This window comes from Klebsiella sp. w6 (assembly GCF_033100215.1).
Lineage (GTDB): Bacteria > Pseudomonadota > Gammaproteobacteria > Enterobacterales > Enterobacteriaceae > Klebsiella > Klebsiella variicola.
Genome location: NZ_CP136907.1, coordinates 1 through 228,754, shown reverse-complemented (window position 1 = coordinate 228,754; position 228,754 = coordinate 1). Strand labels below are relative to the sequence as shown.

Genomic DNA, 228,754 nt, shown 5'->3' with positions numbered 1-228,754 from the left:
GGGAGATAAACACGTAGGACAGCCCTAAATCCTGCTGCAGATCCATCATCAGGTTCAGCACCTGGGCACGTACCGAAACGTCCAGCGCGGAAACCGGCTCATCGGCAATCACCACGTCCGGATCCAGCATCAGCCCGCGGGCAATAGCGATACGCTGGCGCTGACCGCCGGAAAACATATGCGGGTAGCGATCGTAATGCTCGGTTTTCAGGCCGACCTTCGCCATCATCGCCAGCGCTTTTTCACGGCGCTGCTCTTTACTCAGGCTGCTGTTAATCAACAGCGGCTCTTCCAGAATCTGCCCCACTTTTTTTCGCGGGTTCAGCGAACCATACGGGTTCTGGAACACAATCTGGATTTTCTGCCGCCGGAGCTTCTGCGCCTGCGGGTCATGCTTAAGCAGATCCTGCCCCTGATAATACAGCTCACCGCCAGTGGGGATCTCAATCATTGTCAGCAGACGACCGAGGGTCGATTTGCCGCAGCCCGACTCTCCCACCACCGCCAGCGTTTTACCACGCTCAAGGGTAAAGGAGACGCCGTCCAGCGCTTTCACCAGTCGTTCCGGGGCGAATATTCCCTTCTTCACCGGGTAGTGTTTTTTCAGATCAATGGCCTGCAACAGCGGTTGTTGCGTGGCGGCCTTTTGCGTACTCATAATCCAGGCCTCCCGGCATCATCGAGTGGGTAGTGACATTTAGACTGACGGCCGCCGGTAAGATCCGCGAGCGCGGGCTCTTCGCTCCGGCATTTATCCGTGGCATAGGGGCAGCGCGGGTTCAGCAGACAGCCGACAGGACGGTCATATTTCCCCGGCACCACGCCCGGCAGCGACGCCAGACGCGCCTTATCCTGGGCGAACTCCGGCAGCGCGCGCAGCAGCGCCTGGGTGTACGGATGACGCGGCGCGCGGAAGATATCCTTCGCATCACCGGTCTCCACCACCTGACCCGCATACATGACGATAATTTTATGCGCCGCCTCGGCCACCAGCGCCAGGTCGTGGGTGATCAGCACCAGCGCCATATTCTCTTGCTGCTGCAACTCCAGCAGCAGCTCGATGATCTGCGCCTGAATAGTCACGTCCAGTGCGGTGGTCGGTTCATCGGCAATCAGCAGTTTTGGCCGACAGGCAATCGCCATCGCGATCATCACGCGCTGACTCATCCCGCCGGAAAGCTGGTGCGGGTAAACGTCGAGCCGCGACGCCGGATCGGGAATGCCCACCAGGTTCAGCAGGTCGATGGCCCGCTGGCGGCGAGTTTGCTTATTGCCGCCCTGATGAACTTTGATCGCTTCCATAATCTGGTAGCCGACGGTATAGCACGGATTGAGGCTGGTCATCGGATCCTGGAAGATCATCGCCACTTCCGCCCCCACCAGCTGACGCCGCTCTTTTTCAGAGATGCGCTGCAGGTCGCGGCCATTGAACTCCAGTTTGTCCGCCATCACCCGCCCGGGATAGTCAATCAGGCCCATAATCGCCAGCGAACTGACGGATTTACCGGAACCGGACTCCCCCACAATACCGACCACTTCACCCTGATTCACGCTATAGCTGATGCGGTCTACGGCGCGGAACGGCGCGTTCTCATCGCCGAAATGCACCGATAATTTATCTACATTTAATAACGCCATCTCGAACCTCTTACTGCTTCAGTTTGGGATCGAGCGCGTCACGCAGACCGTCACCCATCAGGTTAAATGCCAGCACCGTCAGCAGGATCGCCACGCCCGGGAAGGTCACCACCCACCAGGCGCTTTGCGCGAACTGCAATACGTCGGAGAGCATGGTGCCCCACTCAGGCGTCGGCGGCTGCGCGCCCATGCCGAGGAACCCCAGCGCTGCCATATCGAGAATGGCGTTAGAAAAGCCCAGCGACGCCTGAACGATCAGCGGCGCGAGACAGTTGGGAAGTATATTGACGAACATCTGGCGCATCGCGCCGGCGCCCGCTACGCGGGAAGCGGTCACGTAGTCGCGGTTGACCTCCACCAGCACCGCGGCGCGCGTCAGACGCACATAGTGCGGGAGCGCCACGAAGGTTAGCGCCAGCGACGCGTTGACGATAGATGGCCCGAAGATAGCCACCAGCACCAGCGCCAGCAGCAGGCTCGGCAGCGCCAGCATAATATCGACGACGCGCATGATGATGGAATCCACCACCCCGCCGAAATAGCCCGCCACCAGACCGAGCACCACGCCAAGGATCAGCGACAGGACGACCACCAGGCAGCCCACCAGCAGCGACAGGCGGGCGCCGTACATCAGACGCGACAGAATATCGCGGCCCACGTCGTCGGTACCAAGCAGATGCGCCAGGCTGCCGCCATCCTGCCAGAACGGCGGCGCCAGCAGCGAATCACGGAACTGATCCGCCGGGTTATACGGGGCGAGGAAGTTGGCGAACACCGCGATGATAATCATCACCGCCACGTACACCAGACCGACGACCGCGCCTTTGTTGCGTTTGAAATAGTGCCAGAACTCCTGCAGCGGGGTCATTGGCACCGGTGCAGCAATCGCTTTATTCTCAGAAACTTGTGACATGATGGCCCCTTACTTCTTATGCCGGATACGCGGGTTCACCACGCCATACAGCAGGTCGACCAGCAGGTTGACGAGGATAATCATCGTCGCCACCAGCAGCACCCCGCCCTGCACCACCGGGTAATCACGACGCTGCAGCGCGTCGATCAGCCAGCGGCCTAAACCAGGCCATGAGAAAATGGTTTCCGTCAGGATGGCGCCCGCCAGCAGCGTGCCCACCTGCAAGCCAATGACCGTGACCACTGGCAGCATCGCGTTGCGCAGCGCATGGACCACAATCACTCGCATCCGGGTCAGCCCTTTGGCGCGCGCGGTACGAATGTAGTCTTCGCCGAGCACTTCCAGCATCGACGAACGGGTCATACGCACAATCACCGCCAGCGGGATGGTGCCCAGCACGATAGCCGGCAGGATCATATGCATTAAGGCGTCAATAAAGTCGCCCTGCTCGCCCCAGATGGCGGTGTCGATCAGCATGAAGCCGGTCAGCGGCAGAGTATCGTCAAGGAACACCGTATCGCTGATACGCCCGGAGACCGGCGTCAGGTTCAACTGCACCGAAACCAGCATAATCAGCATCATGCCCCACCAGAAGATAGGCATGGAGTAGCCGGTCAGCGCCAGACCCACGGCGGTGTGGTCAAAGATGGAGCCGCGTTTTACCGCAGCCAGCACGCCCACCGGAATACCGACGGCGACAGCGAAAATCATCGCGCAAACGCCCAGCTCAAGGGTGGCTTTAAAGCGCGGGACAAACTCTTGCCACACGGGAATGCGGCTTTTCAGCGAGATGCCTAAATCACCGTGCAGTACGCCCCAAATGTAATGGGCATATTGCTGCCACAGCGGCTTATCAAGGCCCATTTCGGCCAGCAGCTGCGCGTGACGCTCGGGGGAAATACCACGTTCACCCGCCATAATCATCACCGGATCGCCGGGGATCATATGGACGAAGGCAAAGGTGAGAAGGGTGATACCGATAAATGTCGGGATGACGAGTCCCAGACGTCGGAGAATAAACTGCAACATAACCCGGATTCTCTCTAGTGACGCCCCGCCTGGCGACAGGGCGTCTGTATTGCTCACAAAAGCATTCCCCGGAATAGCGGGAATACGCCCCCTACCTCTCCCTCGCGGGGAGAGGAGGTCAGGCATCGTGCTTATTATTCGACGGAGACGTTATCGAAGTGGTGTTTGCCCAGCGGATCCACCACATAGCCTTTGACTTCTTTACGCACCGGCTCATAGACGGTGGAGTGGGCGATGATCAGCGCCGGAGCCTGGTCATGCATCACTACCTGAGCCTGTTTGTACAGTTCAATACGCTTGTTGTGGTCGTCGGTAGCGCGGGCCGGCTGAATCAAATCTTCAAACGGCTTATAGCACCAGCGCGAGTAGTTGGAGCCGTCTTTCGCTGCGGCGCAGCTGAACAGGGTCGCGAAGAAGTTATCCGGATCCCCGTTGTCACCGGTCCAGCCCATCATTACGGTCTGGTGCTCGCCCGCTTTCGCCCGCTTCAGATATTCACCCCACTCATAGGTGACAATCTTGGCCTGGACCCCGACTTTCGCCCAGTCAGCCTGGATCATTTCAGCCATACGGCGAGCATTCGGGTTGTACGGACGCTGTACTGGCATTGCCCACAGGTCGATGGTGAAGCCTTTTTCCAGGCCCGCTTCTTTCAGCAGCTGTTTCGCCTTCTCCGGATCGTAGGTGTAATCCTTAACGTCGTCGTTATAGCCCCACATAGTCGGCGGGATCAGGTTCTTCGCCGCCTGGCCTGCGCCCTGGTAAACGGCTTTGATGATCGCTTCTTTGTTGACCGCGTAGGTCAGCGCCTGACGAACTTTGACGTCGTCCAGCGGTTTCTTCTCGGTGTTGAAGGAGAGATAACCGACGTTCAGGCCCGGCTGTTCCAGCAGGGTAATGTTCTTATCTTCCTTCATGCGCGCGATATCCGCCGGGTTCGGGTACGGCATCACCTGGCACTCATTTTTCTGCAGCTTGGCATAGCGCACGGAAGCGTCCGGGGTGATGGAGAAGACCAGACGATCGATCTTCGGCTTGGTACCCCAGTAGCCCGGGAAGGCTTTATACAGAATGCGGGAATCTTTCTGGTACTGCAGCAGCTGGAATGGGCCGGTACCGATAGGATTGAGGTCCACTTTTTCCGGCGTGCCGGCTTTCAGCATGTTATCGGCATACTCTTTCGAGAGGATAGAGGCGAAGTCCATGGCCAGGTCAGCGAGGAACGGCGCTTCCGGGCGAGTCAGGACGAACTGGACGGTTTTATCGTCCACTTTCTTCACTTCGCTAATCAGGTCCGGTAACCCCATCCCTTCAAAGTATTCATAGCTGCCGCCGGAAACTTTATGGTACGGGTTATTGGTATTCTTCTGGCGATCGAAGGAGAACACGATGTCATCGGCGTTCAGGTCACGGGTTGGTTTGAAGTCTTTATTATCTTGCCACTTCACGCCCTGGCGCAGATGGAAAGTATAGGTTTTGCCATCAGGACTGACTTCCCATTTCTCAGCAAGCCCTGGAATAACTTCCGTGGTACCGGTTTTAAATTCGACCAGGCGATTATAGATCGGTACGGAACTGGCGTCATAGGTGGTGCCAGAAGTGAAGAGCTGTGGGTTAAAGCCTTCCGGCGAGCCTTCAGAACAATAAACCAGGGTTTTCGCTTGCACGCTGGCGGCGACGGTCATGGCGACCAGGCTCAGACCAAGCTTCAGCATCCCTGATTTCTTCAAGGAAATACTCATTATTCTGCTCCAAAACTGTGATGTTGTTTGCATATATCCGCCGGACCTTTATTTATTTTTATTCGTCCTATTTCAAACAACGGATGCGTTGGCTGCGCTCGATCATCCCAGTCACATCGTTATCTATGCTCAGGGGAGCTCGTACACTTGCCGCCTTTCCGCAGCTCGAACTATTTAGAATATACCCGGTCCAGTCGGTGGTGCCCGAAGGCGTAGAGAGAGATGGGGATTCCTTTCGCAAAAACGACTGAGTTGCAGTACGGATTCTCCATGAAATGCCCCTCATGCCCTACAATCTGTCAACAGAATGGGGAAACGTCAATACAGCCAGCCGGGTTTTACATCCAGCGTGAGAAACGGCAGGCAAAGATTAAAAAAACTTCAAGGCGCTATTTTCAGCAGAGAAATTTATGCTACGGGTCAATAAGCAGAATAATGACCTTAATAATTTGCAACACGCAGAGGGAAACAATTCCAACAAATGAGAAAAATTTCTTGCTGTGTGACCAATATGTGAGCGATTAATAGCGCGAACGTTAAAGCGCACAGCGGAAAATGCTACATTTAGCCATAAGCTTCGCGAAAAAAGATCTGTTCATCGATAAAAAAATGCAATGGAAGATGTCACAAAATAGCGAATAGCTGGCTGGAAACGTGGGTAAAGTCGTTTATTGTGATTTTGGTGGTAATTTTGGCCAGTGGCGCACTGATGATGCCCGGCGGCGCTGCGCTTGCGCGGGCCTACGGAACACAAGTCGAACTCTGCCCCCGGAGGTTCTCATCCTCACAGGCCTCAGATGCAAAAAAGCCTGCTCATTGAGCAGGCTTTTCGAATTTGGTCGGTGATAGAGGATGACTCACCACTTCGTGGCTCGCCCTGCGGGCCGTTGCTGACGCAACGTTCTCTCGCTTCGCTCGAGTCGAACCTCCTGCCCCCGGAGGTTCTCATCCTCACAGGCCACAGATGCAAAAAAACCTGCTCGTTGAGCAGGCTTTTCGAATTTGGTCGGTGATAGAGGATGACTCACCACTTCGTGGCTCGCCCTGCGGGCCGTTGCTGACGCAACGTTCTCTCGCTTCGCTCGAGTCGAACCTCCTGCCCCCGGAGGTTCTCATCCTCACAGGCCACAGATGCAAAAAAACCTGCTCGTTGAGCAGGCTTTTCGAATTTGGTCGGTGATAGAGGATTCGAACCTCCGACCCCTTCGTCCCGAACGAAGTGCGCTACCAGGCTGCGCCAATCACCGAATGCGGGGCGCATCTTACTGCTGGGATGCCTACCCGTCAATGCCTTATTTTCAAAAAATCGCTCAACCGGCGAGAAACTCAGCAGCCTGAGCAGCGAATCGTCGGTTGGTCATCGTTTTCAGCGGCAGGTCACCTCAAACGCTTTGCGATACTCGGATACCTTACAGGTCACCGGCTCACCGAGATAGGTCGAGCCCGCCGGGTTGAATTTAAATTCCCCCAGCAGCATCGTCAGTTCCCCCAGCTCCGGGCAGGATTGCTGATGACGCATAATATCCGGGCGGGTATCGTTATTCACCGCGCGGGCGATGTCGCTGTATGCCAGCTTGTCGGCAAAGGCATTAGCACAAAACTGCAGTTCGCTTTGCGCCATATGCGCGGCCTGCCCCTTCAGCTCGGCATGCTGCGCCAGCAGCAGCTGGCGAACCTCGCCGGCCCGGCTGTAACCGATCGCCGTATAGCCGGCCTTATTGCTGAGGTTGACGCTGGCGCCAGCCTCAAGCAGCGCCTCGACATTGGCTTTATTATTCATTTTGACCGCCAGCATCAGCGGGCTGAGGTCGTTGGCGGAGAGCTGGTCCACCTTTGCGCCGCGCTGCACCAGCGCCGCGATCACCGCAGGCGACCCCTGACCCGCCGCCACCTGCAGCGCCGTGAGTCCTTCACGGTTCGGCTTATCCACCTCCACACCGGAGGCCGACAGCGCCAGCACCAGATTGGGATCATCCCCCGCCGCCGCCAGCATCAGCGGGGTGGTGCCGGATTTATCCGCCAGGCTGGTGTCCGCCCCGGCGTTGGCCAGCGTCGTGATGGTTTCCGCCGAACGCGCGTGATCGACCGCGAGGAAAAAGGCCGATTCCCCTGACGCATTGACGGCCTTCACGTCCGCCCCATGCCTGATCAGCAGCGCCACGATCTCGTCGACGTTCTTCTTAAACGCGCCGGGCGCCAGTTGTAACGCCATGTCTTCGGTCATCAGCGCGCGGTTACCCGTCGCCAGCGATTTCGCCGCCGTTGCGCCGACAATTTTATCCAGCGCGCTCTCCTTCTCGACAGGCGCATCGGGCTTTTTCATCGCCAGAATATGCTGATAGTCGTTTCTGACGTCCCCGCCGTCGGCAATGGCGGACATCAATGCCGTACTCTTCTCGACGCTGGTCTGATTTACCGACGCGCCGGCCTGGAGAAGATCGCCGATAATCGCGGCATCGCTGCCGCGCGCCGCCGCCAGCATCAGCGCCGTGACGCCCTGGCGCGTCTGGAGATTCGGCTTCGCCTGACGCTTAAGCAGTAACGCTACCACATCACGACGATTTTCCGCGGCAGCGACCATCAGGCCACTTAAGCCGGTTTTATCCTGACCATCCACATCGATGCCATTATTCAGCATGGCTTCGATCGTCGCTGGCGCATCGTATTTACAGGCCAGCAGGAACTGGCTGGTCTCTTCCTCAGACTGGCAGCCCGCGAGCATCAACAAGCACAGTAAGGCCAACCCCTTTATCACCTTCATCCTTTCTCTCCATGAAAAGTTTGTGCACAGGGGGAGCGAGAAAACTGGAGGGTAATCAAAGAAGAAGAGGCAACCTGCCAGACACATCCACTGTGCGAAAAAAATCCCTCGCGCGGCGTCAGCCGGCGAGGGATTAGCTTATCCTGGGCTCAGGAAGGGAGAACAGACCCGAGAATCTGAAAATAAACCCCGTGCCTTACTTTTTCCACCGGCACCAGTTGTTATTCTCATTGATCCCGCCATCCGGCGAGGTATAGCCGAGACAGCCCATAATGGTGTCATACAGCTCGACGTGACGGCGCGGCACCTTCATCGCAGCCTGCTGCTGCAGATGGGCAAACGCGGCGGCATGATCGGGGTTCTCCAGGTATTTATCCGACATCCACACCATCATCGGCACGCGGAACTGCTCCGGCGGCGCCATCTTGCGCGGCGTTCCGTGCAGGTGTTCGCGTTCATTAATCGACTCCCCATGATCGGCGGCATAGAACACAATCGCTTTCTTATCCCGCAGCTGGTCGAGGACGCTGACGATAAAGTGATCGACGTAGGTCACGCTGTTATCGTAGGAGTTAATCAGCTCCGCTTTCGAGCACTTGTTGTCGACGCCGACGCACTCCGGCTTCCACTGGGCGAAGCTGCGCGGGTAGCGTTGGGTGTAGTTAAAGTGAGACCCTTTGGTGTGGAGAATGATCAGGTGCTTACCGGAGGCGTTGCCCTGCGCCATACCGCGTTTCATCTCCTCCACCAGCAGCATATCGTCAACGCTCTTACCGCGGTTGCGCGGCTCGGCGCCAATTTGCTCGCGGTAGGCGATATTGTTAGCCATCGTGTTGCTGTAAAACCACATCTCGCTCTGCATGGCATAGAGATTGCCGTTGAAGCCCAGCTGATGCAGCACGGCAAAGACATTCTGCTCTTTGAGCGTTCGCTGCGGGTTATCCTCCGCCCCGCCCTGACGCACAAACATACAGCGTAACGACAGCTTGGTGGCGGTATCGCAGGAGTAGCCGCGGAAAGCGACAAGATTCTTCTCTTTCTCCAGCTCTGGCGTGGTATTGCGGCTATAGCCGAGGATGCCCATATGGTCCCAGCGGGTCGTTTCGCCAATGATAAACACCACGTAGGTGTCATCCAGGCCTTCCGGCGCGACGTAGGTAAACTTCTTCGCCGGGTTAATCAGCGATTTATTATCCGAGGATTCATCCACCTGCGCCCAGGCGTACAGCCCCAGCGCCGACAGCCAGTTTGATGGCAGATAGGAGTTGGCGATCACCCCGCCATAGCTCGGCATATCCACTTCCGAATGGCGCTCCACATCATGCTGACGCAGCTCAAGCAGGCGAATGGGACCCCAGACGATGAGCCCGGCCAGCACGACGATCAATACGTTTTTAACCCGCTGCCCCGGGGTGCGCAGTTGGCGCAGCAGCGTATGGCGGCAGCGGTTGCTCCAGATGAACAGCAGCGGCGGCGCGCTCACCACCACCAGCCAGAGGATCAGGTGCCAGCCAATGACCTCTTTCGACAGGTCGATATCGGTGGTCATCACCGAAGCGATAATTCCGTAGCCAATCACCACATTGAGGAACGTCATGTAGTAACTGGCGGCGGCGGAAAACAGGACAATCAGCGTCGCCAGAATGCGCCAGATGCGGCGACCAAACAGTGACAGCAGACGTAACAGGAAGAAGGTGACAAAGACCGTGGCGACCAGTTCAACGACACCGGAAAGCCCTTTCCAGAAAGTGAACTCTTGAGCATAACCATCGAAACGCCGGAAAAAAACGGCGATGTTCATAAACCAGCCGATGTACAGCGCCAGCCAAAAACTAAGCTTCTGCTGCGTCATCGTTCTAATATATTTCATGCAAGCAAACCTGGAAAAAGAAGAATAAAACACCGCCTGACGCTGTGGCACGAGTCAGTAGGCTAATAGGGTGCGTTAGGGTTGGTTATCAGAAACCTCTACAAAGCGCGATAAGTAGACCACAGGGAACGGGAAAAGTATCAGGAGGGAATGTGATCCAGCCAAACATTTACAAAACATTTGGCTGGATTGGCACTATTTGCTTAGGGGATTAACCAGGGGCACGTTTCGCGCTGCAGGTTTCAGGCGTGCGCCTCGCTATAAACACTGCCTTTCGGCTGACGGATGGTGGTGGACAGCGCCAGCGACAGAATCAGCAGGGCGAAGATCACGCAGAAGGTCACGTAGAAGCCGCCGAACAGCGAAGCGATGAGAGAGCCGCAGATGCTGCCGATACCAAAGCCCAGATAAATCACGCCGTAGTTTTTCGCCAGATTGTTCAGGCCAAAGAACTCACTCACCAGCGACGGGAAGACGGTGATGGTGCCGCCGAAGTTAAAGGCGACGCAGGCGATGGCGGCGAAGAAAGTCATGGCATTCAGCGGGGCGAACAGCAGCGCGGCCATCCCTACCAGCGACACGATCTGACCGAGGGTAATCACACGAATGCGGGAGATCTTGTCGGACAGGATGCCTAACACCAGGCGGCCGCTAAGGTTAGCAATCGAGATAACGGTTACCGCGTTTGCCGCCGTGGCGACATCCAGGTGGACCATCCCCTGGGCAATATCTTTCGCCACGCCAATCACGTACAGTCCGCTCATGCAGGCCGTCAGGAACATCACCGCCAGCATCCAGTACTGCGGTTTGCGCATCGATTCGGCGAGAGTAAAGTCATTTTCCACAACGCCGTTGGCCGCGGTGGTCGCCGTATGATTCGGCGCATCTTTCATCAGGGTCGCGCCAAAGACGATCATCACCAGCACGATAGCGCCCCAGATGACGAAGGTTTTTTCCAGGCCGACGGTGGCCAGCAGATGGGAATCAATGAATTTGAACCCCAGGCTGCCGAGCCCATAGGAACCAATGGAGAAAGCAGAGATCAGCCCTTTACGCTCCGGGAACCACTTCACGCAGTTCGACAGGGTCAGCAGATAGCCGGCGCCGTCCGCCAGCCCCACCAGCACGCCCGCGCTCAGCCACAGCATCATCAGGCTGTTGGAGTGCGCGGTCAGGAAGAAGCCCAAACCGAGCAGTATCCCGGAGGCCATGGTCACACGCTTAACGCCAAAGCGTTCCTGCAACTTCCCGGCGACCGACGAGGAGAGCGCCAGCCCGAGGCTCAGCAGGCCAAAGGAGAAAGCCACCTGGCTGACCGGCTCGCCCAGTTTGTCAGACAGCGAACTATTAAACAGGCTCCAGGTATAGACCGAACCGAGAGCAAATTGGGTGATGATGGTGCCGATTAGCGTAAGCCAGCGGATCGATTGACGGTTTGCAGCGTTCATAGCAGTTGTCCTGATAAATTAACTGCCGCCACAATAGCGAAGGCCCCTCATCCTGTGGGGAAAAAGGCATGAACTGCCACCAGCAGGGAATGAAATGCATTAATGGCGGAACGAATGACATTGCAAAACATTCATTCCGCGAATTTCAGGAAAAAAGTTAGTGTGCGCTATCTCACAGAAATGCGCCATTACTGAGATTTAACAATAACCGCGTCGTTTCAAACGCGTAACAATATCGGTCAAAAGTTGGCGCTGACGCCCATCAAATAGAGCGTATTTTCCCCGGATGGGACATTGTCCGCCTGCGACAGCGTCGCCCATGCCGCAACATGGGATCCCAACCGCATATCGGCGCCCAGGGTGACATCACTCCAGCCACCCTCTCTGGCGCGGGTCGTCGGCGACCAGGCATCGCTGGTAAGCGACTGGTTATAGCTCACCTGAGCCCAGGGATGCACGCCCCACAGCGACTGATAATCCATGCGCCAGCCGAGCGTGTTGACATACCCCGTCTCGCCAGCGCTTCTCGTCACTGGCGCGGTGACGTCACTGCGCAGGCTGGCCACCGGCCCGGAGGTCATGCCATTTGCCAGCAGATAATTCCAGCCAACGCTCTGACCACGGCTGCTGTCCGGTGGCGCCAGCGCCTGGTTTAATGCCAGCCCGCCAGGCGTCTCTGAGGACTTCATCCGCTCAGCGAGAATATCTTCGTAACGTGGTTGGTGATCGCTATCCCATGTATAGCGTTCCGGCGTATTACTTTTTGTATCGATAGCGATATATTCCTGTTGCCAGGCATTCGCTCCAGAGACACACGTCATCCAGACGGATACGCTCGCCGGGAACAAGAAGCCCCGGAGGCCATTGCATTTCTTTATTATCATTAATGCGACTCCAGAAAAGAGCCGAATCGGCAATATTGCTGTGTTTTTTTTGGGGATACGATTTCCCTGTATTAACTATTATCTTTATCTTTCAGCCGTCAAGCCGGGGCGTCCACTTTTTTAGCGCAGAGGGAGAAATAGCTATGCAACGTTGCGGATGGGTGAGTCAGGATCCGTTATATATCGAATATCACGATACCGAATGGGGTGTGGCGCAAAAAGAGGGCCGCCAGCTGTTTGAAATGATCTGCCTGGAGGGCCAGCAGGCCGGTTTGTCATGGATCACGGTGTTAAAAAAACGGCAGAACTACCGTCAGGCTTTTCACCAGTTCGACCCGGTGCGCGTGGCAGCGATGGGGGAAGACGATGTCGAGCAGTTGCTGCAGAATGCCGGCATCATTCGCCATCGGGGAAAAATCCAGGCCATTATCGGCAATGCCCGCGCCTATCTGGCGATGGAAGAAAATGGCGAGTCGTTCACTGATTTTGTCTGGTCCTTCGTCAACAATGAGCCGCAGGTGACCTGCGCCGCGACGCTGGCGGAGATCCCCACCACGACGCCGGCCTCCGATGCGCTGTCGAAGGCATTGAAAAAACGCGGCTTTAAATTTGTCGGCTCGACAATCTGTTATTCCTTTATGCAGGCCTGTGGGCTGGTCAACGACCATATCACCGGCTGCTTCTGTCACCCTGGAGGTCAGGATGATCCGCAAGTGGGACACTAAAGATACCGCGCCGCTGCTGGCCCTGTGGCTGGACAGCACGATTCATGCCCATCCTTTTATCAGCGAAAGTTACTGGCGCGACAGCGTCGCGGTGGTACGGGATGTCTATCTTCCCGCCGCCAGCACCTGGGTCTGGGAACGCGATGGGGAATTAAAAGGCTTTGTTAGCGTGCTGGACTCCCGCTTCGTCGGCGCGCTGTTTGTCGCGCCGGACGCCATCCGCCAGGGCATTGGCCGGGCGCTGCTGGATGAAGTCAAACAGCACTACGCCTGGCTTAGTCTCGAGGTTTACCAGAAGAACGAATCGGCGGTCAGTTTCTACCATGCGCAGGGCTTCCGGATTGAAGACTGCGCATGGCAGGACGACACTCAGCACCCGACGTGGATTATGCGTTGGCCGGCGGATCAAATGCTGTAAGCGGCAGCGTCGGGCCGGTATATTTCTCCAGCCACGCCAGGGCGGTGTTCCCGGCACAGCCGTTGCCCAGCCGGGATGTCGGGATATCTTTGGTTAAGACATTCACCGCCCCGTTTTTGCAGATGCCCACCCGCGGATCCAGGTCGGGCCATGCCCCTTCATGCAGGCAAATCACCCCCGGGCGGATCCCCTCCGTCACCACCGCGCCGGCCAGCACCTGACCACGGGCGTTCCACACCCGCACCAGATCGCCATCGGCAATTCCCCGGGCCCGGGCATCCTGCGGATGAATAGTCACCGGTTCGCGTCCGGCGACAGCATAGCGTTCGCGCAGCGCGGTGTGGTTCAGTTGACTGTGCAGACGGTGGGCCGGATGGGCCGACAGCAGCTGCAGCTGCCCCGCCTCAGCGTTGCCATGCCACTCGTCGGGCTCCAGCCACATCGGGTGCGGCGGGCAATCGGCGTAGCCAAAGGCGGCGATGGTCGGCGAGTGGATCTCAATTTTACCGCTCGCCGTTTTCAGCGGATTAGCCTGCGGATCGGCGCGGAAGGCGGCGAAGCGCGCAAAACGGGCATTCTCCGGCTCCTCTGGCATCTCAATCAGCTGGTTAGCCTGCCAGAATTCGGCAAACGGCGGCAGCGTCACCTGCTGGTGAGCCCCGCGCTGGGCGGCGATCTGATAGAAGGTCTCCAGCCACTGCAAATCACTCTTCCCTTCGGTGAAGCGCTCGCGGCCGCCCACCTCCCAGCGTTCGCTGAGGTCGGCAAAGACCGCGAAATCGTCGCGCGCTTCATCTCGCGGGGCGACCACCTGCTTCATCGGCACCAGATGCTGATTGCTGTAATCTCCAGTCATGGTCAGATCGTTGCGCTCAAACGAGGTGGTCGCCGGCAGGACGATATCGGCATGGCGCGCGGCGGCGGTCCAGAAGCATTCGGAGATGACGATCAGCTCCGGCTTCTGCCAGGCCTGAATCAGGCGGTTGGTGTCCTGATGATGAGTAAAGTTGGCCCCGCCGGCCCACCAGATAAAGCGAATATCGGGGAAGCGACGCGCCATGCCGTTGTGCTGATACTCTGCCCCCGGATTCTCCAGCGCCTCGACGATCCGCGCGACCGGGATCTTCTCCACCGCGTCCACGCCCCCGGCGACGCTTCCCTGCATCGAGCCCAGTACCGCCGCGCGGCGCGTCGGGTTGCCGCCGTTGGCGAAATGATAGGAAAGACCAAACCCGCCTCCCGGGGTGCCAATCTGCCCCAGCATGGCGGCCAGGGTGACCAGCATCCAGTGCTTCTGCTCGCCATACTGCTGGCGCTGCATGCCCCAGCCAGACATCAGCATGGTGGTATTTTCATGGAAAATTTTCGCCAGTTCACGGATCTTATCCGCTTTCACGCCGCAGATCGCCGCCGCCCAGTCAGCGGTTTTCGCTACGCCGTCGCTTTCGCCGGTCAGATAGCGGGCAAAAATATCGTAGCCGCTGGTGCAGCGGGTAAGAAACGCATCATCCTGCCAGCTATTCTCCACCAGCGTATGGGCGATCCCCAGCATCAGCGCGACATCGGTGCCCATATGCGGCGCGATCCATTCCATCGAATCGCCAAAGAAATCGACGGTTTCCGATCGCATCGGATCGATGCAGATCAGGCGCTTACCGCTCTGGCGCAGCCGGTCGAACCACGGGATCCCCTGCTCGTCGGAGGCGTTCCAGGCAATTTTCAGCGTGTTCAGCGGGTTGGCGCTCCACAGCACCACCACTTCGCTGTGCTCGAGCACCAGCGGCCAGCTGGTCTGCTGCTGATACACCTCATTCCCGCCCACGACGTAAGGCATGATCGCCTGCGCCGCGCCAGTGGAGTAATCGCCAAGATGGCCGGTATAGCCGCCCGCCAGGCTCATGTAGCGCTGCAGTAGGGTGGCCGCCTTATGCAGGACGCCGTTAGAGCGCCAGCCGTAGGAGCCGGCGAAAATCGACTGCGGACCGTAGCTTTCGCGGATCCGCCGATGCTGGGCGTCAATTAAATCCAGCGCCTGATCCCAGCTCACCCGCACGAATTCATCCTGACCGCGTACCCCCTGGGGCTTGTCCGGTGAAGCAAGGAAGCCTTTGCGCACCATCGGATAGCGCACGCGGGTTTTGCTGTGGACCTGATCGCGCACCGCCGTTTGCAGCGAGTTGGCAAACGGTGTCGCCAGCGCGCCGCGGGAAGAGAGGACGTTTTCACCGTCCGTTTCCACCAGCATCGGTCCCCAGTGGGCGGCGGTTAAGATGGTTTTGGTTGCAGATGAGGTTGGCAAGGGCGGCTCCTGGTCAGCGAATGCAGGTGTCATGACGGCGTGATGGGCAACCGTTCAATGTTATTTACAAAATGAGATGGTATCCGGGGAATTTTCTACGTAATCACGCGTCATAATCAACCGTCACGTTCGCTGTGACAAAGAATAAAAAGGATTAAGGACATTAAATGAAAAAACGCGTACTTATGATTGCGGCGCTGGTCAGCGGCACTCTGGCCATTTCTGGCTGCACCACCAACCCCTATACCGGTGAACGTGAAGCAGGTAAATCCGGTATTGGCGCAGGTATTGGCTCCTTAGTGGGCGCTGGCGTCGGCGCGCTCTCCTCTTCCAAACATGACCGCGGCAAAGGCGCGCTGATTGGCGCAGCGGCCGGCGCGGCGCTCGGCGGCGGCATTGGTTACTACATGGACGTGCAGGAAGCGAAGCTGCGCGACAAAATGCAGGGAACCGGGGTCAGCGTGACGCGAAATGGCGACAATATCGTGCTGAACATGCCGAATAACGTCACCTTCGACAGCAATAGCGCCAACCTGAAGCCGGCCGGCGCCAACACCCTGACCGGCGTGGCCATGGTGCTGAAAGAGTACGAGAAAACCGCTGTTAACGTCGTCGGCTACACCGACAGCACCGGCAGCAAGGATCTGAATATGCGTCTGTCGCAACAGCGTGCAGACAGCGTCGCCAGCGCGCTGATCACTCAGGGCGTGGCGGCCAATCGCATTCGCACCACCGGCATGGGGCCGGCGAATCCTATCGCCAGCAACAGCACGGCGGAAGGCAAAGCGCAGAACCGTCGCGTGGAAATTACCCTCAGCCCGCTGCAATAAGCGCATCCTCATGTCGCCCGGCAGCCGCTCTGCCGGGCAAAATGCTTGATATCGCTATTTTTCGCGCTAAGGTGTTGGCAGATTTTCAGCAAAGGAAGCCACCATGGCGAAAGCGGCGCGTGCAACTATCAGCGATGTGGCGAAAGCCGCAAAGACCGGCAAAACCAGCATTTCACGTTATCTTAACGGCGAGAAGCATCTGCTTTCCGACGATCTGTTATCACGTATTGAAAAAGCCATTGCCGAACTCGACTACCGCCCCAGCCTGATGGCCCGCGGCCTCAAACACGGCCGAACCCGCCTTATTGGCCTGATCATCGCCGATATCACCAACCCCTACTCGGTCAATGTCATGAGCGGCATTGAAGCGGCCTGCCGGGAAAAAGGCTTCACCCTGCTGGTGTGTAATACCAATAACGAGCTGGATCAGGAACTGCACTACCTGGACCTGCTGCGCAGCTACCAGGTGGAAGGCATCGTGGTCAACGCAGTCGGTATGCGGGAGGATGGCCTGAACCGCCTGCAGCAGTCGGCCCTGCCGATGGTGCTGATTGACCGTAAAATCCCCGACTTCGCCTGCGATGTGGTCGGGCTTGATAACGCCCAGGCCGCCACCACCGCCACCGAACACCTAGTGGAGAAAGGGTTTGAGGCCATCCTGTTTCTCAGCGAACCGCTGGGCTCGGTGAATACCCGCCGCGAGCGTCTGAGCGCTTTTCGCGCTACCCTCACTCGTCACCACGGCGTGGTGGCTGAAAACGCCGAAGTGCAGCTCAACGACGGCGCGATGATGGACAACGTCCTGCGCCAGTTCCATGCTCGCCACCGCGGGATGCGCAAAGCGGTCATCTCCGCCAACGGCGCCCTGACGCTGCAGGTGGCCCGCGCTCTGAAGCGCGTCGGCCTGATCTGGGGGAGCGATATCGGCCTGCTGGGCTTCGACGAACTGGAGTGGGCGGAGCTGGCTGGCGTCGGTATTACCACCCTCAAACAGCCGACGTGGCAGATCGGCTACGCCGCGGTCGAACAGGTGATTCGGCGCATTGCCGGCACTAACGACCCCATCCGCGAGCGGGTCTTCTCCGGCGAGCTTATCGTCCGCGGATCAACCTCCCGTTAACGATCCTTCGTGATGCCGATCATAAATTAAACATCTCGCCCTTTCTTATGGAACCGATACCATCTAGCGTATTAAGGAGATTAAGCAACAAACGCCGGGAGTAAGAGCGCGATGGCCAGAAAAATTATTGTCGTTACCGCTGCGTATGGTAATGACCATGTTAAATCCTTAGGCGGCCAGGCCGCTGTCCTGCCGTTCATCGCCGACGCCGGTGCGGACGGTGTCGAAATCCGCCGCGAGCTGTGCAGCGCGGAAGAGCTCAACGCTCTGCCGTCGCTGGCGGCCACCATTGAGCGCCACGGCCTGCTGGCCTGCTACTCCGCGCCGCAGGCGCTGTTCGCCGATAACGGCGAGCTCAACCCGGAACTCCCGGCGCTGCTCGCGGAAGCGCAAACCCTTAACGCCCTGTGGCTAAAGCTCTCCCTTGGCCATTTCCTTCACAATCAGCAGTTGGATGAGCTGCGCGAGATCCTCCGCGACAGCGGCATGGCGTTGGTGGTAGAGAATGACCAGACCGACTGCGGCCAGCTGGCGCCGATGCAGCGCTTCAAAGCCGCCTGCCGGGTCCATCAGTTGCCGGTCACCTTAACGTTTGATATGGGCAACTGGCTGTGGGTCGGCGACTCGCCGGAAGAGGCGGCACGCCACCTTGCGCCGGCGGTCAGCTATATTCATGTGAAAGCGGCGGAGCCTCATCATGAGAAATTCCGCGCGGTACCGCCGGATCAGGCCGCCGATCGCTGGCTGGCCCTGCTCGATAATCTTCCTGCCGACGCGCCGCGTGGAATCGAGTTCCCGCTGACTGGCCATGACCTGACGGCCGTGACCCGCCGCTACGTCAACCTGTTACGCGAGGATTAAGCCGTGGAAAATTTAGATGTCATCACCATCGGCGAAGCCATGGCCATGTTTGTCGCCACCGAAACCGGCGATCTGGCCGAGGTGGAGCATTTCATGAAGCGTGTCGCCGGCGCCGAACTGAACGTCGCCACCGGCCTGGCGCGCCTGGGTCTGAAGGTCGGCTGGGTCAGCCGCGTCGGCAACGACAGCTTTGGCCGCTTCGTACTGCAATCGCTGGCGAAAGAGGGGATCGATAGCCACGCTGTCGCCATCGACAACCGCTTCGCTACCGGTTTCCAGATGAAATCGAAAGTCGAAAATGGAACCGATCCCATTGTGGAGTATTTCCGCAAAGGCTCTGCCGCCAGCCATCTGTCGCCGGACGATTTTCGCGCCGACTACTTCACCAGCGCCCGCCATCTGCACCTGAGCGGCGTGGCCGCCGCGCTCTCTGAAAGCTCATATGCGCTGCTGGAGCATGCGGCGAAGGTGATGAAAGCCGAGGGAAAAACCCTCTCTTTCGACCCTAATCTGCGCCCGGTGCTGTGGAAAAGCGAAGCCGAGATGGTGGAGAAACTCAACCGTCTCGCCTTCCAGGCTGACTGGGTTTTGCCAGGCTTAAAAGAGGGCGTGATTCTCACCGGCCAGCAGACCCCGGAAGGGATCGCCGATTTTTATCTCTCCCGCGGCGTCAAGGCGGTAGTCATTAAAACCGGCTGCGACGGCGCCTGGTTCAAGAGCGCCAGCGGCGAACAGGGAACGGTTGATGCCATTAAAGTCGAAAACGTCGTCGATACCGTCGGCGCCGGCGACGGCTTTGCCGTCGGGGTGATTAGCGCCCTGCTGGAAGGCAAAACCCTGCTTCAGGCGGTGAACCGCGGCAATAAAATCGGTTCGCTGGCGATTCAGGTCCAGGGCGACAGCGAGGGGCTCCCCACCCGCGATGCGCTGGGCGAATAACATTTATACGCAACAATAACAGCCGTCCTGTACCCTACCTGCAGCGCGGCACAGCAGCGTCCGTTTCGACGGACGGATGTCACCTCATTGATAGAGGCAAGCCTATGAATAGCTCAACAAATGCAACGAAACGCTGGTGGTACATCATGCCTATCGTGTTTATCACGTATAGCCTGGCGTACCTCGACCGTGCCAACTTCAGCTTCGCCTCCGCGGCAGGCATTACCGAAGACCTGGGCATCACCAAGGGGATCTCCTCCCTGCTGGGGGCCCTGTTCTTCCTCGGCTACTTCTTCTTCCAGATCCCCGGCGCTATCTATGCGGAGCGCCGCAGCGTTCGCAAACTGATCTTTATCTGCCTGATCCTCTGGGGCGGCTGCGCCTCGCTGACCGGTGTTGTGCATAATATCCCGGCGCTGGCGGCCATTCGCTTTATCCTCGGCGTCGTCGAAGCGGCGGTGATGCCGGCGATGCTGATCTATATCAGCAACTGGTTCACCAAATCAGAGCGCTCTCGCGCCAACACCTTCCTGATCCTCGGTAACCCGGTGACGGTCCTGTGGATGTCGGTGGTCTCCGGCTACCTGATTCAGGCCTTCGGCTGGCGGGAAATGTTCATCATCGAAGGGGTGCCGGCAGTGATCTGGGCCTTCTGCTGGTGGGTGCTGGTAAAAGACAAACCGTCGCAGGTTAACTGGCTGGCGGAGAGTGAAAAAGCCGCGCTGCAGGAACAACTGGATCGTGAACAGCAGGGCATCAAAGCGGTGCGTAACTATGGCGAAGCCTTCCGCTCCCGCAACGTGATCCTGCTCTGCGCGCAGTACTTTGCCTGGAGTATCGGCGTGTACGGTTTTGTACTGTGGCTGCCGTCGATTATCCGCAGCGGCGGTGAAAATATGGGGATGGTGGAAGTGGGCTGGCTCTCTTCTGTTCCCTATCTGGCGGCGACTATCGCCATGATCGTGGTCTCCTGGGCGTCCGATAAAATGCAGAACCGTAAGCTGTTCGTCTGGCCGCTGCTGCTGATTGGCGGACTGGCCTTCATCGGCTCCTGGGCGGTCGGCGCCAACCACTTCTGGGTGTCTTATACCCTGCTGGTGGTGGCCGGTGCGGCAATGTATGCGCCTTACGGCCCCTTCTTCGCCATTATTCCGGAAATGCTGCCGCGCAATGTCGCCGGGGGCGCCATGGCGCTGATCAACAGTATGGGCGCCCTGGGCTCCTTCTGCGGCTCGTGGTTTGTCGGCTACCTGAACGGTGCCACCGGCAGCCCCGCAGCCTCCTATATTTTTATGGGGGTGGCGCTTTTCGCCTCAGTATTGCTGACTTTGATTGTTAAGCCTGCTAATAATCAAAACATTCCGCTTGGCGCTCACCACGCCTGAACTATTTCTACTACGGAGATTCGCATGAAGCCGTCTGTCATTCTCTATAAAACGCTTCCCGACGACCTGCTACAGCGCCTGGAGGAGCACTTTTCCGTCACTCAGGTAAAAAACCTGCGGCCGGAGACCGTTTCGCAGCATGCAGAGGCCTTCGCCCAGGCTGAAGGCCTCCTGGGCTCCAGCGAAAAGGTTGACGCCGCGCTGCTGGAGAAGATGCCGAAGCTGCGTGCGACCTCTACCGTTTCCGTTGGCTATGACAACTTTGACGTCGAGGCGCTGAACGCTCGCCGGGTGCTGCTGATGCATACCCCGACCGTACTGACCGAGACCGTCGCCGATACGGTCATGGCGCTGGTGCTGAGCACCGCGCGCCGGGTAGTGGAAGTGGCGGAGCGCGTCAAAGCGGGCGAGTGGACGAAGAGCATTGGCCCGGACTGGTTCGGCAGCGACGTGCACCATAAAACCTTAGGTATCGTCGGCATGGGCCGCATCGGTATGGCGCTGGCGCAGCGCGCCCACTTCGGGTTCGGCATGCCGATCCTGTATAACGCGCGCCGCCAGCATCCGCAGGCGGAAGAGCGCTTCAATGCCCGCTATTGCGATCTCGATACCCTGCTGCAGGAAGCCGATTTCGTCTGCTTGATCCTGCCCCTGAGCGAAGAGACCCACCATCTGTTCGGTCAGGCGCAGTTTGCCAAAATGAAATCTTCCGCCATCTTCATTAACGCCGGACGTGGCCCGGTGGTGGACGAGCAGGCGCTGATCGCTGCTCTGCAGGCGGGTGAAATTCATGCTGCCGGCCTTGATGTCTTCGAACACGAACCGCTGGCAAAAGACTCGCCGCTGTTAACCCTACCAAACGTTGTCGCGCTGCCGCATATCGGCTCTGCCACCCATGAGACGCGCTACAACATGGCGGCCTGCGCGGTGGACAACCTGATCGATGCCCTGAACGGTAATGTAGAGAAAAACTGCGTTAACCCGCAGGTCAAATAAGCCATAAAAAAACCCGGGTAGCGGCGGCAATCGCCCTCCCCGGGTTCTTTTTGCATCTTATCCATCATCCTGCTCGTTCGCCGCAGCCAACGTCAGCCAGATGAGACATTAACGGGTGGCGTTCACCGCTGCCGTCCATGCCTGATTAAACGCCTGATGCTGCGCCGCCAGCGGCCCAATCAGCGCATTGTACTGGCTGGCCTGCTGCGAGGTGGGGAACTGAATGCCGTTGGCCACAAAGCTCACCTGGGTCCCCTGCTGAGCGACAAAATCCCCCACCTGAACCAGCTGCTGGGTAAAGATTTGCGCGGCCGGGATCAGCGGCTGCAGCGCGTCAGCTGGCGCGGTCACCACCTTGGCGTAAACCTGATCGAAGACCGGCTTAAGATCGTCAGCCTGCTTCAGAGCGCTATGCGCGGCATCGGCCTGCATTTTCGCATTCTGCAGCTGCTGGCTGAGCACGCCCAGCGCGCCGTTCGCCTGACGCAGTGGCTCACGCTGGGTCATATAGTCCTGCGGGACGCGGATAGCATTGACGCTGTCCACCACCGGGCGCAGACCAGCGTCCATCGCCTGGCTCACCTGCTGCGAGTAACCGTAGATCACCGCGTAGTCAGAGACAAAAGGCCCAAACTGTTTTTTCTGATCGGCGGTCAGCGTCGGCAGACGTTCACCGCTACGCATCGCCGTATTCTGCAGGAAGTCGATAAACGCTTTGCGCTGATCGCCTTCTTTATCAAAACACCCACTCAGGCTAACCACCATCAATAAGGCCGCCATAGCCGCAAACCAGCGAGAGCAGGACTTTCCTGTCGCCATTTTTTTACTCCTTTCAGCCAAAAAAAGCGCACAACGACACACACGTGCCAGACGCTGACAAGGATAGTCCAGCTCGGCCTCGCAGGATACCCTTTACTGCTAATCTTACGCAGGAAAAACGCCATTTCGCACGCCATCGTCGCGGTGTAGAACGTCTGTTATGCACATCACAAATATAGTCATCACATTCTGCGAGCGAAGTTTATATAACCATCTGATTTTTATGGCACTAAAAAAGTTTCCGTACGACGTGGCGTCCTAAAACGGACGATAATCGCACGCTTTGGCGCGCGCCTGCATTGCCTGCCCCCCACTTCAATGATTTGATGAATGAGCGATTAACGGCGATACGTTCGATTATCGCACAAATCAAACTCAATGACGCGAGGACGACGATAAAAACAGACCTCTGTCCCTCGCTCAGTCTGCCAGGAAAGCCGTATGACTAAGACAACCATCGACATTCAGGCCTTTATCAACGAGCACCCCTTCACCCGCTACCAGTGGATGATCCTTGCGCTCTGCTTTATCACCGTCGCGATGGACGGATTCGACACCGCGATCATCGGATTTATCGCCTCCGACCTGGTACAGGAATGGGGCGTGGAAAAATCGGCGCTCGGCCCGGTGATGAGCGCCGCGCTGGTGGGCCTGGCGGTCGGCGCCTTAACCGCGGGGCCGCTGGCTGACCGCATCGGCCGCAAAAAAGTGCTGATTATGTCGATCGTGGTGTTCGGCGGATTCAGCCTGCTTACCGCCTTCGCCACCAGCCTTAATCAGCTGACGCTGCTGCGTTTCCTGACCGGTCTCGGGCTCGGCGCGGCGATGCCGAATGCGGCCACCCTGATGAGCGAATATGCGCCGGAGCGCCGTCGGGCGCTGCTGGTGAACCTGATGTTCGTCGGCTTTCCGATGGGATCATCGCTGGGTGGCTTTTTATCCGCCTGGATGATCCCGCACTATGGCTGGCAGAGTGTGCTGGTGCTGGGCGGCGTGATGCCCCTCCTGCTGGCCGTAGCGTTAATTTTTCTGCTGCCGGAGTCTGCCCGCTATCTGGTGGTGAAGCAGCAGCCGGCGCAGCGCATTGCCGCCATCCTGAAACGCATCGCGCCGCTGCCGGAGGCGGTGGAATTTGAGCTGCGCGAAGCAGGCCAGGTGAAAGAGAAATCGGCCATCGGCGTCATTTTCTCCCCACGCTACGCGGTGGGTACCGTGATGTTGTGCCTGACCTACTTTATGGGCCTGCTGATTTTCTACCTCCTGACCAGCTGGCTGCCGCTGCTGATCCGCGAAACCGGCGCCTCGATGAGTCAGGCCTCCATCATCACCGCCCTGTTCCCGCTGGGCGGCGGGATTGGCGTACTGATCCTTGGCGCCCTGATGGACAAGATCAATCCCAACAAGGTGGTGGCCGTCGGCTGGTTGCTGACCGGCGTTTGCGTCTGCCTGGTGGGTTTCTCCACCAGCAGCCTGGTGCTGATGGGGGTGATGGTGTTTATCGCCGGTAGTATTATGAATGGCGCGCAGTCGTCGATGCCCGCGCTGGCGGCAGGCTTCTACCCGACGCAGGGGCGCGCCACCGGCGTCGCCTGGATGCTGGGTATCGGCCGCTTCGGCGGGATCCTCGGCGCGTTCAGCGGCGCCTTCCTGATGCAGGCGCAGCTCTCCTTTGAAACCATCTTCACTCTGCTGGCCATCCCGGCGTTCCTGTCAGCCCTCGCGCTGCTGATCAAATACCGGGTCAGTAAATCCGCGCCGGCGACGAAAGACGACGCGAGAGGTCTGCAGAAAGCCTGATTGTTAAGCCGGCGGCCCGCGCCGGCTTTGCCGCTTTTTTCTTATCCGTTTACAAAAATTTTCGAAGCCATCTCATCGCGTTAGTAATCATTCTCTTAGGCTCCACTGCCGTTTGGCTGCCGGGGCCGATTCGATAGCCTGTTGGCAAATAATCACGGACGTTACCATCCGCTGCACGATTTTCTGACTATTCTTAAAGAGCTTTATAAAAAATCTCTTCCGCTGTGTGATAAAAGGAGTTCTCAATGGAATATAAAGATCCCGTGTTTGAACTGCTGAGCAGCCTGGAACACATCGTATTTAAGGATGATAATCAGAAACTTACCTCAAACCGTAAGTCCACTGTGTTTAGTGAATTTGAGCAGCTGCGTAAAGGCACTGGACTTAAGATTGACGACTTTGCCAACGTCATGGGCGTGAGCGTCGCCATGGTAAGAGAGTGGGAGTCGAGACGGGTTAGACCGTCTCCCACCGAGCTGAAATTGATGCGCCTGATTCAGGCCAATCCACAGCTTTCACGACAGTTACTCGATTAATCCAGCGCGCAGCGGCATGGGTCAGTAAGGGGGCTTTTGCCGCTGCACCGTAAAAAAAAGTTTGCTATCAGGTGCTGAACGTGCGTTAATGCTCGCAGGTTTGATGTACAGACCACAGAGCAGTCGAATAGAGCAGTCCTTCTAAGGTTATCCAAAGATACCCCCGTAGTGAACTTTCCCTTTATCGCTTTAAATCTGTAGTCCAGACCGCTACGCCGCAAGGCTCACTTATTTTTTTAAAGGTAATTCACTATGTCCGGTAAAATGACTGGTATCGTAAAATGGTTCAACGCTGACAAAGGTTTCGGCTTCATCACTCCTGACGATGGCTCTAAAGACGTGTTCGTACACTTCTCTGCTATCCAGAACGATGGCTACAAATCCCTGGACGAAGGTCAGAAAGTTTCCTTCACCATCGAAAGCGGCGCTAAAGGCCCGGCAGCTGGCAACGTAACTTCTCTGTAAGTTCAAGCAGCTAAGAATCGAGAATCCCTGCCTGATGGCGGGGATTTTTTTTATCTGTCGCCAACAGCCGCCAGCATACGATGGCGGCTGTTGGGCATTCAGAGCAGGGAAAAGTGCCAGCCCGTCTCCCGCCACGCCAGGCTATGGGTCAGCTTCAGACCGTGTAAAAAAGCCTCATCATGTGACACCACCAGCATCGCGCCTGGAAACGCCGCCAGCGCGCTTTCAATAGCCTGTGTCGATGCTAAATCGAGATGGTTGGTCGGCTCATCCAGCAAAAGCAGCTGAGCGGGATCGCGTCGCCAGAGCACGCACGCCAGGGCCGCTTTCAGACGCTCGCCGCCGCTGAGCGTCGCCAGCGGCAGAGTGACCTTATCCGCGCCAAGCTGGAGCTGCGCCAGACGGGTGCGCAGAAGGCCCTCATCCAGCGGGGTATCGTCCAGGCTCAGGTGCGCCATGACCGATAACGACAGATCCAGCTGCGTCAGATGTTGATCCAGATAAGCCGCGCTCACCGACAGCCGGACATCGCCTGAGACGGCCTGCTCCAGCCCCAGCAGCGTTTTCAGCAAAGTGGTTTTGCCACAGCCGTTCGGTCCCTTTAGCGCAATACGCATCGGACCATCCATACGCCAGTCCAGCGGCGCAGCGGGTGAATGGGCGAGCTGCAATGCTTCCACCACCAGAACCTGCTTGCCGGCGGCCACTTCGCTACCCGGCAGGGTGAACATCACCGGATTGTCGTCTTCTACCCGCTCCCGTGCCTGCTGCACGGCGGCATTCAGACTGCTGTTCTGTTCACGATGCTGACGGCGCAGCGTTCCCGGGCGCTCTTTTGCCGCACCTTTGTACTTCACACGTTCAAACGAGGCGATATTTAGCGTATCAACGGTCCGCAGCGTCTGAGCCGAGCGCCGCTGCGCGGCGTCATGCTCCTTTTGCATTCGCGCGCGGGTGCGCCGTCGCTCGGTCACAGCATGCTCCAGCGCCGCGCGCGCAGCCTGCTGCTCCGCCATACGCTGGCGCTGATATTCATCATAGTTGCCGCCGTAGCTGTGCAGCGCAGTCGGCGTCAGCTCAATAATCCTCGGCATCCGCGCCAGTAACTCGCGGTCGTGGCTGGCGATCAGAGCCCCACCCTGCCAGCTTTCCAGTTGGTGATAGAGCCACTCCCGTCCCTGGCGGTCCAGATGGTTGGTGGGCTCATCCAGCAGCAGATAATCGGCGCCGGAGACAAAGGCGCCGCACAGCAGAGCCTTCATCCGCTCGCCGCCGCTGAGTGAAAAAGCGGGACGATCCGCAGAGAACGGCGGGAGAGCGGCTTCATGGAAAGCTAAACTCAGGCGATCGGGGAGATCCCAGTGGCCATCCAATAGATCGAAATCGGCAGCCAGCACTTGACCCTGTTCAAGGCGAGACAAGGCATCAAATATCGGCGCATAGCCCAGCAGCGCCGCGAGGGTCATCTCTGGCGTGACGTTCGGCTGCTGCGCCCCCCAGGCAATAGAAGCCCCGCGCTCGATATAGCCGTCGGCGGGGGAATCCAGACCGGCCAGCAGACGTAACAGACGCGTCTTACCAACGCCGTTACGGCCGACCAGGCCGCAAAGCGACGATTCCAGCGATAAATTCAGCGGACCAAAAAGCGTATCTCCCGTCGCAAACTGACAGGTGACCTGATGTAAAACAAAAGCGGGGATGTGGGCGCAATGAGCCATAAGCACTCCTGAATGAAATCAATACTCCCCTACCCGCAACATCTGCGAGGTAAGGCGTGAAATTCATCAGTCGTGTTTGTTCATTTGTGGGGCGCGCTCCGGTGAGACGAGGAATTCGTCGGGGCATAGGATAGCCACACTCCGGTATGCGTTGCAAGCCTGTTTTATTCAACGATCGTGTAAAAATAAAAAGGCCTCCTGATATCAGGAGGCAAATGATTTATTTGGTGAACAATGAAAGGGTGCATTGAGAATGCCTGACACTGCAAGCATGGTGGGGATAGATCCCCACCAGATGCTCTTACTGTTTAATATCACAGGCTAAGAATGCCACCAGCTCAATATTTCCCTGCCTGACCTGTAATTCACATAGCGAATCACGAACCATCCAGGTCAATAATAAAATAGTGAAGCAAATCACTACTAAGCCAAACAACAGATACTTTTGCGGCATTCCTCGCCTCCAGTGTTGATTTTCAACAAGTAAGAGGCTACTCTTATGGTGTTCATGCATAGGGGAGCCTCACTTTGATTACTATCAGGTGGGGCTTTTCTCTGTCTGTCTCCCGCTGAATACCTGAGACACACAGTCTCAAGCACCCGCCGCCATTCTAGCGTAAATACCTCACGGAATTATGTTTATATATTCCTAAAACATTTCTTATCGATGAATGTAAATAATGAAGATATCAATGACAGAATTATTAACGGTTCATCTATTTATATTTCACGTATAAAAAAACCTGCCCTGAGGCAGGTCTTTTATTATTACCGATACGCTTACTGCAGCAGAGAAATATCCGCGACCTGCAGGAACAGTTCACGCAGTTTGGACAGCAGCGTCAGACGGTTGATGCGAACATCTTTGTCTTCAGCGTTAACCATCACGTTCTCGAAGAATTCATCCACCGGCTCGCGCAGCGCAGCCAGCTCAATCAGCGCATCCTGATAACGGCCTGCGGCGAAATACGGCTGCAGTTTGTCGCGCAGCACCACCAGATTGCCCGCCAGCTTGATTTCCGCCGCTTCTTTCAGCACTGAAGCGTGAACGATGTCGTTCAGCGTCTCGTCGGATTTCGCGAGGATGTTGGAGACACGTTTGTTTGCCGCCGCCAGCGCGGAGGACTCTTCCAGGGTACGGAAGTGCGATACGGCTTTCATGCGCGCATCAAAATCCGCCGGGCGGGTTGGACGACGCGCCAGTACCGCCTGGATCGTGTCGACGCCGTAACCTTCGTCCTGATACCAGGCGCGGAAGCGGCCCAGCATAAAGTCGATCACATCATCAACCACGTTGGCGTTGGTCAGCTTCTCACCGTACAGACGCACCGCTTCTTCGGTCAGCGTTTGCAAATCGAGATTCAGGTTCTTCTCAACGATGATACGCAGCACGCCCAGCGCGGCGCGGCGCAGCGCAAACGGGTCTTTATCGCCTTTCGGATGCTGCCCGATACCAAAGATACCCGCCAGGGTGTCCATCTTATCGGCAATCGCCACCGCGCAGGCCACCGGGTTAGACGGCAGCGCGTCGCCGGCAAAGCGCGGCTGATACTGCTCGTTCAGCGCCACGGCCACGTCTTCCGCTTCGCCGTCATGGCGCGCGTAGTGCATCCCCATCACGCCCTGGGTGTCGGTGAACTCGAAGACCATGTTGGTCATCAGGTCGCACTTGGACAGCAGGCCCGCGCGGGTCGCATGGTTCACGTCAGCGCCAATCTGCCCGGCAATCCAGCCCGCCAGCGCCTGGATGCGATCGGTCTTGTCGCGCAGGGTCCCAAGTTGCTGTTGGAACAGCACGGTTTCCAGACGCGGCAGGTTATCTTCCAGACGTTTTTTACGGTCGGTGTTGAAGAAGAATTCAGCATCGGCCAGACGCGGACGAACCACCTTCTCGTTACCGGAGATGATCTGCTGCGGATCTTTGGACTCGATGTTGGCCACGAAGATAAAGTTCGGCAGCAGTTTGCCGGCATTGTCGTAGACCGGGAAGTACTTCTGGTCGCCCTTCATGGTGTAAACCAGCGCTTCGGACGGCACCGCGAGGAATTTTTCTTCGAACTTCGCCGTCAGCACCACCGGCCATTCCACCAGCGAGGTGACTTCTTCCAGCAGGCTTTCGCTCAGATCGGCTTGACCGCCAATCTTACGCGCCGCTTCTTCCGCATCGGCTTTGATTTTGGCTTTACGCTGTTCGTAATCGGCGATGACTTTACCGCGCTCCAGCAGGATCTGCGGGTACTGGTCGGCATGATCGATAGTGAACTCCGGCTCACCCATAAAGCGATGCCCGCGAATCACGCGATCGGACGGAATACCGAGGATAGTGGCCGGGATCACTTTGTCACCCAGCAGCAAAGTCACCGTGTGAACCGGACGCACGAAGTGGACGTCAGACGCGCCCCAGCGCATCAGTTTCGGGATCGGCAGCTTCGCCAGCGAGCTGGCAATCATGTTCGGCAGCAGCGCTTCAGTGCTTTCGCCCTTTACATGGGCGCGATACAGCAGCCACTCGCCTTTGTCGGTGGTCAGACGTTCGGCCTGATCGACGGTGATACCGCAGCCGCGCGCCCAGCCTTCGGCCGCTTTGCTTGGCTTGCCTTCGGCATCGAACGCCTGGGCAATAGCCGGGCCGCGTTTTTCCACTTCGCGATCGGCTTGCGCCGCCGCCAGGTTGGCTACCTTCAGCGCCAGACGACGCGGGGCGGCAAACCATTCCACTTTACCGTGTGCGAGGCCGGCATTATCCAGCTCCGCGGTCACGTTCGCAGCAAAAGATTCCGCCAGGCTGCGCAGCGCTTTTGGTGGCAGCTCTTCAGTGCCGATTTCCACCAGAAAAGTATTCTCAGACATGGCCGCCTCTTATTTATTCTTGTTGCACATCGGGAAGCCGAGCGCTTCACGGGAAGCGTAGTACGCTTCCGCCACTGCTTTAGTCAGGGTGCGAATGCGCAGAATATAGCGCTGACGCTCGGTGACGGAGATGGCTTTACGCGCATCCAGCAGGTTAAAGCTGTGAGCCGCTTTCAGAATACGTTCATAGGCCGGCAGCGGCAGCGGGGTCTCCAGCGCCAGCAGCTGCTGGGCCTCTTTCTCATACTGCTCAAAGCAGGAGAACAGGAAGTCGACGTCGGCGTATTCGAAGTTATAGGTGGACTGCTCCACTTCATTCTGGTGGAACACGTCGCCGTAAGTGGTTTTACCCAGCGGGCCATCGCTCCAGACCAGGTCATAAACGCTGTCCACGCCCTGGATGTACATCGCCAGACGCTCCAGACCGTAGGTGATCTCGCCGGTCACCGGCTTACACTCGAGGCCGCCCACCTGCTGGAAGTAGGTGAACTGCGTCACTTCCATGCCGTTGAGCCACACTTCCCAGCCCAGACCCCAGGCGCCCAGCGTCGGGTTTTCCCAGTTGTCTTCGACAAAACGAATATCGTGAATGGTCGGGTCCATACCCAGCTCTTTCAGCGATCCGAGGTACAGCTCCTGAATGTTGTCCGGAGAGGGCTTAATCACCACCTGGAACTGATAGTAGTGCTGTAAACGGTTCGGGTTTTCGCCATAGCGGCCATCGGTTGGACGACGGGAAGGCTGCACGTAGGCGGTCGCCATTGGCTCCGGCCCTAACGCGCGCAGGCAGGTCATCGGGTGAGAGGTGCCGGCGCCGACTTCCATGTCCAGTGGTTGAACAATGGTGCAGCCCTGACGAGCCCAGTAATCCTGTAAGGTCAGGATCAGGCCCTGGAAGGTCCTGGTATCAAACTTTTGCATATGATTTCGTGCTGGATACGTGTGGATTTAAAGGAAGGAGTCAGTATACCCGCTGGCTGCGAGATATACAGTACGAAACGGCGTTGTTTCAGGAAAACGGACGAAATTTACGCCAGCCGGGGTCGATTCAGCGCATCGAAAGATGCATAAACTGGCCGTCCGGGTCAAAGGAACAGATGAAACGCTCATTCTTGCCGGTCCGCCCCGAAAGCTCATAGCTCGCCTGGAATTGTTCAAAATGGTTCACGTCAACGAGCTGCGTTTGCGTGTTGTAGCGAATAGCGGCCTGATCCTTGCAAAGCTGGGCCATATTGAGCGTCGTTTGCGGAGTAATGCGTGCGCGCTGCGCTTTTTGCGCCGGGGGAGAAATGGTCTCGCTGCAGCCCGCGAGGAGCAGCACCAGCATAATGGAAACAACACCTTTCACCACGTACTCCTCCACCGCCTTGTTAGCAAGTTGTTATCGTAAAGATTCAGTATTACAGGTATTTTGCGAATATCATAAAACCGCGACAAGTCTGTGACCGAAAACTCAGACTAATCTATTGCGACACCGGGACATAAGGCGGGTCAGACCTTATTTCGCCAGCAGACTTTGAGGGACTGATGCAAGAAAAGATACACTGGATCACCAACCTGCGCGGTATCGCCTGCATGATGGTGGTGATGATCCACAGTACCAGTTGGTATATCACTCATCCGCATGCCATCACCCTTATGGAATGGGACATCGCCAATCTGCTCAATTCCGCCTCCCGCGTCAGCGTGCCGCTGTTTTTTATGATCTCGGGATACCTGTTTTTTGGCGAGCGCAGCGCCCAGCCGCGCCATTTCTGGCGAATTGGTTTGTGCATTGCGTTCTATAGCGCGCTGTCTCTGCTGTATATCGCGCTGTTTACCCATATCAACGTCGAGCTATCGTTAAAGAATTTGCTGCAGAAGCCCGTCTTCTACCACCTGTGGTTTTTCTTTGCTATCACCGTCATCTACCTGCTCTCACCGCTGATTCAGGTTAAGTCCGTCAGCGGCAAAATGCTGCTGGCGCTGATGGCGATCCTCGGTATTCTGGCCAACCCCAATATGGTCAGCGTCAAAGCCGCCGGGATTGAGTGGCTGCCAGTCAACCTCTATATCAACGGCGATACCTTCTACTACGTGCTCTACGGCGTGCTGGGCAGAGCCATTGGCACCCTGGACACCGATAAAAAATGGCTGACCCCGCTCTGCGCCGCGCTGTTCATCGCCGCCGTGTGGGTTATCTCCCGCGGCACGTTGCATGAGCTGCGCTGGCGCGGAGACTTTGGCGACACCTGGTATCTCTACTGCGGGCCGGCGGTGTTCGTTTGCGCGGTCGCCCTGCTGACGCTGGCCAAAAACTGGCTTAACGCACGTCCCCTGCCCGGTATCGCCTGCATTGCGCGACATTCACTGGGGATCTACGGTTTCCATGCCCTGATAGTGCATGCGCTGCGCGCCAGCCATCTGGAGCTGTCCCGCTGGCCGCTGCTGGACATTGTGTGGATATTTAGCGCCGCCCTGCTCGGCAGCCTGCTGCTGTCAGGCCTGGTGCAGCGGATTGATAGCCGCCGGCTGGTCAGCTAACGGTCCGCCACCCGGAGGGGCCCGACTTACGACTCAGGCCCCTCTTCCGTCACGCTGAGAGGTTCCCGTAAGCGCGTCGGGTCCCAGGCATCACGCACGTTTTTCTGCACCGCAACAGCGCCAAACAGGCTCAAAAAGTACGCCAGCCCATAGAACCCTTTCTCGCTGAGCAGCAGAGTGGCATTCCACAGTCCGATAACCAGCAGACCTACAGCGATAACGAAGACCACCAGGCAGGTGGTGTAGTACAGCGCGGTGGTCGGAATGGCTTCATACTTATCGCGCACCGTCTTTTGATAAGATGCCGCGGCAAACAGCCCCAGTACCAGGACAGCAAAATAATAGCCTTTCTCATTCAACTGCATATCGGCATTCCACAGCCCCACCAGATAGGTGACGATGCCGCCGATCAGGGCAATCCAGGAGATCAAATGAAACGCCGGAGAATACGTCGCGTGCTTGTTTTCCATCACTTTTTACCTTTTACGCGCCTCGGAGCGGCGCTTATTCCGTTTTTTGCATCGCCCGGGCGACGCGGGTCCGTTCGGGGGTTGCCGATGCGCCATATAAGCAGACAAACCATGCCGCGATATAGACGGCTTTTTCATGCCAGTCTGCCGGCACATACCAGGCGCCGACCAGCAGCAGGCCGACCGATAGCAGCAGCACCAGCCGACATAAGGCAATAAAACCGTCGTCCTGTTCCTGCCACTGGCTGGCGCGCTGATGGGCGAGGACGGCAAACATCCCCATCACCAGTACGCCAAGAAAATAACCTTTACCGCTAAACAACGGGCAGGTTCGCCAGATACCGAGCAGATAAACCAGCGATCCTGCTGCCATCATCACCCTGGCAATGTTGCGTTTTGTGTTCATCTCACCTCCCTGGTCGACAGGGGCTGATTATGACCGAGTCACCCGACGATGCCGCAGGTTATGCACGGCAAAGCGGTGATTTCGGAATAAACAAATACGCTTTTTTGGATGGATGTAGCCGGGACATTCAGGGAGGGAATCCGCCCGGCGCTGCCGGACGGACTGAGGCTAAGACATCAGCGGTTTCAGCTGCTGATAAATCTGGCGGAAGGTTTCCCGCTGTGGCGCATAGTGGGCCACACGGCGATCGTCCGGGCGATGCGCTTGTTCAAGCGGCAGCGGCTTCAGCAGCCCGGCGCGGTCTGCCTCGTCGTGCACCGCCAGCTGCGCCAGCCTGGCCGCCCCCAGCGCCGGGCCGACGTCGCCCCCGGTACGGTAATCGAGCTGCTGGCCGCTGATATCCGCCAGCATTTGTCGCCAGTAAGCGCTGCGCGCCCCGCCGCCGATAAGCGTGATGCTCTGCGGCTTGATGCCGCAGGCGTGTACCACGTCCATGCCATCCGCCAGCGCATAGCCCACGCCCTCCAGCACCGCCCGCGCCAGCTCTGCCGGCCCATGCTGATGCGTCAGGCCAAAAAAGACGCCCTTGGCCTGCGGGTTGTTGTGCGGCGTGCGTTCGCCCGACAGATAGGGCAGGAACCACACCGGACCGGCGCTTTCATCCGCCGTCTGCGCCGCCGCGATCAGCGCCGGCACGCTGGCCAGGCCGGTTAATTTCGCCGCCCAGTCCAGGCAGGAGGCCGCGCTGAGCATCACCGACATCAGATGCCAGCGGCCCGGCAGCGCATGGCAGAAGCTGTGCACCGCGCTTTCGGGTTTGCTGAGGAACCCTTCGCTGACGGCGAAGTAGACGCCTGAGGTGCCCAGCGACAGCATTGCCTGGCCGGCGTCGGCCATTCCGACCCCGACCGCGCCTGCGGCGTTGTCGCCACCGCCGCCCACCACCAGCGCCTGCGGCATATTCCACGCCTGCGCCACCTCAGGTCGCAGTTGCCCGGTGACGTCGCTGCCTTCAAACAGCGCCGGCATCGCATCCCGACTGAGATCGCAGGCGGCGAGCATCTCATCGCTCCAGTCACGCCGGGCGACGTCCAGCCACATCGTACCGGCGGCGTCAGACATGTCGCTGGCAAGCTCGCCGGTCATGCGCAGGCGCAGATAGTCCTTCGGCAGCAGCACTTTATCGACCTGGTTGAACACCGCCGCCTCGTGGCGCTGCACCCAGAGTAACTTCGGCGCCGTAAAGCCCGGCATCATCAGGTTGCCGGTGATCTGCCGGGAAGCGCTGACTTTTTCCTCCAGCAGCTGGCACTCTTCGGCGCAGCGGCCGTCATTCCATAAAATGGCCGGACGCAGCACCTGTAACGATTTATCCAGCAACGTGGCGCCGTGCATCTGACCAGCGATGCCCAGCGCCTTCACGTCGCGCAGGCTATGCTGCGCGCCCAGGGCTTTCATCGCCGTGTCTGTCGCCAGCCACCACTGTTCGGGATCTTGTTCCGACCACAGCGGATGCGGACGCGAGACGGTGAGTTTTTCGGTATGCGATGCCACTACCTCACCCTGCTCATTCAGCAGAATGGCTTTGACGCCCGATGTTCCCAGATCGATGCCGATATACATACTACCTCTCCTTAAACGCGCGCCACGGCTAAGCGTGGCGCGAACAGAGCATCCTGGTTGCGACGCCGGTCACGCCGGGCGCCGCCGCATGATTACTTATCAAACAGATAATGGTTGACCAGGTTTTCCAGTTGTTCCTGCTGGCCGCTGCGATGCTGCGGCGCCAGCTGATGCTGAGTGGCATACTGGGCAATGTCGCTGAGGGTCATCTGCCCGTTAAGGATCTGCTGCCCCAGCTCACCGTTCCAGCCGGCGTAGCGTCTGGCCACACGTTTATCCAGCTCACCGTCCTCAATCATCCGCGCCGCAACTTTTAGCGACAGCGCCATGGTATCCATCGCGCCAATATGACCATAGAACAGGTCGTATTTGTCGGTACTCTGCCGGCGCACTTTCGCATCAAAGTTGAGGCCGCCGGTGGTGAAGCCGCCCGCTTTAAGAATTTCATACATCACCAGCGCATTCTCTTCGACGCTGTTCGGGAACTGGTCGGTATCCCAGCCCAGCTGCGGATCGCCGCGGTTGGCGTCGACGGAGCCGAACAGCCCCAGCGCGATGGCCGTCGCGATTTCATGATGGAACGAATGGCCGGCGAGCGTGGCATGGTTAGCTTCAATATTCAGTTTAATCTCTTTTTCCAGACCAAACTGTTTGAGGAAGCCGTAAACGGTAGAGGCATCATAGTCATACTGATGCTTGGTCGGTTCCTGCGGTTTGGGCTCAATCAGCAGCGTGCCTTTAAAGCCAATTTTATGCTTATGCTCCACCACCAGTTGCATGAAGCGGCCAATCTGTTCACGCTCCTGGCGCAGGTCGGTATTCAGCAGGGTTTCATAGCCCTCGCGACCGCCCCACAGCACATAGTTTTCGCCTCCCAGCTGATGAGTGGCATTCATGGCGGTGACCACCTGGGTGGCCGCCCAGCTAAACACTTCCGGATCCGGGTTGGTGGCCGCGCCGGCGCCGTAGCGCGGGTTGGTAAAGCAGTTTGCGGTCCCCCACAGAAGCTTCACGCCGCTCTGCTGCTGTTTCTCTGCCAGCACCTCGACCATGCGGGCGAAGTTATTGCTGTACTCCTGCAGCGAGGCGCCTTCCGGCGAGACATCGACATCGTGGAAACAGTAGTAAGGCACGTTGAGTTTGTGGAAGAATTCAAACGCCACATCGGCTTTACGTTTGGCCATCTCCAGGGCGTCGCCAGGCTGCTGCCATGGGCGGTCAAAGGAGCCCACGCCAAACATATCGGCGCCATTCCAGCAGAAGGTATGCCAGTAACAGGCCGCAAAACGCAGATGATCTTCCATCCGTTTGCCCAGCACCAGTTCATCCGGGTTGTAGTGACGGAAAGCCAGCGGGTTAGTGGATTTCGGGCCTTCGTAACGAACGCGATCGAGTTGATCGAAATAGGTCTGCATAGAGAACTCCATATTCAGAGATGCGGCGAATAACCAATCAGATACCCTAAATAATTCGAGTTGCAGGAAGGCGGCAAGAGCGTGAACCCTCAGGCGCTGGCGCCAGCAAAGGTCGGAGCAACGAATGTCACCAACCCACCTACAACTTGAAGTATGACGGGTTTAAGCCAATATAGAATTTCACTTTCCTTCTCCTCAATTACGTTATTTCACACCGCCATTGAGAGAATCCACAAACGTGCGCCAGCTCGCAAAAAATAATATACTTCCGCCTTCTCCGTGCCTTGTCGGACAAGTCCAGTGCAATAATAAGAGTGTGCATGAATAAAATACGATCGCCGTCATAATTTGCACATTAAACGAAATTTCATAACGGCAAAATAAGAACCGGTAATTGCCAGCCCTGCTTTCCGCGTTAAGAATCTGTAACGTATCCGCAACCTCATGTATCAAACATTATTTTCCGTTCGTCTTACCTACCCTTACAAAAAAGGTATCATTATTATGAAGATAAAGAACCTTTGCCTTACACTTTGCGCCAGCTCCCTCCTGCTCGCCAGCATGGCGGGGATGGCGAAAGAAGTGAAGATTGGCATGGCCATCGACGATCTGCGTCTGGAGCGCTGGCAGAAAGACCGTGATATTTTCGTCAATAAAGCGGAATCCTTAGGCGCCAAAGTTTTTGTCCAGTCCGCCAACGGTAATGAAGAAACGCAGATGTCGCAAATTGAAAATATGATCAACCGCGGCGTCGATGTGTTAGTCATTATTCCTTATAACGGTCAGGTACTCAGCAACGTGATTAAAGAAGCCAAGCAGGAAGGTATTAAAGTCCTGGCCTATGACCGTATGATTAATAATGCTGATATTGATTTCTATATTTCTTTCGACAATGAAAAAGTCGGTGAAATGCAGGCGCAAAGTCTGGTCGACAAAGTGCCGCAGGGTAATTATTTCCTGATGGGCGGCTCGCCGGTGGATAATAACGCCAAACTGTTCCGCGCCGGGCAGATGAAGGTCCTCAAACCGTATGTGGATGAAGGCAAAATTAAGATTGTCGGCGATCAGTGGGTTGACGGCTGGCTGCCGGAGAACGCGCTGAAAATAATGGAAAACGCGCTGACGGCGAATAATAACAAGATCGATGCCGTGGTCGCCTCCAATGACGCCACCGCCGGCGGCGCCATCCAGGCCTTAACCGCCCAGGGGCTGGCCGGTAAAGTGGCGATCTCCGGTCAGGATGCTGACCTGGCGGGTGTGAAGCGCATTATTTCCGGTACTCAGACGATGACCGTCTATAAACCGATTACCACCCTGGCCACCAACGCCGCTGAAATCGCCGTTGAGCTGGGTAACGATAAGCAGCCGAAGGCCGATACCACGCTGAATAACGGCTTAAAAGATGTCCCTTCGCGCCTGTTAACGCCCATTGAGGTGAATAAAGAGAATATCGACGCCACGGTGATTAAAGACGGTTTCCATAAAAAGAGTGAACTGTAATGGCTGACGCCCCGCTGCGGGGCGTCATTTTCATCCCGCCGGATATCACTTTTGCGGAGTCTTTATGGCCTGGCTACTCGAAATGAAGAACATCACCAAAACCTTCGGCGCCGTTAAAGCCGTGGATAACGTCAGCCTGCGTCTTAACGCGGGTGAGGTGGTCTCGTTATGCGGTGAAAATGGGTCGGGGAAATCGACGCTGATGAAGGTGTTGTGCGGTATCTATCCGCACGGAAGCTATGAGGGCGAGATTATTTTTGCCGGCGAAACGCTGCAGGCAAACCATATTCGCGATACCGAACGCAAAGGCATCGCCATTATTCACCAGGAGCTGGCGCTGGTGAAACATCTCACCGTGCTGGAGAATATTTTCCTCGGCGCCGAGATCTCCCGCCACGGTCTGCTGGATTATGAAACCATGACGCTGCGCTGTCAGAAGCTGTTGGCGCAGGTCAATCTGCCCATATCGCCCGACACCCGCGTCGGCGACCTCGGCCTTGGCCAGCAGCAGCTGGTGGAGATCGCCAAGGCGCTGAATAAACAGGTTCGTCTGCTGATCCTCGACGAACCGACCGCTTCCTTAACCGAACAAGAGACCGCGACGCTGCTGACGATCATTCGCGATCTGCAAAACCACGGTATCGCCTGCATTTATATTTCTCACAAGCTCAATGAGGTCAAAGCGATCTCCGACACGATCTGCGTGATCCGCGATGGCCAGCACATCGGCACCCGCGACGCCAGCGGCATGAGCGAAGACGATATCATCACCATGATGGTCGGCCGCGAGCTCACCGCGCTCTATCCCAGCGAGCCGCACACCCACGGCGAGGAGATCCTGCGGGTCGAACATTTAACCGCCTGGCACCCGGTAAACCGCCATATTAAACGCGTCAATGACGTCTCGTTTTCCCTGCGTCGCGGGGAAATCCTCGGCATCGCCGGGCTGGTCGGCGCCGGACGTACCGAGGCGGTACAGTGCCTGTTCGGCGTCTGGCCGGGGCGCTGGCAAGGGGAGATCTTTATTGATGGCCAGCCGGTGAGCATTTCTAACTGCCAGCAGGCCATTGCCCACGGCATCGCCATGGTGCCGGAAGACCGCAAAAAAGACGGCATCGTGCCGGTGATGGCGGTGGGCAAAAACATTACCCTGGCGGCGCTCAACCAGTTCACCGGCGCGATGAGCAGCCTGGACGACGCCGCCGAGCAGCACTGCATTCAGCAGTCCATTCAGCGTTTGAAAATTAAAACCTCTTCGCCGGAACTGGCGATTGGCCGCCTGAGCGGCGGCAACCAGCAAAAGGCGATACTCGCGCGCTGTCTGCTGCTCAATCCGCGCATTCTGATCCTCGACGAACCCACCCGTGGCATCGATATCGGGGCAAAGTATGAAATTTATAAACTGATTAACCAGCTGGTGCAGCAGGGCATCGCGGTCATTGTCATTTCATCAGAACTGCCCGAGGTGCTCGGTCTCAGCGATCGGGTGCTGGTTATGCACGAAGGCAGACTAAAAGCCAATTTGGTTAATCAACATCTGACCCAGGAGCAGGTGATGGAAGCCGCGCTGAGGAGCGAACGCCATGTCGAAGAACACGTCGTCTGAAATCAAACTCACCCCAACCGCCCCCGCCGCCTTGCCGGCGCTGAAGGGGCTGAATCTCCAGGTCTTTGTGATGATCGCCGCCATCGTCGTCATTATGCTGTTTTTCACCTGGGTTACCGATGGCGCCTACCTGAGCGCACGCAATATCTCCAACCTGCTGCGCCAGACGGCCATCACCGGCATCCTCGCCGTTGGCATGGTGTTTGTGATTATTTCGGCAGAAATCGACCTGTCCGTCGGCTCGATGATGGGGCTGCTGGGCGGCGCCGCGGCAATCTTTGACGTCTGGCTCGGCTGGCCGCTGCCGCTCACCATCCTGGTGACCCTGGTGATGGGCCTGCTGCTCGGGGCGTGGAACGGATGGTGGGTGGCCTATCGCAAGGTTCCCTCGTTTATCGTCACCCTCGCCGGGATGCTGGCGTTTCGCGGCATTCTGATCGGCATCACCAACGGGACCACCGTCTCGCCCACCAGCCCGGCGATGGCGCAGATCGGTCAAAGCTATCTGCCAGACGGTATTGGGTTTGGCATCGGCGTTGTCGGCATGGCGGCGTTTATCGTCTGGCAGTGGCGCGGGCGGATGCGCCGTCAGGCGTTAGGTCTGGCGACCTCATCCTCCACCGCCGCCGTTGGCCGTCAGGCCATTACCGCGGTGATTGTGCTGGGCGCAATCTGGCTGCTCAATGACTATCGTGGCGTGCCGACCCCGGTGCTGATCCTCGCTGCCCTGCTGCTGGCAGGCCTGTTTATGGCCACCCGCACCGCCTTTGGTCGTCGCATCTATGCCATCGGCGGCAACCTGGAGGCGGCCCGCCTCTCAGGGATCAACGTCGAGCGAACCAAGCTGGCGGTGTTTGCCATTAACGGCCTGATGGTCGCCATTGCCGGGCTGATCCTCAGCTCGCGCCTCGGCGCCGGGTCGCCCTCGGCGGGCAATATCGCCGAACTGGACGCCATCGCCGCCTGCGTCATCGGCGGCACCAGCCTGGCGGGCGGCATCGGAAGCGTCGCCGGAGCGGTAATGGGGGCGTTTATTATGTCAGCCCTGGATAACGGCATGAGCATGATGGACGTCGCCACCTTCTGGCAATATATCGTTAAAGGCGCCATTTTGCTGCTGGCGGTGTGGATGGACTCCGCCACCAAGCGGCGCGCGTGAGGAGAGACTCTCTGGAGAATGTCTGAATTCTTTGCGCTACCGCCAAACTTCGCCACAAGGCGCTTGAAATATCTCGGGCATTAGCCGGTAGTGTATACCCAACAGCATTCGGGTTGCAGACGGCGCCCCCGGGCTGCGTACCGGCGTACGTGGCCCGGGTGAGTGAGGAAGCCAGGCCATCGGCAACATCATGAATGAAGGGGTATGACCGGGGTTAGAGCAGGAACATTATCTATGTTTGAAAAGCGTCACCGTATTACGCTGTTATTCAATGCCAACAAAGCTTATGACCGCCAGGTGGTTGAGGGCGTCGGCGAGTATCTGCAAGCCTCCCAGCTGGAGTGGGATATCTTTATTGAAGAGGATTTTCGGGCACGAATCGAAAACATCAAAGAGTGGTTGGGCGATGGCGTTATCGCCGACTATGACGATCCCGAAATTGAAAAGCTGCTGGCCGATGTCCACGTGCCCATCGTCGGCGTCGGCGGCTCTTATCATCAGCCAGAGCAGTACCCGCCGGTCCACTATATTGCCACGGACAACGCCGCGCTGGTGGAAAGCGCCTTTCTTCATTTGAAGGAAAAAGGGGTGCACCGCTTCGCGTTTTACGGACTCCCCACCTCCAGCGGTAAACGCTGGGCGGTAGAGCGCGAGTATGCCTTCTGCCAGTTGGTCGCGAAGGAGAAGTATCGCGGCGTGGTCTACCAGGGGCTGGAGACGGCGCCGGAAAACTGGCAGCACGCGCAAAACCGGCTCGCCGACTGGCTGCAAACCCTGCCGCCGCAAACTGGCATCATCGCCGTCACCGACGCCCGCGCCCGCCACGTCCTGCAGGCCTGCGAGCTGCTGCATATCCCGGTGCCAGAAAAACTCTGCGTTATTGGTATCGATAACGAGGAGCTGACCCGCTATCTCTCTCGCGTCGCCCTCTCCTCCGTCGCCCAGGGCACCCGCCAGATGGGTTATCAGGCGGCAAAATTACTCCACCGGCTGCTGAATAACGAGGTGCTCCCGCTGCAGCGCCAGCTGATCCCGCCGATGCGTGTCGTTGAGCGACGCTCCACCGACTACCGGTCATTGAACGATCCCTCCGTGATTCAGGCGATGCATTACATTCGCAACAATGCCTGCAAAGGCATCAAGGTGGAACAGGTGCTCGACGCCGTGGGCATCTCTCGCTCCAATCTGGAGAAACGCTTCAAAGAGGAAGTCGGGGAGACCATCCACACGGTGATCCACAGCGAGAAACTGGAAAAGGCGCGCAGCCTGCTGGTGTCCACCAGCCTGTCGATCAATGAGATATCACAGATGTGCGGCTACCCATCGCTGCAATATTTTTATTCGGTGTTTAAGAAGGAGTACGACGTGACGCCGAAGGAGTACCGTGACCGGCACAGCGAGGTGATGCTGTAGGGTAAAAAAATGCCCGGCGACAAGGCCGGGCATCCGGATTACAGATGGGCGGCGATGAGCCGCTGATTGTCCTGATACATCGCGAAGAGATAGTTGTTGTAGCTCGACCCTTTGGTCGAATAACCCTTCAGCTTATGAATCATCGTACTGGCCGTCACTTCCTGATCCGCCTTGCGCAGCTGCAGGCGCGATTTGCGGAATGAAGAATAAGCCGGGTGGGTGTTCAGGTTGGTGACATAAGCCTGCACCGACTGCTCCACTGATTCGAACTGCGAGTAGCCTTTCATCGCCCCGCGGCAGCGACCGGCGCCGCACTTCATGCCAAACAGGTTGTTGTTCTCACGCGCCAGCTTGGAGGTACCCCAGCCACTTTCCGCCGCCGCCATGGTTGCTACCATGCTGTTCGGAATAATGTCGACACGCTCAAGCAGCGCGTTCCAGGGCACATGACGCGTATTGCCTGACCACTTCACCTTATAACGGGCAGCGATATCTTTCAGGCGCGCCTTCTCAGTCGGCGACCAGCGAGCATCGTACTGCTTGGAAACAAGCCAGTTACGATCCGCAGTAATCGCCTGATTCTGCTTGGTAATATAAGGCATGACCGTCCGGAGAAACGCTTTTTTCCTTGGTGTTCCGGAAGGGTATTTTCGCAAGTCAGGAAGTGAACTGCTCTTTACACTATTGCGAGAATACTCTTGTTTACTGCTTACCTTAGTACTACTGATCTTCTTAACCGTTGGGGCTTTATGACTCTTTGTTGCTGTGTGCGTTGTTGCCAACACACTACCTGAAAATACACAGGTTAGTAACATAAGTATGGCGGCCCCATATCGTCGTATGGGATTCGATATCATCAGGTCTCCTGGTCGGATATATGCATTCCAACACCTTGTTTTTCACAAAAAAACGATAGCTGAATCGCTAATAGTATCAAAAATACGCAATGAGAGCATCAACAGAAATAGTCCAATTCCGAATTGGTGTCATCTGAAATCGGTTTCTGCGACGCATCGCCAGTGCGAAAATGCTAGCTTCGTCTCATTTTTAGCCTATTTTTTGAGCGGTGTCACTCACCCCTTTTCATCCTCCTGGTAAAACGCCCGCCAGGAGGAGTTCACCCGTGCGGCAACAAGGCACACTAGATAAAAACCGCTCAAGGATCCCGCAATGAAACTCGCTGCGCTTGCCACGTTATTCGTGCCTGGGATGGCCTTTGCCGCCTGGACTACTACCGACTTCCCTGCCTTTACCGAAGAAGGGACGGGCCGATTCATCAGCCAGAAAGTGGTTGAGAAGGGTACACGTCCTCTGCAGCTAAATTTTGACCAGCAGTGCTGGCAGCCTTCCGGCGGCATTAAGCTCAACCAGATGCTGTCCATGGAGCCCTGCCGTGGCACCCCGCCGCAATGGCGTATCTTCCGCCAGGGGTTGTATACCCTGGAGGTGGATACCCGCTCCGGCACACCGACAATGATGATTTCGCTGGAGGAAAAAGAGGCCAGCGCCGCGGCGCCGCAAATCCGTCAGTGTCCGAAGTGGGATGGAAAACCGCTGACCATCGACGTCAGCAAAACCTTCGCCGAGGGCAGCAAGGTCCGCGATTTCTACAGCGGCAATGTCGCGACCGTCAGCGGCGGCAAAATCACCCTGCAGCCCGCCTTCGGCAGCAATGGCCTGCTGCTGCTCGAGCGCGCCGAGACCGCCGCCCCGGCGCCGTTTGACTGGCACAACGCCACTGTCTACTTCGTCCTGACCGATCGCTTTGTAAATGGCAACCCGGCCAACGACAACAGCTATGGCCGTCATAAAGACGGCATGCAGGAGATCGGCACCTTCCACGGCGGCGACCTGCAGGGATTAACCAGCAAGCTGGATTATCTGCAGCAGATGGGGGTTAACGCCCTGTGGATCAGCTCCCCGCTCGAGCAGATCCACGGCTGGGTCGGCGGCGGCACGAAGGGCGATTTCCCGCACTACGCCTACCACGGCTACTACACCCAGGACTGGTCGAAACTGGACGCCAACATGGGGACCGAAGCGGATCTCCGCCGACTGGTGGATGAAGCGCATAAGCGCGGCATACGCATCCTGTTTGACGTGGTGATGAACCATACCGGTTACGCCACCCTGGCCGACATGCAGGAGTTCCAGTTCGGCGCCCTGTATCTGCAAGGCGATGAGCTGAAAAAAACCCTTGGCGAGCGCTGGGCGGACTGGAAACCGGGCGCGGGCCAGACCTGGCATAGCTTTAACGACTATATCAACTTCAGCGACAAAGCCGGCTGGGAGAAATGGTGGGGCAAGAAGTGGATCCGCACCGATATCGGCGATTATGACAACCCAGGCTATGACGATCTCACCATGTCGCTGGCCTTCCTGCCGGACCTGAAAACCGAATCGAAGGAAGCCTCAGGCCTGCCGAACTTCTATAGCCATAAACCGGACACCGCGGCGAAGGCGATCCCGGGCTATACGCCGCGCGACTACCTGACGCACTGGCTGAGCCAGTGGGTGCGCGACTACGGCATCGACGGCTTCCGTGTCGATACCGCTAAACACGTGGAGATGGACGCCTGGCAGCAGTTAAAAACCCAGGCCACCGCCGCGCTGGCGGAGTGGAAGAAAGCCAATCCGGATAAAGCGCTGGATGCGGCGCCGTTCTGGATGACCGGCGAAGCCTGGGGACATGGGGTGATGCAGAGCGATTATTATCGCCACGGTTTTGATGCGATGATCAATTTCGACTATCAGGATCAGGCGGCGAAAGCGGCGACCTGTATGGCCAATATTGACCTCACCTGGCAGCAAATGGCCGACAAACTGCAGAGCTTTAACGTCCTGAGTTACCTCTCCTCGCACGATACGCGCCTGTTCCGCGAAGGCGGCACCACCGCGGCGGAGCTGTTGCTGCTGGCCCCTGGCGCCGTGCAGATTTTCTATGGTGACGAATCATCACGTCCGTTCGGCCCCACCGGCTCGGACCCGCTGCAGGGCACCCGTTCGCAGATGAACTGGCAGGATGTTAATGGCAAGGCGGCCCGCAGCGTCACTCACTGGCAGAAGATCGGTCAGTTCCGCGCTCGCCATCCGGCAATCGGCATGGGCAAACAGACAACGCTGTCGATGCCACGTGGTTACGGGTTCGTGCGTGAGAGCGGTGAAGACAAAGTGATGGTCATCTGGGCCGGACAGCAGCAGTAATCCACAGGTGGCTCTCCGCCCTGGCGGGGAGCCATTCAGAACAAAACGCTAACAAAATAGCAATTTACAGGATAAAGATAAAAAGCCGTCTCCTCCCACCGATTTGCACCACGCTAGCGCTGGCGTTATGGTTAGCCACTTTCCAGAACCACCGATAGACTATTCGCGATGACATTTTCCCTTTTCGGCGACAAATTCACCCGTCATTCAGGCATCACCCGCTTGATGGAAGACCTTAATGACGGTCTGCGCACGCCGGGCGCTATTATGCTGGGCGGCGGCAACCCCGCTCAGATCCCGGAAATGAATGACTACTTCCAGCAGCTGCTGTCCGACATGCTGGATAATGGCAAAGCCCTTGATGCGCTTTGTAATTATGATGGGCCGCAGGGCAAAAGCGAGCTGCTGAGCCTGCTGGCGAACATGCTGCGCGACGAGCTGGGCTGGGAGATCGAACCACAGAATATTGCGCTAACAAACGGCAGTCAGAGCGCATTTTTCTACTTATTTAATCTGTTTGCAGGCCGTCGGGCAGATGGCACCACGCGTAAGGTACTGTTTCCACTAACGCCGGAATATATTGGTTACGCCGATGCCGGTCTGGAAGAGGATCTGTTCGTTGCCACCCGGCCGAACATCGAACTGCTGCCGGAAGGCCAGTTCAAATACCACGTTGATTTTGAACATCTGCAGGTGACGGAAGAGACCGGGATGATCTGCGTCTCGCGCCCCACCAACCCGACCGGCAACGTCATCACTGATGAAGAGCTGATTAAACTGGATGCGCTGGCGAATCAGCACGGGGTCCCGCTGGTGATTGATAACGCCTACGGCGTGCCGTTCCCGGGCATTATCTTTAGCGACGCCCGACCGCTGTGGAATCCAAACATCGTGCTGTGTATGAGCCTGTCCAAACTGGGCCTGCCGGGCAGCCGCTGCGGGATTATCATCGCCAACGAGAAAATCATCACCGCCATCAGCAACATGAACGGCATTATCAGCCTCGCCCCTGGCGGCATTGGGCCGGCAATGATGTGCGAAATGATTAAACGACAGGATCTGCTGCGCCTGTCAGAGACGGTGATCAAGCCCTTCTATTACCAGCGGGTGCAGGAAACCATCGCCATTATTCGCCGTTATTTGCCGGAGGAGCGCTGCCTGATCCACAAACCGGAAGGAGCCATTTTCCTCTGGCTATGGTTTAAGGACCTGCCGGTCTCCACCGAGCTGCTGTATCAGCGGCTGAAAAAGCGCGGCGTGCTGATGGTGCCGGGGGATTACTTCTTCCCGGGTCTGGATAAGCCGTGGCCGCACACTCACCAGTGTATGCGCATGAACTATGTGCCAGACCCGCAAAAAATTGAGGCCGGGGTGAAAATTCTCGCCGAAGAGATTGAATTCGCCTGGCGCGAACAGGAAGCATAGCCGCTGACGCCACGGGCGGGTAACGCCCGTCAGCGCCCCCACTCACGCCAGCGCCAGCCGCTGGCGTTTTTGCGCACATAGCGCCTCCAGCTCCGCGGGAACCATCACCCGCAGCGCCTGCGTCGGGCAGGCAGCCACGCAGGCCGGTCCTTCAGCGCGGTGATGGCATAAATCGCATTTCAGCGCCTGCGCCTGCTCGTTCACTACCGTAACGGTCATCGCGCCGTACGGGCAGGCCACCATGCAACTTTTGCAGCCGATGCAGCGCCGCTGGTCGACCCACCAGACGTCATTGTCGCGCTGAATCGCCCCTTGCGGGCAAACGCTGGCGCAGGGCGCATCCTCGCATTGCCGGCACGCCGTCGCCGTCGATATGTCACCGCTTTTCACCACCCGGATACGCGGCGCGAAATGGTTCGTCGACAGGGCGGCGACATCCTGCGCCTGCTGGTGCGCCACCGCACAAGCCACTTCACAGGTACGACAGCCAATACACCGCTGGGCATTGGCAATAAGAAACTGGTTCATCCTCTGCTCCCTGGGGATAAAACCGCAGGGTGCCAGAATAGTCCCTGCCCGCGCTTTGATCCTGAATGGAATCAGCGCTGTTTTTTGTCAGATGGCCTGCAGGATGTGGTCATTTGCCTGACGCTTCACGCACCGTGAAACCCAGCTCACGCGAAATTGCTTCGGCGGTCTCACGCAGCGGTTTTAACAAGTTCTTTTCGCCTATCTGCTTGAGGCGCGACGTCGAAAGAGAAATAGAGATGGCATAGGGCACGCGCTGATGAATATCGAAAACCGGCACCGCCAGACAGGACACCCCCAGCTCATTCTCTTCCCGATCCATGGCCATGTTACGTTCACGGATCTGCGCCAGCTCATCATGCATGGCCGGTAAGCCGGTGATGGTGTTGCGGGTCAGCGGCTGAATAACATCCTGATGAGTATTCCAGTAATGCTCAACATAATCAGGATGGCCGAACGCCATGTAAATCTTCCCCATCGCGGAACAGTAGAGCGGCATATGCTGGCCAATGTAAGCACGGGTACGCAGCATTCCGGTTGTCGGCTCGAGCTTGTAAATCAGGATCGCATGATCGTCTTCCCGACTGGAAAAGTTCACCGTCTCGCCCGTCGCCAGATTAAGCGTTTCAAGATGGGGGGCCGCCACATGAATGATATTCAGCGAGGACAGCGCCTTCTGTCCAACCGCGATGAACTTGGTGGTGAGCCGATAGCTACCCGCAGCCGGCGCTGGCGTGACATACCCGCAGGACTGCAAGCCCTGCAGCAATCGATGGACCGTGCTTTTATTCAGCCCCGCCAGCTCTGACAGATGCGCCAGCGGGCAACCGTTTGGATAGTTGCTCAGGATTTCAATCAACATCAGTCCACGGAACAGGCTCTGACTTCCCGCCGGCCTCTCTTTGTCTTGCCCTGTCTCGCTCTCTTTCATCACCATCGCTTCCGCTCCCCTTTCGTTGCGTTCTGATGGTAGCGCAAAGTGTGTGTCAGTTCACGATCTGAGATCAAAAAACATAACCAATTGATTTTTATTGTTTTTAAAAAACACCCCTGCCGTTGATCTGACAAATTTTGATCGTTATATTTGAAATCAGATTTCGCATTGTGAAATTTAACGATAAAAAAGCGATCAAAACTCACCAGGGAAACTCGTATGAAAGTAACTTTTTCGCAGTTAAAAGAGGCCTTCAATCAGGTACTGCTTAAACGCGGCGTGGCGGCGGAAACCGCCGATGCCTGCGCGGACATGTTCGCCCGCACCACGGAATCCGGCGTCTATTCACACGGCGTGAACCGCTTTCCCCGCTTTATCCAGCAACTGGACAATGGCGATATCATCCCTGAAGCCAAACCGCAGCGTATTACCAGCCTCGGCGCGATTGAGCAGTGGGACGCCCAGCGGTCCATCGGCAACCTGACGGCAAAAAAGATGATGGACCGGGCGATGGAACTGGCATCCGATCACGGCATTGGGCTGGTGGCGCTGCGGAACGCCAACCACTGGATGCGCGGGGGGAGCTACGGCTGGCAGGCGGCGGAAAAAGGCTACATCGGCATCTGCTGGACCAACTCCATCGCCGTGATGCCGCCGTGGGGCGCCAAAGAATGCCGTATCGGTACCAACCCGCTGATCGTCGCCATTCCTTCCACACCAATCACCATGGTGGATATGTCGATGTCGATGTTCTCCTACGGCATGCTGGAGGTGAACCGCCTGGCGGGCCGTGAACTGCCGGTAGACGGCGGATTCGACGATGAGGGCAACCTGACCAAAGAACCGGGCGTCATCGAGAAAAATCGCCGCATTTTACCGATGGGCTACTGGAAAGGCTCCGGCCTGTCGATCGTGCTGGATATGATCGCCACCCTGCTTTCCAATGGATCTTCTGTTGCCGAAGTGACCCAGGAAAACAGCGATGAATATGGCGTTTCGCAGATTTTCATCGCCATTGAGGTCGATAAGCTTATCGACGGCGCAACCCGCGATGCCAAGCTGCAACGGATTATGGATTTCATCACCACCGCCGAACGGGCCGATGAAAACGTGGCTGTCCGTCTACCTGGCCATGAGTTTACCCGCCTGCTGGAAGAGAATCGTCGCGACGGTATCACCGTCGATGACAGCGTCTGGGCGAAAATTCAGGCGCTGTAAGGAGTTAAGCCATGATCTTTGGACATATCACGCAGCCTAATCCGTGTCGGTTGCCTGCGGCAATTGAGCGAGCCCTGGATTTCCTGCGCAGCACCGATTTCAGAAAACTGGCTCCCGGCGTAGTGGAGATCGACGGCAAAAATATCTTCGCGCAGATTATCGACTTAACCACTCGTGAAGTTGCCGAAAATCGCCCGGAAGTGCATCGCCGCTATCTGGATATCCAATTTCTGGCCTGGGGCGAAGAGAAAATAGGTTTCGCTATTGATAACGGTAATAACGCCATTAGTGAATCGCTATTAGCACAGCGCGATATTATTTTCTTTCACGGTTGCGAACATGAATCGTTCCTTGAAATGATCCCGGGAAGCTACGTCATATTTTTCCCACAGGATGTTCATCGCCCCGGATGCCATAAGTCGGTCGCCACGCCGATCAGAAAAATCGTGGTTAAAGTGGCCATCGACGCTTTATAAAAGCATTATATTCAGGAGCACATTATGAAAAATAATACCGGTTATATTATCGGTGCGTATCCCTGTGCACCCTCTTTTCACCAGAAAAGTGAAGACGAAGAAAAAGCATTCTGGCGGCAACTGGCCGACACCCCGGATATTCGGGGGCTGGAGCAGCCCTGTCTTGAACATCTCCACCCACTGGGCGACGAGTGGTTATTGCGCCATACGCCTGCCGACTGGCAAATCGTCGTCACGGCGATTATGGAAACCATGCGCCGCCGCGGAAGTAACGACGGCTTTGGGCTGGCGTCCAGCGACGAAGAACAGCGTAAAGCCTGCGTGGCGTACTATCGCCACCTTTACCAGAAAATCAACACGATCAATGCGGCAAACGCCGGGAAAATCGTGGCGCTTGAACTCCATGCCGCCCCTTGCGCCAGCAACCCTAACGTCACCCAGGCTACCGACGCCTTTGCTCGTTCGCTGAAGGAAGTCGCCAGCTGGGACTGGTCGTGCGACCTGGTGCTGGAACATTGCGATGCGATGACCGGTCCCGCGCCGCGCAAGGGATTTCTGCCTTTAGATAATGTGCTGGAAACCCTTGCCGGTTATGAGATCAGCGTTGGCATTAACTGGGCACGCTCTGCCATTGAAGGCCAGGACACCACCCTGCCGCTGGCCCATACCCGGCAGGCCAGCCAGGCCGGTAAGCTTGGCGCACTGATGTTCTCCGGTACCACGCAACATGGCGAATACGGTGAATGGCAGGATTTACACGCACCGTTCTCCCCCTTCTGTGCAGAAAGTTTAATGACCCACACACATGTGCGTGAATTATTAGCCTGTACTGACAGCAAGCCTTTGCAATTTCTCGGTATTAAATTACTGGAAATTAATCCTGATGCGGACGTCAATCATCGCATAGCGATATTACGCGACGGCATTACTGCCTTAAATAAAGCACAACAATAATAAAAAACAGAACACTTACTCTACGAGGCTACAACTATGAATATGACCTCTCGACCAGGACTAAAAGATATCCCTCGTCAGCGTTGGCTGCGAATTATTCCACCAATTCTGATCGCCTGTATTATCTCTTATATGGACCGCGTCAATATCGCCTTTGCGATGCCGGGCGGCATGGATGCAGAACTGGGTATTTCCGCCACCATGGCGGGACTGGCAGGTGGTATTTTCTTTATTGGTTATCTGTTCTTACAGGTTCCCGGCGGCAAAATTGCCGTTCACGGAAGCGGCAAGAAGTTTATTGGCTGGTCGCTGGTCGCCTGGGCGGTAATCTCCGTCCTGACGGGATTAATCACCAACCAGTATCAGTTGCTGGTGCTGCGCTTCCTGCTGGGGGTAGCAGAAGGCGGTATGCTCCCGGTGGTGCTGACCATGATCAGCAACTGGTTCCCGGACGCCGAACGCGGGCGCGCTAACGCCATTGTCATTATGTTTGTCCCCATCGCCGGGATTATCACCGCCCCGCTTTCGGGATGGATCATCACCGTACTCGACTGGCGCTGGCTGTTCATTATCGAAGGTTTGCTCTCAGTGGCCGTTCTGTTGCTCTGGGCCTATACCGTCTATGACCGCCCACAGGAAGCGCGCTGGATCTCTGATGCCGAGAAGCACTATCTGGTGGAAACGCTGGCCGCAGAACAAAAGGCGATTGCCGGAACCGAGGTGAAAAACGCTTCGCTCAGCGCAGTGCTTTCCGATAAAACCATGTGGCAGCTTATCGCGCTGAACTTCTTCTATCAGACCGGGATTTACGGCTACACCTTGTGGCTGCCCACCATCCTCAAAGAGCTGACCCACAGCAGCATGGGTCAGGTCGGGGTGCTCGCCATTCTGCCCTACGTCGGCGCCATTGCCGGCATGTTCCTGTTCTCCTCCCTCTCGGATCGCACCGGCAAACGCAAGCTGTTTGTCTGCCTGCCGCTGATTGGCTTTGCCCTGTGCATGTTCCTGTCGGTGGCGCTGAAGAATCAGATCTGGCTGTCCTACGCCGCGCTGGTCGGCTGCGGGTTCTTCCTGCAATCGGCGGCTGGCGTGTTCTGGACCATTCCGGCACGGCTGTTCAGCGCTGAAATGGCCGGCGGCGCGCGCGGGGTTATCAACGCCCTCGGCAACCTCGGAGGCTTCTGCGGTCCCTACGCGGTGGGCGTACTGATCACTCTCTACAGCAAAGACGCGGGGGTGTATTGCCTGGCTATCTCCCTGGCTCTGGCCGCGCTGATGGCTGTGCTGCTGCCGGCGAAATGCGATGCCGGCGCCACGCCCATCAATACAGTGAACTCGCGGAAGCACGCCGCCTAAAAAATCGCCAGGCCTGTGGGTCATCTTCCCGCAGGCCGGCTAAGCGCAGCGCCATCCGGCAACATTGAGAGATAAAAAATGAGTGAGAAAGCACGCTTCTGGCTGGGCATTGACTGCGGTGGTACCTATCTGAAAGCCGGATTATATGACGCGCAAGGCCGTGAACATGGCATTAACCGACAATCACTGCAGACGCTGTCGCCTTTGCCAGGTTATGCCGAACGCGACATGGACCAGCTCTGGCAGCAGTGCGCCGCCACCATCGCCGGGCTGTTACGACGTACCGGTATCTGCGGTGAACAAATTAAAGGCGTGGGCATCTCCGCGCAGGGCAAGGGGCTGTTCCTGCTTGATAAACAGGATCGCCCGCTGGGCCATGCCATGCTCTCTTCCGACCGCCGGGCGCTGGCGATCGTCCAGCGCTGGCAACAGGATGGGATCCCGGAAAAGCTCTATCCCGTCACCCGCCAGACCCTATGGACCGGACATCCGGCCTCGCTGCTGCGCTGGGTGAAAGAACATGAACCGCAGCGCTACGCGCAAATTGGCTGCGTGATGATGGGCCATGACTATCTGCGCTGGCGCCTGACCGGCGTGAAAGGGTGCGAAGAGAGCAACATCTCTGAATCCAATCTCTACAACATGACCAGCGGCCAGTACGACCCGCATCTGACCCAATGGTTGGGTATCGGCGAAATTGACGGTGCGCTGCCACCTCTCGTCGGTTCAGCAGAAAAAGGCGGGGAGATCACCGCTCAGGCAGCCGCCATCACCGGTCTGGCGGCGGGAACCCCCGTCGTCGGCGGTCTGTTTGATGTGGTCTCCACCGCACTCTGCGCCGGTATCAAAGATGAATACACGCTCAACGCGGTGATGGGCACCTGGGCCGTCACCAGCGGGATCACCCGTGGCCTGCGGGACCATGAAGCGCACCCTTACGTCTACGGCCGCTACGTCAACGACGGGCAGTACATTGTTCACGAAGCCAGCCCCACCTCGTCGGGCAACCTCGAATGGTTCACCGCCCAGTGGGGCGAACTCTCTTTTGACGATATCAATCAGGCCGTCGCCGGCCTGCCAAAGGCCGGTAGCGACCTCTTTTTTCTGCCGTTTCTCTACGGCAGCAACGCCGGGCTGGAGATGACCTGCGGCTTCTATGGCATGCAGGCGCTCCACACCCGCGCGCATTTGCTGCAGGCGGTCTATGAGGGCGTGGTGTTCAGCCACATGACCCACCTCAACCGCATGCGCGAACGCTTTACCCACGTGCAGGCCCTGCGCGTCACCGGCGGCCCGGCGCACTCCGACGTCTGGATGCAGATGCTGGCGGACGTCAGCGGCCTGCGCGTCGAGCTGCCGCAGGTAGAGGAGACCGGCTGCTTTGGCGCCGCGCTCGCCGCCCGGGTCGGCACTGGCGTTTATCGCGATTTCAACGATGCCTGCCGCCACCTTCAGCACCCGGTGCGCACGCTGCTGCCTGACATGTCCGCCCACGCGCGCTACCAGCAAAAATATTGCCATTACCAACATTTGATTGAAGCACTACAGGGCTACCACGCCCGTATTAAGGAGCATGCATTATGAGCCGACCATTACTGCAACTGGCGCTCGACCATACCAGCCTTGAAGCGGCCAGCCGCGATGTCGCCCTGTTACAGGACCACGTCGATATCGTTGAAGCCGGCACCATCCTCTGCTTAACAGAAGGCCTTAGCGCGGTGAAAGCCCTGCGCGCCCAGTGTCCGGATAAAATCATCGTCGCCGACTGGAAGGTTGCCGATGCGGGAGAAACGCTGGCTCAGCAGGCCTTTGCCGCTGGCGCCAACTGGATGACCATCATCTGCGCCGCGCCCCTCGCCACGGTGGAAAAGGGCCACGCCGTCGCGCAAAGCTGCGGCGGTGAAATACAGATGGAGTTGTTTGGCAACTGGACGCTGGATGACGCTCGCGCCTGGTACCGCACCGGCGTCCGCCAGGCGATTTACCATCGCGGCCGCGACGCCCAGGCCAGCGGCCAACAGTGGAGTGACGTCGATCTGGCGCGGATGAAAGCACTCTCAGATATCGGCCTTCAGCTGTCGATCACCGGTGGCATCACCCCAGCCGATCTGCCCTTGTTCAAAGATATTCAGGTAAAAGCGTTTATTGCTGGTCGCGCGCTAGCCGGAGCACCGCAACCGGCGCAGGTCGCCGCGGCGTTCCATGCGCAGATCGACGCTATCTGGGGAGATAAGCATGCGTAACCATCCGTTAGGGATCTATGAGAAAGCACTGGCGAAAGATCTCAGCTGGCCGGAACGGCTGGTGCTGGCGAAAAGCTGCGGTTTCGATTTCGTCGAGATGTCGGTGGATGAGACCGACGAGCGGCTGTCGCGTCTCGACTGGAGCGCAACACAGCGCGCCTCGCTGGTCACCGCTATGCTGGAAACCGGCGTGGCGGTCCCGTCGATGTGCCTCTCCGCGCATCGCCGTTTCCCTTTTGGCAGCCGCGATGCGGCCGTGCGCCAACGGGCACGAGAGATCATGAGTAAAGCCATCCGTCTGGCGCGCGATCTCGGCATCCGCACCATTCAGCTGGCAGGGTATGACGTCTATTACGAAGCGCATGATGAAGGTACCCAACAGCGCTTTGCCGAAGGGCTGGCGTGGGCAGTGGAACAGGCCGCAGCGGCGCAGGTGATGCTGGCGGTGGAGATCATGGATACCGCTTTTATGAACTCCATCAGCAAATGGAAAAAGTGGGATGAGATGCTCGCCTCGCCGTGGTTCTCGGTCTACCCCGACGTGGGCAATCTTAGCGCCTGGGGAAACGACGTCACCGCCGAGCTGAAGCTGGGTATCGATCGCATCGCCGCCATTCATTTAAAAGATACCCAGCCGGTGACCGCGCAGAGCCCAGGTCAGTTCCGCGACGTACCGTTTGGCGAAGGCTGTGTGGATTTCATTGGCATCTTCAAAACGCTGCATGAGCTGAACTATCGCGGCGCATTTCTGATTGAGATGTGGACGGAAAAAGCCAAAGAGCCGGTACTGGAAATTATCCAGGCCCGACGCTGGATAGAAGCGCGGATGCAGGAAGGAGGATTCGCATGTTAGAACAGTTAAAAGCCGACGTGCTGGCGGCCAACCTGGCGCTCCCGGCGCACCAGCTGGTGACGTTTACCTGGGGCAACGTCAGCGCGGTCGATGAAACCCGCACGCTGATGGTGATCAAACCTTCCGGCGTGGAATACGACGTGATGACCGCCGAGGATATGGTGGTGGTCGAGATCGCCAGCGGCAAGATAGTGGCTGGCGGTAAAAAGCCGTCATCGGACACGCCGACCCATCTGGCACTCTATCGCCGTTATCCGCAGATCGGCGGGATCGTGCATACCCACTCCCGCCACGCGACGATCTGGTCGCAGGCGGGTCTCGATCTGCCCGCATGGGGCACCACCCACGCCGACTACTTCTATGGCGCGATCCCCTGTACCCGCCTGATGACCGAAGAGGAAATTAACGGGGAATATGAGTATCAGACTGGCGAAGTGATTATTCAGACCTTTGAAGAACGGCGCCTCGATCCGGCGCAAATCCCGGCGGTACTTGTCCATTCACACGGTCCGTTCGCCTGGGGAAAAGACGCCGCCGACGCCGTACATAACGCCGTGGTGCTGGAGGAGTGCGCGTATATGGGGCTGTTCTCACGCCAGCTCTCGCCTCAGCTGCCGGAGATGCAGTCGGTATTGCTGGATAAACACTATTTGCGCAAGCACGGCGCTAACGCCTATTACGGACAAGGCTGACATTCTGTTCCCCGGCAGGCCGCCATGCGCTGCCCGCCGGGGAACAGGCGATCATGATTACCGGAACAGCGCTTTATCGCGCAGGATATGATCGTTACCGCGACGGCGGGTGAAGCCAATCCGGTCAAAATACTCCAGGATCTGGATCGCCAGCTTCCGCCCTACGTTTAAGGTATCGCGGAAATCCGCTGCGCAGGTTGATCCGCGCAGTTGATCCAGCTCGCGTACCCGCTGGGCGAACTGCACAATGCGATCGTTGCGGTAGTAACGATCCTTAACGATCGCGGTTATCATCCCCTGCTGCGTGGCCTGACGCAGCACCGCGCGCATCAGCGACTCTTCAACATGGACTTCGCGCGCGAGATCGCGCACCCACCACGGATCGTCGCCGAACAGGGTTTCCACCTTCTGCCAGACCGCCTGCTGCTCGTCGGTAAACCCGGCTTTATGCTCCGGCAAATGCAGCCAGCCGTGATGGCTGTGGACTAAGCCACTCTCACGCATCTGCTCAATCAGCAGCAGCACCAGCGCTTCATCTTCCATCGGCAGCGCGATGCGGCGCAGGCGCTCCCGGCCAGGGCCCGGCTCGTCGCGATGCTGCTCATGGTAGCGCGCCAGGGCATCCAACAATTTTCGCTGCCAGCGGGCGGCAAGCGGCGCACTGAGCAGGCGCTGTCCGGCCTGCAGATAGTCCGGTCGCTGGATCAGGGCCGCCATTCCGGCTTCGCTGAGCTGCCGCGCCCAGGCGAAGCGCTCAAGCCGGACGGCATCCCGCTGCAGATGCAACTCCAGCGCCGGCGCATCGTCAGCGCCAACTGCCGCCAGGGCGTGCAGCCACTGCAGATACTCCGGTTTACGTTTGCCACGACGCGGGGGATCCAGCGTCACCACCCGTGCGCCGGCCAGCGTCATACGCGCAGAGATATCGCGGAGCACCAGCCGGTCGTTATCCGCCAGCCACAGCGGGGTATCCAGCACCAGCTCCGCCAGGTTGTCCTCGAGGAGCGACACCCGGCCGGTAATGTGGCTGGCAGCATGGTGAATATGCAGCGGTTGCCACTGGCTGAGCGGCGTATGGCACTGCAGCTCGACAATCACCCGTTCCGCAGGCTCCGGCGGCGGTGAGGACAACAGCCAGTCGCCGCGGTGCACTGCCTCTTTCTGTGCATCGCCGACAATATTCAGCGCAATGCGCTGCCCGGCGTGCGCCTGCTCAACCGCTTGATTCTGGGCATGCAGACCCCGCACGCGCATCGGCGTGTTCACGCCGGTGAGCCACAGAGTATCCCCGACCCGTACTTCACCGGAGAGCGCCGTCCCGGTGACCACCAGCCCTGCCCCTTTGACGGTAAAAGCGCGGTCCAGCGCCAGGCGAAACCGCTGCTGCTGCGGGCGGGGGCGCTCTGCAAGCTGCAGCAGATGGCTGCGCAGTTCGGCAATACCGATGTTTTCCGCCGCCGCGGTGGGAAAGAAAGCGACGGCGTCAAAGCCCAGCTCGCGCAGAGTCTGCTCGACCTCCGCCCGGACCTCCTCCACCCTGGCGGCCGCCACGCGGTCCGTTTTGGTGAGCGCCACGGTCAGCGTCGGCTTTCCGGTCAACTGCAGGATCGCCAGGTGTTCGCGGGTTTGCGCCATCACCCCGTCATCGCAGGCCACCACCAGCAGCGCATGGTCAATACCCCCCACCCCCGCCAGCATGTTGGACAAAAACTTTTCGTGTCCGGGAACGTCAATAAATCCCAGCACCCGCCCGTCCGGCTGCGGCCAGTAGGCATAGCCGAGATCGATCGTCATTCCCCGCGCTTTCTCTTCCGGCAGACGATCGGCATTTACGCCGGTTATCGCCTGCAGCAGCGTCGTTTTGCCGTGGTCAACATGTCCAGCGGTGGCAATAATCATCGTAACAACATCTCCATAAACCGGGTTTCATCTTCCAGACAGCGCAGGTCCAGCCAGAGCCGACCATCATCAATGCGGCCAATCACCGGACACGGCAGCGCGCGCCAGCGGGCAGCCAGCGCCTCCAGCCGGCTGCCGCGGCCGTCATGCGGGGTAAAGGTCAACGCCGCGCTGGGCAGGCGGTCAACGGGTAACGAACCGCTGCCAATCTGCGACTGGCAGGCTGCCACGCTGACGGCAAAGTCAGCATAGTGTGCCGCCAGGTCAGGCAGCAGGCGTTCAGCCAGCCGGCGGATCTCTTCCGCCGGACGGGTGAGCAAGCGCAGCGTCGGTAATCTCTCCGTCAGCACCTCCGGGTGCTGATAGAGGCGCAGCGTGGCTTCCAGCGCCGCGAGGGTCATTTTATCCGCGCGCAGGGCCCGCTTCAGCGGATGGCTTTGCAGCCGGGCAATCAGCGCGCGTTTGCCGACGATAATTCCGGCCTGCGGGCCGCCGAGCAGCTTGTCGCCAGAGAAACTGACCAGGCTCACCCCGGCGGCGATCATCTCCTGCGGCATCGGCTCCTTCGGCAGGCCATACTGGCTGAGATCCACCAGCGACCCGCTGCCCAGGTCGGCCACCACCGGGATGTCCAGTTCGCGGCCAATGGCCGCCAGCTCCGCTTCGTCGACGGCTTTAGTAAAGCCTTCAATGCTGTAGTTGCTGGTGTGAACCTTCATCAGCAGCGCGGTATTGTCATTCACCGCCTGACGATAGTCTTTGGCATGGGTGCGGTTGGTGGTACCCACTTCGTGCAGCTGACAACCCGCCTGACGCATCACATCAGGAATGCGAAATGCGCCGCCGATCTCCACCAGTTCGCCGCGGGAAACCACCACTTCGCGGCCGCTGGCGGTGGCCGCCAGCATCAGCAGAACGGCCGCCGCGTTGTTGTTCACGATACAGGCATCTTCCGCGCCGGTGATCTGGCACAGCAGATCGGCAATGGCGCGATCGCGATGGCCGCGCCCGGCGTCGTCGAGATCATATTCGAGCGTCACCGGCGCGCGCATCGCGCTGGCAACCGCCTCCACAGCCGACTCCGCCTGGATGGCGCGCCCCAGATTGGTATGCAATACCGTACCGGTGAGATTAAACACCGGACGCAGGGCGCTCCGCTGGCCGGCGGTGAGCCGCTGCTCACAGGCGTGCAGCCAGTCATGGCTCCAGTCAGGGAGCGTCTGCCGTTGGCTAATCTGTTCCCGCGCCTCATCCAGCATCTGGCGCAGCTGCGCCACCACCTGCGAATGGCCGTGCTGCGCCAGCAGGGGAGAAAAAGCGGGGTCGCGTAGTAAGCGGTCAATGGCCGGAAGCCGGGTATAAAGCGCACGAATATCGGTAGTCATGAATGGGCCTGGCGGTAAGTTATTTTCCCCCCTCCCGACGGGAGAGGGAGTCAACAATCAGCGGCGATTGTAACGCCTCCTTGCGCAAACTGTTACCTGCCTGGGTCAAGTCCGCGGCGGTTCGGTACGCGCAAAGCTGGCGCGCTGGAACAACGCATCCACCAGCTTCACCAGTTGCGGCCGGGTGGCGCACCAGCCGGGCGCGACCCGGCGAAAGTTCAGATAAGCAATGGCGCAGGCCGTTGAAATGGTCGCCAGATTAACCTCGTCGCCGCGCAGCGTTCCGTCTGCCGCGCAGGCTTCCAGCCGGTCGAGGCCGCGAGCCACTTTCTCCCGCTGGCGGAGCAGCTCTTGCTCTGACTGTTGCGCGCCCGGGCGAGCCTTTTCACGCACCAGCGCCTGGGCGGCCTCCATCACCCCATCCGCAAGCGCCTCTAGCTGACGCATCCTGAGAGCGGCTCTGGGGTCGGCGGGGATCATCGGCGGCGCCACGCCCAGCAGCTCCAGATACTGGGCGATGACCGGGGAGTCAAACCAGCACTCACCGTCGTCCGTCACCAGCGCCGGTACCTTGCCCAGCGGGTTATAGCGCGCCACACCGTTGCTTTCGCTGTAGGGGGATTCGTTGACAAACTCAAAAGGGATGCGCTTTTCCAGCAGGATCACGGAGATTTTGCGCACAAAGGGACTGGTGTAGCTGCCGATCAGTTTCATAACCTGCTCCTTATCGCCAACAAATTATCGCCAACAAAGATATGAGTATGGCTCAGGGCAGGACAAAAGGCAGGTGAGCGTCCCGCTCAACCTGCCGCCGATCGCATTAATGATCGAGATAGAGGTAGTGCATCCAGCTGGTCATCCGCAGCAGCACTTTACGCATCACCGAGACGTGGGCGAAATGGTCGGAGTAGACCGCCACCTGCGCGTAGATACCATCAGGCAGCGCATCAATTTCGGCATTGGGGTCGAGCTCGATGGTCGCCAGCACGCCATCGCTGCCCGGCGTCACGGTCAGCGACTGTAACGCCCCTTGCGCCTGATAACTTCCTCCCGGCACCACCGGTAAAATACTCACCAGTTTGCCGTGGAACACCTGCCCGGGCAGGGCGTTAAACACCGCTTCCGCGTCGTCGCCTTTCTCCAGCCTTAACAGGGAATTTTGCCGAAACTGGGCGACGATCAGCCGTTTTTGCTCGGGGATAAACACCATCACCGGACGCAGCGGCAGCGAGGCGGCATAGGTCCCCGGACGGATCAGCACCTGGGTGATATACCCATCGCTTGGCGCCCGCACGGTGGTCTGATCGAGATTATATTTCGCCTCCGCCAGCTGGGCGCGCAGGCTGGCCACTTGCGACTGCTCGCCGTTGATCATGCTGTCCAGCTGGCTCTGGATCTGCGCCTGCTCCGCCACCGACGCCTTGACCAGCGCGTCCTGGGCAAGGTAATTCTGCCTGGCGTTATCGATGTCGCTTTCCGAGAACGGGTTCACCCGCGCCTGGCTCCCTTTCAGGTAGCGCTGATAGTCCTTGTATAAGCGATCGCGTTCCGCCGACACGCGGGTGGTGTTGGCCTGGGCTTCAGAGAGCTGCGCTTTGAGGGTGTTAATACTGTGCAGCGCCGTCACCAGGTCGGCCTGCAGACGGTCGACCCGCGCCTGATAGCGTGCCGGGTCAATGGTAAAAAGCACCTCACCCTTTTTGACGCGCTGATTCGCTTTGTCGGTGACGCTGTTAACCACTCCGGTAACCTGCGGCGTAATAGGAATAGATATCACCGCCTTTTGCGCCAGAAAGGTGTAAGGGTGGTTATAGTTCATTAATAAAATAAGCGCGCTAACAATAAATACGCCCCCCAGCGCCGCGGTAGGTACCGTCCATTTATTTACCGGTATTTTGAAGATTTTAAATATCGACCAGGCGATGGCCACGTAGGTCAAAATTATCAACAGATCCATAGATTATTTCTCCGCCGCAGAGGTGGACTGCGGCCGCTGAATGGCCGCCACCTGGTGTTCAAGGTCGCTCAGTCGTTGGCGAAGCTGTTGTATATCGGTCTCTTTTTCAGGTTCGTCAGGGGCCGTATTCGCCTTATGCTGCATGCCCCAGCCGCGCTCAGGCTGGTACAACGTGGCCCAAATCCATAAAAACGGCCAGATGACGTGGAGAGTAAAAAGACTGACCCATCCGGCGACATGAATAGCATCGGAATGAGGGTGGTTGCGTTTTTTGGCGATCAAATAAGGAATATCGTGAATAATGATAATCCCATAAAAAATGACCAGAAAAACGAAGATCAGAACGCCCAGCGCAAAATAATTGAGAAACATAATTCCCTCGGCTTTACGCTAATAATTTATATGAGTTTTATTCACGACCCACTGACATTCGGTCCGCTATTTTGAGCATAATTCACGCCTTTCATTTTTGCCATCCGGCGTAAAAAAGTTATTCGGCAGTTAAGGTTGCTTAGTTACAGAGCCATCTCGCCCTGGCCGCAAAACCGGGCCGAGATCACAGCGGCAAAAATCCACCGTGAAATTCTTTGTGATCAAAATCACAAACAAACAACAAAACCACGAAACAAAATTGTGACAAATATCACACAAAAAGGCAGATCAGCGGCTAAAAAGGCGCTGTGTTGTTTTTTTACACAGGAATTATGTGATCAACATCACTACAAAAAGCGCTTTGCCCCCTATATTCATGTGATCCGTATCACACAAAAGGGCGCTGACTGGACAGCTAAACGATTCAGTGCCAGATTTCGCACTATCAATCAGGGCCCGGCTACCTCTGCCGCCACATTAACAACAAACCTCGGGCTTTAAGCCTGCGCGATACGCAAAACAGAAGAAGGGGTGTTTTATGTCATCCGATATCAAGATCAAGGTGCAAAGCTTTGGTCGTTTCCTCAGCAATATGGTGATGCCGAATATCGGCGCGTTTATCGCGTGGGGTATCATCACCGCGCTTTTCATTCCGACAGGGTGGTTGCCAAACGAAACGCTGGCGAAGCTGGTCGGTCCGATGATCACCTACCTGCTGCCGCTGCTGATCGGTTACACCGGCGGTAAATTAGTCGGCGGCGAACGTGGTGGCGTGGTCGGGGCGATCACCACCATGGGCGTTATCGTCGGCGCGGATATGCCGATGTTCCTCGGCTCAATGATTGCCGGCCCGCTGGGCGGCTACTGCATCAAGAAGTTCGATAACTGGGTAGACGGTAAGATCAAATCCGGTTTTGAAATGCTGGTGAATAACTTCTCCGCTGGCATCATCGGGATGATCCTCGCCATTCTGGCCTTCCTCGGCATCGGCCCGGCGGTTGAAGTTCTGTCGAAAATTCTGGCAGCTGGCGTTAACTTTATGGTGGCGCACGACATGCTGCCGCTGGCGTCTATCTTCGTGGAACCGGCAAAAATCCTGTTCCTCAATAACGCCATTAACCACGGTATCTTCTCGCCGCTGGGTATTCAGCAGTCCCACGAGCTGGGTAAATCTATCTTCTTCCTGATTGAAGCTAACCCGGGTCCGGGGATGGGCGTTCTGCTGGCGTACATGTTCTTTGGTCGCGGCAGCGCAAAACAGTCAGCAGGCGGGGCGGCTATCATCCACTTCCTGGGGGGTATCCATGAAATCTACTTCCCGTACGTGCTGATGAACCCACGTCTGATCCTGGCCGTTATCCTCGGCGGGATGACCGGTGTCTTCACCCTGACCATCCTCAATGGCGGTCTGGTCTCTCCGGCTTCCCCTGGCTCTATCCTGGCGGTGCTGGCGATGACGCCGAAAGGCGCCTACTTCGCTAACATCGCCGCGATTATCGCAGCGATGGCGGTCTCCTTCGTGGTCTCTGCGGTTCTGCTGAAGACCAGCAAGGTAAAAGAAGAAGACGATATCGAAGCCGCAACGCGTCGTATGCATGACATGAAAGCGGAATCCAAAGGCGCCAGCCCGCTGGCGGCCGGTAATGTCACCAACGACCTGAGCCATGTGCGTAAAATCATCGTCGCCTGCGACGCCGGGATGGGTTCCAGCGCCATGGGTGCCGGGGTGCTGCGCAAGAAAGTGCAGGATGCCGGACTGAGTAACATCTCGGTTACCAACAGCGCGATCAATAACCTGCCGCCGGATGTTGACCTGGTCATCACTCACCGTGACCTGACCGAGCGGGCGATGCGCCAGGTACCACAGGCGCAGCATATTTCGCTGACCAACTTCCTCGACAGCGGTCTGTACACCAGCCTGACTGAGCGTCTGGTCGCGGCCCAGCGCCACATCGAGAATGAAGTGAAAGTTACCGATAGCCTGAAAGACAGCTTTGATGATGGTGACAAAAACCTGTTCCAGTTGGGTGCGGATAACATCTTCCTCGGGCGCAAAGCAGCCACCAAAGAAGAAGCCATTCGCTTCGCCGGCGAGCAGCTGGTGAAAGGCGGCTACGTCGAGCCGGAATATGTGCAGGCGATGCTGGACCGCGAAAAACTGACCTCGACCTATCTCGGCGAGTCCATCGCGGTCCCGCACGGCACCATCGAAGCGAAAGACCGTGTGCTAAAAACCGGCGTCGTCTTCTGCCAGTACCCGGAAGGCGTGCGCTTCGGGGAAGATGAAGACGATGTCGCCCGCCTGGTGATCGGTATCGCGGCCCGCAACAACGAGCATATTCAGGTTATCACCAGCCTGACTAACGCCCTGGATGACGAAACCGTGATTGAGCGCCTGGCGAAAACCACCAGCGTCGACGAAGTTCTGGCACTGTTGAATAAATAACCAAAGCAGTCCATTCCCTCTCCCTTTGGGAGAGGGTTTGGGTGAGGGGCAAAGCCTCACCCCAGCCCTCTCAGGTAAAAACATTAATTGAAGGTTAATACTATGAAAGCATTACATTTTGGCGCAGGTAATATCGGACGTGGCTTTATCGGTAAATTGCTGGCCGACGCGGGCATTGAACTGACGTTCGCCGATGTCAATCAGACCGTACTTGATGCCCTGAATGCCCGTCATAGCTATCAGGTTCACGTCGTCGGTGAGAATGAGCAAGTGGATACTGTCTCCGGCGTCAATGCCGTCAGCAGCATCGGCGATGAGGTTGTGGACCTGATCGCTGAGGTGGATCTGGTCACCACCGCCGTCGGTCCCGTCGTACTTGAGCGCATCGCCCCGGCCATCGCCAAAGGGCTGGCGAAGCGCAAAGCGCAGGGCAGCGAACGTCCGCTGAACATTATCGCCTGCGAAAATATGGTGCGCGGCACCACGCAGTTAAAAGGCCACGTGTTTAACGCGCTGGCGGAAGAAGATAAAGCGTGGGTTGAAGCCCATATCGGCTTTGTCGACTCAGCCGTTGACCGTATTGTGCCGCCATCGGCTTCCGCCACCCATGACCCGCTGGAAGTCACCGTGGAAACCTTCAGCGAGTGGATTGTCGATAAGACGCAGTTCAAGGGCGCGCTGCCGACTATCCCGGGAATGGAATTAACTGATAACCTGATGGCATTTGTCGAACGCAAGCTCTTCACCTTGAACACCGGGCATGCTATAACCGCCTACCTCGGAAAACTGGCGGGCCACCAGACGATTCGCGACGCGATCCTCGACGAGAAAATTCGTGCCGTCGTGCAGGGCGCGATGGAAGAGAGCGGTGCGGTGCTGATCAAACGTTACGCCTTTGACCCGCAGAAACACGCGGCTTATATCCAGAAAATTCTTGGACGTTTCGAGAACCCGTACCTGAAAGACGATGTTGAGCGCGTTGGCCGTCAGCCGCTGCGCAAACTGAGCGCTGGCGACCGTTTAATTAAGCCGCTGCTGGGTACCCTGGAATACGGTCTGCCGCACCGCAACCTGGTGAAAGGGATTGCAGCGGCGATGCATTTCCGTAGCGAAGACGATCCGCAGGCGCAGGAGTTGGCAGCCCTGATCGCCGACAAGGGGCCGCAGGCCGCGCTGGCGCAGATTTCCGGCCTGGATGCCGCAAGTGATGTCGTCGCGGAGGCCGTTAACGACTACAACGCGGAAAAATGATGCACAACCTGGCGCGACCAACGTCGCGCCCATTACGACTCCTGTCAGATATGCAGGCAATGATGGAAGAAACACAAGCATTTGAAAACCGTGTGCTTGAGCGTCTGAATGCTGGCAAAACCGTACGAAGCTTCCTGATCGCCACCGTCGAACTGTTAACGGAAGCGGTCAATATTCTGGTGCTTCAGGTGTTCCGTAAAGACGACTACGCGGTGAAATACGCCGTCGAGCCCTTGCTGGAGGGCAGCGGGCCGCTCGGCGATCTCTCTGTACGCCTGAAGCTGATTTATGGCCTTGGGGTGATAAGTCGTGCCGAATATGAAGACGCCGAACTGCTGATGGCCCTGCGCGAAGAGCTTAACCACGACGGCAATGAGTACAGCTTTACCGACGACGAAATTATCGGTCCGTTCGGCGAGCTGCACTGCGTCGCCGCCCTGCCGCCAACGCCGCAGTTTGATGACAGCGATGCCGAACTGCTGGCAATGCAGAAGCTGCGTTACCAGCAGATGGTGCGCTCAACAATGGTGTTGTCCCTGACTGAGCTGATTTCGCGAATCAGCTTAAAAAAAGCCTTCCAGAAATCAACGCTCTGACTCCGGCTCCGTCTGGTCGCAGGTCGGCCGGTAAAGCTGACGATAATATTCCAGACGCTGCAGAAACAACGCTTCCTTATCCTGGGGAATATCTCGCGGTATATGCTGCAGACGCGGAGATTTTTTCAAATACTCCATAAACGCCTGACTGGAAGCCATAAAATCAACCGCTTTATCGATTAAACGTGGTACGCCGTCGCCGATCTTTGCCATCACGTCCTCCTTTTGGGAATAATCTGATTAATCATTAGCCAAATCACCGGCGCGGGTTAAGGAAAACGTGCTTATCTGCCGACGGGCTTCACAGAAATGAAATTAGAACGAGTATTAGGCGGAATATTAATAAAATTCAAATCATTAGCGAGCGCTGGTATAGCATTCTGCAGGCGATAAACGGCGAATTTTTGATAAATAGCTATCAACAATGACGGTCACAGCACATACTATAGGCGAATGAAGCCCCTTTATTAACAGATTAAGTCACCATGAAAGAAGTCGAAAAGAATGAAATCAAGCGCCTGAGCGACCGTCTCGACGCCATCCGCCATCAGCAGGCCGAGCTGTCGCTGGTGGAAGCCGCCGACAAATACGCCGAGCTGGAAAAAGAAAAAGCCACCCTGGAAGCGGAGATTGAACGTCTGCGTTCCGTCCAGAGCCAGAAGCTGAGCAAAGAGGCGCAGAAACTAATGAGCCTGCCGTTCCGCCGCGCGATCACCAAAAAAGAGCAGGCCGATATGGGCAAGCTGAAGAAAAGCGTTCGCGGTCTGGTGGTCGTCCATCCGATGACCGCCCTGGGCCGGGAAATGGGTCTGAAAGAGATGACCGGTTTCGCCCGCAGCGAATTCTGATCCCCTGCCCTCTCCGCCCGGAGAGGGTCATTCTGTCTTCACTTCCCACATTTTTCCCCTCAGCCAGGTCGATTGGTCCAACCAATAATTTCATCTACCCCCCAGCAGTTCACAAATCCATCAAAATACATCACAAACACGTTGCTTAAGAGCAACATCTGATTAACCATTCGTTGTCATCAACCCTGATACCCTTAATTGGCCGGGCCAATTTTACCTACGATGGGATCGGCAATGAGCGCAGACTCAGCCCTCCTCTCCTGGCGGCCCGATGGAGACCCTGCATGAATCTCTGGCAACAAAACTACGATCCCGCCGGTAATATCTGGTTATCCAGTCTTATCGCATCGCTACCGATTCTGTTTTTCTTTTTTGCGCTGATTAAGCTCAAACTGAAAGGCTACCTCGCAGCCACCTGGACCGTCGCTATTGCGCTGGCCGTCGCCTTGCTGTTCTATAAAATGCCGGTGGACCGCGCCTTAGCCTCGGTGGTCTACGGCTTCTTCTACGGCCTGTGGCCTATCGCGTGGATTATTATCGCCGCGGTCTTCGTCTATAAAATCTCGGTGAAGACCGGGCAGTTCGACATCATCCGCTCATCGATTCTGTCGATTACGCCGGACCAGCGCCTGCAGATGCTGATCGTCGGCTTCTCGTTCGGCGCCTTTCTCGAAGGGGCGGCGGGTTTCGGCGCGCCGGTGGCGATTACCGCCGCGCTGCTGGTCGGCCTTGGGTTTAACCCGCTGTATGCGGCTGGCCTGTGCCTGATCGTCAACACCGCGCCGGTGGCCTTCGGCGCGATGGGCATCCCGATCCTGGTCGCCGGCCAGGTGACCGGTATCGACAGCTTTGCTATCGGCCAGATGGTGGGCCGCCAGTTGCCGTTCCTGACCATTATCGTCCTGTTCTGGATCATGGCCATCATGGATGGCTGGCGCGGCATCAAAGAGACCTGGCCGGCGGTGATGGTGGCAGGCGGTTCGTTCGCTATTGCCCAGTACCTCAGCTCTAACTTCCTTGGCCCGGAGCTGCCGGACATCATCTCGTCGCTGGTCTCCCTGGTCTGTCTGACCCTGTTCCTCAAACGCTGGCAGCCGGTACGCATCTTCCGCTTCGGCGATATCGGCGCCTCGCAGGTGGATATGACGCTGGCCCGCACCCGCTACACGGCGGGACAAGTGATCCGCGCCTGGTCGCCGTTCCTGTTCCTGACCGCCACCGTGACCCTGTGGAGCGTACCGCCGTTTAAAGCGCTGTTCGCACCGGGCGGCGCAATGTATGACTTCGTCATCAATATTTCGGTGCCGTTCCTCGACAAAATGGTTGCCCGTATGCCGCCGGTGGTTAGCGCCGCGACGCCATACGCCGCGGTGTATAAATTCGACTGGCTGTCGGCAACCGGCACCGCCATTCTGTTCGCCGCCCTGCTGTCCATCGTCTGGCTGCGCATGAAGCCAAAAGACGCGCTGACCACCTTCGCCGGGACGCTGAAGGATCTGGCGCTGCCGATCTACTCTATCGGCATGGTGCTGGCGTTCGCCTTTATCTCCAACTACTCCGGGCTGTCGTCGACCCTGGCCCTGGCGCTGGCGCATACCGGCCACGCGTTTACCTTCTTCTCGCCGTTCCTTGGCTGGCTGGGGGTATTCCTGACCGGTTCGGACACCTCGTCTAACGCCCTGTTCGCCGCACTGCAGGCAACGGCCGCGCAGCAGATTGGCGTCTCCGATATTCTGCTGGTCGCGGCCAACACCACCGGCGGTGTCACCGGCAAGATGATTTCCCCTCAGTCGATCGCCATCGCCTGCGCCGCGGTAGGCCTGGTGGGTAAAGAGTCGGATCTGTTCCGCTTTACCGTCAAACACAGCCTGATCTTCACCTGCATGGTGGGCCTGATCACCACGCTGCAGGCCTACGTTTTAACCTGGATGATCCCGTGATAGTGATGCCTAAACGCCTGGCCGACGACGTGGCGCGTCGCGTCCGGGCGCTGATTGAAGAACAACAGCTGGAGGCGGGCATGCGACTGCCCGCTGAACGCCAGCTCGCCGCCCAGCTCGGCGTCTCGCGCAATTCCCTGCGCGAAGCGCTGGCGATGCTGGTCAATGAAGGCGTGCTGCTGAGCCGTCGCGGCGGCGGCACCTTCGTCCGCTGGCAGCATGAACCGTGGTCGGAGCAAAACATCGTCCAGCCGCTGAAGACGCTGCTGGCCGATGACCCGGACTACAGCTTCGACATCCTCGAAGCCCGCCACGCCATCGAGGCCAGCACCGCGTGGCACGCAGCGATGCGGGCCACCGACGCCGATAAAGAAAAAATTCGTCTGTGCTTTGAAGCGACCCAGAGTGAAGACCCGGATATCGCCTCGCAGGCGGATGTCCGCTTCCATCTGGCCATCGCCGAAGCCTCGCATAACGTGGTGCTCCTGCAAACCATGCGCGGTTTTTTCGACCTGCTGCACTCCTCCGTTAAGCAGAGCCGCCAGCGCATGTATCTGGTGCCGCCGGTGTTTGCCCGCCTGACTGAACAGCACCAGGCCGTTATGGAGGCTATTGTTGCCGGTGACGCCGAGGCGGCGCGCCAGGCGATGATGGGCCACTTAGGTTTTGTCCACGCCACGATTAAACGTTTTGATGAAGACCAGGCCCGCCAGGCGCGAATTACCCGCCTGCCCGGTGACCACAATGAAAATTCCAGGGAGAACTCGTGATGATTATTTCCGCCGCCAGCGACTATCGCGCCGCCGCACAGCGTATCCTGCCGCCGTTTCTGTTCCACTATATCGACGGCGGCGCCTACGCCGAACATACCCTGCGCCGTAACGTCGAGGACCTGTCCGATGTGGCCTTGCGCCAGCGTATTTTGCGCAATATGTCGGATCTGAGTCTCGAGACCACTCTGTTCAATGAGAAGCTGGCGATGCCGACGGCGCTGGCGCCGGTCGGGCTGTGCGGCATGTACGCTCGCCGCGGCGAAGTGCAGGCCGCCGGCGCGGCGGACGACAAAGGCATTCCGTTCACCCTCTCTACCGTTTCCGTTTGCCCGATTGAAGAGGTCGCCCCGACCATCAAACGCCCGATGTGGTTCCAGTTATACGTCCTGCGCGACCGCGGCTTTATGCGCAATGCGCTGGAGCGCGCCAAGGCCGCCGGCTGCTCGACGCTGGTCTTTACCGTCGATATGCCGACCCCTGGCGCCCGCTACCGCGACGCCCATTCCGGCATGAGCGGCCCGAACGCCGCCCTGCGCCGCTACTGGCAGGCGGTGACTCATCCGCAGTGGGCGTGGGACGTCGGCCTTAACGGTCGCCCGCACGATCTGGGCAATATCTCCGCCTATCTCGGCCAACCGACCGGTCTGGAGGATTACATCGGCTGGCTGGCGAATAACTTCGATCCGTCGATTTCATGGAAAGACCTCGAGTGGATCCGCGATTTCTGGGACGGTCCGATGGTGATCAAAGGGATCCTCGATCCGGAGGACGCCCGCGACGCGGTGCGCTTCGGCGCTGACGGCATTGTGGTCTCTAACCACGGCGGCCGCCAGCTCGATGGCGTGCTCTCCTCGGCCCGCGCCCTGCCGGCCATTGCCGACGCGGTGAAAGGCGACATTACCATTCTCGCCGACAGCGGCATCCGCAACGGGCTCGACGTGGTGCGGATGATCGCCCTGGGCGCCGACAGCGTGCTACTGGGCCGCGCTTACCTGTACGCCCTGGCGACCCACGGTAAGCAGGGCGTGGCGAATCTGCTGAACCTGATCGAAAAAGAAATGAAAGTGGCGATGACCCTGACCGGGGCGAAAACCATCCGTGAAATCAGCCGTGATTCGCTGGTGCAGAACGCCGAAGCGCTGCAGACCTTCGATGCGCTCAAGCAGAATAACGCCGCGTAGGCGGCGGCGTCATTCTCTCCCCTCACCCTAACCCTCTCCCTCAGGGAGAGGGGGCTGTCCGGCAGACAGGTTAGCGGCGGCGTTTCCCTGAGCCTCTGTCCACGAAAAGTATCGACTGATGGGTGAGTCCTTTACCCGCACCCTCCGATCCACCGACCGGCGCCGGTTTTCCCCCTCTCCCTCAGGGAGAGGGCCGGGGTGAGGGTTCGCCAAATATCTGCTATTCTGCCCCCCGCAATTAAGGGGGCAGTATGCTGAACATCGTGTTATTCGAACCAGAGATCCCGCCGAACACCGGGAATATTATCCGCCTGTGCGCCAACACGGGCTTCAGTCTGCATATCATTGAGCCGATGGGCTTTACCTGGGACGATAAACGCCTGAGACGCGCCGGACTGGACTATCACGAGTTCACTGCCGTGCAGCGCCATGCGGATTACGCGGCGTTTCTCGCCAGCGCGCAGCCACAGCGGTTGTTCGCCCTGACCACCAAAGGCACGCCGGCGCACAGCGCAGTGAGCTATCAGGATGGCGATTTCTTGATGTTTGGCCCGGAAACCCGCGGTCTGCCAGCCTGCATCCTCGATGCCCTGCCGCCAGAGCAGAAAATCCGTATTCCGATGATGCCGGACAGCCGCAGCATGAACCTGTCCAACGCGGTGTCGGTGGTGGTGTATGAAGCCTGGCGCCAGCTGGGGTATCCGGGCGCCGTGTTGCGCAGCTAACCTGAGCCATTCCCGGATGGCGGCGCACCGCGCCTTATCCGGGCTACATATCTAAGCTTAACAGCGGCAAATGGCAATACATCAAATCCCGTCGCCGTACTCGAAGGTGTGGTGGATGCCGTTGAAATGCTGATCCATGTCCATCGCCGGCTTGTCGCTCTCCGGCTTGCCAACGATGCGCGCCGGTACGCCCGCCGCGGTGGTGTGCGGCGGAACCGGCTGCAATACCACCGAACCGGCGCCAATCTTCGCCCCACGTCCCACTTCGATATTACCGAGGATCTTCGCCCCGGCGCCAATCATCACGCCTTCGCGAATTTTCGGGTGACGGTCGCCGCTGGTTTTACCGGTACCGCCGAGGGTGACCGACTGCAGGATAGAGACGTCATCTTCAATCACCGCCGTTTCGCCGACCACAATGCCGGTGGCGTGGTCGAGCATGATCCCGCGGCCGATTTTCGCCGCCGGGTGGATATCCACCTGGAAGGAGACGGAGACCTGATTTTGCAGGAAAATCGCCAGCGCACGTCGGCCCTGAGTCCACAGCCAGTGGCCGATACGGTAGGCCTGCAGCGCATGGAAACCCTTCAGGTAGAGCAGCGGCGTGGAGTATTTATCCACCGCCGGGTCGCGCGTGCGCACCGCCTGAATATCGCAGGCGGCGGAGGCGATCATTTCCGGATCGGCGGCATAGGCCTCTTCCACCACTTCGCGAATGGCGATCGCTGGCATAATCGGCGAGGCCAGCTTGTTGGCCAGCATATAGCTCAGCGCACTGCCCAGATTTTCATGCTTGAGTAGCGTAGCGTGGTAAAAACTGGCGAGCATCGGCTCACAGTCAGCCAGAGCCCGGGCTTCGGCTTTAATATTATTCCAGACGATATCCAGTTCTTCACACGGCATTGCATACTCCAGACGATATGATAATGACCTGCCAGTTCTGCGCTGGCAGGGTCATTCAGGTGACAAAGGAAAGCTAATTGCTGCTGCGCTCGTCCTTGCGGGCGCGACCCAATAAGGTCAATGCTGCCTCGCGCGCAATTTTTCCGCAATACAATACCTGATAAATTTCCTCGGTTATTGGCATTTCGACACCTAAACGCTGTGCCAGAACGCGAACCTCCTTGGTATTGCGGTAGCCTTCGACCACCTGGCCAATCTTGTCCTGGGCGCTCTGCACGTCCATACCCTGGCCGAGCATCATGCCGAAGCGACGGTTACGGGACTGGTTGTCGGTGCAGGTGAGCACCAGGTCACCGAGGCCGGCCATGCCCATAAAGGTTTCCGGATCGGCGCCCAGCGCCGCGCCGAGACGGGACATTTCCACCAGCCCACGGGTAATCAGCGCCGTACGCGCATTGGCGCCGAAGCCGATGCCATCCGACATACCGGCCCCGATGGCAATGACGTTTTTCACCGCGCCGCCGAGCTGCACGCCGATAAAGTCCGGATTGATGTAGACGCGGAAACTTTTGCCGCAGTGCAGCAGGTGCTGCAGATCCTCGGCAAACTGCGGATCCGTCGCTGCCAGCGAAATCGCCGTCGGCAGACCGGCGGCCAGCTCTTTGGCGAAGGTTGGTCCCGAGATCACCGCCAGCGGGATATCATCGCCCAGCGCTTCACGCGCCACGTCCTGCAGCAGGCGGCCGGTTTCAGCCTCGAGGCCTTTGGTCGCCCACACCAGACGTGCGTCGGGACGCATCAGCGGTTTAATCTGACGTAACACCTGGCCGAACACATGGCTTGGCACCACGACAAGGATGTCGCGGCTGGCGGCCAGCGCGGTGGCCAGGTCGCTCTCAAGATGCAGAGTATCCGGGAAAGGCACATCGGGAAGGAACGCGGCGTTGCAGCGATCGTGTTGCAGCGTCGCGATATGTTTCGGGTCATGGCCCCAGAGCACAACGTGGTGGCCATTTCTTGCCAGGGTGATGGCAAGAGCGGTGCCGTAAGAGCCGGCACCGATCACAGTCATTGCAGCATTAAGTGCGTTCATCAGGCATCCTGATGTTGTTCAGCACCTTCGCCAGCCTGCTGCTGCAGATAGTTCATAAACAGCGCGTCGAAGTTCACTGGCGCAAGGTTAAGTTGCGGGAAGGTGCCGCGGGAAACCAGGCTGGTGATGCACTCACGCGCGTACGGGAACAGAATGTTCGGGCAGTATGCGCCGAGGCAGTGCGCCATCTGGGTGCCTTCGATGCCGTCGATGGAGAAAATACCGCCCTGCTGTACTTCACAGAGGAACGCGGTTTCTTCGCCCAGCGCGGCGGTCACGGTCACACGCAGCACCACTTCATAAACGCCTTCAGCCAGCTGGGTGGAGGCGGTATCCAGATCAAGTTTAACTTCCGGCTGCCAGTCTTTCTGGAAAACTTGCGGCGCGTTCGGCGCTTCAAAAGAGATATCTTTGGTATAGATACGCTGGATCTGGAAGGTCATTTCGGTGCTGTTTTGTTCTGACATAGTAAAACCCTTTCGTGTTGTCCTTAAATACGCGCTTCCGCCAGGGAAAGCGCGCAAAAATTAGCGCAAGAGGGGATCAAGTCCACCACGTGAATCAAGCGCATACAAGTCGTCACAGCCGCCAATGTGCTGCGCATCAATAAAAATCTGCGGAACCGTCGTCCGTCCGCTACGCTGGATCATCTCCTCACGCTTCGCGGCATCGCCATCGATCGGCAACTCATGGAACGTTACGCCTTTGCTGTTCAACAGCGCTTTCGCGCGTACGCAGAACGGGCAGGTCGCTTTGGTGTAGATCTCAATATTGGCCATGACTTTACTCCTGTTTTTACCCTGGGGTTTTACGCCGCAGCCTGAGCTTCCCCTCACGTCAGGCATGAAGGGGAAAGCGCGGCGGCATTACCACGCGAGGTAAGTTATTTGCCGCGTACCAGAGGAAGGTTTTCGCCGCTCCAGCCTGCGATGCCCTCTTTCAGTACAAAGACTTTTTCAAACCCGGCTTTGTTCAGCGCGCTGGCTGGCTCTTGCGCCTGCATGCCGGAACCGTCTACCACAATAATGGGTTGCGATTTGTGTTTTTCCAACTCGCCGACGTTATTGGCTTTGATATCGGCAGGCAGCAGGTTGATGGCGCCGGCAATATGGCCTTTACGGAAATCGTCACGCTGACGCAGGTCGACCACCACCGCATCTTCTTTATTGATAAGACGCGTCGCTTCACCACGGGTGATGACTTTAACTTTCGACATCAACCCTTTAAAGGTGGTGAAGAGTACCGCACCCAGCAGCGCGATCCACGCGATGCTCAGGACCGGGTGACGGCCGATGAATTGCATAATTTCTTGCATGGGGGGTTACAACTCCCGACTAAGTGATAAAAAACCAGGGAAGGAGTATACCTGTGCATTGCGGCAAATACAGCCAGTGAGCGCGATGTAATGTATTTTCTGCGGGCGGTCACGAAAAAAAAGCCGCCTTCATCATCGCCTCTGACGCCGCCCCTTCCCTTTCTTTGATCTTTCACGGGGATTTAAACGATTCAGCTGTAGTAAAATTACGCAAAATTTCTGTCTTTGAGCATGAGGTTGTCGCAATGTCGGTTTCTAAAAAACCTATGGTACTGGTGATTCTGGATGGCTACGGCTATCGCGAAGACCAACAGGATAACGCCATTTACAGCGCTAAAACGCCGGTAATGGACGCCCTGTGGGCCAAACGTCCGCATACCCTGATCGATGCTTCTGGCCTGGAAGTCGGCCTGCCGGACCGTCAGATGGGGAACTCCGAAGTAGGCCACGTCAACCTGGGCGCCGGTCGTATCGTCTACCAGGACCTGACCCGTCTCGATGTTGAAATTAAAGAACGCACCTTCTTCGCCAACCCGGTACTCACCGCCGCGGTCGACAAAGCGGTTGCCGCCGGTAAAGCGGTCCACATCATGGGCCTGATGTCTCCGGGCGGCGTCCATAGCCACGAAGATCACATCATGGCGATGTTGGAGCTGGCAGCAGAGCGCGGCGCTGAGAAAATCTATCTGCACGCCTTCCTTGATGGCCGTGATACGCCGCCGCGCAGCGCGGAAAAAACGCTGGCGACATTCGAAGCCAAATTTGCCGCGCTGGGCAAAGGCCGCATCGCGTCTATTATTGGCCGCTACTATGCTATGGACCGCGATAACCGCTGGGATCGCGTGGAACAAGCTTATGATCTGATGACCCTGGCGAAAGGCGAATTCCAGGCCGATACCGCCGTCGCGGGTCTGCAGGCCGCCTACGCCCGTGACGAAAACGACGAATTCGTCAAAGCCACCGTTATTCGCGCCGCCGGCCAGGCCGATGCCGCGATGGAAGACGGCGACGCGCTGATCTTCATGAACTTCCGTGCTGACCGCGCGCGTGAAATCACCCGCGCCTTCGTCAACGCCGACTTCGACGGCTTCGCGCGTAAGAAAGTGGTTAACCTCGACTTCGTGATGCTCACCGAATACGCCGCCGACATCAAAGTCGCCTGCGCTTATCCGCCCGCCTCACTGGCTAACACCTTCGGCGAGTGGATGGCGAAGCACGATAAAACCCAGCTGCGCATCTCCGAAACCGAGAAATACGCTCACGTCACCTTCTTCTTCAACGGCGGCGTAGAAGAGCCGTTTAAAGGCGAAGAGCGTATTCTGATTAACTCACCAAAAGTGGCAACCTACGATCTGCAGCCAGAAATGAGCTCCGCCGAGCTGACCGAGAAACTGGTCGCCGCTATCAAAGGTGGCAAATACGACACCATCATCTGTAACTACCCGAACGGCGATATGGTTGGCCATACCGGGGTGATGGAAGCGGCAGTGAAAGCGGTTGAAGCGCTGGATCACTGCATCGACCAGGTGACTCAGGCGGTGGAATCCGTTGGCGGCCAGCTGCTGATCACCGCCGACCACGGCAACGCCGAGCAGATGCGCGACCCGGCCACCGGTCAGGCGCACACCGCCCATACCAACCTGCCGGTTCCGCTGATCTACGTCGGTAACAAAGCGGTCAAAGCGGTCAATGGCGGTAAACTTTCCGACATCGCCCCGACCATGCTGTCGCTGATGGGAATGGAAATCCCGCAAGAGATGACTGGCAAGCCGCTGTTCATCGTGGAATAATCCTTCCCCATGAGGGGAAAGGCGACGTATTCAACTACATGGATCGCAACGGCAGTTCGATCCGTCCTTTACGCCAGCGCGCTCAGCGCTGGCGTATTGCTGTGCGCGTCATCTGCGCACGCCGACGATCGCGATCAGCTAAAGTCCATCCAGGCCGACATCGCCGCCAGGCAGCGGGCGATTAAGCAACAGCAGCAGCAGCGCGCAAGCCTGCTCGCCCAGCTCAAAGCGCAGGAAGAGGCGATCGCCGCCGCGGCCCGCAAACTGCGTGAAACCCAGGACAGCCTGAACCAGCTCAATAAGCAGATTGACGAGATGAACGCTTCTCTCGCGAAGCTGGAGCGTCAGCGCGCGTCTCAGGAACGTAACCTCGCTGCGCAGCTTGACGCCGCGTTCCGCCAGGGACCGCATACCGGCATCCAGATGGTGCTGAGCGGTGAAGAGGGCCAGCGCAATCAGCGGATGCAGGTCTACTTCAGCTATTTCAACCAGGCCCGTCAGGAGACTATCGCGGAGCTGAAGAAAACGCGCGAAGAGATGGCGGTGCAAAAGTCGATGCTCGAAGAGAAGCAGAGCCAGCAGCAGACGCTGGTCTACGAGCAAAAAGCCCAGCAGGCGAAGCTGGAGCAGGCGCGTAACGAACGGAAAAAGACCCTTTCCGGTCTGGAGTCCGCCATTCAGCAGGGTCAGCAACAGTTAAGTGAATTGCGGGCTAACGAATCGCGCCTACGCGGTCGTATCGCCCAGGCGGAGGCTGCCGCCAAAGCCCGAGCCGATCGGGAAGCTCGCGATGCGCAGGCGGTGCGCGACCGCCAGCAGGAAGCATCGCGCAAAGGCACCACCTATAAACCAACGGAAAGCGAGCGTTCGCTGATGTCACGCACCGGCGGGCTGGGCTCGCCGCGCGGCCAGGCGTTCTGGCCGGTTCGCGGTCCGCTCCTTCATCGATATGGCGAACAGCTGCAAGGTGAACTACGTTGGAAAGGGATGGTTATCGCCGCGTCTGAAGGCACCGAAGTCAGAGCCATTGCCGATGGTCGGGTCATTCTGGCCGACTGGCTGCAGGGCTATGGTCTGGTGGTGGTGGTCGAACATGGCAAAGGCGACATGAGCCTGTATGGCTATAACCAAAGCGCGCTGGTCAGCGTCGGTACGCAGGTTCGTGCCGGTCAGCCTATCGCGCTCGTAGGCAGCAGCGGCGGTCAGGGCCGTCCGTCGCTCTATTTCGAAATTCGCCGCCAGGGTCAGGCGGTCAATCCACAGCCGTGGTTGGGAAGATAAGTTTTGCTTCAATTTCGCGCAATTGCTCTTGCCGTAGCCGGTTCGCTGGCTCTGGCGGCGCCAGCGTTCGCTGGCAAACTCTCCATCGTTATTGACGATTTTGGCTACCGCCCGCAGACCGAGAATCAGGTGCTGGCGCTGCCGTCAACTATCTCCGTCGCCGTGCTGCCGAACGCGCCGCACGCCCGGGAAATGGCCACGAAAGCGCATAATCTGGGCCATGAAGTGCTCATCCACCTGCCGATGGCGCCGCTCAGCAAACAGCCGCTGGAAAAAGACACCCTGCGTCCCGAAATGAGCAGCGAGGAGATCGAGCGCATCATTCGCGAGGCTTACGGCAAAGTTCCCTACGCCGTCGGGCTGAATAACCATATGGGCAGCGCGATGACTTCCAACCTGTTTGGCATGCAGAAGGTGATGCAGGCCCTGGAGCGCTACAATCTCTATTTTCTCGACAGCGTCACCATCGGCAACACCCAGGCCATGCGCGCCGCGCAGGGCACCGGGGTGAAGGTGATTAAGCGCAAGGTGTTTCTTGACGATACGCAGAATGAAGCCGATATCCGCACCCAGTTCAATCGCGCCATCGCCCTGGCGCGGCGCAACGGTTCGGCGATAGCCATTGGCCATCCGCATCCGACAACGGTGCGGGTGCTGCAGCAGATGGTCTATAACCTGCCGCCGGATATCACGCTGGTGCGCCCGAGCAGCCTGCTCAACGAGCCGCAGGTCGACAACTCGACGCCAAACTACGCTCAGCCGCCCGCGCAACAAACGCCGCCGCAGCAGCAGAAGCCGCGTAATCCGTTCCACGGCGTGAAGTATTGCAAGCCGAAGCGCCCGCTGGAGCCCGTGAACGCCAGCCGCTTCTTCACTATCCTCAGCGACAGCATCAGCCAGAGCGCGCTGGTCCAGTACTATCGCCTCAAATGGCAAGGCTGGGACAATCCCGGCAACTAGACCACTCAGGGGTCCGTTCGCTTTTGCGCGACGGGCGCCTGGTTATCTTCGTGGGCGTACCACGCCTTAAAATATTTGAGAAAGCTGTAAAACGTGGCGTACAGGCCGGTGACCACGCCGACTTTGCCAAAGCGCCACGCTCCGCTAAAGAGATACCACTTAAAGAAAGCGCCAATGGCGCTGACGATCCCCCGCGTCAGCGAAGGTTTGATCTGCTGGTACTTCACCAGCCGGGTGGTATAGCTGTTCAGCTTATTAAACACTTCATGCAGCGAATAAAAGGTGTCATGGCGTACAAAGCCCGGCAGCCTGACGGAGCGTGCGTGTCCGACCACCTGGTCATCCACCGGCCGGTCGTTAAACCGCGCCTGCTGGCGGTTAAAGAGACGCACCGGGTAATCCGGCGAAGAAATAGGGTAGATCGTTCGCACCTGCGTGCCGAGCACAAACCAGTAGCGCGGCAGACGCCAGGCGCAGGTTGGGTCCGGCTCCTCGCCCGCTTTTAACGCCTGAATGGCCGCCACTACGTCATTATCAAGAATCTCATCGCTATCCATACACAGCACCCAGTCATGGCTGGCCAGCCCGATGGCATAGTTCATCTGGGCGCCGTGGGCTTTATAGGCATGATGATGGACGGTGAGACCAAACTGCTGACAAATAGAGACCGTTTCGTCGGTGCTGCCGGAGTCGACGACGATACATTCATCGGCCACCTTCAGCAGCGGCGGCAGCACCTCCATCAGCAGGCGCGCAGAGTTACAGGTCAGTAAGCATACGGAGAGTTTAAGCATGATAGTTACAAAGTTAAACCGCGACTAAACACACTGTATAAGCGAATAACCGTAAAATCGATGTAGAAATTGTGCGCTTAATATTAAGCAGGCTAAAAATGTTATCCAAATCTAAATTAAGGCGCCCGCAGGCGCCTTTTTTGCTGATTTTTACAACAGCCCGGAGGCGTTATTCCCAGCTCAGAACCACTTTACCGGACTGGCCGGAGCGCATCGCGTCAAAACCTTTCTGGAAATCATCAATGCCGAAGCGGTGGGTGATGATCGGTGAAAGATCCAGACCAGACTGGATCAGCGCCGCCATTTTGTACCAGGTTTCGAACATTTCGCGACCATAGATCCCTTTAATAAACAGCCCTTTGAAGATGACCTTGGTCCAGTCGATGGACATATCCGACGGCGGGATACCCAGCATCGCGATACGGCCGCCGTGGTTCATGGTATCGAGCATGCTGCGAAACGCCGGCGGCGCGCCGGACATCTCCAGGCCCACGTCGAAACCTTCGGTCATGCCCAGCTCGGCCATCACGTCGTTGAGGTTCTCTTTCGCCACGTTCACCGCGCGGGTGACGCCCATTTTGCGCGCCAGCTCCAGACGGTACTCGTTGACGTCGGTGATCACCACGTTACGCGCGCCGACGTGTTTCGCCACCGCCGCCGCCATCACGCCGATCGGACCGGCGCCGGAAACCAGTACATCTTCCCCGACCAGATCGAAGGAGAGCGCGGTGTGCACCGCGTTGCCGAACGGGTCGAAGATAGACGCCAGGTCATCAGAGATATTGTCGGGGATTTTAAAGGCGTTAAAAGCCGGGATCACCAGATACTCGGCAAAGCAGCCCGGGCGGTTAACGCCCACGCCGATGGTGTTGCGGCACAAATGGGTGCGGCCCGCGCGGCAGTTGCGGCAGTGGCCGCAGGTGATATGCCCTTCGCCGGAGACGCGGTCGCCAATCTTAAAGCCGCGCACTTCCTGACCAATCCCCACCACTTCGCCGACGTATTCGTGACCGACCACCATCGGCACCGGAATGGTCTTCTGCGACCACTCATCCCAGTTGTAGATGTGCACGTCGGTTCCGCAAATAGCAGTCTTGCGGATTTTAATCAGCAGATCGTTATGGCCGACTTCCGGTTCCGGTACGTCGGTCATCCAGATGCCTTCTTCCGCTTTCAGTTTGGATAACGCTTTCATCTCACACCCTTATTAGGCGATGACGCCCAGTTGTTTGCCGATGCGTGTAAAGGCTTCCACCGCACGCTCAATTTGTTCAGGGGTATGCGCCGCCGACATCTGGGTGCGAATACGCGCCTGGCCTTTCGGTACCACCGGATAGAAGAAGCCGGTGACATAGATCCCTTCTTTCTGCAGCTCGCGGGCAAAGTTCTGCGCCACCACCGCTTCACCCAGCATCACCGGAATGATGGCGTGGTCGGCGCCCGCCAGCGTGAAACCTGCCGCGGTCATTTTTTCGCGGAACAGACGCGCGTTAGCCCACAGCCGATCGCGCAGGTCTGCCCCCTCTTCAACCATCTCCAGCACTTTGATGGAGGCGGCCACAATGGCCGGCGCCAGAGAGTTGGAGAACAGATACGGACGGGAACGCTGGCGCAGCCACTCAACCACCTCTTTGCGTGCGGCGGTGTAGCCCCCGGAGGCGCCGCCCAGCGCTTTACCCAGCGTGCCGGTGATGATGTCGACGCGACCCATCACGTCGCAATATTCATGAGAGCCGCGGCCGTTTTCGCCGACGAAGCCGACGGCGTGGGAGTCATCGACCATCACCAACGCATCGTATTTATCCGCCAGGTCGCAAACGCCTTTCAGGTTGGCGATCACGCCATCCATCGAGAAGACGCCATCGGTGGCGATCAGCACGTGACGCGCGCCGGCCTCGCGCGCTTCTTTCAGACACGCTTCCAGCTCCTGCATGTCGTTGTTGGCATAGCGGAAGCGCTTCGCTTTACACAGGCGCACGCCGTCGATGATCGAGGCATGGTTCAGGGCGTCGGAGATAATGGCGTCTTCCGGCCCGAGCAGCGTTTCAAACAGGCCGCCGTTGGCGTCAAAGCAGGAGGAGTAGAGGATCGCGTCTTCCATACCGAGGAAATCGGCCAGCTTCTTCTCCAGCTGCTTATGCGTGTCCTGGGTACCGCAGATGAAGCGCACCGAGGCCATCCCGAAGCCGTGGCTGTCCATACCGGATTTCGCTGCGGCAATCAGTTCCGGGTGGTTCGCCAGACCCAGATAGTTATTGGCGCAGAAGTTAATCACATGGCTGTCGCCGACGGTAATGTCCGCCTGCTGCGCCGAGGTGATGATCCGCTCTTCTTTGAACAAGCCTTCGGCCCGAGCGGTTTCCAGATTACTCGTTAACTGTTTGTAGAAATCACCACGCATTGCAACTCTCCAGATTCGGCAAAATTTGGCACATATTACCCAAAGCTATACGCTGATACGAGATGATGCAGGCCTGAATGAATTATTTGCAGCATAAATCACGTCAGCCCAGCACCTTATTCTGCGAATGGCTGTAGGCTTGCTCATGTGGTGATATGATATGAGCATTCATGCCCGGATTGTCTTCGGGCTCCCAACTTCAAAGGTACAGTTATGATCATCGTTACCGGCGGCGCAGGCTTTATCGGCAGCAACATCGTTAAAGCGCTGAATGACAAAGGCATCACCGACATTCTGGTTGTCGACAATCTGAAAGACGGCACCAAGTTTGTGAATCTGGTTGACCTGAACATCGCTGACTACATGGATAAAGAAGACTTTCTGATCCAGATAATGGCGGGTGAAGAGTTCGGTGAAATCGAAGCGATCTTCCACGAAGGCGCGTGCTCTTCCACCACAGAGTGGGATGGCAAGTACATGATGGATAACAACTATCAGTACTCTAAAGAGCTGCTGCACTACTGCCTGGAGCGTGAAATCCCGTTCCTGTACGCCTCTTCCGCCGCCACCTACGGCGGGCGCACCAGCGACTTCATCGAGTCCCGTGAGTACGAACAGCCGCTGAACGTCTACGGCTACTCCAAATTCCTGTTCGACGAATACGTCCGCCAGATCCTGCCGGAAGCCAATTCGCAGATCGTCGGCTTCCGCTACTTCAACGTCTACGGGCCGCGCGAAGGCCACAAAGGCAGCATGGCGAGCGTCGCTTTCCACCTCAACACCCAGCTGAATAATGGCGAAAGTCCGAAACTGTTCGAAGGCAGCGACGGCTTCAAGCGCGACTTCGTCTACGTGGGCGACGTGGCAGACGTCAACCTGTGGTTCTGGGAAAACGGCGTGTCCGGGATATTCAACCTTGGCACCGGCCGCGCGGAATCCTTCCAGGCGGTTGCCGATGCGACCCTGGCTTTCCATAAAAAAGGCAGCATTGAGTACATCCCGTTCCCGGACAAACTGAAAGGCCGCTACCAGGCATTCACCCAGGCCGATCTGACTAACCTGCGCAAAGCGGGCTATGACAAACCGTTCAAAACCGTTGCCGAAGGCGTAACGGAATATATGGCCTGGCTGAATCGGGATGCGTAAGAGATAACATGAAAATTCTGGTGGTAGGCCCGTCTTGGGTGGGCGACATGATGATGTCGCAAAGTCTTTATCGTACGCTCAGGGCGCGCTATCCCCAGGCGATTATCGACGTGATGGCGCCAGCCTGGTGCCGTCCGTTGCTATCGCGCATGTCGGAAGTGAATGAAGCGATCCCGATGCCGCTGGGCCACGGCGCGCTGGCTATCGGCGAACGCCGCAAGCTCGGCCATAGCCTGCGCGAGCGTCGCTACGATCGCGCTTACGTGCTGCCGAACTCGTTTAAATCGGCATTAGTCCCCTTCTTTGCCAACATCCCGCTGCGCACCGGCTGGCGCGGCGAGATGCGCTACGGCCTGCTCAACGACGCCCGGGTGCTGGACAAAGACGCCTGGCCGCTGATGGTGGAACGCTACGTGGCGCTGGCCTACGACAACGGCGTGATGCGCTGCGCCAAAGATCTGCCGCAGCCGCTGCTGTGGCCGCAGCTGCAGGTCAACGATGGCGAAAAATCACAGGCCTGCAACGCCTTTAATCTCTCAAACGAGCGGCCGATCATCGGCTTCTGCCCCGGCGCGGAATTCGGTCCGGCCAAACGCTGGCCGCACTATCACTATGCCGCGCTGGCGAAAAAGCTTATCGACGATGGCTATCAGATTGCGTTATTCGGCTCGGCGAAAGATAACGAGGCCGGCAAAGAGATCATCGCCGCCCTCAGCAGCGAGCAGCAGGCCTGGTGTCGTAATCTGGCGGGTGAAACCCAGCTGGAGCAGGCGGTCATTCTGATCGCCGCCTGTAAAGCTGTAGTGACTAACGATTCGGGGCTGATGCACGTCGCCGCCGCGCTGGACCGCCCGCTGGTGGCGCTGTATGGCCCGAGCAGCCCGGACTTCACCCCGCCGCTGTCGCATAAAGCGCGGGTTATCCGCCTGATTAGCGGCTACCACAAGGTGCGCAAAGGCGATGCCGCGGAAGGCTATCATCAGAGCCTGATCGACATCACCCCAGAACGCGTCCTGCAAGAGCTGAACGAACTGTTAGCGGAAAAAACCGAGCACGAGGAAACGTAACGGATGCGGGTATTGATCGTAAAAACCTCGTCCATGGGCGACGTGCTACACACGCTGCCCGCGCTAACCGACGCTGCGCAGGCCATCCCCGGCATTCGCTTCGACTGGGTGGTTGAAGAGGGTTTCGCGCAGATCCCCTCCTGGCATGAAAGCGTCGAGCGGGTGATCCCGGTGGCGATTCGCCGCTGGCGTAAAGCCTGGTTTTCCGCGCCGATTAAAGCGGAGCGTCAAGCCTTCCGCGAGGCCGTTCAGGCGGTAAAGTATGACGCCATCATCGACGCCCAGGGGCTGGTGAAAAGCGCCGCGCTGGTTACTCGCCTGGCGCACGGCGTCAAGCACGGTATGGACTGGCAAACGGCCCGCGAGCCGCTGGCCAGCCTGTTTTACAACCGCCGCCACCATATCGCGAAACAGCAGCATGCAGTGGAGCGTACCCGTGAGCTGTTCGCCAAAAGCCTTGGCTACGCGAAACCCCAGACCCAGGGGGATTACGCCATTGCGCGCCATTTCCTGCAGCACGAGGCTAGCGCTGCCGCGCCCTATCTGGTGTTTCTGCACGCCACCACCCGCGATGATAAACACTGGCCGGAAACCCGCTGGCAGGAGCTTCTCGATCTGCTGGCCGACAGCGGCGTCCGCATTAAGCTGCCGTGGGGCGCCCCGCACGAAGAGGCGCGGGCAAAACGACTGGCGGAAGGCCGGGAGTATGTTGAAGTGCTGCCGCGCATGAGCCTTGAGCAGGTGGCGCAGGTTCTGGCCAGCGCCCGGGCTGTCGTCTCGGTCGATACCGGACTGAGTCATTTGACCGCCGCGCTGGATAAACCGAACTTCACGCTCTACGGCCCGACCGATCCGGGGCTGATTGGCGGATACGGTAAAAACCAGCATATCGTCAGGCCGGAAAACAGCACCAGCACCAGCGATATTCCGGCCAGCCGGGTTCATCTTCTCCTGCAAAATCAGGGGCTGCTCTGATGGGATCCCTGTTTAAACAGATCTACCGCTATACGCGCCCTCGCGCTTATCGCCACAATGAAAATCTGTGGCCTTTTACCCGTATTACGCGCGCGCCAAGCGGCGAAATCAGCGCGTTACGCTATAAAGGGAAAACGGTGCCGCTGGTCAGCCTGAGCGCGCTGAAAAACAGCATGCAGGGCGAAGTCCTGCTGACCGCCACCGGCCCCTCAACCCGCAATATCGATTTTTCCCTGTTGTCGAAAACGATCCCGGTGATGGGCGTCAATGGCGCCTGGCATCTTGCCGACCGGCTGCACTTTTCGCTCTATACCATCGTCGACATGGAATTTTTCGATAAGAAGCCTGATATTATCCGCGCCATTGTCAGCCAGCCGGAGATTCTGCTGTTCACCACCATGCACGGGATCGCCAAAATCCTCGATCGCTATGGGGACGCACTACGCTGCCGTTTGGCGTTGATTGAGGACGGTTGCTATAAGATTTACCAGCCGAAAGTCGCCAGCGAAGCGATAAAGCGCACTTACCAGCAGAATGCGGCGATGTGCTTTCATCCTCAGCGCCCGGATATCTGTTTTAGCACCGATATTCGCCAGGGCATCTTTGATGCCGGCACGGTGGTCTACTGGGCGCTGCAAATTCTCGCCTGGCTGGGCTTCAATACTATCCTGGTGAGCGGCCTGGATATGACCAACTTTAACCAGCCGCGATTCTACGAAACACAACAAGAAAAATTGCCTTCTTACCTGGCAACAAAAGTGGATACCCTCGTCATGCCCTCCTTTGCGCATGCCGCGCAGGTACTGCAGCAACGTCAGATTCGGGTGATTAATTTTTCCCCAGAAAGCGCTGTGCCGGATACTATCTTCGAAAAGGTTGCGTTTAATGAGTACTTTAAAAGTGAGTAACTTCGCCAGACAGGGTTACTCGATTGTCTTTCCTTTGTTTTTATTTTTCAGCGCGATTTTTTGCATGTCCACCCGGACCAATAATCTGCTGCATTTATCGATCCTGCTGCTATTGCTGTCGCTGGTACGCCAGGAAAACCGCCAGGCGCTGGCCGGGGTGTTACGCGAGCAGTGGCAGACCTGGACGCTGCTGGCAGCTTTCTTTATCTATTACGCCCTCAGTAACCTGTGGGGACATACGCCACAGCATATTGACTCGCCGATCACCCACGGCGTGTATCTGACGGGGTATCTGTTGCTGATGACGATGCTGCTCAGCGACGAACGAACCCGCCGCCTGGCCATGCTGGCGGTGGTTGGCGGGATCACCGTGCTCTCCCTGTGGACGCTGATTATCGACCATACGCTGGTCCTCACCGAACGAGCGGTCTCCCCCGAGAACCCCGGACCAACGAACGTTATCGACCTTGCCGGTTACTGCGGCATCGGCATTTTAATCTGCGGCATGCTACTGAAAGAAAAAGCCAGCCACTGGCTCTATCTGCCGGTGGTCATCATGCTGGTGATGCTGCTGCTCACCCAAAGCCGTGGGCCGATCATCGCCCTGGTGCTGGCGGTCGGCTGCACGTTGCACCTGCACGTCTTCACCCGCCGCAATCTGCTGATCGCCGCGGCGCTGGCTGTGCTGGTAGCGCTGCTTTTGGTCATGACGCCGGTGGGCGACATGCTGCTCGCCCGTTTCGAAGAGCTTGGCACCCAAAGCGGGCTGCGCCTGAGCATCTGGCACCATACGCTGTCGGAGATGGCCAGCCAGCCGTGGCTGGGGCGCGGTTTCAGCTATGAACTGGATTTCATCAACTACAGCGGCGAGCACATCACCACCACCCACAGCGTGTATATGGGCGCCCTGCTGAAAGGCGGCATCCTGGGGTTACTGCTGCTGCTGGCGGTCATTGCCTGCGGGCTATGGCAGGCGTGGCGCAAGCGCCACACCGACAGCCGCTACAGTCTGGCGATCCTGTTTTACGCGCTGGTGTTTATGGCCTCGCAGGGGATGTTTATCATCAGCAACCCCCGGGAAACCTGGGTGCTGTTCTGGCTGCCGCTGGGCATCGCGCTCAGCAAAGGGCTGGCGGAAAAACGCTAACAAAAAGGGCCGTCAGCGGCCCTTTTTTATATTCACTTTTAAATCAACTGCGGGCGGCGACCAGCCGGTCGGCCTGCTCTTTAATCACGGGCCACACTGACTCAATCGCCACATCGGCGACATTCGCTTCTTCACAGACGATCTGTTTCGCCTTGTCATAGCCCGGCGCCCAGATGTGATAGCCGGGCAGCCCGGTATCCTTGAGTTTGCGCTTGTTATAGACCGCCACCATCGGTTTATCGAAGGCCCGGGCGATATGCACGATCGAGGTGTCTGGCGTAATGACTAAATCACAGCTGCGGATCACTTCGACGGCGGAGTTGATGGTACTGTCGGCGATATACAGCGCCATATCCAGCCCCAGCTGGCGGATTTTCTCACTACGCCCCACCATCACGATACAGACCCGGTAAGGTAGGGCGCGTAACCGCTCGACCAGGGTCGCCACCTGGTGACGACAGAAGTCTTTATCCTCAGACGCGGTAAAAGGGTTAATGGCGATACGCAGTTCGACCTCTCCGGCCTGGGAAAGCAAGCGAGCCACTTTCTCCCGCTCATGGCGGCAGCCGGGGAGATGATAGTGATACGGGTGGTCGTCAACGATGCCAAACAGTTTCACCACCTGTTTATAGCGCTGGGAAATATGGCTGTTGCTGTCAAAAAAAGCGATCGAATGATCGTAAAGTTTATATTGATCTTTATTAAAACCAATCACGCTGGCCGCCCGTAAATCGGCGAGTAATTTAAAGCGTTCATAGCTGGTGACGTCATCAAAATCGATAACTGCATCAAAACCTACCGCCCGCAACGTATTTAAGGACATGCGCGGCCGATATAAATATACTTGCTGAATGAATTCTGAGCCTGCTAATATTTCGCAGCATATTGGTCCGGTTAACACCGAAACCTGATATCCCCGTTCGGCCAGTATTCTGGCGCAGCCGGTCGTGACCACCATATCCCCGACTTTATCGTCCAGGCGCAATAGCAGTACGCGGTGGACAGCCGCTGGGTCGAAGGCTTTACGCGCCGGCTTATTTCTGTATCGATAGTTAATTAAATTAAATTTAATGCCGCGGAAAAAAGCATTCTTTTTCCGCGTTAATTGTTTAAGGATACGCATACGGTACCTTGAGCTGTGTTAGCGCTGTGTGATTTTCCGCTGGTAATATTCTGCCAACGTCATGCCCTTCACCTGCGGCGCCAGCCAGCTAAAAAAGGCTTCAAGGTCAGCGTATAAACGCTCAATATCCCGTTCATTCTGGAACGTGGGGCTGCCGCCGGGCATATACTCTGAAGAGTGGAGCATATATTCCACGTAGTCATTGCCCTGCGTCAACGTTTGTTCGACGACTTTTTTCATCGTCTCCACGTTGCCGCCCATCGGACGCAGCCAGTGTACGGAGGGGGAACGCACTTTACCCCGCAGGCGATCGTAGCCCTGCTTCAGGCTGTTCATCCACGCTGAGTGCTTGTACTGAATGCTCATCGGCACTTCCAGCAGCGGAGAGTGGCCTTCGCGGCTGATATCATTTTCATCGAGAAAATAGGCATGCTGCGGGAAGCGGCGATAATCGGTCCCGCCATCGCCCTGCGGCGCTCCCTTGGCGGTCTTCCAGTTCACCCGCGGGGTCACCGAGCAATCCACCTGATAACCGTGCTCCACCAGCAGACGCGCATAGCGTTCGTCAAAGGCCCAGCGCCCGGCGCGATGGCTGACCATTTTAGTCTGGAAAGTATCCTCCAGCAGATGCGTCATATAGTCGACCTTCTCACGCATCATGGCATCGCTGTATTCAATGAGATAAGGCTTATGCCGCCAGTCATCGGCGGTCAGCGGCTCGGTCGGCGGGCTGTTCCACGCATGCAGATGCATGCCGACTTCCGCGGTGCCGCGGGCAATCACGTCTCTGGCGAATTCGATATAAAAGGGGTCGATGGCCATTTCATAGTTGGTCAAATAGACCGGTTTAAAGCCATACTTTTCGCAAAGCTGCTGAAAACGCGGGAGATAACGCGCATTCTCGGTGGTGATGCTGTCATGTTTTTGCCAGAGGTTATCGCCCTCTGTATCAATCGTGATGAGAAATGCGGGATTGTGCACGAAAACGTCCTCAGGCCATACGTATCGGGTCATGGTAGAGCAATACAACGCTTCTCTCAATCTGTCTGATCCCCTAGAATCGGAACCCTTATCCTGGATGAAGAACAGAGTATGACGCCTGAAACCCTCTCCCGCGGCCCGTTGAACCCGGCGCGGATCCTGGTCATTAAGCTGCGCCATCATGGCGACATGCTGCTGATCACGCCGCTTATTCACGCGCTGAAACAGCAGTATCCCGCCGCCAGCGTGGATGTGCTGCTGTATGAAGAGACCCGGGATATGCTCGCCGCCAACCCCTATATCCATCATATTTATGGTCTCGATCGCCGCTGGAAAAAGCAGGGAAAAAGGCATCAGTTGAAGATGCAATGGCAGCTCATTCAGACGCTGCGTCAGCAGCGATACGACATGGTGCTTAACCTTGCTGACCAGTGGCCGAGCGCGATTATCAGCAAACTGACCGGCGCCGCGACGCGGATTGGTTTTGATTTTCCGAAGCGCCGCCACCCGGTCTGGCGCTATTGCCACACCGCGCTGGCCTCCACCCAACAGCACAACCAGCTGCATACGGTACAGCAGAATCTCTCTATTCTCGCTCCGCTCGGTCTCCCGTTGAACGACGCGCCGGCGCGGATGGGCTACAGCGAAGCAGACTGGGCCACCAGCCACGCCCTGCTGCCGGAGGAGTTCCGGGAAAACTACATCGTCATCCAGCCAACGTCGCGCTGGTTCTTTAAATGCTGGCGCGAAGATCGTATGAGTGCGCTGATCAACGTGCTGTCTGCCGAGGGGTACGCGGTGGTGCTCACCTCCGGCCCCGACGATCGAGAGAAGAAGATGGTGGACACCATCATCGCCGGTTGCCCGCAGGCGCGTCTGCACTCTTTAGCCGGCCAGTTAACGCTGCGCCAGCTGGCGGCGGTGATCGATCACGCCCGCCTGTTTATCGGCGTCGACTCGGTGCCGATGCATATGGCTGCGGCGCTCGGCACTCCGCTGGTCGCCCTGTTCGGCCCCTCGAAGCTAACTTTCTGGCGTCCGTGGCAGGCGAAAGGCGAGGTGATCTGGGCCGGCGACTTCGGTCCGCTACCCGACCCGGATGACATCAACACCAACACCGAAGAACGTTATCTCGATTTAATTCCTACCGACGCCGTGATCGCGGCGGCGAAAAAGGTACTGGCATGAGTAAATTCAGGCTGGCTCTGGTGCGGCAGATGTACCGCCCGGACGGCGGCGCAGAACGGTTTGTCTCCCGCGCGCTGGAAGCCCTCGACAGCAGTCATCTGCAGCTGAACGTCATCACCCGCGAATGGCAGGGGCCGGTGAAACCGGACTGGCAGATCCATATCTGTAATCCGCGCAAATGGGGGCGCATCAGCCGCGAGCGCGGCTTTGCCAACGCCGCGCGCGCGCTCTGGCAGCGCGAGTCTTTCGACCTGGTGCAGAGCCATGAACGTATTCCCGGCTGCGATCTCTACCGCGCTGGCGATGGCGTTCATCGCCGCTGGCTGCAGCAACGCTCGCGCATTTTACCGGCCTGGAAAAGCCGCCTGCTGTTCGCCGACCGTTATCATCGCTACGTCATGCAGGCGGAGCGCGAGATGTATGAAGACTCACACCTGCGCGGGGTGATCTGCAACGCCGAGATGATCAAGCGCGAAATTATCGAAGACTTTGGCCTGCCGGCGGAGAAGATCCACGTTATTTATAACGCCATTGATAACCAGCGCTTCCTGCCGCCGGACGAAGACACCTTTGCCGCCTTACGCGCCAAATGGCAGCTACCGCTGCAGGCGACCTGCCTGATCTACGTCGGCTCCGGCTTTGAGCGCAAGGGACTGGCGGCGGCAATCCGCGCCATCGCCCCCACCGATCGCTATCTGCTGGTGGTTGGCAAAGATAAGGATCAGCCGCGCTATCAGGCGCTGGCGAAGAGTCTCGGCTGCGAAGCGCGGGTGCGCTTCTTCGGCATGCAGTCGGAGACGCTGCCCTTCTATCAGATGGCCGATGGTCTGCTGCTGCCCACCCTCTACGATCCGTTCCCCAACGTCATTCTCGAAGCGATGGCCTGCGGTCTGCCGGTGATCACCACCACCGGCTGCGGCGGGGCGGAGTTTATCGTCGACGGCCACAACGGTTACGTCTGCGACGCCCTGGATATCCCGGCGCTGCAGCAGGCGGTGATGGCCCTGCCTGCCCGCGCGCTGGGCTCCGCGCAAGGCGGTCGCGCCCGCGAGCGCATCATGGCCTGCACCAGCGAGCGACTCTCAACCCAGCTGCTTTCTCTTTATCAGGATCTGGTGAAATAACGATGCGCATCTTATTTGTGATTGACGGTTTACCCGGCGGCGGCGCGGAAAAAGTGGTCCTGACCCTGGCAGCACAGTTCCTGCGCGACGGCGATCGGGTGTCGCTCATTTCGCTGCGCGATGTCTGCGAGTATCCGTTGCCCGAGGGTCTCGACTATCAGGTGGTGGCCGATCGCTGCCGTAAACCGTGGCGCAAGCTGACCGAGCTGTCCCGCCGCGCCCGCCAGCTGGACGCCGCGGTCATCCGGGCCGAACAGCAGGGGCAATTTGACCTCGTGCTTTCCAACCTGCACAAAACCGACCGCATCGTCGCCCGCAGCCGGTCGCTGCGCGAGCGTAACGTCTGGTTCTGCCTGCACGGCGTATTCTCTGCCTCCTATCTCGGGCACCGCACCGGCTTTGACCGCTGGATGAAGCAGCAGAAAATTAAGCGAATTTACCAGGGTCGCAACGTGGTGGCGGTTTCCGACGCCGTGGGACGCGATCTGGTGGAAGCCTTCGCCCTGCGTCCGGCACAGCTGAAAACTATCTACAACCCCTTCGATATCGCCACTCTGCGCGCCGAGGCGGAAGCCGACAGTGAGCGACCGGCCGGTGACTATCTGATTCACGTCGGCCGCTTCCATCCGGGCAAACGCCACGACCGCCTGCTCGAAGCCTATGCACAAAGCGGCATTGACGCGCCGCTGGTGCTGTTAGGCCAGGGAAAACCGGAGCAAGAGCAGCGCCTGCGCCAGCTGGCCAAAACGCTGCAGGTTGACGATCGGGTGTGGTTCAAGGGTTTTCAGAAAAACCCCTTACCGTGGATCAAAGGCGCACGGATGCTGGTTTTAAGCTCCGATAGCGAAGGATTCGGCAATGTGGTGGTGGAAGCGCTGCTGTTGCATACGCCGGTTGCCAGCACCCGCTGCCCCGGCGGCGTCACCGAGATCCTCACCGGCGAACTTGCCCGCGGTCTGGCGGATCTGACCAGTCCGGCGCTGGCTCAGACGATGCAAAGCATTTACCATAACCCGCCGACTATCGACGACGCCGCGCTGGAAAAATTCAGCGTCGTGTCCATTTGTCAGCAGTACCGTCAGCTGCAGCGCACCTGACGCCGTTAGTTAACCAGGATCGAAGATTTATGAGTCAAACGCCTTTATTGAGCATCGTGGCTGCCGTCTACAACGGTGAGAAATTTCTTGCGCAGTTCTTTGAGTGCCTTGAACAGCAGCAGCTGGAAAGCTATGAACTGATCCTGGTGAACGATGGTTCGACAGACAACAGCCTGGCGGTGATCGCCGAATGGCGGGATCGGCTGCAGAACGTCCAGGTACTGGAGCAGGAAAACCAGGGCGTCTCGGTCGCGCGCAATACCGGCCTCGCCGCCGCCAGCGGCAAATATCTGGCGTTTCCGGATATCGACGACAAACTCTATCCGGGCATGTATCGCACGCTGCTGGAGATGGCCGAGAAAGAACATCTCGATATCGCGACCTGCAACGGCACCTACGTGTATGAAAAGCGCCGCGAGAGCCACCCGATCTTCCCGCTGGATCGCCTGCCCTCGACCGGCGTGCTGCCGGGTCATGTCTGGCTCAAGCAGGCCCTGGACTCGCGGAAGTTTCTACACGTCACCTGGCTCAACATCTATCGCCACGACTTTATCCGCCAGCACCACTTCCATTTCGAGCCCGGCCTGCGCCATCAGGATATCCCGTGGACGACAGAGGCGCTGCTGGCCGCGGAGCGCGTGCAGTACACCAGCCAGCAGTTCTATGATTACTACATCCACTCTGAGTCGGTGTCGCATAAGCCGGACAACGACGACACGCTGATGCGTTCGGCGCGCCACTATATGAAGATTCTGGAGATGCTGGAGGCGATCAACCAGCGCTACCCGGATAAAGTGCGCCATATCGCCGCCTGTCGCTGGCAGATCGCCAAAGAAGGCCTGGGGATCATCCACACCTTCGACAGCATGAAAGATGAGTCGAAAAAGCATGTTATTATTAAAGAATTCTTCGACCGCGGTATCTGGCGGTTAATCTGGAAAAACGCCTGTACTTTCCGTTTACGCTGGCGCCTGGGACGCCGTTATCTGCGTATTAAGCGTTATCGCCACGCGGTATAGACCAAAAACCCGCTGTTTCCGCCAAAGAGATAGCTTTACGCGGGCTAAATGCTTAGAATTTGCCCGCCAAAACAGAGAACGGATAAATAGTTTGGAATTGCTTTATACCACCCTACTTTACCTTATTCAGCCGCTGGTGTGGCTGCGGCTGCTGCTGCGCAGTCGTAAGGCTCCTGCCTATCGTAAACGCTGGGCGGAACGCTATGGCTTCTGTCAGAACAAGGTAGAGCCGGATGGCATTCTGCTGCACTCCGTTTCCGTCGGAGAAACCCTGGCCGCCATTCCGCTGGTTCGCGCTCTGCGCCACCGCTACCCTTCGATGCCGATCACCGTCACCACCATGACGCCGACCGGCTCCGAGCGCGCCATGTCGGCGTTCGGCAAAGATGTCCATCACGTCTATCTGCCCTACGATCTGCCCGGCGCCATGAACCGCTTCCTGAATACCGTTCAGCCGAAGCTGGTTATCGTGATGGAAACCGAGCTATGGCCGAATATGGTGGCCGCGCTGCATAAGCGTAAGATCCCACTGGTGATCGCCAACGCCCGCCTTTCTGAACGTTCCGCCAAAGGCTATGCCAAACTGGGCGGTTTTATGCGCCGCCTGTTAAGCCGTATTACGCTTATCGCCGCGCAGAATGAAGAGGATGGCAACCGCTTCCTTGCTCTCGGACTGAAGCGCAACCAGCTGGCGGTCACCGGAAGTCTGAAATTCGATATCTCCGTCACCCCGGAGCTGGCGGCCCGCGCGATTACGTTGCGCCGCCAATGGGCGCCACACCGCAAGGTCTGGATTGCCACCAGCACTCACGACGGCGAAGAACAAATCATCCTGCAGGCGCATAAAAAACTGCTGGAGACCTTCCCGAACCTGCTGCTGATCCTCGTTCCCCGGCATCCGGAGCGCTTCCCCGACGCGCGTGAGATGGTGCAAAAGGCCGGAATGAGCTTTACTCTGCGCAGCACCGGCGAGATCCCCTCCTCCAGTACCCAGGTGGTGATTGGCGATACCATGGGTGAACTGATGCTGCTCTACGGCATTGCCGACCTCGCCTTCGTTGGCGGCAGCCTGGTGGAGCGCGGCGGCCATAACCCGCTCGAGCCGGCGGCGCATGCCATTCCGGTGCTGATGGGGCCGCATACCTTCAACTTCAAAGATATCTGCGCCAAGCTGCAGCAGGATGATGGCCTGATCACGGTCACCGACGCCGACTCGCTGGTCAGGGAAGTGTCCACGCTCCTGACCGATGAAGACTACCGCCTGTGGTATGGCCGTCACGCGGTGGAAGTGCTGCACCAGAACCAGGGCGCGCTGTCGCGTCTGCTCAAGTTACTGCAACCTTACATGCCGCAACGGAGTCATTAATGTCGAACCGGCTTTCCGTGGTGATGATCGCCAAAGATGCAGCGGACCTGCTGCCGGATTGTCTGGACTCCGTTAGCTGGGCAGATGAAATCATCGTCCTCGACTCTGGCAGTACCGACAACACCGTCGAGCTGGCCCGCCGCCTCGGCGCCCAGGTCTATACCCATACCGACTGGCGAGGCTATGGCATTCAGCGCCAGCGCGCGCAGGACTATGCCACCGGCGACTGGGTGTTGATGATCGATACCGATGAGCGCGTCACGCCAGAACTCAGGCAGGCTATTCTTAAGGTGCTGGCAGCGCCGCAGCGCGGCGCCATCTACAGCATCGCTCGTCGCAACTACTTTCTCGGACGCTTTATGCGCCACAGCGGTTGGTATCCCGATCGCGTGCTGCGCCTGTACGAACGCGCCCGTTACCGCTATAACGATAATCTGGTCCATGAATCGCTGGATAGCCTGGGCGCTGAGGTCATTCCGCTAACCGGCGATCTCCTGCATCTGACCTGCCGCGACTTCGCTGGCTTCCAGCAAAAACAGCTGGCGTATGCTGCAGCGTGGGCGCTTGAGCGCCACCGCAAGGGCAAGAAGACCTCGATGGCGGGCATTTTCAGCCATACCCTGGGCGCGTTCCTGAAAACGCTGCTGCTGCGCGGTGGGGTGCTGGACGGTAAGCAGGGCTGGTTACTGGCGATGGTCAACGCGCAGTATACGTTTACGAAATATACCGAGCTGTGGGCGCTGAGCCACGGCTACTCGGAGAAAGGGTAATCATGAGCACAAAAGCGATCTATCCGGGTACCTTTGATCCCATCACCAACGGTCATATCGACATTGTCACCCGCGCGGCGAGCATGTTCGATAAAGTGGTGCTGGCTATCGCCGCGAGCCCGAGCAAAAAGCCGATGTTTACCCTCGACGAGCGTATCGCGCTGGCCACTCAGGCAACAGCGCATCTGGTTAACGTGGAGGTTATCGGCTTTAGCGACCTGATGGCCAGTTTCGCCCGCGCGCAGCAGGCCAATATTTTAATTCGCGGCCTGCGGGCGGTGGCGGATTTCGAGTATGAGATGCAGCTGGCCCACATGAACCGCCACCTGATGCCCACCCTTGAGAGCGTGTTCCTGATGCCGTGCAAAGAGTGGTCATTTATCTCTTCCTCACTGGTGAAGGAAGTGGCGCGTCACCAGGGCGACGTTTCTCATTTCCTGCCAGCTAACGTCCACCAGGCGCTGTTGAATAAGCTGAAGTAACGCATCTATCTGCTGGGGCATGAGCCACGCAGGCTGGCGCTGCACTGCGCCGCCCATCCACACCGGCTCTGTCCCGGTCTTTGTGCCAGGTGGCGCTACGCTGACCTGGCCTACAAACGTTCCTGTTCCTGAGAACTACTTCTGGCACTGACGGCAATAAAAGGTCGCCCGCTGGGCATGTTTGGTCCCGACAACCGGCGTGCCGCAGATCCGGCACGGTTCGCCCTTGCGGCCATAGACCTGCAGCTCCTGGGCAAAATAGCCCGGCTTGCCATCGCTTTGCAGGAAATCCTTCAGCGTGGTGCCGCCCTGCTCTATCGAACGCAGCAGGACCAGCTTAATCACTTTCACCAGCTGCTCACACTCTTCCCGCGACAGTGAAGAAGCCAACCTGTCGGGATGGATCCCGGCCGAGAACAGCGACTCGCTGGCGTAGATATTGCCGACCCCTACCACCAGCTTGTTATCCATCAGCCAGGGTTTGATCGCAGTTTTTTTCTTCGCGCATTTCTGCTGAAGATAGTCGGCGTTAAATTCATCGCTGAGCGGCTCCGGGCCAAGGTGGGCCAGTACCGGATGGTCTTCCAGCGTTTTGGTCCACAGCCAGGCGCCAAAGCGGCGCGGATCGGTATAGCGCAGCACCTTGCCATTACTCATGACCAGGTCAACGTGATCGTGTTTTTCGGCCGGTAGCTCTTCGCTCAGGATACGCAGGCTTCCCGACATCCCGAGATGGACGATGATCCAGCCGTCCGGCAGTTCCAGAAGCAGGTATTTGGCACGACGCCGCACGCTGAGTACCGGAACGTCGCTCAGGCGATAAATCTCTTCGGAAACCGGCCAGCGCAGCCGTCCATTGCGCACAATGGCGTGCAGAATAGTTGCGCCAACCAGGTGCGGCTCGATGCCGCGGCGGCTGGTTTCAACCTCTGGTAATTCAGGCATGATTTTCCTCATCTACATAGGCAGGCGTCACTATTTTACCTCGTTCAGGAGGCAACGACGCGATTAGTGGAGAAAATTCACGCCAACGGTCATCCGCCTGCCATCAGGCTGCGGTTTAAAGTTCCAGCGCCACAGCATATTGACCGCCTGCGCATCATACTGTTCCACTTCGCTGCTTTTGCTGATGAGAACCAGCGTCGGCATACCAGTATCATCGATATCAACGGTCAGTTTCGCCCGCCGTTCGTCCGGCCTCTGCGGCGCCTTCCACTCCACGTTGAAGAGAGCGGCGTTCAACACCTCATCCCGATCGATATCAACCGTCATGCGCGGCGCTGGATCCAGGGGAGTGACGGTTTCCTGACGATCCAGTTTTTTACTGGCGGGTAAGATCGCCGCGGCCTTCGCCGTATCTTCCCCTTTAGCTCTTTCCCCAAGGATATCGCCATAGTCGGCGTAGACCTTTGCCGAAAGAATCGCCTTACGTGGCCCCATGCCAACCCGCATCAGTAGCTTCGTTTTGATATTCGCTATTTTCTGCTCGGTATCCTCGGTAAGCGGCTGTAGCAGCATGGAAGCGATCATCGCGCCCATATACAGCTCTGGATCGCGCTCGGCCCACACGCTCCCCCAGGCCATCCACACCTGCGGATCCTCTGGCGCCAGCGCCAGCAGCTGCGACCATGCTGCCCGCTTCTCCTCAAAGGAAGCGTAACTTTTTCTGAACGCCAGATCTTTGAGTAGCGGCGCGTAGTACGGGTGCGTCTCCACCAGGGCTTCCATCGCCTCCGTCATTTCAGTAAAGCTTTCCATTCTGCCTTTGGGCGTTTTATCGCGTTTTTTGAGGTAGATAAGCTGTAACTGATGCGCCTCTTCTGCGCTCAGTCTCTGTTGCGGAAACAGCGCTTGCATTCGCGTAAATCGCGCCATCATTTCATTCCTGGCGCTTTCCATCCCCGTTTTATTATGGCGAGCGGCCAGCCGGGAGATGCGCATCGCCCGCGCCTCCATCTCCCCATAGTATTCTTCCGGCGGTACGCGATCGCTGATAAAGTTCACTGGCATCAACACGCGTTTTCCCTGCCGGTGAGAACCAAAACGCCACTCCTGTGCATAGTGCAGCGCCGCCTGGTCGAACTCGGGAACGCCACTGCTGCATTCAACGACCACGTTTAACAGCTCGCCGCTGGCGTCGGTATCCAGCGAGAGTATGGTCGTCGCTGACTTGATATATTTATGTATCGCCGGATACAGCATCGCCTGCAAACTCTCTTTCCTGATGCCATAGCGCTCCGTATCAATGCTGACGTGGCCAGGAAAGCGTTCGTTAATCGGGCTGACGCTACGCACGGGAGCAGTTTTAAACACGATTGATTTTGCCAAAGGCAGCACCTTGCTCGCTTCACCCTGTTCTGTTGCATACTTATCCAACGGCAAGTCGCAGGAGCGCGTCTGCATCCGCGCCTGCAAAATGAGCAGGATTTGCCGATCTTCCACCTGCATTTGCGCGATGTATGCTGCCAGCCGCTGCTGTAGCGCAGGCTGCCGCGGGCTCTCCTTCAGACCCTCCGCCATTAACAATCCGGTCGTAATGCTCTTTGTGAACGGCTGAAACTGCGATTTTCGCACCCGCTCATCATCGCGGGCCTGGATCAGCGCGACTGCCCAGCCCAGCCAGGCATCCGGGTTTTCCGGCGCAATGGCGATGGCCCGGCGAAACGCCGTTTCCGCCTGCGCTTTATCCGCCTCGCTCGCCAGCGTCAGGATGGCCGTGGCCAGCGTCAGATCGCCCCGGTCCGGCATCCAGGCCAGATAGTCCATCATTTTGGGTAATGCTTTCGCTTCCCGTTCACGATAGCCCAGCGCCTGCTGCCAGAGCGCATCCGCGGCGGCGGCATCTTCGTCATTCCAGCCAAGCGGCAGCGCCGCCAGCGGTTTTTTCTGCGCGAGAAATTGCTCGGTGATCTTGTGCTGATTCAACGGCCCCCCACGCAGCGCTATCTGAATAAAACGAGCATGGCGGTCATAGAGAAAATCGCTCCAGGCGGGCGTTTCCAGCTGATTCATACTCTGCCAGCGCCGCTGGTTTTGTTCGCCAAAAGGCACCTTGCATAAGGTAATGCCGATGACAAAAACAATCTGCGCCACAGCAACAATCAGATAGCCTTTATTGTGTCGGGTAACCGCCACCCACATCAGAGCGGAAAAATAGATCGTTCCCCCCAGCCACAGGCCATAGAGATATAAACGCTGGGGATCATTGAGCGCGGCAGGTAACAACGGCAGCTTATCCATTAAGCGAAATGGCGCGGACCACAGCAAGGAGACGAGTTCCGGCGCCACAAAAGCCATCAATAACGCGAAAAAGAGAATGAGATATCTTAATTTCAGCGTCATTTATGGCTGACTCCGAATAATGGACCGGAGTATCAGCGCCGCCACCCAGATAAAAATAATCAGTAACGCCGCAATATCGAACCATGCTGGACCAGAGCCGTTGAGCCGGGCAAAACTGCGCGCCAGCCCCCCCATAATCAGCGTACTCATCAGCGCCAGCGCGCCATGCCAGGCAAATGAAGGAACGTTGCTGCGAATACTGCGCCACAGCAGGGTTAACGGCCCCGGCCCGGTAGGTTGACGAGGTACGGCGGCGGCTGGCGCCCTGCGAGGCTGCTGCATTACCGGTGCGACTCGCGGGCGCACGGTTTCCGCTTGCTTACGCTGCTTTGCCTGCTTTATTCCCGCAACAACCTGTTTTTTCCGCGCGCAGACCAGGCACGGCATCCCGGCAAAATGCTGGTGTTTTTGATGACAAAGAATAATTTTTTGCGTGCTACGTAGCGCATAAGGACGCAGCACCTGCGCCCATTCATCGGCGGAAGGTCGTCGGGCGGGCGAATCGCTAAATGCGCGATCGAATAGCTTACGCAGCTCAACCGGCAGCAAATGGTGGGTACTGCCCGGCACCGGAACACTACTTTTTGCGGCATTGATACCGTAGGCGTAACAACGAGCGGCGATACGACCAGGTAAATCATCCGGTACCTTCGCCATTTGCGAGCGACCGCTGTAGGGATGAATACCATGGTTGAGCAGTTGGAAAATAATCACCGCCAGCGAGAAACGATCCTGCGCTTCTTCCTGCTCACCGGGCACCTGCCCAATACGCTGAAACTCCGGCGCCAGATAATCCGGCGTGAACTGCCCTGCAGGGAAACGCTCTCCCTCGCCCTGAATGCTAAAGCCATCGCAGTCCAGCAGCGCGATATAAAGGCTGTCGCGATAGAACCGCAGGTTGACTGGCTTCATGTCGATAACCCGGTGCTGTCGCGCATGCAGCGTAGAGACCAGGGTAGCAAGGTTACAAGCCAGGCTCACTTTCGCACCGATGCCTTCCGGCAGATGGTGCGCCTTCGCCTGCCGCGCCTGTAAAATATACTCCAGCTCAATGGTGCGCTGGGTGTCGAGAACCGGTATGACAAAGCCCACTACGCGCTTGCGCTCGTCGTAGAGCAAATAGTCGGGCCATGCCAGCTGGACAATCGACTCACCTTCCGCAGGGGCGGGGATCTCAGGCCGCTGCGCCAGCATGGCGCTGAGCTTGCGTTGGTAGTAAGCGGTATCGGTCTGCGGATGGTAAAGTTTAGCAACGCGGGAAGGGTCATCCGCCAGGAAATAAACACTCCCCGCGCCGCCGCTCTTGATCAGTTTCCCCAGACGTACCGTGCGGCGCTGTCCGTCATAGCAGGCTGGCAGCTTTTTATGCTTCATGACGCAGGGCTACCAGAAGTGTCTTGTCATCACCGGTTATCGCCCAGGTGCGCGGGTCGTCCAGCGTGGCGCGCAGCGCTTCGCTTCCTTCAGCCTCTGAAACCAGCTGCACATAACGCAAAACCGGATCGATAAACGGAGAGAACAGCGCATCCCCACGCCGATTGAGTGCGAACGGCTGCACGCCGTCAGTCATCATCACCAGTCTCGTGGCTCTGCCAGAAAACTGGCTGATATGTAAATGCTCCCGCCAGTCGTCGCTGGTCAGGAACCAGGTCTGGTTAGCGTATTCGCCGTTTTCAGGCAGGGAGAAGTGCTGTTCGGCATCCAGGCTTAACGCCGCAGCGCCATCGCCAATATGCACTATCACAGAGGCGGTCTCTCCCAGCCAGGCAGCCAGAACGGTACAGGCAAAATCGCCCGCGGAAATTTCCCGCTCCTGCGCCTGTAGCAGCACGGTCTCGCGCACACTACCGAGCAGCGTCGCCAGCTGATTTTCATCCGGCGCCGTGATGAATGTCGCCAGGCGATCGGCCAGCGCATGCGCGACCAACGCTGCGCCCTGCTCGCTATACGCGGCAGAGCCCGCCCCATCGCATACGACGGCGACAAGCCGATCGCCCAGATGGCGATAGCAAAAGGCATCCTGGCAGGGAAGTTGATTTTGTCGGTGGCTGCTACCCATGACCGACGCTGCGTATACGCGCCAGTTCATGGTGTCAGACCGAAATTTCGGACCAGCTATCCGTCGGCGGTAGCTGTGCTTTACCGCCCGGTGTCGACTGCGACACCACCTGCATACTGGCGCTGAGCCAGAGGAATAGCTCGCGGAACTGCAATCCCTTCAGCTGCTTCACGCCGTTAATGCCGCTACGGCTGAACTGCCCCATCGACTCAGTTGCTTCGTGTCCTACGCTAATCGGAAACACAGCGACTTTATTTGCCGCCTGCGCATCACGGCACGCCTGCGCTGCCGCCTGCCAGTTGTCGGTGGGCTCGCCATCCGACATTAAAAACAACCATGGCCGGGTATAGGGGACGCCAGCCGCTTTCAGGCGCTGTTTTTCCGCTTCAATTTCGCCCAGCGCCAGGCTAACGGCCTGCCCGGTGGGCGTCAGGCCACTGGCCTCAAGCTCGGGGGCAATGAAGTCCATCGCATCACACCAGTCGCCATACAGCTCGCATTCATCATAGCCGCCGTATTTGATCACCAGCAGGCGAACGCGCTTAGCGGCGATGACATCCTGCTTAAGTTCCTCTTCCAGCAGCTTTAATCCCTGATTCAGTTGGGCGATTGGCTGGCCCTGCATGCTGCCTGAGCAATCGAGGACCAAAATTAACGGTGTGCGCTGTTCGCTGTTATCGATAAATGAAACATCTGGAATAAAAGAGGCCATAACAATCCCTGTCGCTGGTTTTCTGTACCGGAAGAATAGACAGACTATACAAGCAAGACAAGAAAAACCTTTATATTCATTATGTTAATTGATTTGTAGTAAATAATTAAAAGAGGGATATATGATAAGTTTTGAAGGTGTTTTGCCTGAATAATGGCAATAAAAAACCCCGCCGGGGCGGGGTTTTCATTACAAGAAAGCGAAAATTATTTGATTTTAGCTTCTTTGTAGATAACGTGCTGACGTACAACCGGATCGTACTTTTTCAGTTCCATTTTTTCCGGTTTGGTACGCTTGTTCTTCGTGGTGGTATAGAAGTGACCAGTACCAGCGGAAGAAACCAGCTTGATTTTCTCACGAATACCTTTAGCCATGATTTATTTCCTCTAAGTACTTAGTACTTTTCGCCACGGGCACGCAGTTCAGACAGAACTGTATCGATGCCTTTCTTATCGATTACACGCATACCTTTAGCAGATACGCGCAGGGTGACAAAACGCTTCTCGCTCTCAACCCAGAAACGGTGAGAGTGCAGGTTCGGCAGGAAACGGCGTTTAGTCGCGTTCAGTGCGTGGGAACGGTTGTTACCGGTCACCGGACGCTTGCCAGTAACTTGGCAGACTCGGGACATGTCTATTCTCCAAAAATCAAATTAGCTCGAGCTTCGTATGGGGTATTGGCGCCTCGTCAGGCTTTACAGCCTGGTCATCGCAGTTCAATGTGAACTCTCGACTGCCAGGCCCAAATGCCAAACCCGAGATTCTCAAAGGTGGCGTAGTATACGCTGACTCGGCGATGTGCTCAAGTCCCGAACAGACAAAGATCCCGAAGGATCGCCAGTTCGGGGCTAAATCCAGCCACGCTCGGCAAAAGATACATACGCACCGCGGCCGATAACCAGATGGTCAAGCACGCGTATCTCCATGAATCGACAACATTTTACCACCCTTTCGGTAATCAGCCTGTCTGCCTGGCTCGGCTCCGGACTACCGGAGGGATGATTATGCGCAAGGATCACGGCGGCAGCGTTCACTTTGATGGCTTCGCGTACAATTTCTCGCGGATGCACCTCAACGTGGCTAAGAGTACCAGAAAAAAGGCGACTATGTTTCAACACCCGATTCTGATTATCTAAAAAGATCACCATAAAGATCTCGCGCTCTTCTTCCGTAAGCTGGCTTTGTAAAAATTCCCGCGTCGTCGAGGGACTGACCAGCGCAGCCTCCTCGACCAACTGTGAGCTAAAATAGCGTCGCGCCAGCTCGGCAATACCCTTCAGTTGCGCATATTTCGCCAGCCCCAGTCCATCCACGGCAATCAACTGCGCTTTATCCGCGGAAAGCAGAGCGTAGAGCGAGCCAAAACGCTGCAGTAACGCCTGCGCATAGCTGAGCACATCCTGACGACGCGTGCCGACGCGCAGAAACAGCGCCAGCAGCTCAACATCCGTTAGCGCTTCGATGCCGTACTGCAACATCTTTTCTCGTGGCATCAGATTTTCCGTTTCGTCCATGCGCCCTCCTGGGTGAATTTGCCTATCCTGGCACAGCCTGACGGCGCTGCCGACCCACTGCTTTTCACCCTGCGTAGCCGCTCGCAAAGTGAATGCCCACCAGAGGCACGACGACGACAGGATTGTGATAAGATGCGCGGATTCTGGTCTACGGCAACAGGAAGACATCATGATGACTCTGGCGGGTAAAAAAATCGTCCTGGGCGTCAGCGGCGGTATCGCGGCGTATAAAACCCCGGAACTGGTGCGCCGACTGCGCGAACGCGGCGCGGAGGTGCGTGTCGCGATGACGGAGGCGGCAAAAGCGTTCATCACCCCACTCAGCCTGCAGGCGGTATCCGGCTATCCGGTTTCCGACAGCCTGCTCGATCCGGCGGCGGAAGCGGCTATGGGCCATATTGAGCTCGGGAAATGGGCCGACCTGGTGATCCTCGCCCCGGCAACCGCTGATTTAATCGCCCGCGTGGCGGCCGGCATGGCCAACGACCTGGTGTCGACGATCTGTCTTGCCACCCCTTCCCCGGTTGCCGTGGTGCCCGCCATGAACCAGCAGATGTATCGCGCGCAGGCCACCCAGCAGAATCTGCGGACGCTGGCTTCCCGCGGCCTGCTGCTGTGGGGACCGGACAGCGGCAGCCAGGCCTGCGGCGACGTCGGCCCGGGGAGAATGCTCGATCCGTTAACCATCGTGGAGATGGCCGCGCAGCATTTCGCCTCCCCTGTCAAAGATTTGCAACATCTCAACCTCATGATTACCGCGGGCCCGACCCGTGAGCCGTTGGATCCGGTGCGTTACATCAGCAACCACAGCTCAGGCAAAATGGGCTTCGCGATTGCCGCCGCCGCCGCGCAGCGGGGCGCGAACGTGACCCTGGTCAGCGGCCCGGTATCACTACCGACACCGCCGTTTGTGCAGCGCATTGATGTCACTACCGCACTGGAAATGGAAGCCGCCGTCCAGGCCGGCGCTCAGCAGCAGCATATTTTTATTGGCTGCGCCGCAGTGGCGGATTACCGCGCCGCCGTCATCGCCGAAGATAAAATTAAAAAACAAGGTGATGAATTAACAATAAAAATGATTAAAAACCCGGATATCGTGGCCGGGGTTGCGGCGCTAAAAGCCCATCGCCCTTACGTCGTTGGGTTTGCCGCCGAAACGAATAATGTGGAAGAATATGCGCGGCAAAAACGTGCCCGCAAAAACCTCGACCTGATTTGCGCTAACGATGTTTCTCAGCCTGATCAGGGCTTTAATAGCGATAACAACGCATTACACCTTTTCTGGCAGGATGGGGAAAAGCGCTTACCACTTGAGCGCAAGGAACTCCTGGGCCAATTATTACTCGACGAGATCGTGACCCGTTATGATGAAAAAAATCGACGTTAAGATTCTGGACCCGCGTGTCGGCCAGCAATTTCCGCTGCCGACCTATGCCACCTCCGGCTCCGCCGGACTTGACCTGCGAGCCTGTCTCGACGACGCCGTAGAGCTGGCGCCGGGTGCAACCACGCTGTTGCCGACGGGCCTTGCGATTCATATCGCCGATCCCTCTCTGGCGGCGGTAATTCTGCCACGCTCCGGCCTGGGCCATAAGCATGGCGTAGTACTGGGCAATCTGGTGGGCCTCATCGACTCCGATTACCAGGGGCAACTGATGGTGTCCGTCTGGAACCGCGGTCAGCAGAGCTTTATTATCGAGCCGGGCGAACGTATCGCGCAGATGGTCTTTGTGCCGGTCGTGCAGGCGGAATTTAACCTGGTGGAAGAGTTTGACGCCACCGACCGCGGCGAAGGCGGCTTCGGTCACTCAGGGCGTAAATAAGCCCAGCAACACGGAACCTGCATCCCAACGCGCATAACGCAATAACATCACCGCAAACTCCGGTTTGCGGTCGCGTTGTGGATGTCTGCCTGACAAGTGCTTATTTTCAGGGGTATTTTAAAACATGGCAGAAAAGCAAACTGCGAAACGGAATCGTCGCGAAGAAATACTTCAATCTCTGGCGCTCATGCTGGAATCCAGCGATGGTAGTCAACGTATTACCACCGCGAAACTGGCGGCTTCCGTCGGCGTCTCCGAAGCCGCGCTGTATCGCCATTTTCCCAGCAAAACCCGCATGTTTGACAGCCTGATCGAGTTCATTGAAGACAGTCTGATTACGCGCATCAATTTGATTTTGAAAGATGAAAAGGACACGACCGCGCGCCTGCGCCTGATCGTTCTGTTGATTCTTGGGTTTGGCGAGCGTAATCCTGGGCTGACGCGTATCCTCACCGGGCACGCGCTAATGTTCGAACAGGACCGGCTACAGGGCCGCATCAACCAGCTTTTTGAGCGCATCGAAGTGCAGCTGCGTCAGGTGATGCGCGAGAAAAAAATGCGTGAAGGCGAAGGCTACACCCTCGACGAAACCCTGCTGGCCAGCCAGCTGCTGGCCTTCTGCGAGGGTATGCTGTCGCGCTTTGTGCGCAGCGAGTTCAAATATCGTCCGACGGATGATTTCGAGGCCCGCTGGCCGCTGGTCGCCGCACAGCTGCAGTAAATCCTCACATGCAGCCGCCAGGCTGCATGATTCTCCTCGCAATCTGCGTAAGTTTGTTGCAAATCCCAGGGCCATTGGTTGAATTGCCCAATGCGCGTTTCCGCTTTCCTTTCCTACTATCCAGCTTGCTGATCGTTTCACCCTCCCCCAACACCACCCGACAAGGAGAGATTTGATGGCGACGTCACGGCGGGATTTATTGAAGATAGGCGGGTTGGCAACCGCATCGCTACTAGTCAGTCAAAAAAGCTTCGCAGCATGGGCCCCTTCTGAACGCTATCCTGACCCACGCATCGTGGCCGTCGATGACAGCTTTCGTCGCTATATGCTTGCCAGCGCAAAGGTTGAACGCATCGCCAGCGGCTTCCGTTGGGCGGAAGGCCCGGTCTGGTTCGGCGACATGCGAATGCTGCTGTGGAGCGACATTCCGAATAACGCCATCATGCGCTGGGATGAAATCAGTGGAGAAACCAGCGTCTTTCGCTACCCGGCCAATTATAGCAATGGCCACGCCCGCGACAGACAGGGGCGCTTAATCAGTTGCGAGCACGACACCCGCCGCATTACGCGTACCGAATACGATGGATCTGTCACCGTACTGGCCGATAGCTACCAAGGTAAGCGCCTCAATTCCCCAAACGATATCGTTGTGAAGTCAGACGGTACCATCTGGTTTACCGACCCGCCATTTGGCATCAGCGGCTTTTACGAAGGCCACAAAGCAACGCCAGAATTGCCGCAAAACGTCTATTGCCTGGAGCCGGAAAGCCGCAAACTAAGCGTGGTATTGGGCGACATAAAAGGGCCAAATGGTTTGTGTTTCTCGCCGGACGAAAAGACCCTGTACGTGGTGGAAAGCCGGGCGACACCGAACCGCTTAATTCTGGCGTGGGACGTGGAAGGCAATACGCTGAAAAATAAACGGGTGTATCTCGACTGTGGCAACGGTACCGCCGATGGGATCGCCTGCGACACAGACGGCAATCTGTGGTGCGGATGGGGAAGCGGAAACGAAGAACTCGACGGCGTGCGGATCTTTAACCCTCAGGGTAAGCATATCGGCACCATTCAACTGCCGGAGCGCTGCGCGAACTTGTGTTTTGGCGGCGAACAGCGCAATCGGCTGTTTATGGCGTCCAGTACGTCAATCTATTCGCTGTACGTCAATGCGCAGGGCGCTAAGCTGGTATAGAGGAAATATCCGGCAGCCGAGGCTGCCGGATGCATCATCAGATGCCGTAGGCTTCACGATAGGCACGAACTGACGCCAGATATTCCGCCATCTCGGGTTTCTCTTCCAGATAAGCAATCAGCTCTTTCAGAGTGATGATTGAGATAACCTGGCAGCCGTAATCCCGCTCCACTTCCTGAATAGCTGAAATCTCGCCGCGGCCGCGCTCCTGACGATCCAGGGAGATCAGTACGCCCGCCAGCTGGGCGCCCTGGGCCTGGATAATCTCCATGGATTCGCGGATCGCCGTACCGGCGGTGATCACGTCATCCACCAGCATCACACGCCCCTGCAGCGGGCTACCGACCAGGTTGCCGCCTTCGCCGTGGGTTTTTGCCTCTTTGCGGTTAAAGCAGTAAGGCAGATCGCGGTCATGATGTTCGGCTAACGCCACCGCGGTGGTGGTGGCGATCGGAATACCTTTATAGGCCGGGCCAAACAGCAGGTCGAACTCAATCCCGGAATCCACCAGCGCCTCGGCATAAAAACGGCCCAGCAGTGCCAGATCGCGCCCGGTGTTAAACAGGCCGGCGTTGAAGAAATAGGGGCTCTTGCGCCCGGATTTCAGCGTGAACTCGCCAAACTTAAGAACCTGCTTGCTAAGCGCAAACTCAATAAACTGGCGCTGATACGGCTTCATGGATTCGCTCCTTTTGGTACTTTCATCATTGTCAGACTACGCGCTCATCCTTCGCAGGTGTAATGAAGGATGAAGCGCAAAAAAAAGGCGACTTCTCAGTCGCCTTAATCATTAATTTTCTAACGCCGCCTTCTGCGTCGTGATAATGGATTCGATCCCCCCTCGGGCTAACGCCAGGAGAGTGAGGAGCTCTTCATGGGTGAACGGCTCGCCTTCTGCCGTCCCCTGCACCTCAATAATGCGGCCATCTTCGGTCATCACCACGTTCATGTCGGTTTCCGCTGCGGAATCTTCGATGTACTCCAGATCGCAAATGGCTTCGCCGTTAACGATACCAACGGACACCGCGGCAACCATCCCCTTCATTGGGTTGGTTTTCAGCTTGCCGGCTGCCACCAGTTTGTTCAGCGCATCGGCCAGCGCCACGCAGGCCCCGGTAATCGACGCCGTACGGGTGCCGCCATCGGCCTGCAGCACATCGCAGTCGAGTGTGATGGTGAATTCACCCAGCGCTTTCAGGTCAACCGCCGCGCGCAGCGCGCGAGCGATCAGACGCTGAATTTCCATCGTCCGGCCGCCCTGCTTGCCTTTTGCTGCTTCACGCGCGTTACGCGTGTGCGTTGAGCGCGGCAGCATGCCATATTCAGCGGTGATCCAGCCCTGCCCCTGTCCTTTCAGGAAACGCGGAACGCCTTCGTCAATGGAAGCGGTGCACAACACTTTGGTATCACCGAATTCGACCAGCACGGAGCCTTCAGCGTGTTTTGTGTAATTACGGGTCAGGGTGACGGGACGCACCTGATTAGCGCTACGGCCTGCTGGACGCATGATAGAAATCTCCGGCTTGAAACGAATGTGGGGCGCATTATACGAATTTCATGGCGAAAAGCCTATGCCAACACGTGCCGGGCACGCACATAATGTCAGTCCAGTGTTTTACGATAAGATTTCAACCCCACGCCAATCACTATCACCGCCAGGCCGATCAGTGGCAAAAGGTCGGGTAATAATGCCATCGCAGAATAGCCTTTCAGCATGATGCCCTTAACCAGTCGGATGAAATAGGTCAGCGGTAAACAGGAGCCAATGGCTTTCGCCCAGTCAGGCATACTAATAAAGGGGCTGATAAAGCCGGAAAGCATAATGGAAGGAATAAAGTAAAATGACGACATTTGCAGCGCCTGCAGTTGGTTTTGTGCCAGGCCAGAAATACCAATGCCAATTGACAGGCAGAGGAAAACATATATTAACAGCACAAAAAAAAGCAGAAAAACGCTACCATGAAGGGGAATATCGAACAATAGCACAGCGGCAATCAGAATTAACGTCGCCTGGAACAAACCGATGACAACAAAAGGCGTTATCTTCCCGACAATGACCTCAAACCCGGTCAAAGGAGAGACCAGTAAATTTTCTAACGCCCCGTTTTCTCGCTCACGGGTAATAGACAGGGCGGTCATCAGGATCAAGGTGGTACTGAGTATCGATCCCATAATACCTGGAATAGTATTAAACTGGGTAATCCCCTCAGGGTTAAACATCCGATGGATAATAAGCTCGAAATCATCCTCTTTTTGCGAGACACGCATGTCGCCCGGCAAATCGTGTTGAAACATCGATTTCGCCACCTGTACAAGGGCACTTAGCGCATTCCCCGTGGTTATCGGATCGATGGCATCCCCCTGAATTAACAGCTGAGGCTTTTCTCCACGCAGCATCTTGCGCGTAAACCCCTCAGGAATCGTCACGATAAAAGTGACATCTCCCCGAACGAACGCTTTCTGCGCCGCCTCTTCTGAATCGACAGGAATCATTGAAAAATACCCTGTATTTTGCGCTTCCGTCACAAAAATATGACTCATGCGTTCGGTATCGTAATTTAATAACGCGGTAGGAAGATTATGGGGATCCATATTGATCGCATAGCCAAGAATGATCAGCTGAAAAATAGGTGTCAGGAGCACCATACTAATGCTGACTTTATCACGACGTAATTCGTGGATTTCCTTAATAACCACGCCGATCCAACGGGTAAAGGAGAAGCTTAAATTAATTTTTTTCACAATCGTTTTTCATCAAGTAGGTAAATGCATCTTCCAGATTGGTAGCCACCTGACAGAACTCATAGCCCTGTTGTGTAAATGCAAAAAGCGTGGACTTTAATTTGGCTTCATCTCTGGAAGTAATATAAAGCTGATTGCCAAAAATGACCGTTTGCTCAATATCCGGCAAGCGTTGTAGCTGGTTTTCAAGCAGCGTCAGACCGGTGCCACTGGTTCGCATGGTGATCAGATTCTGGGACGCGATAATCGACGAAATAGTGCCATTCGCCAACAGACGGCCATAAGACAGATAGGCAACCTTATGGCAGCGCTCGGCCTCATCCATATAATGCGTGCTCACCAGGATTGAGATCCCTCTGTCCGATAACTGATGCAGCATTTGCCAGAACTCTCGCCGCGCTTTCGGATCCACGCCAGCGGTTGGTTCATCGAGAAACAACAAAACGGGTTCATGCAACATGCAAGCGGCGAGGGCCATTCTTTGCTTCCAGCCTCCAGAAAGCTCCCTGGCCTGCTGATGCTGTCGGGTAGTGAGGCCTAACTCTGAAAGCGCGCGTTCAACCCGGGCTTTACGTTGGTCGAGGCTATACAACCGCGCGATAAAAAGTAAGTTTTCCCGGATGGTTAAATTTCCCCACATTGAGAAATACTGGGTCATATAACCTATCTTTTTTTTTATTTTTTCCCGCTGCGTAAAGATGTCCATGCCCAGACAAGAGCCTTCACCTGAATCCGGGGTAATCAAACCACACATCATCCGAATCGATGTTGTTTTCCCGCTACCGTTCGGCCCAAGAAAACCATAAATTTCGCCTTTGGCCACCTGCAAAGAGAAATCCTTTACGACGTGATGCTCACCAAAATACTTATTGAGATTTTTTACATCAATACAAAGATTATTCATTACCAATAACCTCCACATCAAACGGCTGGCCGATTTTCATCCGCTCAGCCTGCTTCCGGGCAGGAACAGCCTCAGCCATAAAAATGAGTTTCTCCCGGCGTTTCGTACTATAAATAACCGGAGGCGTAAATTCCGCTTCAGGACTGATGTAGTTAATCACGCCAGCAATGGGCTCAGCGCAACCATCGCATATCAGTTTTACCTTAGTTCCGATTTTAAATTTACCAAGCATCGCCTCGGGTATAAAAAAGCGTACTTTTATATTCTCAGGAGGTAACAGACTAATTATTGGTCTGCCGGCAGTGGGCCGTTCCCCGGCACGATAAATAATATCGAAGACTTTAGCATTGACCGGAGAAACAATCGTCGTTTGCTGGACATCCCAAAGCGCCTTATCACGTTCGAGTTTTGCCGCGGCCACCATCGAGAGCTGTTTGCTAATCTCATCCTGACGGGCAGGCAGTTGCCGCGCTTTGAGTTGATTAATTAACTCTTCAACCTGCGCGCCTTTTTGCGTTAACTCATCCCGGATATCCTCCCATTCTGCGAGCGAGATGGCGCGACTGGCGTAAAGATTACGATACCGCTCAAGCTGACGCTTTACCTGGGATTCCGCCGATCGTGCTTTTTTAATCTGGGCACGAATAATATCCAGCTCTTCAGGCCGCTCTCCCGACTCCAGATTTCGCAATAATGCGCTCTCTGCAGAAAGTTTTTCCTCAGCTCGCAGGAAAATATTTTGCGCATCAAAGGACTCAATCTTCACTAACTCTTGTCCAGGCGTGACATTATCTCCTTTCTTAATGAATAGCTGTTCAATTTTTGCAGTGGAAGAATAAGAAAGATAGACAAATTCGCCATGTGAATAACCAGATAACCTGTTCTCCGGTTTGTTATCACACCCCGTTATCATCAGCATCGCTATCACAACAATAAATATATTTACTGGCTTTTGCATTAAAACGCATCCGTACGCATAGAGTTTTTCATTACTGATGTCTGGATTGAATTATTCTCATTCCAAACCCTAACGTTATCGTCAGTTTAATCCTTTAAATAATGCTTAAAGTATATTTCATTCAATTTATCGAGAGCACTCAGGTTTAAACCAGCGATCGAGTGAAAAGCATCATCTTTTGTGAATGCAAGAATCGACGATCCGCCTGGAGAAAACCATTTAGCGCTCTGTTTAAAAGGCCATGGTAGTTCATAACCTTTTTCTCTCAGTAAATCGTTAAGCACACGCCAGTCGTCTCTAAAATCATTTCCGGAAAATGGGCTATCACTTTGTGCACCTTCTGCAGTGAATAATTGAATTGGCGTACAAAAGTTAACCGAACTGGGAAAGTACATATTATAAAAGCTTACAATGAGTTTCTGCACCTCTTCAGGAAAAGAGCCGGGAATCGTCAACACACCTAACAAATATTTATAGTCTGGATATCTTTTTATAAAATCAAATATCCCCCGCCATAAATAATCAAGAACATTACTTTTTTGATAAGGCTTCTGGATAAATCCACGGCCGATTTCCACACACTGGCTTAAACAGGAATAGGCATTATTATGGTATTTGAACAGGCTGTTGCTGTAGAGGCCTGTTATTCCATGTTGCGCTAACTGCTCACCAACGGGTATTAGACGATAGGCACCCAGTATTTCTTCATCAGAAGGATCCCATAAAATGACATGGTAATAGGTTTCATCAAAAACATCATTATCTCTGTCTTTACCGGATCCAGCGCCAATATCGCGATAACAGCGCTCGCGTAAGCGCCCTAGCTCATCAATAATGGGTGAGTCTCCGAGGGTATTACAGCGAAATATCAATAATTTTCTACCATCATCAAATTGTCTTAATACTTCGCACTCTTCTATTGCGTTTATTAAACTCTCTCGACTACCTGTTAATTGTTGCGGAGAAACCGTATCTACCAGCGCCGGGCCATTCTCTCCGATGCTCTGGAGATGCATCAAGCATACACTTGACGCGGCAGACAGATCTTTATTAAATCGATTAAACGAAGATAAGGCTATTTGCTGCCCTACTTTGATTTTCATGGTCTTACCACGATGGCGTAGCGCTTCACGAATAATCATTATATTTGACAGTTGCCGCCAGACCGTCGCAGCTAAATAATAAGTTTTGCTGTTTGATCCCGTAATATGAACAGGTACCAGCGCCGCGTTGTTTCTCATCGCCAGTTGTAAAAAACCGGGATTCCATTGATGTTCCTGTAAACCTGAAAGAGACCAGCTAGCCAACTTACCTGCAGGACAAATAATCAACACACCACCGTTCTTCAGGTGATCGTTCATTTCCCTGAATTTCTTATGGCTCATCTTACCAGCCATATTCTCAATACCAATGGTAAGTTCTGCCACCTGTGGGAATATCATTGGCAAAATATGGTTAGCCACTATTTTTATATCTTTCCTGACCTGAGCGATAGTATGTATTAAAGCAATACCATCCATTACCGTCGGATGATTTGAAATAACAACTGTAGCACCCTGTCGGGGTATATTATTAAAGTCAGAGCATTCCGTTTCACATCGGACGTTAAAAAAATCAATGACCGAACTAACCCAATGCACACCATTTTTATCAATTAACCGTTCGTCGTTTATTAAACGAGAGAATATCTTATTGCCAAATGCGGCTCTGAAAACCCATTTTTTCCAGTGTGGAATATTGGTATCCGGGAAAAACTCTCTAATGACTCTGTCAAAGATAGCGTTCATATTAAAATCCTTTTTATAGAACTAATCTAAAACGACTATACTCGTGATCCTTCTGTCGGACAATACCGCCCAAAATGAAAACCCACTAATACAAAATTAATGAATATAGTTGAAGTGATAATATTCATGAAGACAATATAAACAATAGCAGGTTTAATATATTCGCCGCAACAAATTCAAAAAAAGCATACATAATACTTAAAGATAATACACCGTAGTATTTCCTGTGGTTATATTTGGCACAAAATCATCACTCTAATCATATTTTCTATCAAGAAACCAGCTCGTATAGCACTATCTGTATTTGATGTTCACGCCAAATAACATAAAACCATTAACTACAGCAAAAAGTAATATCTCCCCGCGGTCAACAAAGCGCAGAAAAACCATTTCTTCAGTAAGCCCAAATAATTAACCACATATAACTTAACAGCGTCATTGACGTAAAGTCGCTAATACAAAACGTCTTATTTTACCCACAACAGAAGCATACCGCTCGCTTAACTTAGTAATTGCATGAAATAGATTGTGGCTATGCCCCTCAAAACAATCGCCATCCAGGTATTTCATCACTATTCCTGTTAAGTCACCGCCCGCATAGCTATAATCCTTGCATTCATTATTACGAAAACAGGAACGTCTATGATCCGCAGTATGACCGCCTATGCCCGCCGTGAAATCAAGGGTGACTGGGGTAGCGCCGCATGGGAGCTGCGCTCGGTAAACCAGCGCTATCTGGAAACGTACTTCCGCCTGCCGGAGCAGTTCCGTAGTCTGGAGCCCGTGGTACGCGAGCGCATTCGCGCCCGCCTGACTCGCGGTAAAGTCGAATGCACCCTGCGTTTTGAACAAGATCCCAGCGCTCAGGGTGAACTTATCCTCAACGAAAAGCTGGCTAAACAGCTGGTCAACGCTGCCAACTGGGTGAAAATGCAGAGCGATGAAGGGGAAATCAACCCGGTTGATATCCTGCGCTGGCCGGGCGTGATGGCCGCCAAAGAGCAGGATCTCGACGCCATCGCCGCCGACATTCTGGCCGCTCTTGATGGCGCGCTGGACGACTTCATCGTCGCCCGCGAAACGGAAGGCCAGGCCCTGAAAGCGCTTATCGAGCAGCGGCTTGAAGGGGTGAGCGGCGAAGTGGCGAAAGTTCGAGCTCATATGCCGGAAATTCTCCAGTGGCAGCGCGAGCGTCTGGTTGCCAAACTGGAAGACGCGGAAGTGCAGCTGGAAAATAACCGTCTTGAGCAAGAGCTGGTGCTGATGGCGCAGCGTATCGACGTTGCCGAAGAGCTGGACCGCCTCGAAGCGCACGTTAAAGAGACCTACAACATTCTGAAAAAGAAAGAGGCTGTGGGTCGCCGTCTCGACTTTATGATGCAGGAGTTCAACCGTGAGTCGAACACCCTGGCGTCAAAATCGATTAACGCCGAGGTCACCAACTCCGCGATTGAGCTGAAGGTACTGATCGAGCAAATGCGCGAACAGATCCAGAATATCGAGTAACGCTTTCTCACCCATCCAGGCACTACCGTATAAAAGGTCATGATCAATCATGGCCTTTTTATTTATCTCTCCCGCCGGCTGACGATAAGAATCTACGTATAAAAATAGTCGTCCAGTTTTCGGTTGTGGCAAATGAGCCCAACGCGGCACAGTCTGGGGACACACCACCGCGGGAGAAAAGAATGAACTTCAACGCGCTTCACCAGCAAAACCAACCGTTGTTGCTTGCCAACGTCTGGGATGCCAGCAGCGCTCAGGCCGCTCAGCAGGCCGGTTATCAGGCGCTGGGCTCCTCCAGCGCTGCTATCGCCGCAATGTTAGGGTATGAAGATGGCGAAGAGATGAGTTTTGACGAGCTGTTATATATCGTCTCACGCATCAAAGCTGTTAGCGAACTGCCGTTAAGCGTCGATTTAGAGGCGGGCTACAGCGCCACAACCAGCCACATCATTGACAATATCCAGCGTCTGGCGCATCTCGGCGTGAGCGGAATAAACCTCGAGGATAGTCATGTGGTGAATAATACGCGTCGTCTTGACGATGCCGTGGTCTTTGCCGCCAAAATCCAGGAAATCACCCACGCTTGTCCCGATATGTTTGTTAATGTCCGCACCGATACCTTTCTTCTCAACATACCAAATGCACTGGATGAGACGCTCTATCGCGGTCAGTTATACGCTAACCATGGTGGATGCGGTTTTTTTGTGCCTTGCGTCACCCGCGCGGAAGATATTACCGCCATTGTCCGCCACGTGCCTTTACCCTTAAACGTAATGTGTATGCCTGAGCTGGCAGACTTCAGTACCTTATCGGCACTGGGCGTAAAACGAATTTCGATGGGCAATTTTATTCATGCTGCCACACAGGCCAGACTGAAAGACTTATTATGTCAGGTGCAAGCTAACTACTCTTTCTCGGGTGTTTTTTGACCATGAAAATTACCGACAGCATCCAGTGCGATATCTGGTATCAGGCGCTGCTTGAACGCGCTGTGGAGTTTACCGGCGTCTTTTTCGTTGGCGTGAAAACCACCGGCGTTTTTTGTATCTCGGTCTGTCGGGCGCGAAAACCCAGGCGGGAAAACGTCGAATTCTATAATGACGTTAAATCCGCGCTGGATGCCGGGTTCCGGCCATGCAAAGTCTGTCGCCCGACGGAGAATGCCCGGACAGCCCCCGCCTTTGTTGAGCAAGCGCTCCGCCTGCTGCGAGAAGACCCGAAGGTTCGTCTCAGTGATAGCGAACTACGTCAGCACGATATTAGCCCGGAACGCGTTCGCCGCTGGTTCCTGCAAAACCACGGGATCACCTTTCAGGCTTTTCAACGGATGCAGCGCGTTAATATGGCGCTTCAGGAGCTGAAAGCAGGCCGATCAACCACCGATGTCGCTTTCGATAGCGGCTATGAGTCCTTAAGCGGTTTCGGCTATACCTGCAAAAAATTGACCGGTTCCGCACCCAGCGCGCAACGCCAGGTTGTTTTAATTCATCGTTTTACCACCCCGTTAGGGCCAATGTTTGTTTGTGCAACGCAGCGGGGGATTTGTCTGCTGGAGTTTGTCGACAGACGAGCGCTGGAGACAGAATTCAGCGACCTGCAGCGACGGTTCGACGCCAGCATCATCGCCGGTGAAAACGCCCACACCCGGCAGGCGCAACAGGAAATAACGGAGTATTTTGCCGGGCGGCGTCAATCGTTCGAGGTGGCGCTTGATACCCCAGGCAGCGAATTCCAGCGAGCGGTCTGGCGCCATTTACAGTACGTTAGCTTCGGTGAGACGACGCATTATCAATCGATTGCGATGGATATAGGTAAACCAACGGCCACGCGCGCGGTGGCTGCAGCAAACGGCGCTAACCGCGTCGCGATTATCATCCCCTGCCATCGAATTATCGGCAAAGATGGTTCGATGACCGGTTACGGCGGCGGCGTTGCACGTAAAAAATGGCTTATTAACCATGAGGCAACCATCAGGGAAAAATGCGGCTGATTTTACTTCCCGGATGAAGGGCCCCTCCCTGTTCACTTTCACTGCGGCTCGGTAAACCTATTTTTTGTCCAGCGCCCGGCAGGTTAAAAACGCCCCTGCCGCGCACAGCAGCGCCGGAGCCAGATAGCTGTGATCCATGTGGGTGAACTCCATCACCAGCACCACCGCAGTCAGCGGCATCTGCATGGAGGCGGCGAGAAACGCGGCCGCCCCCACCAGAGCGAAGCTGCTTTTATCTCCACCAGGGAAGCCGAGCTGCCAGAGCGCGCAGAGCAGCAGACTGACCAGTCCGCCTACCGCCAGCCCCGGGGTTAACAATCCACCCTCCGCGCCGCCGCGCAGCACCGCCAGGATCACCACCATCTTCAACACTAACAGGATAGCGACCATAGAGAGAGGCAGCCCGTCGCTGAGCGCCAGCTGCATTGGTCCCTTGCCGTTGCCCGGAAGTTCCGGGAAATAAAGGCTCAGGATGGCAAGAAGGGAAAACCCCAGCAGACAGAACACCGGCATCTGCCAGTTACTTCGGACGCGTGAACGCGCTGCGCTGGTCGCTTTACGAAAGAGCCAGGCGCCGGTGCCAAGAATCGGGCCCGCCAGAATCGCCCACCAGAGAAAGGAATGCGGAAGCGTGCTGGAAACAAAATGGTATTGCGATTCATCCCCTAACCCCAGGGTAGCCGTCCACGCGGCAATCGCCGAGGTCATTATCGCCGCCAGCGTTTTTTCCCAGCTAAACGACAGCAGCATGACCTCAAGGCTGAACAACGCCCCTGCCAGCGGGACGTTATAGACCGCCGCCAGACCGGCGCCCGCCCCACAGGCGATCAGGGTGCGGGTTTCATCTTCCAGCAGGCCCAGCTTACGCGCCACCATCCCCGCCCCCAGCGCGCCCATTTCCCGGGGCGCCACTTCGCGGCCAAGCGGGGAACCCAGCGCTACGGTGACGATCTGCAGCAGCGCGTGGATCGTCGTGGTGCCTGCTGGCATGGGTACGGAAGGGTTGGCCACCGCCGCCGCAATGGAAACCCGCTTCTGCCCATAGCGACCAAGCAGCCACCAGCCAAATCCGGCGACGCCACCGCCGGCCACGATTGCCGCGATGCGGCGTGGCCAGGACGACTCCGTGACGCCCTGTAAAAATGACACCGAACCGACGATCTGCCCGGCACTGTAGCCAAAAGCCAGGTGCTGTATCGCATGTAAAATCAGCGCCAGCACCATGCCGGCCAGGCCAGCCAGAATCCCGGTTAATACCACGGCTATCAGGCGGGTCAGATTGTTTTTATTCCCGGCGGCGACGCTCATTTTCTCAGGCCTTGAAAAGGAAAAATAAAAGAATAAAGGACGAGACTTAAACATTGCGTAATCATAGTGTCTTCGATAGTGATACCCGTCGCTTCACTTAGCATTACTTTTTCTAATCAATAAAAATACCTAAAAAATCAATAAACCTTTAAATCAAGCCATCACAGATACTACTTCCATTAATTTTTCCTGGCGTAAATGATTCGCTTTAGAAAATCTCAATCGTGATCCTGCGCACAAATCGTTAACCTGCCCGCCATTATCTGGGGGGATCTATGCTGCTTCATGTTCTGTATTTAATCGGTATCACCGCGGAAGCCATGACCGGCGCGCTGGCTGCCGGGCGCCGGCGGATGGACACGTTTGGCGTCATCATTATCGCCACCGCGACCGCGCTGGGCGGGGGTTCCGTTCGCGATATCCTGCTGGGACATTATCCTCTCGGCTGGGTGAAACATCCGGAATATGTCATTATTGTCGCTGTCGCCGCCGTCCTCACCACCATTGCCGCTCCAGTGATGCCTCACCTTCGCCGGCTGTTTCTGGTGCTGGACGCGCTGGGGCTGATCGTGTTTTCCATCATCGGCGCGCAGATCGCCCTGGATATGGGCGAAGGTCCGATCATCGCCTCTATCGCCGCGGTCATCACCGGCGTTTTTGGCGGCGTACTGCGCGATATGTTCTGCAAACGCATTCCGCTGGTCTTCCAGAAAGAGCTCTATGCCGGGATCTCGTTTGCCGCAGCCGTACTCTATATTGCCCTGCAACATTACGTCAGCAGCCACGATGTGGTGGTGCTGGCTACGCTGCTGTTCGGCTTTACCGCCCGCATGCTGGCACTGCGCTGGAAACTGGGGCTACCGGTCTTCCACTACACCCATGATAGCCACTAACCGCCTCAAAATCCGGGGATGCGCTGACCACTGAGCCATTGCGCCAGCGCCACCACATCCGGATGGTGCAGGAAGGCCACCAGCTGGCGGGCTCTGATCTCCCCCACGCCCGGCAGCGCGCGCCATTGCGCTTCACTTTTTGCCGCCAGCAGATGCCAGTTCTCGCTTTCGAGCTGCGCCAGCGCCCCCTGAGGCACCGGGAGCCCCATCGCCAGCACCCAGCGGATAAAAGGCCGTTTGCGAACGAGATCAAATTGATGCCAGAGGTGCTGCCCGCGGGCGGCGGAGATCCCTGGCACCGTCTGCAGCTGCTCCACCGTAAGCGCCAGCCAGGAAAAAATATGCGTCATCGGGTTTTGCTGCTGAATGGCGCGCCATAAATGTTCCCCCACGCCATCGACATCCAGCGCGGACTTTGATGACAGCCAGATCAGCCGGGAAAGAAACTGTTCGCTGCACTCAGGGGTGGCGAAATAGCAGGTTAGCGCATTGAATTTTGCCGCCGGCGGCGTCGGTTTATGGCGCTCGGCCGTCCGCCAGACAACGGCGTCGATCCGAGGAATACCCTGCCCTGCCAGACTGATCTGCAGCTGATCGCCAACCCCAATATCCAGCGCCTGCCAGCGGGCCACAGAGCCAACATTAACCCGCTGCACGCGTTTATCATCCAGCCGCTGGGGCTCAAGCTGGGCCACGACGTTGAGCCTGCCGCTGCGGCCAGTGCTGAAATGGATCGCCCGTACCTCTATCACTTGCGAGGCCGGAGGATACTTCCAGGCCGCCAGCCACTCTCCCTTTCCGGGAGACCAGACACGTCCCGGCGGTTCGCGCCCTTCGCGCACAATCACGCCATCGCTGACGAAGGGGAGCGGCGAGCGATACCAGCGCTGGCGCCACTCCGCCACCTGCTCAACGCGCGTTACCGAATGGGTGTATTGTCCGCTGTAGCCAAACCCCGCCTGCGCCAGCAGCTGCTGTCGACGGCGCATATCCGAGGGACCGTCTGGCCAGGCCCAGATAAAAACGTCCAGCTGGCTGAGCGGCGCCGCCGCCGCGTCGGCTCGCATCATCAACCCGGCGACTTTCGCCCGCGCGTTCATTCCGCCAGCCTGCTGCTGAATATGCCCCTCCCGACGCAGAAATAGCTCCCCCTGCAGCACGCTGTTGGCCAGTTCGCCGGTCGTCAGCTTCGCCAGCGCCGGGATCTGCCGCGCTCGGGCGGTCCACAACTCACCGCGCAGGCCATCCCCGCGGCTGATAGCCTGAACCAGATGCCCCTGGCGATAGACCAGGGTGACCGCCACGCCGTCCACTTTAGGCTGTACCCACAGGTCGGCTTTATTTTTCATCCAGTGGGCCACGCTGGCCTCATCCGCCAGCTTGCGCACGCCGGTATGGGCCACCGGATGACGCGTATCGCCGGTCGGCGGAGGCAGATCGTCATCTTCAGGCGTCGCGCCCGGAAAGCATTGTCGCCACTGCGCCAGGCGCAGGGTGAGCTGGTCGTAAACCTCATCGCTCACTTCGCTGGCGCCTTGTCGCCAGTAGTCCTCTTTCCAGGCGACAATTTGCTGATGAAGGCGTGAAATCTCCTGCCTTCCTCTGGCCGGCGGCCACTCCGGACACGTCGCCAGCGCGCTGGCAGAGAACATCCCTAGCGCCAGCCACCACCCTCCTTTACGCATTGCAGTCCCTCCTTCATCACCTGGCGGAGAGTCTGCTGTAGAACACCGCGAGCCGCGACGGGTACTTTTTCGCCTTGCGAAGCGTCTTCCAGGATTTACGCTTCATTGCAGCAACGGCTAGCGAATTCAGGAAAACGGCAGGCAAAATGAAAGAAACAGCGGCAAAAAGTGTGACAATGACTGCGTCACGCCGCGGCGACGTGTATAATAGGCTCGTATGTAGGACCTCTTTCGATAACCACATACAAAAGACACTCATGGCTCAAGGCACGCTTTATATTGTTTCCGCCCCTAGCGGCGCGGGTAAATCCAGCCTGATTCAGGCTTTATTAAAAACCCAACCGTTGTATGACACCCAGGTATCGGTCTCCCATACCACGCGGGCGCCGCGTCCGGGTGAAGTGCACGGCGAACACTATTTCTTCGTGAATCACGACGAATTCCGCTCGATGATTGGCGAAAACGCGTTTCTGGAACATGCAGAGGTCTTTGGCAACTATTACGGCACGTCGCGTAAAGCGATCGAGCAGGTGCTGGCGACTGGCGTCGATGTCTTCCTCGATATCGACTGGCAAGGTGCGCAGCAGATCCGTAAAAGCATGCCCGGCGCACGCAGCATTTTTATTCTGCCGCCGTCAAAAGATGAACTGGACCGTCGCCTGCGCGGCCGCGGCCAGGACAGCGAAGAGGTGATCGCGAAACGGATGGCCCAGGCCGTTGCGGAAATGAGCCATTACGCGGAATATGATTACCTGATTGTGAACGATGATTTTGACACCGCCCTGAGCGACCTGAAAAATATCATCCGCGCTGAACGTCTGCGCATGAGCCGCCAAAAGCAGCGACATGGCGCTTTAATCACCAAACTATTGGCAGACTGAACCCACATTCAGTATCATGCCCAGTCATTTCTTCACCTGTGGAGCATTTTAAGTATGGCACGCGTAACTGTTCAGGACGCTGTAGAGAAAATTGGTAACCGTTTTGACCTGGTACTGGTCGCCGCGCGTCGCGCTCGTCAGATGCAGGTAGGCGGAAAGGATCCGCTGGTACCGGAAGAAAACGATAAAACCACCGTTATCGCACTGCGCGAAATCGAAGAAGGTCTGATCAACAACCAGATCCTCGACGTACGTGAGCGCCAGGAACAGCAAGAGCAGGAAGCCGCTGAATTACAAGCCGTTACCGCGATTGCTGAAGGTCGTCGTTAATCACACAGCGGGTCGCCCTTGTATCTGTTTGAAAGCCTGAATCAGCTGATTCAAAACTACCTGCCGGAAGAGCAAATCAAGCGCCTTCGGCAGGCGTATCTCGTTGCACGTGACGCTCACGAGGGTCAGACACGTTCAAGCGGTGAACCCTATATCACGCACCCGGTCGCGGTAGCCTGCATTCTGGCCGAGATGAAGCTCGACTATGAAACGCTGATGGCCGCGCTGCTGCATGATGTGATTGAAGATACCCCCGCCACCTACCAGGACATGGAACAGCTTTTTGGTAAAAGCGTTGCCGAACTGGTAGAGGGGGTGTCGAAACTTGATAAGCTCAAGTTTCGCGATAAGAAAGAGGCGCAGGCCGAAAACTTTCGCAAAATGATCATGGCGATGGTGCAGGACATCCGCGTCATCCTCATCAAGCTTGCCGACCGCACCCACAACATGCGTACTCTGGGCTCGTTACGCCCGGATAAACGCCGCCGCATCGCCCGCGAAACGCTGGAAATTTACAGCCCGCTGGCGCACCGTTTAGGTATCCATCACATCAAGACCGAGCTCGAAGAGCTGGGCTTTGAAGCGCTGTACCCTAACCGCTACCGCGTCATTAAAGAGGTGGTCAAAGCGGCGCGCGGCAACCGTAAAGAGATGATCCAAAAAATCCTCTCCGAAATCGAAGGACGGTTGCAGGAAGCGGGGATCCCCTGCCGCGTCAGCGGTCGCGAAAAGCATCTGTACTCCATCTACTGCAAAATGGTGCTTAAAGAGCAGCGTTTTCACTCGATCATGGATATCTACGCCTTCCGCGTTATCGTCCATGATGCCGATATCTGCTATCGCGTGCTCGGCCAGATGCACAGCCTCTACAAACCGCGTCCAGGTCGTTTCAAAGATTACATCGCCATTCCGAAAGCGAACGGCTATCAGTCTTTGCATACCTCGATGATCGGCCCCCACGGCGTCCCGGTCGAGGTACAAATTCGTACCGAAGACATGGACCAGATGGCGGAGATGGGGGTTGCGGCGCACTGGGCTTATAAAGAGCACGGCGGCGAAAGCAGCACCACCGCGCAAATCCGCGCTCAGCGCTGGATGCAAAGCCTGCTGGAGCTGCAGCAGAGCGCCGGCAGCTCGTTTGAATTTATCGAGAGCGTAAAATCCGATCTGTTCCCCGATGAGATTTACGTTTTCACCCCGGAAGGTCGCATTGTCGAACTGCCCGCCGGCGCCACGCCGGTGGACTTCGCCTACGCGGTGCATACCGATATCGGCCATGCCTGCGTTGGCGCGCGCGTCGATCGCCAGCCTTATCCGCTGTCGCAGCCGCTCTCCAGCGGCCAGACTGTCGAAATTATCACCGCGCCGGGCGCACGCCCGAATGCCGCCTGGCTGAACTTTGTCGTCAGCTCGAAAGCGCGCGCCAAGATCCGTCAGCTGCTGAAAAACCTTAAGCGCGACGATTCGGTCAGCCTTGGCCGTCGTCTGCTCAATCACGCGCTGGGCGGAAGCCGCAAACTCGCCGAGATCCCGCCGGAGAATATCCAGCGCGAACTCGATCGCATGAAGCTGGCCACGCTTGACGATCTGCTGGCGGAAATCGGTCTGGGCAACGCCATGAGCGTCGTGGTGGCGAAAAACCTGCAGCAGGGCGAAGCCGCTGCGGCGCCGGTACCGGCTAACGCGTCGAACCACGGCCATCTGCCGATCAAAGGCGCCGATGGCGTGTTGATCACCTTCGCCAAGTGCTGTCGCCCGATCCCAGGTGACCCGATTATCGCCCACGTCAGTCCGGGTAAAGGGCTGGTTATCCACCATGAATCCTGTCGTAACATTCGCGGCTACCAGAAAGAGCCGGAGAAATTTATGGCGGTTGAGTGGGATAAAGAGACCGCTCAGGAGTTCATCACCGAAATTAAGGTGGACATGTTTAACCACCAGGGTGCGCTGGCTAACCTGACGGCGGCGATCAACACCGCGTCTTCCAATATCCAGAGCCTGAATACGGAAGAGAAAGATGGCCGCGTATACAGCGCCTTTATCCGCCTGACCGCGCGTGACCGCGTGCATCTGGCGAATATCATGCGCAAAATCCGCGTCATGCCGGACGTGATTAAAGTCACCCGTAACCGAAACTAGCTTTATGAACTCAAAGCGCTACGAGCGTATCTGCGAGATGCTCGCCAGGCGTCAGCCTGACCTGACGGTCTGCATGGAGCAGGTCCATAAGCCTCATAACGTCTCTGCGGTCATTCGGACCGCAGATGCCGTTGGCGTACATGAAGTGCATGCCGTCTGGCCAAGCAGCCGGATGCGTACCATGGCCTCCGCCGCCGCGGGCAGCAACAGCTGGGTGCAGGTGAAAACCCACCGCACCATCGCAGATGCCGTCGGCCACCTGAAAGGCCAGGGCATGCAAATTCTCGCCACTCACCTTTCCGACAAAGCCATCGATTTTCGTGAAATCGACTATACGCGTCCAACCTGCATCCTGATGGGCCAGGAGAAAACCGGCATCACCCAGGAAGCGCTGGCGCTGGCCGATCAGGACATCATTATCCCGATGATCGGCATGGTGCAGTCGCTGAACGTCTCCGTCGCCTCGGCGCTGATCCTTTACGAGGCGCAGCGCCAGCGGCAGAACGCCGGGATGTACCAACGCGCCAACAGCATGCTGCCGCCGGAAGAGCAGCAGCGCCTGCTGTTCGAAGGCGGTTATCCGGTGCTGGCCCGCGTCGCCCGACAAAAAGGTCTGCCTTACCCCCACGTCAACGAGCAGGGCGAAGTGGAAGCCGATGACGCATGGTGGGCTACCATGCAGGCAACGAGGTAAACCTGATGTCAGGCCGCCTGCTCGATGCCGTTCCGCTCAGCTCACTCACCGGTGTGGGCGCTGCGCAAAGCAGTAAACTGGCGAAGATCGGCCTGCATACGATTCAGGACCTGCTGCTGCACCTGCCGCTGCGTTACGAAGATCGCACCCATCTTTACCCGATAGCCGAGCTGCTTCCCGGGGTTTATGCCACCGTGGAAGGCGAAGTGCTCAACAGCAATATCACCTTCGGCGGCCGGCGGATGTTGACCTGCCAGATCAGCGACGGCACCGGCATCCTCACCATGCGCTTTTTCAACTTTAACGCGGCGATGAAAAACAGCCTCGCGACTGGTCGTCGGGTGCTGGCCTACGGTGAAGCCAAACGCGGGAAGTACGGCGCCGAGATGATCCACCCGGAATACCGCGTCCAGGGCGATATGAGCACCCCGGAGCTTCAGGAAACGTTAACTCCGGTCTATCCGACCACCGAAGGCATCAAGCAGGCGACCCTGCGCAAGCTCACCGACCAGGCGCTTGAGCTCCTGGAAACCTGCGCGATTAGCGAACTCCTGCCACCGGAGCTGGCGCAGGGGATGATGAGCCTGCCGGAAGCGCTGCGTACGCTGCACCGTCCGCCTCCCTCCTTGCAACTTAGCGAGCTGGAAAGCGGCAAGCACCCGGCGCAGCAGCGTCTGATTCTGGAAGAGCTGCTGGCGCATAACCTCAGCATGCTGGCGCTGAGGGCAGGCGCCCAGCGCTATCACGCCCTGCCGCTCGGCGCCAACGATACCCTGAAAAACCAGCTGCTGGCCTCCCTGCCCTTTAAGCCCACCGGCGCGCAGGCGCGGGTTACCGCCGAGATCGAACACGATATGGCGCTGGACGTGCCGATGATGCGCCTGGTGCAGGGCGATGTTGGCTCCGGTAAAACGCTGGTCGCCGCGCTGGCCGCCGTGCGCGCTATCGCCCACGGCAAACAGGTGGCGCTGATGGCGCCCACCGAACTACTTGCCGAACAGCACGCCAATAACTTCCGCAGCTGGTTTGAACCGCTGGGCATAGAAGTCGGCTGGCTGGCGGGCAAACAGAAAGGCAAAGCCCGTCAGGCGCAGCAGGAGGCTATCGCCAGCGGCGAAGTGCAGATGATTGTCGGCACTCACGCCATCTTCCAGGAGCAGGTGCAGTTTAACGGCCTGGCGCTGGTGATTATCGACGAACAGCACCGCTTCGGCGTGCATCAGCGGCTGGCGCTGTGGGAAAAAGGTCAGCAGCAGGGGTTCCACCCGCATCAGCTGATCATGACCGCCACGCCTATCCCCCGCACCCTGGCAATGACCGCCTACGCCGATCTGGACACCTCGATTATCGACGAGCTGCCGCCGGGCCGAACCCCGGTGACCACCGTCGCCATCCCGGACACCCGGCGCAGCGATATTATCGACCGCGTACGCAACGCCTGCACCCACGAAGGGCGCCAGGCCTATTGGGTCTGTACGCTAATTGAAGAGTCCGATCTGCTGGAAGCCCAGGCGGCGGAAGCGACCTGGGAAGAGCTCAAACTGGCGCTGCCGGAACTGAATATCGGCCTCGTCCACGGGCGGATGAAACCGGCCGAGAAGCAGGCGGTGATGCAGGCCTTCAAGCAGGGCGAGATGCATCTGCTGGTGGCCACCACGGTGATTGAAGTCGGTGTTGACGTGCCTAACTCAAGCCTGATGATTATCGAAAACCCGGAACGTCTGGGTCTGGCGCAGCTGCACCAGCTCAGAGGGCGCGTCGGGCGCGGCGCGGTCGCTTCCCACTGCGTGCTACTCTATAAATCGCCGCTCTCCAAAACGGCTCAGAAACGCCTGCAGGTCCTGCGCGACAGCAACGACGGTTTCGTCATCGCCCAGAAAGACCTCGAAATCCGCGGTCCCGGCGAGCTGCTCGGCACCCGCCAGACTGGCAACGCCGAATTTAAAGTAGCGGACTTGCTGCGCGATCAGGCGATGATCCCCGACGTTCAACGCATTGCTCGCCATATTCATGAACGCTATCCGCTGCAGGCCCAGGCGCTTATCGAGCGCTGGATGCCGGAAACCGAACGCTATTCCAACGCGTAGCGCGCGCTTTTGCCGCGCTGCGGGCAATTTTTCTACACAACGAGTGGATTATGAAACGAGAACTGGCCATCGAATTTTCGCGTGTCACCGAAGCCGCCGCGCTGGCGGGCTATAAATGGCTGGGCCGCGGCGATAAGAATACCGCCGACGGCGCAGCGGTTAACGCCATGCGCATTATGCTTAACCTCGTCAATATCGACGGCACCATCGTCATCGGCGAGGGCGAAATCGATGAAGCGCCGATGCTCTATATCGGCGAAAAAGTGGGTACCGGCAAGGGCGATGCGGTAGATATCGCTGTCGATCCCATCGAAGGCACCCGCATGACGGCGATGGGCCAGGCCAACGCCCTGGCGGTGATGGCGGTCGGCGATAAGGGCTGCTTCCTCAACGCGCCGGATATGTATATGGAAAAGCTGATCGTCGGCCCGGGTGCTAAAGGCGCTATCGATCTCAATCTGCCGCTGGAAGAGAACCTGCACAATATCGCCCGCGCCCTGAACAAGCCGCTGGGCGAGCTGACCGTCACCGTGCTGGCGAAACCGCGCCACGACGCGGTCATTGCCCAGCTGCAGCAGCTGGGCGTGCGTGTATTCGCGATTCCCGATGGCGACGTCGCGGCCTCTATTCTCACCTGCATGCCGGATAGCGAAGTCGACGTACTGTACGGCATCGGCGGCGCGCCGGAAGGGGTGGTTTCCGCCGCAGTGATCCGCGCCCTCGACGGTGATATGCAGGGGCGTCTGCTGGCTCGCCACCACGTGAAGGGCGATAACGAAGAGAACCGCCGCATCGGTGAAAACGAGCTGGCGCGCTGCAAAACCATGGGCATTGAAGCAGGCAAAGTGCTGCGTCTGGATGAAATGGCGCGCAGCGATAACGTCGTCTTCTCCGCCACCGGGATCACCAAAGGCGATCTGCTGGACGGCATCACCCGCAAGGGCAACATGGCCACCACCGAGACGCTGCTGATCCGCGGCAAGTCGCGCACTATCCGTCGTATTCAGTCGATTCATTACCTCGACCGTAAAGATCCGGACATCCAGCAGCACATCCTGTAATACCGCTTTTTCTCTCCCAGGCAACCGTCCGCAGGCGGTTGCCCTGTTCTTCGTTTATATTTGATCAATAGAGCTTTCTTGTGCCTTCGGGGTGGAAATCTTACTCGTCTGGACCGAAGATAAGGCATCGCTTGGCAACAGGAGAAGACGATGGCGGACTGGGTTAGCGGCAAAGTGACAAAAGTGGAGTACTGGACGGATGCCTTGTTCAGTTTATACGTGCGGGCGCCTGTTCATCCGTTTACCGCCGGGCAGTTTACCAAGCTCGGACTGGAAATCGACGGAGAACGCGTGCAGCGCGCCTACTCCTACGTCAATGCCCCCGGCAATCCCGATCTCGAGTTCTATCTGGTCACCGTCCCGGAAGGCAAGCTGAGTCCGCGTCTGGCGGCGCTGAAGCCGGGCGATGAAGTCCTGGTGGTGAGTGAAGCGGCAGGTTTCTTCGTCCTCGATGAAGTACCGGATTGCGATACCCTGTGGATGCTGGCGACCGGCACTGCCCTCGGGCCGTACCTGTCAATTTTGCAGGAAGGCAAAGATCTTGAACGCTTTAACAACCTGGTGCTGGTTCACGCCGTCCGCTACGCCGCGGACCTGAGCTATCTGCCGCTGATGCGCGAGCTTGAGCAGCGCTACGCCGGTAAATTACGCATCCAGACCGTGGTCAGCCGCGAAACTGTGGAAGGCTCGCTGACCGGCCGGGTGCCGTTCCTGATTGAAACCGGCGCGCTGGAAGAGGCGGTCGGGCTGGCGATGAACACCGACACCAGCCACGTCATGCTGTGCGGCAACCCGCAAATGGTGCGCGATACCCAACAGCTGTTAAAAGAGACCCGGCAGATGACCAAACATCTGCGTCGCCGGCCGGGCCATATGACAGCGGAGCACTACTGGTAATCAGGCGTCCGCTTTCCAGCGCACGTCCTGGGTCTCCTTGCCGAACTTATTCTCGCCCTGGGTGCCGACAAACGCCCCCAGGTCGATCAACATCATGACGATAATCAACGTCGGCACAAAGCGCCCGACGCCCCACTGCCAGACCTGCGGCAGCATCGCCCAGTTCCCCGCCAGCAGCATCCACGCCAGAATCATCAGCAGCGCCCACAGTCCGGATTTGCCGCGATCGTGCAGCCGCTTGACCACCACCGCCGCCGTCGGCCACAGCAGGCAGACGATAATAAACGCCGCCGTCTGCAGGTTGAGAAGATTGCTGCCTGCCAGGGTAAACAGGGCGCTCATGGTCACCAGCCAAATGGCAATCCAGATCCAGAAATCGCGGCGGCCAATGCGCCCTTTAATTGAGAATAACCACTGCTGTAGGGTCATGCGTTTTTCCTTATCATCATCGTCTGCGTAGTTTACCCTGGCGTCGTGACTTTTTGACAAGCGCCGCGCTTCCCGATTTAATCGTCAGCAGGCAAAAAAAGGAACGACGGGCATGAAGAAGTGGACAATCTTGTGTTTAAGTGGGCTGATGGGCCTGACCGTCGGCCCGCACGCGTTGTCCGCAGAAAGCGAATCGGCGACAGCGGCGCCCTATCTGCTCTCTGGCGCCCCGAGTTTTGACCTGTCGATCAGCCAGTTCCGGGAAAAATTTAACGCCGATAACCCGAAGCTGCCCCTGAACGAATTCCGTTCCATCGCCACCAGCCGGGATCAGGCTAATCTGACCCGCGCCGCCAGCAAAATTAATGAAAATCTCTATGCCTCGACCGCGCTGGAGCGCGGCACGCTGAAGATCAAATCCATGCAGATCACCTGGCTGCCGATCCAGGGGCCGGAGCAAAAGGCGGCGAAAGCCAAAGCGCTGGAGTATATGAGCGCCATGATCCGCGCCTTTGTCCCCACCCTTAGCCCGGCGCAAAGCCAGCAAAAGCTGCAGAAACTGCTGACCGCCGGCAAGGGCAAACGCTACTTTGCCGATACCGAAGGCGCTGTACGCTATGTGGTGGCAGATCATGGCGAAAAGGGTCTGACCTTCGCCATTGAACCGATTAAGCTGGCGTTATCTGAAACGCTGGAAGGCAACAATAAATGACAAAAAGCAAAGCCTTTCCAGTGACGAGTCTCTATACTGTTTCACAGACCATGCTGCCCTCTGGGGCGGCTATATTCCTTAATTCGCTTAAGTAGCGTGGAGAATTAAAATGCGACATCCTTTAGTGATGGGTAACTGGAAACTGAACGGCAGCCGCCACATGGTAAACGAACTGGTTGCGAACCTGCGTACCGAGCTGGCTGGCGTAAGCGGCTGTGCAGTTGCCATCGCCCCGCCGGAAATGTATCTGGACCTGGCTAAACGTGCGGCAGAAGGCAGCCACATTCACCTGGGCGCGCAGAACGTTGACGTGAACCTGTCCGGCGCATTCACCGGTGAAACCTCCGCCGAAATGCTGAAAGATATCGGCGCACAGTACATCATCATCGGCCACTCCGAGCGTCGTACCTACCACAAAGAATCCGACGAGCTGATCGCGAAGAAATTCGCTGTGCTGAAAGAGCAGGGTCTGACCCCGGTACTGTGCATCGGTGAAACCGAAGCCGAAAACGAAGCGGGCAAAACCGAAGAAGTTTGCGCACGTCAGATCGACGCCGTGCTGAAAACGCAGGGCGCTGCCGCTTTCGAAGGCGTGGTTATCGCTTACGAACCGGTATGGGCTATCGGTACCGGCAAATCCGCGACCCCGGCTCAGGCTCAGGCGGTGCACAAATTCATCCGTGACCACATTGCTAAAGCTGACGCGAAAATCGCTGAGCAAGTGATCATCCAGTACGGTGGTTCCGTTAACGCTGGCAACGCAGCAGAGCTGTTCACCCAGCCGGACATCGACGGCGCGCTGGTTGGCGGCGCCTCCCTGAAAGCTGACGCTTTCGCGGTGATCGTTAAAGCAGCAGAAGCAGCGAAAAAAGCGTAATTCGCTTTTCCCGGTGGCGAAACGCGACCGGGGTGACTGACAAAACGTGGGAGCCCGGCTTAGCACAGCGCAAGCCGGGCTTTCTTTTGCCGTTACAGTTTCCCCAACAGCTGATACCACGCGTAGTCCAGCGGCAGTAAAATCAGATAACTCACCGCCGCCAGCGCCAGACACAGTTGCATCCCCGCCCTCGCCGGGACCTTGCCTAACCCCATCGCCACCACGATCGGCGACGCCTGATAGGGCAGCAGCGGCGTGGAATACCCCAGCACCTGAATCATGATCACGCTGAGCAGCGGAAAGCCGGTCGCGTCGGCAAAGCTCTGCGCAAAAGTGGTATACAGCGCCGGCACGCCGTTGGCGGTCATAATAAAGTTCAGCGCGCTGGTTATCCCGGTCAGGGCGAGGAAGCTGGTGAACGGATTGTCTTTATCCAGCGGCATCACCTGCAGCAGCACATTGCCCACCGCACCGCCAATTCCGGTTTGGGTAACGGCGATCGCCAGTCCCAGAATCCCGGCAACATAAATGCAGGTGCGCATATTCACCCCGCTGGCAAACTCCTCACCGTTGATAAAGCCCACCCGCGGCAGCAGCGTGACCACTGCCGCCGCCAGGCCGGTCCACGCCGGGCCGACGCCGTGCCAGCTCTCGGTCACCCATAGCGTGAGGACTACCGCCAGCAGCCACGCCAGACGTTTCTCGTCGCGGCTCATCGGCGGCAGCGGCGCCAGGTCACGCGGTGGATGCGGCTTGCCGGGAAACAGCCTGCAAATCAGCGCCACCAGCACCGCCCCTTTCAGCCAGCCAAGCACCGGCGTATGCAGCAGCAAATAGGGAACATAATTCAGATGGATACCGTACGAGCCTTCCGCCGCGCCGCTCATCACCAGATTTGGCACGTTAGCGGGCAAAATCGTCGCCGAAAGCTGAAAGGTGCCGAACCCCACCGCCAGGGCCAGGCCGAACCAGCCGCGGCTGCCATCGACAATGCCCGCGCGGCGGGCCATCGCCGCCACGATCGGCATCAGCAGCGCGATACGTCCCATGTTGGAAGGCATCACAAACGCCAGCGCGTAGCTCAGCAACACCACGCTGCCGACCATCCGCGGCCAGGAGTCAGTGAGCCGCGCAGACAGCGCCTGCGCCGCCCGGTCCGCCAGCCCGGTTTTACGGATCGCGATGCCAAGCACAAAGCCGCTGAACACCAGCCAGAACGCCGAAGAGGCAAAGCCGCCGAAGATCACCTCCGGTGGAGCGATTTTCGCCATCATCGCCGCCGCGAAGAACAGCAGCGCGGTGATAAATTCCGGCAGCAGCGACGTCGCCCAGAGCACAATGGTGACGCCGACAATCAATGAAGGAAGGAACAGCGGGTGGGTAAGCCAGAGCGACATGCCTGTCTCCTGTCGTTTTTTTCAGCAAGAATACGACGACAGGTAAGACAGGTAAACGCCAGAACTAGTGGTTTGCGTTAAGGATGGCGCAACGATGATCCTGAATTTCTTCCGCTGAAGCCCGGTTCAGGGTCAGCAGGTTACGCTCCGTCGCCAGCAGCACCAGCGAGCCGTCGCTCTGCTGCGCCATCGCCAGCGCAAAGCGTCCCATATGTTCGCGCGCCTCCGGCACCTCTTCCGCCAGCATCAGGAACGGGCTGCGCTGGGCCAGTTCGGCCTCCGTCACCCGGCGCGCCAGGTATTCATGGCCCTGAAGCCCGCCCGGCAGCGGCAGCCAGCGGCTGCTGACCGCCGCCGCATCCTTATCTAACTGCGCGCGCACATCGGGGCGCAGGCAGGAGATATGAATATGGAAATGGTTTTGCGTGCGTCCGCTGCGCGAGTTAATCGCCAGTGATATCGCGTTATCGGGAACCGGCGCGCCGTGACGCTGACTCATGATTTCACGTCCCTGCCAGGCCTGCCAGAAGAAGTTCGGCGTCAACGGGTCCAGCAGCAGCGGGCTTTCGGTGCCGTTAATGCGGTAGGTCGGCATCAGCAAATACTGCAGCGGGCCGTTACGGTCTTTAAACAGCACATAGCCGCCCTTGAGGTTCACTTCCGCGCACGGCGACGGGTTTTGCTGCTGTTGCTGATGGGGTACGCACTGCTGCAGGACAATCTTGCGTAATGCGTCCGGGTTGCCGGAGTGCAGCCAGTAGTAGCCGCCCGCCAGCGCCGCGAGGATCGCCACCAGCAGCGCCAGCAAAAAGTATCTTACTCTTCTCATTTTCATTCCCTGTTAAGCCTGAAGCGGAAGAGTAACGTAATTTGATGACTAAATGAAAACAGATGGCGGGCGGGGAGTTATCCCGGGTAGCGGCTGACGCCTTACCCGGGCTACGGACGGTGCAAATAGTAGCCCGGCTAAGCGCAGAGAAAGCCGGGGATTCCCCGGGTCGCGGCGTTCCGCCTTCCCCGGGCTACCAGACGAAGCAGAACTGTAGCCCTGCTAAGCGTAGCGCAAGCAGGGACAAGAGGATTAACGCTGGCTAATCTGGTCGAAGGTGCCGCCGTTGGAGAAGTGCTCTTTCTGCGCTTTCGTCCAGCCGCCGAACTCCTGATCGATAGTAAACAGCTTCAGTTTCGGGAACTCGTTAGCATATTTCTTCGCCACATTCGGATCGCGCGGGCGGTAGAAGTTCTTCGCCGCAATCTCCTGGCCTTCCGGCGAGTAGAGATACTTCAGGTACGCTTCCGCCACCTGGCGCGTGCCTTTTTTATCCACCACTTTGTCGACCACAGAGACGGTCGGCTCAGCCAGAATCGACTCACTCGGGGTCACGATTTCAAACTTGTCTTTGCCCAGTTCGTTGGTCGCCAGCAGCGCTTCGTTTTCCCAGGCAATCAGCACATCGCCGATGCCGCGTTCTACGAAGGTATTGGTCGAACCACGCGCGCCGGAGTCCAGCACTTCCACGTTTTTATACAGCGCCTTGACGAATTCCTGGGCTTTGGCCTGGTCGCCGTGATTCTGATGCAGAGCATAGCCCCAGGCTGCCAGATAGTTCCAGCGGGCGCCGCCGGAGCTTTTCGGGTTCGGGGTAATGACCGACACGCCCGGTTTGATCAGGTCGTTCCAGTCATGGATCTGTTTCGGGTTGCCCTTGCGGACGAGGAACACGATGGTTGAGGTATACGGTGCGGAGTTATCCGGCAGGCGTTTCAGCCAGTTTTTATCGATACGGCCGCGTTCAGCAATGGCGTCTACGTCGTAGGCCAGCGCCAGTGTGACCACATCCGCTTCAATACCGTTAATCACTGAGGTCGCCTGTTTGCCAGAACCACCGTGCGACTGGCGGATCACCACGTTGTCGCCGGTCTCCTGCTTCCAGTGCGCGCTAAACGCTTTGTTGTACTGTTCGTACAGCTCGCGCGTTGGATCATAAGAAACGTTTAAAAGCTGAATGTCTTTTGCCAGAACGCTGGCGGATGCCAGCAACAGAGTTAACCCTACGCCCCACTTATTCATCGCACCGCTCTCTTTATGTGTGTTGTGATGGGCTAAGCGTGCCAGAAAGCGATTCAATGATTAAAGAATAAAAAAAGATTGGCTATAACTTGTGGATATAAAGAGGTGAATAAGGATTGCCCCCTCCCGGGCGGGAGAGGGCGCGAAGCGATTAGACTTCTTCCATACGGCCCAGCAGCGCCTGCAGGCGATCCTGCCAGCCCTGCTGTTGCTCTTTCAGCTGGCTGTTTTCGCGCTCCAGCTCTTCACGACCATGCTGCGCGCTCTGAACTTCCTGAACCAGGGTGTTGTTCTTTTCTTTCAGCTCTTCGATTTCCATCTGCAACAGAGTGATGGTATCAATCGCCTGCTGAACTTTAGATTCTAATTTCTCAAACACTTCTAATGACATCGTCATACCTCTCCTGAACTTGCAAGGCGTTGATAGAAACTCGTGTTTCGTATACGCGGTCCCGCCTTAACGAAAATTAGCGCACATAGCGGTGTTATCGTCGATTGTATGAATCCCCGCCGCCCCTGTCCAGCGGCAAGCCGCGCAGATTGCGGTTTGCAACACTTTTCAGTCTTTACCTGGTGCTTTCAGCGCAGTTCGCTCGTACTTCATGGGTCATTGTTAATTTTATGGTTAACAAAATGCGAGGTGAAACGCTCCGGCACCGGTCTCAATGCGCGCGGATGGCGCGAAAACGCTCATTTTCTTGACGCGGTACACACATTTGAAGTTCGATATTTCTCGTTTTTGCTCGTTAACGATAAATTAACACTATGCCTACATGGCAATATGGTCGTCTGTGACCACCCTACATACAATAATCATCACCACGCTTCAGGATTCGATTATGAGCCAAACATCAACCTTAAAAGGCCAGTGCATCGCAGAGTTCCTCGGTACCGGGTTGTTGATCTTTTTCGGCGTTGGGTGCGTGGCTGCGCTCAAGGTCGCGGGAGCCAGCTTCGGGCAATGGGAAATCAGCATCATCTGGGGTCTGGGCGTCGCCATGGCGATCTACCTGACCGCTGGGGTCTCCGGTGCGCACCTTAACCCTGCGGTAACTATCGCACTGTGGCTGTTCGCCTGCTTCGATGGCCGCAAAGTGGTCCCTTTTATCATTTCGCAATTCGCTGGCGCCTTTTGCGCTGCGGCATTAGTTTACGGGCTTTACTACAATCTTTTCCTCGATTATGAAACCACCCACCATATGGTCCGCGGCAGCGTAGAAAGCCTCGATCTGGCCGGCATCTTCTCCACCTATCCGAACCCGCATATCAATTTTGTGCAGGCCTTCGCGGTAGAGATGGTGATTACCGCTATCCTGATGGGCGTCATCCTGGCGCTGACCGACGATGGCAACGGCGTGCCGCGCGGCCCGCTTGCTCCGCTGCTGATCGGCCTGCTGATTGCGGTGATTGGCGCCTCCATGGGACCGCTGACCGGCTTCGCCATGAACCCGGCGCGTGATATCGGCCCGAAAGCTTTCGCCTGGCTGGCCGGCTGGGGCGACGTCGCCTTCACCGGCGGCAAAGATATTCCTTATTTTCTGGTGCCGCTGTGCGCACCGGTGGTCGGCGCGGCGCTGGGCGCATTCAGCTATCGTAAGCTGATTGGCCGTCACCTGCCTTGCGACACCTGCGTGGAGGAAGAGCAACAGAGCCCCTCCTCTTCCACCACTCAACATAAAGCTTCGCTGTAATCTGACTACGGGACACCGACTATGACCGACAAAAAATATATCGTTGCGCTTGACCAGGGCACTACCAGCTCCCGGGCCGTTGTGATGGATCATGATGCCAATATCGTCAGCGTCTCCCAGCGAGAATTTGAACAAATTTATCCTAAGCCAGGCTGGGTCGAACATGACCCGATGGAAATCTGGGCTTCCCAAAGCTCGACGCTGGTCGAAGCGCTGGCCAAAGCGGATATCAACTCCGATCAGATCGCGGCCATCGGCATCACCAACCAACGTGAGACCGTGGTGGTGTGGGAGCGTGAGACCGGTAAACCCATCTACAACGCCATCGTCTGGCAGTGCCGCCGTACCGCGGAGATCTGCGAGCAGCTCAAGCGTGACGGGATGGAAGAGTATATCCGCAAGGCCACAGGCCTGGTGGTGGACCCCTACTTCTCCGGCACCAAGGTAAAATGGATCCTCGACCATGTCGAAGGTTCCCGTGAACGTGCGAAACGCGGCGAGCTGCTGTTCGGCACCGTTGACACCTGGCTTATCTGGAAGATGACCCAGGGCCGCGGGCACGTTACCGACTACACCAACGCCTCACGTACCATGCTATTCAACATCCACGAGCTGGACTGGGACGACAAAATGCTCGACGCGCTGGACATTCCGCGCGCCATGCTGCCGGAAGTGCGCAAGTCTTCCGAAGTGTACGGCCAGACCAACATCGGTGGTAAAGGCGGGACCCGTATTCCTATCGCCGGGATCGCCGGTGACCAGCAGGCGGCCCTGTTCGGCCAGCTGTGCGTCAAAGAAGGGATGGCGAAAAACACCTACGGCACCGGCTGCTTTATGCTGATGAACACCGGTGAAAAAGCGGTCACCTCCACCCACGGTCTGCTGACCACCATCGCCTGCGGCCCGCGCGGCGAGGTGAACTACGCGCTGGAAGGGGCGGTGTTTATGGCCGGCGCGTCCATTCAGTGGCTGCGTGACGAGATGAAGCTCATCAGCGATGCCTTCGATTCCGAGTACTTCGCCACCAAAGTGAAGGATACCAACGGCGTATACGTGGTACCCGCGTTCACTGGTCTTGGCGCACCATACTGGGACCCGTATGCCCGCGGCGCGATTTTCGGCCTCACCCGCGGCGTGAACTCCAACCACATTATCCGTGCGACGCTGGAGTCCATCGCCTATCAGACCCGCGATGTGCTGGAGGCGATGCAGGCAGACTCTGGCATTCGTCTGCACGCCCTGCGCGTGGACGGCGGCGCGGTGGCTAACAACTTCCTGATGCAGTTCCAGTCCGATATCCTCGGCACCCGTGTCGAGCGTCCGGAAGTACGCGAAGTGACGGCGCTGGGCGCGGCCTATCTGGCGGGTCTGGCGGTCGGTTTCTGGCAGAATCTGGACGAGCTGCAGGAGAAAGCGGTGATTGAGCGCGAATTCCGCCCGGGGATTGAAACCACTGAGCGTAACTATCGTTACAGCGGCTGGAAGAAAGCGGTGAAACGCGCGTTAGCGTGGGAAGAGCACGACGAAGCGTAAGATTGTGGAGGTATTCCCGGCTTGCGGCGTAAACGCCTTAGCCGGGCTACAAAACCCCAAACAGCACGATCTTGTAGCCCGGACAGGTGCGCAGCACCGCTTCCGGGTTTTTTATCAGCCAAACATCGGCAGCAGCAGGTATAGCTTAATCACCAGTGCGTTGACGATGTCGATAAAGAACGCTCCCACCATCGGCACCACCAGGAAGGCCATATGTGACGGGCCAAAGCGGTCGGTAATCGCCTGCATATTAGCAATCGCCGTCGGCGTTGCGCCCAGACCAAACCCGCAGTGGCCCGCCGCCAGCACCGCGGCATCGTAATTCTTGCCCATCATCCGGTAGGTAACGAACACCGCATACAGCGCCATCGCCAGCGCCTGCACCGCCAGGATAATAATCATCGGCAGCGCCAGCGAGGCCAGCTCCCACAGCTTGAGGCTCATCAGCGCCATGGCGAGGAACAGCGACAGGCTGACGTTGCCCAGCACCGATACCGCGCGATCGAACACCCGGTACAACCCCGCCAGCGCCAGGCTGTTGCTAAGGATCACGCCGATAAACAGCACGCAGACGAAGGTCGGCAGCTCGAAGACGCTGCCCGCCAGCAGTTGCGCAACCACCTTGCCCACCGTCAGACAGATAGCGATCAGGGCGATACTTTCGATCAGCACCAGCGAGGTGATCACCCGCCCCACGTCCGGTTTTTCAAAGGCGGTTGGCGCCACCTGATCGTCCGGTGTGCCGTCCGGAGAGGAAGAGTGCTTCACCAGGTAGCGAGCCACCGGACCGCCGATCAGGCCGCCCAGCACCAGGCCGAAAGTCGCGCAGGCCATCGCCACTTCGGTGGCGTTGGCAAAACCGTAGCGTTCAACGAACAGCTTGCTCCACGCCGCCCCGGTGCCGTGGCCGCCGGATAAGGTAATCGACCCGGCCAGCAGGCCCATCAGCGGATCCAGCCCCAGCAGCGTCGCCATGCCGATACCGAGGGCATTCTGCAGCAGCAGCAGGCCAACCACCACGATCAGGAAAGTGCCCAGCACCTTGCCGCCGGCCCGCAGGCTGGCGAGGTTGGCGTTAAGACCGATGGTGGCGAAGAACGCCAGCATCAGCGGGTCTTTCAGACTCATATCGAAATCAATTTCGATATCCATGCTTTTCTTCAGCACCAGCAGCGCCAGCGCTACCAGCAAACCGCCGGCAACAGGTTCAGGAATGGTGTATTTCTTGAGGAAGGGAACGGTTTGCACGAGTTTTCTGCCGAGCAATAGCACAAGCGTTGCGGCAACGAGCGTCGATAAGGTATCGAGGTGAAACATAAAAAGCTCCTTATGGGCGCATGATCCATTCACACGCGACGTAATTCCTGGTGTCTTTAGCTTCTCATCATGAGGAGTCAGAAGGGGATTTTACGCAGAACAGCGGAAAAAATGACAGAAAAAGATATTTTGTATCCTTAATGATGCGATTTAGCATACAAAATGTTAATAACCTCGTTGCGCATATTCACGGCATAAATTTTTATGACCAAATGCTGGCAAACGTTTGCTTTTGGTCTACAGTCCGATAAAATTCCCGCTTTGCCACCTTGGGATTGCTTGTGATGTCCGTTAACACCGCAGAGTCAGAAAATGCGCAACCGGTTGCGCATAAATCAGCTAGCGAATTAATCTACCGCCTCGAAGATCGCCCACCGCTACCGCAAACCCTGTTCGCCGCCTTCCAGCACCTGCTGGCGATGTTTGTCGCGGTGATCACTCCAGCGCTGTTAATCTGCCAGGCTCTCGGTCTCCCGGCGCAAGATACCCAACATATCATCAGCATGTCGCTATTCGCTTCCGGTGTCGCCTCTATTATTCAGATCAAAGCCTGGGGCCCGGTCGGCTCCGGATTGCTCTCCATCCAGGGCACCAGCTTTAACTTTGTCGCCCCGCTGATCATGGGCGGTACCGCGCTGAAAACCGGCGGCGCCGACGTCCCCACCATGATGGCCGCCCTGTTCGGCACCCTGATGCTGGCCAGCTGCACGGAAATGGTGCTCTCCCGCGTCCTGCACCTGGCGCGCCGCATCATTACCCCGCTGGTCTCCGGCGTGGTGGTGATGATTATCGGCCTGTCGCTGATTCAGGTCGGACTGACTTCCATCGGCGGCGGCTACGCGGCGATGGCCGACCACACCTTCGGCGCGCCGAAGAACCTGCTGTTGGCGGGCATCGTGCTGGCGCTGATCATTATTCTCAACCGCCAGCGTAATCCCTATTTGCGCATTGCTTCGCTGGTGATTGCCATGGCGGCGGGCTATCTGGCGGCATGGTTCCTCGATATGCTGCCAGCCAATACCGCCCCGACCAACAGCAGCCTCATCACCGTGCCAACGCCGCTCTACTATGGTCTCGGCATCGACTGGAGCCTGCTGCTGCCGCTGATGCTGGTGTTTATGATCACCTCTCTGGAAACCATCGGCGATATCACCGCCACCTCGGACGTCTCCGAACAGCCGGTTTCCGGTCCGCTGTATATGAAGCGCCTGAAAGGCGGCGTGCTGGCTAACGGCCTGAACTCCTTTGTTTCCGCGGTCTTCAACACTTTCCCGAACTCCTGCTTCGGCCAGAACAACGGCGTGATCCAGCTGACCGGCGTTGCCAGCCGCTACGTCGGTTTCGTGGTCGCCCTGATGCTGATCGTCCTCGGTCTGTTCCCGGCGGTGAGCGGCTTCGTGCAGCACATCCCTGAGCCGGTGCTCGGCGGCGCCACGCTGGTGATGTTCGGCACCATTGCCGCGTCCGGCGTGCGCATCGTCTCCCGTGAGCCGCTGAACCGTCGGGCGATCCTGATTATCGCCCTGTCGCTGGCAGTGGGCCTCGGCGTGTCGCAGCAGCCGTTAATCCTGCAGTTCGCCCCAGACTGGCTGAAAAACCTGCTCTCTTCGGGAATTGCCGCCGGTGGTATCACAGCGATTGTTCTGAATTTAATTTTCCCGCCAGAAAAAGCCTGATCTGACGCGCTCCCGGTCGCGCCATTGGCCGGGACGCTTTCCACGACCTGCCTCATCACGGAAATAAACCACGCCCGCCTTGAGAAGTGCGCCTAAATCGGGCATAACACGGTGATGTGCATCTCACAGAATGGAAGACCATGAAATTTCTTGGAAAGCTGATTCTCTGGCTGCTAGTCGCTCTGCTGCTCGTCATTGTTGGCGCGTGGTTCCTGCTGCAAACCCACTGGGGCGCCCGCCAGGCCAGCGCCTGGCTCAGCAATGGCACCGGCTGGCAGGTCTCCTTCGATGCGATGGAACACGATTTCTCCTCCCCTCTTCATGTGCAGTTGCAAAACGTCACCTTTGGCCGGGAAGGCAAGCCGGCCACCCTGGTGGCAAAAACGGTCGATATTGGCTTCAGCACCCGCCAGTTTAGCGATCCGCTGCATGCGGATGAGATAGTCCTTAACGACGGCACTCTGAATCTGTCACCCCACTCTGCAGACCTGCCGTTCGCTGCCGACCGGCTGATGTTGCGCAACATGGCTTTCAACAGCCCGGAAACCGGCTGGGCGCTCAGCGCGCAGCGCGTCACCGGCGGCGTCAGTCCATGGACGCCGGAAGCGGGCAATGTGCTGGGGAAAACGGCGCAGATCCAGATGAGCGCGGGCTCGATGACGCTCAATGGCGTCGAAGCCAGCAACGTTCTGATTCAGGGCAGGATTGATCAGGGTGAAGTGACCCTCTCCACCCTCGGCGCCGATGTCGCCCGCGGCACCTTAACCGGCAATGCGAAACGCAGCGCCGACGGCAGCTGGCTGGTGGATAACCTCCAGCTCAATGAGATTCGACTGCAGAGCCCCGCCTCGCTGGCCGAGTTTTTCGCGCCGTTAACCACGGTCCCCTCTCTGCAGATTGGCCGCCTGGATATCACCGACGCCCGCCTGCAGGGGCCGGACTGGGCGGTAACCGACCTCGACCTGAGCCTGCGCAACCTGACGCTCAGCCACGGCGGCTGGCAGAGCCAGGACGGCACGCTGTCGATGAACGCCAGCGAATTTATCTACGGCTCGCTGCACTTCTTCGACCCGATTCTGAATGCTGAATTCTCTCCCCAGGGCATTGCGCTGCGCCAGTTCTCCTCGCGCTGGGAGGGCGGCATGGTGCGCACCTCCGGCAACTGGCTGCGCGCTGGTAACGCGCTGGTGCTCGACGACACCGCCTTCGCCGGACTGGAGTACACGCTGCCGGCGAACTGGAAACAGCTGTGGATGGCGCCGATGCCAGCCTGGCTGCAAAGCCTGACGCTGAAAAAATTCAGCGCCAGCCGTAACCTGATCATCGATGTGGATCCTGCCTTCCCGTGGCAAATTACCGCCCTCGATGGCTATGGCGGCGAGCTACAGCTGGTGAAAAACGGCAACTGGGGAGTATGGAACGGCAGCGCGACGCTGAACGCCGCGGCGGCGACTTTTAACCGGATCGACGTGCGCCGCCCGTCACTCAAGCTGAGCGCGACGGCGTCGACGGTCAATATCACTGAGCTTAGCGCCTTCACCGAGCGCGGCATTCTGCAGGCCACCGCCGCGGTATCCCAGCTGCCGCAGCGCCAGGTCAATCTGAGCTTTACCGGCCGCGGCGTGCCGCTGAATATTCTGCAGGCCTGGGGCTGGCCGTCGCTACCGATAAGCGGGGATGGCAATCTCCAGCTGACCGCCAGCGGCAGCGTGCAGGCCGATGCCCCGCTCAAGCCGACGGTCAACGGGCAGCTCAGCGCCGTGAATATGGAGAAACAGCAGGTGGCGCAAATCATGCGCAACGGCGAGGTCAGCCCCGCCCCCGCCGCGCCGCAGTAACCCCCCCCCCCCCCTTATCTGGCCCTCTCCCCACGGGGAGAGGGCATGCTTTCCGGCAAACTCCGCTCTGGCCACTCCCTCTCCCTTTCAGGGAGGGGGTTAGGGTGCGAGTCCTGAAACCTGTGTGCAATACGCGGCTATCTGTACCTATTTAGCGCAACAGGTTCCTTTCAAATATCAGAATTGCTATAACCAAATTACTGGAAGTCGATAAAAAACCGCTCCCTGTACCTACAAAAATATAAAAGGATCAATCATGCCTGAAATACGTCAGCGTATTCTGGAGAATATGCAAAAATTCTCCCGGGCCATGATCGGCGCCGTATTGTTCTTGCCGGTCATTGGCTTAATTCTGGCCCTCAGTTCAGTATTAACTAATCCGACATTAATTGCTGAAACCAGTTTCTTACATCAGCTTGGGCAAATGCTCGGCGACACTTTTTGGCCTTTATTTGGCAACCTCGGCTTATTATTTTGCGTCGGCATTAGCTATGGCCTGGCAAAGGATAAAAAAACCGAAGTCGCGCTGGTTGCAGTGATGTGCTTCATTATGTTCCTTGGCGCCAACCACTCCTGGCTGGAACACACCCACGGACTCGCCGAAAAAATTAACGGTGAATATTATGGCACCGGGCAAACCCAGCTGCTGGGCTTTGTGGTGGTGGATATGGGCGTTTTCCTGGGCATTATTCTCGGCTGCACGATTGCGTGGGTGCACAATAAAGTCTCTGCCATTGAGCTGCCTGGCGCGCTGTCGATGTACGGCGGCGCCAAGCTGACGCTGGTGGCGATGACGCCGGTGGTTATCTTCTACGCCATCGCCTTTACCTGGATTTGGCCCTTTATGACCCACGGCATCTCCGCCCTCACCGGTTTTATGAAAAATGCCGGGGTCGCCGGGGTCTTCGTCTATGGTTTCTTTGAAAAATTCCTTATCCCCACCGGCCTGCACCATTTCGTCTGGTCCCCCTTCCAGCTCACCCAGATTGGCGGCACCCTGCACGTGGACGGTCAGGTGGTCTCCGGGACCCAGGCCATTTTCCTCGCCTATATGCGCCACCCCGACCTGACGCCGGTCATGAACGACGCATTACGTTTTTCGCAGCAAGGGATGACCACTATCTTTGGCCTGGCAGGCGCCTCGCTGGCGTTCTACCACACCGCGAAACCGGAGAAGAAAGTGATGGCGAAGGCGATTCTGCTGCCGGCGATCATCACCTCGATGCTGACCGGTATCACCGAACCGATTGAGTTCACCTTCTTGTTTGTCTCGCCGCTGCTGTGGGTGATCCACGCGACGTTAACCGCCGCCTCGCAAGCCATTTGCGACATCTTCACCGTACGTCCCTGGGGAGCATCGGGCCTGATCGAGTTTCTGATCTATAACCTGCCGCTGCCGGTCTCCTTAACGCGCTGGCCGGGCTATGTCCTTATTGGTATCGGCCAGTTCGCCGTCTACTACGTGATTTTCCGCACCCTGGTGGTGAAGCTGAACCTGAAAACGCCGGGCCGGGAAGATGACGAGAACGTGAAGCTTTACAGCAAAGCAGAGTACCGCCAGAAAGTCGCGCAACCGCAGTCGGTCACCGATGACATCATCCGCGGCCTCGGGGGCAAGGAGAATATTCTCTCCGTCGATAATTGTTTTACTCGCCTGCGCGTGGCCGTGCGCGATATGGCGCGGGTTGATGACACGCAATTAAAAAATACTGGCGCCAACGGCGTCGTACGAAATCGAAATGAAGTTCAGGTTATTTATGGCGTCAAAGTGGGACAGGTACGTTCCCGGGTTGATAACTGGTTAGCAGAAAATTAATGAGGAGTTTGTATGAAATTAACCGTATTAGGCGGGGGCGGCGTTCGCTCTGCATTTTTAGCGAAATCTCTGGCCTATAACGCTCACCGCATTGGTTTAACAGAAGTGGTTTTTCTCGATAACTCTGCTGATAATCTGGCGATATTTGGCGAAATTGCCCGCTATGTATTTAATACTATTCGCCCGGATATTCAGTTTAGTACCACTACCGACCCGGTCGCGGCGCTGCAGGATGCCAACTATATCATTACCACCCTACGGGTTGGCGGTGACGAAAGCCGCATTCGCGACGAACGCATTGCGCTACAGCATAACACCCTCGGCCAGGAGACCACCGGCGCCGGCGGTTTCGCGATGGCCATGCGTTCGATCCCGGCGATCCTTCGCTATTGCCGGCTGATCGAAGAACATGCCGCCGAAGACGCTATTCTGTTTAACTTTACCAACCCGTCAGGCCTGGTGACGGAAGCGATCGTCAAGTCCGGTTTTAAGCGCCGGGTCTATGGGATCTGCGATGCTCCCTCCGAGCTGATTCGTGAACTGCCGGCGATCCTTGGTTGTGAAGAACGCGACCTCAGCGTGGAATGCTATGGGCTGAACCATTTCTCATGGTTTACCCACTTCACCGTACGCGGGGAAGAGGTAACCGAACGGCTGATCGCCAGCCCGGAACTGTACCAGAAGACGGCGATGCAGTACTTCTCCCCGGAGCTGGTGCGGCTTTGCGATAATCAGCTCCTCAATGAATATCTCTATTATTACTACTATCGAGAGGTGGCGCTGAAGGCGATTCAGGAAGCCGGCGAGACGCGCGGAGAGCAGATCGCCCGTATCAATCAGGAGATGCGCGAAGCGCTGCGCACTGTGGATGCCAGAACGCAACCGGAAGCCGCTTTCACCATCTGGATGCAGCATTACCTGCGCCGGGAAAACAGCTATATGCAGAATGAGTCGCAGCAGGAAAAATTCCACACCCGCGAACCGCTGACGCTGCGCCAGTTTATCGAAGAGCCGGACACCGGCGGCTATGCCGGGGTGGCGCTGGATATCCTGGAAGCGGTGAACAGCACCACCACCAAGCGTATCGTGGTATCGATCCAGAATCACGACACGCTCGACTTTTTGCGCCCTGACGACGTGATCGAGATCAGCTGCGACCTGAGCCGGGATGGCCTCAAGCCGGTGACGCCGGTGAAGGTGCCGACGGCGCAGAAGAATATGATTTCCTGCGTGAAGGAGTATGAGCGGCTGGCGGTGGCGGCAATCCTGCAGCAGGATAAATCGCTGGCGGTGCGGGCGCTGATGGCGCACCCGCTGATCGGTTCCTATTCGCTGGCGAAAACCCTGGTCGAAGCCTATCTCGACGATGAGCAATTCGCCGCCTGGCAGTAACCCGCATTGCCGATGGGGCTACGAACGGAGCGGTTTGTGTTTTATGTAGGCCGGGTCAGGCGTAAGCCGCCTCCCGGCAAAATAGCCGCATCACCCGGTAGCCCGGATAAGGCGCCAGCCGCCATTCGGGAACTCCCCCGCTCGCACCGCGCTTAGCGGGGCTACGAACGGAGCGGTTTGTGTTTGATGTAGGTCGGGTCAGGCGTAAGCCGCCACCCGACAAAATAGCCGTATCACCCGGTAGCCCGGATAAGGCGCCAGCCGCCATCCGGGAACTCCCCCCGCTCGCGCCGCGCTTAGCGGGGCTACGAACGGAGCGGTTTGTGTTTTATGTAGGCCGGGTCAGGCGTAAGCCGCCTCCCGGCAAAATTGCCGCATCACCCGGTAGCCCGGATAAGGCGCCAGCCGCCATCCGGGAACTCCCCCCGCTCGCGTCGCGCTTAGCGGGGGCTAACTATTACTACGTAGGCTGGTAAACCACATCTTCAACAGTCGCTCAAAGCCTAAGATGCAGTAGCCGAAAAACGGGTTGCTCCAGTAAATATCATCGTCGAACTTCTGCGGGTCGTGAATAATAAACGCCGTATCCGCAGCCTGCGCCAGCGGGCTTTGATAGTCGCCGGTAAAGCAGACCAGATTAATCTCCTTCCCCTCCAGGGCCTTCACCCAGTTGAGCGCCGAGCTGCTGCGCCCGGATTTAGAAACGATCCAGATGGAGTCGAAGCGGGCGGCGTTTTTCTGTTCGAGGATTTCATAATCGGGCCACAGCGCCAGGCTGGCATTCACGCCGGTGACGAGGAACTTGTTGTAAATATACTGGGCGATTAGCTGCGAAAAGCCGCTGCCGTGGATCAGGATGCGCTGCTGTTTAAGGCTTGCCAGCAGCGGCGTCAGCGCTTCTTCCGGCTGAACGCTCATGTAGTCGATATCGTTGGTGACATCGAGCTTCGGCATGGTGATATTGAACTTGATGAAATAGACCAGCTCCAGCCAGCCGCTGAACTTCAGTTTCTTCGCCAGCCGGACCAGCGAAGAGGGGTTGCTGTAGCACTGTTCGGCCACAGCGCGGACTCCCTGGCGGATACACTGCTCCGGGTCGTTCTGAATAAAGCGCAGCACGGTCATTTCCGTTTTGCTTAGCTTCACGTCACGAAAGATATTTTCTAAGTCCATGGCGGGCTCCTCTCAACGGCAGAATACGCTAACACCGTTCGGCGACAGCGTCTGCGGCCTGAGTCACCACTATGAAATGAACGTTACTTTTTGTACAAAAATGAAATAAAAAAACCCTCGCCGCTGGCGGAGAGGGTTGCAGCCGTTAAGATGGTGTTTTACAGGGTAATCGTCAGCGTATTGCCCTCGGCGCTCACTACCATACCCCATTCGCTGCCGGCCTGAGTCCCGCCCTGCACGCCCGCGACCTGCGGGATATTGCGCAGGCACAACGTCCAGCCGCGGGCCTCGCCTTCGCCGCTCACGGCGATGGTGTTGCCCTGGCGCCTGGCCTTCAGGGTGAAAATCGTCGAGCCGTCTGCCGCCGGAACGTCACAACGTGCCTCGCGTCCATCCTCGAGGTGGAACAGCTGGAAGGCGGTGCCCTCATGCCAGGCGTAATCCGGCTTCTGGTCATTGTTGCCCAGCGCCAGCAGGGTGTTGTCGCGAACGTAGACCGGCAGGCTCAGCGCATCGTGATGCTGCTTATGCCAGCGGCTACCCGGTAATTCATCGTTATGCCACAGGTGCGTCCAGCGCCCATCCGGCAGATAAAATTGCACCTCGCCCGCTTCGGAGAACACCGGCGCCACCAGGACCGAATCACCGAGCATATACTGGCGGTCAAGATAGTCGCAGGCCGGATCGTCCTGAAACTCGAGCATCATCGCACGCAACATCGGCGTGCCGAACTCGTTGGCCAGCGCCGCCTGGCGATAGAGATACGGCATCATGCGGCATTTCAGCTGCGTGAAGTGGCGCACCACGTCGCAGGACTCTTCGTCGTAAGCCCATGGCACCCGATAGGATTTGCTGCCGTGCAGCCGGCTGTGGCTGGAGAGCAGGCCGAAGGCGCACCAGCGCTTGTAGACGTGGGCCGGCGCGGTGTTTTCGAAACCGCCGATATCGTGACTCCAGAAACCGAAGCCGGACATGCCGATCGACAGCCCGCCGCGCAGGCTTTCCGCCATCGATTCGTAGTTGGCGTAGCAGTCGCCGCCCCAGTGCACCGGGAACTGCTGCGCGCCCACCGAGGCGGAACGGGCGAACAGCACCGCCTCCTGCTCGCCGACGGTCTCTTTCAGCACCTTCCACACCAGCTCGTTATAGATGAATGCGTAGTGGTTGTGCATTTTCTGCGGATCGGAACCGTCAAACCACTGGACGTCGGTCGGGATACGCTCGCCGAAGTCGGTCTTGAAGCAATCGACCCCCATCGCCACCAGGCCTTTTAACTTGTCGGCGTACCACTGGCAGGCTTCCGGGTTGGTGAAGTCATAAATCGCCAGCCCCGGCTGCCACTTATCCCACTGCCACAGCGAACCGTCCGGGCGCTTCAGCAGGTAGCCCTTCTCTTTCAGCTCCTTGAACACCGGCGAGCGCTGGCCGATGTACGGGTTGATCCACACGCAGACCTTCAGCCCTTTCGCCTTCAGGCGTTTGATCATCCCTTCCGGGTCCGGGAAAGTTAGCGGATCCCATTCAAAATCGCACCACTGGAAGGCCTTCATCCAGAAGCAGTCGAAGTGGAAGACGTGCAGCGGCAGATGGCGCTCAGCCATGCCGTCGATAAAGCTATTCACCGTCGCTTCGTCATAGTTGGTGGTGAATGAGGTCGTCAGCCACAGACCGAACGACCATGCCGGCGGCAGCGCCGGGCGGCCGGTGAACTGCGTATAGCGGTTAAGCACCGCTTTCGGCGTCGGACCGTCGATCACGAAGTACTCAAGGTATTCGCCTTCAACGCTGAACTGGACTTTAGAGACTTTCTCCGAGCCCACCTCGAAGGAGACGCGCTGAGGATGATTGACCAGCACGCCGTAGCCGCGGTTGGTCAGATAGAAGGGGATATTTTTGTAGGATTGCTCGGTGCTGGTGCCGCCGTCTTCGTTCCAGGTTTCTACCGTCTGGCCGTTGCGCACCAGCGCGGTAAAGCGCTCGCCGAGGCCGTAGACGGTTTCGCCGACGCCGAGGTCGAGGCGCTCAAACATGTAGTTGCGCTGGGTCTTACTATCCTGCACGTAGCCGTTGTTTTTCAACTGGCTACCGGTGATGCGCACGCCGTCGCGCAGAAAATCCAGCGCCCAGAATTCACCTTTAGTGACGCGCACGCTGAGGTTGCCGCTTTTCAGCTCGGCGAACCCGGCCGTATTTTCTATTTCGACATGGATGTCTTTCTGCACGTTCAGCGGATAGTGCGGGCCGTTATCCAGCGCGCCCTGGAAGTGCGCCATGCGCACGCCGATTATCCCTTCCTGAGGCGAGAAAAAGCGCAGGGTGAACAATGGCGTATCCAGCTGCCAGGCACGTTCGCGAACATCGCGCGGCGCGGCATAGACCACCATTTCATTCCCCTGCTGTTCCACCTCGTAAACCTGTACGGGTTGGATCAGGTTGAGCCCTGGTTGAATGAGCCAGTTTCCATCACTGATTTTCATTAAAACGTCCTCTTAGTTTTGCCATTCTTTATCGATCGGGGCTGCGGTGAAATCTTGTTCGTTTCGACGCGCGCCCTCGGCCAGCTCGGCCATCATTTTTTTCAGGAACGGCGTTTTCAGCGTGTAGTAGCGTTTGGCGATCACCGCGCTCAGCAGGTAGCACACCGCCGGAACGAGGGTGAACAAGGCGATAATGATGGTGAGGGTGGCGCTGTTCTGGGTTTTAGCGGCGGCGTCATAGCCGCCGCCGGCCAGCATCCAGCCGATCAGCGCGCCGCCCAGCGCCAGCCCTAACTTGAGCACAAACAGGGTGCCGGCGAAGCTGATGCCGGTCAGGCGTTTGCCGTTACACCATTCGCCGTAGTCGACGGTGTCGGACATCATCACCCACTGGATTGGCGTCACCAGCTGGTGCAGTACGCCAATGATGAAGATAAAGACGAACATGGTGATTTCGGCGTCCATCGGTACGAAGAACATCGCCACGCTGAGCACCGCCAGGAGGGCGTTGGTCCACCAGAAGACGCTGACTTTGCATTTCCAGTCGGTCAGCGGTTTCGCCAGCGCCGAGCCAATCAGGTTGCCGACGCAGTAGGTGGTGAGGAAGACGGTGAACAGCGCCGCCGAGCCCATGATCCAGGTGGTGTAGTACATCATCGCGCCGCCGCGAACGCAGACCGCGAGGATATTGAGGATGGTGAGCACGCCAACCACCCGCCACTGGTCATTGCGCCAGATATCGCGCAAGTCTTCACGCATCGAAGTGCTGCTCGGCGGCGCTTCGACACGCTCTTTGGTGGTGAAAAAACAGAAGGCCAGCATCAGGAAGGCGACCACCGACAGCACCGCGATGCCCCCCTGGAAGCCGAGCGCTTTGTCTTCGCCGCCGATAAAGTTGACCAGCGGCATCATCAGCACGGTGGAGAGCATGCCCCCCGCCGTCGCCAGCACGAAGCGCCAGGACTGCAGCGAGATGCGCTGTGTGGGGTTGTCGGTGATCACGCCGCCCAGCGCGCAGTAGGGGATATTCACCACGGTGTAGAGCAGGGTCAGCAGCGTGTAGGTCACGGCGGCGTAGATCAGCTTGCCGTTGTGGCTTAAATCCGGCGAGCTGTAGGCCAGCACGCAGACGAGGCCGAACGGGATAGCGCCGAAGAGGATCCACGGGCGGAACTTACCCCAGCGGCTACGGGTGCGGTCGGCAAGCAGGCCCATGCACGGGTCGGAAATCGCGTCCAGCGCGCGCGCCAGCAGGAACATGGTGCCGACAAAGCCGGCGGGGATACCGAAAATATCGGTGTAGAAAAACATCATGTACAACATGACGTTATCAAAAATAATGTGGCTGGCGGCATCACCCATGCCGTAACCAATTTTCTCTTTGACGGACAAAATATGATCTTTCATATGCGCACTATTCCCTTAGCGGCACCGCGGATTGGTACCGGTTACGATTTTTGTAAACCTTTGCCGCAGTAAGATGAATTGCGATATCTCGTTATCAGATTACGTTTCTTGTTTTCTGTGATCGTGGTAGGGAATCAGGGAGTGAAAAAGTGTAACTCACGGATTTTGTGAGGATTTGTCCAGGACTGTTCTGTAAAGTCCAGTTTTAACAGTAAAAAAGTGCGTTTAGGTATGTGGTAAACGGCTGAAAGTAGCTATAATGCGCCCCGCCTCCATGTAGCAATCGAGGCGCGGAAGATCGTCATCTCCGGTGAGGTGGCTGGACTTCAAATCCAGTTGGGGCCGCCAGCGGTCCCGGGCAGGTTCAACTCCTGTGATCTTCCGCCAGTTTGCCTCTGCTCCCCCAAAGCCACGCCATACCAACCTGAGCACCCCCAAACTCATCATCCCAGCCAATCATTTTCATCCAAACCCTGCGTTATTTTGTCTCTCGCAAACCCGTTACACTGGCGCGGTGGCCGCGTGCCGTTGCCAACCGAAACAGGAGAGCCATAATGACCCCCGAACTCAGACACTGTTTTTCCATTACCATCCAGGTTGATAAACCGATAATTGTCTCCCGCAGCCCGCAGACCGGTAAGCGCCAGCTGATCCCGATTATCGGCGGCAGCGTCTCGGGTCAACTTCGCGGCCACGTATTACCCGGCGGCGTCGACAGCCAGATAATCGAACCCGACGGCACCTGCAGGCTGTCCGCCCGCTATGCCCTGCAGGTGGCGGAAGGCACGGTCTATGTGGAAAACAATGGCATCCGCCGGGTGCCGGCCCAGTATCATGACCAGCTTTTCGCCGACGATATGCGCTTTTTTAGCGATATTCCGCCAGAAGCCATCTATTTTCGCACCGTGCCCACCTTTGAGGTGGATGCTCCCGCGCTCAGCTGGCTAACCACCTCGCTGTTTATCTGCGCCGGTGGCCGGACCCAGGATGGGGTGATGCTCGACTTCTATCAGGTGGGCTGATTTTCACTTTCTGCATATAACTGTTATTGCCGTTAGCCCGTTTTTCCCCTCCCGGCAGCGGTCTACGATGGCTCCATCTTTTCATTCACCCGAATCACAGACCGGAGCAGTTATGAAAGCTATCGCCATTACTCAAGCCGCCGCTGACGGCAACAACATCCCTTCTTTAACCGAGATCGACCTGCCGATCCCCACCGCCCACGGGCGTGATCTGCTGGTCGCTGTGAAGGCTATCTCGGTCAATCCGGTAGACACCAAAGTGCGCGCCGGCTTTCAGGGTGACACGCCGCGGGTGCTGGGCTGGGACGCCGTTGGCGTGGTGCAGTCCGTCGGTGAGGAAGTGACGCTGTTCGCGCCCGGGGACGAGGTCTGGTACGCCGGCGCGCTGGGCCGGGCCGGCAGCAACAGTGAATATCAGCTGGTGGATGAGCGCCTGGTGGCGCACAAACCGCGCACCCTCGATAATGCCTCCGCCGCCGCGCTGCCGCTGACGGCGATCACCGCCTGGGAGCTGCTGTTTCACCGTCTCGGCGTTGAGGAAGGCGGCAATGCGGGCGACACGCTGCTAATCGTCGGCGCGGCGGGCGGCGTGGGGTCTATCCTGACCCAGCTGGCCAGTAAACTGACCGCCATGACGGTGATCGGCACCGCCTCGCGTCCCGAGAGCCAGCAGTGGGTCCGCGAGGCGGGCGCGCACCATGTGATCGATCACAGCAAGCCGCTCGCCGACGAGCTGGCGCGCATTGGCATCAGCGCGGTAACCCATGTCGCCAGCCTGACCAATACCGAGCAGCACTTCAACGCGCTGATCGACGCCCTCGCCCCGCAGGGCAAGCTGGCGCTGATTGATGACCCGGAGACCCTGGACGTGGTGCCGCTGAAAGCGAAAAGCCTGTCCCTGCACTGGGAATTTATGTTCACCCGTTCAATGTTTGAGACGGATGATATGATCGCCCAGCATCAGCTGCTCACCTGCGTGGCGGCGCTGATCGACAACCACACTATCAAAACCACCCTTGGCGAACACTACGGCGCCATCACCGCCGCCAATCTGCAGAAAGCGCATCGCCAGCTGGAAACCGGACGCGCCGTCGGCAAGATCGTGCTGGAGGGGTTTTAAGATGATATCGCTTATCGCCGTGCTCAAGGCGAAACCGGGCCAGACGGACGCCCTGCGCCAGGCCCTGCAGGCGCTGCTCCTGCCGACAAGACAGGAGCCGGGCAATCTCGACTACGCCCTGTTTCAGCTGCGCGACGCGCCGGACACCTTCTACATGCGCGAGGCGTGGCAGGGACAGGACGCCCTCGATGCGCATGTCGCGATGCCCTATTTTCAGGCGTTTATGACGCAAATGGAGTCCCTGCTGGCTGAGCCGCTGCGGCTGGACTACCTGACGGCGATTGAGCCTTAGCAGGTTCGATTCACGAGGGGTGGGAAAATCACGCCCCTCCGCCGCACGGGCTTAAAAGTGGGCGGGAAGCGGGTGAGCAATGGTCCTCAGCACACCGCGATGGATCGTAATATAATCACCTTTACGCAGCTCCGACAGAATCGACATGATGCGGCTACGCGACAAGTTGGTACGGCGAAGGATAAAGTTTAATACGTTGATTTTTCGACGATACGCCTCCGGATAGCCTGCCAGCTCCATTAACAGGGTTCGCACCATCAGGTAAGAATCCACCCCCATCAGCTCTTGCTCACGCATGCTCAACACCATCAACCGCTGCGCCAGGATATGCGTGACATGGCGCCACAGGTTTTGCTCATTCAGGATATCAACAGCAGCCTGGTGTGATATCCAGCGCCCATGCAAATCCGTCTCGGCAAACAGCACGTAGTGCCGTTGTTGTGGGATATCATCAAATAGCCCATAACCATCCATAAATCCTAATATCGACGGAGAAAAAAGCGGGGTTACCACCATCTGTTTTTCCCCATGACAAATTGAAGCAATCCCCTCTTCAAGCATAATGACCCCAGGCTCGGCCTGATCTGGACGAAAATCATAATTGCTCTCTCGCGCCAGTTCAAAGGGCGCACTGGCGGGACGAAATGCCGTGAATAAGGACTCCAACGCCAATAATGGTTTTGTCCGGCTTCCGTAATAAAAAGACGGTAACGCCTGGTCGGTAGAGGGGCTGGCTGCAGTTATCGACATGGTTTTTATGCTATCGGTCAGGTTGAAAAAGAGATTCGTTGAGAATCATAGTATCAACAGGTGAAATAACGAATAAAAGACAAGACGTTACGGAGATAAAAAGAGTGTAAGCATCGTTATCTACAATAATTATTTCTCTCTATTTTACAGGATTAAATAATATTATTTGCCGTAAATACCTATAAGGCTTAGCGGCGATAAAGATAAGGCCACCTTATTATTTACTGCGCTGGCTAACGCCGCGCCTGAGGGTTTCTCAACCGCTTTCCCCCTCGCATCTCGGCCAGTCCAGGCTACGCTTATCGATGCCACTGACCACCCGCATTCCCCTCCCGTTCTATTGAGTCCATTCATCAAGAAGAGGTTTCGCTATGCTGATCAATGCTATTGGTACCTACTCCGCCAGCCAGCCGCTGGAATCAATGGCCATCACCCGCCGCGAGCCGGGGCCACAGGATGTACAGATCGCCATCGCTTACTGCGGCGTCTGCCACTCCGATCTCCACCAGGCGCGTTCGGAATGGGCGGGAACGCTCTATCCCTGCGTGCCGGGGCATGAAATTGTGGGTCGGGTGACCGCGGTCGGCAACGCCGTCTCGCGCTACGCCGTCGGCGATCTGGTGGGCGTCGGCTGCATGGTCGATAGCTGTCAACAGTGCGAAGAGTGCGCTGAGGGGCTGGAAAACTACTGCGACCATATGGTGCTGACCTATAACGGGCCGACCCAGGACGCGCCGGGACACACGCTTGGCGGTTATTCACAGCAGATCGTGGTCAATGAACGCTACGTGCTGCGGATAACCCATCCCGAAGCGCAGCTGGCCGCCGTCGCGCCGCTGCTGTGCGCCGGGATCACGACATACTCGCCGCTGCGCCACTGGCACGTCGGGCCGGGTAAAAAAGTCGGCGTCGTCGGCATCGGCGGCCTCGGGCATATGGGGATCAAGTTGGCCCACGCCATGGGGGCCCACGTGGTGGCCTTTACCACCTCCGAATCCAAGCGTAATGCGGCCAGAGCGCTGGGCGCCGATGACGTAGTGGTGTCGCGCAATGAAGACGAAATGGCGGCCCACGTCAAAAGCTTCGATTTTATCCTCAACACCGTGGCGGCGCCGCACAATCTCGATGCCTTCACCACGCTGCTGAAACGTGATGGCACCATGACCCTCGTGGGCGCTCCGGCCACGCCGCATCCATCGCCGGAAGTGTTCAATCTGATCTTCCGCCGCCGGTCAATTGCCGGCTCGATGATCGGCGGTATCCCGGAAACCCAGGAGATGCTCGACTTCTGCGCCGAACACGGCATCGTCGCCGATATCGAGCTGATCCGCGGCGATGAGATCAACGAAGCCTGGGAAAGAATGGTCAAGGGTGACGTGAAATACCGCTTCGTGATCGACAGTGCGACCCTCGCCGGCTAAGCGCCGCGACGAAAGGTGCGCCGCCATTCCGTCGGGCTGACGCCAAAGCGTGCTTTAAACTGCTGGCGCCAGGTGACCGCTGAAAGATAGCCCACCGCCTCCGCCACCTGCTCGACCGGCAGATCGCCCGCCTCAAGCAGACTCTGGCTGCGGCGCAGACGTTCGGCGGTCAGCCAGTCGGTAATGCTCATCCCGGTCGCCCTGGCGAAGTGGCGGGTCAGGGTACGGCGGCTCATCGCCACCACCCGGGCCAGCGAATCGAGACTGTGCGGCTCGGCAATATGCTGCTGCAGATAATCCAGCAGGCAGTTAATCCGTGCATCGCGGGTGTTTTTCGGCACCGGCTGAGCGATAAACTGCGCCTGGCCGCCCTCGCGGTGCGGCGAAACAATCATCCGCCGGGCGATCTGGTTGGCCGCGAGGCTGCCGAAACGCTGGCGGATGAGATACAGACAGCAGTCCAGCGCCGCCGCGGTGCCCGCCGAGGTGATCACTCGCTGGTCATCGACATACAGGGCATTGATATCCAGTTGCACCTGCGGAAACAGGCGCTGGAAATCCTGCTCGAACTCCCAGTGGGTCGCCGCTCGCCTGCCGTCCAGCAGCCCGGCGTAGCCGAGGACAAACGCGCCGAGACACAGGCCGACGATTTCCGCGCCGTTATCCCGCGCCCGCACCAGGCTATCAAGCAGTGCCTGCGGCGGACGCCGATCGACCTCGCCCCAGTAAGGCACCACCACGATATCCGCCTGTTCCAGCGCGGCGAAATCGCCGGTGGCGTACAGCGCAAAACCATCGCGGGCGCGCAGCAGCCCCGGCCGCTCGGCGCAAATGTGCAGATGAAAGCGTTTGATTTCAGAGACCGAATCGCCAAACAGCATGCAGGGGACGGCGTAGTGAAACGGGCTAAAGCCCTCTACAGCGACAATCGCCACGTCGGTGAGTTTCATCGTCCTTTCCCCTTGCGCATGTTAATAAACCACGGTTTCCCCATCCTGCGGGATACTCACCACATCGGCAATCTGATTATCCACCGCATACTGGCGCATCTCTTCCCGGCTCACCAGACAGTGGTTGACCGCCTCGAGGTGGATAGCCATGATTTTCGCTTCCGGCAGGGCGAAGTGCACGTTCAGGAGATCTTCCTTGCCCATGATTATCGGGCCAAAGCCGATGACGTGGGCGTAGCCGGCGTTGAGGACCACCACGTCCGGGCGCAGCTTCAGCAGGTCGGCTGCAATGTCATCACGCCAGATGGTATCCCCCATCAGCCACAGCGTCTTCTCCTGCGGATGGCGAAACACCACGCCGCAGGCTTCTCCCAGGCGCTCAGCCATCGCCGGCACCGCGTAGGTACGGTCGCTGCCGTGTTGGCCGGAGGTGGTTTTCTGCAGGCGCACGCCGGCAAATTCGCTGTCTGCCGACAGCAGGCGCAGATCCTGAAATCCCTGGCTGCGCAGCAGCGCGGCGTCGGCCTCATGCTGGACGAACACCGGTAGGGTTTTCGGGATCGCGGCGATCGCCGCCGCGTCCCAGTGATCGTCATGGGTATGGGTGACGATCACCGCATCAACATCGATAATTTTATCGCGGGAAAACGGTAGCTCAACCAGCGGATTGCGCAGCTCGCTGCGCGCAGTGCCAGGAAAACCTGGCCAGGCGCCCTTGTCAGCCAGCATCGGGTCGATGAGAAATCTTTTCCCGGCGTAGTCAATCCTCTGGGTCGCATTACGGATGTGGGTGATGTTCATGTTGGTGTTCCTCAGTGGGGTCATCTGACGAACATCGTACTGAGTCCGCACCTGGCTCAACAGGGGCATTTGGGCAATGATCGATGGAATCGGGCCAACCTGCGGCGGTTGCCATCCGCCTCCGGCTATGTTGTTCTTAAGGCTCAATTTTTGACAGGAGTGGCAGGATGAAAAAGAAACTGACCGCCGCCGATATGCACGACCCGCAGGTCATCGCCGAGACGCCGTGGTTCAGCATGCGTAAGGTGGGGATTGATGTCGCCCCCGGCGAGCGCCGCGACTTTTATTCCATTCATTACCCGCGCCCGGCGGTGGGGATTGTGGCTATCCAGGATGAGAAAGTACTGCTGATTCGCCACTACCGCTATCTGATCGACAAGGTGGTGTGGGCGATTCCCTCTGGCGGCGTCGATGAAGGGGAAGATCCGGCGGTCGCCGCGCTGCGCGAGCTGCGGGAAGAGACCGGCTGGCAGGCGCAACGCGTCGAGGAGATCATTCGCTTCAACCCCTCCTACGGCAGCAGCGATCAGCTGTTTATCACCTGGCTGGCTACCGACTTACGCTGGGTGGGAATGGATGCAGATCAGGATGAGGTGATGGAGACCGGCTGGTTTACCTTCGACGAGATAAACCAGCTGATCGCCTGCGGCGAGATGCCGGACGGGCTGTCGCTGGTGCCGCTGCTGCAGCTGATGGCGCAGCGGCGAAGCGGCCCGCTTACGGCTTAAGCATCCGCCAGCGGAACCACAGCTGGGCCACCAGGATCAGCACGCCGCCGATAATCTTCTGCAGCGGCAGCTGTTCGCCGTACCACAGCGCGGCGGCAATGACCGTCAGCAGCGGTTCGAGCACCATGATGATCGCGGCGCTGGCCACCGCCGCGTACTTCTGCCCCTTCATCTGCAGACCGAAGCGCAGGCTGGTGGCGATGACAATGCTGGCCACCAGCCAGCCGAGAGTCGGCAGGGTCATCGGCTGGTCCCAGCGTTCAACGGCAGCGGAGATGGTCAACCCGACGATACCGGTGATCGCCAGCTGCACGGTGGTCAGGGGGATCAGCGGTACTTCACGCGCGCAGCGGCTGGTGTAACAGAACCAGATCGACTGCACCAGCGCCGTCAGCAAAAACCAGCCCTGGCTGGGGTGGAAGGCTATCGGCATATGCAGACTGAGCAGCCCCAGGCCTACCACCGCGATCGGCAGGCACTCCCACCAGGCGCGAGGCGGGCGCACCTTCATCATCACCCACGCGGTTAGCGGGACGAACATCATCGACAGGCTCATGATAAACGCCCCTTCGCCGAGCGACGCCGTCGTGGAGACCGAATAGATCCACAGGCAGAGGTTGAGCGCAAACCAGAGTCCGCTGATGATGAGTTTTGGCCAGTGCTGCTTTTGCGGGCGAAAACCGCGGCAGAACGGCAGCAGAAGCAGCGCGGCGAAGAAAAAGCGCAGCCCAAGGAACGCGAATACCGGCATGCCGGCGATCGCCTCGCGGGAAAAAATCCAGCCGCAGGCGGCAATCACCGTCGCGGCAATCAGCAGCAGGTCAGCCTGCCGTTGGCGTACCATACGCGCCTCTCCCTGTGTGTAGGCTTACCAGCCCGGCACCGCGCCGCCGTTGAAGATAGTCTCTGCCGCCTTCGCCACCTCCGGCGACTGGTACGACTGCATAAACTCCTTCACGTTTTCCGCGTCTTTATTGTCTTCCCGGGTCACGATGATGTTCACGTAGGGCGAGTTTTTATCTTCGATAAAGATGCCGTCACGAACCGGCGACAGCCCGGTTTGCTGCAGGTAGGTGGTGCTGATGATAGCCACGTCGACTTTGGGATCGTCGAGCACGCGCGGCAGTTGCGCCCCTTCCAGCTCCATAATTTTCAGGTTACGCGGGTTATCGGTGATATCCACCGCCGTCGGCAGCAGGCCGGTCCCGGCTTTGAGGGTAATCAGCTTCTCTTTTTGCAGCAGCAGCAGCGCCCGCCCGAGATTGGTCGGGTCGTTGGGGATGGCGATCGTCGCGCCGTCTTGCAGTTCGGCGACTGACTTGATCTTGCGCGAATAGCCGGCCATCGGGAAGACGAAGGTATTGCCGACCGCCACCAGATGATAGTTATGCGCTTTGTTGTCCTGCTCAAGGAAAGGCCGATGCTGGAAGACGTTGGCGTCCAGATCGCCGGCGTTGGTCGATTCGTTAGGCAGCAGCGAGCCGCTGAATCCCACCAGTTCGACGTCCAGACCGTACTTCTCTTTGGCCACCTTCTTCGCCACTTCCGCCACATCCTGCTCGGCGCCGTTAATCACGCCGACCTTAATGTGCTTCGCTTCATTACCCTTTTGGTCGCAGCCGACCAGCGCCAGACCCGCCAGCATCACTGCGGCGGCGGCCCGTAAACGTAATCTCATCCTCTTCACCCTGTCTGTCCTGACTGTCATTGTTTTTTTCGTGCAAAACTATAGCGACTTTCGGGTCGGGTAATAAACAGCAAACCACGCAACTGGAAATAAAATCATCTTCGCGAAACGCGAGGCGCTAGCCCCGTCGCCACTCACCCGGCGTCACGCCATAGCGCATTTTGAAGCGCTTCGAGAAGGACGCCAGCGACTGAAAGCCGCAGCGTTCGGCAATGACCTCGAGGTTGGTCTGACGCTCCAGGCGCAGCAGCCGGGCGGCCAGCGCCATTCGCAGCTGCGACAGCCACGCCTGCGGCGTCAGGTGATAAACGCGGGCAAAATGACGGGCAAAGGTGGCCCGCGAAAGAAAGGCACGGGCGGCCATGGTTTCCAGCGTCCACGGCTGCTCCGGGGTCGCCATCACCGCCAGCACCGCCGGCATCAGGCGTTCATCGCTCATCAGACGCAGCAGTCCACCGGGCGGCTGTTGCTCACCAAGCAGCATGCGCAGCAGGAGCACCAGCAGCGTATCGCCGAGGCTGCGCACGATAGCGCTGCCGCCGGGACGCTGCGCCAGGCTCTCGCGCACCAGTATATTAAGCAGCGCGTCCAGCTCCGGGCAGTCTTCACGCGCATCGGTATGGAGATGGATCAGCGTCGATGCTTCACTGAACAGCCAGCTGACGTGCGGACCAAAATAGAATTCGCCGCACAGCATCTCCAGCGCCCCCTCCGCCGGGCCGACGCGCATTTCCGTCACCGTGCCGTTAAACCGGTGCGCTACCGGCAGCACCTGGCCCCACTCCACCAGGCTCTCCATCAGATGCGGCGAACCGTACGGCAGGAGGACCACATCTCCCGCGCGCAGGTGATGAGTCTGGCCGCCGACGTTGAGCCGCCCCTCGCCGCGCAGCACCACGTGCCAGGGCACCACGCCGCTGCGCATTTGCTGGTGCCCGGCCTGCCAGCGGCCGCCGAAGCGACAGTGCAGGTTCACTTCGCAGCGCGGCGCCAGCAGCGCCAGCAGATGACTGAGACTGTCCATGCTTCTCCTGAGACGATAAGACAAAAAGGTGAGACGAAGACCGCCAGTCTAGCATGCGGCAAGCGCCTAAGATGACCCCATTGCCAACACACCCTCGATAACAACAGGAGTTAACCATGAGCCGTTTAGCAGATATCCGTGAACAAGACGCCACCGGCAAAGCCGCCGATATTTTCGCCGGGATCAAAAAAGCGATGGGCAAAGTGCCGAACGCCTATCTCACCATCGGCGGCCACTCGCCGGCAGCACTGCAGCAGGCGCTGGCGCACAATGCGATGCTCCATAAAGGCAGCCTCAGCGCCCAACAGCTGGAAGCGATTAACCTGTCGGTCAGCGAAGCCACCGGCTGTGACTACTGTCTGGCCGCGCATACCCTGATGGCGAAAAAAGCCGGCTTCAGCAGCGAACAAATCCACGCCCTGCGCCGCGGGGAGTATGCGGAAGAGGCGCAGCTTGATGCGCTGGTGAAATTCGCGCAGACCCTGGTGACCACCACCGGTACGCTGCCGGAAGCCGACGTCGCCGCGCTGCGCAACGCCGGTTTTAGCGACCAGCAGGTGATTGAGATCATCAGCGCCGTCAGCGCCATCCTGTTCACCAACATGGTGAACCGGGTTAACGACACGGTGGTCGACTTCCCGAAAGCCGATTAACCCGTCGTCGCGCGCCTGTTTACAGTCCCAATTCGCTTAGCCCCGGATGATCGTCCGGGCGGCGCCCCTGGGGCCAGTGGAACAGGCGCTCGCTTTCGGCGATCGGCAGATCGTTGATGCAGGCGTAGCGCGTCTGCATCAGCCCGTGCTTATCAAACTCCCAGTTCTCATTGCCATACGAGCGAAACCAGTTGCCGCTGTCGTCGCACCACTCATAGGCGAAGCGCACGGCAATGCGATTCTCCTGCCATGCCCACAGCTCCTTAATCAGCCGGTATTGCTGCTCCTTGCGCCATTTTCGCTGCAGGAACTCAACAATTTGCCCCCTGCCGTGGACAAATTCGCTGCGGTTGCGCCATTCGCTATCGACGGTGTAGGCCAGAGCGACTTTTTCGGCATCGCGACTGTTCCAGCCATCTTCCGCGGCGCGGACCTTCTGGATAGCGCTGTCGCGGGTAAACGGCGGTAACGGGGGACGTTGCTCATTCATCAGGAGTCTCCTTTTGAGGCTAATTGCTGCTGCAGGCGCTGATTCTCCTGCTCCAGGTCATGAATACGTTGCTGCAGGTTCTGGCTGTACTCCGCCACCTGCTGCGCGCTGTAGCGCGGCGTAATGTGCTGCGGGCAGTTCCAGTCAAACGCCTGCAAATGAAAAAGAAACAGACGTTCGATGCGAGCGCGATAGTTTACCGGCGCCACCTGCGCCAGCAGCTGCGGATGGTCCTCTGCCGCCACGACTTCGACGGTGGCGTAGATTTTCAGCCTGGCACGGCGCGGATAATCCATCAAAAACAGGCAGGCCCGGTCGCTGCCACGCAGATTGCCGGTGGTGATGTACTGGCGGTTGCCGCCGAAATCGGCCATCGCCAGGGTGGTGTCATCCAGCAGATGCAGAAACCCCACCGGGCCGCCGCGATGCTGCATGTAGGGCCAGCCGCTCTGCGACACCGTCGCCAGATAAAAGCTGTCGCGGGTGGCGATCATCCCCGCTTCGCTGTCGCCGAAGCGGTCGGCCTGGCGGCGACTGTGCGGCGTTTGCCACAGCGAGTCGCTGCCCATTTCATGCTGCACATCCATCACGTCCGGGGTGATGGCGATATCGAGAAAGGTTGCTGCCATAGCGCCTCCTGTTGTCTGGCGCCATCATGGACTGTACTGTGAAGAATGATAATACGGGTAAAGTGGCAATCATCTTTCCGAAAAACGGGAGAATAATGGATCGATTAAGCGCGATGGCGCTGCTGGTGAAAGTGACCGAGCTGGGGAGCATGTCGGCGGCGGCGCGGGCGCTGAATATGCCGTTGACCACCGTCAGCCGCCATATTGGTGAACTGGAGAGCGCGCTGGGCGTGCGCCTGCTGGCGCGAACCACCCGCAAACTGACGCTCACCGACGCCGGGGTCGATTATGTCGCTGCCGCCCGGCGGATCCTTGAGGAGGTGGAAAACGCCGAACGCCAGGCGACGGGCGAATATCAGGAGCCAAAAGGCGAGCTGGTGATCTCCGCGCCAACGATGTTTGGACGCCAGCACGTTCTTCCGGTAATCAGTGAATTTATCGCCCGCTACCCGCAAATTCGCGTCCGTTTGCTGCTCAGCGATCGCAATGCCGACCTGGTGAGCGACCATGTCGATCTGGCGGTGCGGATTGGCGACCTGGCGGACAGCAGCATGGTGGCCACCCGCCTCGGCACCATGCGGATTGTGGCCTGCGCCCATCCGGCGCTGCTGGCGAAATACGGCGAGCCGCAGCGGCCGCGCGATTTGGCGGCGCTGCCGATCATCCGCATTGAATCGCCGATGCCCTATCGCGGCTGGCGCTTTCGCGCCGCTGAGCGCGATGACCAGCTGATTAACCTGCCGCCGGTGCTATCCGTCACCACGCCAGAGAGCGCCGCCGATGCCGCGCGGCTGGGGGTGGGGGTGGCCCGCTTACTGCATTATCAGGCGCTGGATGGCCTGCGCCACGGGGAGCTCCGTCTGCTGCTAGAAAACGTCGAGCCGGATCCGGCGCCGGTCCATTTGCTGTATACCGCGCGGGATCTGGCGCCGCTTAAGCTGCGGAAATTTATCGATTTTGCCGCGCCGGCGCTGCGTCAGGCACTGCTGCGCATCGCCGGGGCCGCTTAATGCGTCGCGGTCTTCAGCGGTGCCTCCTTTAACAGCCAGGAGAGGACAAACGCCACCGCCATAATGCCGGCCGCCATCAGGAACGCCGCGTGGATCGCCGCGCCGAAGGCGTCGAGGTAGTCGAGGCGGATATCCGCGGGCAGGTGCTGAACCGCCACTGGATTCATTCCCGGCGGCAGCACCGCGCCTTCCGGCAGCAGTTGTTGCAGGTTGCTCTGCAGCACGTGCGTGAACACCGCGCCAAACAGCGCCACGCCGATCGAGCCACCAATCGAGCGGAACAGGGTCACGCCGGAGGTGGCGACGCCGTACATCTGCGCTGGCATCGCGTTCTGCACCGCCAGGACCAGCACCTGCATCACCAGCCCCAGACCCGCTCCCAGCACACCGGTAAACAGATACAGCTGCCACAGCGGCGAGTGAATGGTGATGCGGGTCAGCAGTACCATGCCGGTCACGCCGAGCAGGGTGCCGAGGATGGGGAACAGGCGATATTTACCGGTACGGCTGATAATCCGCCCGCTGATAATCGAGGTCAGCAGCAGGCCGCCCATCAGGGGGATCAGCTGCAGCCCGGCCTCGGTGGGCGTCGCCTCCTTCACCACCTGCAGATAGAGCGGCAGGAAGGTGACTGACCCGAACAGCGACATGCCGATGACGAAGCCAATCAGGCTGCACAGCAGGAAGCTGCGGTTGCGGAACAGCGCCAGCGGAATAATCGGTTCGATGGCGATCCGCTCTTCGTACATAAAGCCGATGATCCCCACGATGCCGAAGGCCAGAATGCACCACAGCTGCGGGTCATTCCACGCGTGGACGCTGCCCCCTTCCGAGGTAAACAGAATGATGCACAACAGCGCCATGCTGAGGTAAATCGCCCCCAGCCAGTCAATCTGATGCTGGCTGCGTTTATTGCTGCTGTGGAATACCGCGCCGATCACCAGCAGCGCGAACAGGCCGAGCGGCAGGTTGATATAGAAGATCCAGCGCCAGGAGGCGTGCTGCACCAGAAAACCGCCGATCAGCGGGCCGATCACCGTCGCCAGGCCAAAAACACCGCCGAACAGCCCCTGATAGCGGCCGCGGTTGGCGGGTGGGATGACGTCGGCGACCGCCGCCATGCTGATCACCATCAGGCCGCCGCCGCCGAGCCCCTGCAGGCCGCGCATCAGCACCAGCTGGGTCATGTTCTGCGCCAGCCCGCAGAGCACGGAGCCGACGAGAAACAGCCCAATCGCCACCTGCAGCACGATTTTGCGACCGAACAGATCGCCGAATTTCCCGTACAGCGGCACCGCGATGGTGGAGCTGAGAATATAGGCCGTGACCACCCAGGAAAGCTTGTCCAGCCCGCCCAGTTCGCCGACAATCGTCGGCAGCGCGGTGGAGACAATGGTCTGATCCAACGCCGAGAGCAACATCACCAACAGCAATGCGCTGAACAGCAGGCGTATCGACTGCACCGGTGGGTTAGCGACTTCAGAAGTCATTACAACGCTCGCTTGAAATTAATTAAATGCATAATTAATATTTAGTGAAAGAATGAGTCGGGTCAAGAGATCGCCATACCATGACAGCACAAAAGGATCAGGATGCCCCCCGCCGCCCGGGTCGGCCGCGCGGTAAAAAACCGGATACTGCCAATCGCGAACAGCTGATGGACATTGCCCTGATGCTGTTTGCCCGCGACGGGGCGGGCCGCGTATCGTTGAACGCCATCGCCAAAGAGGCCGGGGTGACGCCGGCGATGCTGCATTACTACTTCAGTTCCCGGGATGCGCTGGTGACCCAGCTGATTGAGGAGCGCTTTATGCCGCTGCGCAATCACATCAGCCGCATTTTTGTCGATCATCCGCAGGATCCGGTGCTGGCGCTGACGATGATGGTCGAGACGCTGGCGCATATGGCGGAGAAAAACGCCTGGTTTGCGCCGCTGTGGATGCAGGAGATCATCGGCGAGATGCCGATCCTGCGTCAGCATATGGATGCCCGCTTCGGCGAGGAGCGTTTTCAGGTGATGCTGGAGACGGTGCGTCGCTGGCAGCTGGAGGGCAAGATCAATCCGGCGCTGTCGCCGGAGCTGCTGTTTACCACGGTGATTAGCCTGGTGCTGGTGCCATTTTCACGCATTCACAGCGATCCGCGTTTACAGGCGGTCAACCGCCAGACCATCATCAGCCACGCGCTGGCGTTAATGGGCCACGGCGTCGGAGGTTAAGGCGTGGTTTTGACGCTTTTGTAGCCCGGATAAGGCGCCACGCGCCGCCATCCGGGAGTTTCCCTGCTCGCGCTACGCTTAGCAGGGCTACAACTTCTATGTTAATTCCCGGCAGATTGCGCTCCCGGTTGATCTTCTGCGTTATGTCTCTTATGCCGCAGGGAGCGCACAGGGGGCGGCCAGTCGCCGCCGCCCCCTGTACCCCCGGGCTCCGGCCAGCAAAATCGCCGCTACGCGGTCCCTTCGACTTATCCCTGCAGGCTTCGGGTCGGGCCGAGGCAGCGTCCGTGCAAAACACGGCCCTCAGCCCGCATCCATGCGGGCTGCCCCGGCCTTCCGGGAACGTCTCAGCGATTTTGAGGCCGCCAGCACCGGCAGTTTCAGTCGCGCAAGTGGGTATATCAATAACAGGCCGCTCGGAACGTAGGCCGGATAAGGCGCCAGCCGCCATCCGGCACAACCACAGGTAGGGTACCTGACCGCCCGGGGATACCAGGATCGTTACAGCGCCTTCGACAAATAGTGGCGCTGCATGCCTGCGTGGGGGAAGTCGGGCAGCGACATCTGCAGCTGATAGCCTAATTTCTGATAAAACGGCAGCGCCTGGAAGCTAAAGGTATCCACCAGCAGATGGCTGCAACCTAGCGCCTGCGCCTGCTGTTCCGCCTCCTGCATCAGCTCGCTCCCCAGCCCGCGCCCGCGCGTCGCCTCGCTAACCCACAGATACTCAATGCACAGCCAGTTGCCCTTGCGTTTGGCAATCAGCCCGCCCTGCATCACCCCTTGCGCATCGCGGGAGTAAACCCCCAGATCGCCAAACTGCGCCGCATCGAGATACTGCTGATTATACTGCCGCAGACCGGCAAGCAATTCTTGTTGATCGTCGGGATTAATGCTTTTTGTAATGATTAGTGTCATTAACTATCTCCAGTATTGCGATGCCGAATGGTTATTTTCCCTCTCCACTTTCACAAAATATTCTTATTTTCTCCATGATTATTTGCCTTAATTTTTTGCGTTCTAAAAGTAAGCAAAAAAACCTTTCCATTATCGCGGCGGATCGTATAATGGAGAAAAATGAGAATGATCATTCTCACCACAAAACCAGAGGAGATGCGCTTTTCACCTCCTGAAGACCGAAGAGGTTGGCTTCAACGGAGACACAATAACAATCACGTTCAGGAACATCTGTGTTCCTTTTTTGTCATTTTCGCTCACCCGAAAATGCCTCAGCGCCCAACCTATTCCCTCGTTTTTAAATAAACGGGGCGGACGTCTTATATCTTGAGAAAATATAATGAAATACATCATAGCTCCCATCGCGACAGCATTATTTCTCCTTAGCGGATGCGATAATGCGCAGACATCTGCCCCGCAGCAACCCACGCCGGAAGTGGGCGTGGTCACCCTGCAAAGCCAGCCGGTGCCGGTAGTCAGCCAGCTCACCGGGCGCACCACCGCCTCGCTCAGCGCCGAAGTACGCCCCCAGGTGGGTGGCATCATCCAGAAGCGCCTGTTTACCGAAGGCGATATGGTGAAGGCCGGGCAGGCCCTTTACCAGATCGATCCCTCCAGCTATCGCGCGACCTGGAACGAAGCGGCGGCCGCGCTGAAACAGGCCCAGGCGCTGGTGGTCTCCGATTGCCAGAAGGCCCAGCGCTACGCGTCGCTGGTCAGGGATAACGGCGTTTCCCGCCAGGATGCCGACGACGCCGCCTCCACCTGTGCCCAGGACAAGGCCAGCGTGGAATCGAAGAAAGCGGCGCTGGAGAGCGCGCGCATCAACCTGAACTGGACCACCGTCACCGCACCGATAGCCGGGCGCATCGGCATCTCGTCGGTTACGCCGGGGGCGCTGGTCTCCGCCGATCAGGATACCGCGCTGGCGACGATCCGCGGGCTCGACACCATGTATGTCGATCTGACGCGATCCAGCGTCGATCTCCTGCGTTTACGCAAACAAAGCCTGGCCAGCAACAGCGACACCCTCAGCGTGACGTTAACCCTGGAAGATGGCAGTACCTACCAGGAAAAAGGGCGTCTGGCGCTCACCGAAGTCGCCGTCGATGAATCCACCGGCTCGGTGACCCTGCGCGCTATCTTCCCCAACCCGCAGCACGTCCTGCTGCCGGGGATGTTCGTCCGCGCGCGCATCGATGAAGGCATCATGAACGACGCGATCCTCGCCCCACAGCAGGGGATCACCCGCGATGCCAAAGGCGACGCCACGGCGCTGGTGGTCGATGCCGCCAACAAAGTTGAGCAGCGTACCGTGGAAACCGGCGACACCTATGGCGATAAATGGCTGGTGCTGAGCGGCCTGAAAGCAGGCGATAAGCTGATTGTCGAAGGCACCAGTAAAGTGGCCCCCGGACAGACAGTGAAGGCCGTTGCCGTCAACAATAACGGAGGCAATGCCTGATGTTCTCCCGTTTCTTCGTACGTCGCCCGGTCTTTGCCTGGGTGATCGCCATTCTGATTATGCTCGCCGGGGTGCTGGCGATCCGCACCCTGCCGGTAGGCCAGTACCCGGACGTCGCCCCGCCGGCGGTGAAAATCTCCGCCACCTATACCGGGGCGTCCGCCGAAACCCTGGAGAACAGCGTCACCCAGGTGATCGAGCAGCAGCTTACCGGCCTCGACCATCTGCTCTACTTCAGCTCCACCAGCAGCTCCGATGGCTCGGTCAGCATCACCGTCACCTTTGAGCAAGGGACCGACCCGGACACCGCCCAGGTGCAGGTGCAAAACAAAGTCCAGCAGGCGGAATCGCGGCTGCCGAGCGAAGTCCAGCAGTCCGGCGTAACGGTGGAAAAATCGCAGAGCAGCTTCCTGCTGATCCTCGCGGTGTATGACAAAACCAATCGCGCCACCAGCTCCGATATCTCCGACTGGCTGGTCAGCAATATGCAGGACCCGCTGGCGCGCGTGGAGGGTGTCGGCAGCCTGCAGGTATTCGGCGCCGAATACGCGATGCGCGTCTGGATGGACCCGACCAAACTCGCCTCCTACTCGCTGATGCCTTCCGACGTTCAGTCGGCGATTGAGGCGCAGAACGTGCAGGTTTCCGCCGGTAAAATCGGCGCGCTACCGTCGTCCAATGCCCAGCAATTGACCGCCACCGTGCGGGCGCAATCCCGGCTGCAAACCCCTGACCAGTTCAAAGCGATCATCGTGAAAAGCCAGGCCGACGGCTCGGTGGTGCGCCTGAGCGATGTCGCGCGGGTGGAGATGGGCAGCGAGGATTACACCGCTACCGCTAATCTGAACGGCCATCCGGCCGCCGGGATCGCGGTGATGATGGCCCCCGGCGCCAACGCGCTGGACACCGCGACCCTGGTGAAAAGCAAAATCGCCGAATTCCAGCGTCAGATGCCGCAGGGCTACGATATCGCCTATCCGAAGGACAGCACCGAGTTCATCAAAATCTCGGTCGAGGATGTGATTCAGACCCTGTTCGAAGCGATCATTCTCGTGGTCTGCGTGATGTATCTGTTCCTGCAGAACTTCCGCGCGACGCTCATTCCGGCGGTGGCGGTGCCGGTGGTGCTGCTTGGCACCTTTGGGGTGCTGGCGCTGTTCGGCTACTCGATTAACACCCTGACGCTGTTCGCCATGGTGCTGGCGATCGGCCTGCTGGTGGATGACGCCATCGTGGTGGTGGAAAATGTCGAGCGCATTATGCGCGACGAAGGGCTCCCCGCCCGCGAAGCCACCGAAAAATCGATGGGCGAAATCTCCGGCGCGCTGGTGGCGATCGCCCTAGTGCTGTCGGCGGTGTTCCTGCCGATGGCCTTCTTCGGCGGATCGACCGGGGTCATCTATCGCCAGTTCTCGGTAACCATTATTTCGGCAATGATGCTGTCGGTGGTGGTGGCGCTAACCCTCACCCCGGCGCTGTGCGGCGCGCTGCTCAGCCACTCCAAACCACACACCAAAGGGTTCTTTGGCGCCTTTAACCGCCTGTGGGGGCGCACGGAAGCAGGCTACCAGCGCCGCGTACTCGGCGGCCTGCGCCGGGGCGCAGTGATGATGGGCGCTTACGCGTTGATTTGCGGGGCGATGGCGCTGGCGATGTGGAAGCTGCCGGGCAGCTTCCTGCCGGTGGAGGACCAGGGGGAGATCATGGTCCAGTACACCCTGCCCGCCGGGGCCACCGCGGTGCGTACCGCTGAGGTGCGCCGCCAGGTGACCGACTGGTTCCTCACCAAAGAGAAAGCCAATACCGACGTCATTTTCACCGTCGACGGCTTCAGCTTTAGCGGCAGCGGCCAGAACGCCGGGATGGCCTTCGTGTCGCTGAAAAACTGGTCGCAGCGCAAAGGGGACGACAATACCGCCCAGGCCATTGCCCTGCGTGCCACCAAAGAGCTGGGGACGATCCGCGACGCCACCCTGTTCGCCATGACCCCGCCGTCAGTGGACGGTCTCGGGCAGAGCAACGGCTTCACCTTCGAACTGATGGCCAGCGGCGGTACCGACCGCGACAGTCTGATGAAGCTGCGCAGCCAGCTGCTGGCGGCGGCCAACCAGAGCAGCGAGCTGCAGTCGGTGCGCGCCAACGACCTGCCGCAGATGCCGCAACTGCAGGTGGATATCGATAATAACAAAGCCGTCTCGCTGGGGCTGTCGCTGAGCGATGTGACCGATACGCTCTCCAGCGCCTGGGGCGGTACCTACGTGAATGACTTTATCGATCGCGGCCGGGTGAAAAAGGTCTATATCCAGGGCGAAAGCGACGCGCGCGCGGTGCCGTCGGACCTCGGCAAATGGTTCGTTCGCGGCAGCGATAACAGCATGACGCCGTTCTCCGCCTTCGCCACCACCCACTGGCAATACGGCCCGGAAAGCCTGGTGCGCTACAACGGCTCCGCCGCCTTTGAGATCCAGGGCGAAAACGCCGCCGGCTTCAGCTCCGGCGCGGCGATGGACAAGATGGAAAAGCTGGCCGACAGCCTGCCGGCGGGCTCCACCTGGGCGTGGAGCGGCATTTCGCTGCAGGAAAAGCTCGCCAGCGGCCAGGCGATGAGCCTCTACGCCATCTCGATTCTGGTGGTGTTCCTGTGCCTGGCGGCGCTGTATGAGAGCTGGTCGGTGCCGTTCTCGGTGATCATGGTTATCCCGCTCGGCCTGCTCGGCGCGGCGCTGGCGGCGACGCTGCGCGGTTTAAGCAACGACGTCTACTTCCAGGTGGCGCTGCTGACCACCATCGGCCTGTCGTCGAAAAACGCCATCCTGATCGTGGAGTTCGCTGAATCCGCCGTGGATGAGGGGTATTCGCTCTCCCGGGCGGCGATCCGTGCCGCGCAGACCCGTCTGCGCCCGATTGTCATGACCTCGCTGGCGTTTATCGCCGGGGTACTGCCGCTGGCCATCGCCACCGGCGCCGGAGCCAACAGCCGCGTGGCGATCGGCACCGGCATCATCGGCGGCACCCTGACGGCCACCCTGCTGGCGGTGTTTTTCGTACCGCTGTTCTTCGTGCTGGTGAAACGTCTCTTCACCCGCCAACGTCCTTCTCAGGAGTAAGGTATGTTTCGTTTGAGTTTTATGTTTATCGCGCTCCTGACCGCGGGCTGCGTCTCGCTTGACCCGCATTATGATCGCCCGGCCGCGCCGGTGCCGGCCACCCTGCCCGGGGCGCACGGCGAATCGACGGCGGTGGTCGGCGACTGGCAGAAAGTGGTCAATGACGCGCGGCTGAAAAAAGTGGTCAGCATCGCGCTAAACAGCAACCGCGATGTGCAAAAAGCGCTGGCCGATATCGAGGCCGCGCGCGCCCAGTACGGCGAGACGCGGGCGTCGCTGTTTCCCACTGTCGATGCCGAGCTGAGCCATACCCGCAGCAAAACGGTAGCCAGCGGCCTGAGCTCCGCTTCGCAGGCCGACGGCGCGGTCTCCAGCTTCGAACTGGACTTGTTCGGCAAGAACCAGAGCCTGTCGCGCGCGGCGCGCGAAACCTGGCTTGCCAGCGAATTCACCGCGCAGAATACCCGGCTGACGATGATTGCCGATTTGACCACCGCCTGGGTGACGCTGGCGACGGATAACAGCAATCTGGCGCTGGCGCAGCAGACCATGGACAGCGCAGCAAACTCGCGCAACATCGTCGCCCGCCAGATGGCGGTGGGTACCGCTTCCGCCGGCGATGTAAGCTCGGCGGAAAGCGTCTATCAGCAGGCCCGCGCCAGCGTCGCCAGCTATCGCACGCTGGTGGCGCAGGATAAAAACGCCATTAACCTGCTGGCGGGGGAAACCGTGCCGGAGAGCCTGTTGCCCGGCACCCTCGAGAGCCTCGGGGATAACAGCATCGCGCTGGTGCCGGCGGGCGTGTCGTCGTCGGTGCTGCTGCGCCGGCCGGACATTCAGGAAGCGGAGCACAATCTGAAGAGCGCCAATGCCGATATCGGCGCGGCGCGGGCGAACTTCTTCCCGTCGATTTCCCTGACCGCCAGCGCCGGGGTCGGCAGCGACTCGCTGTCGTCGCTGTTCAGCCACGGGATGCAGGTGTGGTCGTTCGCCCCCTCCATCAGCCTGCCGCTGTTCACCGGCGGCAGCAACCTGGCGCAGCTGCGCTATGCGGAAGCGGAGAAAAAGGGGCTGATCGCCACCTACGAGAAATCGATTCAGAGCGCCTTTAAGGACGTTGCCGATGCGCTGGCGCGCCGGGAAACGCTGAGCGAAGAGCTCGATGCCCAGCGGCAGTACGTCGCCGCCGAGCAGACATCGCTGGATATCGCCATGAAGAGCTATCAGGCCGGAGTCGGCGATTATCTGTCGGTGCTTACGGCCCAGCGCACGCTGTGGTCGGCGAAGACGACGCTGCTGTCCCTGCAGCAGACCGACCTCAATAACCGGATCACCCTCTGGCAGTCGCTGGGCGGCGGCTCCAGTTAATTTCACCCGCCGGGCGGCCGCGCCCGGCTTCTGTAAGGAATCGTTATGCCACGTGTTTCCCTCTCCTGGGCGCTGATCCTCGGCCTGCTGTCGGGTATCGGCCCGCTGTGCACGGATTTTTATCTGCCGGCGCTGCCGGAGATCACTCAGCAGCTGCAGGCCACCAGCACCCAGACCCAGCTGTCGCTGACCGCCGCGCTGATTGGCCTCGGCCTGGGTCAGCTGTTTTTCGGCCCGCTGAGCGATCGCATTGGCCGCCTGAAACCGCTGGCGCTGTCTCTGCTGCTGTTTATCTTTGCTTCGGCGATGTGCGCCCTGACCCGGGATATCAACATGCTGATTGTCTGGCGCTTTTTACAGGGCTTCGCCGGCGCCGGCGGCTCGGTGCTGTCGCGATCCATCGCCCGCGATAAATACCAGGGCACCCTGCTGACCCAATTTTTCGCCCTGCTGATGACCGTGAACGGCATTGCGCCGGTGCTGTCCCCGGTGCTGGGCGGCTACGTTATCACCGCCTTCGACTGGCGAATTCTCTTCTGGACGATGGCCGCCATCGGCGGCGTGCTGCTGGTGATGAGCCTGACGATCCTGCGGGAAACGCGCCCGGCCACAGCAACGCATGCCGCCCGCCAGCAACGCAGCCAGCCGGTGCTGAAAAATCGCCGCTTTCTGCGCTTCTGCCTGATTCAGGCCTTTATGATGGCCGGGCTGTTCTCTTACATCGGCTCCTCTTCCTTCGTGATGCAAAGCGAATACGGCATGAGCGCCATGCAGTTCAGCCTGCTGTTCGGTCTGAACGGTATCGGGCTGATTATCGCGGCGATGATCTTTTCCCGCCTGGCGCGCCGCTTTAGCGCCGAAAGCTTGCTGCGCGGCGGCCTGACGCTGGCGGTGAGCTGTGCGGCGATCATGCTGCTGTTTGCCTGGCTGCAGCTGCCGGTGCTGGCGCTGGTCGGCCTGTTCTTTACCGTGTCGCTGATGAGCGGCATCAGCACCGTCGCTGGCGCGGAGGCGATGAGCGCCGTCGATGCCGCGCAGTCCGGGACCGCGTCCGCGCTGATGGGCACCCTGATGTTTGTCTTCGGCGGCATCGCCGCGCCGCTGGCAGGCCTCGGCGGTGAAACGATGCTGAAAATGAGCCTCGCGATGGCCATCTGCTACCTGCTGGCGCTGCTGCTGGGCCTCAGCAAACCGCGCAGCGCGCGCTAATCTCCTGCTGCGGTAATAAAATATTCCAGATTTATTACCGCACTATTTCCCGCCATACCTACCATTCTCCTATTATTCTCCGCGTACTAATCGTGATACTCTTCACAGGCAAGGAATAAATAATTCCTTATACTGCGCGCCACTGAGAATAACGAGGTTTCTATGAGTATCGACCTGAGCAAACTGCTGACCGAGCGACGCAACGCCAACAGCGCCAACATTGACACCCTCTCCACCCTCGACATGCTGACGGTGATAAACCAGGAAGACCAGCAGGTAGCCCAGGCGATTACGCCCTATCTGCCGCAGATTGCCGAGGTGGTGGATAAGGTCGCGACGGCGCTGCAGGCCGGTGGCCGCTTGATTTATATCGGCGCGGGTACCTCAGGGCGTCTGGGGATCCTCGATGCCAGCGAATGCCCGCCAACCTTCGGCACCCGCCCGGAGCAGGTGGTGGGGATCATCGCCGGCGGACATAAAGCGATTCTCAGCGCCGTGGAAAACGTGGAAGACAACAAAGCGCAGGGAGCGATGGATCTGCAGAACCTGAACTTCAGCCACCGCGATGTGCTGGTGGGACTGGCGGCCAGCGGACGCACGCCGTACGTCATTGGCGCCATGGAATACGCCCATAGTCAGAATGCCTTTGTCGCCATCGTCAGCTGTAACCCGCATGGCGAAATGGCCCAGCTGGCGGATGTGGCGATCACCCCGGTGGTCGGCCCGGAAGTGGTCACTGGCTCTACCCGTCTGAAAGCCGGTACCGCGCAGAAGCTGGTGCTGAACATGATCTCCACCGGGGCGATGATCCGCGTCGGCAAGGTGTACAGCAATCTGATGGTCGACGTCGAAGCGACCAACGCCAAGCTGATTGAGCGCCAGGTCTCTATCGTGATGGAGGCGACCGACTGCGATCGTCCCACTGCCCGGAAGGCGCTGGAGGCCTGCGGCCGCCACTGTAAAACGGCGATCGTGATGGTGCTGGCGGACTTAAGTGCCGAAGACGCGCAGTCGCTGCTGGCAAAAAACAACGGCTATATCCGCAAGGCGCTCAGCAACACCTGAGCACCGACAGACAGGTAACGGGCAATGGCAAAAATAACGAAAGAGATGATAGCGCGGATCCTCGCCCACGTAGGCGGCGCCGCAAACGTCGCGCAGGCGGGCAACTGCATGACGCGCCTGCGCTTGACCCTGCGCGATGAAAGTCTGGCCGACAGCGCCGCCATCCGCCAGATTGACGGCGTAATGGGGGTGATCGTCAGCGACGAGCAGTTCCAGGTGGTGCTCGGCCCCGGCAAGGCGCAAACCGCCGCCGAGATGATGAACGTCCTGCTGGAGGAGGCGCCCGCCGCGCCGTCGCTGGCCGACGTCGCGGCAGAGAAAAAGCAGGCGCTGAAGGGCAAGCAGACCAGCGCGGTGCAGAAGTTTCTCGCCAAATTCGCCACCATCTTTACGCCGCTGATCCCCGGCTTTATCGCCGTCGGGCTGCTGCTGGGCTTCGCCACCCTGGCGGAACAGGTTTTCGTGCTGGAGAACGCCCATCCGAACGCCAGCCTGGTGGCGCTGATTGGCTATATGAAGGTCTTCAGCAAAGGGATGTTCACTTTCCTGAGTATCCTGATTGGCTATAACGCGCAGAAGGCGTTCGGCGGCTCCGGCGTGAACGGCGCAATTATCGCCTCGCTGTTCGTGCTGGGCTACAACCCGGAGGCGACCAGCGGCTTCTACGCCGGCATTTCCACCTTCTTCGGCCACGGCATCGATCCGCGCGGCAATATCATCGGCGTATTGATCGCCGCTATCCTTGGGGCGTGGGTTGAACGCCAGGTGCGGCGGGTAATGCCGGCCAACCTCGATATGATCCTCACTTCGGCGGTGACGCTGCTGATCATGGGCGCGGTGACCTTTACGGTGATCATGCCGATTGGCGGCTGGTTGTTTACCGGCATGTCGTGGCTGTTCCTGCATCTTAACGGCAACCCGTTTGGCTCGGCGGTGCTGGCCGGCCTGTTCCTGCTGGCGGTGATGTTCGGCGTCCATCAGGGGTTTGTCCCGGTCTATTTTGCGCTGGTGGACGCCCAGGGCTTTAACTCGCTGTTCCCGATCCTGGCGATGGCCGGGGCCGGGCAGGTGGGGGCGGCGCTGGCGCTATTCTGGCGGGCGAAGCGCGATTCGCTGCTGCGAACCCAGATTAAAGGGGCGATTATTCCGGGCTTCCTCGGGATTGGCGAGCCGCTGATCTACGGCGTCACCCTGCCGCGGATGAAGCCGTTTGTCACCGCCTGCCTCGGCGGCGCCTGCGGCGGGTTCTTCGTCGGACTGATCGCCTGGCTGGGGCTGCCGGTCGGCCTGAACACGGTGTTCGGCCCATCCGGGCTGGTGGCGCTGCCGCTGATGACCTCCGGCAGCGGAATTTACGCCGGGATGGCGGTCTACGCCGGCGGGCTGGCGGTCTCCTACCTGTGCGGCTTTGTCCTCACCTGGCTATTCGGCAGTAAAAATGTCGATTTAAGCTAGAACGCGACTGTCGGGTAGTGCCCGGTGGCGGCTTCGCCTTACCGGGCCTGCAACATCGTTACGCCGCCGCGCCCGACTACCATTTCCTGCCCCGCCGCCCGGGCTGGCGCATGCTATGATTCCCCTTTGTCATATTTCGCTTGAGGAAAAGATGGGCTCCAGCAAAAAAGGGATGCTGAACGTACTGATTGCCGCCGTGCTGTGGGGCAGTTCCGGGGTGTGTGCGCAGTTTATTATGCAGGAAAGCCAGATGTCGTCGCCGTTTCTGACCATGACGCGTCTGCTGTTCGCCGGGCTGATCCTGCTGATGCTCGGCTTTGTTCACGGCGACCGCATTTTCCGCGTGCTGCAAAACCGCCGCGACGCCCTCAGCCTGCTGTTTTTCTCGCTGTTTGGCGCGCTAACCGTGCAGTTCACCTTTCTGATGACCATTGAAAAATCCAATGCCGCCACGGCCACGGTGCTTCAGTTTCTGTCGCCTACGATCATCGTCGCCTGGTTCGCCCTCGCCCGCAAAGCGCGTCCCACTCCGCTGGTGCTGGGAGCTATCTGCACCTCGCTGGCGGGCACCTTTCTGCTGGTGACCCACGGCAACCCAACGACGCTGTCGATTTCGCCGGCGGCGCTGTTCTGGGGGATCGCCTCGGCGTTTGCCGCCGCGTTTTATACCACCTATCCCTCGACGTTGATTGCCCGCTACGGGACGCTGCCGATCGTCGGCTGGAGCATGCTGTTCGGCGGCGCGATGCTGCTGCCGTTTTACGGCGGCCAGGGCACCGATTTTGTGGTGAACGGTAGCCTGCTGTTAGCCTTTTTCTACCTGGTGGTGATCGGTACTTCGCTGACCTTCAGCCTTTATCTTAACGGCGCGCAGAAAATTGGCGGCGCGAAGGCCGGGATCCTCAGCTGCGCCGAACCGCTGAGCAGCGCCCTGCTGTCGCTCCTGCTGCTGGGGATCACCTTCACGCTGCCGGACTGGCTGGGCACTCTGCTGATCCTCGCGTCGGTGGTGCTGATCGCCATCGACTCGCGGCGGCGGGTGAGAGCCGCCTGAGCAGGCGATAAAAATTGCATTTTCAATAAGTTAAACTGACCACTATTTGCGTGTTTTCGCGCCTGCGCATATAGTTGACGGAAGCGATTACGGAAGGAGAAGCCTGATGAAAGCATGTTGGATGGTATGCCTGGTCACCGCCCTGAGCGCCACGTCGGCGTGGGCCGAATCACCGCTGCAAAGCCTGCAGTTCGAACAGCAAAAACAGCTGGTGCTCAAAGCGGTGAAGGAAAAATGTGCGCCAGCAAGCCACCTCAGCGATAACGATTTTGCCAATAAAGTGCTGGCGACCGACGGTAACAAGAACGCGGTCCGCGAAGCAACGCTGGCGAAAGAGCGCAATAACCAAAAAAGCTACCAGGCCGCAATCGACAAAATCGTCTGTCCGGCCAAATAGCGGTTATTTCAGCCTGGCGACCAGCGTTTTCCAGTCAAACGGCGTCAGCTGCCTGTAGCTCAGGCTACGGGCGGCCATCTGCTCCGGCAGCTGGCGCTGGCTTTTCGCGATCGCCTCGCTCATTATCCCGGCGCTCCCCACGTCACGCAGGGTTTTCACCACCTCTTCCATCTCTTCGCTGCGCCGAATGCCATGTTCCGCCACCCGGCTGATCAGATAGTCGGGGAACGCTCCTGTCCAGCCCAGAGAGGGGAAACTATGATGCAAGGAACTAAGCACCTCCTCCTCGACGCCATATTCACGGGCCGCGAACAGGCATTCTGTGGTGAGCGCTTCAAGACCTTTGATCATCACGCTACGGCACATTTTTATCGCCGACACCTGGCCCACCTTACTGGCGCCATAGCGGGCATTCAGCCCCAGCCCCTGCAGACGCGGCGCGATCGCCTCCGCCTGCGGCCCGCCGATCAATAACGGTGTCTGCAATCGGGCCGGCGGTACCGGCGCCATCACCGCGACATCGATGTAGGCGCCGGGCAGAAAATGTTCAGCCGCCTGCCGTTTCGTCTCCGGCGCCACGGAGTTGAGATCGAGGAAGTATTGCCCCGGCTGCAGCAGCGCGGCGGCCTGCTGCGCCACCTTTAGCGCCTCACCCGCGGTCACAGTAGAAAAAACCAGCGTGGCGCTCTCCAGCGCCTGCGCCAGCGAACTTCCCACCTGAACGCGCGAGTCACGGGCTTTTTTGCCCATCGCCTCTCGCGCCGGGCCATTGAGCTTGCAATCCCAAATGGTCACCGCATGCTCACGGGCCAGATCCGCCGCCAGAATGCCACCCGCCTCGCCAAAACCAATAAACGCGATCGTCATCATTACTCCTCACGCGGCCAGACGCGGGCCGGAATAAAAACCTCGCCAGCAAACAGCAGTCGCGCCGTGCGTAACAGGCCGCAGCCAGCCAGGGCGCCGTCAGCATCAAGCTGAAGCGTTACGCTAAATTCGCCTGTCGGATGCTCAACGCTGAGCAGCGGCGTATCGCCTGGCGCTACCTGCGCCAGGCCCTGCGCGACAGAGCCGGGGAGCAGACAAGCGCTGGCCACGCTCACCGCGCCAAACACGCCGATTGACGCGTGGCAGCGGTGGGGGATAAAGGTGCGGCTGCTGATGGCGCCGCCGTGTCGCGGTTCGGCGATCAGGGTCATCTTGGGCACCGTGCGCTGGCTGACGTCGCCAAGCTGCATCAGCGGCCCGGCCTGCAGGCGAATCGACTCCAGGCGACGTTTAAGCGCATCGTCATTATCCAGCTGTTCGCGCGTCTCATAGCCGGTGCAACCGAGGTCGCAAGCGCGCAGCAGGATCACCGGCATACCGTTATCGATGCAGGTCACCTCAACGCCGTCAAAACGGTCACGAACCCGGCCGGTCGGCAGCAGCGCCCCGCAGCTGGAGCCCGCCACATCAAGAAAATGGAGCAGGATCGGGCTGGCGCTGCCCGGCACGCCATCGATACGACTCTCGCCGGCGTAGTCGACCCCGTCGGCATCGCAGGGGATCTCTGCCACCGCCAGTTGCCCCGTGTTCTCCATATAAATACGCACCCGAGTGAGCGGCGCATCGTGGCGAACCAGACCACGCTCGATGGCGAAAGGGCCAACGGCGGCGAGAATATTGCCGCAGTTTTGGCCGTAATCCACGGTGGCCGCCGCCACGTTTACCTGGGCAAACAGATAGTCCACATCGGCGTCAGGCCGTGCGGAGCGGCGGATAATCGCCACTTTACTGGTCAGCGGATCGGCGCCGCCGATCCCGTCAATTTGCCGGGGATCAGGCGAGCCCATCACCGCCAGCAGCACCGCATCACGTTGCACCGGATCGGCAGGCAGATCGTCAGCCAGAAAACAGGCTGCCTTCGAGGTGCCGCCGCGCATCCATAGACAGGGGATTCCGCGTTGCGCCATTTATTCCTCCACCTCGTCTGCGCGGTCGTAATACCGCAGCCCCTTTTCCGCCAGACGCGGGCGCATCGCGTAAATATCCAGCCCCAGCTCGCCATGGCGCATCCGCTCACGCTTCGCGAGCTCATTGCTCATGCGGGCTTCCGCTTTATCAAGCACATCACGGACCTGCGCGTGAGGCAGCACCACGACGCCATCGTCGTCGGCCACCACGACATCGCCCGGCTGCACAAGCTGGCCTGCGCAAATCACCGGGACGTTAACCGAACCGAGGCTCTCTTTCACCGTTCCCTGGGCATAAACCTGACGGGACCAGACGGCGAATCCCATCTCCCGCAAAGTCTGCGAATCACGAATGCCGATATCGCCCACCAGACCGACCACGCCGCGCGATTGGAGAGACGTCGCCAGCAGATCGCCGAAGAAGCCATCGCCGCACGGCGACGTCGGGGCCACCACCAGAATATCGCCGGCGCGGCACTGCTCGACCGCCACATGAAACATCCAGTTGTCGCCTGGCGTCACCAGCACGGTTACCGCGTTGCCCGCCCGGCTGACGCCCTGCTGAATCGGACGGATTGTCGGTCCCATCAGCCCCTGGCGATCCCAGGCTTCATGGAGCGTCGCCACCCCGGCCGCCTCACAGCGGCGCAAAACCGCCTCGTCATGGCGCGGCAGATGGCGGATCACAAGGCCTTTTTTATTTAACAAGTTCATGCCAGGTTCTCCGTTACGCGGGGGAAGATGCTCTGGAAGGCTTCGCCGTGAACGATATCGCGCGCGGCCGTGATGCCGATATTGCGCTTGGCCTGCACCCCGCGCTGCAGCGCCACGCGGGTGTAGTATTCCCACAGATGCTCCTGACCCTGCATACACTGAATGGCCTGATACTTTTTCTCCCAGACGGCGGTGATGTCCAGCAACACATCGGGCTTCCAGTTGCACTGCTCCGGCTGGTGCGGTTCGAAACAGTAAACCGGGGGAGCAGCGACAATTTTCTCACCGGGGCGATAGCCCTCTGCCTGGGCGATAATTCGCGCTTCCTGCGCCAGATGGGAGGCCAGGGGGTGATCGTAGTTATAGGGATCGTGCAGGGAGTGCGTCAGGACAAAGTGGGGCTGGATGCGACGATACACATCCGCCAGACGAAATAGCGTCTCTTTATCGGCGCGCAGCGGATAGTCGCCGATATCAAAGAATTCGACGCTGGCGCCCAGGATCTCAGCGGCGGCCTGCGCCTCTTCGCGACGCACCTGCTTCACCGCCTCCTCGGTCATGTTGCCTTTGCGCCACAGTTTGGCGGACTCGCCGCGCTCGCCAAAGGATAAACAGACCACATGGACCTGATAGCCCTGCAGGGCATGCAGCGCTATCGCACCGCCCGCGCGCCAGACGAAATCGGCCGAGTGGGCGCTGACGACAAGGGCACTTTTTTCGCTAACCGGATGAGACATGATGGCTTCCTCTGTTGTTTTTTTCAGCTTGTCATGTCCCGTCGCAGGGAGGTAATTCGTTAACTTGCGAAGGCTATGATTTTTATTTATGTTGTCGACTCACTCACTGTTTCAGGCCTGACGAACCATGCTGAAGAAAAAGCACGATAAAATCATAAATATCATGCAGCTGCGCTTTTTCTGTCAGGTCGCGCTGCGCGGAAGTGTCTCGCGTGCGGCCGATGACTTATTCCGCACGCAGTCAGCGATAACACGGGCGATCCGCGACCTTGAATCCGCCTTGAACGTCACGCTGTTCGAACGCCATTACAGCGGCATGGTGCCCACCGAGTATGGCAAGTGCATCCTGCCGCGCGCCCGGCGGGCGATTGACGACCTGCAGGCCATTCCGGCGCTGTTGCAGAAACACCATACCCGCACCAGCGGCCCGCTGGCGGACGCCGGCTGGCTGTTCAATACCCGCCGGTTAGCCATATTTATTCAGCTCTATCACGTCAACCATACCCAAACCGTCGCGCAACAGTTGGGGATCACCCAGCCGGCGGTCAGCGCCGCGCTGAAGGTCCTGGAGAAAGGGGCGGATTCGGCGCTATTTCGCCGGACGCCAGAAGGGGTGCGCCCCACGCCCGCCGCGGAGCTACTCTATCCCCCGGTAAGCAGAGCGCTCAACGAGCTGGAAAACATCTGGAGCGATATCGCCGCCCGTCGCGGGGTGCTGGAGGGCACCGTGCGCATTGGCGCCCTGCCGCTGAGCCGGACCCGGCTACTGCCCTCCGCCATCGCCGCCTTTCTGGCTCAGCACCCGGGCATTACCCTCATGACCAATGAAAGCCCGTATGAGTCGCTGGTCGCCGATATGCGGGCAGGTAATATCGATTTTATTATCGGCGCCCTGCGTCAGGATGAAGATCTTCCGGACCTCTGTAGCGAGGCGTTATTTGAAGAGGATATGTTGATTTTACTGCGTAATAACCACCCGCTGCTGCGCCATCCGGATCCGCGCAGCCAGCTGGCGACCGCGCAATGGGTGCTGCCGCGCGCCAACGCGCCGGCGCGCCATTTGCTGGATAAGGCGTTTATCACCCTGGGGCTGCCGCTGCCCCAACCGACGGTGGAGACCGGGGATGCGGCGATGGTGAGAGGATTGCTGCAGGACTCCGACATGCTGGCGGCGGTCTCCGCCAGCCAGATGCGTTTTGAAACTGACAATGGGCTGCTCAGCGTGTTGCCGGTCCCCCTGCCCGATACCACCCGGCGTATCGGGCTGACGTTTCGCGCCGGCAGCCTGCCCTCCCCGGCGACGCAGGCGCTGTTGCGTTTTATCTATCAGCAGGTTCAGGACGGGACCGTTTAACGTTTACCCGCCACCGAATAGGTTACCTGTTGGTTGCGCGTTTGCTGAAACGCCTCCAGCGTCTGCCCGCGCATCGCGGCGTAAATATGCAGGTTGGATACGCCGACCACCGCGCCCATTTTCTCCAGCAGGAAGAAACTGGCGCCATACTGAATCAATCCCCGCCAGTCGCGTGCGTTGAGCAACTGCTGTTCCTCCTCACTCAGTCCGGCTTCGGCATAAAGCGACTGAGGCGACTGCAGAAAACGTTCGCGCCAGGCAGGCTCAATCAGCCGATGCAGGAAACGGTTAAGCCGCAAGCCATTCAGGCTGCGCTCGTGGGTAAAAGGATAGGTTCCCGGCAGTTTCTCCACCCCGGCCAGCTGCTGCGCCATATGCTGGCGATGGCGCGTCAGGGTATCGACGGGGGGCAGGCGCGCATTGTTCTCAAGGATCAGCGTGGCGATACCGGTCATCGACGGCAGGTAATAGTCGCGCCAGGTTTCGGTGACATTGGCTGATAGCGCGCCGCGCATCACCAGCCACATGATCACTTCGGACCCCTCCATCCCCCCCAGCTCAGCATATTCGCCAAGGGTCATTTCGGTGAGCTTTTCCGGGTCATTAACCAGCATGTCAACAAACTGGGCATCCCAGTCGGGATTATTAAATCCGCAGCGCTCGCCATGAACCTGATGCGAGAGCCCGCCGGTCGCGACAATCGCCACATTGATATCTTCCGGGAAGCTTTCAATTGCCCGGCGCAGCGCCTGGCCGAGTTTGTAACAACGGCGCGCGCTCGGTACCGGAAATTGCAGCACGCCGATCTGTAACGGGATCACCGCCGTCGGCCACCCCTGCGCTTCATCCCAGGGCAGCAGCGCCGAAAGCGGCGAGAAAAGGCCGTGGTCGAGCTTTTTATCCATAAAGAACGACATATCAAACTCATCGGCCATCAGGCTGGCGCCAATGTGCCTTGAGAGCGCCGCATTGCCCTGGACCGGCGGCAGACAGCGTGGTCCGCCGCCTTCATCGGCAACGTCATATTGACTGTCGATTCCCAGCGTAAAAGTCGAATAGTGATCGAAGAAAAAGGCGGTCACATGATCATTAAAGATGTACACCAGCGCATCCGGTTTTTTCTCCTCCAGCCAGCGCTGCAGCGGTTCGAAGCTCTGGAAGATCGGCGACCACGCCGGATCCTGCTGTTTATGATGATCGACCGCGAAGCCGATAGTCGGGGTATGAGAGACGGCGATACCGCCGAGAATGTTAGCCATCAGATAACTCCACTTATCGGTGTTCCTGGGGGGATGACAAAGCGTCCAGTTCTGCCTCTGTGAGTCGAGGCTTAGCGTGATTCATACGGTGCAACAAAATACAGATCCCCGCCAGGCAGGCCGGCAGCGCAAGCACCAAAAAGATCGACGAGTGTCCCGGCACGGCCAGCATCAGCATCCCACCCAGCGTGGAGCTGAGAATAGCCCCGGTACGGCCGATACCATGCATCCAGCTGACGCCGGTAGCACGGATCTCGGTTTGATAATAGGCTGGCGAATAGGCCTGCAGACCGTTCTGCGCGCCGTTAATGCACATCCCGCTGATAAAAATCAGCACCGACAGCGCCGCCGATCCGAAATCCATCAACCCCTGGGACAACAGGCACAGGCAGCCGAGGAAATAGGTTGCCGCAATCACGGCTTTCGCCGAAGCACGATCCATCAGCATACCGACAAGGATCCCGCCCAGCGGGCCGCCGAGCTGGAACAAGCCGGTCATCATCGCCGCCTGCTGCAGCGACAGCCCGCCGGAGCGGAGAATGGTTGGCAGCCAGCCGTTCAGCAGATATATCACGAACAGCCCCATAAAATAGGTCAGCCACAGCGCTATCGTGCCGCGGGCATAGCCATGCCGAAACAGCTGCGCCACTTTATTGCTGCGCGTGATGGGCGGCGCATTCAACTGAAAAACGGTTTCCGCCGTAAACTGGCCCCCAAGCCGGTTAAGCGCCCTGGCGATCTGCTCGCCCGGTAGCCGGCGCGCCACCATGTTCATCGCCGACTCCGGTAACATCACGATCATAAAGGGGAGCACCACGAGCGGCAGCACGCCGCCAAAAATCAGCGCCGAGTGCCAGCTGTAATGCGATAACAAACCGGCGGCGATAAAGCCGCCGAGGCCGGAACCCACGTTAAAACCGCTGTACATCAGGGTGATCATCACCCCTTTACGCCGCTCCGGCATATATTCCGCCACCAGCGTGACGCAGTTGGGCATCACCGCGCCAAGGCCAAGGCCAGTAAGAAAACGCATCAGCGCCAGCTGTGATGGGCTTTGCGCCACGGCGCCGGCCAGGCTGAACAACGCAAACAGCGCCACCGACCAGAGTAAAATGCGTTTTCGGCCGTAGCGGTCAGAAAGCGGGCCCGCCACCAGGGCGCCAATGGCGACGCCGAACATGGCCGCCCCAAGAATCGGCCCCATTTCAGCCCGGCTGATGCCCCAGTCCTCAATGAGCGCCGGGGCGACAAAGCCCATCACCGCGGCGTCATACCCATCCAGCATAATGATGATGAAACAGAGCAGCAGCACGTTCCATTGAAAGCGCGAGACCGGACGGGCATCTATCCACGCTTTCACATCGACAACGTTCATGTGATTCATAGGGTCACTTCCTTAAGCAGGCGGTACGAATGTTCTGGTTAGTGTTTTTTGAGTGGAACTTTCGTACTCAACTTAAGGCAGGTCACGCAGGCTGTCCGGTTCGAAAACCCGGCGTCAGATATGAGTTTTATTTATAATGTGAGGGATACGACAAAAACCAGCCAGCAAAAAACCCGCAGCCAACGGCGGCGGGTCAGGGCAAGAGCGGTGTTCAGTGCTTCGGAATAATTAAATCGCCGCGCAGCGGGCTGCCGCCCGGGTTGTCCGTTTTCTCGGTCAGCCAGTTGACGATCCGCGACGCCATCGCGTCCATGGAATATTCAATGGCCGGAATGGTGGGGATACCGGGCAGCTGTAACGATCCGGCGAGGCTAAACACCATCACATTTTGCGGAACGGCGCGGTTAAACGCCTGCAGCTGCGGCACCACGCGCTGCGCCTGCTGCTCATCGCTCACCAGCAGCGCGTTAAAGTTCAGCGTCGTGGCGTTATTGACCAGCTCCTGGACCGCCACCGACGGCGAGGTGTTATCCAGAAACACCAGGTTGCGATTAAACGGCAAAAAGTTTTTTTCCAGCGCGTGCTTGTAGCCCAGCAGCACCTGATCGGCAAAGCCGCTGCTCTGCGGATGAATCAGCGCAATCTGCCGTCTGCCCTGGCTAATCAGATAGTGGCAGGCGGTTTCGGCAGCGAAGGCATGATCGAACTGAATGCTGTTGTCGCCCTCGCTGTCGAGGCAGTCCACCAGCACCACGTCCGGGCGGTTAATATTCAGGGGAAAACGCGCGCCGATGATCAGCACGTTATCGCACAACCCGCAGGTCAACTCCTCCAGCGAGCTCATCACGCCGTTGCTGGTGTTGGCGAAGCGCAGCAGCAGGTGCTTCTGGTGCTGGCTGAGCTGTTTTTCCAGGGCGTAGAGATAGCTGGTGGTTTGGTTGATGTTGTCCTGGGCGCAGATGACGCCGATACAGCCGGTGGACTGACTGAGCAACGACTGGGCTATCATGTTTGGCCGGTAATTGAGCGCTTCCGCCGCCTGCAGCACCGCCTGACGACTGGCTTCCTTCACGCCACGTGAGCCGCTCAACACTCGCGACACCGTGGCTTTGGAAACCCCGGCAAGTCGTGAAACATCATTGATTGTCGACATCATTTTCCCCTGCGCGGGCGCCGCGTCCCGCCAAAATCCTGTAAACCTGAATCGCTTCAATTGTGACCAGCGCAGTATATCCATTTCACCATTTGTTTGGAAACCGATTTTCCATTTCAGCGCAAAACATCGCCAAATCGACAGAATAATGTGAGCGAAATCCAATAAATCCGCCCCATAAGCAGGAGATCTTGACCACTATCACAGTTCTGCTTTTTATGAATGGAAACCGGTTTCCGTCTGATATCAAATCATCCACGCAATAACTTTTTACATTTTGAGGATGGTCGTCGATGTACAAGATTATGCTGTGCTGCTCTGCCGGGATGTCCACCAGTCTGTTGGTCAGAAAGATGGTGGAGGCGGCGAATGAACGTGACCTGCCGGTGCAGATTGATGCCTATGGCGTTTCCGAATTTGACATGCAGTTTCCGCAGTATCAGGTGGTGTTGCTTGGCCCCCAGGTGAAATACATGTTGAAAACCCTGTCTGACAAAGCGGCTTCCCTGAACATTCCCGTTCAGCCCATCGATACGATGGACTACGGTATGCAGCGGGGAGACAACGTCCTGAATTATGCTCTGTCGCTGATCCCAGCGGCGCACTGAGAGGTGTTGAAATGAGTTCTCTGTATCAGTCCATGATTGCCGTGATCGAGCAATCTATTACTCCGCTGGCAGGACGCCTTGGGCAGCAGAAATACGTTATCGCGATCCGCGATGGCTTCACTGCCGCCTTGCCGTTTATGATCATCGGCTCTTTCATGCTGGTATTTATCTTTCCGCCGTTTTCACCCGATACCACCAACGGCTTTGCCCGCGGCTGGCTTGATTTCTCCCAGCACTACCGCGAACAGCTGATGCTGCCGTTTAACCTCAGCATGGGCGTGATGACCTTCTTTATCTCGGTCGGCATTGGCGCCAGCCTCGGTCGTCAGTTTCAGCTCGATCCGGTAATGTCCGGTCTGCTGGCGTTTATGGCCTTCCTGCTGGTCGCCGCGCCTTATGCCGATGGCAAAATTTCCACTCAGTATCTGTCCGGTCAGGGCATTTTCACCGCGCTGATCACCGCCATCTACTCCACCCGCGTTTATGCGTGGCTGAAGCAAAACAACATTACGATTCGTCTGCCGAAAGAGGTCCCCACCGGCGTCGCCCGTTCGTTTGAAATCCTGATCCCGGTGCTGGTGGTCATTGCGACTCTGCATCCGCTGAACCTGTTTATCGAAGCGCAGACCGGGATGATCCTGCCGCAGGCGATCATGCATCTGCTGGAGCCGCTGGTTTCCGCCTCCGACTCGCTGCCGGCGATTTTGCTCTCCGTTCTGATGTGCCAGATTTTCTGGTTCGCCGGGATCCACGGCTCACTGATTGTTACCGGCATTATGAACCCGTTCTGGATGGCCAACCTGTCGGCAAACCAGGCGGCGCTGGCGGCGGGTACGGTGCTGCCGCACGTCTATCTGCAGGGCTTCTGGGATCACTATCTGCTGATTGGCGGCGTCGGTTCGACCCTGCCGCTGGCTTTCCTGCTGCTGCGTAGCCGGGCCACGCATCTGCGCACCATCGGCAAGATGGGCATTGTGCCGAGCTTCTTTAATATCAACGAGCCGATTCTGTTCGGGGCGCCAATCATCATGAACCCGATGATGTTTATCCCCTTCGTCTGCGTGCCGATGGTCAACGCGGTGCTGGCTTACGGCGCGACGCGTCTTGGCTGGCTGAGCCAGGTGGTGTCGCTGACGCCGTGGACCACGCCGGCACCGATTGGCGCGTCGTGGGCGGCCAACTGGACCCTGAGTCCGGTGGTGATGTGCGTTATCTGCATGGTGATGTCGGCGGTCATTTACCTGCCGTTCCTGCGCGCCTATGAACGTTCCTTAATGAAAACCGAAGTTGAGAAAGCCAAAAATAGCGTTCCGGTGGCAGAAACCGTTAGCTAATCCCTCCCCTTCCGGAGAGATAATAAGATGACAGCGTAATAATGCAGAAAATGGACTTTCACTGCATTATTAAATAATAAATACCTCAGGAATACACATGATTGAATTAGAAGATGCGGTAATGGAAATTATCGTTAATGCGGGACAGTCACGCTCATTATGTTTTGAAGCGTTGCATGCGGCCCGAACCGGAAATATCGACGAAGCGCGCTTACTCTTAAATGAGGCCGACGGCTACGCCCGCCGGGCGCATCAGATGCAGACCCAGCTCATCGAGCAGGATGCCGGTGAAGCGCGTCAGCCTATGACGCTGATTATGGTACATGCCCAGGATCATCTGATGAACTCGCTGCTGGCCCGTGAGTTCTCAGAAGAATTAATCCATCTGTACCAGCGTTAATTAATATGGAATAACGTCAGCGAGAATATTATTCTCCGGCGTCGCTGTACCCTAAAAAACAAATCAGCTTATTTTGGTTATTTATTTTAGCCAGAATGGGATGGTTATTATCTGAAATATATTAATTATTAAAGCGAGATAACCATGAATACTGTGAAAAAACTGCCTTTAGCCATGGCGGTTGTCGCCGCGCTGTGCCCAATTTCTCTCATGGCGCAAGAATTTACGCAGGAACAGATCGACGCCATCGTTGCCAAAGCCGTTGATAAAGCGCTGGCCGACCGCCAGGCGAAAATCGACGCCGCGGCCAACAAAAAGGTCGACGTGATCACCAACCCGCAGACCACCGCCGCCTCGCCGGATATGGCCATTCCGTTCGGCCTCAAGTTCAGCGGCTATGCCCGCTATGGCGCCCATTTCCAGACCGGCGACCAGAAATATGTCGGCGTCGACGGCTCCTATAACGGCGCCTCGGCGATCGGCCGTCTCGGCAACGAAAGCAACGGCGGCGAATTCCAGATCAGCAAGGCCTTCAAAAGCGCGCAGGGGGCTATCTGGGATCTTAACGTGATGTTCGACCACTGGAGCGACGAAGTTAACCTGAAGAAGGCCTACGTCGGCGTCACCAACGTGCTGGAATCCAACCCCAACGCCTATATCTGGGCCGGCCGCGACTTCCACCAGCGTCCGCAACAGGGGATCAACGACTACTTCTGGATGAACCACGACGGCCAGGGCGCCGGGGTGAAGAACTTTGATATCGGCGGCGTGCAGTTCGACGTGGCGGCGGTCTCGCAGGTGAAATCCTGTAGTCCGGAAGTGATGGCCGATGAGACCAACCCGTCGCGCATCACCTGTACCGGCAGCTCCGATACCGGCGATAACGGCCACTACGCGCTGACCACCAAAACCCACAACATCAAGGCCGGGCCGATCGACGTCGAGGTGTACGCCAACTACGGCTTTGACTCAAAGGCGGTGGACAGCGACGCGCGTCTCGAAGCCTGGCAGGGCGGGCTGGTGCTGAGCCACACCAACGACAGCGGGGTGAACAAGGTGATCCTGCGCTATTCCGACAACTCGGATAACAGCGTCTATAACAAAACCGACGACCTGACCACGGTCTACGCCAGCTTTGAGGGCAGCCATAAGTTCACCCAGCAGGCGCAGGTGGAATATCTGCTGGCCTTCCACGACTACGACAACGGCAAAGATAATACCGACAACCGCAAAAACTACGGCGCCATCGTCCGGCCGATGTACTTCTGGAACGACGTGCACTCCACCTGGCTGGAAGCGGGCTACCAGCGCGTGGATTACGACCAGGGCGGGGATAACCACGGCTGGAAGCTGACGCTGTCGCAGAACATCGCCATCGGCATGGGGCCGGAGTTCCGTCCGATGCTGCGCTTCTACGTGACCGGCGGCCAGGTGGACAACGAGCATACCGCGAAGGTTAACGGCACCCAGGACCAGCAGCTGGATTCACTGAACGTCGGTGGAATGTTTGAGGCGTGGTTCTGATGCGATAGCGTTGTCGAAGGAGCGTTCCCGGCTGGCGCTACGCTTAGCCGGGCTACGACTGAGGAGGCCTGCGGGATACCACCCGTAGGCCCGGCAAGCGCAGCGCCGCCGGGCGGTCAGGCGCCGTACCCGCGGTAGTGCCGGCTGGCAAAAGGCGAGCGGCCTTAAGCGGGTGGATTCACCTTCACTTTGGTCGCCACCAGCAACCCGGTAAACAGCATTAATATTCCTGACAACACCAGCGGCGACAGCAGCCCTAAGTGGTCGAGCGCCACGCCGCCGACCGCGGCGCCGCAGGTGTTGGCCAGCTGGATCACCGCCACCTGAATCGACCCGGCTTTTTCCGCCTGATCGGAGAGCGAACGGGTGATCCACGTTGACCACCCCACCGGGATCAGCGCAAACGCGAAGCCCCAGATAATCGCCACCGTCGAGGCGACGATTTTGCTTTCTCCCCACAGCACCAGCGCCACCGCGCAGGTGGTCAGTACCAGTGGCGCGATCGCCAGCGCCGCTTTTACCGAACGCTTGAGAAGCACCGAGGAGAGCGAGGTGCCGATAAAGCTGGCGATACCAAAGCTCAGCAGCACCAGCGTCAGGCCGTCGACATCAAACCCGGCGAGGGTCATGTACACCGGACGTATATAGGTAAAGAAGGCGAACTGCCCGGCAAAGGCCATGAAAATGGCGCACATCCCGGCCATCACCCCCGGACGCTTCAGCAGACCAAACATATTTTGCTGCTGAGAAGCCGATTCACCGGGCAGCGACGGCAGCGCTTTCAGCACCCAGAGCGTACACAGCACGCCCATCACCGCCGCGCCGTTAAAGACGTTGCGCCAGCCGATAAGCCCGCCAAGGAAACTGCCCAATGGGGCGGCGATCACCAGCGCGATTGATACCGCGCCGAAAATAATCGATAGCGCTTTCGGCACCACGCGCATCGGCACCAGACGCATGGTCAGCGAGGCCGACATCGCCCAGAAACCGCCGAGCGCCAGGCCCAGACAGGCGCGCCCCAGCAGTAGCAGGGTGAAGCTATCGGCAAACGATACCAGCAGGCAGGAAAGGGTCAGCAGCAGCGAAAACAGGATCACCACGTAGCGGCGATCGGTTTTGCCAATGATGGAGGTGATAAACAGGCTGGAGAACATCGCTACGAATGCCGTCGTCGTCACCGACTGCCCGGCCATCCCTTCGGAGATGCCTAAATCCAGCGCCATCGGCGTCAGCAGACTGACCGGTAGAAATTCGACGGTAATCAGGCAGGCAACGCAGAAAGCAACCGCGAAAACCGCCGACCAGTTTGGTCGCGCCAGCTCGCGTGCATGGGGTTTGGCTTCATTTGAATGACTCATGAGTGACCTGCGAAGAAAGTGGCTGAAAGCCGCGCAGTGTAACATTTTGTTTGTGACGAATTTAACGTTTTCACAACTCTCATCGCTTTTCACGGCATGATACAAAGGGATAGCCTGAGAATATAGCCTTCGCCATTCTGCCGGATGGCGCTTACGCTTATCCGGCCTACAAGTGACGAGTGCGGAAACCGTAGGCCGGATAAGGCGCAGCCGCCATCCGGCACTCGGATTTACTCACCGCGAGCCGATTTCACCAGCCCGCAGATCCACTCCTGGTGACCGTTAATCATCGGATTGGGCAAGGTACGCGCCAACTCCTGCGCCGGAACGCCTTTTTGCGACTCCTGGGTGAGGATACGTACGCGCCCGCCGGGCAAATCTTCAAATAGCCACGCGTGGATCACATCAAGACGCGTCGTTGCATCCCCTTCCGCCCAGCCGTGCCAGGCTACGCGCGCCGCCTGCCCGGCAGCGGGAGGTACATACTCTGTAATCTGCGCCTCAATCGGGAAGCCGAAGGTGCTGAAGCGGAAACGGGCGTTGGCGCTGAGGGTCGGGCCGCTGCCGTCATGGAAATGGATATCGGCAACGTTGCTGTAATAGCCCGGCCACAGCGTGGTGTCATCGAGCTGCGCCCATATCTGAGCTGCCGTCAGGCCGCTGACGATAATTTCATTAGAGGCAAAATTGTCGGTCGTGCCTGGCAGATACTCTTCCGGCCAGACGATGGCGCTTTGCAGCAGGGGCTGTTTCATGATTAACCTCGTGAACGATTGTTTTAACGAGGTTAATCATGCGTCGGTGAGTGATATAAATCGAATCACCATCCTTGATAATACACATAAGCAATTATGATATCAGTGCAGCCAGTGCACGCCGTCTTCCGGCAGAAACAGCGCGTTATAACGCTGCTGTAGGTTATGCAAATCGCTTGCATCCGGATCCAGCTCGCGCAGAAACCCTTGCGCAAGACGAATTTGCGCGTCGGTAATCGGCGCCGCTAAACGCGCTTTTTGCATCAGGCGATACCAGTAATGCAGGTTTTTTTCGCTGGCATCGACGATAGCGGTCTGCCAGATCAGCAGTACCTGTGCGGCGTTCTGCAGATGCGCTTCATTCGGCCGCTCCAGGTAGCGCAAATACTCATTACCGGCGGTTTTTCCCAACTGATCGATCATCGATTCCAGCGGAACAGGCGTTATGCCAAGGCGTTCGCTCAGGCGACGAATCGCGCGGCGTGAATCAGAGGTAAGCACCCGAAATCCCACAACAAATACCACTACCAGGGTGGCCAGTCCTATCCAGATCATGCATCCTCTCATCCAATCGCAGCCTCACTATCATAATGGGAATTTGCCTGCTGTCGACTACCGGGCATACCATAATGTGACTTATCGCGTTTGCGGATAGCTATCATGAAATCTGATATCAGAAACCTCGATCTCAACCTGCTGAAAGCCCTGGATGCGCTGCTCGATGAGCGCAGCGTCACCCGGGCGGCAGCGCGGCTGGCGCTCACCCAGCCGGCGGTCAGCGGCATGCTCACCCGCCTGCGCGACGCCTTTAATGACCCGCTGTTTATCCGCGCCCCGCACGGTATGGTGCCGACGCTGCGCGCTCAGGCGCTGGCGGCTCCGGTAAAGCAGCTGCTGATCGATGCTGAAACCCTACTGCAACCCGCCATCTTCGAGCCGCTGGAAGCCAATTTTACCTGGACCATCGCCGCGACGGATTATGCGTTGAAAGCAGTGATCGTGCCATTTATCGCCGCGCTGAAGCCACTGGCGCCGGGTATCCGCGTGCGCATCATTCCCGAATCACCGGCCACGCTGCTGGCACAGTCCGAACGTGGTGAAGTGGATATTGCGCTATTGACGCCCCACGATACGCCGCCGGCGCTGCACAGCCGGGCGCTGTATCAGGAAGACTATGTCTGTCTGATGCGCGAAGACCATCCGCAGGCCAGCCAGCCGCTGACGCTCGACCGCTTCTGTGCGCTGGAACATGTGCTGGTTTCATGGCAGGGCGATAGCTTTCGCGGCGTGACCGACGACGCGCTGGCGGCGCTTGGTCGAACCCGGCGGGTGGGATTGTCGGTGAGCAGTTTCCTGGTGTTGCCGGAAATACTGGCGGTGAGCGACATGATCGCCGTGGTACCGCGCCGACTGGCGAAAAGAGCCAGCGGCATGAAAATAGCCCCACCGCCGCTGACGATCCCGGGTTTCACCAAAAGCATGGCCTGGCACGAGCGTAACCATCATGACCCGGCGCAGCAGTGGCTGCGGGAGCTACTCCTGCAATCCAGCCAGCAAGAACAATAAAAAAGCCCGGCGCAATGGCCGGGCAAGGTTACCAAATACCTGGTAAATCAGGCAGTCTGCAAAATACGGTTCTTTTTCTCGCGGCGAATTTTACGCTCTTCAAAGATAGCCACAATGGCCATCAGGCAGATACAGCCGATGGCGGCGGCGTCCAGCGCCGCAAAGGTGCCGGCCCAGCCGGTCAGGCCGAAGACCGGCGTGCCGTCGGCGATCATCCCAAGACCCAGCTTGGCGAAGCTATCGCCGATCAGATAGGCGAAAGTGCCCTTGATTCCATCGGCGGCGCCGATCGCTTTTTTCGGCACAAAGCCGACGGCGGCGACGCCGATCAGCAGCTGCGGACCAAACACCAGGAAGCCCAGCGCAAACAGCGAGGCCAGATAGACGTACTGGTTGCTGGCGTGTTGGTAAACCCCGAGGGTGGCGATAATCAGCGCCAGCGCGATGCAAGCCACCAGCGCGCGGCGGCCGTTGGCCAGATCCGACAACCAGCCCCACAGCAGCGTGCCGACCAGCGCGCCGACCTCAAACAGGGTAAAGCCCTGAATCGCCACCTCTTTAGACAGCTTCAGCTCCTGGAAGGCATACACGGTGGACCACTGATCGATACCGATACGCACCACGTAGAGGAAGATGTTGGAGAAGCACAGCAGCCAGATCACTTTGTTTTTCAGCACGTACTCAACAAAGATCTGCCACTTGGTCATCGCATTTTCTTCGGTCTCTTTGTCCTCTTCGCTGATCGCTTCGCCAAACAGCTCTTCCGCCGTGCCGAGGCCATAGGATTCCGGCGAGTCGCTACCGTAGCGCAGGCCAATAAAGCCGACGATCAGCGCAATAATCGACGGGAAGATAAACATGCCGATCACATGGCCGTCGAACAGATAGTTGGCGCCAAACAACGCCACGCCCGCCGCGCCCGCGCCGCCGAGGTTGTGGGAGATATTCCAGAAGCCGAGGAAGGTGCCGCGTTTGCGTCTGGGCGTCCACTTGGTGATGGTGGAATAGCTGCACGAGCCGCCGGTGCTCTGGAAGAAGCCGCTCAGCGCATAGAAGGCGATCATCAGGAACAAGCTGGTGGAGCCCGCGCCCATGCTGGCGCTAAAGCCCAGCATACAGATGGCGGAGAGGATCAGCATAAACGGCAGGAACTGCTTGGTGTTTTTACCGTCGGCATAATAAGACACGAGCGTCTTGCCCACGCCGTAGGTGATGGAGAAGCCCAGGCCAATCATCCCCAGCTGCGTCATGCTCAACCCATAGGTGGAGATCATGTCATTCTGCGCGATGTTAAAGTTCTTGCGGATCAGGTACATGGTCAGGTAGCCAATGAAGACCACCAGATAGGACTGCATGAAAGGTTTGAACCACATTTTGCGCCGCACATCGAGCGGCAGATCCAGGGTCGGCTTGCGCACCTGATTCAGAAAGGCCAGCATGGGTATCTCCTGAGCTGATTTTTTATGCCTGCGTCATAACCAGGCATTGTAAAAACCAGCGCGCCGTCTGGCCTGAGACGGCGTCCAGGTGAAACCGGGAAAATTTCTTAGTTTTGCTCCGTTCGCGGCCAAAGGGTGAGCTACATCACGCTTCGCTGGCGGTACGCGGCGCCTGCGCGTTTAAAAACGGCAGCAGCAGCAGCGCGGAAATGCCGGCGGCAATCGCAATCACCACGAAGAATCCGGTCCAGTGCCAGATATCCATCACCTGCGCCAGCGGCCAGCCGGAAAGCGAGGCGCCAAGATAAGCGAACAGGCCGACAAACCCGGTTGCCGCCCCGGCGGCTTCTTTATGCGAACATTCCGCCGCCGCCATGCCGATCAGCATCTGCGGGCCGAAGACGAAGAACCCGGTGGTGAAGAAGCAAGCCGCCTGCATGACGTAGCTGGCAAACGGCATCAGCCACAGGCCGCCAACCGACAACAAAATTCCGGCGGCGAAAATCAGATTCATCGGCCCACGGTTGCCGTTAAACAGCTTATCCGAGCCCCAGCCCGCCACCAGCGCGCCGATAAAACCGCCCAGCTCAAACATGGTCACCGCCGAGTTAGCGGTCACCAGATCGACGCCGAGCGTCTCCGACATATACAGATTACCCCAGTCGTTAATCGCCGCCCGCACCACGTACACCAGCACATAGCACAGCGACAGCAGCCAGATATAGGGATTGGCCAGCACGTAGCGGGTCAGGATCGCTTTGCGCGTCAGCCCGGCCCCCTCCTGCTGCTGGGCGATTTCCAGCGCATCGTGACGCCAGTCGCCCACGGCGGGTAACCCCACCGCCTGCGGGCGATCGCGCAGCCGCCAGCACAGATACAACCCGGCGAGGATCGCCAGACAGCCGGCAATCGTCATCCCTGCACGCCAGCCGTAGTGCAGCGCCGCCGCCCCCACTACCATCGGGATCAGCGCGCCGCCGACGTTATGCGCGGTATTCCATAGCGCCCACCAGCCGCCGCGTTCGGTCCGCGAATACCAGGCCGTCAGTAGCCGGGCGCAGACCGGAGAGCCCCAGCCCTGGAAGAAGGCATTCAACGCCCACAGCAGCGCAAAAGCCCACAGCGAGGTGGAAAAACCGAACAGAATATTCACCACCCCGGTAGCGATAAGCCCCAGGCCCATAAAATAGCGGGCGTCGGAGCGGTCGCTAACGATACCGGAGAAAAATTTCGACAGCCCGTACGTGATATAGAACAGCGTGGCCAGCAGGCCAATATCGCTACGAGTCAGCACATTGCTGGCAAGAATTTCAGGCACCGCGGCATTAAAGCTTTTGCGGGTGAAATAAAACAGCGCGTAGCCAAGCCAGATAGTGAGCAGAATATGTCGACGCCAGTAACGATAACGCTCGTCCAGCTCGCGTTTATCGCTAACTGGCGCGGCGTCCGGCGGCGCTTTTAAAAAGGCAAACATCGGCGCTCCTCTCAGGCGTAACGCAGCGGTAGATTGACGCACACGCGGGTACCGTGTGTGCAGGAGATAGTTAACGTACCGCCCAGCGCGGTCACACGTTCGCGCATGCCGGTCAGGCCGAACCCCTGCAGATTCGACCCCGGCGGCAGGCCGCAACCGTCATCTTCCAGCACCAGCATTAGTCGCTCATCCTGCTGCCAGCCCTGCAGGGTAACAGCGCTGGCGCTGGCGTGCTTGACGATATTATTCAGCCCCTCCTGGCAAACGCGAAACAGCGTCACACGCTGGTTCTCGCTCAGTCCCGCCTCGTTAATCCGCCAGTCGAGATGGCTGACAATGCCGCGGTCCTCCAGCTCCATCTCGCGCATCAACGAACGTACTGCCTGCTCCAGCGGCAGGTCGTCGAGCTGACGCGGACGCAGACGGCCTAGCAGTCTACGCACCGAGTCGTAAACTCCCAGCGACAGCTGTTCTATCAGCTGGCCGCTCTGGCGCACGCTGGCGTTATTCGGCGCCAGCCGTTGCACGATCCCCGCCTGGGTGCGAATTGCCGTGATAGTCTGGCCAATATCATCATGGAGCTCGCGCGCCACGTCGCGCCGCACGCTCTCTTCGGTCTCCAGCAGACGTTCCGCCAGCCGCCGATTTCGCGCCAGCTCGTTCTGTAGCGACAGGTTAAGCTCGCGCAATCGCTGGATCCCCGCCCCCAGCAGCAGCCCGGTGAGGCTCTGCGCCAGCAGCGAAAGCAATAGATCGACCGGGTGATCGTGCCAGGTCTGGCTGGCAATCAGCGCAATCGCGTTCATCAGGGTGGCGATCAGCGCCCCCTGCCAGCCGTAGTGCCAGGCGAGGGCAATAATCGGCAGCGCGAGGCAAAATGGGGTAAAGCGGGAGAGCTCGGCGGGCAGCCCAAGCTGCAGCCACAGGCTAATGGTGAATAACAGCAGGTACCAGATCAGATGCCGACCGCGCCAGTTAATCGGCTGCGAGACCAGCGCGGGCCCCAGTGGCCTCCAGACGGTACTGGTAAGATAGTGCCAGATAACCAGGCAGGTCGGCGCCAGCGTCAGACCGCCGGTCAACGTCAACAACAGCGCGGTCAGTCCCTCACTGCCTTCTTGCGCCAGCCACGGCAGCGATTGCAGCAGCGAGGCGGCGATCAGCGCCCCGCCCTGGCGCAACAATGTCAGCCAGTCTCGCTGCTGGCGATAGCGTGAAATCAATGCCACCGGCAGCAGAGTCAGCAGACTTCCGGTCATCAAAATTATCGGGTGCGCCAGCGCCACCTCCTGCGCCAGCCAGAAGATAAGCAGCCACTCGGCGCCCAGCAGCACCGGCCAGTAGCCACGCGGGCATTGCAGCATCAGCCCTAAACGCAGGCCAAAGGGAAACAGCAACACCGCTAAATCCGCGCGTTCCACCAGATGCAGACTGATGCTCCACAGGCAGAACCAGGCGGCCGCGAAGATAAAGGCGCAGCCGATGACCGACAGCAATCGTGAGACGACAGCCTTCATTGCCAGCTATCGAACATGCGGCGCGCCAGCTCAACGTCGTTGCTGACGCCCAGTTTTTCCAGCAGGTTGGCGCGGTGAACGTGAACGGTTTTCGGCGACAGGCCGAGCTCGGCGGCAATCTCTTTCACCGCCATGCCCTGCGCCAGCTTTTCCGCCACCTGGCGTTCGCGTTTGGTGAGCGGATCCTGGCGCCCGGCGGCCAGCTTCATGGCGATATCCGGCGTGAGATAGCAACCACCCGCCGCCACCGTGCGGACCGCGGCGATCAGTTCATCCGGGCTGCAGCGTTTCGACAGGAAGCCGCGCGCGCCGGCGTTCAGCGCCTGCTCGATCAGCGCCGGGCTGTCGTGTACCGACAGCATGATGGTCGCCATCCCCTTCGGCAACTGGCTGAGCAGCTCCAGCCCGGAAATATCTGGCATGGAGATATCGCAGATACAGACCTGTACGCCGCGCCCCGGTAGCCCCGTCAGCGCCTCGCGGCCGCTACCAAATTCAGCGACAACCTGAAAATCAGCTTCCAGCCCCAGCAGCTGAGCAAAGCCGGAGCGGACAATCAAATGATCGTCAATAAGGGCGATGGTAGTCATGGTGTTTCCTGGTGCCTGAAAGCGCCGGATGGCGGCGTAAACGCCTTATCCGGCCTACGGATCCACTCCCTGTAGGCCGGATAAGCGCAGCGCCATCCGGCAAAGGCGCTTACCTTAACCATAAGCACCTTACCGTTCAAGCCTTGCGCGATTTACTCGAAGAACACCGCAATTTTGTTAAACATGGTGGGATCGGACTGGTTACGCGCCACTTTGGTGATATCTTCCAGCTTTTCAATCTGGCTAATCATCTGCCCCAATCGCTGGTCATCATTTACCAGCAGCCAGATGCGGCTGTGTTCACTGCCCTGAATTGGCAGACAGAGAATGCCTTCGACGTTAAACGCCCGACGGGCAAATAGCCCGCAAACGTGGGTCATGACGCCGGGATGGTTGCGGACGGTGAGTTCCAGAATGACGTTATCACATTGTTTTTGCATGGCTTATTCCCCCACCATTTCAGTATTGGCCGCACCCGGCGGTACCATCGGATACACTTTCTGCTGTGCGTCGATACGCACGTGGATCAACGCCGGCCCCGGACGGTCGATAATCGCCTGCAGCGCCGCCTGCGGATCGGCTTCGTTATTTAAATCACAGGTTTGCAGGCCAAAACCGGCGGCAATCTGCATAAAGTTAATCATCCCCGGATAGGTGGCGGCGAACACGCCCTGCTGATAAAACAGGCTCTGCTGCTGGTGCACCAGCCCCAGCGCTTCGTTGTTCAGCAGGATAATTTTGACATCCAGCTGATTTTCGGCGGCGGTAGCCATCTCCTGAATATTCATCATCAGGCTGCCGTCGCCGGAGAAGCAGATAACCTTGCGCTGCGGATTCGCCAGCGCCGCGCCGATGGCCGCCGGCAGGCCGAAGCCCATGGTGCCGAGGCCGCCGGAAGTCAGCCACTGGCGCGGACGGTTGAGCGGGTAGGCCTGCGCTGTCCACATCTGATGCTGACCCACATCGGTGGTGATGATCGCCTCATCGTCAACGCAGGCGGCCACGGCGTTAATCAGGCCGTAATGGGAGAGCGGGTCGCTTTCCTGCGGGATGGCGCAGGGGAATTCACGCTGCAAATCGGCCACCAGCTGGCGCCACTCGTCGCGCGGCTGCGCCTCAATCTGCGGGATGAGCTGGGCTAAGACTTCCGCCACATCGCCCTGAATCGCGACGTGCGGTTGCTTGATTTTACCCAGCTCAGAGCGGTCGATATCGACGTGGATAATCTTCGCGTTCGGGCAGAACTGCTCGGTCTTGCCAATCGCCCGGTCATCAAAACGCGCGCCTAAAACAATCAGTAAATCCGCTTCCTGCAGAATAAAGTTGGTGCTGCGCGCGCCGTGCATGCCCAGCATCCCCAGCGACAACGGATGCGCCTTCGGCAGCATCCCCAGCGCCATCAAGGTCATGGTGGTCGGCAGGTTGGCTTTTTCCGCCAGGTCCCGAATCGGCTGCGGCGCGTTAATCACCCCGCCGCCCAGATACAGCACCGGCCGTTTCGCCGCGTTAATCATTGCCGCCGCCTCACGCACGCTTTCAGGCGTGAAGGCCGGTGCCGGGGCGCGCTCGCCCGGCTCTGGCAACGTTTCCAGCTCAATGGTCGCCGCCTGTACGTCCTTAGGAATGTCTATCCACACCGGCCCGGGACGCCCGGACTGGGCAATACGGAAGGCGTCGCTGATCACCTGCGGCAGCTCGGCGATGTCGCGCACCAGGTAGTTATGCTTGGTGATGGGGATAGAGATGCCGTAGGTGTCCACTTCCTGGAAAGCGTCGGTGCCGATCATGGAGGCCGGCACCTGGCCGGTGATGCAGACCAGCGGGATTGAATCGAGGCGGGCATCGGCGATCGCCGTAATCAGGTTGGTGGCGCCAGGGCCGCTACAGGCCATACAGACTGCGGGTTTGCCTTCGGTTCGCGCCATCCCCTGAGCGATAAAACCCGCGCCCTGCTCGTGGCGCGCCAGGATGTGGCGGATCTGCGTGCTCTGGCTCAAGGCATCGTAGATGGGCAGGATAGAACCGCCCGGGATGCCGCTGACCATAGTGATGCCCTGGCGTTCCAGTAAATGAACAACCAGCTGCGCGCCGGTAAAGCGCATTGTGTTTGATGTGGTGCCCGAACTTGCCATGCTCCAGTCCTTTTATTCTGGGCCGACTTTTCCGGGGGGCTCGCCAACAAAAAACCCCGCTCGGTTTGCGCCGGCGGGGTTTGGAATTCGTGTTGTTCCGGACCCTACGGCGCGTTGCCGACGACGACCACCACAGACACGACGACCACCGCGGCTGGCGCGGTTTTTAGTAGGGTCGAAGCGATCAGGGTTGCGTTCATTAGGGACCTGTTGTGTCGAAAAATAAGCTGAATTTATACAAACACAGGTTTTACGATTTCACAATGGATTTATTTTCATCCACGATAATTTGCGTGAAAGATCACAATTCGGCGCAAAAGGGCAGAAAACAAAAAACCCCGCCGGAGCGAGGTTTTTATCAGCATGGTTACAGGTGGTAGCCGCAAGCACACTGTATTACGTCAACGCCAAAAGTATACGCGATCGCTGCAGTTCGCGCAATTTAAGGTCGATTTTTCTCTGTCATAGAGTATGGATGAGAGGGGCGTATTTGTCCAAAAAATACTGTTCATCCATACAGTATTTATCTATACTGGGTGTGTTCACTTTGTGCCATTCGGGGGCCGCAAGTTTGACCGGCGCAACGAAGTCCTGGCTGAAACGGGTGGTGCCGTCAGTGCCTTAACCCCGAGAGAGCACACTGTGTTACGTCAACAACGTGCAGTCACTGGCCCGCGCGGCAACGCGTGGCTCAGCGCTGCGCACCCCTGTCGTTGCAGGCGGCGGGCCGGGAAGCCGTTCATGGAAAGGATGAACTATCGGCCAGGGCAGACGCCGCCGGCGACAGGCAGGGATAAGCTGGCAACGGGCAGCGGAAAGGTACGTCAGCTTATTGTGCTCCTTAACCACAGGAGACGCGCGTATGGGCGGAATGGATATTATTATTTTAATCCTGAAACTCATGGTTGCTGTGTTGCAACTACTTGATGCAGTCCTGAAACAGTTCCGCTGATTCAGGTTCAAGTCGCACCTGAGGGGGGCGGGAAACCGCCCCCCTGCAGGCGCCCGCCGGGCGTCCCGGGATGACTTGATGGAGGAAACTATGCCACCCCTGTTAATTGCCGCCACAACGCCGGACGATCCGGGGTTCGTTGCGCTGCGCACTGAAAGCCTTGAACAGCATTTCAACATGCTGCGCCGCCTGGCGGAAAACTGGCAGAGCGGCAAAAACCGCTTTAACGCGCCGGGCGAAACGCTGCTGGGCGCCTTCGTCAACCACCAGCTGGTAGGGGTATGCGGCATCAATAGCGATCCCTTCAGTCCGCAGCCACGGGTTGGGCGCATTCGCCATCTCTACATTAGCGAACGTTACCGTCGCCGGGGCATCGGCCAGCAGCTGCTGGTCTCGGTCATTACCCACTCCAGCGCCTGGTTCGATTTTCTTAACACCCATGCCCCGGCGCAGGCCTGGCCCTTTTATGAAAGGCTTGGTTTTCGCCCGGTGTACGATGAACCGCGGGTGACACATCGCCTGTTTTGTTCGCTTTAACCCCCCCCGCTGGCAGGCAGCGCGGGCGCGTGTTACATTCCGGTGACCTTCACTGTTGAACCTGTCTGCGATGACCCTCACCGTATTCTGCATTTTGCTGTTCGCCGCCCTGCTGCACGCCAGCTGGAACGCTATCGTCAAAGCCAGCGGCGATAAAATGTACGCGGCGATCGGCGTCAGCGGCTCGGCCGCGCTGATCGCCCTGGTGATGCTGCCCTTTGCCCCGCAGCCCGCGCTTGCCAGCGCCCCCTATCTGCTGGCGTCGTGCGCGTTACAGGTGGTGTATACGGTGCTGGTGGCGAAGACCTATCAGGTGTCGGATATGAGCCAGACCTACCCGCTGATGCGCGGCACCGCGCCGCTGCTGGTCGCGGCGATAAGCGTGCTGTTCCTAGGCGATCGTCTGTCGCCGCTGGCCTGGCTGGGCATCGGCGTTATCTGCCTGGCGATTCTGGCGATGGCCTTTCACGGCAGCGTTAGCTCCCGCAAAGGCATCGTGCTGGCGCTCATCAACGCCTGCTTTATCGCGGGATATACACTGGTGGACGGCACCGGCGTCCGGCTGGCGGGCTCGGCGCTAGGCTACACCCTGTGGACCTTTTTTATGAACGGTTTCTGCCTGCTGTGCTGGGCCATGGTGGCGCGACGGCGAGAGGCCAGTCGTTATTTACGTCAGCACTGGAAAAAGGGCATCCTCGGCGGTGTCGGCACCATGGGCTCCTACGGCCTGGCACTATGGGCGATGACCCAGGCCCCGCTGGCGGTGGTCGCCGCGCTACGTGAAACCTCCATTCTGTTCGGCGCGCTGATCGCCTTTATCGTTCTGAAAGAACAACTGATGCCGCTGCGCATCGTGGCCGCCTGCGGGATTGCCGCCGGGGCGATCCTCCTGCGCCTGGCGTAGCCTGAAATGGCAACATTAGTTGCCGTTCCTGTTTACATAATCTGCCTGGAATTCCCTCAACAATCGGCGCTTTGCAGTTGTCCTGTCATTTTAATATGGTAGATTCCTCCATCGTTTACGGGATGTGCCAGTCACATATTCTTTATTTCTCTTTACTCGCAAAGTATTCATCGACATGAAACGGCATAAGAACTTCAATTTGTTGTTGATGCTGGTACTGCTGGTGGCCGTCGGCCAGATGGCGCAGACCATTTATATTCCGGCCATCGCCGACATGGCGGTCGCGCTGAACGTCCGCGAAGGAGCGGTACAAAGCGTGATGGCGGCCTATCTGCTGACCTATGGTATTTCACAGCTGTTCTACGGCCCGCTCTCGGACCGCGTCGGTCGCCGTCCGGTGATCCTCGTCGGGATGTCGATTTTTATGCTGGCGACGCTGGTAGCTATTACCACCCATAGCCTGCCGGTGCTGATCGCCGCCAGCGCCATGCAGGGGATGGGCACCGGGGTCGGCGGCGTAATGGCGCGCACCCTGCCCCGCGACCTGTACGAAGGCGCGCAGCTGCGTCATGCCAATAGCCTGTTAAATATGGGTATTCTGGTCAGCCCGCTGATTGCGCCGCTGCTCGGCGGCATCCTCGACACTCTGTGGAGCTGGCGCGCCTGCTACGCCTTCTTGCTGGTGCTGTGCGCGGGCGTGACCTTCAGCATGGCGAAGTGGATGCCGGAAACGCGCCCGGAAGGGGCGCCACGCACCAAACTCCTGACCAGCTACAAAACGCTGTTCGGTACCGGGGCGTTTAACTGCTATCTGCTGATGCTGATCGGCGGCCTGGCCGGGATTGCGGTGTTCGAAGCCTGTTCCGGGGTGCTGATGGGCGCGGTGCTCGGCCTGAGCAGCATGGCGGTGAGTATTCTGTTTATTCTGCCGATCCCGGCGGCGTTCTTCGGCGCGTGGTTTGCCGGCCGGCCGAACAAGCGTTTCCCGACGCTGATGTGGCAGTCGGTGATCTGCTGCCTGCTGGCAGGTTTGATGATGTGGATCCCTGGACTGCTGGGCATCATGACCGTCTGGACCCTGCTGGTGCCGGCGGCGCTGTTCTTCTTCGGCGCCGGGATGTTATTCCCGCTGGCCACCAGCGGCGCGATGGAGCCGTTCCCGTTTCTCGCCGGAACCGCCGGGGCCCTGGTGGGCGGCTTGCAGAATATCGGCTCCGGCGTGCTGGCCTGGTTGTCGGCGATGATGCCGCAAACTGGTCAGGGCAGCCTCGGCCTGCTGATGATGCTGATGGGCCTGTTGATTCTGCTGTGCTGGCTGCCGCTGACCTCGCGCTTCACCCACCATCAGCAGCCGGTATAAGCGCGGCGGTCGTTCCCCGGATGGCGGCTGACGCCTTATCCGGGCTACCGGACTGTAGGCCCGCGCAAGCGCAGCGCCGCCATTTTGCCGGGTGGCGGCTCACGCCTTACCCGCCCTGGCCAACAACACAGAGGGGTAGCCCGGCTCATTTTCAGGTCAGGCTATGCAGCCACTCGATAAAGGCGTCGATTTTCGGCCACTGACGGCCCGGCAGGGTCGTCACGTAATAATGCTGATGGCATTTCAGCGTCATGTCGCCAAAAGGCGCAATCAGCTCGCCGCTCTCCAGCCGCTTCTGCACCAGCCGTTTACGCCCCATCGCTACCCCCACATGATTCATCGCCGCAATCACCGCTAAATCAGAACGATCGAAGCCAATGCCCGACGATTGCGGCAATTCAATTCCAAATTGCTGTGCCCAACTGAACCATTCATCGGTGCCGGAATCATTGCTCCATGCCTGGCGATCGTGAAGCAGCGTACAGTGGCGCAGATTGTCAGGATGCTGCGTTAACTGGTGCTGGCGGGCATAATTCGGCGTACATACCGGCACGATCGCCTCATCCATCAGAAAATGATGGCTCAGCTGCGACGACGGCGCATCATCAAAATAGATTGCCAGATCGATACCCGCCCGCTGCAGGTTGACGTTATCGTTGCCGGTCAGCACAGTCAGCGAGATGGCCGGGTAGCGGTGAGTGAAATCCCCCAGCGCCGGCACCAGCCAGCATTGGGCTATCGACGGGCGCGAATAGACCGTCAGGCTGCCAGAGAGCTCCTGGTTTTTGATGTCCAGAATCTCCTGATTGAGGCCATCCAGCGACGACTTCAGCGCCCAGTAAACGCGCTTCCCTTCTCGCGTCAGCTCCACTTTGCGGTGCGAGCGGACAAAGAGCTGGATCCCCAGCTCCTCTTCCAGCTGATTAATCCGGTGACTGACGGCGCTTGGGGTGAGCGCAAGCTCGTCTGCGGCCAGGGCGAACGACTCGTGCCGCGCCGCCACCTCAAACGTCGACAGCCTGGAGAGTTGCCAGCCGTTGAGCAACCGGGTACCTAAGGTTTTGAGTACATCCATTATGCGCTCCTGGCAAAAAAGGGGATCTGGATGATAAAAAAAATAACGCCAGAACTTCCGCTCAAGGATGAATTAATTTGACCCATAGCATATTCATAGGTCGATTTTAGAGCTAAATCACCTTTTTGATTCAATTTGACTCACCTGAAAGGCCATTTATATCGTTTGTCAGCCCATGCCGAGTTTCTGTTCAATAACCACACGTTACTTACGGCGAGGTGGGGTATGGAATCGCAAATCTGGGTTGTGAGCACGCTGCTGATTAGCATCGTGTTAATCGTCTTAACGATCGTCAAACTGAAGTTTCATCCGTTTCTGGCGCTGCTGCTGGCGAGCTTTTTCGTCGGGGCGATGATGGGGATGGGCCCGCTGGAGATGGTCAACGCCATTGAGAGCGGCATCGGCGGCACGCTGGGCTTCCTGGCGGCGGTGATCGGTCTCGGTACCATCCTCGGCAAGATGATGGAAGTCTCCGGCGCGGCGGAGCGCATCGGCCTGACGCTGCAGCGCTGCCGCTGGCTGTCGGCGGACGTGATTATGGTGCTGGTCGGCCTGATCTGCGGTATTACCCTGTTTGTCGAAGTCGGCGTGGTGCTGCTGATCCCGCTGGCGTTCTCCATCGCTAAAAAAACCAATACCTCGCTGCTGAAGCTGGCTATTCCGCTGTGTACGGCCCTGATGGCGGTGCATTGCGTGGTGCCGCCGCATCCGGCTGCGCTGTTCGTGGCGAATAAACTGGGCGCCGATATCGGGACGGTTATCGTCTATGGCCTGCTGGTCGGTCTGATCGCCTCGCTGGTCGGCGGCCCGCTGTTCCTCAGGCTGCTCGGCAACCGCCTGCCGTTTAAACCTGTGCCAGCCGAGTTTTCCAACCTCGACGTACGCGAAGAATCGACGCTGCCCTCGCTCGGCGCTACGCTATTTACCGTGTTGTTACCGATTGGGCTGATGCTGGTGAAAACCGTCGCTGAACTGAATATGGCGCAAGGCGGCACGCTGTATACAGTGCTGGAATTTATCGGCAACCCCATCACCGCGATGTTTATTGCCGTCTTTGTCGCTTATTACATTCTCGGTATTCGTCGGCAGATGGGGATGGGCGTCCTGCTGACTCATACTGAAAACGGCTTTGGGTCGATCGCCAACATTCTGCTGATTATCGGCGCCGGCGGCGCGTTCAACGCGATTTTGAAATCCAGCGGCCTGGCCGATAGCCTGGCGGTGATCCTGTCGAACCTCGATATGCATCCGATTCTGCTGGCCTGGCTGGTGGCGCTTATCCTGCACGCCGCCGTCGGCTCCGCTACCGTGGCGATGATGGGCGCTACCGCCATCGTTGCGCCGATGCTGCCGCTTTATCCTGGCGTAAGCCCGGAGATCATCGCCATTGCCATCGGTTCCGGCGCCATTGGCTGCACGATCGTCACCGATTCCCTGTTCTGGCTGGTAAAACAGTACTGCGGCGCCAGCCTCAGCGAAACGTTCAAGTACTACACGACAGCGACATTTATCGCGTCACTACTTGCACTGGCCGCCACCTTCCTGCTTTCTTTCATTATCTGAGCGCAAAGAGACGTATGATGAAACACGCTGACCTGACCACCTTAACCGCGACCTTCCCGCTTGTGCAGGATCTGATCGCCCTGAAAGAAACCACCTGGTTTAACCCGGCCACCACCACCCTTGCGCAAGGGTTACCTTACGTCGGTCTGACCGCCGACGATGTGCAAGACGCCCATGCCCGCCTTCAGCGCTTCGCGCCCTATCTGGCGGAAGCTTTCCCGGAAACGGCCGCCAGCGGCGGGATTATCGAATCGGAAGTGGTTGCCATTCCGGCAATGAAACGCAGCCTTGAGCAAAAGTTCGGCCAGCCGATTAGCGGCGATCTGCTGCTGAAAAAAGACAGCCACCTGCCGATTTCGGGTTCCATTAAGGCGCGTGGCGGGATTTATGAAGTGCTGACCCATGCGGAAAAGCTGGCGCTGGAGGCCGGACTGCTCACCACCGCAGATGATTATCGCAAATTGCTGACACCGGAATTTAAACAGTTCTTCAGCCAGTACAGCATCGCTGTCGGCTCCACCGGCAACCTCGGGATGTCGATCGGCATCATGAGCGCGCGCATCGGCTTTAAGGTTACGGTACATATGTCGGCGGATGCCCGGGCGTGGAAAAAAGCCAAACTGCGCAGCCACGGCGTGACGGTCGTTGAGTACGAAGAGGACTACGGCGTCGCCGTCGAACAGGGGCGCAAGGCAGCGGAATCCGACCCGAACTGCTTTTTCATTGATGATGAAAACTCGCGCACGCTGTTCCTCGGCTATGCCGTAGCCGGCGAGCGCCTGAAGGCGCAGTTTGCCAAAGCAGGGCGCGTGGTCGATGCCGATCACCCGCTGTTCGTCTACCTGCCGTGCGGCGTTGGCGGCGGCCCCGGCGGCGTGGCATTCGGCCTGAAGCTGGCCTTCGGCGACCACGTTCACTGCCTGTTCGCCGAACCGACCCACTCGCCCTGCATGCTGCTCGGCGTCTATACCGGGCTCCACGACCAGATAGCGGTGCAGGATTTAGGCATTGATAACCTGACCGCCGCCGACGGTCTGGCGGTCGGCCGGGCGTCCGGGTTCGTTGGCCGGGCAATGGAGCGCCTGCTCGACGGGTTCTATACCCTTGATGATCAGACGATGTACGACATGCTGGGCTGGCTGGCGACAGCGGAAAACATTCGCCTTGAACCGTCCGCGCTGGCCGGAATGGCCGGGCCGCAGCGGGTCTGCGCCAGCCAGGCGTACCATCAGCTACAAGGTCTGAGTGAACAACAGCTGCAGCAGGCCACCCACCTGGTGTGGGCCACCGGCGGCGGCATGGTGCCGGAAGAGGAGATGGCGCAATATCTGGCGAAGGGGCGCTAATCTTCAGCGCAGCAGCGGCATCAGCGCCTCTGGCGGCCGCTGCTGTCGGCGCAGGTCCCGCATCACTCGCATATAGGGCCCGCTAAGATCGTAGAACTGCCGGTAACCCGCGCACAGCGGGTCTTCCTGTTCGCCGCAGCGGCACAGGCGCAACCACGGGCAGCCGTAGCAGGTACTGTTGGCCGCTGGCGCGCCTGGCTGGGTCAGCGTCTCGCCGCACCAGGCGCTCAGCGTCTCACTAAACAGCAAAATATGGATGCGCCCAATATCTTCCCGCACCCAGCGGTGAAAGACAGCACAGAGAAACTCCCCCCAGAGCGCGGCGTCGCCGGCCGCCAGCTGCGGAATAAAATGGATAGCGGTGAGCCCCTGTTGACGCAGTTGTGCATAGAACGCCTGCGGCTGATGGCAATGATGCGCCTCCACCACGACAGCCTGAAAGGGTGTGTCATGTTGCTGGCCGGGGGCATGAGTGAGAGGCAAATTCGCCGGACATCCTGTCATGACATATCCCTAATGAATAAAACGATCGGTTGAAGGTGAGTAACAGCAAACAGGAATGCCAGAGAAAGTACTGCGAGTGCGATCAAAAATTTGTCACGAACCGCCCGCGGCTGTAAAAAATCGCTATCGTCGACGTCCATCAGATGACGACGGCGGGTATAGCCCCAGAGGATCACCGCCACTATCGCCAACACGCCGATCGACAGCCAGAACGGCAGGCCGGCGCGGTGCCAACTGTGTTTAATCGCCAGCGCCATCAGCGCGCCATAGCCCAACAGAGTGCGAAACCAGGCCAGCGAGGTGCGCTCTGGCTGTAGTCCCGGATCGCCTTCCCGCCGCGCCCGGCGTTTATCCGCCATACACCACCAGCAGCATCACCGCGGCCACCACCGCCAACAGCAGGATGCTAATCACCAGCAGCGTGCGGGTATAGGGAAGGTCCTGTTTCAGACGCATCGCTTTCTCGTTATTCAGCCAGCGCAGATAGCCATAGATGGCCATGCCGCCGGCAAAGAGACACAGCAGCAGGGCAAGAATTTCACGGATCAGCGGCGTGGCAAAGTCCGGCGCTAACTGGTCAAGGCCGACGCCGGCGGCGAGAAAACCGAGCGCCGTGCGGATCCACGCCAGAAAGGTGCGTTCGTTAGCCAGCGAAAAGCGGTAATCCGGCGCTTCGCCGAGGCGGGAGATTTTCATTACAGTTCCTTGTTCATCGCGCTGCAGGCTTCAGCATAGCGTAAATCAGGAACCGGGGAGAAGAACCGGCGCCCCGCGGGCGCCGGTCAAACAGCGGGGATTAATGCAGCTCAGGCCAGTAATCTTTGTTGGCCGCAATCAGGTCGTCGAGGATCGCTTTCGCCACCGAGGCGCTCGGTACGGTTTTCGACAGGGTAATCGCCTGCCACAGCTTGTGGTAAGAGCGTTGTTCCCAGGCATCGACCACCAGTTTTTCCACTGCCACCTGCTGGCTCATCATCCCTTTCTGGAAGTGCGGGATGTCGCCGACCGTCAGCGGTTCCGGTCCGTTATGACCCACCAGGCACGGGATCTCCACCATCGCGTCAGCGTCAAAGTTATGGATCGCGCCGTTGTTTGGCACAATCAGCAGCATCCTTTCCTGCGTGTTAAAGGCGATGGCCGTCGCCAGATCGACGATATACGACGCATGCTCGTCAATCTCCAGATCGCCAGCGGTGGATTTCCCGGCGGCAATAATCGCCCGGCAGGCGCTGAAGACGTTTTTCTCCCGATGATCCATCACCTCATTGGCGCGGGTACGCTCCGGGTTGGAGTGAGCCACCACGTAGTCCGGGAACAGGTAATATTTCAGGTAGGTGTTCGGCATGGTCTGCGGATCCAGCGCCTGCACGTCTTTCGCTTTAGCAAAGGTATCGTTCCAGCTGGCCTCGGTGTGCGGATCGTTAGAGGGCGGCACATAGCCATATTTCGCCACATATTCACGCAGTTTCGGCATCAAATCGTTGCCGTCGAGGTCCTCAATCGATGTCCACCAGCCGAAGTGATTGAGGCCGTAGTAGCGCACGCGCATCTGTTTGCGATCTTTGAGGCCGACAATCTGTGCCATCCGCCCTTCAATGCCGATCGGCATATCGCAGATATTGAGGATTTTGGCGTTCGGCCGCAGACGTCGGGTGGCTTCCGCCACAATCGCCGCCGGGTTGGAGTAGTTAAGCATCCAGGCGTTCGGCGAATATTTTTCCATATAATCCACCAGCTCCAGCACGCCGCCGATAGAGCGCATACCGTAGGCGATCCCCCCCGGACCGCAGGTCTCCTGGCCCAGCACGCCGTGGCGCAGCGGGATTTTCTCATCCTGTTCACGCATCGGATATTTACCGACGCGGATATGTGCCATGACGAAATCAACATCGGTAAACGCCGCCTGCGGATCGGTGGTATAGCTGAATTCAATCTCCGGCGCCTGCTCTTTGAGGATCACTTTGCACGCCTCGGCGATGGTCTCCTGACGCGCGCCGTCGTTGTCGTAAAATTTCAGCGACCGCAACGGAAAACGATCCTGGTTTGCCAGCAGCATCAGAACAATGCCCGGGGTGAAGGTGCTGCCGCCGCCTGCGATAACAACTGAGAATTTTTTCATGATACTGCCTCCGTCATGGTGGTATGTTCGGTCGAAAGAGAATCTTTCATCAGGTTTTCCAGCTGGTCGCGCACCTGGGGAACGTGCAGGCCGACGATGACCTGAATCCCGTTGCCGCGGCGTACTACCCCGTGGGCGCCCAGCGCTTTAAAGACGTCGTCACTTTGCGTTTTCGCCATATCGACCAGCGCGATGCGCAGTCGGGTGGCGCAGTTGTTGATGCTTTCAATGTTGTCGGCGCCGCCGAGGGCCTGCAGGAAGCCAGCGGCCTGACCCAGCCGGGTCTCTGGCGCGGCGGCAGCCGTGGTTTTACCTCGTGCCGCCTGGTAATCGGCCTTGCTGTAGAGCTTGATTTCGCTCTCTTCCCGGCCAGGCGTCTTCAGGTTCAGACGCAGGATCAGGGTGCGGAAGACCACGAAGTAGAGGGCGGTGAAACAGAGGCCGATGCCTATCTGAATGAACATCATCGAGGCGTGGTGATGGAACATCGGGATCCAGTTTTGCGGCAAGAATTGATCGAGCAGGCCGCCGCCGAAATTGCCCACCACGCCGCAGATGTACATCACCGTCGCCATGGTCGCCGCCAGCACCGCGTGAACGGCGAACAGCAGCGGCGAGATGAACAGGAAGGTGAACTCCAGCGGTTCGGTGATCCCGACCAGCATCGCGGTCAGGGTGGCAGGGATCAGCAGGCCAGCGACCTTGACGCGGTTTTCCGGCGCGGCGGTGAAGTAGAGCGCCAGCGCAATCCCCACCGAACCAAACACTTTCGAGTTACCGTGCAGGGCAAAGCCGCCCTCCGGGAACAGCGTCTTCAGCGGTTCCGTACTCTGACTAAACGCCTGCAGATGCTCCGCCCAGTAGACCTGCAGACCGCCCTCCACCACCGCCGGGCCAAAGATGAACGGGCCATAGACGAAGTGGTGCAGACCGGTGGGGATCAGAATGCGCTCAAGGAAGATGTAGACCCACACCCCAAGCGCCCCGGCTGAGCGCAGGAAGGCCTGCAGCGATTCAATGCCCAGCTGAACCTTTGGCCAGCCGAGCAGGGTCAACCAGGCGCAGGGGATCATCGCGAGGAAGGCGACAATGACCACAAACGATGATCCCTGAAAGATGCCGAGGAACACCGGCAGGGGTTTATCGAAATAGCGATTGTGCAGGGCCGTCACCAGACCGGAGATGACGATGGCGCCGATAATGCTGGTGTCGAGGGTTTTGATCCCGGCAATCATCGTCAGGCCGCTGCCTGCCGTGGGTTCAACGGAAAAGTCGACGCCGAAGAAGTGGCCCCAGGTCATCCCCATGGCGTTAATAAAGTAGTTCCAGGTGAGAAAACTCACCAGCACCGCCAGACAGGCCCGGCCCTGGGCCTGTTTCGCCAGGCCGATCGGCAGACCGACGGCGAAAATCAGCGGCATATTACGAAAGACGGTCCAGCCGCCCTCTTCAATGATGTGAACGATCTGGGCAAACAGGCTGTCGGGTGCGGTCAGCGCTTCGCCGACGAACATCGGGTTGCGCAGCATGATGGCGATACCGACCACGATCCCGGCAAAAGGAAACAACAAAACCGGAGTAAACATGGCGCCGCCAAAGCGTTGTATTTGACTGAGCATTTGAAAATCCTCATGTAACAACTCGTAGGGTGAGTGGCCTTCTTTTTCTTGATTACCGGCCTGACTCGAGAATAGAAATTTGCCCGTCCGACAACATGCCGCGCCGTTGCGATTCGTGATCCCATTCATGGTTTTAATTTGGCCAAAGTCGTCTACTTCGATAACCAAAGTTAGACATCGATAAGTCAGACAGTGGAATTAACGAAATGAATGAGTATTAATTACTTGTAATAAATCTATTTTTTTAACGAAAAGAGAAGACAGCGACATTCCACTTTCCTGCACAAGAGGACTACTGGTGATCTACAAATCCATTGCTGACCGCCTGCGGCTGCGGCTGAATTCCGCCGACTTCGCCATCGGTAGCCCGCTACCGGGAGAGAAAAAACTGGCCGAGGAGTTCGGGGTGGCGCGCATGACTATCCGCAAAGCCATCGACCTGCTGGTGGACTGGGGATTGGTTGTGCGTCGCCACGGCTCGGGGACGTTCGTGGCGCGTAAGGACGTCCATCATGAAACCAGCAATCTCACTGGCCTGGCGGAAGTGCTGCGCAAGCAGGGTAAAGAGGTGGTGAGTCAGGTGCTGGCCTTCGAGGTGATGCCTGCTCCGCCGGCCATCGCCAGCCTGCTGCGGATTAAAATTGATGAACGGATCTACTTCTCACGGCGGGTGCGCTACGTCGATGGCAAGCCGCTGATGCTGGAGGATAGCTATATGCCAGTGAAGCTGTTCCGCAACCTGTCGCTGAGCCATCTGGAGGGTTCGAAATTTGATTATATTGAGAAGGAGTGCGGGATCATCATCAGCGGGAATTATGAAACGCTGACGCCAGTGCTGGCGGACAAGCAGCTGGCGCGCTCAATGAATGTCCCTGAGCAGACGCCGCTGCTGCGTATTACCTCCCTTTCCTACAGCGACAGCGGCGAGTTTCTTAACTATTCCGTCATGTTCCGCAACGCCAGCGAGTATCAGGTGGATTACCACCTGCGCCGCGTCCAGGCGCAAAGCCCGCTAGCTCAGCCCCCAGAACAGCACGGCGAGTAGCTGCGGGGTGATAATCCGCAGGAACATCACCAGCGGATAGACGGTGGCGTAAGAGAGCGCCGCCGCGCCGCTGGTGGCGTGCAGATTGTTGGCGAAGGCCAGCGCCGGTGGGTCAGTCATGGAGCCGGCCAGCATGCCGCACAGCGTCAGATAGTTCATTTTCGCCAGCATGCGCGCGAGAATGCCTACCGTTAGCAGCGGAATGGCGGTGATGAAAATGCCGTAGGCGATCCAGCTCAGGCCCTCGCCCTGGGTCAGAGTGGCGACAAAGTCGCCCCCCGATTTTAGCCCGACCACCGCCAGAAACAGCACGATCCCCAGCTCGCGCAGCGCCAGGTTGGCGCTCGGCGGCATAAACCAGTACAGCTTGCCGATGCTGCCGATACGCCCGAGGATCAGCGCCATAATCAGCGGCCCACCGGCCAGCCCCAGCTTCAGTGCGGCAGGAAAGCCGGGAATAAACAACGGGATAGACCCCAGCAGTACCCCGAGTCCGATGCCGATAAACACCGGCAGCATCTGGACCTGCTGCAGCTTCTGCTGAGCGTTACCCAGTTCGGCGGCCACGGCGTCAATCGCCTCCTGACGACCGACCAGGTTGAGGATGTCACCAAACTGCAGGCTGGCGCTGCTGCTGGCCACCAGCTCGACGCCAGCGCGATTCAGCCGGGAGATCACCACGTCATAGCGCTGTTTGACGTGCAGATCGCGTATTTTCTTCCCCAGCACTTTTTCGTTAGTGACCACCACCCGCTCGACTTTCAGATCGGTGCCGCGCGTCGACAGCGAGGTGGCCACCTCCTGGCCAATCACCAGCTGCGCATTGTGCAGATCCTCAGGTCGCCCCACCAGGTGCAACAGGTCGCCCGCCTGAATAAGGGTGCCCGGCGCAGGTACCATCAACAGCTCACCGCGCTTCAGCCGCGAACAGACGATGTTGTCGCTATTGAGCATCGGCACATCCTGAATCGCCATCTGGTTGAGGTTGGGGTTCTCCACCCGCACGTTAATGGTGTGCAAATTCGCGTGGCCGTTGCCGCTGCTCTCCTCAAACCGCTGGGCCTCTTTCTCCACATTGATGCGGAAGAACAGGCGCACCAGCCACATGGTCAGCAGAATGCCGCAGATGCCGAACGGATACGCCATCGCGTAACTCATCCCCATCTGATCGACCACCTCGAACGGTACGCCGAGATCGCGGAGAATTTGCTGCCCGGCCCCCAGCGCTGGCGTGTTGGTCACCGCACCGGAGAAGATACCGAGCACCACCGGGAGAGGAATATCGAACAGTTTATGCAGCACCGCGGTCACCAGGCCGCCGAGGATAACAATAAGGATAGCGAACAGATTGAGCCGCAGGCCTGAGACCCGCAGCGAGGCGAAAAAGCCCGGCCCCACCTGAATACCGATGGTGTAGACGAACAGGATCAAGCCGAATTCCTGAATAAAATGCAGCATCGGGCTGCTGAGGGCGACACCCGCCTGATCGACAAAGTGGCCGACAATAATCCCGCCAAACAGGACACCGCCAATGCCAAAGCCGACGCCGCGGATTTTGACATTGCCGATCCACAACCCCACTACCGCCACCAGCGCCAGCACGCTGACCGTCAATGCTATCTCACTCATGGTATCGTCCCTGTGAATAACACCATTAACTACAGGGATTATGACCGCTGCCAGACGGGTTGTATGCCGCCTGGCGCACAATACCAGCAAACAGACCGGCACAAAAAAGCCCCGAAAAACGGGGCCTTATCAGTAGGTTACTTTATTAGCTATTTAGCGCCGGTCGTTCGCTGATGGCGATACGCTGCGGGGCAATCTGCTCAGGCTCATTGCGGGTCAGATCGATATGCAGCAGGCCATTGGTGAAGGTCGCGCCAGAGACCTCCATGTTGTCGGCGAGGGTGAAGCTCAGGCTGAAGGCCTGGCTCACCAGCCCCTGGTGCAGCCATGTGGTCTCTTTTTCCGGCTGCTGCGGCGTGCCTTTCACCACCAGACGGGTGCCTTCCAGTTGAATATCCAAATCTTCCTGACGGAAACCGGCCAGCGCAAGGGTAATGCGATAGTGGTTATCGTCGCTTTTTTCGATGTTATAGGGCGGGAAGCTCTGGCTTTCACCGGCGGTTTGCAGGGCGTTGGCCAGTTTGTCAAAACCGATCCATTGACGCAGCAGGGGGGATAAATCGTAGTTACGCATAGTGTTTTCTCCTTCTAAGAAGCGAGTGGATACCTGCGAATTCTGTAAATTCGCATCTGCTCCCTGACGGCGAGCAGGTTGTGACATCAGGCCGCCACGCGGCCTGAAACGGACAATTAGTTGATTTCGATGCGGCGCGGCTTGTTCGCTTCCGGGATCACGCGTTCCAGATCGATATACAGCAGGCCGTTCACCAGGTTGGCGCCGCGGACGTGAATATTTTCCGCCAGCTGGAATTTGCGCTCGAAGTTGCGCTCGGCGATCCCCTGATACAGGTAGGTCCGCTCTTTCTGCTCGGCGGCGTGGGCGCCTTTGACGATCAGCAGATTGTCCTGGGCCGTGATCTCCAGCTCGCTTTCAGCAAAGCCAGCCACCGCGATAGCGATGCGATAGTGGTTTTCGTCTACCAGCTCGACGTTATACGGAGGGTAGCCGCCGTTGCTCTGACTTTGATTGTTTTCCAGCAGGTTGAACAGGCGGTCGAAACCAATGGCTGAACGATATAGCGGGGAGAGATCGAAGTTACGCATAGTAAATAGCTCCTGAAAATCAGCGAGAATCAAATGACCTTCCATCGTGGACAGGCCGCGGTAATCCGGAATACCCCTCAGGCGTATTCTCAGTGGGTTACACCTATAAAATGGGTTTCTCCCCGTGCTTTTCAAGGGATTGAGGGCGAATTTTTTTGCAGTTTGCCGATGATTGCTTAGACTGGGGGGAGGAGCACAAAAAGCAAAGTGCGATGCCCGCCACAGTGCGGCGCAATAACGCTATGCATTCACGGGTTGGCCCGATATAACCGCTGAAGGTTATCTCAACGCCCGAAACGACGATGGAAGAACAATGAAAAGCAGACGACTGTTAAAGCTGGTCCTGTTCAGCGGGATAATAAGCCTGAGCGGTTGCTCCAGCGTAATGTCACATACCGGTGGCAAAGAGGGAACCTATCCGGGCACGCGATCCAGTGCGCAAACGCTGGGAGACAGCGATACCAACTGGGGTGTGAAATCACTGGTGGCGCTGGACATGCCGTTCACCGCCGTCATGGATACCCTGCTGCTGCCGTGGGATATGTTCCGCACCGACAGCTCAATCAAATCACGGGTCGAAAAAAGCGAGAAGGCCACGCTGGCGACCAACTCGGTGATACCGCCAGCGCCGATGCCTGCCCAGTAAGTTATCGTCCGGTCTGTGTGACCCACAGCTGGCGATAACCGTCCACCTCCTCCATCCAGGCAATCTGTTTACCGTCTGGCGAAAAGACGATCGCATCAGCCGAGGGCGCATGCGCATGCACCTTGGTTAAAAAGGTGATATCGCCTGTGCCGGCATGACAGCAGGCAATCCGATCCTCCAGCACAAAGCCCAGCCACTCTCCTGATGGATGCCAGTTAAACGCCGACTGGATACCCGACGCATGATACGTCAACTGACGCGGCTCGCCCCCCTGCGGTGAAATAAGCCACAGCTGCACCACGCCGGCGTCATCGCACATCAGAAAGGCTATCGCCGTCGCCTGGGGATTGGCGCGCACCCAGTGGCGCGGGACGTTCACCAGTCCCGGGTAGCGGCGATGGTGGGTGAAGGTCAAACGACGCTGACTGACGCCCGCCGGCGGCGCCGGCATTGTGGTTGCGGTACCGGCCAGCGGCCCCCCGCCAGGCTGCTTCCAGCCGGCTTCATCCTGCGGCAGATCGACAATAAACAGCTCAGGCACTTTATCGCCATTTTCCGCCAGGGTATCGCCAATAAACGCCAGCGCATGGTTCCCGACCCACCCCTCTTCATAGGCCCGATTAATCTCATCGCTGCCCGGCACGGGAGTCGGTGTCGTGCGGCTTACCAGCACGCACCAGTGGCTGCCGCTATATTCGCGCGGATGCTTTCCCTGCGGCGTCACCGGCCCATATGGCGCCGCCACACCGACGTTGCGCAAGTCCAGCGCCGGGTCGCGCTCGTGCAGCACGTGGTCGTTATAGGTAAAGCTGACGAACTGACCGTTGGGGCTATAGACATGGACGTGGCTGCCGCCGCGCAGCGCGCCGGGCGTGTAAGGGGCGGTAATGTCCATGGCGTCCAGATTCTCGACGGCCCCCTGAAAGGCCACCACCCCGCGGCGATGATGAAAATCATACTGCCACTGCGCATCCGGCTGCTCGGGGCCATGAATAAACACATAGCGCTCCTGGGTTGGATGCACGGTCACCACGCCAACGCGCGCGCCTTGCGTGGCATGATAGACGGTCTCCACAGTACCGCTGTTTACGTTCACTCGCTCAATGGTTTCGCCGGTAAACGACGCGCCGGACGGGCGGACGTCGAACACCAGCCACTGGCTGTCGGGGGTCCAGGTGCGGGTGTTAGTGAGCTGGTGGTTGCGAGGGGCAAAGGTAACTTGTTTCATGGCGTGCTGACCGGGCCGATATAAGAGTGGCGTTAGCATACCGCAATCCGCGCGGGGTTGAATGCCCGACAATGTGCTTAAAACGCTTCTCCAACCTGGAAATAGAACCCGCTGCTGCCTTTGCCGATGCCGTAATCAAGACGGATATTGACCCGCGGCTTGAACTCGAAACGATAGCCAACGCCGCCGGTAGGCAGCCAGCGGCCATTGTTCAGCGATGACAGCGACGGCCCCATGGTTCCCGCCCCGACCCAGGCCACAATCCCGTGCCGCCAGGTGAGCTGCCGACGGTATTCCAGTTGGCTGCTAACGACGTTTTTATCCCGGTAGCGCCCCTGATAGTAGCCGCGCATCCGCTCATCGCTGCCCAGCAGGGGCATCATGCTCCACGGTACATCCCCTTGGGTGAAGGCGCCATCGGCCTCCCAGGCGAGCACGCTTTTCTCGCTCAGGGCATGATAATGGCTATAGTGCAGCTGAAATTCATCAAAACGGGTATCGCTGCCTAACCCGGGGGCGTAATGGGTGTAGCGGAAGTTGGCATACTGGCCCCGGCGCGGGTTGGGGACAAAGTCGCGATCGTCCCTGTTGATATCGATGCTGGCGCCAGAGCTGAATACCGACGGTCCCTGTGGGGTACTTTCTATTTTCGGTAAATCGTCGTGGTCCATTTCATCGGCATTCTGCGTCGCCAGCGACCACCCCGCGCCGAGATAAACATTGTCGATCAGTTGCCGGTAGATTGTCGGGCGCAGGGTCAGCACCTGGGCGGTATATTTTTCCTTCTCGTTGTCTTTATCTCCGGCGTGAAAACCCTGCCCCCAGTAGTAAGTCGGGGTATTGGCCATCGACCCTTCAACAAATACGCGCCACAGATCGTTGTCGAAAAAGGCGTAGTTTTTCACGCTGAGGCCAAACGCGCCGGTGGAGCTGGCGTAGCCGCTGAGCGTCAGGGTGGAATTCTGGCTGGTGGTATCCTGCGGATCGGGGCGATACATGCCGACGACCGCGGTGCCGATGCCCAGCCCCAGCTCCGGCGTATAGAACGGACCGGGCATCACGCCCCAGTCGATGCCTTTGCTGGCGTCGAACTTATCGCTGGCGCCGAGATGCTGCAGCCAGCCGTCGATTTTCTCGCGGCTGAGCGTCTCGGCCTGGCTGCAGATCGGGTAGGTTAACAGCAGCAGAAAAAGGATAAACAGTCGGCTCAAAAGCGATACTCACCGGCGATAAAAAAACTGTTACGTTCGGCAAAGCCAAACTCGGTAGTAATATTGAAATGCTGCGTCAGCTCGTACTGCGCGCCCACCAGTACGTTCCACGGCGACTGTAAATGCTGTTTCACATCGAAGCGGCCGTTATTGTCCTGATTGGCCAGATTGACCATATTTTGCAGCATCGGCGACGGCATTGAGAGATCGTTGAGACTGCCCTTAAACTCCTGCTGTACGTCCTGATACATGCTGCCGACCCACAGGTTCAGCTTTCCGGCGGGGAGATGCAGCGTATCGACCGATGGCGTAGTGAAACGATAGCCTACGCGTGGCGAAAAGGTAAACGCGTCGATACTGCCGTCGAGGATATCAAAGCGCGTTTGCGTGTAGTTGGCGTCCAGCACGGTAAACCAGTTGCCGACGCCGCCCACCAGGGTGGTGCCCATCCCGTAGGTGGTGCCTTTAAAATCGAGGCGAAAGTCGAGATCCTGCATCCCCGGCAGGGGGACCACTTTACCATTCGGCCCCTTCAGGCCGACGGCAATCTGCGAAATCGAATGTCCTTCGGTGTGTCCGACGAGGCCATAAACGTTCATAAATGGCAGCAGCCAGGCATCCAGCTTAAGCGTCTCGGTTTTGCTGCTTTCCCGGGTATTACCGACGCCAATCTGGAAGGCGTTATCCAGCGAGACCGGCCCATTAGCGAAAATGTTATTCACGGCGTGTTTGCAGACAGGATCCTTACCGCAATCGATGTTACGGCCATCCAGCGACAGCCCGGTGAAGTTAATGCTGTCGACATTAATATTCTGCCGCATATCCATATAGTTCATGCTGACGCCGAACGGCAGCGGCAGGACGTAGCCGCGTTTTCTGGCCTCATCGCCTAAAAAAGGCAATATCGCGGTTGGTTCCGCTACTGCGGTCTCGGTTTTGACCGGCGCAGACAGATCCGCCGGTTCTGCGCCGTGATAGGCGTATACCGGCTCAAGCGGCGCCGTTGGTTCCGCGGCCACGCAAATCTGTACAGAGGCGAATGGCAGCGCAACCAACATCAAACGGTGGTATATATTCATGAAAATTATGATGTTAGTGAAGCATTGCGAAAAAGAGGGCGGGTAGCTTATAGAATCCCCTGTACGGAATAAGGGATTTAAATGCGGATTAACATCTGTTCATGAAAAAAGAGAAGATCGGCCCGGACAACGCCGGGCCTGAAGAACGCTTACGCTAAAACGTATTTTTCAATGGCGAAGGCGACGCCATCTTCGAGGTTAGATTTGGTGATGAAGTTCGCCGCTTCTTTGACCGCGGGAATGGCGTTATCCATCGCCACGCCGACGCCGGCAAACTCAATCATCGCGATATCATTTTCCTGATCGCCAATCGCCATAATCTCTTCCGGTTTGATACCCAGCGCATCGGCCAGGGACTTCACGCCAGTGCCTTTATTGACGCGTTTATCCAGAATTTCGAGGAAGTACGGCGCACTTTTCAGCACGGTGTACTTCTCTTTCACTTCCGCCGGGATACGGGCGATGGCCTTATCCAGGATCGCCGGCTCATCGATCATCATCACCTTCAGCAGCTGGATCTCAGGGTCCATTTTTTCCGCTTCACAGAACACCAGCGGGATGGTCGCCACGTAGGATTCGTGGACGGTGTAGTAGCTGATATCGCGGTTCGCGGTGTAGAGCGTGTTGCGATCGAGCGCGTGGAAGTGAGAGCCAACCTCGCGGGAGAGCTGCTCGAGGAAACGATAGTCGTCATAGCTTAGCGCGGTTTGCGCAACGGTACTGCCGTCACCGGCCTTCTGCACCAGCGCGCCATTGTAGGTAATGCAGTAATCACCCGGCTGCTCCATATGCAGCTCTTTCAGATAGCTGTGGACGCCAGCGTAAGGGCGACCAGTGGTCAGCACCACGTTGACACCCCGCTCGCGCGCCGCGGCAATGGCGGCTTTCACCGCAGGAGAGATGGTATGGTCTGGCAGCAGCAGCGTGCCGTCCATATCGATTGCAATCAGTTTAATAGCCATAGGATCCCCGGGTAAGATGAGTCTTCCCTCATGCTAACGCGATTCCGCTCAAAAAACAGTAAAAGTGTCGGGCAGAAAGGGGGATGGAAGCGGGGGCGAAGAATCCCCTTTTAGCAGCAAAAAAAAGCCCGGTCACGCGATGCGACCGGGCTTACACATCCTGTTGCCCCGGTAAAACGCGTTACCGGGAAATACGCAGCTTAAATATCGATATTCGCCGCTTTCAGGGCGTTCTCTTCGATAAAGGCGCGACGCGGCTCAACGGCATCGCCCATCAGGGTGGTGAACAGCTGGTCGGCAGCGATCGCATCCTTAACGGTTACGCGCAGCATGCGGCGGCTGTCCGGATCCATGGTGGTTTCCCACAGCTGATCCGGGTTCATCTCGCCCAGACCTTTATAGCGCTGGATGGAGAGACCGCGACGGGACTCCTTCACCAGCCAGTCGAGAGCCTGCTCGAAGCTGGCTACCGGCTGACGGCGTTCGCCGCGCTCGATGTAGGCATCTTCTTCCATCAGGCCGCGCAGTTTCTCGCCCAGGGTGCAGATACGGCGATATTCCGGCCCCATGATGAACTCGTTATCCAGCGGATAGTCGGTATCCACCCCGTGGGTACGGACGCGGATAATCGGCTCAAACTGCTGCAATTCACCGTTCTCGCGGACATCAAATTTCCACTGGCTGCCGTGCTGCTCTTTCTCATTCAGCTCGGAAACCAGGGTGTTCACCCAGCGGGTTACCTTCTGCTCGTCAGCCAGATCGGCCTCGGTCAGGGTCGGCTGATAGATAAGCTCTTTCAGCATCGCTTTCGGGAAGCGGCGCTCCATGCGGCCAATCATTTTCTGGGTGGCGTTGAACTCGGCAACCAGTTTTTCCAGCGGTTCGCCCGCCAGCGCCGGCGCATTGGCGTTGGTATGCAGGGTCGCACCGTCAAGAGCGATAGCGATCTGATACTGATCCATCGCTTCGTCGTCTTTAATGTACTGTTCCTGCTTGCCTTTCTTCACTTTGTACAGCGGCGGCTGGGCAATGTAGACATGGCCGCGTTCGACGATTTCCGGCATCTGACGGTAGAAGAAGGTCAACAGCAGGGTACGAATGTGCGAGCCGTCGACGTCCGCATCGGTCATGATGATGATGCTGTGATAGCGCAGTTTATCCGGGTTGTACTCATCGCGGCCGATGCCGCAGCCAAGGGCGGTGATCAGCGTCGCCACTTCCTGGGAAGAGAGCATTTTATCGAAGCGGGCTTTCTCAACGTTGAGGATTTTACCCTTCAGCGGCAGGATCGCCTGGTTCTTACGGTTACGACCCTGTTTAGCAGAGCCGCCCGCGGAGTCCCCTTCCACGAGGTACAGTTCAGACAGCGCCGGGTCGCGTTCCTGGCAATCCGCCAGTTTGCCCGGCAGGCCTGCCAGATCCAGCGCGCCTTTACGGCGGGTCATTTCACGGGCGCGACGTGCGGCCTCACGGGCGCGCGCGGCGTCAATAATTTTGCCGACCACGATTTTGGCATCGGATGGGTTTTCCAGCAGGTATTCGCTCAGCAGTTCGTTCATCTGCTGTTCTACCGCCGACTTCACCTCAGAGGAGACCAGTTTGTCTTTGGTCTGTGAGGAGAATTTCGGATCCGGCACTTTCACCGATACCACGGCGATCAGACCTTCACGCGCGTCGTCGCCGGTGGCGCTGACTTTCGCTTTTTTGCTGTAGCCTTCTTTATCCATGTAGGCGTTGAGGGTACGGGTCATCGCCGCGCGGAAGCCCGCCAGGTGAGTACCGCCGTCACGCTGTGGAATGTTGTTGGTAAAGCAGTAGATGTTTTCCTGGAAACCGTCGTTCCACTGCAGCGCCACTTCCACGCCGATACCGTCTTTTTCGGTGGAGAAATAGAAGATATTCGGATGGATCGGCGTTTTGTTCTTGTTGAGATACTCAACGAACGCCTTGATGCCGCCTTCGTAGTGGAAATGATCTTCTTTGCCGTCGCGCTTATCGCGCAGGCGGATAGAGACCCCTGAGTTCAGGAACGACAGCTCGCGCAGACGTTTCGCCAGGATGTCATATTCGAATTCAGTAACGTTGGTGAAGGTTTCATGGCTCGGCCAGAAACGCACCATGGTTCCGGTTTTATCGGTCTCGCCGGTCACCGCCAGCGGCGCCTGCGGTACACCGTGCACATAAATCTGTTTGTGGACTTTGTTATCGCGCTGGATAACCAGCTCCAGCTTCTGCGACAGGGCGTTAACCACCGAGACGCCTACGCCGTGCAGACCGCCGGACACTTTATAGGAGTTATCATCAAATTTACCGCCGGCGTGCAGGACGGTCATGATAACTTCCGCTGCGGAGACGCCCTCTTCCGGGTGAATGCCGGTTGGGATGCCGCGACCGTCATCCTGTACGGAGACGGAGTTATCGCTGTGGATAGTGACAACGATATCTTTGCAGTAACCCGCGAGCGCTTCGTCGATAGCGTTATCCACAACCTCGAATACCATGTGGTGCAGACCGGTGCCGTCATCCGTGTCGCCGATATACATACCCGGGCGCTTACGCACCGCATCCAGCCCTTTCAGGACTTTGATACTGGAGGAGTCATAAGAATTCGACATCAACGTTTCTCGCTCATTTAATCTTGGGTTAATCCGTTATTTTACCTTTTTCCACGCGGAACATCTTCGAATTTTTGTCCGACATGTCCATAACGTGTTCAGCGCTGATCGCGCTGACGAAAACCTGCGACTGCGTCGCTTTCAGGCGGCTGGATAACAGACCGCGGCGGGCATCATCAAGTTCCGAGGCAAAATCATCTATCAGGTACAGGCAGCGCCGCCCGCTGACGCGGGTGAGGAACTCACCTTGCGCCAGACGCAGGGCGCACATCAGCAGTTTAAGCTGCCCGCGCGACAAGGTATCTTCCACCGGCGCCCCGTCGGCGCGAATACGGAAATCCGCTTTATGCGGGCCGTGGGCGGTGTAGGTTAACATTCTGTCGCGCTCGAAATTCCGCTCCAGCACCTCCGCGTAGTCGGTCTCTTTTTCCCAACCGCGCTGGAAAGAGAAGGTGAGCGTGAATTCCGGTAAAAATTGCTGACAAGTATCCGCCATGTCTTCGACGATAGCGGCGCTGTATTCGGCACGCCAGCGGCTGATTTGTTCCGCCAGCGGAATGAGTTCCAGATCCCACGGTCGCAGCTGGGCATAGCGGCTGACCTGACGCAGCGCGGCGTTGCGCTGCTTGACCAGGCGCTTCAGGTTGCTCCAGGCGGTGAAGAATCCGGCTTCGTTATGAAAACATCCCCAATCGAGGAATGCTCTTCTATATTTGGGGCCGCCGTTGAGTAAAGTAAACCCCTCCGGCGTAATCAGCTGCATCGGCATCAGGTGCGCCAGCTCCGCCACTTTGTGGCCGTCGGTGCCGTCGATGCGCACCTTGCTGTCACCCTGTTTGTCTTTGGTCAGGCCGATGGCGGTTTCCCGCTCTTCGCCCTGCAGGCGGCCGTGCAGGACAAAAGCCTCCTGCTCGTGGCGGATCACCCGGCCAATTTGCAAACTACGAAACGCCCGGCCATGACCGAGCGTATAGATAGCTTCCAGCACGCTGGTTTTGCCGCTGCCGTTCGCGCCAACCAGGAAGTTAAAGCCGGGAGATAAAGCGAGATCCGCATTTTCAATATTGCGGAAGTCTTTGATGAGCAAGCGCGTCAGTGACATATCAGCGTTCTTTGGGCCAGGGCGTTATCGGCGCAGCCAGTTTCAACGCGGACTGCGCGCAGACCCTGGAGCGTACACGAAGTACGTGACAGGGGCGAGCACAGCCCAGGTTGAAAATGGCAAGTAAGATAGCCTGATATTTTCCACTACAATCTCATAGGCATGACGACATAGGCGGCGGATTGTGAAGCCGCATCCTCAATCTGCACGCTCGACACCGAATCCGTCAGCAGAATGCGCACATTCTCGCATTTCAGCGCATTGAGCACATCCAGCACGTAGCTAACGTTGAAGCCAATCTCCATCTCCGTTCCGGCGTAGGTCACGTCAAGGATCTCTTCCGCCTCTTCCTGCTCCGGGTTGTTAGCGGTGATTTTCAGCTGATTTTCGCTGACGTACAGCCGCACGCCGCGGAATTTCTCGTTCGAGAGGATTGCCGCGCGGGCGAAGGCCTGCTTGAGAATGTCACAGCCAGCATCGAGATGTTTATCCGGATTTTTCGGCAATACGCGGCGATAATCCGGGAAACGGCCATCAACCAGCTTCGACGTAAAGATAAAATCGCCCACATGAGCGCGGATATTGTTGCTGCCAATCTGCACGCGCAGCGGGGTATCGCCGCCGTCGAGCATCCGCATCAACTCAATCACCCCTTTACGCGGCACGATCACCGAATGGTTCGGCAACGACGCTTCCAGCGGCATCGAACAGACCGCCAGGCGGTGACCATCGGTGGCCACCGTGCGCAGTTCGCTGCCTTCGGTTTCAAACAGCATGCCGTTTAAGTAGTAACGAACATCCTGGTGCGCCATCGAGAACTGAGTGGCTTCGATCAGACGCTTCATGGTCGCCTGCGGCAGGGTAAATTCCACTTCGCTCTGCCAGTCATCCAGATTCGGGAAATCGGCAGCAGGCAGCGTCGACAGCGAGAAGCGGCTGCGGCCGGAACGCACCAGCATCCGATCGCCTTCCAGCTGAACCGCGATCTCCGCGCCTTCCGGCAGGCCGCGGCAGATATCAAAGAATTTCCGTGCCGGAACGGTCGTTGCGCCCGCTTCGTGCGGCTGAACCAGCGCCACGCGCGCCACCATCTCCATTTCAAGATCGGTACCGGTAAGCGACAGCGCGCCGTCCGCGACCTGAAGCAGCAGGTTACCGAGAATGGGCAGCGTCGGACGACCACCTAACGGACCGCTCACCTGTTGCAGCGGTTTTAATAAATGTTCACGTTCTACGGTAAATTTCATAGCGTCACGAGGATAATGTTCTGATTAAATTGGAAAAATCTTCTTTAATGTCGTGGCTTTCTTCACGCAACTGCTCAATCTTACGGCAGGCGTGCAGCACGGTGGTATGGTCGCGGCCGCCAAACGCATCGCCGATTTCCGGCAGGCTGTGGTTGGTCAGCTCTTTGGCCAGCGCCATCGCCATCTGGCGAGGACGCGCCACCGAACGGGAGCGGCGCTTGGACAGCAGATCCGCTACCTTAATCTTGTAGTACTCCGCCACCGTCTTTTGAATATTGTCGATGGTGACCAGTTTTTCCTGCAGCGCCAACAGATCGCGCAGCGCTTCGCGCACGAAATCGATGGTGATCGCCCGGCCGGTGAAGTTGGCGTTGGCGATAACGCGGTTCAGCGCCCCCTCCAGCTCACGCACGTTTGAGCGCAGTCGCTTGGCAATAAAGAACGCCACTTCGCCCGGCAGGCGAATGTCGTTTTCATCGGCTTTTTTCATCAGGATCGCGACGCGGGTTTCCAGCTCCGGCGGCTCGATCGCCACCGTCAGACCCCAGCCGAAGCGGGATTTCAGACGATCTTCTACGCCGTTGATCTCTTTTGGATAACGATCCGACGTCAGGATGATCTGCTGATTACCTTCCAGCAGGGCATTGAAGGTGTGGAAAAACTCTTCCTGGGATCGCTCTTTATTAGCAAAGAACTGAATGTCATCGATCAGCAGGGCGTCAACGGATCGGTAGTAGCGTTTAAACTCTTCGATGGCGTTGTTTTGCAGCGCTTTGACCATGTCCTGGACGAAACGCTCGGAGTGCATATAGACCACTTTGGCGTTCGGCTTACGCGCCACAATGCCGTTACCCACCGCGTGCAACAGGTGGGTTTTCCCCAGACCGGTGCCGCCATAAAGGAACAGTGGGTTGTAGGCCCCGCCCGGGTTATCCGCCACCTGACGCGCCGCCGCGCGGGCCAGCTGGTTAGATTTACCTTCGACGAAGTTATCAAACGTGTGTTTCACGTTAACGTTAGAGCGGTAGGTCGGCTCCGCTGGCGCCGGGACATTATCCCAGCCTGGGCGCACGATCGTCGGCGCCACGCGCGCGGTCTGCACCTGCGCCGCCGGAATGGCCGCCGCAGCCGGGCTTACCGCTCCTTTCTGCAGCGAGCTGGCTGGCTTAGCACCCACCTCAAAACGCAGCTGCGGGGCATCAGCACCGCAAAAGTCATTGAGGAGTCCATTGATATTATTGAGGTATTTGTCCCTTACCCAGTCGAGCACAAAACGGTTTGGCGCATACAGTGCCAGCGTGTTATCGCTCAGTTCCGCCTGCAATGGGCGGATCCACATGCTGAATTCTGTGGCTGGTAACTCATCCTGCAATCGGGCAAGACACTGCTGCCAAAGCGAAAGTGACAC

At 58.1% G+C, this 228,754-nt stretch carries 215 protein-coding genes, 2 tRNA genes, 2 other RNA genes and 1 other annotated feature (1 of these 220 cut by a window edge); of the genes, 105 read left to right on the top strand and 114 right to left on the bottom strand.

Features of this window, described 5'->3' with window-relative positions:
* From dppF to R0140_RS01040, 12 genes are all read right to left on the bottom strand, one after another.
* On the bottom strand, positions 1–658 hold the 5' portion of the coding sequence (gene dppF / locus R0140_RS01095) for a dipeptide ABC transporter ATP-binding subunit DppF (RefSeq protein WP_008806903.1). It extends 356 nt beyond the left edge of the window; 658 of the gene's 1,014 nt are visible here — the first part of the coding sequence; it begins with the start codon at positions 656–658; the stop codon falls past the left edge of the window.
* Positions 655–1,638, bottom strand: a complete 984-nt coding sequence (dppD, locus tag R0140_RS01090; RefSeq protein WP_012540347.1) for a dipeptide ABC transporter ATP-binding protein — start codon at positions 1,636–1,638, stop codon at positions 655–657. Before dppD ends, dppF begins: the two co-directional genes overlap by 4 nt.
* 10 nt (positions 1,639–1,648) lie before the next feature.
* Positions 1,649–2,551 (bottom strand): dipeptide ABC transporter permease DppC, encoded by a 903-nt coding sequence (gene dppC / locus R0140_RS01085; protein WP_008806901.1) that lies wholly within the window; start codon positions 2,549–2,551, stop codon positions 1,649–1,651.
* Between the two features lie 9 nt (positions 2,552–2,560).
* Positions 2,561–3,580, bottom strand: a complete 1,020-nt coding sequence (gene dppB / locus R0140_RS01080) for a dipeptide ABC transporter permease DppB (protein WP_008806900.1) — start codon at positions 3,578–3,580, stop codon at positions 2,561–2,563.
* Between the two features lie 134 nt (positions 3,581–3,714).
* Complete coding sequence (dppA, locus tag R0140_RS01075; protein ID WP_012540345.1) at positions 3,715–5,322, bottom strand: dipeptide ABC transporter periplasmic-binding protein DppA; 1,608 nt, start codon at positions 5,320–5,322, stop codon at positions 3,715–3,717.
* Positions 5,323–6,158: 836 nt separating this feature from the next.
* Positions 6,159–6,291: non-coding RNA, RtT sRNA (locus tag R0140_RS01070), on the bottom strand.
* Between the two features lie 34 nt (positions 6,292–6,325).
* A non-coding RNA gene (locus tag R0140_RS01065) (RtT sRNA) lies at positions 6,326–6,458 on the bottom strand.
* Between the two features lie 34 nt (positions 6,459–6,492).
* Positions 6,493–6,569 (bottom strand) — tRNA-Pro (locus R0140_RS01060).
* 119 nt (positions 6,570–6,688) lie between these two features.
* The gene (locus R0140_RS01055) at positions 6,689–8,083 is read right to left on the bottom strand and encodes an ankyrin repeat domain-containing protein (protein WP_023340814.1); all 1,395 of its coding nucleotides are present in this window, start codon (positions 8,081–8,083) and stop codon (positions 6,689–6,691) included.
* A 196-nt stretch (positions 8,084–8,279) separates the two neighbouring features.
* A complete protein-coding gene (gene eptB, locus R0140_RS01050; RefSeq protein ID WP_016161940.1) occupies positions 8,280–9,953 on the bottom strand; it encodes a kdo(2)-lipid A phosphoethanolamine 7''-transferase in 1,674 nt (557 codons plus the stop codon).
* A gap of 242 nt (positions 9,954–10,195) precedes the next feature.
* Positions 10,196–11,401: an L-lactate MFS transporter gene (locus tag R0140_RS01045; protein ID WP_032736523.1), complete on the bottom strand. Its 1,206-nt coding sequence runs from the start codon at positions 11,399–11,401 to the stop codon at positions 10,196–10,198.
* 239 nt (positions 11,402–11,640) lie between these two features.
* A complete protein-coding gene (locus R0140_RS01040) occupies positions 11,641–12,222 on the bottom strand; it encodes an autotransporter outer membrane beta-barrel domain-containing protein (RefSeq protein ID WP_162493230.1) in 582 nt (193 codons plus the stop codon).
* A 206-nt stretch (positions 12,223–12,428) separates the two neighbouring features.
* Between R0140_RS01040 and tag the strand changes: the two genes are divergently transcribed.
* Together tag and R0140_RS01030 are read left to right on the top strand one after the other, a co-directional pair.
* Positions 12,429–13,010, top strand: a complete 582-nt coding sequence (tag, locus tag R0140_RS01035; RefSeq protein ID WP_008806894.1) for a DNA-3-methyladenine glycosylase I — start codon at positions 12,429–12,431, stop codon at positions 13,008–13,010.
* Complete coding sequence (locus tag R0140_RS01030) at positions 12,988–13,428, top strand: N-acetyltransferase (RefSeq protein ID WP_008806893.1); 441 nt, start codon at positions 12,988–12,990, stop codon at positions 13,426–13,428. Before tag ends, R0140_RS01030 begins: the two co-directional genes overlap by 23 nt.
* On the opposite strand, the gene R0140_RS01025 is transcribed toward R0140_RS01030, so the two are convergent.
* A complete protein-coding gene (locus tag R0140_RS01025) occupies positions 13,397–15,727 on the bottom strand; it encodes a molybdopterin guanine dinucleotide-containing S/N-oxide reductase (RefSeq protein WP_032740322.1) in 2,331 nt (776 codons plus the stop codon). The two genes, R0140_RS01030 and R0140_RS01025, sit on opposite strands and share 32 nt — an antisense overlap.
* A gap of 167 nt (positions 15,728–15,894) precedes the next feature.
* On the opposite strand from R0140_RS01025, the gene R0140_RS01020 reads away from it, so the two are divergent.
* The 6 genes from R0140_RS01020 (at position 15,895) to ghrB (ending at position 21,858) form a co-directional block, all read left to right on the top strand.
* Positions 15,895–16,557 carry an OmpA family lipoprotein gene (locus R0140_RS01020; RefSeq protein WP_002921917.1) on the top strand — a complete coding sequence of 221 codons (663 nt, stop codon included), beginning with the start codon at positions 15,895–15,897 and terminating at the stop codon, positions 16,555–16,557.
* Positions 16,558–16,660: 103 nt separating this feature from the next.
* Entirely contained in the window at positions 16,661–17,677 is a 1,017-nt protein-coding gene (locus tag R0140_RS01015; protein WP_008806891.1) for a LacI family DNA-binding transcriptional regulator, read from the top strand.
* Between the two features lie 111 nt (positions 17,678–17,788).
* On the top strand, positions 17,789–18,538 hold the full coding sequence (locus R0140_RS01010) for a sugar phosphate isomerase/epimerase family protein (RefSeq protein WP_008806890.1): 750 nt from the start codon (positions 17,789–17,791) through the stop codon (positions 18,536–18,538).
* 3 nt (positions 18,539–18,541) lie between these two features.
* Entirely contained in the window at positions 18,542–19,477 is a 936-nt protein-coding gene (locus R0140_RS01005) for a sugar kinase (protein WP_008806889.1), read from the top strand.
* Positions 19,478–19,581: 104 nt separating this feature from the next.
* Entirely contained in the window at positions 19,582–20,862 is a 1,281-nt protein-coding gene (locus tag R0140_RS01000; protein WP_008806888.1) for an MFS transporter, read from the top strand.
* Between the two features lie 24 nt (positions 20,863–20,886).
* Positions 20,887–21,858, top strand: coding sequence for a glyoxylate/hydroxypyruvate reductase GhrB (ghrB, locus tag R0140_RS00995; RefSeq protein WP_012540338.1), 972 nt, complete (start codon positions 20,887–20,889; stop codon positions 21,856–21,858).
* A 108-nt stretch (positions 21,859–21,966) separates the two neighbouring features.
* Here ghrB and R0140_RS00990 read toward each other — a convergent pair whose 3' ends face one another.
* A complete protein-coding gene (locus R0140_RS00990) occupies positions 21,967–22,677 on the bottom strand; it encodes a DUF3053 domain-containing protein (protein ID WP_012540337.1) in 711 nt (236 codons plus the stop codon).
* Positions 22,678–23,118: 441 nt separating this feature from the next.
* Here R0140_RS00990 and R0140_RS00985 point away from each other — a divergent pair, with 441 nt between their 5' ends.
* The 3 genes from R0140_RS00985 (at position 23,119) to cspA (ending at position 25,475) form a co-directional block, all read left to right on the top strand.
* Entirely contained in the window at positions 23,119–24,474 is a 1,356-nt protein-coding gene (locus tag R0140_RS00985) for an MFS transporter (protein ID WP_008806885.1), read from the top strand.
* Positions 24,475–24,719: 245 nt separating this feature from the next.
* Complete coding sequence (locus R0140_RS00980) at positions 24,720–25,010, top strand: HTH-type transcriptional regulator (protein ID WP_002921931.1); 291 nt, start codon at positions 24,720–24,722, stop codon at positions 25,008–25,010.
* Positions 25,011–25,262: 252 nt separating this feature from the next.
* A complete protein-coding gene (cspA, locus tag R0140_RS00975; protein ID WP_000014594.1) occupies positions 25,263–25,475 on the top strand; it encodes a transcription antiterminator/RNA stability regulator CspE in 213 nt (70 codons plus the stop codon).
* A gap of 98 nt (positions 25,476–25,573) precedes the next feature.
* On the opposite strand, the gene R0140_RS00970 is transcribed toward cspA, so the two are convergent.
* The 5 genes from R0140_RS00970 to R0140_RS00950 form a co-directional block, all read right to left on the bottom strand.
* A complete protein-coding gene (locus R0140_RS00970; RefSeq protein WP_032740323.1) occupies positions 25,574–27,193 on the bottom strand; it encodes an ATP-binding cassette domain-containing protein in 1,620 nt (539 codons plus the stop codon).
* A 301-nt stretch (positions 27,194–27,494) separates the two neighbouring features.
* Positions 27,495–27,647 carry a type I toxin-antitoxin system toxin HokA gene (gene hokA / locus R0140_RS00965; protein ID WP_032731451.1) on the bottom strand — a complete coding sequence of 51 codons (153 nt, stop codon included), beginning with the start codon at positions 27,645–27,647 and terminating at the stop codon, positions 27,495–27,497.
* A gap of 326 nt (positions 27,648–27,973) precedes the next feature.
* Positions 27,974–30,043 carry a glycine--tRNA ligase subunit beta gene (gene glyS / locus R0140_RS00960; protein WP_012967074.1) on the bottom strand — a complete coding sequence of 690 codons (2,070 nt, stop codon included), beginning with the start codon at positions 30,041–30,043 and terminating at the stop codon, positions 27,974–27,976.
* Between the two features lie 9 nt (positions 30,044–30,052).
* Positions 30,053–30,964: a glycine--tRNA ligase subunit alpha gene (glyQ, locus tag R0140_RS00955; RefSeq protein ID WP_004205014.1), complete on the bottom strand. Its 912-nt coding sequence runs from the start codon at positions 30,962–30,964 to the stop codon at positions 30,053–30,055.
* Between the two features lie 127 nt (positions 30,965–31,091).
* The gene (locus R0140_RS00950; protein WP_077598881.1) at positions 31,092–31,391 is read right to left on the bottom strand and encodes a YsaB family lipoprotein; all 300 of its coding nucleotides are present in this window, start codon (positions 31,389–31,391) and stop codon (positions 31,092–31,094) included.
* 179 nt (positions 31,392–31,570) lie between these two features.
* Here R0140_RS00950 and R0140_RS00945 point away from each other — a divergent pair, with 179 nt between their 5' ends.
* Entirely contained in the window at positions 31,571–32,566 is a 996-nt protein-coding gene (locus R0140_RS00945) for an acyltransferase (RefSeq protein WP_032736527.1), read from the top strand.
* A gap of 26 nt (positions 32,567–32,592) precedes the next feature.
* On the opposite strand, the gene yiaA is transcribed toward R0140_RS00945, so the two are convergent.
* The 4 genes from yiaA to xylA form a co-directional block, all read right to left on the bottom strand.
* Positions 32,593–33,039, bottom strand: coding sequence for an inner membrane protein YiaA (gene yiaA, locus R0140_RS00940; RefSeq protein ID WP_008806879.1), 447 nt, complete (start codon positions 33,037–33,039; stop codon positions 32,593–32,595).
* A gap of 31 nt (positions 33,040–33,070) precedes the next feature.
* Complete coding sequence (gene yiaB, locus R0140_RS00935) at positions 33,071–33,442, bottom strand: inner membrane protein YiaB (protein WP_008806878.1); 372 nt, start codon at positions 33,440–33,442, stop codon at positions 33,071–33,073.
* 168 nt (positions 33,443–33,610) lie between these two features.
* Entirely contained in the window at positions 33,611–35,065 is a 1,455-nt protein-coding gene (xylB, locus tag R0140_RS00930; protein WP_008806877.1) for a xylulokinase, read from the bottom strand.
* A 92-nt stretch (positions 35,066–35,157) separates the two neighbouring features.
* On the bottom strand, positions 35,158–36,480 hold the full coding sequence (gene xylA / locus R0140_RS00925; RefSeq protein WP_008806876.1) for a xylose isomerase: 1,323 nt from the start codon (positions 36,478–36,480) through the stop codon (positions 35,158–35,160).
* A gap of 504 nt (positions 36,481–36,984) precedes the next feature.
* Here xylA and xylF point away from each other — a divergent pair.
* The 4 genes from xylF (at position 36,985) to xylR (ending at position 42,158) form a co-directional block, all read left to right on the top strand.
* Positions 36,985–37,980, top strand: coding sequence for a D-xylose ABC transporter substrate-binding protein (gene xylF / locus R0140_RS00920; protein WP_004210164.1), 996 nt, complete (start codon positions 36,985–36,987; stop codon positions 37,978–37,980).
* Positions 37,981–38,044: 64 nt separating this feature from the next.
* Positions 38,045–39,586, top strand: a complete 1,542-nt coding sequence (locus tag R0140_RS00915; RefSeq protein ID WP_032736528.1) for a xylose ABC transporter ATP-binding protein — start codon at positions 38,045–38,047, stop codon at positions 39,584–39,586.
* Positions 39,564–40,745, top strand: coding sequence for a xylose ABC transporter permease XylH (gene xylH / locus R0140_RS00910; protein WP_008806873.1), 1,182 nt, complete (start codon positions 39,564–39,566; stop codon positions 40,743–40,745). Before R0140_RS00915 ends, xylH begins: the two co-directional genes overlap by 23 nt.
* A 234-nt stretch (positions 40,746–40,979) precedes the next feature.
* Positions 40,980–42,158, top strand: coding sequence for a D-xylose utilization transcriptional activator XylR (gene xylR, locus R0140_RS00905; RefSeq protein WP_008806872.1), 1,179 nt, complete (start codon positions 40,980–40,982; stop codon positions 42,156–42,158).
* A gap of 38 nt (positions 42,159–42,196) precedes the next feature.
* On the opposite strand, the gene R0140_RS00900 is transcribed toward xylR, so the two are convergent.
* Positions 42,197–43,015, bottom strand: coding sequence for a protein bax (locus R0140_RS00900; RefSeq protein WP_008806871.1), 819 nt, complete (start codon positions 43,013–43,015; stop codon positions 42,197–42,199).
* A gap of 313 nt (positions 43,016–43,328) precedes the next feature.
* On the opposite strand from R0140_RS00900, the gene R0140_RS00895 reads away from it, so the two are divergent.
* Both R0140_RS00895 and avtA read left to right on the top strand, forming a co-directional pair.
* The gene (locus R0140_RS00895) at positions 43,329–45,362 is read left to right on the top strand and encodes an alpha-amylase (protein WP_032740326.1); all 2,034 of its coding nucleotides are present in this window, start codon (positions 43,329–43,331) and stop codon (positions 45,360–45,362) included.
* A 168-nt stretch (positions 45,363–45,530) separates the two neighbouring features.
* Positions 45,531–46,787, top strand: coding sequence for a valine--pyruvate transaminase (avtA, locus tag R0140_RS00890; RefSeq protein ID WP_008806869.1), 1,257 nt, complete (start codon positions 45,531–45,533; stop codon positions 46,785–46,787).
* A 42-nt stretch (positions 46,788–46,829) separates the two neighbouring features.
* Here avtA and R0140_RS00885 read toward each other — a convergent pair whose 3' ends face one another.
* Together R0140_RS00885 and yiaJ are read right to left on the bottom strand one after the other, a co-directional pair.
* On the bottom strand, positions 46,830–47,315 hold the full coding sequence (locus R0140_RS00885) for a 4Fe-4S dicluster domain-containing protein (protein WP_008806868.1): 486 nt from the start codon (positions 47,313–47,315) through the stop codon (positions 46,830–46,832).
* 109 nt (positions 47,316–47,424) lie between these two features.
* Positions 47,425–48,252 carry an IclR family transcriptional regulator YiaJ gene (gene yiaJ / locus R0140_RS00880; RefSeq protein ID WP_012540327.1) on the bottom strand — a complete coding sequence of 276 codons (828 nt, stop codon included), beginning with the start codon at positions 48,250–48,252 and terminating at the stop codon, positions 47,425–47,427.
* 216 nt (positions 48,253–48,468) lie between these two features.
* Between yiaJ and yiaK the strand changes: the two genes are divergently transcribed.
* The 8 genes from yiaK to araD all read left to right on the top strand — a co-directional run bounded on the left by yiaK (position 48,469) and on the right by araD (position 56,041).
* A complete protein-coding gene (gene yiaK, locus R0140_RS00875; protein WP_012540326.1) occupies positions 48,469–49,467 on the top strand; it encodes a 3-dehydro-L-gulonate 2-dehydrogenase in 999 nt (332 codons plus the stop codon).
* Between the two features lie 11 nt (positions 49,468–49,478).
* The gene (locus R0140_RS00870; RefSeq protein ID WP_032736529.1) at positions 49,479–49,943 is read left to right on the top strand and encodes a YhcH/YjgK/YiaL family protein; all 465 of its coding nucleotides are present in this window, start codon (positions 49,479–49,481) and stop codon (positions 49,941–49,943) included.
* A gap of 24 nt (positions 49,944–49,967) precedes the next feature.
* Positions 49,968–50,897: a DUF4862 family protein gene (locus R0140_RS00865; protein ID WP_032736531.1), complete on the top strand. Its 930-nt coding sequence runs from the start codon at positions 49,968–49,970 to the stop codon at positions 50,895–50,897.
* A 36-nt stretch (positions 50,898–50,933) separates the two neighbouring features.
* Positions 50,934–52,253 (top strand): MFS transporter, encoded by a 1,320-nt coding sequence (locus tag R0140_RS00860; protein ID WP_032736532.1) that lies wholly within the window; start codon positions 50,934–50,936, stop codon positions 52,251–52,253.
* A gap of 78 nt (positions 52,254–52,331) precedes the next feature.
* Positions 52,332–53,837, top strand: a complete 1,506-nt coding sequence (locus R0140_RS00855; RefSeq protein ID WP_032736533.1) for an FGGY-family carbohydrate kinase — start codon at positions 52,332–52,334, stop codon at positions 53,835–53,837.
* Entirely contained in the window at positions 53,834–54,496 is a 663-nt protein-coding gene (ulaD, locus tag R0140_RS00850; RefSeq protein ID WP_032736534.1) for a 3-keto-L-gulonate-6-phosphate decarboxylase UlaD, read from the top strand. Before R0140_RS00855 ends, ulaD begins: the two co-directional genes overlap by 4 nt.
* A complete protein-coding gene (locus R0140_RS00845; RefSeq protein ID WP_032736535.1) occupies positions 54,489–55,349 on the top strand; it encodes an L-ribulose-5-phosphate 3-epimerase in 861 nt (286 codons plus the stop codon). Before ulaD ends, R0140_RS00845 begins: the two co-directional genes overlap by 8 nt.
* On the top strand, positions 55,343–56,041 hold the full coding sequence (gene araD / locus R0140_RS00840; protein ID WP_032736536.1) for an L-ribulose-5-phosphate 4-epimerase: 699 nt from the start codon (positions 55,343–55,345) through the stop codon (positions 56,039–56,041). Before R0140_RS00845 ends, araD begins: the two co-directional genes overlap by 7 nt.
* A 57-nt stretch (positions 56,042–56,098) precedes the next feature.
* Here the strand turns inward: araD and selB are convergent, their stop codons facing one another.
* From selB to R0140_RS00815, 5 genes are all read right to left on the bottom strand, one after another.
* Entirely contained in the window at positions 56,099–57,940 is a 1,842-nt protein-coding gene (gene selB, locus R0140_RS00835) for a selenocysteine-specific translation elongation factor (RefSeq protein WP_032736538.1), read from the bottom strand.
* The gene (gene selA / locus R0140_RS00830; RefSeq protein WP_008806866.1) at positions 57,937–59,325 is read right to left on the bottom strand and encodes an L-seryl-tRNA(Sec) selenium transferase; all 1,389 of its coding nucleotides are present in this window, start codon (positions 59,323–59,325) and stop codon (positions 57,937–57,939) included. Before selA ends, selB begins: the two co-directional genes overlap by 4 nt.
* Positions 59,326–59,430: 105 nt before the next feature.
* Entirely contained in the window at positions 59,431–60,039 is a 609-nt protein-coding gene (locus tag R0140_RS00825; protein ID WP_004145238.1) for a glutathione S-transferase, read from the bottom strand.
* 106 nt (positions 60,040–60,145) lie between these two features.
* Positions 60,146–61,282, bottom strand: a complete 1,137-nt coding sequence (locus R0140_RS00820) for an HlyD family secretion protein (RefSeq protein ID WP_009484617.1) — start codon at positions 61,280–61,282, stop codon at positions 60,146–60,148.
* A gap of 3 nt (positions 61,283–61,285) precedes the next feature.
* Positions 61,286–61,654 (bottom strand): DUF3302 domain-containing protein, encoded by a 369-nt coding sequence (locus R0140_RS00815; RefSeq protein ID WP_004152044.1) that lies wholly within the window; start codon positions 61,652–61,654, stop codon positions 61,286–61,288.
* 538 nt (positions 61,655–62,192) lie between these two features.
* On the opposite strand from R0140_RS00815, the gene mtlA reads away from it, so the two are divergent.
* From mtlA to mtlR, 3 genes are all read left to right on the top strand, one after another.
* Positions 62,193–64,100, top strand: coding sequence for a PTS mannitol transporter subunit IICBA (mtlA, locus tag R0140_RS00810; RefSeq protein WP_004173919.1), 1,908 nt, complete (start codon positions 62,193–62,195; stop codon positions 64,098–64,100).
* Positions 64,101–64,202: 102 nt separating this feature from the next.
* A complete protein-coding gene (mtlD, locus tag R0140_RS00805) occupies positions 64,203–65,351 on the top strand; it encodes a mannitol-1-phosphate 5-dehydrogenase (protein WP_008806863.1) in 1,149 nt (382 codons plus the stop codon).
* Positions 65,351–65,947: a mannitol operon repressor MtlR gene (gene mtlR / locus R0140_RS00800; protein WP_002922401.1), complete on the top strand. Its 597-nt coding sequence runs from the start codon at positions 65,351–65,353 to the stop codon at positions 65,945–65,947. Before mtlD ends, mtlR begins: the two co-directional genes overlap by 1 nt.
* Here the strand turns inward: mtlR and R0140_RS00795 are convergent.
* The gene (locus R0140_RS00795; protein ID WP_012540317.1) at positions 65,936–66,160 is read right to left on the bottom strand and encodes a hypothetical protein; all 225 of its coding nucleotides are present in this window, start codon (positions 66,158–66,160) and stop codon (positions 65,936–65,938) included. The two genes, mtlR and R0140_RS00795, sit on opposite strands and share 12 nt — an antisense overlap.
* A 272-nt stretch (positions 66,161–66,432) precedes the next feature.
* Between R0140_RS00795 and R0140_RS00790 the strand changes: the two genes are divergently transcribed.
* The 5 genes from R0140_RS00790 (at position 66,433) to trmL (ending at position 71,414) form a co-directional block, all read left to right on the top strand.
* Positions 66,433–66,795 (top strand): YibL family ribosome-associated protein, encoded by a 363-nt coding sequence (locus R0140_RS00790; RefSeq protein WP_008806861.1) that lies wholly within the window; start codon positions 66,433–66,435, stop codon positions 66,793–66,795.
* 284 nt (positions 66,796–67,079) lie between these two features.
* Positions 67,080–68,735, top strand: a complete 1,656-nt coding sequence (lldP, locus tag R0140_RS00785; protein WP_008806860.1) for an L-lactate permease — start codon at positions 67,080–67,082, stop codon at positions 68,733–68,735.
* Positions 68,732–69,505 (top strand): transcriptional regulator LldR, encoded by a 774-nt coding sequence (gene lldR, locus R0140_RS00780; RefSeq protein WP_008806859.1) that lies wholly within the window; start codon positions 68,732–68,734, stop codon positions 69,503–69,505. Before lldP ends, lldR begins: the two co-directional genes overlap by 4 nt.
* Entirely contained in the window at positions 69,505–70,689 is a 1,185-nt protein-coding gene (lldD, locus tag R0140_RS00775; RefSeq protein ID WP_008806858.1) for an FMN-dependent L-lactate dehydrogenase LldD, read from the top strand. The genes lldR and lldD overlap by 1 nt, the downstream gene beginning before the upstream one ends.
* A 251-nt stretch (positions 70,690–70,940) precedes the next feature.
* Positions 70,941–71,414, top strand: coding sequence for a tRNA (uridine(34)/cytosine(34)/5-carboxymethylaminomethyluridine(34)-2'-O)-methyltransferase TrmL (gene trmL / locus R0140_RS00770; RefSeq protein WP_032740327.1), 474 nt, complete (start codon positions 70,941–70,943; stop codon positions 71,412–71,414).
* 81 nt (positions 71,415–71,495) lie between these two features.
* Here the strand turns inward: trmL and cysE are convergent, their stop codons facing one another.
* The 5 genes from cysE to R0140_RS00745 all read right to left on the bottom strand — a co-directional run bounded on the left by cysE (position 71,496) and on the right by R0140_RS00745 (position 74,725).
* On the bottom strand, positions 71,496–72,317 hold the full coding sequence (gene cysE, locus R0140_RS00765; protein WP_002922426.1) for a serine O-acetyltransferase: 822 nt from the start codon (positions 72,315–72,317) through the stop codon (positions 71,496–71,498).
* A gap of 73 nt (positions 72,318–72,390) precedes the next feature.
* Positions 72,391–73,410 (bottom strand): NAD(P)H-dependent glycerol-3-phosphate dehydrogenase, encoded by a 1,020-nt coding sequence (gene gpsA / locus R0140_RS00760; RefSeq protein ID WP_008806857.1) that lies wholly within the window; start codon positions 73,408–73,410, stop codon positions 72,391–72,393.
* The gene (secB, locus tag R0140_RS00755) at positions 73,410–73,877 is read right to left on the bottom strand and encodes a protein-export chaperone SecB (protein ID WP_002922428.1); all 468 of its coding nucleotides are present in this window, start codon (positions 73,875–73,877) and stop codon (positions 73,410–73,412) included. The genes gpsA and secB overlap by 1 nt, the downstream gene beginning before the upstream one ends.
* Positions 73,878–73,937: 60 nt before the next feature.
* The gene (grxC, locus tag R0140_RS00750; RefSeq protein WP_008806856.1) at positions 73,938–74,189 is read right to left on the bottom strand and encodes a glutaredoxin 3; all 252 of its coding nucleotides are present in this window, start codon (positions 74,187–74,189) and stop codon (positions 73,938–73,940) included.
* 104 nt (positions 74,190–74,293) lie between these two features.
* Positions 74,294–74,725, bottom strand: a complete 432-nt coding sequence (locus R0140_RS00745; protein ID WP_008806855.1) for a rhodanese-like domain-containing protein — start codon at positions 74,723–74,725, stop codon at positions 74,294–74,296.
* Positions 74,726–74,970: 245 nt separating this feature from the next.
* Between R0140_RS00745 and gpmM the strand changes: the two genes are divergently transcribed.
* From gpmM to R0140_RS00730, 3 genes are read left to right on the top strand one after another with little or no spacing between them, the layout of a single operon-like run.
* Positions 74,971–76,515, top strand: coding sequence for a 2,3-bisphosphoglycerate-independent phosphoglycerate mutase (gene gpmM / locus R0140_RS00740; RefSeq protein ID WP_317703931.1), 1,545 nt, complete (start codon positions 74,971–74,973; stop codon positions 76,513–76,515).
* A 9-nt stretch (positions 76,516–76,524) separates the two neighbouring features.
* Positions 76,525–77,796, top strand: a complete 1,272-nt coding sequence (gene envC / locus R0140_RS00735) for a murein hydrolase activator EnvC (RefSeq protein ID WP_008806853.1) — start codon at positions 76,525–76,527, stop codon at positions 77,794–77,796.
* Between the two features lie 3 nt (positions 77,797–77,799).
* On the top strand, positions 77,800–78,756 hold the full coding sequence (locus R0140_RS00730) for a divergent polysaccharide deacetylase family protein (protein WP_008806852.1): 957 nt from the start codon (positions 77,800–77,802) through the stop codon (positions 78,754–78,756).
* A gap of 5 nt (positions 78,757–78,761) precedes the next feature.
* Here the strand turns inward: R0140_RS00730 and R0140_RS00725 are convergent, their stop codons facing one another.
* From R0140_RS00725 to kbl, 3 genes are all read right to left on the bottom strand, one after another.
* The gene (locus R0140_RS00725; protein WP_230131485.1) at positions 78,762–79,499 is read right to left on the bottom strand and encodes a glycosyltransferase family 2 protein; all 738 of its coding nucleotides are present in this window, start codon (positions 79,497–79,499) and stop codon (positions 78,762–78,764) included.
* A gap of 220 nt (positions 79,500–79,719) precedes the next feature.
* Positions 79,720–80,745: an L-threonine 3-dehydrogenase gene (gene tdh, locus R0140_RS00720; protein WP_004205051.1), complete on the bottom strand. Its 1,026-nt coding sequence runs from the start codon at positions 80,743–80,745 to the stop codon at positions 79,720–79,722.
* A gap of 12 nt (positions 80,746–80,757) precedes the next feature.
* A complete protein-coding gene (gene kbl, locus R0140_RS00715) occupies positions 80,758–81,951 on the bottom strand; it encodes a glycine C-acetyltransferase (protein WP_008806850.1) in 1,194 nt (397 codons plus the stop codon).
* A gap of 213 nt (positions 81,952–82,164) precedes the next feature.
* Between kbl and rfaD the strand changes: the two genes are divergently transcribed.
* From rfaD to R0140_RS00690, 5 genes are read left to right on the top strand one after another with little or no spacing between them, the layout of a single operon-like run.
* Positions 82,165–83,097: an ADP-glyceromanno-heptose 6-epimerase gene (rfaD, locus tag R0140_RS00710; RefSeq protein ID WP_008806849.1), complete on the top strand. Its 933-nt coding sequence runs from the start codon at positions 82,165–82,167 to the stop codon at positions 83,095–83,097.
* A gap of 8 nt (positions 83,098–83,105) precedes the next feature.
* Positions 83,106–84,164 carry an ADP-heptose--LPS heptosyltransferase RfaF gene (gene rfaF / locus R0140_RS00705; RefSeq protein WP_317703930.1) on the top strand — a complete coding sequence of 353 codons (1,059 nt, stop codon included), beginning with the start codon at positions 83,106–83,108 and terminating at the stop codon, positions 84,162–84,164.
* 3 nt (positions 84,165–84,167) lie between these two features.
* Positions 84,168–85,139, top strand: a complete 972-nt coding sequence (rfaC, locus tag R0140_RS00700) for a lipopolysaccharide heptosyltransferase RfaC (RefSeq protein WP_008806847.1) — start codon at positions 84,168–84,170, stop codon at positions 85,137–85,139.
* Positions 85,139–86,047 carry a sugar glycosyltransferase gene (locus tag R0140_RS00695; RefSeq protein WP_012540313.1) on the top strand — a complete coding sequence of 303 codons (909 nt, stop codon included), beginning with the start codon at positions 85,139–85,141 and terminating at the stop codon, positions 86,045–86,047. Before rfaC ends, R0140_RS00695 begins: the two co-directional genes overlap by 1 nt.
* On the top strand, positions 86,025–87,194 hold the full coding sequence (locus R0140_RS00690; RefSeq protein ID WP_022064893.1) for an O-antigen ligase family protein: 1,170 nt from the start codon (positions 86,025–86,027) through the stop codon (positions 87,192–87,194). Before R0140_RS00695 ends, R0140_RS00690 begins: the two co-directional genes overlap by 23 nt.
* 43 nt (positions 87,195–87,237) lie before the next feature.
* Here the strand turns inward: R0140_RS00690 and R0140_RS00685 are convergent, their stop codons facing one another.
* Positions 87,238–88,317, bottom strand: a complete 1,080-nt coding sequence (locus tag R0140_RS00685) for a glycosyltransferase family 9 protein (RefSeq protein ID WP_032740330.1) — start codon at positions 88,315–88,317, stop codon at positions 87,238–87,240.
* 18 nt (positions 88,318–88,335) lie between these two features.
* The gene (locus R0140_RS00680) at positions 88,336–89,298 is read right to left on the bottom strand and encodes a polysaccharide deacetylase family protein (protein ID WP_008806843.1); all 963 of its coding nucleotides are present in this window, start codon (positions 89,296–89,298) and stop codon (positions 88,336–88,338) included.
* A 111-nt stretch (positions 89,299–89,409) separates the two neighbouring features.
* Here R0140_RS00680 and rfaQ point away from each other — a divergent pair, with 111 nt between their 5' ends.
* The 7 genes from rfaQ to coaD all read left to right on the top strand — a co-directional run bounded on the left by rfaQ (position 89,410) and on the right by coaD (position 96,344).
* Positions 89,410–90,486 (top strand): putative lipopolysaccharide heptosyltransferase III, encoded by a 1,077-nt coding sequence (gene rfaQ, locus R0140_RS00675; protein WP_032740332.1) that lies wholly within the window; start codon positions 89,410–89,412, stop codon positions 90,484–90,486.
* Complete coding sequence (locus R0140_RS00670) at positions 90,483–91,610, top strand: glycosyltransferase family 4 protein (protein WP_317703929.1); 1,128 nt, start codon at positions 90,483–90,485, stop codon at positions 91,608–91,610. Before rfaQ ends, R0140_RS00670 begins: the two co-directional genes overlap by 4 nt.
* 2 nt (positions 91,611–91,612) lie before the next feature.
* Complete coding sequence (locus R0140_RS00665) at positions 91,613–92,707, top strand: glycosyltransferase (RefSeq protein ID WP_032740333.1); 1,095 nt, start codon at positions 91,613–91,615, stop codon at positions 92,705–92,707.
* 29 nt (positions 92,708–92,736) lie between these two features.
* Positions 92,737–93,726 (top strand): glycosyltransferase, encoded by a 990-nt coding sequence (locus tag R0140_RS00660; RefSeq protein ID WP_008806839.1) that lies wholly within the window; start codon positions 92,737–92,739, stop codon positions 93,724–93,726.
* A gap of 91 nt (positions 93,727–93,817) precedes the next feature.
* On the top strand, positions 93,818–95,092 hold the full coding sequence (waaA, locus tag R0140_RS00655) for a lipid IV(A) 3-deoxy-D-manno-octulosonic acid transferase (RefSeq protein WP_008806838.1): 1,275 nt from the start codon (positions 93,818–93,820) through the stop codon (positions 95,090–95,092).
* Positions 95,092–95,862, top strand: a complete 771-nt coding sequence (locus tag R0140_RS00650) for a glycosyltransferase family 2 protein (RefSeq protein WP_008806837.1) — start codon at positions 95,092–95,094, stop codon at positions 95,860–95,862. The genes waaA and R0140_RS00650 overlap by 1 nt, the downstream gene beginning before the upstream one ends.
* A gap of 2 nt (positions 95,863–95,864) precedes the next feature.
* Complete coding sequence (gene coaD, locus R0140_RS00645) at positions 95,865–96,344, top strand: pantetheine-phosphate adenylyltransferase (RefSeq protein ID WP_008806836.1); 480 nt, start codon at positions 95,865–95,867, stop codon at positions 96,342–96,344.
* A gap of 135 nt (positions 96,345–96,479) precedes the next feature.
* Here coaD and mutM read toward each other — a convergent pair whose 3' ends face one another.
* The 8 genes from mutM to radC form a co-directional block, all read right to left on the bottom strand.
* Entirely contained in the window at positions 96,480–97,289 is an 810-nt protein-coding gene (gene mutM, locus R0140_RS00640) for a bifunctional DNA-formamidopyrimidine glycosylase/DNA-(apurinic or apyrimidinic site) lyase (RefSeq protein ID WP_008806835.1), read from the bottom strand.
* 63 nt (positions 97,290–97,352) lie between these two features.
* The gene (locus tag R0140_RS00635; protein ID WP_032740334.1) at positions 97,353–99,686 is read right to left on the bottom strand and encodes a TonB family protein; all 2,334 of its coding nucleotides are present in this window, start codon (positions 99,684–99,686) and stop codon (positions 97,353–97,355) included.
* A complete protein-coding gene (locus R0140_RS00630; protein WP_032740335.1) occupies positions 99,687–101,060 on the bottom strand; it encodes a DNA-binding protein in 1,374 nt (457 codons plus the stop codon).
* The gene (locus R0140_RS00625; RefSeq protein WP_317703928.1) at positions 101,050–101,775 is read right to left on the bottom strand and encodes a PP2C family serine/threonine-protein phosphatase; all 726 of its coding nucleotides are present in this window, start codon (positions 101,773–101,775) and stop codon (positions 101,050–101,052) included. The genes R0140_RS00630 and R0140_RS00625 overlap by 11 nt, the downstream gene beginning before the upstream one ends.
* A 4-nt stretch (positions 101,776–101,779) precedes the next feature.
* Positions 101,780–102,457, bottom strand: a complete 678-nt coding sequence (locus R0140_RS00620) for a vWA domain-containing protein (RefSeq protein ID WP_032740337.1) — start codon at positions 102,455–102,457, stop codon at positions 101,780–101,782.
* Positions 102,458–102,663: 206 nt separating this feature from the next.
* Entirely contained in the window at positions 102,664–102,831 is a 168-nt protein-coding gene (rpmG, locus tag R0140_RS00615; protein ID WP_002922510.1) for a 50S ribosomal protein L33, read from the bottom strand.
* 20 nt (positions 102,832–102,851) lie between these two features.
* Complete coding sequence (gene rpmB / locus R0140_RS00610) at positions 102,852–103,088, bottom strand: 50S ribosomal protein L28 (protein ID WP_002436699.1); 237 nt, start codon at positions 103,086–103,088, stop codon at positions 102,852–102,854.
* Positions 103,089–103,304: 216 nt separating this feature from the next.
* Entirely contained in the window at positions 103,305–103,970 is a 666-nt protein-coding gene (gene radC / locus R0140_RS00605; protein WP_012540307.1) for a RadC family protein, read from the bottom strand.
* 172 nt (positions 103,971–104,142) lie between these two features.
* Here radC and coaBC point away from each other — a divergent pair, with 172 nt between their 5' ends.
* The 4 genes from coaBC (at position 104,143) to R0140_RS00585 (ending at position 107,706) form a co-directional block, all read left to right on the top strand.
* On the top strand, positions 104,143–105,357 hold the full coding sequence (gene coaBC, locus R0140_RS00600; RefSeq protein ID WP_032740382.1) for a bifunctional phosphopantothenoylcysteine decarboxylase/phosphopantothenate--cysteine ligase CoaBC: 1,215 nt from the start codon (positions 104,143–104,145) through the stop codon (positions 105,355–105,357).
* Positions 105,335–105,793: a dUTP diphosphatase gene (gene dut / locus R0140_RS00595; protein ID WP_012540306.1), complete on the top strand. Its 459-nt coding sequence runs from the start codon at positions 105,335–105,337 to the stop codon at positions 105,791–105,793. Before coaBC ends, dut begins: the two co-directional genes overlap by 23 nt.
* Before the next feature lie 124 nt (positions 105,794–105,917).
* Complete coding sequence (gene slmA, locus R0140_RS00590; RefSeq protein WP_008806831.1) at positions 105,918–106,514, top strand: nucleoid occlusion factor SlmA; 597 nt, start codon at positions 105,918–105,920, stop codon at positions 106,512–106,514.
* A 175-nt stretch (positions 106,515–106,689) separates the two neighbouring features.
* Positions 106,690–107,706, top strand: a complete 1,017-nt coding sequence (locus R0140_RS00585) for an SMP-30/gluconolactonase/LRE family protein (protein WP_038421899.1) — start codon at positions 106,690–106,692, stop codon at positions 107,704–107,706.
* 37 nt (positions 107,707–107,743) lie between these two features.
* Here R0140_RS00585 and pyrE read toward each other — a convergent pair whose 3' ends face one another.
* The 7 genes from pyrE to R0140_RS00550 all read right to left on the bottom strand — a co-directional run bounded on the left by pyrE (position 107,744) and on the right by R0140_RS00550 (position 114,667).
* Positions 107,744–108,385 carry an orotate phosphoribosyltransferase gene (pyrE, locus tag R0140_RS00580; RefSeq protein WP_008806829.1) on the bottom strand — a complete coding sequence of 214 codons (642 nt, stop codon included), beginning with the start codon at positions 108,383–108,385 and terminating at the stop codon, positions 107,744–107,746.
* A gap of 111 nt (positions 108,386–108,496) precedes the next feature.
* The gene (rph, locus tag R0140_RS00575; protein WP_002922602.1) at positions 108,497–109,213 is read right to left on the bottom strand and encodes a ribonuclease PH; all 717 of its coding nucleotides are present in this window, start codon (positions 109,211–109,213) and stop codon (positions 108,497–108,499) included.
* Between the two features lie 95 nt (positions 109,214–109,308).
* The gene (locus tag R0140_RS00570; RefSeq protein ID WP_012540305.1) at positions 109,309–110,448 is read right to left on the bottom strand and encodes an ABC transporter permease; all 1,140 of its coding nucleotides are present in this window, start codon (positions 110,446–110,448) and stop codon (positions 109,309–109,311) included.
* Positions 110,435–111,352: an ABC transporter ATP-binding protein gene (locus tag R0140_RS00565; protein ID WP_016161962.1), complete on the bottom strand. Its 918-nt coding sequence runs from the start codon at positions 111,350–111,352 to the stop codon at positions 110,435–110,437. The genes R0140_RS00570 and R0140_RS00565 overlap by 14 nt, the downstream gene beginning before the upstream one ends.
* Positions 111,345–112,310: an HlyD family secretion protein gene (locus tag R0140_RS00560; protein ID WP_012967055.1), complete on the bottom strand. Its 966-nt coding sequence runs from the start codon at positions 112,308–112,310 to the stop codon at positions 111,345–111,347. The genes R0140_RS00565 and R0140_RS00560 overlap by 8 nt, the downstream gene beginning before the upstream one ends.
* A gap of 86 nt (positions 112,311–112,396) precedes the next feature.
* A complete protein-coding gene (locus R0140_RS00555; protein WP_046620711.1) occupies positions 112,397–114,097 on the bottom strand; it encodes a lysophospholipid acyltransferase family protein in 1,701 nt (566 codons plus the stop codon).
* 435 nt (positions 114,098–114,532) lie between these two features.
* A complete protein-coding gene (locus R0140_RS00550; protein ID WP_256207968.1) occupies positions 114,533–114,667 on the bottom strand; it encodes a hypothetical protein in 135 nt (44 codons plus the stop codon).
* 72 nt (positions 114,668–114,739) lie between these two features.
* Here R0140_RS00550 and R0140_RS00545 point away from each other — a divergent pair, with 72 nt between their 5' ends.
* The 3 genes from R0140_RS00545 to R0140_RS00535 all read left to right on the top strand — a co-directional run bounded on the left by R0140_RS00545 (position 114,740) and on the right by R0140_RS00535 (position 117,593).
* Entirely contained in the window at positions 114,740–115,603 is an 864-nt protein-coding gene (locus R0140_RS00545; RefSeq protein ID WP_002922636.1) for a YicC/YloC family endoribonuclease, read from the top strand.
* A gap of 182 nt (positions 115,604–115,785) precedes the next feature.
* Positions 115,786–116,532 carry an isocitrate lyase/PEP mutase family protein gene (locus R0140_RS00540; RefSeq protein ID WP_046620713.1) on the top strand — a complete coding sequence of 249 codons (747 nt, stop codon included), beginning with the start codon at positions 115,786–115,788 and terminating at the stop codon, positions 116,530–116,532.
* Between the two features lie 2 nt (positions 116,533–116,534).
* Positions 116,535–117,593: a bifunctional transcriptional activator/DNA repair enzyme AdaA gene (locus tag R0140_RS00535; protein WP_012967052.1), complete on the top strand. Its 1,059-nt coding sequence runs from the start codon at positions 116,535–116,537 to the stop codon at positions 117,591–117,593.
* Between the two features lie 57 nt (positions 117,594–117,650).
* Here the strand turns inward: R0140_RS00535 and R0140_RS00530 are convergent, their stop codons facing one another.
* On the bottom strand, positions 117,651–118,901 hold the full coding sequence (locus R0140_RS00530) for a chloride channel protein (protein ID WP_046620715.1): 1,251 nt from the start codon (positions 118,899–118,901) through the stop codon (positions 117,651–117,653).
* Positions 118,902–119,176: 275 nt separating this feature from the next.
* On the opposite strand from R0140_RS00530, the gene R0140_RS00525 reads away from it, so the two are divergent.
* Complete coding sequence (locus R0140_RS00525) at positions 119,177–119,794, top strand: trimeric intracellular cation channel family protein (RefSeq protein WP_012540300.1); 618 nt, start codon at positions 119,177–119,179, stop codon at positions 119,792–119,794.
* A 5-nt stretch (positions 119,795–119,799) separates the two neighbouring features.
* Here the strand turns inward: R0140_RS00525 and ligB are convergent, their stop codons facing one another.
* Positions 119,800–121,479 carry an NAD-dependent DNA ligase LigB gene (gene ligB / locus R0140_RS00520; RefSeq protein ID WP_046620718.1) on the bottom strand — a complete coding sequence of 560 codons (1,680 nt, stop codon included), beginning with the start codon at positions 121,477–121,479 and terminating at the stop codon, positions 119,800–119,802.
* Between the two features lie 257 nt (positions 121,480–121,736).
* On the opposite strand from ligB, the gene gmk reads away from it, so the two are divergent.
* The 7 genes from gmk to fpr all read left to right on the top strand — a co-directional run bounded on the left by gmk (position 121,737) and on the right by fpr (position 129,568).
* Positions 121,737–122,360 (top strand): guanylate kinase, encoded by a 624-nt coding sequence (gene gmk, locus R0140_RS00515; RefSeq protein ID WP_002922664.1) that lies wholly within the window; start codon positions 121,737–121,739, stop codon positions 122,358–122,360.
* A 54-nt stretch (positions 122,361–122,414) separates the two neighbouring features.
* Positions 122,415–122,690 carry a DNA-directed RNA polymerase subunit omega gene (gene rpoZ, locus R0140_RS00510; RefSeq protein WP_000135058.1) on the top strand — a complete coding sequence of 92 codons (276 nt, stop codon included), beginning with the start codon at positions 122,415–122,417 and terminating at the stop codon, positions 122,688–122,690.
* A gap of 18 nt (positions 122,691–122,708) precedes the next feature.
* Positions 122,709–124,829, top strand: coding sequence for a bifunctional GTP diphosphokinase/guanosine-3',5'-bis pyrophosphate 3'-pyrophosphohydrolase (gene spoT / locus R0140_RS00505; RefSeq protein ID WP_008806818.1), 2,121 nt, complete (start codon positions 122,709–122,711; stop codon positions 124,827–124,829).
* A 4-nt stretch (positions 124,830–124,833) separates the two neighbouring features.
* Positions 124,834–125,523, top strand: coding sequence for a tRNA (guanosine(18)-2'-O)-methyltransferase TrmH (trmH, locus tag R0140_RS00500; protein WP_008806817.1), 690 nt, complete (start codon positions 124,834–124,836; stop codon positions 125,521–125,523).
* 5 nt (positions 125,524–125,528) lie between these two features.
* Positions 125,529–127,610: an ATP-dependent DNA helicase RecG gene (gene recG, locus R0140_RS00495; RefSeq protein ID WP_317704065.1), complete on the top strand. Its 2,082-nt coding sequence runs from the start codon at positions 125,529–125,531 to the stop codon at positions 127,608–127,610.
* 50 nt (positions 127,611–127,660) lie between these two features.
* Entirely contained in the window at positions 127,661–128,671 is a 1,011-nt protein-coding gene (glpX, locus tag R0140_RS00490) for a class II fructose-bisphosphatase (RefSeq protein ID WP_002922903.1), read from the top strand.
* 150 nt (positions 128,672–128,821) lie between these two features.
* Entirely contained in the window at positions 128,822–129,568 is a 747-nt protein-coding gene (fpr, locus tag R0140_RS00485) for a ferredoxin--NADP(+) reductase (RefSeq protein WP_023298349.1), read from the top strand.
* On the opposite strand, the gene R0140_RS00480 is transcribed toward fpr, so the two are convergent.
* Entirely contained in the window at positions 129,569–129,997 is a 429-nt protein-coding gene (locus R0140_RS00480; RefSeq protein ID WP_004173894.1) for a DUF805 domain-containing protein, read from the bottom strand.
* A gap of 112 nt (positions 129,998–130,109) precedes the next feature.
* Here R0140_RS00480 and R0140_RS00475 point away from each other — a divergent pair, with 112 nt between their 5' ends.
* Positions 130,110–130,709: a YiiQ family protein gene (locus R0140_RS00475; RefSeq protein ID WP_008806815.1), complete on the top strand. Its 600-nt coding sequence runs from the start codon at positions 130,110–130,112 to the stop codon at positions 130,707–130,709.
* 109 nt (positions 130,710–130,818) lie between these two features.
* Complete coding sequence (gene tpiA, locus R0140_RS00470) at positions 130,819–131,586, top strand: triose-phosphate isomerase (protein ID WP_002922909.1); 768 nt, start codon at positions 130,819–130,821, stop codon at positions 131,584–131,586.
* A gap of 92 nt (positions 131,587–131,678) precedes the next feature.
* On the opposite strand, the gene R0140_RS00465 is transcribed toward tpiA, so the two are convergent.
* The 4 genes from R0140_RS00465 to zapB form a co-directional block, all read right to left on the bottom strand.
* Entirely contained in the window at positions 131,679–132,983 is a 1,305-nt protein-coding gene (locus R0140_RS00465) for an SLC13 family permease (RefSeq protein ID WP_087498994.1), read from the bottom strand.
* Positions 132,984–133,047: 64 nt separating this feature from the next.
* Complete coding sequence (locus R0140_RS00460; RefSeq protein WP_162493227.1) at positions 133,048–133,818, bottom strand: CDP-diacylglycerol diphosphatase; 771 nt, start codon at positions 133,816–133,818, stop codon at positions 133,048–133,050.
* A 246-nt stretch (positions 133,819–134,064) separates the two neighbouring features.
* Positions 134,065–135,054: a sulfate ABC transporter substrate-binding protein gene (locus R0140_RS00455; protein WP_002922936.1), complete on the bottom strand. Its 990-nt coding sequence runs from the start codon at positions 135,052–135,054 to the stop codon at positions 134,065–134,067.
* A 151-nt stretch (positions 135,055–135,205) separates the two neighbouring features.
* Positions 135,206–135,451 (bottom strand): septal ring assembly protein ZapB, encoded by a 246-nt coding sequence (zapB, locus tag R0140_RS00450; protein WP_008806812.1) that lies wholly within the window; start codon positions 135,449–135,451, stop codon positions 135,206–135,208.
* A 442-nt stretch (positions 135,452–135,893) separates the two neighbouring features.
* Between zapB and R0140_RS00445 the strand changes: the two genes are divergently transcribed.
* Together R0140_RS00445 and glpK are read left to right on the top strand one after the other, a co-directional pair.
* The gene (locus R0140_RS00445) at positions 135,894–136,745 is read left to right on the top strand and encodes an MIP/aquaporin family protein (protein WP_012540293.1); all 852 of its coding nucleotides are present in this window, start codon (positions 135,894–135,896) and stop codon (positions 136,743–136,745) included.
* Between the two features lie 21 nt (positions 136,746–136,766).
* On the top strand, positions 136,767–138,278 hold the full coding sequence (glpK, locus tag R0140_RS00440; protein WP_032756033.1) for a glycerol kinase GlpK: 1,512 nt from the start codon (positions 136,767–136,769) through the stop codon (positions 138,276–138,278).
* A gap of 114 nt (positions 138,279–138,392) precedes the next feature.
* On the opposite strand, the gene gltS is transcribed toward glpK, so the two are convergent.
* Positions 138,393–139,595: a sodium/glutamate symporter gene (gene gltS, locus R0140_RS00435; RefSeq protein ID WP_008806809.1), complete on the bottom strand. Its 1,203-nt coding sequence runs from the start codon at positions 139,593–139,595 to the stop codon at positions 138,393–138,395.
* A 284-nt stretch (positions 139,596–139,879) separates the two neighbouring features.
* On the opposite strand from gltS, the gene R0140_RS00430 reads away from it, so the two are divergent.
* The 4 genes from R0140_RS00430 (at position 139,880) to R0140_RS00415 (ending at position 146,317) form a co-directional block, all read left to right on the top strand.
* On the top strand, positions 139,880–141,271 hold the full coding sequence (locus R0140_RS00430) for a nucleobase:cation symporter-2 family protein (RefSeq protein ID WP_008806808.1): 1,392 nt from the start codon (positions 139,880–139,882) through the stop codon (positions 141,269–141,271).
* Positions 141,272–141,411: 140 nt separating this feature from the next.
* A complete protein-coding gene (locus R0140_RS00425; RefSeq protein WP_032731498.1) occupies positions 141,412–143,109 on the top strand; it encodes an AsmA family protein in 1,698 nt (565 codons plus the stop codon).
* 256 nt (positions 143,110–143,365) lie between these two features.
* On the top strand, positions 143,366–144,925 hold the full coding sequence (locus R0140_RS00420) for a PTS transporter subunit EIIC (RefSeq protein ID WP_032756036.1): 1,560 nt from the start codon (positions 143,366–143,368) through the stop codon (positions 144,923–144,925).
* 12 nt (positions 144,926–144,937) lie between these two features.
* A complete protein-coding gene (locus tag R0140_RS00415; RefSeq protein WP_008806805.1) occupies positions 144,938–146,317 on the top strand; it encodes a family 4 glycosyl hydrolase in 1,380 nt (459 codons plus the stop codon).
* A gap of 450 nt (positions 146,318–146,767) precedes the next feature.
* Here R0140_RS00415 and R0140_RS00410 read toward each other — a convergent pair whose 3' ends face one another.
* The 3 genes from R0140_RS00410 to R0140_RS00400 form a co-directional block, all read right to left on the bottom strand.
* Entirely contained in the window at positions 146,768–147,490 is a 723-nt protein-coding gene (locus R0140_RS00410; RefSeq protein ID WP_012967042.1) for a MurR/RpiR family transcriptional regulator, read from the bottom strand.
* 158 nt (positions 147,491–147,648) lie between these two features.
* Positions 147,649–149,967: an alpha-xylosidase gene (gene yicI / locus R0140_RS00405; RefSeq protein WP_064144413.1), complete on the bottom strand. Its 2,319-nt coding sequence runs from the start codon at positions 149,965–149,967 to the stop codon at positions 147,649–147,651.
* 12 nt (positions 149,968–149,979) lie between these two features.
* Positions 149,980–151,374, bottom strand: a complete 1,395-nt coding sequence (locus R0140_RS00400; protein WP_008806802.1) for a glycoside-pentoside-hexuronide family transporter — start codon at positions 151,372–151,374, stop codon at positions 149,980–149,982.
* 292 nt (positions 151,375–151,666) lie between these two features.
* Here R0140_RS00400 and R0140_RS00395 point away from each other — a divergent pair.
* The 4 genes from R0140_RS00395 to R0140_RS00380 all read left to right on the top strand — a co-directional run bounded on the left by R0140_RS00395 (position 151,667) and on the right by R0140_RS00380 (position 153,808).
* Positions 151,667–151,761: transfer RNA gene (locus tag R0140_RS00395), tRNA-Sec, on the top strand.
* Between the two features lie 167 nt (positions 151,762–151,928).
* Positions 151,929–152,396, top strand: coding sequence for a DUF3237 domain-containing protein (locus R0140_RS00390; RefSeq protein WP_004181550.1), 468 nt, complete (start codon positions 151,929–151,931; stop codon positions 152,394–152,396).
* Between the two features lie 112 nt (positions 152,397–152,508).
* Positions 152,509–153,516: a zinc-binding alcohol dehydrogenase family protein gene (locus R0140_RS00385; protein ID WP_032756043.1), complete on the top strand. Its 1,008-nt coding sequence runs from the start codon at positions 152,509–152,511 to the stop codon at positions 153,514–153,516.
* Between the two features lies 1 nt (position 153,517).
* Entirely contained in the window at positions 153,518–153,808 is a 291-nt protein-coding gene (locus R0140_RS00380; protein ID WP_008806799.1) for a putative quinol monooxygenase, read from the top strand.
* A 51-nt stretch (positions 153,809–153,859) separates the two neighbouring features.
* Here the strand turns inward: R0140_RS00380 and R0140_RS00375 are convergent, their stop codons facing one another.
* Positions 153,860–154,558 carry a winged helix-turn-helix transcriptional regulator gene (locus tag R0140_RS00375; RefSeq protein ID WP_032756046.1) on the bottom strand — a complete coding sequence of 233 codons (699 nt, stop codon included), beginning with the start codon at positions 154,556–154,558 and terminating at the stop codon, positions 153,860–153,862.
* A gap of 371 nt (positions 154,559–154,929) precedes the next feature.
* On the opposite strand from R0140_RS00375, the gene R0140_RS00370 reads away from it, so the two are divergent.
* The gene (locus R0140_RS00370) at positions 154,930–155,979 is read left to right on the top strand and encodes an NAD(P)-dependent alcohol dehydrogenase (protein WP_032756049.1); all 1,050 of its coding nucleotides are present in this window, start codon (positions 154,930–154,932) and stop codon (positions 155,977–155,979) included.
* Here R0140_RS00370 and R0140_RS00365 read toward each other — a convergent pair.
* Both R0140_RS00365 and R0140_RS00360 read right to left on the bottom strand, forming a co-directional pair.
* Positions 155,976–156,929 carry a GlxA family transcriptional regulator gene (locus tag R0140_RS00365; protein ID WP_012540290.1) on the bottom strand — a complete coding sequence of 318 codons (954 nt, stop codon included), beginning with the start codon at positions 156,927–156,929 and terminating at the stop codon, positions 155,976–155,978. The two genes, R0140_RS00370 and R0140_RS00365, sit on opposite strands and share 4 nt — an antisense overlap.
* A 21-nt stretch (positions 156,930–156,950) precedes the next feature.
* Positions 156,951–157,730, bottom strand: a complete 780-nt coding sequence (locus tag R0140_RS00360) for an MBL fold metallo-hydrolase (RefSeq protein ID WP_032756052.1) — start codon at positions 157,728–157,730, stop codon at positions 156,951–156,953.
* Positions 157,731–157,897: 167 nt separating this feature from the next.
* Here R0140_RS00360 and R0140_RS00355 point away from each other — a divergent pair, with 167 nt between their 5' ends.
* On the top strand, positions 157,898–158,458 hold the full coding sequence (locus tag R0140_RS00355) for an NUDIX hydrolase (protein WP_049152734.1): 561 nt from the start codon (positions 157,898–157,900) through the stop codon (positions 158,456–158,458).
* Here R0140_RS00355 and R0140_RS00350 read toward each other — a convergent pair.
* The 3 genes from R0140_RS00350 to R0140_RS00340 form a co-directional block, all read right to left on the bottom strand.
* Positions 158,448–159,302, bottom strand: a complete 855-nt coding sequence (locus R0140_RS00350; RefSeq protein WP_002922972.1) for a DMT family transporter — start codon at positions 159,300–159,302, stop codon at positions 158,448–158,450. The genes R0140_RS00355 and R0140_RS00350 overlap by 11 nt on opposite strands.
* A gap of 24 nt (positions 159,303–159,326) precedes the next feature.
* Positions 159,327–160,136: a lipoprotein NlpA gene (gene nlpA / locus R0140_RS00345; RefSeq protein WP_023298362.1), complete on the bottom strand. Its 810-nt coding sequence runs from the start codon at positions 160,134–160,136 to the stop codon at positions 159,327–159,329.
* Between the two features lie 127 nt (positions 160,137–160,263).
* A complete protein-coding gene (locus R0140_RS00340) occupies positions 160,264–161,169 on the bottom strand; it encodes an AraC family transcriptional regulator (RefSeq protein ID WP_032731507.1) in 906 nt (301 codons plus the stop codon).
* A gap of 116 nt (positions 161,170–161,285) precedes the next feature.
* On the opposite strand from R0140_RS00340, the gene R0140_RS00335 reads away from it, so the two are divergent.
* Complete coding sequence (locus tag R0140_RS00335; protein WP_008806790.1) at positions 161,286–161,822, top strand: carboxymuconolactone decarboxylase family protein; 537 nt, start codon at positions 161,286–161,288, stop codon at positions 161,820–161,822.
* A gap of 19 nt (positions 161,823–161,841) precedes the next feature.
* Here the strand turns inward: R0140_RS00335 and R0140_RS00330 are convergent, their stop codons facing one another.
* Positions 161,842–162,312 carry a nuclear transport factor 2 family protein gene (locus R0140_RS00330; protein ID WP_016161992.1) on the bottom strand — a complete coding sequence of 157 codons (471 nt, stop codon included), beginning with the start codon at positions 162,310–162,312 and terminating at the stop codon, positions 161,842–161,844.
* On the bottom strand, positions 162,312–162,941 hold the full coding sequence (locus R0140_RS00325) for a pyridoxamine 5'-phosphate oxidase family protein (RefSeq protein ID WP_016161993.1): 630 nt from the start codon (positions 162,939–162,941) through the stop codon (positions 162,312–162,314). The genes R0140_RS00330 and R0140_RS00325 overlap by 1 nt, the downstream gene beginning before the upstream one ends.
* Positions 162,942–162,979: 38 nt before the next feature.
* On the opposite strand from R0140_RS00325, the gene R0140_RS00320 reads away from it, so the two are divergent.
* Positions 162,980–163,951 carry a LysR family transcriptional regulator gene (locus tag R0140_RS00320; RefSeq protein WP_162822919.1) on the top strand — a complete coding sequence of 324 codons (972 nt, stop codon included), beginning with the start codon at positions 162,980–162,982 and terminating at the stop codon, positions 163,949–163,951.
* On the opposite strand, the gene R0140_RS00315 is transcribed toward R0140_RS00320, so the two are convergent.
* Positions 163,948–165,441: an MDR family MFS transporter gene (locus tag R0140_RS00315; protein ID WP_032740353.1), complete on the bottom strand. Its 1,494-nt coding sequence runs from the start codon at positions 165,439–165,441 to the stop codon at positions 163,948–163,950. The genes R0140_RS00320 and R0140_RS00315 overlap by 4 nt on opposite strands.
* An 80-nt stretch (positions 165,442–165,521) precedes the next feature.
* Here R0140_RS00315 and R0140_RS00310 point away from each other — a divergent pair, with 80 nt between their 5' ends.
* Positions 165,522–166,169, top strand: coding sequence for a TetR/AcrR family transcriptional regulator (locus R0140_RS00310; protein WP_023298366.1), 648 nt, complete (start codon positions 165,522–165,524; stop codon positions 166,167–166,169).
* A gap of 501 nt (positions 166,170–166,670) precedes the next feature.
* Here the strand turns inward: R0140_RS00310 and R0140_RS00305 are convergent.
* Positions 166,671–167,087, bottom strand: coding sequence for a GNAT family N-acetyltransferase (locus tag R0140_RS00305; protein ID WP_032740354.1), 417 nt, complete (start codon positions 167,085–167,087; stop codon positions 166,671–166,673).
* Here R0140_RS00305 and R0140_RS00300 point away from each other — a divergent pair.
* Positions 167,062–167,178, top strand: a complete 117-nt coding sequence (locus tag R0140_RS00300) for a hypothetical protein (RefSeq protein WP_046620779.1) — start codon at positions 167,062–167,064, stop codon at positions 167,176–167,178. The genes R0140_RS00305 and R0140_RS00300 overlap by 26 nt on opposite strands.
* Here the strand turns inward: R0140_RS00300 and R0140_RS00295 are convergent.
* Entirely contained in the window at positions 167,138–167,260 is a 123-nt protein-coding gene (locus tag R0140_RS00295; RefSeq protein WP_046620780.1) for a hypothetical protein, read from the bottom strand. The genes R0140_RS00300 and R0140_RS00295 overlap by 41 nt on opposite strands.
* Before the next feature lie 206 nt (positions 167,261–167,466).
* Here R0140_RS00295 and eefA point away from each other — a divergent pair, with 206 nt between their 5' ends.
* The 8 genes from eefA (at position 167,467) to R0140_RS00255 (ending at position 178,246) form a co-directional block, all read left to right on the top strand.
* Positions 167,467–168,591 carry a multidrug efflux RND transporter periplasmic adaptor subunit EefA gene (gene eefA, locus R0140_RS00290; RefSeq protein WP_012967027.1) on the top strand — a complete coding sequence of 375 codons (1,125 nt, stop codon included), beginning with the start codon at positions 167,467–167,469 and terminating at the stop codon, positions 168,589–168,591.
* Positions 168,591–171,698 (top strand): multidrug efflux RND transporter permease subunit EefB, encoded by a 3,108-nt coding sequence (gene eefB / locus R0140_RS00285; RefSeq protein WP_004151514.1) that lies wholly within the window; start codon positions 168,591–168,593, stop codon positions 171,696–171,698. The genes eefA and eefB overlap by 1 nt, the downstream gene beginning before the upstream one ends.
* Positions 171,699–171,701: 3 nt before the next feature.
* Positions 171,702–173,066, top strand: coding sequence for a multidrug efflux RND transporter outer membrane subunit EefC (gene eefC / locus R0140_RS00280; RefSeq protein ID WP_317703927.1), 1,365 nt, complete (start codon positions 171,702–171,704; stop codon positions 173,064–173,066).
* Positions 173,067–173,111: 45 nt separating this feature from the next.
* A complete protein-coding gene (locus tag R0140_RS00275; RefSeq protein ID WP_032736561.1) occupies positions 173,112–174,275 on the top strand; it encodes a multidrug effflux MFS transporter in 1,164 nt (387 codons plus the stop codon).
* A 162-nt stretch (positions 174,276–174,437) separates the two neighbouring features.
* Positions 174,438–175,340, top strand: a complete 903-nt coding sequence (gene murQ / locus R0140_RS00270) for an N-acetylmuramic acid 6-phosphate etherase (RefSeq protein ID WP_012967024.1) — start codon at positions 174,438–174,440, stop codon at positions 175,338–175,340.
* A 24-nt stretch (positions 175,341–175,364) separates the two neighbouring features.
* Positions 175,365–176,795 (top strand): PTS N-acetylmuramic acid transporter subunit IIBC, encoded by a 1,431-nt coding sequence (gene murP, locus R0140_RS00265; protein ID WP_032736563.1) that lies wholly within the window; start codon positions 175,365–175,367, stop codon positions 176,793–176,795.
* A gap of 151 nt (positions 176,796–176,946) precedes the next feature.
* The gene (locus tag R0140_RS00260) at positions 176,947–177,849 is read left to right on the top strand and encodes a DMT family transporter (RefSeq protein WP_002923118.1); all 903 of its coding nucleotides are present in this window, start codon (positions 176,947–176,949) and stop codon (positions 177,847–177,849) included.
* A gap of 106 nt (positions 177,850–177,955) precedes the next feature.
* Positions 177,956–178,246: a YicS family protein gene (locus R0140_RS00255; protein ID WP_023298372.1), complete on the top strand. Its 291-nt coding sequence runs from the start codon at positions 177,956–177,958 to the stop codon at positions 178,244–178,246.
* Positions 178,247–178,249: 3 nt separating this feature from the next.
* Here R0140_RS00255 and R0140_RS00250 read toward each other — a convergent pair whose 3' ends face one another.
* Genes R0140_RS00250 through galB form a run of 4 tightly spaced genes read right to left on the bottom strand, consistent with a single transcriptional unit; the run spans position 178,250 to position 181,652 of the window.
* Complete coding sequence (locus R0140_RS00250) at positions 178,250–179,113, bottom strand: NAD(P)-dependent oxidoreductase (protein WP_016162003.1); 864 nt, start codon at positions 179,111–179,113, stop codon at positions 178,250–178,252.
* A gap of 2 nt (positions 179,114–179,115) precedes the next feature.
* Entirely contained in the window at positions 179,116–180,201 is a 1,086-nt protein-coding gene (locus R0140_RS00245; RefSeq protein WP_012967021.1) for a 4-oxalomesaconate tautomerase, read from the bottom strand.
* Positions 180,202–180,915 (bottom strand): 4-carboxy-4-hydroxy-2-oxoadipate aldolase/oxaloacetate decarboxylase, encoded by a 714-nt coding sequence (locus R0140_RS00240; RefSeq protein WP_023298375.1) that lies wholly within the window; start codon positions 180,913–180,915, stop codon positions 180,202–180,204.
* Entirely contained in the window at positions 180,912–181,652 is a 741-nt protein-coding gene (galB, locus tag R0140_RS00235) for a 4-oxalmesaconate hydratase (RefSeq protein ID WP_008806774.1), read from the bottom strand. The genes R0140_RS00240 and galB overlap by 4 nt, the downstream gene beginning before the upstream one ends.
* A gap of 127 nt (positions 181,653–181,779) precedes the next feature.
* On the opposite strand from galB, the gene R0140_RS00230 reads away from it, so the two are divergent.
* A complete protein-coding gene (locus tag R0140_RS00230) occupies positions 181,780–183,006 on the top strand; it encodes a LysR family transcriptional regulator (RefSeq protein ID WP_016162005.1) in 1,227 nt (408 codons plus the stop codon).
* On the opposite strand, the gene R0140_RS00225 is transcribed toward R0140_RS00230, so the two are convergent.
* The 3 genes from R0140_RS00225 to R0140_RS00215 form a co-directional block, all read right to left on the bottom strand.
* Positions 183,003–184,265, bottom strand: a complete 1,263-nt coding sequence (locus tag R0140_RS00225; RefSeq protein ID WP_008806772.1) for a gallate dioxygenase — start codon at positions 184,263–184,265, stop codon at positions 183,003–183,005. The genes R0140_RS00230 and R0140_RS00225 overlap by 4 nt on opposite strands.
* Before the next feature lie 13 nt (positions 184,266–184,278).
* Positions 184,279–185,649 (bottom strand): MFS transporter, encoded by a 1,371-nt coding sequence (locus tag R0140_RS00220; RefSeq protein WP_317703926.1) that lies wholly within the window; start codon positions 185,647–185,649, stop codon positions 184,279–184,281.
* Positions 185,650–185,860: 211 nt separating this feature from the next.
* Positions 185,861–186,802 carry a LacI family DNA-binding transcriptional regulator gene (locus R0140_RS00215; RefSeq protein ID WP_032691298.1) on the bottom strand — a complete coding sequence of 314 codons (942 nt, stop codon included), beginning with the start codon at positions 186,800–186,802 and terminating at the stop codon, positions 185,861–185,863.
* Between the two features lie 293 nt (positions 186,803–187,095).
* On the opposite strand from R0140_RS00215, the gene R0140_RS00210 reads away from it, so the two are divergent.
* The 4 genes from R0140_RS00210 to R0140_RS00195 all read left to right on the top strand — a co-directional run bounded on the left by R0140_RS00210 (position 187,096) and on the right by R0140_RS00195 (position 190,668).
* Positions 187,096–187,410 carry a PTS sugar transporter subunit IIB gene (locus tag R0140_RS00210; protein WP_004145041.1) on the top strand — a complete coding sequence of 105 codons (315 nt, stop codon included), beginning with the start codon at positions 187,096–187,098 and terminating at the stop codon, positions 187,408–187,410.
* 11 nt (positions 187,411–187,421) lie between these two features.
* Positions 187,422–188,744 carry a PTS cellobiose transporter subunit IIC gene (locus R0140_RS00205; RefSeq protein ID WP_008806769.1) on the top strand — a complete coding sequence of 441 codons (1,323 nt, stop codon included), beginning with the start codon at positions 187,422–187,424 and terminating at the stop codon, positions 188,742–188,744.
* 97 nt (positions 188,745–188,841) lie between these two features.
* Entirely contained in the window at positions 188,842–189,144 is a 303-nt protein-coding gene (locus R0140_RS00200) for a PTS lactose/cellobiose transporter subunit IIA (RefSeq protein WP_004205145.1), read from the top strand.
* Positions 189,145–189,288: 144 nt separating this feature from the next.
* Positions 189,289–190,668 carry a carbohydrate porin gene (locus R0140_RS00195; protein WP_032736567.1) on the top strand — a complete coding sequence of 460 codons (1,380 nt, stop codon included), beginning with the start codon at positions 189,289–189,291 and terminating at the stop codon, positions 190,666–190,668.
* A 164-nt stretch (positions 190,669–190,832) separates the two neighbouring features.
* On the opposite strand, the gene nepI is transcribed toward R0140_RS00195, so the two are convergent.
* The 3 genes from nepI to R0140_RS00180 form a co-directional block, all read right to left on the bottom strand.
* On the bottom strand, positions 190,833–192,026 hold the full coding sequence (gene nepI / locus R0140_RS00190; protein ID WP_032736569.1) for a purine ribonucleoside efflux pump NepI: 1,194 nt from the start codon (positions 192,024–192,026) through the stop codon (positions 190,833–190,835).
* A gap of 230 nt (positions 192,027–192,256) precedes the next feature.
* The gene (locus R0140_RS00185) at positions 192,257–192,781 is read right to left on the bottom strand and encodes an SRPBCC family protein (RefSeq protein WP_016162009.1); all 525 of its coding nucleotides are present in this window, start codon (positions 192,779–192,781) and stop codon (positions 192,257–192,259) included.
* A gap of 102 nt (positions 192,782–192,883) precedes the next feature.
* Complete coding sequence (locus R0140_RS00180) at positions 192,884–193,336, bottom strand: DUF1198 domain-containing protein (protein WP_032691299.1); 453 nt, start codon at positions 193,334–193,336, stop codon at positions 192,884–192,886.
* A 105-nt stretch (positions 193,337–193,441) separates the two neighbouring features.
* Between R0140_RS00180 and R0140_RS00175 the strand changes: the two genes are divergently transcribed.
* Positions 193,442–194,347: a LysR family transcriptional regulator gene (locus tag R0140_RS00175; protein WP_022064559.1), complete on the top strand. Its 906-nt coding sequence runs from the start codon at positions 193,442–193,444 to the stop codon at positions 194,345–194,347.
* Positions 194,348–194,394: 47 nt separating this feature from the next.
* On the opposite strand, the gene uhpT is transcribed toward R0140_RS00175, so the two are convergent.
* The 7 genes from uhpT to ivbL form a co-directional block, all read right to left on the bottom strand.
* Positions 194,395–195,786: a hexose-6-phosphate:phosphate antiporter gene (gene uhpT, locus R0140_RS00170; RefSeq protein ID WP_004202242.1), complete on the bottom strand. Its 1,392-nt coding sequence runs from the start codon at positions 195,784–195,786 to the stop codon at positions 194,395–194,397.
* A 145-nt stretch (positions 195,787–195,931) separates the two neighbouring features.
* Entirely contained in the window at positions 195,932–197,260 is a 1,329-nt protein-coding gene (locus tag R0140_RS00165) for an MFS transporter (RefSeq protein ID WP_012967017.1), read from the bottom strand.
* Positions 197,261–197,271: 11 nt separating this feature from the next.
* Entirely contained in the window at positions 197,272–198,756 is a 1,485-nt protein-coding gene (gene uhpB / locus R0140_RS00160; RefSeq protein WP_163613483.1) for a signal transduction histidine-protein kinase/phosphatase UhpB, read from the bottom strand.
* A 17-nt stretch (positions 198,757–198,773) separates the two neighbouring features.
* Positions 198,774–199,367: a transcriptional regulator UhpA gene (gene uhpA, locus R0140_RS00155; protein WP_002923282.1), complete on the bottom strand. Its 594-nt coding sequence runs from the start codon at positions 199,365–199,367 to the stop codon at positions 198,774–198,776.
* A 152-nt stretch (positions 199,368–199,519) separates the two neighbouring features.
* Entirely contained in the window at positions 199,520–199,807 is a 288-nt protein-coding gene (ilvN, locus tag R0140_RS00150; protein WP_165570169.1) for an acetolactate synthase small subunit, read from the bottom strand.
* A 3-nt stretch (positions 199,808–199,810) separates the two neighbouring features.
* On the bottom strand, positions 199,811–201,499 hold the full coding sequence (ilvB, locus tag R0140_RS00145; RefSeq protein WP_012540267.1) for an acetolactate synthase large subunit: 1,689 nt from the start codon (positions 201,497–201,499) through the stop codon (positions 199,811–199,813).
* Positions 201,500–201,603: 104 nt separating this feature from the next.
* Entirely contained in the window at positions 201,604–201,699 is a 96-nt protein-coding gene (gene ivbL / locus R0140_RS00140) for an ilvB operon leader peptide IvbL (RefSeq protein ID WP_002923286.1), read from the bottom strand.
* A 12-nt stretch (positions 201,700–201,711) separates the two neighbouring features.
* Between ivbL and R0140_RS00135 the strand changes: the two genes are divergently transcribed.
* From R0140_RS00135 to emrD, 5 genes are all read left to right on the top strand, one after another.
* Positions 201,712–201,879 carry a hypothetical protein gene (locus R0140_RS00135; protein ID WP_162535969.1) on the top strand — a complete coding sequence of 56 codons (168 nt, stop codon included), beginning with the start codon at positions 201,712–201,714 and terminating at the stop codon, positions 201,877–201,879.
* Between the two features lie 452 nt (positions 201,880–202,331).
* Positions 202,332–202,451, top strand: coding sequence for a type I toxin-antitoxin system toxin TisB (gene tisB / locus R0140_RS00130; RefSeq protein ID WP_004145059.1), 120 nt, complete (start codon positions 202,332–202,334; stop codon positions 202,449–202,451).
* A gap of 90 nt (positions 202,452–202,541) precedes the next feature.
* Positions 202,542–202,988, top strand: a complete 447-nt coding sequence (locus R0140_RS00125) for a GNAT family N-acetyltransferase (protein WP_012540266.1) — start codon at positions 202,542–202,544, stop codon at positions 202,986–202,988.
* A 70-nt stretch (positions 202,989–203,058) separates the two neighbouring features.
* Entirely contained in the window at positions 203,059–203,892 is an 834-nt protein-coding gene (locus R0140_RS00120) for a DMT family transporter (protein ID WP_012967016.1), read from the top strand.
* A gap of 175 nt (positions 203,893–204,067) precedes the next feature.
* The gene (gene emrD / locus R0140_RS00115; RefSeq protein WP_032741468.1) at positions 204,068–205,252 is read left to right on the top strand and encodes a multidrug efflux MFS transporter EmrD; all 1,185 of its coding nucleotides are present in this window, start codon (positions 204,068–204,070) and stop codon (positions 205,250–205,252) included.
* Positions 205,253–205,403: 151 nt separating this feature from the next.
* Here emrD and dsdC read toward each other — a convergent pair whose 3' ends face one another.
* Both dsdC and R0140_RS00105 read right to left on the bottom strand, forming a co-directional pair.
* The gene (gene dsdC / locus R0140_RS00110) at positions 205,404–206,327 is read right to left on the bottom strand and encodes a DNA-binding transcriptional regulator DsdC (protein ID WP_032741470.1); all 924 of its coding nucleotides are present in this window, start codon (positions 206,325–206,327) and stop codon (positions 205,404–205,406) included.
* Positions 206,327–206,461 carry a hypothetical protein gene (locus R0140_RS00105; RefSeq protein ID WP_172092718.1) on the bottom strand — a complete coding sequence of 45 codons (135 nt, stop codon included), beginning with the start codon at positions 206,459–206,461 and terminating at the stop codon, positions 206,327–206,329. The genes dsdC and R0140_RS00105 overlap by 1 nt, the downstream gene beginning before the upstream one ends.
* A gap of 91 nt (positions 206,462–206,552) precedes the next feature.
* On the opposite strand from R0140_RS00105, the gene dsdX reads away from it, so the two are divergent.
* Positions 206,553–207,890 carry a D-serine transporter DsdX gene (gene dsdX, locus R0140_RS00100; RefSeq protein WP_032741473.1) on the top strand — a complete coding sequence of 446 codons (1,338 nt, stop codon included), beginning with the start codon at positions 206,553–206,555 and terminating at the stop codon, positions 207,888–207,890.
* A gap of 17 nt (positions 207,891–207,907) precedes the next feature.
* Positions 207,908–209,236 (top strand): D-serine ammonia-lyase, encoded by a 1,329-nt coding sequence (dsdA, locus tag R0140_RS00095; RefSeq protein ID WP_022064565.1) that lies wholly within the window; start codon positions 207,908–207,910, stop codon positions 209,234–209,236.
* A 3-nt stretch (positions 209,237–209,239) separates the two neighbouring features.
* On the opposite strand, the gene R0140_RS00090 is transcribed toward dsdA, so the two are convergent.
* From R0140_RS00090 to R0140_RS00070, 5 genes are all read right to left on the bottom strand, one after another.
* Positions 209,240–209,662: a radical SAM protein gene (locus R0140_RS00090; RefSeq protein ID WP_032741475.1), complete on the bottom strand. Its 423-nt coding sequence runs from the start codon at positions 209,660–209,662 to the stop codon at positions 209,240–209,242.
* Between the two features lie 74 nt (positions 209,663–209,736).
* Positions 209,737–210,099: a DUF202 domain-containing protein gene (locus R0140_RS00085; protein ID WP_008806755.1), complete on the bottom strand. Its 363-nt coding sequence runs from the start codon at positions 210,097–210,099 to the stop codon at positions 209,737–209,739.
* Positions 210,089–210,436 (bottom strand): YidH family protein, encoded by a 348-nt coding sequence (locus tag R0140_RS00080; RefSeq protein ID WP_002923305.1) that lies wholly within the window; start codon positions 210,434–210,436, stop codon positions 210,089–210,091. The genes R0140_RS00085 and R0140_RS00080 overlap by 11 nt, the downstream gene beginning before the upstream one ends.
* A gap of 100 nt (positions 210,437–210,536) precedes the next feature.
* Positions 210,537–211,859, bottom strand: coding sequence for a 6-phospho-alpha-glucosidase (locus R0140_RS00075; protein WP_008806754.1), 1,323 nt, complete (start codon positions 211,857–211,859; stop codon positions 210,537–210,539).
* Positions 211,856–213,478, bottom strand: a complete 1,623-nt coding sequence (locus R0140_RS00070; RefSeq protein WP_008806753.1) for an alpha-glucoside-specific PTS transporter subunit IIBC — start codon at positions 213,476–213,478, stop codon at positions 211,856–211,858. Before R0140_RS00070 ends, R0140_RS00075 begins: the two co-directional genes overlap by 4 nt.
* 298 nt (positions 213,479–213,776) lie before the next feature.
* Here R0140_RS00070 and R0140_RS00065 point away from each other — a divergent pair, with 298 nt between their 5' ends.
* Positions 213,777–214,523, top strand: a complete 747-nt coding sequence (locus tag R0140_RS00065) for a GntR family transcriptional regulator (RefSeq protein WP_008806752.1) — start codon at positions 213,777–213,779, stop codon at positions 214,521–214,523.
* On the opposite strand, the gene R0140_RS00060 is transcribed toward R0140_RS00065, so the two are convergent.
* The 3 genes from R0140_RS00060 to ibpA all read right to left on the bottom strand — a co-directional run bounded on the left by R0140_RS00060 (position 214,491) and on the right by ibpA (position 217,256).
* Positions 214,491–216,152, bottom strand: a complete 1,662-nt coding sequence (locus R0140_RS00060; RefSeq protein WP_032736583.1) for a putative transporter — start codon at positions 216,150–216,152, stop codon at positions 214,491–214,493. The two genes, R0140_RS00065 and R0140_RS00060, sit on opposite strands and share 33 nt — an antisense overlap.
* Before the next feature lie 145 nt (positions 216,153–216,297).
* Complete coding sequence (ibpB, locus tag R0140_RS00055; protein ID WP_008806750.1) at positions 216,298–216,726, bottom strand: small heat shock chaperone IbpB; 429 nt, start codon at positions 216,724–216,726, stop codon at positions 216,298–216,300.
* A gap of 116 nt (positions 216,727–216,842) precedes the next feature.
* Positions 216,843–217,256 (bottom strand): small heat shock chaperone IbpA, encoded by a 414-nt coding sequence (gene ibpA / locus R0140_RS00050; protein WP_004151523.1) that lies wholly within the window; start codon positions 217,254–217,256, stop codon positions 216,843–216,845.
* Positions 217,250–217,325 (bottom strand) — a sequence feature (ROSE (Repression Of Heat Shock gene Expression) occurs in the 5'-region of heat shock genes and acts as an RNA thermometer to modulate expression.). Its footprint overlaps the gene before it by 7 nt.
* A gap of 244 nt (positions 217,326–217,569) precedes the next feature.
* Here ibpA and R0140_RS00045 point away from each other — a divergent pair.
* On the top strand, positions 217,570–217,902 hold the full coding sequence (locus R0140_RS00045; protein WP_004151524.1) for a YceK/YidQ family lipoprotein: 333 nt from the start codon (positions 217,570–217,572) through the stop codon (positions 217,900–217,902).
* Between the two features lies 1 nt (position 217,903).
* Here R0140_RS00045 and R0140_RS00040 read toward each other — a convergent pair whose 3' ends face one another.
* The 8 genes from R0140_RS00040 to dnaA form a co-directional block, all read right to left on the bottom strand.
* Positions 217,904–219,130 (bottom strand): DUF3748 domain-containing protein, encoded by a 1,227-nt coding sequence (locus tag R0140_RS00040; RefSeq protein WP_032741476.1) that lies wholly within the window; start codon positions 219,128–219,130, stop codon positions 217,904–217,906.
* A gap of 77 nt (positions 219,131–219,207) precedes the next feature.
* A complete protein-coding gene (locus tag R0140_RS00035) occupies positions 219,208–220,341 on the bottom strand; it encodes a BamA/TamA family outer membrane protein (protein WP_032741478.1) in 1,134 nt (377 codons plus the stop codon).
* Positions 220,338–221,420: a hypothetical protein gene (locus tag R0140_RS00030; RefSeq protein ID WP_075205764.1), complete on the bottom strand. Its 1,083-nt coding sequence runs from the start codon at positions 221,418–221,420 to the stop codon at positions 220,338–220,340. The genes R0140_RS00035 and R0140_RS00030 overlap by 4 nt, the downstream gene beginning before the upstream one ends.
* Positions 221,421–221,569: 149 nt before the next feature.
* Positions 221,570–222,382: a sugar-phosphatase gene (gene yidA / locus R0140_RS00025; protein ID WP_008806746.1), complete on the bottom strand. Its 813-nt coding sequence runs from the start codon at positions 222,380–222,382 to the stop codon at positions 221,570–221,572.
* Positions 222,383–222,582: 200 nt separating this feature from the next.
* The gene (gene gyrB / locus R0140_RS00020; RefSeq protein WP_012967008.1) at positions 222,583–224,997 is read right to left on the bottom strand and encodes a DNA topoisomerase (ATP-hydrolyzing) subunit B; all 2,415 of its coding nucleotides are present in this window, start codon (positions 224,995–224,997) and stop codon (positions 222,583–222,585) included.
* A 28-nt stretch (positions 224,998–225,025) separates the two neighbouring features.
* On the bottom strand, positions 225,026–226,099 hold the full coding sequence (gene recF, locus R0140_RS00015; RefSeq protein ID WP_012967007.1) for a DNA replication/repair protein RecF: 1,074 nt from the start codon (positions 226,097–226,099) through the stop codon (positions 225,026–225,028).
* 146 nt (positions 226,100–226,245) lie between these two features.
* Positions 226,246–227,346 (bottom strand): DNA polymerase III subunit beta, encoded by a 1,101-nt coding sequence (dnaN, locus tag R0140_RS00010; protein ID WP_008806743.1) that lies wholly within the window; start codon positions 227,344–227,346, stop codon positions 226,246–226,248.
* Positions 227,347–227,350: 4 nt separating this feature from the next.
* The gene (gene dnaA, locus R0140_RS00005) at positions 227,351–228,754 is read right to left on the bottom strand and encodes a chromosomal replication initiator protein DnaA (RefSeq protein WP_012540254.1); all 1,404 of its coding nucleotides are present in this window, start codon (positions 228,752–228,754) and stop codon (positions 227,351–227,353) included.

What these genes read in the sequence shown, in the direction of transcription:
- dppD (WP_012540347.1), bottom strand. Translation starts at nt 1,638, where the DNA reads ATGGCGTTATTAAATGTAGATAAATTATCGGTGCATTTCGGCGATGAG.
- dppC (WP_008806901.1), bottom strand. Translation starts at nt 2,551, where the DNA reads ATGTCACAAGTTTCTGAGAATAAAGCGATTGCTGCACCGGTGCCAATG.
- dppB (WP_008806900.1), bottom strand. Translation starts at nt 3,580, where the DNA reads ATGTTGCAGTTTATTCTCCGACGTCTGGGACTCGTCATCCCGACATTT.
- dppA (WP_012540345.1), bottom strand. Translation starts at nt 5,322, where the DNA reads ATGAGTATTTCCTTGAAGAAATCAGGGATGCTGAAGCTTGGTCTGAGC.
- R0140_RS01055 (WP_023340814.1), bottom strand. Translation starts at nt 8,083, where the DNA reads ATGAAGGTGATAAAGGGGTTGGCCTTACTGTGCTTGTTGATGCTCGCG.
- eptB (WP_016161940.1), bottom strand. Translation starts at nt 9,953, where the DNA reads ATGAAATATATTAGAACGATGACGCAGCAGAAGCTTAGTTTTTGGCTG.
- R0140_RS01045 (WP_032736523.1), bottom strand. Translation starts at nt 11,401, where the DNA reads ATGAACGCTGCAAACCGTCAATCGATCCGCTGGCTTACGCTAATCGGC.
- R0140_RS01040 (WP_162493230.1), bottom strand. Translation starts at nt 12,222, where the DNA reads ATGACGTGTGTCTCTGGAGCGAATGCCTGGCAACAGGAATATATCGCT.
- tag (WP_008806894.1), top strand. Translation starts at nt 12,429, where the DNA reads ATGCAACGTTGCGGATGGGTGAGTCAGGATCCGTTATATATCGAATAT.
- R0140_RS01030 (WP_008806893.1), top strand. Translation starts at nt 12,988, where the DNA reads ATGATCCGCAAGTGGGACACTAAAGATACCGCGCCGCTGCTGGCCCTG.
- R0140_RS01020 (WP_002921917.1), top strand. Translation starts at nt 15,895, where the DNA reads ATGAAAAAACGCGTACTTATGATTGCGGCGCTGGTCAGCGGCACTCTG.
- R0140_RS01015 (WP_008806891.1), top strand. Translation starts at nt 16,661, where the DNA reads ATGGCGAAAGCGGCGCGTGCAACTATCAGCGATGTGGCGAAAGCCGCA.
- R0140_RS01010 (WP_008806890.1), top strand. Translation starts at nt 17,789, where the DNA reads ATGGCCAGAAAAATTATTGTCGTTACCGCTGCGTATGGTAATGACCAT.
- R0140_RS01000 (WP_008806888.1), top strand. Translation starts at nt 19,582, where the DNA reads ATGAATAGCTCAACAAATGCAACGAAACGCTGGTGGTACATCATGCCT.
- ghrB (WP_012540338.1), top strand. Translation starts at nt 20,887, where the DNA reads ATGAAGCCGTCTGTCATTCTCTATAAAACGCTTCCCGACGACCTGCTA.
- R0140_RS00990 (WP_012540337.1), bottom strand. Translation starts at nt 22,677, where the DNA reads ATGGCGACAGGAAAGTCCTGCTCTCGCTGGTTTGCGGCTATGGCGGCC.
- R0140_RS00985 (WP_008806885.1), top strand. Translation starts at nt 23,119, where the DNA reads ATGACTAAGACAACCATCGACATTCAGGCCTTTATCAACGAGCACCCC.
- R0140_RS00980 (WP_002921931.1), top strand. Translation starts at nt 24,720, where the DNA reads ATGGAATATAAAGATCCCGTGTTTGAACTGCTGAGCAGCCTGGAACAC.
- cspA (WP_000014594.1), top strand. Translation starts at nt 25,263, where the DNA reads ATGTCCGGTAAAATGACTGGTATCGTAAAATGGTTCAACGCTGACAAA.
- R0140_RS00970 (WP_032740323.1), bottom strand. Translation starts at nt 27,193, where the DNA reads ATGGCTCATTGCGCCCACATCCCCGCTTTTGTTTTACATCAGGTCACC.
- hokA (WP_032731451.1), bottom strand. Translation starts at nt 27,647, where the DNA reads ATGCCGCAAAAGTATCTGTTGTTTGGCTTAGTAGTGATTTGCTTCACT.
- glyS (WP_012967074.1), bottom strand. Translation starts at nt 30,043, where the DNA reads ATGTCTGAGAATACTTTTCTGGTGGAAATCGGCACTGAAGAGCTGCCA.
- glyQ (WP_004205014.1), bottom strand. Translation starts at nt 30,964, where the DNA reads ATGCAAAAGTTTGATACCAGGACCTTCCAGGGCCTGATCCTGACCTTA.
- R0140_RS00945 (WP_032736527.1), top strand. Translation starts at nt 31,571, where the DNA reads ATGCAAGAAAAGATACACTGGATCACCAACCTGCGCGGTATCGCCTGC.
- yiaB (WP_008806878.1), bottom strand. Translation starts at nt 33,442, where the DNA reads ATGAACACAAAACGCAACATTGCCAGGGTGATGATGGCAGCAGGATCG.
- xylB (WP_008806877.1), bottom strand. Translation starts at nt 35,065, where the DNA reads ATGTATATCGGCATCGATCTGGGAACATCGGGCGTCAAAGCCATTCTG.
- xylA (WP_008806876.1), bottom strand. Translation starts at nt 36,480, where the DNA reads ATGCAGACCTATTTCGATCAACTCGATCGCGTTCGTTACGAAGGCCCG.
- xylF (WP_004210164.1), top strand. Translation starts at nt 36,985, where the DNA reads ATGAAGATAAAGAACCTTTGCCTTACACTTTGCGCCAGCTCCCTCCTG.
- R0140_RS00915 (WP_032736528.1), top strand. Translation starts at nt 38,045, where the DNA reads ATGGCCTGGCTACTCGAAATGAAGAACATCACCAAAACCTTCGGCGCC.
- xylH (WP_008806873.1), top strand. Translation starts at nt 39,564, where the DNA reads ATGTCGAAGAACACGTCGTCTGAAATCAAACTCACCCCAACCGCCCCC.
- xylR (WP_008806872.1), top strand. Translation starts at nt 40,980, where the DNA reads ATGTTTGAAAAGCGTCACCGTATTACGCTGTTATTCAATGCCAACAAA.
- R0140_RS00900 (WP_008806871.1), bottom strand. Translation starts at nt 43,015, where the DNA reads ATGATATCGAATCCCATACGACGATATGGGGCCGCCATACTTATGTTA.
- R0140_RS00895 (WP_032740326.1), top strand. Translation starts at nt 43,329, where the DNA reads ATGAAACTCGCTGCGCTTGCCACGTTATTCGTGCCTGGGATGGCCTTT.
- avtA (WP_008806869.1), top strand. Translation starts at nt 45,531, where the DNA reads ATGACATTTTCCCTTTTCGGCGACAAATTCACCCGTCATTCAGGCATC.
- R0140_RS00885 (WP_008806868.1), bottom strand. Translation starts at nt 47,315, where the DNA reads ATGAACCAGTTTCTTATTGCCAATGCCCAGCGGTGTATTGGCTGTCGT.
- yiaJ (WP_012540327.1), bottom strand. Translation starts at nt 48,252, where the DNA reads ATGGTGATGAAAGAGAGCGAGACAGGGCAAGACAAAGAGAGGCCGGCG.
- yiaK (WP_012540326.1), top strand. Translation starts at nt 48,469, where the DNA reads ATGAAAGTAACTTTTTCGCAGTTAAAAGAGGCCTTCAATCAGGTACTG.
- R0140_RS00870 (WP_032736529.1), top strand. Translation starts at nt 49,479, where the DNA reads ATGATCTTTGGACATATCACGCAGCCTAATCCGTGTCGGTTGCCTGCG.
- R0140_RS00865 (WP_032736531.1), top strand. Translation starts at nt 49,968, where the DNA reads ATGAAAAATAATACCGGTTATATTATCGGTGCGTATCCCTGTGCACCC.
- R0140_RS00860 (WP_032736532.1), top strand. Translation starts at nt 50,934, where the DNA reads ATGAATATGACCTCTCGACCAGGACTAAAAGATATCCCTCGTCAGCGT.
- R0140_RS00855 (WP_032736533.1), top strand. Translation starts at nt 52,332, where the DNA reads ATGAGTGAGAAAGCACGCTTCTGGCTGGGCATTGACTGCGGTGGTACC.
- ulaD (WP_032736534.1), top strand. Translation starts at nt 53,834, where the DNA reads ATGAGCCGACCATTACTGCAACTGGCGCTCGACCATACCAGCCTTGAA.
- R0140_RS00845 (WP_032736535.1), top strand. Translation starts at nt 54,489, where the DNA reads ATGCGTAACCATCCGTTAGGGATCTATGAGAAAGCACTGGCGAAAGAT.
- araD (WP_032736536.1), top strand. Translation starts at nt 55,343, where the DNA reads ATGTTAGAACAGTTAAAAGCCGACGTGCTGGCGGCCAACCTGGCGCTC.
- selB (WP_032736538.1), bottom strand. Translation starts at nt 57,940, where the DNA reads ATGATTATTGCCACCGCTGGACATGTTGACCACGGCAAAACGACGCTG.
- selA (WP_008806866.1), bottom strand. Translation starts at nt 59,325, where the DNA reads ATGACTACCGATATTCGTGCGCTTTATACCCGGCTTCCGGCCATTGAC.
- R0140_RS00825 (WP_004145238.1), bottom strand. Translation starts at nt 60,039, where the DNA reads ATGAAACTGATCGGCAGCTACACCAGTCCCTTTGTGCGCAAAATCTCC.
- R0140_RS00820 (WP_009484617.1), bottom strand. Translation starts at nt 61,282, where the DNA reads ATGGATCTGTTGATAATTTTGACCTACGTGGCCATCGCCTGGTCGATA.
- R0140_RS00815 (WP_004152044.1), bottom strand. Translation starts at nt 61,654, where the DNA reads ATGTTTCTCAATTATTTTGCGCTGGGCGTTCTGATCTTCGTTTTTCTG.
- mtlA (WP_004173919.1), top strand. Translation starts at nt 62,193, where the DNA reads ATGTCATCCGATATCAAGATCAAGGTGCAAAGCTTTGGTCGTTTCCTC.
- mtlD (WP_008806863.1), top strand. Translation starts at nt 64,203, where the DNA reads ATGAAAGCATTACATTTTGGCGCAGGTAATATCGGACGTGGCTTTATC.
- mtlR (WP_002922401.1), top strand. Translation starts at nt 65,351, where the DNA reads ATGCACAACCTGGCGCGACCAACGTCGCGCCCATTACGACTCCTGTCA.
- R0140_RS00795 (WP_012540317.1), bottom strand. Translation starts at nt 66,160, where the DNA reads ATGGCAAAGATCGGCGACGGCGTACCACGTTTAATCGATAAAGCGGTT.
- R0140_RS00790 (WP_008806861.1), top strand. Translation starts at nt 66,433, where the DNA reads ATGAAAGAAGTCGAAAAGAATGAAATCAAGCGCCTGAGCGACCGTCTC.
- lldP (WP_008806860.1), top strand. Translation starts at nt 67,080, where the DNA reads ATGAATCTCTGGCAACAAAACTACGATCCCGCCGGTAATATCTGGTTA.
- lldD (WP_008806858.1), top strand. Translation starts at nt 69,505, where the DNA reads ATGATTATTTCCGCCGCCAGCGACTATCGCGCCGCCGCACAGCGTATC.
- trmL (WP_032740327.1), top strand. Translation starts at nt 70,941, where the DNA reads ATGCTGAACATCGTGTTATTCGAACCAGAGATCCCGCCGAACACCGGG.
- cysE (WP_002922426.1), bottom strand. Translation starts at nt 72,317, where the DNA reads ATGCCGTGTGAAGAACTGGATATCGTCTGGAATAATATTAAAGCCGAA.
- gpsA (WP_008806857.1), bottom strand. Translation starts at nt 73,410, where the DNA reads ATGAACGCACTTAATGCTGCAATGACTGTGATCGGTGCCGGCTCTTAC.
- secB (WP_002922428.1), bottom strand. Translation starts at nt 73,877, where the DNA reads ATGTCAGAACAAAACAGCACCGAAATGACCTTCCAGATCCAGCGTATC.
- grxC (WP_008806856.1), bottom strand. Translation starts at nt 74,189, where the DNA reads ATGGCCAATATTGAGATCTACACCAAAGCGACCTGCCCGTTCTGCGTA.
- R0140_RS00745 (WP_008806855.1), bottom strand. Translation starts at nt 74,725, where the DNA reads ATGCAAGAAATTATGCAATTCATCGGCCGTCACCCGGTCCTGAGCATC.
- gpmM (WP_317703931.1), top strand. Translation starts at nt 74,971, where the DNA reads ATGTCGGTTTCTAAAAAACCTATGGTACTGGTGATTCTGGATGGCTAC.
- envC (WP_008806853.1), top strand. Translation starts at nt 76,525, where the DNA reads ATGAGGGGAAAGGCGACGTATTCAACTACATGGATCGCAACGGCAGTT.
- R0140_RS00725 (WP_230131485.1), bottom strand. Translation starts at nt 79,499, where the DNA reads ATGGAGGTGCTGCCGCCGCTGCTGAAGGTGGCCGATGAATGTATCGTC.
- tdh (WP_004205051.1), bottom strand. Translation starts at nt 80,745, where the DNA reads ATGAAAGCGTTATCCAAACTGAAAGCGGAAGAAGGCATCTGGATGACC.
- kbl (WP_008806850.1), bottom strand. Translation starts at nt 81,951, where the DNA reads ATGCGTGGTGATTTCTACAAACAGTTAACGAGTAATCTGGAAACCGCT.
- rfaD (WP_008806849.1), top strand. Translation starts at nt 82,165, where the DNA reads ATGATCATCGTTACCGGCGGCGCAGGCTTTATCGGCAGCAACATCGTT.
- rfaF (WP_317703930.1), top strand. Translation starts at nt 83,106, where the DNA reads ATGAAAATTCTGGTGGTAGGCCCGTCTTGGGTGGGCGACATGATGATG.
- rfaC (WP_008806847.1), top strand. Translation starts at nt 84,168, where the DNA reads ATGCGGGTATTGATCGTAAAAACCTCGTCCATGGGCGACGTGCTACAC.
- R0140_RS00695 (WP_012540313.1), top strand. Translation starts at nt 85,139, where the DNA reads ATGGGATCCCTGTTTAAACAGATCTACCGCTATACGCGCCCTCGCGCT.
- R0140_RS00690 (WP_022064893.1), top strand. Translation starts at nt 86,025, where the DNA reads ATGAGTACTTTAAAAGTGAGTAACTTCGCCAGACAGGGTTACTCGATT.
- R0140_RS00685 (WP_032740330.1), bottom strand. Translation starts at nt 88,317, where the DNA reads ATGCGTATCCTTAAACAATTAACGCGGAAAAAGAATGCTTTTTTCCGC.
- rfaQ (WP_032740332.1), top strand. Translation starts at nt 89,410, where the DNA reads ATGACGCCTGAAACCCTCTCCCGCGGCCCGTTGAACCCGGCGCGGATC.
- R0140_RS00670 (WP_317703929.1), top strand. Translation starts at nt 90,483, where the DNA reads ATGAGTAAATTCAGGCTGGCTCTGGTGCGGCAGATGTACCGCCCGGAC.
- R0140_RS00665 (WP_032740333.1), top strand. Translation starts at nt 91,613, where the DNA reads ATGCGCATCTTATTTGTGATTGACGGTTTACCCGGCGGCGGCGCGGAA.
- R0140_RS00660 (WP_008806839.1), top strand. Translation starts at nt 92,737, where the DNA reads ATGAGTCAAACGCCTTTATTGAGCATCGTGGCTGCCGTCTACAACGGT.
- R0140_RS00650 (WP_008806837.1), top strand. Translation starts at nt 95,092, where the DNA reads ATGTCGAACCGGCTTTCCGTGGTGATGATCGCCAAAGATGCAGCGGAC.
- coaD (WP_008806836.1), top strand. Translation starts at nt 95,865, where the DNA reads ATGAGCACAAAAGCGATCTATCCGGGTACCTTTGATCCCATCACCAAC.
- mutM (WP_008806835.1), bottom strand. Translation starts at nt 97,289, where the DNA reads ATGCCTGAATTACCAGAGGTTGAAACCAGCCGCCGCGGCATCGAGCCG.
- R0140_RS00635 (WP_032740334.1), bottom strand. Translation starts at nt 99,686, where the DNA reads ATGACGCTGAAATTAAGATATCTCATTCTCTTTTTCGCGTTATTGATG.
- R0140_RS00630 (WP_032740335.1), bottom strand. Translation starts at nt 101,060, where the DNA reads ATGAAGCATAAAAAGCTGCCAGCCTGCTATGACGGACAGCGCCGCACG.
- R0140_RS00625 (WP_317703928.1), bottom strand. Translation starts at nt 101,775, where the DNA reads ATGAACTGGCGCGTATACGCAGCGTCGGTCATGGGTAGCAGCCACCGA.
- R0140_RS00620 (WP_032740337.1), bottom strand. Translation starts at nt 102,457, where the DNA reads ATGGCCTCTTTTATTCCAGATGTTTCATTTATCGATAACAGCGAACAG.
- rpmG (WP_002922510.1), bottom strand. Translation starts at nt 102,831, where the DNA reads ATGGCTAAAGGTATTCGTGAGAAAATCAAGCTGGTTTCTTCCGCTGGT.
- rpmB (WP_002436699.1), bottom strand. Translation starts at nt 103,088, where the DNA reads ATGTCCCGAGTCTGCCAAGTTACTGGCAAGCGTCCGGTGACCGGTAAC.
- radC (WP_012540307.1), bottom strand. Translation starts at nt 103,970, where the DNA reads ATGGACGAAACGGAAAATCTGATGCCACGAGAAAAGATGTTGCAGTAC.
- coaBC (WP_032740382.1), top strand. Translation starts at nt 104,143, where the DNA reads ATGACTCTGGCGGGTAAAAAAATCGTCCTGGGCGTCAGCGGCGGTATC.
- dut (WP_012540306.1), top strand. Translation starts at nt 105,335, where the DNA reads ATGATGAAAAAAATCGACGTTAAGATTCTGGACCCGCGTGTCGGCCAG.
- slmA (WP_008806831.1), top strand. Translation starts at nt 105,918, where the DNA reads ATGGCAGAAAAGCAAACTGCGAAACGGAATCGTCGCGAAGAAATACTT.
- R0140_RS00585 (WP_038421899.1), top strand. Translation starts at nt 106,690, where the DNA reads ATGGCGACGTCACGGCGGGATTTATTGAAGATAGGCGGGTTGGCAACC.
- pyrE (WP_008806829.1), bottom strand. Translation starts at nt 108,385, where the DNA reads ATGAAGCCGTATCAGCGCCAGTTTATTGAGTTTGCGCTTAGCAAGCAG.
- rph (WP_002922602.1), bottom strand. Translation starts at nt 109,213, where the DNA reads ATGCGTCCAGCAGGCCGTAGCGCTAATCAGGTGCGTCCCGTCACCCTG.
- R0140_RS00565 (WP_016161962.1), bottom strand. Translation starts at nt 111,352, where the DNA reads ATGAATAATCTTTGTATTGATGTAAAAAATCTCAATAAGTATTTTGGT.
- R0140_RS00560 (WP_012967055.1), bottom strand. Translation starts at nt 112,310, where the DNA reads ATGCAAAAGCCAGTAAATATATTTATTGTTGTGATAGCGATGCTGATG.
- R0140_RS00555 (WP_046620711.1), bottom strand. Translation starts at nt 114,097, where the DNA reads ATGAACGCTATCTTTGACAGAGTCATTAGAGAGTTTTTCCCGGATACC.
- R0140_RS00550 (WP_256207968.1), bottom strand. Translation starts at nt 114,667, where the DNA reads ATGAAATACCTGGATGGCGATTGTTTTGAGGGGCATAGCCACAATCTA.
- R0140_RS00545 (WP_002922636.1), top strand. Translation starts at nt 114,740, where the DNA reads ATGATCCGCAGTATGACCGCCTATGCCCGCCGTGAAATCAAGGGTGAC.
- R0140_RS00540 (WP_046620713.1), top strand. Translation starts at nt 115,786, where the DNA reads ATGAACTTCAACGCGCTTCACCAGCAAAACCAACCGTTGTTGCTTGCC.
- R0140_RS00535 (WP_012967052.1), top strand. Translation starts at nt 116,535, where the DNA reads ATGAAAATTACCGACAGCATCCAGTGCGATATCTGGTATCAGGCGCTG.
- R0140_RS00530 (WP_046620715.1), bottom strand. Translation starts at nt 118,901, where the DNA reads ATGAGCGTCGCCGCCGGGAATAAAAACAATCTGACCCGCCTGATAGCC.
- R0140_RS00525 (WP_012540300.1), top strand. Translation starts at nt 119,177, where the DNA reads ATGCTGCTTCATGTTCTGTATTTAATCGGTATCACCGCGGAAGCCATG.
- ligB (WP_046620718.1), bottom strand. Translation starts at nt 121,479, where the DNA reads ATGCGTAAAGGAGGGTGGTGGCTGGCGCTAGGGATGTTCTCTGCCAGC.
- gmk (WP_002922664.1), top strand. Translation starts at nt 121,737, where the DNA reads ATGGCTCAAGGCACGCTTTATATTGTTTCCGCCCCTAGCGGCGCGGGT.
- rpoZ (WP_000135058.1), top strand. Translation starts at nt 122,415, where the DNA reads ATGGCACGCGTAACTGTTCAGGACGCTGTAGAGAAAATTGGTAACCGT.
- trmH (WP_008806817.1), top strand. Translation starts at nt 124,834, where the DNA reads ATGAACTCAAAGCGCTACGAGCGTATCTGCGAGATGCTCGCCAGGCGT.
- recG (WP_317704065.1), top strand. Translation starts at nt 125,529, where the DNA reads ATGTCAGGCCGCCTGCTCGATGCCGTTCCGCTCAGCTCACTCACCGGT.
- glpX (WP_002922903.1), top strand. Translation starts at nt 127,661, where the DNA reads ATGAAACGAGAACTGGCCATCGAATTTTCGCGTGTCACCGAAGCCGCC.
- fpr (WP_023298349.1), top strand. Translation starts at nt 128,822, where the DNA reads ATGGCGGACTGGGTTAGCGGCAAAGTGACAAAAGTGGAGTACTGGACG.
- R0140_RS00480 (WP_004173894.1), bottom strand. Translation starts at nt 129,997, where the DNA reads ATGACCCTACAGCAGTGGTTATTCTCAATTAAAGGGCGCATTGGCCGC.
- R0140_RS00475 (WP_008806815.1), top strand. Translation starts at nt 130,110, where the DNA reads ATGAAGAAGTGGACAATCTTGTGTTTAAGTGGGCTGATGGGCCTGACC.
- tpiA (WP_002922909.1), top strand. Translation starts at nt 130,819, where the DNA reads ATGCGACATCCTTTAGTGATGGGTAACTGGAAACTGAACGGCAGCCGC.
- R0140_RS00465 (WP_087498994.1), bottom strand. Translation starts at nt 132,983, where the DNA reads ATGTCGCTCTGGCTTACCCACCCGCTGTTCCTTCCTTCATTGATTGTC.
- R0140_RS00460 (WP_162493227.1), bottom strand. Translation starts at nt 133,818, where the DNA reads ATGAAAATGAGAAGAGTAAGATACTTTTTGCTGGCGCTGCTGGTGGCG.
- R0140_RS00455 (WP_002922936.1), bottom strand. Translation starts at nt 135,054, where the DNA reads ATGAATAAGTGGGGCGTAGGGTTAACTCTGTTGCTGGCATCCGCCAGC.
- zapB (WP_008806812.1), bottom strand. Translation starts at nt 135,451, where the DNA reads ATGACGATGTCATTAGAAGTGTTTGAGAAATTAGAATCTAAAGTTCAG.
- R0140_RS00445 (WP_012540293.1), top strand. Translation starts at nt 135,894, where the DNA reads ATGAGCCAAACATCAACCTTAAAAGGCCAGTGCATCGCAGAGTTCCTC.
- glpK (WP_032756033.1), top strand. Translation starts at nt 136,767, where the DNA reads ATGACCGACAAAAAATATATCGTTGCGCTTGACCAGGGCACTACCAGC.
- gltS (WP_008806809.1), bottom strand. Translation starts at nt 139,595, where the DNA reads ATGTTTCACCTCGATACCTTATCGACGCTCGTTGCCGCAACGCTTGTG.
- R0140_RS00430 (WP_008806808.1), top strand. Translation starts at nt 139,880, where the DNA reads ATGTCCGTTAACACCGCAGAGTCAGAAAATGCGCAACCGGTTGCGCAT.
- R0140_RS00425 (WP_032731498.1), top strand. Translation starts at nt 141,412, where the DNA reads ATGAAATTTCTTGGAAAGCTGATTCTCTGGCTGCTAGTCGCTCTGCTG.
- R0140_RS00420 (WP_032756036.1), top strand. Translation starts at nt 143,366, where the DNA reads ATGCCTGAAATACGTCAGCGTATTCTGGAGAATATGCAAAAATTCTCC.
- R0140_RS00415 (WP_008806805.1), top strand. Translation starts at nt 144,938, where the DNA reads ATGAAATTAACCGTATTAGGCGGGGGCGGCGTTCGCTCTGCATTTTTA.
- R0140_RS00410 (WP_012967042.1), bottom strand. Translation starts at nt 147,490, where the DNA reads ATGGACTTAGAAAATATCTTTCGTGACGTGAAGCTAAGCAAAACGGAA.
- yicI (WP_064144413.1), bottom strand. Translation starts at nt 149,967, where the DNA reads ATGAAAATCAGTGATGGAAACTGGCTCATTCAACCAGGGCTCAACCTG.
- R0140_RS00400 (WP_008806802.1), bottom strand. Translation starts at nt 151,374, where the DNA reads ATGAAAGATCATATTTTGTCCGTCAAAGAGAAAATTGGTTACGGCATG.
- R0140_RS00390 (WP_004181550.1), top strand. Translation starts at nt 151,929, where the DNA reads ATGACCCCCGAACTCAGACACTGTTTTTCCATTACCATCCAGGTTGAT.
- R0140_RS00385 (WP_032756043.1), top strand. Translation starts at nt 152,509, where the DNA reads ATGAAAGCTATCGCCATTACTCAAGCCGCCGCTGACGGCAACAACATC.
- R0140_RS00380 (WP_008806799.1), top strand. Translation starts at nt 153,518, where the DNA reads ATGATATCGCTTATCGCCGTGCTCAAGGCGAAACCGGGCCAGACGGAC.
- R0140_RS00375 (WP_032756046.1), bottom strand. Translation starts at nt 154,558, where the DNA reads ATGTCGATAACTGCAGCCAGCCCCTCTACCGACCAGGCGTTACCGTCT.
- R0140_RS00370 (WP_032756049.1), top strand. Translation starts at nt 154,930, where the DNA reads ATGCTGATCAATGCTATTGGTACCTACTCCGCCAGCCAGCCGCTGGAA.
- R0140_RS00365 (WP_012540290.1), bottom strand. Translation starts at nt 156,929, where the DNA reads ATGAAACTCACCGACGTGGCGATTGTCGCTGTAGAGGGCTTTAGCCCG.
- R0140_RS00360 (WP_032756052.1), bottom strand. Translation starts at nt 157,730, where the DNA reads ATGAACATCACCCACATCCGTAATGCGACCCAGAGGATTGACTACGCC.
- R0140_RS00355 (WP_049152734.1), top strand. Translation starts at nt 157,898, where the DNA reads ATGAAAAAGAAACTGACCGCCGCCGATATGCACGACCCGCAGGTCATC.
- R0140_RS00350 (WP_002922972.1), bottom strand. Translation starts at nt 159,302, where the DNA reads ATGGTACGCCAACGGCAGGCTGACCTGCTGCTGATTGCCGCGACGGTG.
- nlpA (WP_023298362.1), bottom strand. Translation starts at nt 160,136, where the DNA reads ATGAGATTACGTTTACGGGCCGCCGCCGCAGTGATGCTGGCGGGTCTG.
- R0140_RS00340 (WP_032731507.1), bottom strand. Translation starts at nt 161,169, where the DNA reads ATGGACAGTCTCAGTCATCTGCTGGCGCTGCTGGCGCCGCGCTGCGAA.
- R0140_RS00335 (WP_008806790.1), top strand. Translation starts at nt 161,286, where the DNA reads ATGAGCCGTTTAGCAGATATCCGTGAACAAGACGCCACCGGCAAAGCC.
- R0140_RS00330 (WP_016161992.1), bottom strand. Translation starts at nt 162,312, where the DNA reads ATGAATGAGCAACGTCCCCCGTTACCGCCGTTTACCCGCGACAGCGCT.
- R0140_RS00325 (WP_016161993.1), bottom strand. Translation starts at nt 162,941, where the DNA reads ATGGCAGCAACCTTTCTCGATATCGCCATCACCCCGGACGTGATGGAT.
- R0140_RS00315 (WP_032740353.1), bottom strand. Translation starts at nt 165,441, where the DNA reads ATGACTTCTGAAGTCGCTAACCCACCGGTGCAGTCGATACGCCTGCTG.
- R0140_RS00310 (WP_023298366.1), top strand. Translation starts at nt 165,522, where the DNA reads ATGACAGCACAAAAGGATCAGGATGCCCCCCGCCGCCCGGGTCGGCCG.
- R0140_RS00300 (WP_046620779.1), top strand. Translation starts at nt 167,062, where the DNA reads ATGCTTTTTGTAATGATTAGTGTCATTAACTATCTCCAGTATTGCGAT.
- R0140_RS00305 (WP_032740354.1), bottom strand. Translation starts at nt 167,087, where the DNA reads ATGACACTAATCATTACAAAAAGCATTAATCCCGACGATCAACAAGAA.
- R0140_RS00295 (WP_046620780.1), bottom strand. Translation starts at nt 167,260, where the DNA reads ATGATCATTCTCATTTTTCTCCATTATACGATCCGCCGCGATAATGGA.
- eefA (WP_012967027.1), top strand. Translation starts at nt 167,467, where the DNA reads ATGAAATACATCATAGCTCCCATCGCGACAGCATTATTTCTCCTTAGC.
- eefB (WP_004151514.1), top strand. Translation starts at nt 168,591, where the DNA reads ATGTTCTCCCGTTTCTTCGTACGTCGCCCGGTCTTTGCCTGGGTGATC.
- eefC (WP_317703927.1), top strand. Translation starts at nt 171,702, where the DNA reads ATGTTTCGTTTGAGTTTTATGTTTATCGCGCTCCTGACCGCGGGCTGC.
- R0140_RS00275 (WP_032736561.1), top strand. Translation starts at nt 173,112, where the DNA reads ATGCCACGTGTTTCCCTCTCCTGGGCGCTGATCCTCGGCCTGCTGTCG.
- murQ (WP_012967024.1), top strand. Translation starts at nt 174,438, where the DNA reads ATGAGTATCGACCTGAGCAAACTGCTGACCGAGCGACGCAACGCCAAC.
- murP (WP_032736563.1), top strand. Translation starts at nt 175,365, where the DNA reads ATGGCAAAAATAACGAAAGAGATGATAGCGCGGATCCTCGCCCACGTA.
- R0140_RS00260 (WP_002923118.1), top strand. Translation starts at nt 176,947, where the DNA reads ATGGGCTCCAGCAAAAAAGGGATGCTGAACGTACTGATTGCCGCCGTG.
- R0140_RS00255 (WP_023298372.1), top strand. Translation starts at nt 177,956, where the DNA reads ATGAAAGCATGTTGGATGGTATGCCTGGTCACCGCCCTGAGCGCCACG.
- R0140_RS00250 (WP_016162003.1), bottom strand. Translation starts at nt 179,113, where the DNA reads ATGACGATCGCGTTTATTGGTTTTGGCGAGGCGGGTGGCATTCTGGCG.
- R0140_RS00245 (WP_012967021.1), bottom strand. Translation starts at nt 180,201, where the DNA reads ATGGCGCAACGCGGAATCCCCTGTCTATGGATGCGCGGCGGCACCTCG.
- R0140_RS00240 (WP_023298375.1), bottom strand. Translation starts at nt 180,915, where the DNA reads ATGAACTTGTTAAATAAAAAAGGCCTTGTGATCCGCCATCTGCCGCGC.
- galB (WP_008806774.1), bottom strand. Translation starts at nt 181,652, where the DNA reads ATGTCTCATCCGGTTAGCGAAAAAAGTGCCCTTGTCGTCAGCGCCCAC.
- R0140_RS00230 (WP_016162005.1), top strand. Translation starts at nt 181,780, where the DNA reads ATGCTGAAGAAAAAGCACGATAAAATCATAAATATCATGCAGCTGCGC.
- R0140_RS00225 (WP_008806772.1), bottom strand. Translation starts at nt 184,265, where the DNA reads ATGGCTAACATTCTCGGCGGTATCGCCGTCTCTCATACCCCGACTATC.
- R0140_RS00220 (WP_317703926.1), bottom strand. Translation starts at nt 185,649, where the DNA reads ATGAATCACATGAACGTTGTCGATGTGAAAGCGTGGATAGATGCCCGT.
- R0140_RS00215 (WP_032691298.1), bottom strand. Translation starts at nt 186,802, where the DNA reads ATGTCGACAATCAATGATGTTTCACGACTTGCCGGGGTTTCCAAAGCC.
- R0140_RS00210 (WP_004145041.1), top strand. Translation starts at nt 187,096, where the DNA reads ATGTACAAGATTATGCTGTGCTGCTCTGCCGGGATGTCCACCAGTCTG.
- R0140_RS00205 (WP_008806769.1), top strand. Translation starts at nt 187,422, where the DNA reads ATGAGTTCTCTGTATCAGTCCATGATTGCCGTGATCGAGCAATCTATT.
- R0140_RS00200 (WP_004205145.1), top strand. Translation starts at nt 188,842, where the DNA reads ATGATTGAATTAGAAGATGCGGTAATGGAAATTATCGTTAATGCGGGA.
- R0140_RS00195 (WP_032736567.1), top strand. Translation starts at nt 189,289, where the DNA reads ATGAATACTGTGAAAAAACTGCCTTTAGCCATGGCGGTTGTCGCCGCG.
- nepI (WP_032736569.1), bottom strand. Translation starts at nt 192,026, where the DNA reads ATGAGTCATTCAAATGAAGCCAAACCCCATGCACGCGAGCTGGCGCGA.
- R0140_RS00185 (WP_016162009.1), bottom strand. Translation starts at nt 192,781, where the DNA reads ATGAAACAGCCCCTGCTGCAAAGCGCCATCGTCTGGCCGGAAGAGTAT.
- R0140_RS00180 (WP_032691299.1), bottom strand. Translation starts at nt 193,336, where the DNA reads ATGATCTGGATAGGACTGGCCACCCTGGTAGTGGTATTTGTTGTGGGA.
- R0140_RS00175 (WP_022064559.1), top strand. Translation starts at nt 193,442, where the DNA reads ATGAAATCTGATATCAGAAACCTCGATCTCAACCTGCTGAAAGCCCTG.
- uhpT (WP_004202242.1), bottom strand. Translation starts at nt 195,786, where the DNA reads ATGCTGGCCTTTCTGAATCAGGTGCGCAAGCCGACCCTGGATCTGCCG.
- R0140_RS00165 (WP_012967017.1), bottom strand. Translation starts at nt 197,260, where the DNA reads ATGTTTGCCTTTTTAAAAGCGCCGCCGGACGCCGCGCCAGTTAGCGAT.
- uhpA (WP_002923282.1), bottom strand. Translation starts at nt 199,367, where the DNA reads ATGACTACCATCGCCCTTATTGACGATCATTTGATTGTCCGCTCCGGC.
- ilvN (WP_165570169.1), bottom strand. Translation starts at nt 199,807, where the DNA reads ATGCAAAAACAATGTGATAACGTCATTCTGGAACTCACCGTCCGCAAC.
- ilvB (WP_012540267.1), bottom strand. Translation starts at nt 201,499, where the DNA reads ATGGCAAGTTCGGGCACCACATCAAACACAATGCGCTTTACCGGCGCG.
- ivbL (WP_002923286.1), bottom strand. Translation starts at nt 201,699, where the DNA reads ATGAACGCAACCCTGATCGCTTCGACCCTACTAAAAACCGCGCCAGCC.
- R0140_RS00125 (WP_012540266.1), top strand. Translation starts at nt 202,542, where the DNA reads ATGCCACCCCTGTTAATTGCCGCCACAACGCCGGACGATCCGGGGTTC.
- R0140_RS00120 (WP_012967016.1), top strand. Translation starts at nt 203,059, where the DNA reads ATGACCCTCACCGTATTCTGCATTTTGCTGTTCGCCGCCCTGCTGCAC.
- emrD (WP_032741468.1), top strand. Translation starts at nt 204,068, where the DNA reads ATGAAACGGCATAAGAACTTCAATTTGTTGTTGATGCTGGTACTGCTG.
- dsdC (WP_032741470.1), bottom strand. Translation starts at nt 206,327, where the DNA reads ATGGATGTACTCAAAACCTTAGGTACCCGGTTGCTCAACGGCTGGCAA.
- dsdX (WP_032741473.1), top strand. Translation starts at nt 206,553, where the DNA reads ATGGAATCGCAAATCTGGGTTGTGAGCACGCTGCTGATTAGCATCGTG.
- dsdA (WP_022064565.1), top strand. Translation starts at nt 207,908, where the DNA reads ATGAAACACGCTGACCTGACCACCTTAACCGCGACCTTCCCGCTTGTG.
- R0140_RS00085 (WP_008806755.1), bottom strand. Translation starts at nt 210,099, where the DNA reads ATGGCGGATAAACGCCGGGCGCGGCGGGAAGGCGATCCGGGACTACAG.
- R0140_RS00080 (WP_002923305.1), bottom strand. Translation starts at nt 210,436, where the DNA reads ATGAAAATCTCCCGCCTCGGCGAAGCGCCGGATTACCGCTTTTCGCTG.
- R0140_RS00075 (WP_008806754.1), bottom strand. Translation starts at nt 211,859, where the DNA reads ATGAAAAAATTCTCAGTTGTTATCGCAGGCGGCGGCAGCACCTTCACC.
- R0140_RS00070 (WP_008806753.1), bottom strand. Translation starts at nt 213,478, where the DNA reads ATGCTCAGTCAAATACAACGCTTTGGCGGCGCCATGTTTACTCCGGTT.
- R0140_RS00060 (WP_032736583.1), bottom strand. Translation starts at nt 216,152, where the DNA reads ATGAGTGAGATAGCATTGACGGTCAGCGTGCTGGCGCTGGTGGCGGTA.
- ibpB (WP_008806750.1), bottom strand. Translation starts at nt 216,726, where the DNA reads ATGCGTAACTACGATTTATCCCCCCTGCTGCGTCAATGGATCGGTTTT.
- ibpA (WP_004151523.1), bottom strand. Translation starts at nt 217,256, where the DNA reads ATGCGTAACTTCGATCTCTCCCCGCTATATCGTTCAGCCATTGGTTTC.
- R0140_RS00045 (WP_004151524.1), top strand. Translation starts at nt 217,570, where the DNA reads ATGAAAAGCAGACGACTGTTAAAGCTGGTCCTGTTCAGCGGGATAATA.
- R0140_RS00040 (WP_032741476.1), bottom strand. Translation starts at nt 219,130, where the DNA reads ATGAAACAAGTTACCTTTGCCCCTCGCAACCACCAGCTCACTAACACC.
- R0140_RS00030 (WP_075205764.1), bottom strand. Translation starts at nt 221,420, where the DNA reads ATGAATATATACCACCGTTTGATGTTGGTTGCGCTGCCATTCGCCTCT.
- yidA (WP_008806746.1), bottom strand. Translation starts at nt 222,382, where the DNA reads ATGGCTATTAAACTGATTGCAATCGATATGGACGGCACGCTGCTGCTG.
- gyrB (WP_012967008.1), bottom strand. Translation starts at nt 224,997, where the DNA reads ATGTCGAATTCTTATGACTCCTCCAGTATCAAAGTCCTGAAAGGGCTG.
- recF (WP_012967007.1), bottom strand. Translation starts at nt 226,099, where the DNA reads ATGTCACTGACGCGCTTGCTCATCAAAGACTTCCGCAATATTGAAAAT.
- dnaN (WP_008806743.1), bottom strand. Translation starts at nt 227,346, where the DNA reads ATGAAATTTACCGTAGAACGTGAACATTTATTAAAACCGCTGCAACAG.